The sequence below is a fragment of the Brevibacterium linens genome, assembly GCF_003999335.1.
Classification (GTDB): domain Bacteria; phylum Actinomycetota; class Actinomycetes; order Actinomycetales; family Brevibacteriaceae; genus Brevibacterium; species Brevibacterium linens.
Genome location: NZ_CP026734.1, coordinates 978026 through 1208711, shown reverse-complemented (window position 1 = coordinate 1208711; position 230686 = coordinate 978026). Strand labels below are relative to the sequence as shown.

At 63.7% G+C, this 230686-nt stretch carries 214 protein-coding genes, 5 tRNA genes, 7 pseudogenes, 1 riboswitch and 2 other annotated features (2 of these 229 cut by a window edge); of the genes and pseudogenes, 64 read left to right on the top strand and 162 right to left on the bottom strand.

Annotated features, from left to right (window positions below):
* The 7 genes from rplD to rpsL form a co-directional block, all read right to left on the bottom strand.
* Positions 1-231, bottom strand: the 5' portion of a protein-coding gene (gene rplD, locus CXR29_RS05280; RefSeq protein WP_025777930.1) for a 50S ribosomal protein L4. 423 nt of this gene lie to the left of the window's left edge; only the first 231 of its 654 coding nucleotides appear in the window; it begins with the start codon at positions 229-231; its stop codon lies beyond the left edge, outside the window.
* Between the two features lie 5 nt (positions 232-236).
* Positions 237-911: a 50S ribosomal protein L3 gene (gene rplC, locus CXR29_RS05275; RefSeq protein WP_025777931.1), complete on the bottom strand. Its 675-nt coding sequence runs from the start codon at positions 909-911 to the stop codon at positions 237-239.
* Positions 912-922: 11 nt separating this feature from the next.
* Positions 923-1231 carry a 30S ribosomal protein S10 gene (rpsJ, locus tag CXR29_RS05270; RefSeq protein ID WP_009379191.1) on the bottom strand — a complete coding sequence of 103 codons (309 nt, stop codon included), beginning with the start codon at positions 1229-1231 and terminating at the stop codon, positions 923-925.
* Positions 1232-1760: 529 nt separating this feature from the next.
* Positions 1761-2954, bottom strand: a complete 1194-nt coding sequence (gene tuf, locus CXR29_RS05265; RefSeq protein ID WP_127364073.1) for an elongation factor Tu — start codon at positions 2952-2954, stop codon at positions 1761-1763.
* A gap of 116 nt (positions 2955-3070) precedes the next feature.
* On the bottom strand, positions 3071-5176 hold the full coding sequence (fusA, locus tag CXR29_RS05260; protein WP_127364072.1) for an elongation factor G: 2106 nt from the start codon (positions 5174-5176) through the stop codon (positions 3071-3073).
* A 99-nt stretch (positions 5177-5275) separates the two neighbouring features.
* Positions 5276-5746, bottom strand: a complete 471-nt coding sequence (gene rpsG / locus CXR29_RS05255; protein ID WP_025777934.1) for a 30S ribosomal protein S7 — start codon at positions 5744-5746, stop codon at positions 5276-5278.
* On the bottom strand, positions 5746-6120 hold the full coding sequence (gene rpsL, locus CXR29_RS05250; RefSeq protein WP_025777935.1) for a 30S ribosomal protein S12: 375 nt from the start codon (positions 6118-6120) through the stop codon (positions 5746-5748). The genes rpsG and rpsL overlap by 1 nt, the downstream gene beginning before the upstream one ends.
* 557 nt (positions 6121-6677) lie before the next feature.
* Between rpsL and CXR29_RS05245 the strand changes: the two genes are divergently transcribed.
* Both CXR29_RS05245 and katG read left to right on the top strand, forming a co-directional pair.
* Positions 6678-7151, top strand: a complete 474-nt coding sequence (locus tag CXR29_RS05245) for a Fur family transcriptional regulator (RefSeq protein WP_101555465.1) — start codon at positions 6678-6680, stop codon at positions 7149-7151.
* Positions 7152-7271: 120 nt separating this feature from the next.
* A complete protein-coding gene (katG, locus tag CXR29_RS05240; RefSeq protein WP_127364071.1) occupies positions 7272-9476 on the top strand; it encodes a catalase/peroxidase HPI in 2205 nt (734 codons plus the stop codon).
* Between the two features lie 97 nt (positions 9477-9573).
* Here katG and CXR29_RS05235 read toward each other — a convergent pair whose 3' ends face one another.
* The 5 genes from CXR29_RS05235 to CXR29_RS05215 all read right to left on the bottom strand — a co-directional run bounded on the left by CXR29_RS05235 (position 9574) and on the right by CXR29_RS05215 (position 16090).
* Positions 9574-10359 carry a hypothetical protein gene (locus tag CXR29_RS05235; protein ID WP_127364070.1) on the bottom strand — a complete coding sequence of 262 codons (786 nt, stop codon included), beginning with the start codon at positions 10357-10359 and terminating at the stop codon, positions 9574-9576.
* A 91-nt stretch (positions 10360-10450) separates the two neighbouring features.
* Entirely contained in the window at positions 10451-11986 is a 1536-nt protein-coding gene (locus tag CXR29_RS05230) for a sensor histidine kinase (protein WP_127364069.1), read from the bottom strand.
* On the bottom strand, positions 11983-12699 hold the full coding sequence (locus CXR29_RS05225; protein WP_127364068.1) for a response regulator transcription factor: 717 nt from the start codon (positions 12697-12699) through the stop codon (positions 11983-11985). The genes CXR29_RS05230 and CXR29_RS05225 overlap by 4 nt, the downstream gene beginning before the upstream one ends.
* Positions 12700-12714: 15 nt before the next feature.
* Positions 12715-14832 (bottom strand): ArnT family glycosyltransferase, encoded by a 2118-nt coding sequence (locus CXR29_RS05220; RefSeq protein ID WP_127364067.1) that lies wholly within the window; start codon positions 14830-14832, stop codon positions 12715-12717.
* Complete coding sequence (locus CXR29_RS05215; protein ID WP_127364066.1) at positions 14825-16090, bottom strand: glycosyltransferase; 1266 nt, start codon at positions 16088-16090, stop codon at positions 14825-14827. Before CXR29_RS05215 ends, CXR29_RS05220 begins: the two co-directional genes overlap by 8 nt.
* A 121-nt stretch (positions 16091-16211) precedes the next feature.
* On the opposite strand from CXR29_RS05215, the gene CXR29_RS05210 reads away from it, so the two are divergent.
* Positions 16212-16901, top strand: coding sequence for a DUF1707 SHOCT-like domain-containing protein (locus tag CXR29_RS05210; protein ID WP_127364065.1), 690 nt, complete (start codon positions 16212-16214; stop codon positions 16899-16901).
* Complete coding sequence (locus tag CXR29_RS05205) at positions 16898-17923, top strand: ATP-dependent 6-phosphofructokinase (RefSeq protein WP_101555458.1); 1026 nt, start codon at positions 16898-16900, stop codon at positions 17921-17923. Before CXR29_RS05210 ends, CXR29_RS05205 begins: the two co-directional genes overlap by 4 nt.
* Before the next feature lie 182 nt (positions 17924-18105).
* Here the strand turns inward: CXR29_RS05205 and CXR29_RS05200 are convergent, their stop codons facing one another.
* Both CXR29_RS05200 and rpoB read right to left on the bottom strand, forming a co-directional pair.
* Positions 18106-21978, bottom strand: coding sequence for a DNA-directed RNA polymerase subunit beta' (locus CXR29_RS05200; protein ID WP_127364064.1), 3873 nt, complete (start codon positions 21976-21978; stop codon positions 18106-18108).
* A 68-nt stretch (positions 21979-22046) separates the two neighbouring features.
* The gene (gene rpoB, locus CXR29_RS05195; RefSeq protein ID WP_127364063.1) at positions 22047-25526 is read right to left on the bottom strand and encodes a DNA-directed RNA polymerase subunit beta; all 3480 of its coding nucleotides are present in this window, start codon (positions 25524-25526) and stop codon (positions 22047-22049) included.
* A gap of 432 nt (positions 25527-25958) precedes the next feature.
* Here rpoB and CXR29_RS05190 point away from each other — a divergent pair, with 432 nt between their 5' ends.
* Positions 25959-26759 carry an MBL fold metallo-hydrolase gene (locus CXR29_RS05190; RefSeq protein WP_101555455.1) on the top strand — a complete coding sequence of 267 codons (801 nt, stop codon included), beginning with the start codon at positions 25959-25961 and terminating at the stop codon, positions 26757-26759.
* A gap of 13 nt (positions 26760-26772) precedes the next feature.
* On the opposite strand, the gene CXR29_RS05185 is transcribed toward CXR29_RS05190, so the two are convergent.
* The 17 genes from CXR29_RS05185 to CXR29_RS05105 form a co-directional block, all read right to left on the bottom strand.
* Entirely contained in the window at positions 26773-27933 is a 1161-nt protein-coding gene (locus CXR29_RS05185; protein ID WP_127364062.1) for a hypothetical protein, read from the bottom strand.
* Complete coding sequence (locus CXR29_RS05180) at positions 27930-28805, bottom strand: hypothetical protein (RefSeq protein ID WP_127364061.1); 876 nt, start codon at positions 28803-28805, stop codon at positions 27930-27932. The genes CXR29_RS05185 and CXR29_RS05180 overlap by 4 nt, the downstream gene beginning before the upstream one ends.
* Positions 28802-30043 carry a hypothetical protein gene (locus CXR29_RS05175; protein WP_101595980.1) on the bottom strand — a complete coding sequence of 414 codons (1242 nt, stop codon included), beginning with the start codon at positions 30041-30043 and terminating at the stop codon, positions 28802-28804. Before CXR29_RS05175 ends, CXR29_RS05180 begins: the two co-directional genes overlap by 4 nt.
* Before the next feature lie 148 nt (positions 30044-30191).
* Positions 30192-30578, bottom strand: a complete 387-nt coding sequence (rplL, locus tag CXR29_RS05170; protein WP_025777952.1) for a 50S ribosomal protein L7/L12 — start codon at positions 30576-30578, stop codon at positions 30192-30194.
* A 59-nt stretch (positions 30579-30637) separates the two neighbouring features.
* Positions 30638-31171: a 50S ribosomal protein L10 gene (rplJ, locus tag CXR29_RS05165; protein ID WP_101555451.1), complete on the bottom strand. Its 534-nt coding sequence runs from the start codon at positions 31169-31171 to the stop codon at positions 30638-30640.
* 359 nt (positions 31172-31530) lie between these two features.
* Positions 31531-32550, bottom strand: coding sequence for an alcohol dehydrogenase AdhP (gene adhP / locus CXR29_RS05160; protein WP_127365271.1), 1020 nt, complete (start codon positions 32548-32550; stop codon positions 31531-31533).
* Positions 32551-32621: 71 nt separating this feature from the next.
* Positions 32622-34145, bottom strand: coding sequence for an acetaldehyde dehydrogenase ExaC (gene exaC, locus CXR29_RS05155; RefSeq protein ID WP_127364060.1), 1524 nt, complete (start codon positions 34143-34145; stop codon positions 32622-32624).
* A 145-nt stretch (positions 34146-34290) separates the two neighbouring features.
* Complete coding sequence (locus CXR29_RS05150; protein ID WP_101555449.1) at positions 34291-35568, bottom strand: helix-turn-helix domain-containing protein; 1278 nt, start codon at positions 35566-35568, stop codon at positions 34291-34293.
* 223 nt (positions 35569-35791) lie between these two features.
* A complete protein-coding gene (rplA, locus tag CXR29_RS05145; RefSeq protein ID WP_101555448.1) occupies positions 35792-36487 on the bottom strand; it encodes a 50S ribosomal protein L1 in 696 nt (231 codons plus the stop codon).
* Between the two features lie 64 nt (positions 36488-36551).
* A complete protein-coding gene (gene rplK / locus CXR29_RS05140) occupies positions 36552-36989 on the bottom strand; it encodes a 50S ribosomal protein L11 (protein WP_101555447.1) in 438 nt (145 codons plus the stop codon).
* 272 nt (positions 36990-37261) lie between these two features.
* Positions 37262-38110, bottom strand: coding sequence for a transcription termination/antitermination protein NusG (gene nusG, locus CXR29_RS05135; protein ID WP_101555446.1), 849 nt, complete (start codon positions 38108-38110; stop codon positions 37262-37264).
* A gap of 82 nt (positions 38111-38192) precedes the next feature.
* Positions 38193-38471, bottom strand: a complete 279-nt coding sequence (gene secE / locus CXR29_RS05130; RefSeq protein WP_025776638.1) for a preprotein translocase subunit SecE — start codon at positions 38469-38471, stop codon at positions 38193-38195.
* 95 nt (positions 38472-38566) lie between these two features.
* Positions 38567-38639: transfer RNA gene (locus CXR29_RS05125), tRNA-Trp, on the bottom strand.
* A gap of 126 nt (positions 38640-38765) precedes the next feature.
* Positions 38766-40412: a metallophosphoesterase family protein gene (locus CXR29_RS05120; protein WP_240812146.1), complete on the bottom strand. Its 1647-nt coding sequence runs from the start codon at positions 40410-40412 to the stop codon at positions 38766-38768.
* A 9-nt stretch (positions 40413-40421) separates the two neighbouring features.
* Complete coding sequence (locus CXR29_RS05115; RefSeq protein ID WP_240812147.1) at positions 40422-41531, bottom strand: UDP-N-acetylmuramate dehydrogenase; 1110 nt, start codon at positions 41529-41531, stop codon at positions 40422-40424.
* Complete coding sequence (locus CXR29_RS17605) at positions 41528-41971, bottom strand: MaoC/PaaZ C-terminal domain-containing protein (protein WP_101555444.1); 444 nt, start codon at positions 41969-41971, stop codon at positions 41528-41530. The genes CXR29_RS05115 and CXR29_RS17605 overlap by 4 nt, the downstream gene beginning before the upstream one ends.
* On the bottom strand, positions 41968-42417 hold the full coding sequence (locus tag CXR29_RS05105; RefSeq protein ID WP_101555443.1) for an FAS1-like dehydratase domain-containing protein: 450 nt from the start codon (positions 42415-42417) through the stop codon (positions 41968-41970). Before CXR29_RS05105 ends, CXR29_RS17605 begins: the two co-directional genes overlap by 4 nt.
* A 184-nt stretch (positions 42418-42601) precedes the next feature.
* Here CXR29_RS05105 and CXR29_RS05100 point away from each other — a divergent pair, with 184 nt between their 5' ends.
* The 3 genes from CXR29_RS05100 (at position 42602) to CXR29_RS05090 (ending at position 46667) form a co-directional block, all read left to right on the top strand.
* Positions 42602-44341 carry a biotin carboxylase gene (locus CXR29_RS05100; protein ID WP_205751058.1) on the top strand — a complete coding sequence of 580 codons (1740 nt, stop codon included), beginning with the start codon at positions 42602-42604 and terminating at the stop codon, positions 44339-44341.
* Between the two features lie 124 nt (positions 44342-44465).
* Complete coding sequence (locus CXR29_RS05095; protein ID WP_240812148.1) at positions 44466-45722, top strand: serine hydrolase domain-containing protein; 1257 nt, start codon at positions 44466-44468, stop codon at positions 45720-45722.
* Positions 45723-46055: 333 nt separating this feature from the next.
* A complete protein-coding gene (locus CXR29_RS05090; RefSeq protein ID WP_101555442.1) occupies positions 46056-46667 on the top strand; it encodes a hypothetical protein in 612 nt (203 codons plus the stop codon).
* Here the strand turns inward: CXR29_RS05090 and CXR29_RS05085 are convergent.
* The 6 genes from CXR29_RS05085 to CXR29_RS05060 form a co-directional block, all read right to left on the bottom strand.
* Complete coding sequence (locus tag CXR29_RS05085) at positions 46657-47145, bottom strand: twin-arginine translocase TatA/TatE family subunit (protein WP_101555441.1); 489 nt, start codon at positions 47143-47145, stop codon at positions 46657-46659. The two genes, CXR29_RS05090 and CXR29_RS05085, sit on opposite strands and share 11 nt — an antisense overlap.
* On the bottom strand, positions 47133-47960 hold the full coding sequence (gene tatC / locus CXR29_RS05080; protein WP_241241598.1) for a twin-arginine translocase subunit TatC: 828 nt from the start codon (positions 47958-47960) through the stop codon (positions 47133-47135). The genes CXR29_RS05085 and tatC overlap by 13 nt, the downstream gene beginning before the upstream one ends.
* Positions 47957-48133 (bottom strand): hypothetical protein, encoded by a 177-nt coding sequence (locus tag CXR29_RS18020; protein WP_240812150.1) that lies wholly within the window; start codon positions 48131-48133, stop codon positions 47957-47959. Before CXR29_RS18020 ends, tatC begins: the two co-directional genes overlap by 4 nt.
* A 132-nt stretch (positions 48134-48265) precedes the next feature.
* Positions 48266-49213: an intradiol ring-cleavage dioxygenase gene (locus tag CXR29_RS05070; protein ID WP_101555440.1), complete on the bottom strand. Its 948-nt coding sequence runs from the start codon at positions 49211-49213 to the stop codon at positions 48266-48268.
* Between the two features lie 68 nt (positions 49214-49281).
* Entirely contained in the window at positions 49282-49488 is a 207-nt protein-coding gene (locus tag CXR29_RS05065) for a hypothetical protein (protein ID WP_127364059.1), read from the bottom strand.
* A 323-nt stretch (positions 49489-49811) separates the two neighbouring features.
* Positions 49812-50724 (bottom strand): IS5 family transposase gene (locus CXR29_RS05060; RefSeq protein WP_241241597.1). Its coding sequence is split into 2 segments (ribosomal slippage): positions 49812-50351 and positions 50353-50724, totalling 912 coding nucleotides; the frame shifts between segments, so codons are not numbered across the junction.
* 933 nt (positions 50725-51657) lie between these two features.
* On the opposite strand from CXR29_RS05060, the gene CXR29_RS05055 reads away from it, so the two are divergent.
* Together CXR29_RS05055 and CXR29_RS05050 are read left to right on the top strand one after the other, a co-directional pair.
* On the top strand, positions 51658-52776 hold the full coding sequence (locus CXR29_RS05055) for a peptidoglycan recognition protein family protein (protein ID WP_164742782.1): 1119 nt from the start codon (positions 51658-51660) through the stop codon (positions 52774-52776).
* 74 nt (positions 52777-52850) lie between these two features.
* Positions 52851-53537 (top strand): metal-dependent transcriptional regulator, encoded by a 687-nt coding sequence (locus tag CXR29_RS05050; RefSeq protein WP_029416765.1) that lies wholly within the window; start codon positions 52851-52853, stop codon positions 53535-53537.
* 18 nt (positions 53538-53555) lie between these two features.
* Here CXR29_RS05050 and CXR29_RS05045 read toward each other — a convergent pair whose 3' ends face one another.
* The 4 genes from CXR29_RS05045 to CXR29_RS05030 are packed head-to-tail and all read right to left on the bottom strand — an operon-like array spanning position 53556 to position 56753.
* Positions 53556-54206: a metal-dependent transcriptional regulator gene (locus CXR29_RS05045; protein ID WP_164742781.1), complete on the bottom strand. Its 651-nt coding sequence runs from the start codon at positions 54204-54206 to the stop codon at positions 53556-53558.
* Positions 54203-55096 carry a metal ABC transporter permease gene (locus CXR29_RS05040; protein ID WP_009882354.1) on the bottom strand — a complete coding sequence of 298 codons (894 nt, stop codon included), beginning with the start codon at positions 55094-55096 and terminating at the stop codon, positions 54203-54205. The genes CXR29_RS05045 and CXR29_RS05040 overlap by 4 nt, the downstream gene beginning before the upstream one ends.
* Positions 55093-55833 carry a metal ABC transporter ATP-binding protein gene (locus tag CXR29_RS05035; RefSeq protein ID WP_127364057.1) on the bottom strand — a complete coding sequence of 247 codons (741 nt, stop codon included), beginning with the start codon at positions 55831-55833 and terminating at the stop codon, positions 55093-55095. Before CXR29_RS05035 ends, CXR29_RS05040 begins: the two co-directional genes overlap by 4 nt.
* Positions 55830-56753 (bottom strand): metal ABC transporter substrate-binding protein, encoded by a 924-nt coding sequence (locus tag CXR29_RS05030; protein ID WP_009882358.1) that lies wholly within the window; start codon positions 56751-56753, stop codon positions 55830-55832. The genes CXR29_RS05035 and CXR29_RS05030 overlap by 4 nt, the downstream gene beginning before the upstream one ends.
* A 580-nt stretch (positions 56754-57333) precedes the next feature.
* Between CXR29_RS05030 and nrdI the strand changes: the two genes are divergently transcribed.
* The 5 genes from nrdI (at position 57334) to CXR29_RS05005 (ending at position 63225) form a co-directional block, all read left to right on the top strand.
* Entirely contained in the window at positions 57334-57783 is a 450-nt protein-coding gene (gene nrdI / locus CXR29_RS05025) for a class Ib ribonucleoside-diphosphate reductase assembly flavoprotein NrdI (RefSeq protein WP_151505493.1), read from the top strand.
* Entirely contained in the window at positions 57780-59936 is a 2157-nt protein-coding gene (gene nrdE, locus CXR29_RS05020; RefSeq protein ID WP_101556091.1) for a class 1b ribonucleoside-diphosphate reductase subunit alpha, read from the top strand. Before nrdI ends, nrdE begins: the two co-directional genes overlap by 4 nt.
* Positions 59937-59966: 30 nt before the next feature.
* Positions 59967-60992: a class 1b ribonucleoside-diphosphate reductase subunit beta gene (nrdF, locus tag CXR29_RS05015; protein ID WP_083248685.1), complete on the top strand. Its 1026-nt coding sequence runs from the start codon at positions 59967-59969 to the stop codon at positions 60990-60992.
* 43 nt (positions 60993-61035) lie between these two features.
* Positions 61036-61608 (top strand): NADPH-dependent FMN reductase, encoded by a 573-nt coding sequence (locus CXR29_RS05010; RefSeq protein WP_069599731.1) that lies wholly within the window; start codon positions 61036-61038, stop codon positions 61606-61608.
* A 198-nt stretch (positions 61609-61806) separates the two neighbouring features.
* Positions 61807-63225 (top strand): alanine--tRNA ligase-related protein, encoded by a 1419-nt coding sequence (locus CXR29_RS05005; RefSeq protein WP_205751087.1) that lies wholly within the window; start codon positions 61807-61809, stop codon positions 63223-63225.
* 175 nt (positions 63226-63400) lie between these two features.
* On the opposite strand, the pseudogene CXR29_RS05000 reads toward CXR29_RS05005, so the two are convergent.
* The 3 genes and pseudogenes from CXR29_RS05000 to CXR29_RS17270 form a co-directional block, all read right to left on the bottom strand.
* Positions 63401-63559: pseudogene (locus tag CXR29_RS05000) on the bottom strand (IS3 family transposase); the annotation flags it as partial.
* 20 nt (positions 63560-63579) lie between these two features.
* Positions 63580-64671, bottom strand: a complete 1092-nt coding sequence (locus CXR29_RS04995; protein ID WP_009881631.1) for an IS630 family transposase — start codon at positions 64669-64671, stop codon at positions 63580-63582.
* Positions 64672-64689: 18 nt separating this feature from the next.
* Positions 64690-64989: a hypothetical protein gene (locus CXR29_RS17270; protein WP_164742728.1), complete on the bottom strand. Its 300-nt coding sequence runs from the start codon at positions 64987-64989 to the stop codon at positions 64690-64692.
* An 84-nt stretch (positions 64990-65073) separates the two neighbouring features.
* Here CXR29_RS17270 and CXR29_RS04990 point away from each other — a divergent pair, with 84 nt between their 5' ends.
* The gene (locus tag CXR29_RS04990) at positions 65074-65751 is read left to right on the top strand and encodes an ATP-binding cassette domain-containing protein (RefSeq protein ID WP_308298045.1); all 678 of its coding nucleotides are present in this window, start codon (positions 65074-65076) and stop codon (positions 65749-65751) included.
* Positions 65752-65765: 14 nt separating this feature from the next.
* Entirely contained in the window at positions 65766-65930 is a 165-nt protein-coding gene (locus CXR29_RS04985) for a helix-turn-helix domain-containing protein (RefSeq protein ID WP_113717727.1), read from the top strand.
* A gap of 505 nt (positions 65931-66435) precedes the next feature.
* Here the strand turns inward: CXR29_RS04985 and CXR29_RS04980 are convergent.
* From CXR29_RS04980 to CXR29_RS04955, 6 genes and pseudogenes are all read right to left on the bottom strand, one after another.
* Positions 66436-67869 (bottom strand): PepSY-associated TM helix domain-containing protein, encoded by a 1434-nt coding sequence (locus tag CXR29_RS04980; RefSeq protein WP_069599729.1) that lies wholly within the window; start codon positions 67867-67869, stop codon positions 66436-66438.
* Between the two features lie 22 nt (positions 67870-67891).
* A complete protein-coding gene (locus tag CXR29_RS04975; RefSeq protein ID WP_069599728.1) occupies positions 67892-69112 on the bottom strand; it encodes a Dyp-type peroxidase in 1221 nt (406 codons plus the stop codon).
* Positions 69109-69720, bottom strand: a complete 612-nt coding sequence (locus CXR29_RS04970) for a copper chaperone PCu(A)C (protein WP_241241596.1) — start codon at positions 69718-69720, stop codon at positions 69109-69111. The genes CXR29_RS04975 and CXR29_RS04970 overlap by 4 nt, the downstream gene beginning before the upstream one ends.
* A gap of 31 nt (positions 69721-69751) precedes the next feature.
* Positions 69752-70354 (bottom strand): copper resistance CopC family protein, encoded by a 603-nt coding sequence (locus CXR29_RS04965; RefSeq protein WP_127364055.1) that lies wholly within the window; start codon positions 70352-70354, stop codon positions 69752-69754.
* A gap of 202 nt (positions 70355-70556) precedes the next feature.
* Entirely contained in the window at positions 70557-71204 is a 648-nt protein-coding gene (locus CXR29_RS04960) for a hypothetical protein (RefSeq protein WP_069599726.1), read from the bottom strand.
* Positions 71205-71345: 141 nt separating this feature from the next.
* A pseudogene (locus tag CXR29_RS04955) lies at positions 71346-71726 on the bottom strand (transposase); the annotation flags it as partial.
* Positions 71727-71877: 151 nt separating this feature from the next.
* Between CXR29_RS04955 and CXR29_RS04950 the strand changes: the two are divergent.
* Positions 71878-73269 (top strand): IS1380-like element ISBli4 family transposase, encoded by a 1392-nt coding sequence (locus CXR29_RS04950; protein WP_127364054.1) that lies wholly within the window; start codon positions 71878-71880, stop codon positions 73267-73269.
* Positions 73270-73880: 611 nt separating this feature from the next.
* Here CXR29_RS04950 and CXR29_RS04940 read toward each other — a convergent pair.
* Positions 73881-74087, bottom strand: coding sequence for a hypothetical protein (locus tag CXR29_RS04940; protein WP_069599747.1), 207 nt, complete (start codon positions 74085-74087; stop codon positions 73881-73883).
* Positions 74088-75001: 914 nt separating this feature from the next.
* Between CXR29_RS04940 and CXR29_RS04935 the strand changes: the two genes are divergently transcribed.
* A complete protein-coding gene (locus CXR29_RS04935) occupies positions 75002-75631 on the top strand; it encodes a hypothetical protein (protein WP_125178024.1) in 630 nt (209 codons plus the stop codon).
* Positions 75632-75659: 28 nt separating this feature from the next.
* Entirely contained in the window at positions 75660-76088 is a 429-nt protein-coding gene (locus tag CXR29_RS04930; protein WP_009882346.1) for a hypothetical protein, read from the top strand.
* Between the two features lie 55 nt (positions 76089-76143).
* Here the strand turns inward: CXR29_RS04930 and CXR29_RS04925 are convergent, their stop codons facing one another.
* On the bottom strand, positions 76144-76383 hold the full coding sequence (locus tag CXR29_RS04925; protein ID WP_127362987.1) for an integrase core domain-containing protein: 240 nt from the start codon (positions 76381-76383) through the stop codon (positions 76144-76146).
* Positions 76384-76574: 191 nt separating this feature from the next.
* A complete protein-coding gene (locus CXR29_RS04920; RefSeq protein ID WP_127364053.1) occupies positions 76575-77168 on the bottom strand; it encodes a tyrosine-type recombinase/integrase in 594 nt (197 codons plus the stop codon).
* A gap of 56 nt (positions 77169-77224) precedes the next feature.
* Between CXR29_RS04920 and istA (CXR29_RS04915) the strand changes: the two genes are divergently transcribed.
* The gene (gene istA, locus CXR29_RS04915) at positions 77225-78775 is read left to right on the top strand and encodes an IS21 family transposase (RefSeq protein ID WP_009884100.1); all 1551 of its coding nucleotides are present in this window, start codon (positions 77225-77227) and stop codon (positions 78773-78775) included.
* Positions 78772-79518, top strand: coding sequence for an ATP-binding protein (locus CXR29_RS04910; RefSeq protein ID WP_009883781.1), 747 nt, complete (start codon positions 78772-78774; stop codon positions 79516-79518). Before istA (CXR29_RS04915) ends, CXR29_RS04910 begins: the two co-directional genes overlap by 4 nt.
* Before the next feature lie 103 nt (positions 79519-79621).
* On the opposite strand, the gene CXR29_RS04905 is transcribed toward CXR29_RS04910, so the two are convergent.
* From CXR29_RS04905 to CXR29_RS18015, 11 genes and pseudogenes are all read right to left on the bottom strand, one after another.
* Positions 79622-80173, bottom strand: a complete 552-nt coding sequence (locus tag CXR29_RS04905) for a tyrosine-type recombinase/integrase (protein ID WP_127364052.1) — start codon at positions 80171-80173, stop codon at positions 79622-79624.
* Positions 80170-81126 carry a tyrosine-type recombinase/integrase gene (locus CXR29_RS04900; RefSeq protein WP_101644830.1) on the bottom strand — a complete coding sequence of 319 codons (957 nt, stop codon included), beginning with the start codon at positions 81124-81126 and terminating at the stop codon, positions 80170-80172. Before CXR29_RS04900 ends, CXR29_RS04905 begins: the two co-directional genes overlap by 4 nt.
* On the bottom strand, positions 81123-82001 hold the full coding sequence (locus CXR29_RS04895) for a tyrosine-type recombinase/integrase (protein WP_338142542.1): 879 nt from the start codon (positions 81999-82001) through the stop codon (positions 81123-81125). The genes CXR29_RS04900 and CXR29_RS04895 overlap by 4 nt, the downstream gene beginning before the upstream one ends.
* Positions 82002-82026: 25 nt before the next feature.
* Positions 82027-83219 (bottom strand): IS3 family transposase gene (locus CXR29_RS04890; RefSeq protein WP_127364050.1). Its coding sequence is split into 2 segments (ribosomal slippage): positions 82027-82932 and positions 82935-83219, totalling 1191 coding nucleotides; the frame shifts between segments, so codons are not numbered across the junction.
* Between the two features lie 39 nt (positions 83220-83258).
* A complete protein-coding gene (locus CXR29_RS04885) occupies positions 83259-83624 on the bottom strand; it encodes a hypothetical protein (RefSeq protein WP_127364049.1) in 366 nt (121 codons plus the stop codon).
* A 99-nt stretch (positions 83625-83723) separates the two neighbouring features.
* Complete coding sequence (locus CXR29_RS04880; RefSeq protein ID WP_241241662.1) at positions 83724-84371, bottom strand: IS3 family transposase; 648 nt, start codon at positions 84369-84371, stop codon at positions 83724-83726.
* Positions 84294-84422: a sequence feature (AL1L pseudoknot), on the bottom strand. It overlaps the preceding gene by 78 nt.
* Positions 84383-84694, bottom strand: coding sequence for a transposase (locus CXR29_RS04875; RefSeq protein ID WP_009883477.1), 312 nt, complete (start codon positions 84692-84694; stop codon positions 84383-84385). (Overlaps the previous feature by 40 nt.)
* Positions 84695-84725: 31 nt before the next feature.
* A pseudogene (gene istA / locus CXR29_RS04870) lies at positions 84726-85400 on the bottom strand (IS21 family transposase); the annotation flags it as partial.
* Between the two features lie 338 nt (positions 85401-85738).
* Entirely contained in the window at positions 85739-85915 is a 177-nt protein-coding gene (locus CXR29_RS17265) for a hypothetical protein (protein ID WP_162619321.1), read from the bottom strand.
* A gap of 428 nt (positions 85916-86343) precedes the next feature.
* Positions 86344-86886 (bottom strand): hypothetical protein, encoded by a 543-nt coding sequence (locus CXR29_RS04865; RefSeq protein WP_009885516.1) that lies wholly within the window; start codon positions 86884-86886, stop codon positions 86344-86346.
* Complete coding sequence (locus CXR29_RS18015) at positions 86864-87046, bottom strand: polymorphic toxin type 35 domain-containing protein (RefSeq protein ID WP_267892197.1); 183 nt, start codon at positions 87044-87046, stop codon at positions 86864-86866. The genes CXR29_RS04865 and CXR29_RS18015 overlap by 23 nt, the downstream gene beginning before the upstream one ends.
* 234 nt (positions 87047-87280) lie before the next feature.
* Here CXR29_RS18015 and CXR29_RS04855 point away from each other — a divergent pair.
* From CXR29_RS04855 to CXR29_RS04845, 3 genes and pseudogenes are all read left to right on the top strand, one after another.
* Positions 87281-88581 (top strand): annotated as a pseudogene (locus CXR29_RS04855) (ISL3 family transposase).
* 125 nt (positions 88582-88706) lie between these two features.
* A pseudogene (locus tag CXR29_RS04850) lies at positions 88707-90007 on the top strand (ISL3 family transposase).
* A 154-nt stretch (positions 90008-90161) separates the two neighbouring features.
* Positions 90162-90326 (top strand): helix-turn-helix domain-containing protein, encoded by a 165-nt coding sequence (locus CXR29_RS04845; RefSeq protein ID WP_113717727.1) that lies wholly within the window; start codon positions 90162-90164, stop codon positions 90324-90326.
* A 402-nt stretch (positions 90327-90728) separates the two neighbouring features.
* On the opposite strand, the gene CXR29_RS04840 is transcribed toward CXR29_RS04845, so the two are convergent.
* The 3 genes from CXR29_RS04840 to CXR29_RS04825 all read right to left on the bottom strand — a co-directional run bounded on the left by CXR29_RS04840 (position 90729) and on the right by CXR29_RS04825 (position 93476).
* A protein-coding gene (locus CXR29_RS04840) for an IS3 family transposase (protein ID WP_373270471.1) occupies positions 90729-91963 on the bottom strand; the annotation gives its coding sequence in 2 pieces (ribosomal slippage) (positions 90729-91678 and positions 91678-91963; 1236 coding nt in all).
* Positions 91557-91685, bottom strand: a sequence feature (AL1L pseudoknot). Its footprint overlaps the gene before it by 129 nt.
* A 401-nt stretch (positions 91964-92364) precedes the next feature.
* Positions 92365-93219 carry a hypothetical protein gene (locus tag CXR29_RS04830; RefSeq protein ID WP_127364047.1) on the bottom strand — a complete coding sequence of 285 codons (855 nt, stop codon included), beginning with the start codon at positions 93217-93219 and terminating at the stop codon, positions 92365-92367.
* On the bottom strand, positions 93216-93476 hold the full coding sequence (locus CXR29_RS04825) for a helix-turn-helix domain-containing protein (RefSeq protein ID WP_096158417.1): 261 nt from the start codon (positions 93474-93476) through the stop codon (positions 93216-93218). The genes CXR29_RS04830 and CXR29_RS04825 overlap by 4 nt, the downstream gene beginning before the upstream one ends.
* A gap of 89 nt (positions 93477-93565) precedes the next feature.
* Here CXR29_RS04825 and CXR29_RS18010 point away from each other — a divergent pair.
* Positions 93566-93826, top strand: a pseudogene (locus CXR29_RS18010) (helix-turn-helix domain-containing protein); the annotation flags it as partial.
* A 47-nt stretch (positions 93827-93873) separates the two neighbouring features.
* Here CXR29_RS18010 and CXR29_RS04815 read toward each other — a convergent pair.
* The 3 genes from CXR29_RS04815 to CXR29_RS04805 all read right to left on the bottom strand — a co-directional run bounded on the left by CXR29_RS04815 (position 93874) and on the right by CXR29_RS04805 (position 94985).
* Positions 93874-93950 (bottom strand) — tRNA-Met (locus CXR29_RS04815).
* A 27-nt stretch (positions 93951-93977) separates the two neighbouring features.
* Positions 93978-94050, bottom strand: a tRNA-Thr gene (locus CXR29_RS04810).
* A 134-nt stretch (positions 94051-94184) separates the two neighbouring features.
* Positions 94185-94985, bottom strand: a complete 801-nt coding sequence (locus CXR29_RS04805; protein WP_127364046.1) for a glycerophosphodiester phosphodiesterase — start codon at positions 94983-94985, stop codon at positions 94185-94187.
* Positions 94986-95223: 238 nt separating this feature from the next.
* Between CXR29_RS04805 and CXR29_RS04800 the strand changes: the two genes are divergently transcribed.
* A complete protein-coding gene (locus CXR29_RS04800; protein ID WP_127364045.1) occupies positions 95224-95754 on the top strand; it encodes a hypothetical protein in 531 nt (176 codons plus the stop codon).
* On the opposite strand, the gene CXR29_RS04795 is transcribed toward CXR29_RS04800, so the two are convergent.
* Both CXR29_RS04795 and CXR29_RS04790 read right to left on the bottom strand, forming a co-directional pair.
* Complete coding sequence (locus CXR29_RS04795) at positions 95669-96199, bottom strand: DnaJ family domain-containing protein (protein WP_127364044.1); 531 nt, start codon at positions 96197-96199, stop codon at positions 95669-95671. The genes CXR29_RS04800 and CXR29_RS04795 overlap by 86 nt on opposite strands.
* 137 nt (positions 96200-96336) lie before the next feature.
* Positions 96337-96418 (bottom strand) — tRNA-Tyr (locus CXR29_RS04790).
* A 160-nt stretch (positions 96419-96578) separates the two neighbouring features.
* On the opposite strand from CXR29_RS04790, the gene CXR29_RS17260 reads away from it, so the two are divergent.
* A complete protein-coding gene (locus CXR29_RS17260) occupies positions 96579-97070 on the top strand; it encodes a YajQ family cyclic di-GMP-binding protein (RefSeq protein ID WP_101555985.1) in 492 nt (163 codons plus the stop codon).
* A 95-nt stretch (positions 97071-97165) separates the two neighbouring features.
* Here the strand turns inward: CXR29_RS17260 and CXR29_RS04780 are convergent, their stop codons facing one another.
* Entirely contained in the window at positions 97166-98092 is a 927-nt protein-coding gene (locus CXR29_RS04780) for a GTP pyrophosphokinase (RefSeq protein WP_101555975.1), read from the bottom strand.
* Between the two features lie 335 nt (positions 98093-98427).
* Entirely contained in the window at positions 98428-99846 is a 1419-nt protein-coding gene (locus CXR29_RS04775; RefSeq protein WP_101555974.1) for an FAD-dependent oxidoreductase, read from the bottom strand.
* A 179-nt stretch (positions 99847-100025) separates the two neighbouring features.
* Between CXR29_RS04775 and rarD the strand changes: the two genes are divergently transcribed.
* Positions 100026-100937, top strand: a complete 912-nt coding sequence (gene rarD / locus CXR29_RS04770) for an EamA family transporter RarD (RefSeq protein WP_127364042.1) — start codon at positions 100026-100028, stop codon at positions 100935-100937.
* Between the two features lie 156 nt (positions 100938-101093).
* Here rarD and CXR29_RS04765 read toward each other — a convergent pair whose 3' ends face one another.
* The 4 genes from CXR29_RS04765 to CXR29_RS04750 all read right to left on the bottom strand — a co-directional run bounded on the left by CXR29_RS04765 (position 101094) and on the right by CXR29_RS04750 (position 105368).
* A complete protein-coding gene (locus CXR29_RS04765; RefSeq protein ID WP_127364041.1) occupies positions 101094-102161 on the bottom strand; it encodes a permease in 1068 nt (355 codons plus the stop codon).
* A gap of 69 nt (positions 102162-102230) precedes the next feature.
* Complete coding sequence (locus tag CXR29_RS04760) at positions 102231-103241, bottom strand: polyprenyl synthetase family protein (protein WP_127365268.1); 1011 nt, start codon at positions 103239-103241, stop codon at positions 102231-102233.
* Between the two features lie 94 nt (positions 103242-103335).
* The gene (locus CXR29_RS04755) at positions 103336-104637 is read right to left on the bottom strand and encodes a geranylgeranyl reductase family protein (RefSeq protein WP_127364040.1); all 1302 of its coding nucleotides are present in this window, start codon (positions 104635-104637) and stop codon (positions 103336-103338) included.
* A 2-nt stretch (positions 104638-104639) separates the two neighbouring features.
* Complete coding sequence (locus CXR29_RS04750) at positions 104640-105368, bottom strand: demethylmenaquinone methyltransferase (protein ID WP_101555987.1); 729 nt, start codon at positions 105366-105368, stop codon at positions 104640-104642.
* An 82-nt stretch (positions 105369-105450) separates the two neighbouring features.
* On the opposite strand from CXR29_RS04750, the gene CXR29_RS04745 reads away from it, so the two are divergent.
* On the top strand, positions 105451-106815 hold the full coding sequence (locus CXR29_RS04745; protein ID WP_127364039.1) for an isochorismate synthase: 1365 nt from the start codon (positions 105451-105453) through the stop codon (positions 106813-106815).
* A gap of 111 nt (positions 106816-106926) precedes the next feature.
* On the opposite strand, the gene CXR29_RS04740 is transcribed toward CXR29_RS04745, so the two are convergent.
* From CXR29_RS04740 to menD, 3 genes are all read right to left on the bottom strand, one after another.
* A complete protein-coding gene (locus CXR29_RS04740; RefSeq protein ID WP_101555967.1) occupies positions 106927-107181 on the bottom strand; it encodes a Txe/YoeB family addiction module toxin in 255 nt (84 codons plus the stop codon).
* Entirely contained in the window at positions 107182-107442 is a 261-nt protein-coding gene (locus tag CXR29_RS04735; protein WP_101555966.1) for a type II toxin-antitoxin system Phd/YefM family antitoxin, read from the bottom strand.
* Positions 107443-107551: 109 nt separating this feature from the next.
* A complete protein-coding gene (gene menD / locus CXR29_RS04730; RefSeq protein ID WP_241241595.1) occupies positions 107552-109318 on the bottom strand; it encodes a 2-succinyl-5-enolpyruvyl-6-hydroxy-3-cyclohexene-1-carboxylic-acid synthase in 1767 nt (588 codons plus the stop codon).
* Between the two features lie 59 nt (positions 109319-109377).
* On the opposite strand from menD, the gene CXR29_RS04725 reads away from it, so the two are divergent.
* Both CXR29_RS04725 and CXR29_RS17255 read left to right on the top strand, forming a co-directional pair.
* Positions 109378-110994: an alpha/beta hydrolase gene (locus CXR29_RS04725; protein ID WP_241241594.1), complete on the top strand. Its 1617-nt coding sequence runs from the start codon at positions 109378-109380 to the stop codon at positions 110992-110994.
* Positions 110995-111009: 15 nt separating this feature from the next.
* Positions 111010-111720: a hypothetical protein gene (locus CXR29_RS17255; RefSeq protein WP_164742777.1), complete on the top strand. Its 711-nt coding sequence runs from the start codon at positions 111010-111012 to the stop codon at positions 111718-111720.
* 52 nt (positions 111721-111772) lie between these two features.
* Here the strand turns inward: CXR29_RS17255 and CXR29_RS04715 are convergent, their stop codons facing one another.
* Complete coding sequence (locus tag CXR29_RS04715; protein ID WP_127364038.1) at positions 111773-112933, bottom strand: o-succinylbenzoate synthase; 1161 nt, start codon at positions 112931-112933, stop codon at positions 111773-111775.
* Positions 112934-113044: 111 nt separating this feature from the next.
* Between CXR29_RS04715 and CXR29_RS04710 the strand changes: the two genes are divergently transcribed.
* Genes CXR29_RS04710 through CXR29_RS04700 form a run of 3 tightly spaced genes read left to right on the top strand, consistent with a single transcriptional unit; the run spans position 113045 to position 116188 of the window.
* Complete coding sequence (locus CXR29_RS04710; RefSeq protein ID WP_127364037.1) at positions 113045-113965, top strand: 1,4-dihydroxy-2-naphthoyl-CoA synthase; 921 nt, start codon at positions 113045-113047, stop codon at positions 113963-113965.
* A 13-nt stretch (positions 113966-113978) separates the two neighbouring features.
* The gene (locus tag CXR29_RS04705) at positions 113979-115217 is read left to right on the top strand and encodes an AMP-binding protein (protein WP_127364036.1); all 1239 of its coding nucleotides are present in this window, start codon (positions 113979-113981) and stop codon (positions 115215-115217) included.
* Between the two features lie 38 nt (positions 115218-115255).
* On the top strand, positions 115256-116188 hold the full coding sequence (locus CXR29_RS04700) for a 1,4-dihydroxy-2-naphthoate polyprenyltransferase (protein ID WP_101556067.1): 933 nt from the start codon (positions 115256-115258) through the stop codon (positions 116186-116188).
* A 137-nt stretch (positions 116189-116325) separates the two neighbouring features.
* Here the strand turns inward: CXR29_RS04700 and CXR29_RS04695 are convergent, their stop codons facing one another.
* Entirely contained in the window at positions 116326-116616 is a 291-nt protein-coding gene (locus CXR29_RS04695; protein WP_101546796.1) for a DUF4229 domain-containing protein, read from the bottom strand.
* 84 nt (positions 116617-116700) lie between these two features.
* Here CXR29_RS04695 and CXR29_RS04690 point away from each other — a divergent pair, with 84 nt between their 5' ends.
* Complete coding sequence (locus CXR29_RS04690; protein ID WP_101556066.1) at positions 116701-117144, top strand: PLD nuclease N-terminal domain-containing protein; 444 nt, start codon at positions 116701-116703, stop codon at positions 117142-117144.
* 325 nt (positions 117145-117469) lie between these two features.
* Here the strand turns inward: CXR29_RS04690 and ccsB are convergent, their stop codons facing one another.
* The 14 genes from ccsB to CXR29_RS04620 all read right to left on the bottom strand — a co-directional run bounded on the left by ccsB (position 117470) and on the right by CXR29_RS04620 (position 131819).
* Entirely contained in the window at positions 117470-118474 is a 1005-nt protein-coding gene (gene ccsB / locus CXR29_RS04685; protein WP_127364035.1) for a c-type cytochrome biogenesis protein CcsB, read from the bottom strand.
* 148 nt (positions 118475-118622) lie between these two features.
* A complete protein-coding gene (gene resB, locus CXR29_RS04680; protein WP_241241592.1) occupies positions 118623-120233 on the bottom strand; it encodes a cytochrome c biogenesis protein ResB in 1611 nt (536 codons plus the stop codon).
* Positions 120233-120943: a cytochrome c biogenesis CcdA family protein gene (locus CXR29_RS04675; RefSeq protein ID WP_127365265.1), complete on the bottom strand. Its 711-nt coding sequence runs from the start codon at positions 120941-120943 to the stop codon at positions 120233-120235. The genes resB and CXR29_RS04675 overlap by 1 nt, the downstream gene beginning before the upstream one ends.
* Positions 120944-120993: 50 nt before the next feature.
* A complete protein-coding gene (locus tag CXR29_RS04670) occupies positions 120994-121593 on the bottom strand; it encodes a TlpA family protein disulfide reductase (protein ID WP_101556064.1) in 600 nt (199 codons plus the stop codon).
* A complete protein-coding gene (locus CXR29_RS04665) occupies positions 121590-122231 on the bottom strand; it encodes a histidine phosphatase family protein (protein WP_127364034.1) in 642 nt (213 codons plus the stop codon). Before CXR29_RS04665 ends, CXR29_RS04670 begins: the two co-directional genes overlap by 4 nt.
* A complete protein-coding gene (gene hemL / locus CXR29_RS04660) occupies positions 122228-123589 on the bottom strand; it encodes a glutamate-1-semialdehyde 2,1-aminomutase (RefSeq protein WP_127364033.1) in 1362 nt (453 codons plus the stop codon). Before hemL ends, CXR29_RS04665 begins: the two co-directional genes overlap by 4 nt.
* A 69-nt stretch (positions 123590-123658) precedes the next feature.
* A complete protein-coding gene (locus CXR29_RS04655) occupies positions 123659-124126 on the bottom strand; it encodes a MarR family winged helix-turn-helix transcriptional regulator (RefSeq protein ID WP_101556061.1) in 468 nt (155 codons plus the stop codon).
* The gene (gene hemB / locus CXR29_RS04650) at positions 124126-125154 is read right to left on the bottom strand and encodes a porphobilinogen synthase (RefSeq protein ID WP_101556060.1); all 1029 of its coding nucleotides are present in this window, start codon (positions 125152-125154) and stop codon (positions 124126-124128) included. The genes CXR29_RS04655 and hemB overlap by 1 nt, the downstream gene beginning before the upstream one ends.
* 1 nt (position 125155) lies before the next feature.
* Positions 125156-126760 carry a bifunctional uroporphyrinogen-III C-methyltransferase/uroporphyrinogen-III synthase gene (locus CXR29_RS04645; RefSeq protein ID WP_101556059.1) on the bottom strand — a complete coding sequence of 535 codons (1605 nt, stop codon included), beginning with the start codon at positions 126758-126760 and terminating at the stop codon, positions 125156-125158.
* Positions 126757-129234: a glutamyl-tRNA reductase gene (gene hemA / locus CXR29_RS04640; RefSeq protein WP_101556058.1), complete on the bottom strand. Its 2478-nt coding sequence runs from the start codon at positions 129232-129234 to the stop codon at positions 126757-126759. Before hemA ends, CXR29_RS04645 begins: the two co-directional genes overlap by 4 nt.
* Complete coding sequence (locus CXR29_RS04635) at positions 129231-129926, bottom strand: redox-sensing transcriptional repressor Rex (RefSeq protein WP_101594637.1); 696 nt, start codon at positions 129924-129926, stop codon at positions 129231-129233. Before CXR29_RS04635 ends, hemA begins: the two co-directional genes overlap by 4 nt.
* A 27-nt stretch (positions 129927-129953) precedes the next feature.
* A complete protein-coding gene (locus tag CXR29_RS04630; RefSeq protein WP_101556056.1) occupies positions 129954-130199 on the bottom strand; it encodes a glutaredoxin family protein in 246 nt (81 codons plus the stop codon).
* 72 nt (positions 130200-130271) lie between these two features.
* Positions 130272-130370 carry a 30S ribosomal protein bS22 gene (locus tag CXR29_RS04625; protein ID WP_009882927.1) on the bottom strand — a complete coding sequence of 33 codons (99 nt, stop codon included), beginning with the start codon at positions 130368-130370 and terminating at the stop codon, positions 130272-130274.
* Positions 130371-130622: 252 nt separating this feature from the next.
* Positions 130623-131819 carry an acetoin utilization protein AcuC gene (locus tag CXR29_RS04620; protein WP_025777776.1) on the bottom strand — a complete coding sequence of 399 codons (1197 nt, stop codon included), beginning with the start codon at positions 131817-131819 and terminating at the stop codon, positions 130623-130625.
* Between the two features lie 59 nt (positions 131820-131878).
* Here CXR29_RS04620 and CXR29_RS04615 point away from each other — a divergent pair, with 59 nt between their 5' ends.
* Together CXR29_RS04615 and CXR29_RS04610 are read left to right on the top strand one after the other, a co-directional pair.
* Positions 131879-133297, top strand: a complete 1419-nt coding sequence (locus tag CXR29_RS04615; protein ID WP_241241590.1) for a TrkH family potassium uptake protein — start codon at positions 131879-131881, stop codon at positions 133295-133297.
* Complete coding sequence (locus CXR29_RS04610; protein ID WP_025777778.1) at positions 133290-133952, top strand: potassium channel family protein; 663 nt, start codon at positions 133290-133292, stop codon at positions 133950-133952. Before CXR29_RS04615 ends, CXR29_RS04610 begins: the two co-directional genes overlap by 8 nt.
* Positions 133953-134149: 197 nt before the next feature.
* On the opposite strand, the gene CXR29_RS04605 is transcribed toward CXR29_RS04610, so the two are convergent.
* The 4 genes from CXR29_RS04605 to CXR29_RS04590 form a co-directional block, all read right to left on the bottom strand.
* A tRNA-Gly gene (locus tag CXR29_RS04605) sits at positions 134150-134220 on the bottom strand.
* 117 nt (positions 134221-134337) lie between these two features.
* On the bottom strand, positions 134338-135399 hold the full coding sequence (locus tag CXR29_RS04600; protein WP_127364032.1) for a hypothetical protein: 1062 nt from the start codon (positions 135397-135399) through the stop codon (positions 134338-134340).
* A 396-nt stretch (positions 135400-135795) separates the two neighbouring features.
* Entirely contained in the window at positions 135796-137448 is a 1653-nt protein-coding gene (locus CXR29_RS04595) for a solute symporter family protein (RefSeq protein ID WP_206516257.1), read from the bottom strand.
* Complete coding sequence (locus CXR29_RS04590; protein ID WP_025780992.1) at positions 137445-137786, bottom strand: DUF485 domain-containing protein; 342 nt, start codon at positions 137784-137786, stop codon at positions 137445-137447. The genes CXR29_RS04595 and CXR29_RS04590 overlap by 4 nt, the downstream gene beginning before the upstream one ends.
* Before the next feature lie 107 nt (positions 137787-137893).
* Here CXR29_RS04590 and CXR29_RS04585 point away from each other — a divergent pair, with 107 nt between their 5' ends.
* A complete protein-coding gene (locus tag CXR29_RS04585; RefSeq protein ID WP_127364031.1) occupies positions 137894-138775 on the top strand; it encodes a helix-turn-helix transcriptional regulator in 882 nt (293 codons plus the stop codon).
* 15 nt (positions 138776-138790) lie between these two features.
* Here the strand turns inward: CXR29_RS04585 and proC are convergent, their stop codons facing one another.
* Both proC and CXR29_RS04575 read right to left on the bottom strand, forming a co-directional pair.
* A complete protein-coding gene (proC, locus tag CXR29_RS04580) occupies positions 138791-139627 on the bottom strand; it encodes a pyrroline-5-carboxylate reductase (RefSeq protein WP_101555833.1) in 837 nt (278 codons plus the stop codon).
* Positions 139628-139741: 114 nt separating this feature from the next.
* Positions 139742-140743, bottom strand: a complete 1002-nt coding sequence (locus tag CXR29_RS04575; RefSeq protein WP_127364030.1) for a sugar phosphate isomerase/epimerase family protein — start codon at positions 140741-140743, stop codon at positions 139742-139744.
* Positions 140744-140916: 173 nt separating this feature from the next.
* On the opposite strand from CXR29_RS04575, the gene CXR29_RS04570 reads away from it, so the two are divergent.
* Positions 140917-142338 (top strand): integrase core domain-containing protein, encoded by a 1422-nt coding sequence (locus CXR29_RS04570; protein WP_127363809.1) that lies wholly within the window; start codon positions 140917-140919, stop codon positions 142336-142338.
* Positions 142339-142490: 152 nt separating this feature from the next.
* On the opposite strand, the gene glpK is transcribed toward CXR29_RS04570, so the two are convergent.
* The 8 genes from glpK to CXR29_RS04530 form a co-directional block, all read right to left on the bottom strand.
* Positions 142491-144023: a glycerol kinase GlpK gene (gene glpK / locus CXR29_RS04565; protein ID WP_127364029.1), complete on the bottom strand. Its 1533-nt coding sequence runs from the start codon at positions 144021-144023 to the stop codon at positions 142491-142493.
* A gap of 38 nt (positions 144024-144061) precedes the next feature.
* Positions 144062-144784, bottom strand: coding sequence for an MIP/aquaporin family protein (locus tag CXR29_RS04560; protein ID WP_127364028.1), 723 nt, complete (start codon positions 144782-144784; stop codon positions 144062-144064).
* A gap of 149 nt (positions 144785-144933) precedes the next feature.
* Positions 144934-146652, bottom strand: coding sequence for a glycerol-3-phosphate dehydrogenase/oxidase (locus tag CXR29_RS04555; RefSeq protein ID WP_127364027.1), 1719 nt, complete (start codon positions 146650-146652; stop codon positions 144934-144936).
* 185 nt (positions 146653-146837) lie between these two features.
* Complete coding sequence (locus tag CXR29_RS04550; protein WP_127364026.1) at positions 146838-147815, bottom strand: Ppx/GppA phosphatase family protein; 978 nt, start codon at positions 147813-147815, stop codon at positions 146838-146840.
* Positions 147816-147824: 9 nt separating this feature from the next.
* Positions 147825-148652, bottom strand: a complete 828-nt coding sequence (locus tag CXR29_RS04545; RefSeq protein WP_127364025.1) for an enoyl-CoA hydratase/isomerase family protein — start codon at positions 148650-148652, stop codon at positions 147825-147827.
* A gap of 22 nt (positions 148653-148674) precedes the next feature.
* The gene (locus tag CXR29_RS04540; protein ID WP_101555840.1) at positions 148675-149796 is read right to left on the bottom strand and encodes a bifunctional 2-methylcitrate synthase/citrate synthase; all 1122 of its coding nucleotides are present in this window, start codon (positions 149794-149796) and stop codon (positions 148675-148677) included.
* Positions 149793-150698 carry a methylisocitrate lyase gene (gene prpB, locus CXR29_RS04535; protein WP_101594627.1) on the bottom strand — a complete coding sequence of 302 codons (906 nt, stop codon included), beginning with the start codon at positions 150696-150698 and terminating at the stop codon, positions 149793-149795. The genes CXR29_RS04540 and prpB overlap by 4 nt, the downstream gene beginning before the upstream one ends.
* Entirely contained in the window at positions 150698-152194 is a 1497-nt protein-coding gene (locus CXR29_RS04530) for an MmgE/PrpD family protein (protein ID WP_127364024.1), read from the bottom strand. Before CXR29_RS04530 ends, prpB begins: the two co-directional genes overlap by 1 nt.
* A gap of 195 nt (positions 152195-152389) precedes the next feature.
* On the opposite strand from CXR29_RS04530, the gene CXR29_RS04525 reads away from it, so the two are divergent.
* Together CXR29_RS04525 and CXR29_RS04520 are read left to right on the top strand one after the other, a co-directional pair.
* The gene (locus tag CXR29_RS04525) at positions 152390-152929 is read left to right on the top strand and encodes a DUF4916 domain-containing protein (protein ID WP_127364023.1); all 540 of its coding nucleotides are present in this window, start codon (positions 152390-152392) and stop codon (positions 152927-152929) included.
* Positions 152930-153086: 157 nt separating this feature from the next.
* Complete coding sequence (locus tag CXR29_RS04520; RefSeq protein ID WP_127364022.1) at positions 153087-154004, top strand: universal stress protein; 918 nt, start codon at positions 153087-153089, stop codon at positions 154002-154004.
* 36 nt (positions 154005-154040) lie between these two features.
* Here CXR29_RS04520 and CXR29_RS04515 read toward each other — a convergent pair whose 3' ends face one another.
* On the bottom strand, positions 154041-155843 hold the full coding sequence (locus tag CXR29_RS04515; protein WP_164742776.1) for an FN3 domain-containing metallophosphoesterase family protein: 1803 nt from the start codon (positions 155841-155843) through the stop codon (positions 154041-154043).
* Positions 155844-155989: 146 nt separating this feature from the next.
* Positions 155990-156098, top strand: a riboswitch (TPP riboswitch).
* 22 nt (positions 156099-156120) lie between these two features.
* Here CXR29_RS04515 and CXR29_RS04510 point away from each other — a divergent pair.
* From CXR29_RS04510 to CXR29_RS04500, 3 genes are read left to right on the top strand one after another with little or no spacing between them, the layout of a single operon-like run.
* Positions 156121-156747, top strand: coding sequence for an ECF transporter S component (locus tag CXR29_RS04510; RefSeq protein WP_101555844.1), 627 nt, complete (start codon positions 156121-156123; stop codon positions 156745-156747).
* Positions 156747-158279 (top strand): ABC transporter ATP-binding protein, encoded by a 1533-nt coding sequence (locus tag CXR29_RS04505; RefSeq protein WP_101594623.1) that lies wholly within the window; start codon positions 156747-156749, stop codon positions 158277-158279. The genes CXR29_RS04510 and CXR29_RS04505 overlap by 1 nt, the downstream gene beginning before the upstream one ends.
* Positions 158272-159117 carry an energy-coupling factor transporter transmembrane component T family protein gene (locus tag CXR29_RS04500; RefSeq protein WP_240812197.1) on the top strand — a complete coding sequence of 282 codons (846 nt, stop codon included), beginning with the start codon at positions 158272-158274 and terminating at the stop codon, positions 159115-159117. Before CXR29_RS04505 ends, CXR29_RS04500 begins: the two co-directional genes overlap by 8 nt.
* Before the next feature lie 22 nt (positions 159118-159139).
* Here the strand turns inward: CXR29_RS04500 and CXR29_RS04495 are convergent, their stop codons facing one another.
* The 5 genes from CXR29_RS04495 to CXR29_RS04475 all read right to left on the bottom strand — a co-directional run bounded on the left by CXR29_RS04495 (position 159140) and on the right by CXR29_RS04475 (position 162384).
* Positions 159140-159682 carry a hypothetical protein gene (locus tag CXR29_RS04495; protein WP_101555847.1) on the bottom strand — a complete coding sequence of 181 codons (543 nt, stop codon included), beginning with the start codon at positions 159680-159682 and terminating at the stop codon, positions 159140-159142.
* A 50-nt stretch (positions 159683-159732) separates the two neighbouring features.
* Positions 159733-160053: a putative quinol monooxygenase gene (locus CXR29_RS04490; RefSeq protein ID WP_101555848.1), complete on the bottom strand. Its 321-nt coding sequence runs from the start codon at positions 160051-160053 to the stop codon at positions 159733-159735.
* 77 nt (positions 160054-160130) lie between these two features.
* A complete protein-coding gene (locus CXR29_RS04485) occupies positions 160131-160874 on the bottom strand; it encodes a class I SAM-dependent methyltransferase (protein ID WP_101555849.1) in 744 nt (247 codons plus the stop codon).
* 9 nt (positions 160875-160883) lie between these two features.
* The gene (locus CXR29_RS04480; RefSeq protein WP_101555850.1) at positions 160884-161486 is read right to left on the bottom strand and encodes a class I SAM-dependent methyltransferase; all 603 of its coding nucleotides are present in this window, start codon (positions 161484-161486) and stop codon (positions 160884-160886) included.
* Between the two features lie 22 nt (positions 161487-161508).
* Entirely contained in the window at positions 161509-162384 is an 876-nt protein-coding gene (locus tag CXR29_RS04475) for a LysR family transcriptional regulator (RefSeq protein ID WP_101594621.1), read from the bottom strand.
* A gap of 178 nt (positions 162385-162562) precedes the next feature.
* Between CXR29_RS04475 and CXR29_RS04470 the strand changes: the two genes are divergently transcribed.
* Both CXR29_RS04470 and amaB read left to right on the top strand, forming a co-directional pair.
* Positions 162563-163783 (top strand): NAD(P)/FAD-dependent oxidoreductase, encoded by a 1221-nt coding sequence (locus CXR29_RS04470; protein ID WP_241241589.1) that lies wholly within the window; start codon positions 162563-162565, stop codon positions 163781-163783.
* Between the two features lie 102 nt (positions 163784-163885).
* Positions 163886-165421, top strand: a complete 1536-nt coding sequence (gene amaB / locus CXR29_RS04465; RefSeq protein ID WP_127364020.1) for an L-piperidine-6-carboxylate dehydrogenase — start codon at positions 163886-163888, stop codon at positions 165419-165421.
* A gap of 46 nt (positions 165422-165467) precedes the next feature.
* Here the strand turns inward: amaB and CXR29_RS04460 are convergent, their stop codons facing one another.
* A complete protein-coding gene (locus CXR29_RS04460; RefSeq protein WP_101594618.1) occupies positions 165468-165740 on the bottom strand; it encodes a hypothetical protein in 273 nt (90 codons plus the stop codon).
* A 206-nt stretch (positions 165741-165946) separates the two neighbouring features.
* Between CXR29_RS04460 and map the strand changes: the two genes are divergently transcribed.
* The 3 genes from map to CXR29_RS04445 all read left to right on the top strand — a co-directional run bounded on the left by map (position 165947) and on the right by CXR29_RS04445 (position 168635).
* A complete protein-coding gene (gene map, locus CXR29_RS04455; protein ID WP_101555854.1) occupies positions 165947-166714 on the top strand; it encodes a type I methionyl aminopeptidase in 768 nt (255 codons plus the stop codon).
* A gap of 117 nt (positions 166715-166831) precedes the next feature.
* Positions 166832-168199: a DNA repair protein RadA gene (gene radA / locus CXR29_RS04450; protein ID WP_101555855.1), complete on the top strand. Its 1368-nt coding sequence runs from the start codon at positions 166832-166834 to the stop codon at positions 168197-168199.
* 43 nt (positions 168200-168242) lie between these two features.
* Positions 168243-168635 carry a VOC family protein gene (locus tag CXR29_RS04445; protein ID WP_025778011.1) on the top strand — a complete coding sequence of 131 codons (393 nt, stop codon included), beginning with the start codon at positions 168243-168245 and terminating at the stop codon, positions 168633-168635.
* A 4-nt stretch (positions 168636-168639) separates the two neighbouring features.
* Here the strand turns inward: CXR29_RS04445 and CXR29_RS04440 are convergent, their stop codons facing one another.
* Positions 168640-169458, bottom strand: a complete 819-nt coding sequence (locus tag CXR29_RS04440; protein ID WP_127364019.1) for a hypothetical protein — start codon at positions 169456-169458, stop codon at positions 168640-168642.
* A 36-nt stretch (positions 169459-169494) separates the two neighbouring features.
* Here CXR29_RS04440 and CXR29_RS04435 point away from each other — a divergent pair, with 36 nt between their 5' ends.
* Entirely contained in the window at positions 169495-170526 is a 1032-nt protein-coding gene (locus tag CXR29_RS04435) for an HhH-GPD family protein (protein ID WP_127364018.1), read from the top strand.
* Between the two features lie 92 nt (positions 170527-170618).
* On the opposite strand, the gene CXR29_RS04430 is transcribed toward CXR29_RS04435, so the two are convergent.
* The 15 genes from CXR29_RS04430 to CXR29_RS04360 form a co-directional block, all read right to left on the bottom strand.
* Positions 170619-171203, bottom strand: a complete 585-nt coding sequence (locus tag CXR29_RS04430) for an amino-acid N-acetyltransferase (RefSeq protein WP_127364017.1) — start codon at positions 171201-171203, stop codon at positions 170619-170621.
* Positions 171204-171310: 107 nt separating this feature from the next.
* Positions 171311-173851 carry an ATP-dependent Clp protease ATP-binding subunit gene (locus CXR29_RS04425; RefSeq protein ID WP_127364016.1) on the bottom strand — a complete coding sequence of 847 codons (2541 nt, stop codon included), beginning with the start codon at positions 173849-173851 and terminating at the stop codon, positions 171311-171313.
* Between the two features lie 521 nt (positions 173852-174372).
* Entirely contained in the window at positions 174373-174711 is a 339-nt protein-coding gene (locus tag CXR29_RS04420; RefSeq protein ID WP_101555681.1) for a histone-like nucleoid-structuring protein Lsr2, read from the bottom strand.
* Entirely contained in the window at positions 174677-174928 is a 252-nt protein-coding gene (locus CXR29_RS04415) for a hypothetical protein (RefSeq protein WP_101555682.1), read from the bottom strand. Before CXR29_RS04415 ends, CXR29_RS04420 begins: the two co-directional genes overlap by 35 nt.
* A gap of 1 nt (position 174929) precedes the next feature.
* Positions 174930-176489 (bottom strand): lysine--tRNA ligase, encoded by a 1560-nt coding sequence (gene lysS / locus CXR29_RS04410; RefSeq protein ID WP_127364015.1) that lies wholly within the window; start codon positions 176487-176489, stop codon positions 174930-174932.
* A gap of 44 nt (positions 176490-176533) precedes the next feature.
* A complete protein-coding gene (locus CXR29_RS04405; RefSeq protein ID WP_101555684.1) occupies positions 176534-177424 on the bottom strand; it encodes a Rossmann-like and DUF2520 domain-containing protein in 891 nt (296 codons plus the stop codon).
* Entirely contained in the window at positions 177421-179280 is a 1860-nt protein-coding gene (locus tag CXR29_RS04400; protein WP_127364014.1) for a PH domain-containing protein, read from the bottom strand. Before CXR29_RS04400 ends, CXR29_RS04405 begins: the two co-directional genes overlap by 4 nt.
* Positions 179281-179282: 2 nt before the next feature.
* Positions 179283-179783: a PH domain-containing protein gene (locus tag CXR29_RS04395; RefSeq protein ID WP_127364013.1), complete on the bottom strand. Its 501-nt coding sequence runs from the start codon at positions 179781-179783 to the stop codon at positions 179283-179285.
* Positions 179780-180241 (bottom strand): DUF3180 domain-containing protein, encoded by a 462-nt coding sequence (locus CXR29_RS04390; RefSeq protein ID WP_101555687.1) that lies wholly within the window; start codon positions 180239-180241, stop codon positions 179780-179782. Before CXR29_RS04390 ends, CXR29_RS04395 begins: the two co-directional genes overlap by 4 nt.
* Positions 180242-180269: 28 nt before the next feature.
* Positions 180270-181166 (bottom strand): 2-amino-4-hydroxy-6-hydroxymethyldihydropteridine diphosphokinase, encoded by an 897-nt coding sequence (folK, locus tag CXR29_RS04385; protein ID WP_127364012.1) that lies wholly within the window; start codon positions 181164-181166, stop codon positions 180270-180272.
* Entirely contained in the window at positions 181163-182041 is an 879-nt protein-coding gene (gene folP, locus CXR29_RS04380) for a dihydropteroate synthase (protein WP_101555689.1), read from the bottom strand. Before folP ends, folK begins: the two co-directional genes overlap by 4 nt.
* 24 nt (positions 182042-182065) lie before the next feature.
* The gene (gene folE, locus CXR29_RS04375; protein ID WP_127364011.1) at positions 182066-182689 is read right to left on the bottom strand and encodes a GTP cyclohydrolase I FolE; all 624 of its coding nucleotides are present in this window, start codon (positions 182687-182689) and stop codon (positions 182066-182068) included.
* Positions 182689-184851: an ATP-dependent zinc metalloprotease FtsH gene (gene ftsH, locus CXR29_RS04370; protein WP_101555691.1), complete on the bottom strand. Its 2163-nt coding sequence runs from the start codon at positions 184849-184851 to the stop codon at positions 182689-182691. Before ftsH ends, folE begins: the two co-directional genes overlap by 1 nt.
* Positions 184852-185029: 178 nt before the next feature.
* Positions 185030-185581: a hypoxanthine phosphoribosyltransferase gene (gene hpt / locus CXR29_RS04365; protein WP_101555692.1), complete on the bottom strand. Its 552-nt coding sequence runs from the start codon at positions 185579-185581 to the stop codon at positions 185030-185032.
* 47 nt (positions 185582-185628) lie between these two features.
* Positions 185629-186900 (bottom strand): MFS transporter, encoded by a 1272-nt coding sequence (locus tag CXR29_RS04360; RefSeq protein WP_101594600.1) that lies wholly within the window; start codon positions 186898-186900, stop codon positions 185629-185631.
* A gap of 116 nt (positions 186901-187016) precedes the next feature.
* Here CXR29_RS04360 and CXR29_RS04355 point away from each other — a divergent pair, with 116 nt between their 5' ends.
* Positions 187017-188291 carry an amidohydrolase family protein gene (locus CXR29_RS04355; protein WP_101594599.1) on the top strand — a complete coding sequence of 425 codons (1275 nt, stop codon included), beginning with the start codon at positions 187017-187019 and terminating at the stop codon, positions 188289-188291.
* Between the two features lie 3 nt (positions 188292-188294).
* Here the strand turns inward: CXR29_RS04355 and tilS are convergent, their stop codons facing one another.
* The 3 genes from tilS to dacB are packed head-to-tail and all read right to left on the bottom strand — an operon-like array spanning position 188295 to position 191798.
* A complete protein-coding gene (gene tilS / locus CXR29_RS04350) occupies positions 188295-189317 on the bottom strand; it encodes a tRNA lysidine(34) synthetase TilS (RefSeq protein WP_241241588.1) in 1023 nt (340 codons plus the stop codon).
* Entirely contained in the window at positions 189304-190320 is a 1017-nt protein-coding gene (locus CXR29_RS04345; RefSeq protein WP_101555696.1) for a zinc-dependent metalloprotease, read from the bottom strand. Before CXR29_RS04345 ends, tilS begins: the two co-directional genes overlap by 14 nt.
* Positions 190317-191798 carry a D-alanyl-D-alanine carboxypeptidase/D-alanyl-D-alanine endopeptidase gene (dacB, locus tag CXR29_RS04340; RefSeq protein WP_241241587.1) on the bottom strand — a complete coding sequence of 494 codons (1482 nt, stop codon included), beginning with the start codon at positions 191796-191798 and terminating at the stop codon, positions 190317-190319. Before dacB ends, CXR29_RS04345 begins: the two co-directional genes overlap by 4 nt.
* A 108-nt stretch (positions 191799-191906) precedes the next feature.
* On the opposite strand from dacB, the gene CXR29_RS04335 reads away from it, so the two are divergent.
* Both CXR29_RS04335 and CXR29_RS04330 read left to right on the top strand, forming a co-directional pair.
* The gene (locus CXR29_RS04335) at positions 191907-192395 is read left to right on the top strand and encodes an inorganic diphosphatase (protein WP_127364009.1); all 489 of its coding nucleotides are present in this window, start codon (positions 191907-191909) and stop codon (positions 192393-192395) included.
* 183 nt (positions 192396-192578) lie between these two features.
* Complete coding sequence (locus tag CXR29_RS04330) at positions 192579-193220, top strand: VOC family protein (RefSeq protein WP_127364008.1); 642 nt, start codon at positions 192579-192581, stop codon at positions 193218-193220.
* Between the two features lie 225 nt (positions 193221-193445).
* Here CXR29_RS04330 and CXR29_RS04325 read toward each other — a convergent pair whose 3' ends face one another.
* The 12 genes from CXR29_RS04325 to CXR29_RS04270 all read right to left on the bottom strand — a co-directional run bounded on the left by CXR29_RS04325 (position 193446) and on the right by CXR29_RS04270 (position 207514).
* Positions 193446-195527, bottom strand: a complete 2082-nt coding sequence (locus tag CXR29_RS04325) for a PhoX family protein (protein WP_127364007.1) — start codon at positions 195525-195527, stop codon at positions 193446-193448.
* Positions 195528-195673: 146 nt separating this feature from the next.
* On the bottom strand, positions 195674-196435 hold the full coding sequence (locus CXR29_RS04320; RefSeq protein ID WP_127364006.1) for a CPBP family intramembrane glutamic endopeptidase: 762 nt from the start codon (positions 196433-196435) through the stop codon (positions 195674-195676).
* Positions 196436-196459: 24 nt separating this feature from the next.
* Entirely contained in the window at positions 196460-200209 is a 3750-nt protein-coding gene (locus CXR29_RS04315) for an efflux RND transporter permease subunit (protein ID WP_164742775.1), read from the bottom strand.
* 141 nt (positions 200210-200350) lie between these two features.
* Positions 200351-201604 (bottom strand): MFS transporter, encoded by a 1254-nt coding sequence (locus tag CXR29_RS04310; protein ID WP_127364005.1) that lies wholly within the window; start codon positions 201602-201604, stop codon positions 200351-200353.
* Positions 201601-202476: a nitroreductase family protein gene (locus CXR29_RS04305; RefSeq protein WP_241241586.1), complete on the bottom strand. Its 876-nt coding sequence runs from the start codon at positions 202474-202476 to the stop codon at positions 201601-201603. The genes CXR29_RS04310 and CXR29_RS04305 overlap by 4 nt, the downstream gene beginning before the upstream one ends.
* A complete protein-coding gene (gene msrA / locus CXR29_RS04300; RefSeq protein WP_127364004.1) occupies positions 202464-202994 on the bottom strand; it encodes a peptide-methionine (S)-S-oxide reductase MsrA in 531 nt (176 codons plus the stop codon). Before msrA ends, CXR29_RS04305 begins: the two co-directional genes overlap by 13 nt.
* 27 nt (positions 202995-203021) lie before the next feature.
* Entirely contained in the window at positions 203022-204260 is a 1239-nt protein-coding gene (locus CXR29_RS04295; protein ID WP_127364003.1) for a hypothetical protein, read from the bottom strand.
* Positions 204261-204365: 105 nt separating this feature from the next.
* Entirely contained in the window at positions 204366-205031 is a 666-nt protein-coding gene (locus CXR29_RS04290) for a peptide deformylase (RefSeq protein ID WP_127364002.1), read from the bottom strand.
* Positions 205032-205045: 14 nt separating this feature from the next.
* A complete protein-coding gene (locus tag CXR29_RS04285) occupies positions 205046-205849 on the bottom strand; it encodes an HpcH/HpaI aldolase/citrate lyase family protein (protein ID WP_127364001.1) in 804 nt (267 codons plus the stop codon).
* Positions 205850-205857: 8 nt separating this feature from the next.
* Positions 205858-206388, bottom strand: a complete 531-nt coding sequence (locus tag CXR29_RS04280) for a MaoC family dehydratase (RefSeq protein ID WP_127364000.1) — start codon at positions 206386-206388, stop codon at positions 205858-205860.
* A 140-nt stretch (positions 206389-206528) separates the two neighbouring features.
* Positions 206529-207068, bottom strand: a complete 540-nt coding sequence (locus CXR29_RS04275; protein ID WP_127363999.1) for an SRPBCC family protein — start codon at positions 207066-207068, stop codon at positions 206529-206531.
* Positions 207069-207151: 83 nt separating this feature from the next.
* Positions 207152-207514, bottom strand: a complete 363-nt coding sequence (locus tag CXR29_RS04270; protein ID WP_127363998.1) for an ArsR/SmtB family transcription factor — start codon at positions 207512-207514, stop codon at positions 207152-207154.
* A 182-nt stretch (positions 207515-207696) separates the two neighbouring features.
* On the opposite strand from CXR29_RS04270, the gene CXR29_RS04265 reads away from it, so the two are divergent.
* Positions 207697-208518, top strand: coding sequence for an HAD-IIA family hydrolase (locus CXR29_RS04265; RefSeq protein WP_127363997.1), 822 nt, complete (start codon positions 207697-207699; stop codon positions 208516-208518).
* Between the two features lie 186 nt (positions 208519-208704).
* Positions 208705-209676 (top strand): hypothetical protein, encoded by a 972-nt coding sequence (locus tag CXR29_RS04260; RefSeq protein WP_127363996.1) that lies wholly within the window; start codon positions 208705-208707, stop codon positions 209674-209676.
* Positions 209677-209785: 109 nt separating this feature from the next.
* Here the strand turns inward: CXR29_RS04260 and cls are convergent, their stop codons facing one another.
* The 4 genes from cls to CXR29_RS04240 form a co-directional block, all read right to left on the bottom strand.
* Complete coding sequence (cls, locus tag CXR29_RS04255) at positions 209786-211258, bottom strand: cardiolipin synthase (RefSeq protein ID WP_127363995.1); 1473 nt, start codon at positions 211256-211258, stop codon at positions 209786-209788.
* 192 nt (positions 211259-211450) lie between these two features.
* Positions 211451-212623, bottom strand: coding sequence for an acyl-CoA dehydrogenase family protein (locus CXR29_RS04250; protein ID WP_127363994.1), 1173 nt, complete (start codon positions 212621-212623; stop codon positions 211451-211453).
* 47 nt (positions 212624-212670) lie between these two features.
* Positions 212671-214668, bottom strand: coding sequence for an acetyl-CoA carboxylase biotin carboxylase subunit (locus CXR29_RS04245; protein ID WP_206516256.1), 1998 nt, complete (start codon positions 214666-214668; stop codon positions 212671-212673).
* Between the two features lie 17 nt (positions 214669-214685).
* Positions 214686-216299, bottom strand: coding sequence for a carboxyl transferase domain-containing protein (locus tag CXR29_RS04240; RefSeq protein WP_101555714.1), 1614 nt, complete (start codon positions 216297-216299; stop codon positions 214686-214688).
* A 134-nt stretch (positions 216300-216433) separates the two neighbouring features.
* Here CXR29_RS04240 and CXR29_RS04235 point away from each other — a divergent pair, with 134 nt between their 5' ends.
* Positions 216434-217066: a TetR/AcrR family transcriptional regulator gene (locus tag CXR29_RS04235; RefSeq protein ID WP_127363992.1), complete on the top strand. Its 633-nt coding sequence runs from the start codon at positions 216434-216436 to the stop codon at positions 217064-217066.
* Here the strand turns inward: CXR29_RS04235 and CXR29_RS04230 are convergent.
* The 3 genes from CXR29_RS04230 to CXR29_RS04220 all read right to left on the bottom strand — a co-directional run bounded on the left by CXR29_RS04230 (position 217053) and on the right by CXR29_RS04220 (position 221454).
* The gene (locus CXR29_RS04230; RefSeq protein ID WP_025778052.1) at positions 217053-217973 is read right to left on the bottom strand and encodes an NADP-dependent oxidoreductase; all 921 of its coding nucleotides are present in this window, start codon (positions 217971-217973) and stop codon (positions 217053-217055) included. The two genes, CXR29_RS04235 and CXR29_RS04230, sit on opposite strands and share 14 nt — an antisense overlap.
* 93 nt (positions 217974-218066) lie before the next feature.
* The gene (locus CXR29_RS04225; RefSeq protein ID WP_127363991.1) at positions 218067-220244 is read right to left on the bottom strand and encodes a 3-hydroxyacyl-CoA dehydrogenase NAD-binding domain-containing protein; all 2178 of its coding nucleotides are present in this window, start codon (positions 220242-220244) and stop codon (positions 218067-218069) included.
* 1 nt (position 220245) lies between these two features.
* A complete protein-coding gene (locus tag CXR29_RS04220) occupies positions 220246-221454 on the bottom strand; it encodes an acetyl-CoA C-acetyltransferase (RefSeq protein ID WP_127363990.1) in 1209 nt (402 codons plus the stop codon).
* 383 nt (positions 221455-221837) lie between these two features.
* On the opposite strand from CXR29_RS04220, the gene CXR29_RS04215 reads away from it, so the two are divergent.
* Positions 221838-222242 (top strand): hypothetical protein, encoded by a 405-nt coding sequence (locus CXR29_RS04215; RefSeq protein WP_127363989.1) that lies wholly within the window; start codon positions 221838-221840, stop codon positions 222240-222242.
* A gap of 537 nt (positions 222243-222779) precedes the next feature.
* On the opposite strand, the gene CXR29_RS04210 is transcribed toward CXR29_RS04215, so the two are convergent.
* Positions 222780-223037, bottom strand: a complete 258-nt coding sequence (locus tag CXR29_RS04210) for a hypothetical protein (protein ID WP_127363988.1) — start codon at positions 223035-223037, stop codon at positions 222780-222782.
* 52 nt (positions 223038-223089) lie between these two features.
* Complete coding sequence (locus CXR29_RS04205) at positions 223090-223770, bottom strand: hypothetical protein (protein WP_127363987.1); 681 nt, start codon at positions 223768-223770, stop codon at positions 223090-223092.
* A gap of 104 nt (positions 223771-223874) precedes the next feature.
* On the opposite strand from CXR29_RS04205, the gene CXR29_RS17850 reads away from it, so the two are divergent.
* Entirely contained in the window at positions 223875-224003 is a 129-nt protein-coding gene (locus tag CXR29_RS17850; RefSeq protein ID WP_257904184.1) for a hypothetical protein, read from the top strand.
* Positions 224004-224034: 31 nt separating this feature from the next.
* Here the strand turns inward: CXR29_RS17850 and CXR29_RS04200 are convergent.
* The 4 genes and pseudogenes from CXR29_RS04200 to CXR29_RS18005 form a co-directional block, all read right to left on the bottom strand.
* Positions 224035-224520 (bottom strand): annotated as a pseudogene (locus tag CXR29_RS04200) (transposase); the annotation flags it as partial.
* A gap of 107 nt (positions 224521-224627) precedes the next feature.
* Positions 224628-226061, bottom strand: coding sequence for a group II intron reverse transcriptase/maturase (gene ltrA, locus CXR29_RS04195; protein WP_101596958.1), 1434 nt, complete (start codon positions 226059-226061; stop codon positions 224628-224630).
* 545 nt (positions 226062-226606) lie between these two features.
* Positions 226607-227080, bottom strand: a complete 474-nt coding sequence (locus CXR29_RS04190) for an IS3 family transposase (RefSeq protein WP_127363986.1) — start codon at positions 227078-227080, stop codon at positions 226607-226609.
* Positions 227077-227379 carry a transposase gene (locus tag CXR29_RS18005; RefSeq protein ID WP_062861102.1) on the bottom strand — a complete coding sequence of 101 codons (303 nt, stop codon included), beginning with the start codon at positions 227377-227379 and terminating at the stop codon, positions 227077-227079. The genes CXR29_RS04190 and CXR29_RS18005 overlap by 4 nt, the downstream gene beginning before the upstream one ends.
* A gap of 363 nt (positions 227380-227742) precedes the next feature.
* Here CXR29_RS18005 and CXR29_RS04180 point away from each other — a divergent pair, with 363 nt between their 5' ends.
* From CXR29_RS04180 to CXR29_RS04160, 5 genes are all read left to right on the top strand, one after another.
* Positions 227743-229113 (top strand): protein rep, encoded by a 1371-nt coding sequence (locus CXR29_RS04180; protein WP_127363985.1) that lies wholly within the window; start codon positions 227743-227745, stop codon positions 229111-229113.
* 62 nt (positions 229114-229175) lie between these two features.
* Complete coding sequence (locus tag CXR29_RS04175) at positions 229176-229535, top strand: hypothetical protein (RefSeq protein WP_127363984.1); 360 nt, start codon at positions 229176-229178, stop codon at positions 229533-229535.
* On the top strand, positions 229528-229830 hold the full coding sequence (locus CXR29_RS04170) for a hypothetical protein (protein ID WP_127363983.1): 303 nt from the start codon (positions 229528-229530) through the stop codon (positions 229828-229830). Before CXR29_RS04175 ends, CXR29_RS04170 begins: the two co-directional genes overlap by 8 nt.
* A 383-nt stretch (positions 229831-230213) precedes the next feature.
* Entirely contained in the window at positions 230214-230507 is a 294-nt protein-coding gene (locus tag CXR29_RS04165; protein ID WP_127363982.1) for a hypothetical protein, read from the top strand.
* Positions 230508-230590: 83 nt separating this feature from the next.
* Positions 230591-230686, top strand: partial view of a hypothetical protein gene (locus CXR29_RS04160; protein ID WP_127363981.1) — the 5' end (the start) only. 1308 nt of this gene lie beyond the right edge of the window; only the first 96 of its 1404 coding nucleotides appear in the window; the start codon lies at positions 230591-230593; its stop codon lies off the right edge, out of view.

Below are 230686 nucleotides of genomic sequence, written 5' to 3'. Positions count from 1 at the left end.
ACGGGCGTTGCCGGTTCCCTTCTGGCGGTAGGGCTTGCGACCGCCACCGCGAACTTCGGAGCGGGTCTTCGTCTTGTGCGTGCCCTGACGGGCCGCAGCCAGCTGTGCAACGACGACCTGGTGGATCAGGGGCACGTTGGTCGGCACGCCGAAGACCTCGGCGGGCAGATCAACCGAACCGGCCTTGGCACCAGCGGCATCGATGACGTCGACTGTCTTGACATCAGTCATTACGTTCAGGCCTCCTTCACGGCCGAGCGAACGAGGACGACTCCACCCTTGGGGCCGGGAACGGCGCCCTTGATGAGCAGGAAGTTGTTCTCGTTGTCCACGGCGTGGATCGTGAGGTTCTGGGTGGTGTGCTTGACAGCGCCCATACGGCCGGCCATGCGCATACCCTTGAACACGCGACCAGGTGTTGCGGCTCCGCCGATCGAACCTGGCTTGCGGTGGTTGCGGTGCTGACCGTGGGAGGCACCGACACCGGCGAAGCCGTGACGCTTCATGACACCGGCGGTTCCCTTGCCCTTGGTCTTCGCGGTCACATCGACCTTGATTCCGGCTTCGAACGTGTCGACGCCGAGTTCCTGGCCGAGCTCGTAGTCAGCAGCATCTGCAGTGCGCAGTTCGACCAGGTGACGGCGTGGGGTCACACCGGCCTTTTCGAAGTGGCCTGCAGTCGGCTTGTTGACCTTGCGAGGATCGATTTCGCCGAATGCGATCTGCACAGCGGGGTAACCATCGGTTTCCTCGTTGCGGACCTGAGTTACGACGTTGTTTCCGGTGGCCACAACGGTCACCGGTACGAGGTTGTTCTGCTCATCCCAGACCTGGGTCATGCCCAGCTTGGTTCCCAGCAGGCCCTTGACCTTGCTGGTGGTCGGGAGAGCGGATGAACGAGTGTTCGCCATTGCTGCCTCCCTTAGAGCTTGATCTCGATGTTGACGTCGTCAGCGAGGTCGAGGCGCATCAGCGAATCGACTGCCTTCGGCGTCGGGTCGACGATGTCGATCAGACGCTTGTGCGTGCGCATCTCGAAATGCTCACGGCTGTCCTTGTACTTGTGCGGCGAACGGATGACGCAGTACACGTTCTTCTCCGTTGGCAACGGCACGGGGCCCACTACAGTCGCGCCAGCGCGAGTGACGGTGTCCACGATCTTGCGTGCGGCACTGTCAATCACAGCGTGGTCGTACGACTTGAGCCGAATGCGGATCTTCTGTCCCGCCATGGCGTCGTCTCTTTCTTTAGTTGCTTCCGGCCATCAACTCGCAGAGGCTCGAAGGCTCACTGCCGTCTGTGCCGGCTGACCATGACCGACCCCCGAGGTCGGGCGTGTCGGCTATTCCTACCGGAGAAGATCTCACTTCACCGCAGGCGCCGACGGCGCTTATACTCATTGGCTGCTCGGTCCGAACCCGCATGGTGCAGATTCATCGATCCGATAGTGTTTCGGGCTGTTCGCGGTATCACTACCGCAGTGCAGGGGTCAACGCCCGAAACGCAACTTCACTATCTTGTCATAGAGCACTTCACCCGCGCAATTCCGGGGACCGTGCCTGTGAGGGAACTCTCAAGGATTCAGTGAGGCACTTCTGTTCTCGCCTCGCGCTCCGCGCCCCTCGGCTGCTCATCCACCTGCACCGTCCGATCGAGCACTGACGACACCGGCTGGAAATGACGACCATTGCCCGGGCATACAGAAGGGGCCGCAGTCCCGAAGGACTGCGACCCCAACCTGTGGTGCTCAGTCAGTCAGATCAGGCGGTGATCTTGGTGACTCGACCGGCGCCGACGGTGCGGCCACCTTCGCGGATTGCGAAGCGGAGGCCGTCCTCCATGGCGATCGGCTGGATGAGCTCGACCGACATATCGGTGTTGTCGCCGGGCATGACCATCTCGGTGCCCTCGGGCAGCGTGATGACACCGGTGACGTCCGTGGTCCGGAAGTAGAACTGCGGACGGTAGTTCGAGTAGAACGGGTTGTGACGTCCGCCCTCGTCCTTGCTCAGGATGTAGACCTGAGCCTCGAACTTGGTGTGCGGGGTGATCGAACCCGGCTTCACGATGACCTGACCGCGCTCAACATCCTCGCGCTTGGTGCCGCGGAGGAGCAGACCGACGTTCTCACCTGCACGGGCATCCGGCAGGGTCTTGCGGAACATCTCGATAGCGGTGACAGTCGTCTTGGACGACTTCTCCTTGATGCCGACGATTTCGATTTCGTCGTTCGGCAGGAGCACGCCGCGCTCGACACGACCGGTGACGACGGTTCCACGACCGGTGATCGTGAAGACGTCCTCGACGGGCATGAGGAACGGCTTGTCGACATCGCGCTCCGGCTCCGGAACGTTGTCATCGACGGCAGCCATGAGATCCTGAACGCTCTTGACCCACTTCTCGTCGCCTTCCAGCGCCTTGAGAGCGGACACCGGAATGACCGGAGCGTTGTCTCCGTCGAAGTCCTGGCTCGAGAGCAGGTCGCGGACCTCGAATTCGACGAGCTCGAGGAGCTCCTCGTCATCGACCATGTCGGACTTGTTCAGAGCCACGACGATGTAGGGAACGCCGACCTGACGCGCGAGCAGCACGTGCTCACGGGTCTGGGGCATCGGTCCGTCGGTAGCGGCGACGACGAGGATCGCACCGTCCATCTGAGCGGCACCGGTGATCATGTTCTTCACGTAGTCGGCGTGACCCGGGGCATCGACGTGAGCGTAGTGACGCTTCTCCGTCTGGTACTCAACGTGCGAGACGTTGATGGTGATGCCGCGCTCCTTCTCCTCAGGTGCGTTGTCGACCTGGTCGAAGGCGCGAGCCTCATTGAGATCCGGGTACTGTTCCGCCAGGACCTTGGTGATCGCAGCGGTCAGGGTGGTCTTTCCGTGGTCAACGTGGCCGATGGTGCCGATGTTGACGTGCGGCTTAGTCCGTTCGAAACTAGCCTTTGCCACTGGGTTCCTCCTCGTGGTTGGAATAAGATATGCGGTTCATATCTTAGACCTTGTGTTGGTTATCTTTCATTCCGGAGACCATGTTCTTGATCACCGGGGCGACCGGAATTCGGAGATTACTCTCCGCCGCGCACCTTCTGGATGATCTCCTCGGCAACAGCCTTCGGGACCTCCGCATAGCTGGAGAAAGTCATCGAATACACCGCACGGCCCTGGGTCTTCGACCGCAGATCACCGATGTAGCCGAACATCTCCGACAGCGGGACCACAGCCTTGACGACCTTCACACCGGAAGCATCGTCCATCGACTGAATCTGTCCACGCCGGGAATTCAGGTCGCCGATGACGTCACCCATGTATTCCTCAGGGGTACGCACCTCGACGTCCATGACCGGCTCGAGAAGAACCGGGTTCGCCCGCTGGACGGCCTCCTTGAAGACCATCGAACCGGCGATCTTGAATGCCATCTCCGAAGAGTCGACATCGTGGTAGGCGCCGTCGACCAGAGTGGCCTTGACACCCACCATGGGGTAACCGGCCAGGGCACCGAGCTGCATGGCGTCCTGGATGCCGGCGTCGACGCTCGGAATGTACTCGCGCGGAACGCGTCCGCCCGTGATGGCATTCTCGAACTCGTAAATCGTATCGCCTTCGACCTCGAGAGGTTCGAAGGTGACCTGGACCTTCGCGAACTGTCCCGATCCACCCGTCTGCTTCTTGTGGGTGTAATCGTACTTCTCGACAGTGCGACGGATGGTCTCACGGTAGGCGACCTGCGGCTTGCCGACGTTCGCCTCGACCTTGAACTCGCGACGCATGCGGTCGACGAGGATGTCGAGGTGCAGCTCGCCCATTCCGCGGATGACGGTCTGGCCGGTCTCGTCGTCAAGCTCGACCTGGTAGGTCGGGTCTTCCTTGACGAACTTCTGGATGGCCGACGACAGCTTCTCCTGGTCGCTCTTGGTCTTCGGCTCGATGGCCACGGAGATCACAGGCTCCGGGAAGGTCATCGACTCGAGAGCGATCGGGTTGGCCGGGTCGCTGAGCGTGTCGCCCGTCGTGGTCTCCTTGAGACCGATGAAGGCGTAGATGTGGCCGGCGAACGCCTCTTCGACAGGGTTCTCCTTGTTGGAGTGCATCTGAAAGAGCTTGCCGACGCGTTCCTTCTTGCCCGACGTGGTGTTGAGCACCTGTTCGCCGGACTTCACATGACCGGAGTACACGCGCACGTAGGTCAGCGATCCGAAGAACGGGTGGGAGGCGACCTTGAAGGCCAGAGCCGAGAACGGCTCGTCCGTCGAAGGCTTGCGGGTCAGTTCCTCTTCGTCGTTGCTCGGGTTGTGTCCGATCATCGGAGGCACGTCGAGCGGTGAGGGGAGGTAGTCGATGACCGCGTCGAGCATGGGCTGCACGCCCTTGTTCTTGTAGGCGGAACCGCACATGACCGGGAAGGCCTCGGACTTGATGACGAGTTCGCGGATGCCGGCCTTGATCTCAGCCGTCGTGAGCTCTTCGCCCTCGAGGTACTTCTCCATGAGCTCTTCCGAGTTCTCGGCGACGTCCTCGACGAGCTGCGCACGATACTGAACAGCCTTGTCCTTGAGATCCTCGGGGATCTCGACCTCCGTCATGTCCTGACCCATCTTGGTCTCGTCGGGCCAGATGTAGGCCTTCATCTCGAGCAGATCGACGACACCGGCGAATTCGCTTTCGGCACCGATCGGCAGCTGGATGACCAGCGGCTTCGCGCCGAGGCGCTCCTTGATGGTGTCGACGGTGAAGTAGAAGTCAGCACCGAGCTTGTCCATCTTGTTGACGAAGCACACGCGCGGAACGTCGTACTTGTCGGCCTGACGCCACACGGTCTCCGACTGGGGCTCGACGCCCTCTTTGCCGTCGAACACGGCGACGGCACCATCGAGGACGCGCAGCGAACGCTCGACCTCGACCGTGAAGTCGACGTGACCGGGGGTGTCGATGATGTTGATCTGGTTGTTGTCCCAGTAGCAGGTCGTCGCGGCCGACGTGATCGTGATGCCGCGCTCCTTCTCCTGGTCCATCCAGTCCATGGTGCCGGCGCCGTCGTGGGTCTCGCCCATCTTGTAGTTCACGCCGGTGTAGAAGAGGATGCGTTCGGTCGTCGTTGTCTTACCGGCATCAATGTGGGCCATGATGCCGATATTACGGACCTTGTTCAGGTCGCTGAGCACGTCAAGTGCCACGGTGTCTCTCTCTCGATCGATGATTTGCTCGACTCCCCTGTGCAGCCGGCCGGCGGCACTCGCGGACGAGGTCCGCCGACCGGCGCGCAGGGCAGACGATTACCAGCGGTAGTGGGCGAAGGCCTTGTTGGACTCGGCCATCTTGTGAGTGTCCTCGCGGCGCTTGACTGCTGCGCCGAGGCCGTTGCCGGCGTCGAGGATCTCATTCATGAGCCGTTCGGTCATGGTCTTCTCACGGCGCTGGCGGGAGTATCCCACGAGCCACCGCAGAGCCAGAGTGGTCGAACGAGCCGGACGAACATCAATCGGCACCTGGTAGGTCGCACCGCCGACGCGGCGGGAGCGGACCTCGAGAGACGGACGGATGTTGTCGAGAGCCTTCTTCAGGTTGACAACGGGGTCGTTGCCGTTCTTCTCGCGGGTGCCTTCGAGGGCGCTGTAGACGATCCGCTCTGCGGTCGAGCGCTTGCCGTCGAGCAGGATCTTGTTGATCAGCTGCGTGACGAGCGGTGAGCTGAAGACCGGGTCAACGACGATCGGTCGCTTGGGTGCAGGACCTTTGCGTGGCATTACTTCTTCTCCCTCTTCGCACCGTACTTGCTGCGGGCCTGCTGGCGACCCTTGACGCCCTGGGTGTCGAGCGAACCGCGGACGATCCGGTAGCGGACACCGGGCAGATCCTTGACGCGGCCACCGCGCACGAGCACGATCGAGTGCTCCTGCAGGTTGTGTCCCTCGCCCGGGATGTAGGCGGTCACCTCGATCTGGCTCGAAAGCTTGACACGAGCGACCTTGCGAAGAGCCGAGTTCGGCTTCTTGGGGGTGGTGGTGTACACACGGGTGCACACTCCACGACGCTGCGGGCTGCCCTTGAGGGCAGGAGCGTCCGATCCTGCTGTATTGACATGCCGTCCCTTGCGGACGAGCTGTTGGATTGTCGGCACTAAGCGTTCTCCATTTGCTTCTCGATAGACCTAATTCCCAATGCCGGCCACGACCGCAGTCGCCTCTGTGAACCGTGGGACATATCCGACCGGACACCGGGTGAAGCTTGGCTCCCGATGCCAGTAACCACGCGAGTCATCGACCCCTGCGCCCGGGTGTGTCGCAAGGACACGGAAGCACAGAGACGACATCTCGGCGGCCTGCATCGACGACTTCTCTCAGGGATTCCGAGCCTCACAGAACACTCGGCAGGATCGATCGACGACGCAGATAACACAATCAGTCGCCTACCAGAATATCTCTCTCGAGCACGTCTGGTCAAAATGGCGATCATCCATCTTACCTCTCCGCACCGGCGAAATCACGCAGCACTCCCCTCACCCGATCAACCACACGGCTCACCAGCGTATTCACAGACCGGCGGCGCACTTCTCAGCACTCGGCGAACCACGGTCGCCGCCTGGGGCGGATTCACAGCGATTCCGGTCGGCCGCCTCGGCGAGGACCCATCCCCACTTTCCTTGACTCGTTCAAGAGAAGCAGGCATTCTGGTGCTGTGAAAGGGACGAAGCATGAACACGACGACGCCGCTGCGGCTCTGCGGCAGACGTCGCTGCGCGTGACGAAACAGCGGGTCGCAGTCCTCGGTGCCGTGCGGGATCACCCGCATGCCGACACCGAGACCGTGATCCGCTCGGTGCGGGAATCGCTGCCGGCGGTCTCCCACCAGGCTGTCTATGATTCGCTTCACACTCTGACCGAGGTGGGGCTCGTCCGCTGCATCAGGCCTGCGGGCTCGGTGGCGCGGTACGAGCGTCGCATCGGGGACAACCACCATCATCTGGTGTGCCGATCGTGCAATCTCATCGTCGATGTCGACTGCACGATCGGGCAGGCTCCGTGCCTGACCCCGTCCCATGATGCCGGCTTCGTCATCGAGCAGGCCGAAGTGACGTTCTGGGGTCTGTGCCCCGACTGCGCGGCCGCCGGTGCTCAGCCGACCGGCGACGATCAGTTCTCGGTCGTGTGACTCCGGCTTCCGTTCACCACCACCCGTCTTCTCCCGAGGACACGACTATGCCCTTTCTGCGAGGGTTGCCCATCCCGTCATCCGAGTCGTCGAATGCGACTCGACTGTGAAAGGAACACGATGACCCAGACGACCACCGGCGGCTGCCCGGTCGCACACACTTCCACGGAACCGGCGGCGCCGGATTCCGACCAGTTGGTCAATCCCGTCCAGGGCGATGCCAACGCTCAGTGGTGGCCCAATCGGCTCAACCTCAAGATCCTCGCCAAGGGTCAGCCGGCACGCGACCCCATGGACCCCGACTTCGATTACGACGCGGAGTTCAACAGTCTCGACTACTACCAGCTCAAGGCCGACATCGAAGCACTGCAGAAGGACAACCAGGACTGGTGGTCCGCTGACTTCGGGCACTATGGTCCGTTCATGATCCGCATGGCCTGGCACTCGGCCGGCACCTACCGCGTGCAGGACGGCCGCGGCGGCGGCGGCGAAGGCCAGCAGCGGTTCGCACCGCTGAACTCCTGGCCCGACAACGTCTCACTCGACAAAGCTCGTCGCCTGCTGTGGCCGGTGAAGAAGAAGTACGGCAAGAAGATCTCCTGGGCCGACCTCTTCATCCTCGCCGGCAACGTCGCGCTCGAATCGATGGGCTTCAAGACCTTCGGCTTCGCCGGCGGCCGCAAGGACGTCTGGGAACCCGACAACGATGTGTACTGGGGCTCCGAGACCGAGTGGCTGGGCACCGACAAGCGCTATGTGGGCAACCGTGAGCTGCAGAAGCCCCTGGCCGCGACCACCATGGGACTCATCTACGTCAACCCCGAGGGCCCCGAAGGCGAACCCGATCCGGTCAAGGCCGCGATCGACATCCGCGAGACCTTCGGACGGATGGCCATGAATGACGAGGAGACCGTCGCTCTCATCGCCGGTGGACACACCTTCGGCAAGACGCACGGTGCCGGCCCCGAATCTCACAAGGGCGCCGACCCGGAGGCCGCCCCGCTCGAAGAGCAGGGTCTGGGCTGGAAATCCGACTTCGGGTCGGGCCAGGGCAATGACTCCATCGGCTCGGGCATCGAGGTCACGTGGACCTACCACCCGACCCGCTGGGACAACGAGTTCTTCCACATCCTCTTCGCCTACGAATGGGAGGTCTTCGAGAACGAAGGCGGACACCTGCAGTGGCGGCCCAAGGACGGCGGCGGAGACGATATGGTCCCGATGGCCCAGGGCGACGGGCGCCGCGAGCCCCGTATGCTCACCACCGACCTGTCGCTGCGCTTCGACCCGGCCTACGAGAAGATCTCGCGCCGCTTCAAGGATGACCAGAAGGCGTTCGAGGATGCTTTCGCTCGCGCCTGGTTCAAGCTCACCCACCGCGATATGGGTCCCGCGACCCGTTACCTCGGTCCCGAAGCTCCGGCCGAGGAGCTCATCTGGCAGGACCCGGTCCCGGCCGGAACTCCGCTCGATGACGCCGGCCTCGAGGCCGTGAAGGCTGCTGTCCGTGAGTCGGGTCTGACCGTCTCGCAGCTCGTGTCGACGACATGGGCCGCGGCATCGTCGCACCGCGTCTCAGACATGCGCGGCGGCGTCAACGGCGGTCGTCTCCGCCTCGAACCGCAGCGCAGCTGGGAGGCCAATGAGCCTGCCAAGCTCGCCGAGGTGCTCCCGGTTCTCGAGGGCATCGCGGAGTCCACCGGAGCATCGTTTGCCGATGTGCTGGCGATCGCCGGTGCCGTCGGAGTCGAGACCGCTGCCGCGGCAGCCGGTCACCCGATCACGGTTCCGGTCTCCACCGGTCGCGGCGACGCCACCCAGGAGCAGACCGATGTCGACTCCTTCGGCTACCTCGAGCCGACTCACGACGGCTTCCGCAACTACCTCACCGACGGTCTTCCGCTCAAGGCCGAGTACCTTCTGCTCGACAAGGCCAGCCTGCTGGGTCTGACCCCGCCCGAGCTCACGGTTCTCATCGGCGGCCTCCGCGTGCTCGGTGCGAACTACGAGGACTCCGCTCTCGGTGTCTTCACCGACCGCCCCGGTGAGCTGACGAACGACTTCTTCGTCAATCTCCTCGACCTGGGCAATGTGTGGAAACCCGTCGGACCGTCCGAGACGGCCAATGTCTACGAGTGCTTCTCCCCCGAGGGCGAGAAACTCTGGACCGGCAGCCGGATCGACCTCCTGTTCGGAGCGAACTCCGAGCTGCGCGCGATCGCCGAGGTCTACGGCTCGGATGACGCGAACGAGAAATTCGTCGCCGACTTCGTCAAGGCCTGGACGAAGCTCGTCGAAGCCGATCGCTTCGACCTCAAGCGCTGATCGCGCGACGGTCGCCGAGGTGACCGACGCGTCAGCATGACGATGCCCCCACCGATCGGTGGGGGCATCGTCTGTGCCGCACTGATATCAGCAGCGTTCACTCGTCCCGGTTGAGCACGGCGAATCCGGTGAAGATCCGGTCGAAGTGCGTGACGGCTGCGTTCTCGATCGTGGTCTCGTCGGTGCCTGCCGAGGTGGTGTCAGCACCCGCGTCCGATCCGTCGGAGTCGGAGGCGCTGCCGTCCGAGCTGGATCCATCGGAGCTGGACCCGTCGGAGGAGTCCCCGGAGTCGGTGCTGCCGTTCTGGTTTCCCGGCATTCCGTTGGACTGTCCACCGGGCATGCCTCCGCTGTCGGACTGTCCGCCGCCGTCCTGAGCACCGCCCTGTTGGCCGCCCATTCCGCCGGGTCCGTTCTGGCCTCCCGGGCCCTGGCTCGTCCCCGAATCATTCGACGCTGTTGCCGCCGATACCCCGATCGCTCCCCCGGCGAGACCGCCGACGACGAACAGGGCCGAACCGGCGAGCACCGCCGGGACGAGCGGGACGCGTCGCTTCTGCTTCCGCGGTCCTGCGGTGCTGCCGAACTGTGTACTCTGCGCAGACTGTTGGTAGGGGTTCACCCACGGCCGCTGACCCTCCGGGACCCCGGCCTGCGGATCGGGTGCCGAGCGCGTGGTCTGCTCGGCCCATCCGTTCGCACGTCCTTGGTCGGTCGGTGGCGACTGCATTGCCCAGTTGGGTCCGGCATGAGGTCCTGCCGTGCCCTGCGCTTCGATCCTGCGAGTGGTGTCCGCGCCGTTCGAGTCCGGCGCTGCATTCTCCGCGTGGTCCCGGTTCTCCTCGTGGTTGCGGTTCTGGTCGGGGTTGTGGTTCTCGGTCATGGAATCTCCTCTGGTTGTCAGTGATTCCACTTTCGGTCCCTGCGCTGTAGCCCTTCCCAGTCGTGCCTGTGACCAGCCTGTGCGATTGGCCTCAAGCCGCAGGCAGGCGCAGCTCGAAGGTCGTACCCGCGTCCGTGCTCGACATCGAGATGTCGCCGCGCATGAGTTCGACGAGTCCGGCGGCGATCGACAGTCCCAGCCCCGAGGAACCTCCCTTGGCTCCGTCCTGCCGTGTCCGCGAGGGGTCTCCACGCACGAAGCGGTCGAAGACTCGGTCCCGGATCTCGGGCGGAATGCCCTGACCATCGTCGCTGATGCGGATCGCCACGACATCGCTGGGCAGCTGGCCGGAGACCGGTTTCCGGGTCGCCAGTGCCTCGACGTGCACGTTGGTGCCGGGCGGCGTGTGCACGCAGGCGTTCGTGAGCACGATCGACACGACCCGGCGGACCTGATCGGCTGCTCCGCGCACCTCGAGGGCCTCCGGGGGGACATCGAGGGAGATCGCATGGTCGGGATTGACCACATGGACATCCTCGACGAGTTCGACGAGCAGTGAGGAGACGTCGACGGTGTCCTCTCTCGTCGGCTGGCGGCCGGCTTCGAGCCGAGCGAGGAGAAGGAGATCATCGACGAGGGACGACATCCGCATCGCTCCGGAATCGATCTTGCCCAAGGAGGTGGTCACCTCGGCGGGCAGAGCATCACGGTACGGGCGGGTGAGGTCGGCCCAACCGCGGATCGTCGCGATCGGAGTGCGCAGCTCATGGGAGGCGTCGGCGACGAAGCGGCGCATCTGCTCCGTGCCGCGGTAGCGCTCCTCGAGGGCGGATCCGACATGGTCGAGCATCCGGTTGACCGAGGCTCCCACATCGCCGACCTCCGTGCCCGGCACCGCGAGCTCGGCGGGAACCCGCAGGGCAAGCTCGGGTTTGCCGTCGCTCAGCTCGAGGTCGGTGACCTCCCTGGCAGTGCGCGCGACGTCGCGCAGGTCCCGCAGCTGGCGATGGATGATCACGGCCATGAGCGCGGCCGTGGCGATGACGCCGAAGAGGACGACGAACGCGGTCGTCCACGCCGTGCGCTCGAGCGCGGAATCGACGTTGCCCTGCGGGACGCCGTAGACAGTGGTGGTTCCGCCGTCGTCGAAGGCCACGACCCGGTAGGCGCCGAACCCGGGCACCCGCACGGACTCATGGGCGGACGAGGCGCCGCCGGGTTCGACCTCGAGCAGGGCGTCGATCGCTTCTGCGGACAGGGCGCGCGGACGGGTCAGCCCCGCCTCGGCGATGAGTCCCTCTCCCCCGCCGCCGGAATCGACGACGACGAGAGCTCCGTCGCCGACCCCCGGCTGGAAGAGATAGCGCAGAGCCGAATCGACCGCCGCCGCCGAGTCGTCGCCCCCACCGGAGGTGCCCGGACTGCCGCTCGTTCCGGGGCCCGCGCCGGGGCCGTCTCCCGAACGTGCATGCGAGGTCATCGATGTCAGTTGGGCGTCGAGGTCGGTCATCAGCGAACCGCGCACGCTCAGCCAGGAGGCGGTGCCGATTCCGGCGCCGACGAGGAGGAGGACGAGTCCGGCGAGGACGATGAGCCTCGTCTGCAGCCGCCACCGGCGCAGCGTCACTGTTCCGCCCGCATGATGTAGCCGGCCCCGCGCTTGGTGTGGAAGAGGTTCGGCAGGTCGGGGAACGGGGTGTCGATCTTCTTCCGCAGGTAGGAGACGTAGAGTTCGACGATGTTGCCGTTGCCGCCGAAGTCGTAGTCCCACACGCGATCGAGGATCTGGGCCTTCGACAGCACCACCCGCGGGTTGCGCATGAACAGCAGCAGCACCTCGTATTCGCGTGCCGTCAGCTCGATCGGATGACCGGCGCGGGTGACCTCGTGGGAGCGTTCGTCGAGTTCGAGGTCACCCGCGCGCAGCACATCATCCTCATCGACCGGACCGTTCGAGATCCCCCGGCGCAGGCGCACCTCGATCCTGGCGATGACCTCGTCGAGGTTGAACGGCTTCGTCACATAGTCGTCCCCGCCCAGCCGCAGACCCGTCAGCCGGTCGTCGACCTCGTCTCTGGCCGAGAGGAAGACCACCGGAGTGTCGATGCCCTCGGCTCGGATCTTCTCGATGACGGCGAAACCGTCGAGGTCGGGCAGCATCACGTCGAGGACGATCGCGTCGAAGTGCTCGCTGCGGGCCAGCGCCACTGCCTCGCGGCCCGTGCCGACTCCCTCGGCTTCCCACCCGCGAACCTGGCAGGCCATGACGAGGAGCTCGGCGAGGTTCGCTTCGTCGTCGACGATGAGGATGCGCGCCGGTGGATTCGCTGTCGGGTTCATAACTCGATTATCCCCTCAACCCGCACTGAGATCGTAGAGCGAAACGGAGTCGACGGTAGTCGCCTCGTAATTCGCCTCGACCCAGTCCGCGATCTGGGATGAGGCAGAGTCCGAGCCCCCGCCGGGACCTTGGCCGCCGGAACCCGATGCGATGTAGTAGTGGATTGTGCCGTCGGCCACGAGCTGTTTGAACTCGGCGAGGGTCGGCGACGGATCGGTGCCGTTGAACCCGCCGATCGCCATCACCGGCTCTTCGAGCGCGAGCTGGTATCCCGCCGCCTGGTTCGCCCCCGTCGTCGCCGCCACCCACGTGTAGTCCGCGGCATCCTGTTCGAGCAGCTGTGTGAGTTCGTCCGAGGGGTCGGAGGCGCCCAGCAGACCGCCCATTTCGCCTCCGCCGCCGGCGCCGCCGGGCATCCCACCGGTGCCGCCCCTGCCGGCTTCGGAATTGCCTGCCCCGCCGGGCGTGCCATCCGTGCCGCCGCCCGGCCCGGCTCCTCCGCCGGGCATTCCGCCACCGCCGGGTCCACCGCCCAGACCTGCGCTCGTGCCGGCGATCGTGACGATCGATCCCTGCGTCGTCCCGGCGATCGTGCGCACGGCCAGCTGAGCCGGAATCGCGGCGCTGCCGAGGACGGCCAGCGCGACGAGCACCGAGGCGAGCGCCGTGCCGAACCGCCGGTGCGCGGTGACGATGAGAACCAGAGCGCCGAGGATCGAGACGATGAGCACGCACCAGCGCAGGATGCTCGGAATCCCGGTCATCTCCGAGCTGATGATGAACTGCCACGCCCCGGTCAGGGCCCAAGCCACTGCCAGCAGCAGACGCGGGAGGAATCCGTCACGAGCGAGCAGCACCGCGACGGCGAGGCCGATGACGGCGGCGATCGCGGGAATGAGCGCGACCGTGTAGTACTCGTGGACGATCCCGTTCATATTCGACAGCACGAGCCACGTGACGATCAGCCACGCACCCCACATGAGCAGTCCCGCACCGAGGCTGCCCGTGCCGATTGCGCCGGACGCGCTCACCGCACGGCCGGTTCCCTGGTCACCGTCCGTGACGGTGGGAACACGGCGACGGCGGGCCACCTCGGCGAGGGTGAGGAGAACGATCGTCACGACCAGGAAGAACAAGGCGGTGGGCAGGAACCACGACGCCTGCTGGCCGAAGCTGCCGGTGAAGAGGCGGGTGATTCCCGTTTCGCCCCATCCGCCGCCCTGACCGCCGCCTCCTCCGCCGACGGACCCGGTCTCGTTGCCGGTCAGCCGTCCGAAGCCGTTGTAGCCGAAGGTGAGTTCGAGGAAGGAGTTCGAATGGGAACCGCCGACGTAGGGGCGGGAGCCGGCGGGGGTGAGTTCGACGAGGGCGATCCACCAGCCGGCGCTGACGATCATCGACCCGAGCGGGACGAGCAGCCACAGCAGGCGACGGGGCCAGGAAGTGCGGGCGAAGAGCACCCAGGCCACAGCGAGGCCGGGGACGATGAGGAGGACCTGGAACTGTTTGGTCAGAAAGCCCAGCCCGAGGCAGACCCCGGCGAGGACGAGCCAGCCGACGATGCGGCGGGCCGAGCGTCGCCGGCGGGCCTCGGTGAGCGTGCGCAGGGCGTGCTGGGTCGCGACGACCGCACCGATCATCAGCGTCACCAGCAGCGCGTCCGGGTTGTTGAACCGGAACATCATCGCCACGACCGGGGAGACGGCGAAGATCGCACCGGCACCCAGCGCGGCGGCCTTCTCAAGCCCCGGACCGACATGGGACCGCAGGCTCAGCCGCAGCGAATGGACGATGAGGAGCACGCTCACCCCGGCCAGGAGGACCTGGGGCAGCAGCATCGAGAACGATGAGAAGCCGAAGACCCGGGCGCTCAGGGCCATCAGCCACAGGGAGGCCGGGGGTTTGTCGACGGTGATCGCGTTCGCCGAGTCGAGCGAGCCGAAGAGGAACGCCTCCCAGTTCGCCGATCCGGCCTGCACGGCTGCCGCATAGAAGGAGTTCGCCCAGCCGTTGGCCGTGAGGTTGAAGAGGAAGGCAGCGATCGTGCCGAATGTGAGCACGGTGAGCGTGATCGGGTACCAGTGCCGTCGCAGTCCGCGGGTGCGGGCATATCGGGTGGGGGCCTCAGACATGGTCGATGTCCTTCTCGTTCGGATTTGCCGTTCCGGCTGCAGCAGGCGTGGTCGCGCGGTGGGCGCTGTGGTGGGCACCACGGGCGAAGACCCATGTGCGCATCAGCACGAACCGGACGACAGTGGCGGCGAGGTTCGCCGCGGTCAGCACTGCGAGGGTGCCGACGGTCGCCCACGGCCCGGTGAATCCGTCGGCGACGGCCAGACCCGCCGAGGTGAAGGCCAGGCACAGGCCGAAGGCCGCCAAGCCCTTCACCTGGGAGGTCAGGCGGCGGTGCGGAGATCTCACCCCGAAGGTGTGGCCCCGGTTGAGAGCCGTGTTCGCAATTGTCGAAAGGAGCAGCGCAAGGATGTTCGCCGCGGGTTCCGAGACGAATTGGATGCCGAGGAGGAACAGCACGGCGTAGAGCACGGTGCTGATGATCCCGACGTCGATGAAGTGGAGGATCTGTGCTCCGGTGTTCGGTGCGGGGACTGCGTGACTGACCCGGGTGCGTCCGCCGGTGCGCAGCCGGACGATGCCCTTGATGTCCTTCCACGCCGTGCTGACCACGTCGACGGAGGAGTCCGGGTCGTCCGTCCAGTCCGTGCCGAACTCGTGGATGCGGTACCCGGCCCACTCGGCGCGAGCGAGCAACTCAGTGTCGAAGAACCACTCGGAATCCTCGACCTGCGGCAGCAGTTCCTTCGCTGCCCGTGCCGACAGCGCTTTGAAACCGCATTGGGCGTCGCTGAACCCGACTCCGAGGCTGAGCTTGAGCAGTCGGTTGTAGCAGCGGGAGATGATCTCGCGTCTGATCCCGCGTTCGACCGCAACTCCGGGCTGCAGGCGCGAGGCGATGGCGACATCGGCCAGCCCCGACCGGATGATCTCGACCATCGGGTCGAGGACGCGGATGTCTGTGGCCAGATCCACGTCCGTGTAGGCGACGACGTCCGCCGACGAGGCCTGCCACACCTGGTTCAATGCGCGACCGCGGCCCTTCTGTTCGAGGCGGACGTACTCGACCTGCGGATGCGTCGCCGCCAGGGTCGCGGCGATGATCGGAGTCTCATCGGTGCTCGCATTGTCGGCGATGATGATCGTGACCTCGGTGCCGCGGGCGGGTTCGACGGCCAGGAGGGTCTCGATCGAGGCGGCCAGCGAGGCCTCCTCGTTGTACACCGGGACGACGAGGTCGACAGTCGTGGTCGGTCGGATGGTCGTGTCTGCCGTCTGCGTCTCCGGCTGCCGCCAGGCGCTGCTCTCATGTCTCATGCCCTCCACATTCGCTGCGGTCGATAGGCCCAGCATTGGTCGAACCTGTGGCCCTGCTGTGGAGTCCTCGTCACGACAGTCCTCCCTGCTCGCAGATGTGAAGACCGCTACACTGGGCACCATGGCCGACGACGACTCCCCTCCTCCTCAGCGGCGCATCCGCGCCTCGGACCAGGACCGCGACGATGTCCTCTCAGTGATCACCGATGCCGTGACGAACGGCCGCCTCGATCCCGAGGAGACGGCGCAGCGACAGGATGACGCCATCGGAGCGAAATTCCTCGACGAGCTCATCCCCCTCATCGACGACCTGCCCGAAGGAGACTCGCTCCACCGGCGGCTCGCCCGCCAGACCGGCCGGACACCTGGTCCCACAGATCCGGGCTCCCAGCTGCAGCGGCGCGGACCTGGCGAACTCTCCCCAGCTGCGGAACCGGGATCGGCCTCGCCGATGAACTCCGTGGCCATCATGTCCGGACGTCAGCTCGACGGGCCTCCCGGCACCGCCGAGGTCACCACCTACGCCCTCATGGGCGGAGACAACATCGACCTGTGCGAAGTCATGGGTCCCGGGGTGACCGTCGAACTGAACTCGTATGCGATGTGGGCCGGCAACGACATCTACGTGCCGCCGGGAGTGCGCGTCCGCGACGAGACCATCAACATCATGGCGGGCAATGAGGTCCGCCGATCCGCGCAGGGTGACGGATCCAACGGGACCGTGATCCTCAAGGGATTCTCCCTCATGGCCGGACACGACGTCCGGCTCGCAAAAGGCTATCGAGAAAAGGATCAGGGTCAACTGGAATGAAGATCGGTGTACTCACCTCGGGGGGCGACTGCCCGGGCCTCAACGCTGTCATCCGCGGCATCGTCCGCAAAGGCATCCGCGCCTATGATGCGGAGTTCGTCGGCATCCGCGACGGCTGGCGGGGTCTGCTCGACGACGACCTGTTCGATATGACAATGCTCGACGTGCGCGGCCTGTCCGGACGCGGCGGAACCATCCTCGGCACCTCCCGCACCCACCCCTATGAGGACGGCGGACCCGAGCGGATGCGGGAGGTCATGGCCGCCCACGGCATCGATTCGCTCATCGCCATCGGCGGCGAAGGCACCTTGGCCGGCGCCTCACGGCTGGTCCATGAAGAGGGCCTGCACATCGTCGGCGTGCCCAAGACCATCGACAACGACCTCGGCAACACGGACTACACCTTCGGCTTCGACACCGCCCAGTCCATCGCCACCGAGGCCATCGACCGGCTGCGCACCACCGCAGAGTCCCACCACCGCTGCATGGTCATCGAGGTCATGGGACGCAATGTCGGATGGATCGCGCTGCACGCCGGCATGGCGGCAGGCGCACACGCGATCCTCATGCCCGAGTTCCCCGTCTCCTTCGATCAGATCTCGGACTGGGTGCGCTCGGCCAGGGACCGCGGACGCGCACCCATCGTCGTCGTCGCCGAAGGGTTCATTCCCGAAGGATTCGACTCACAGGTCGCCGACCACGGCGTCGACAACAAGGGACGGGTCCGCCTCGGCGGGATCGCGAACTACCTGGCCCCGAAGATCGAGGAGATCACCGGTATCGAATCTCGGGCGACGATCCTCGGGCACCTGCAGCGAGGCGGCTCCCCCACCGCGTACGACCGGGTCCTGTCGACCCGGTTGGGCATGGCGGCAGCCGACCTCGCCCAGCACGGGCACTGGGGCAAGATGGCCAGCCTCAAGGGCACGGACATCGTCTCGGTGGAGATGTCATCGGCCGTCGACAGTCTCAAGTCAGTGCCGCTGCATCGCTGGGAAGAGGCACAGGTGCTCTTCGGCTGAGTGATTGCGAGAGCTTCACCGAGAAACGGGTGGAGTGTCGAGACACGGGCGCACACACCCGTGTTTCGACACTCCACCCGTTTCTCGATGTCGCAGCGTGAATGACGAGAGGGGCATCCACCGTGTGGTGGACGCCCCTCTTCGCCTGCCTCTCTCAGACGCTGCGACTCAGCCGTTCAGTCTCAGCTGAACGCACCGTAGTCGTAGTCCTCCAGCGGGATGGCGGAGCCGGAATCGGCGCCGATGCCCGCGTAGAAGTCGCCGTAGCTGTTGGTGAACATCTCGGCCTTGGCCTCTTCGGTCGGCTCCACCACGAGGTTGCGGTGGGTCTGCAGGCCGGTGCCGGCAGGGATGAGCTTACCGAGGATGACGTTCTCCTTCAGCCCCATGAGCGCATCGGACTTGCCTTCCATGGCCGCCTCGGTGAGGACGCGGGTGGTCTCCTGGAAGGATGCGGCCGACAGCCACGACTCGGTGGCCAGCGAAGCCTTCGTGATGCCCATCAGCTCGTCACGAGCCGAGGCAGGCTGGCCGCCTTCGGCGACCACACGACGGTTCTCCGCCTGGTAACGGCCGCGGTCGACGAGCTCACCGGGCAGCAGGTTCGTGTCGCCCGACTCGATCACGGTCACGCGACGCAGCATCTGCCGCACGATGACCTCGATGTGCTTGTCGTGGATGCCCACACCCTGCGAACGGTAGACCTTCTGAACCTCCTCGACGAGGAAGCGCTCGGCCTCACGGCGACCGCGGATGCGCAGCACCTGCTTCGGATCGACGGCACCGACGATGAGCTGCTCTCCGGCCTTGACGTGCTGGCCGTCCTCGACCATGAGACGGGCACGCTTGGACACTGCGTGCTCGATCTCCTCGCTGCCGTCATCGGGGGTGATGATGACGAAGCGGGTCTTGCGGCTGTCGTCGATCTTCGCCCGTCCGGTCGCCTCGGCGATGGGGGCGAAGCCCTTCGGTGTGCGAGCTTCGAAGAGCTCGGTCACACGCGGCAGACCCTGCGTGATATCACCGGTCGAAGCGGCGGCACCACCGGTGTGGAAGGTACGCATCGTCAGCTGGGTACCGGGCTCACCGATCGACTGGGCAGCGACGGTGCCGATGGCCTCGCCGATGTCGACGAGCTGACCGGTCGCCATCGAGCGACCGTAGTGCTCGGCGGAGATCTGCGCATCGGAATCCGCAGTCAGCACGGAGTGGACCTTGAGCTCTTCGATGCCGTTGGCCACGAGCATGTCCACCACAGCACCGGTGACATCGGACTTCGCCGGCAGGAGCACATTGCCCTCGGCGTCGGTGACATCGGAGACGGTGAGACGACCGTAGACGCTGGTCTCGGCGTACTCGTGCGGAACCAGGTTGCCCTCGTGATCGCGTTCAGCGATCGGGAGGGTGATGCCCTTGTTCGACTCGGCCTCTGCCGCGCGGATGATGACATCCTGCGAGACGTCGACGAGACGACGGGTGAGGTAACCGGAGTCGGCGGTACGCAGAGCGGTATCTGCCAGACCCTTACGAGCACCGTGCGAGGCGATGAAGTACTCGAGCACGGCGAGTCCCTCACGGTAGTTCGACACGATCGGACGCGGGATGATCTCACCCTGCGGGTTCGTCACCAGGCCGCGCATACCGGCCAGCTGACGCACCTGCATCCAGTTGCCGGATGCACCGGACTCGACCAGACGCAGCACCGAGTTCTCCGCGGGGAAGTTCGTGCGCATGATCTGGTCGACCTTCTCGGTCGTCTCCGTCCACAGCTTGACGAGCTCGTTGCGACGCTCGTCGTCGGTCAGGGCACCGAGTTCGTACTGCTGCTGAACCTTCGTGTCGATGACTTCGGCATCGTCGATGATCTCGGTCTTCGCCTCGGGTGAGACGACATCCGACATCGCGATGGTGATGCCCGAGCGGGTGGCCCAGTGGAAGCCGCCGGCCTTGAAGTTGTCCAGCGTGTGTGCGACCTCGACCTTCGGGTACTCCTCGGCGAGGTGGTTGACGATGCGGCTCAGAGCCTTCTTGTCGATCGTCGAGTTCACGAACGCGTAGTCGGCAGGCAGGTACTCGTTGAACGTTGCGCGACCCAGAGTGGTCTGCACGTCCAGCGGGTCGCCGGCCTCCCAGCCCTCGGGAAGCTCCATGTCCGCGTTGGGAACGACGTCCTCCAGGCGGATGGTGATCGGCGAACCGAGGTCGAGCTCCCCATGGTCGAAGGCCATGATGGCTTCGCCCATTCCGGAGAACGCGCGCCCCTCGCCGGCCAGTCCCTTGCGCTCGGAGGTGAGGTGGAACAGACCGATGATCATATCCTGCGAAGGCATGGTCACGGGCTTGCCGTCCGAGGGCTTGAGGATGTTGTTGGCCGAGAGCATGAGGATACGGGCCTCGGCCTGTGCCTCCGGACTCAGCGGCAGGTGCACAGCCATCTGGTCACCGTCGAAGTCAGCGTTGAACGCGGAGCAGACGAGCGGGTGCAGCTGGATGGCCTTGCCCTCGATGAGCTGCGGTTCGAACGCCTGGATGCCCAGACGGTGCAGGGTCGGTGCACGGTTGAGCAGCACAGGGTGCTCGGTGATGACCTCTTCGAGGACATCCCACACCTGCGGGTGCTGACGCTCGACCATGCGCTTGGCCGACTTGATGTTCTGAGCGTGGTTGAGATCGACCAGGCGCTTCATCACGAAGGGCTTGAACAGCTCCAGCGCCATGGTCTTCGGCAGACCGCACTGGTGCAGGTGCAGCTGCGGACCGACGACGATGACCGAACGGCCCGAGTAGTCCACACGCTTGCCGAGCAGGTTCTGACGGAAACGTCCCTGCTTGCCCTTGAGCATGTCCGACAGCGACTTGAGCGGGCGGTTGCCCGGTCCGGTCACCGGGCGTCCGCGACGTCCGTTGTCGAACAGCGAGTCCACGGCCTCCTGCAGCATCCGCTTCTCGTTGTTGACGATGATCTCGGGAGCACCGAGGTCGAGCAGACGCTTGAGGCGGTTGTTGCGGTTGATGACGCGACGGTAGAGATCGTTGAGGTCCGAGGTCGCGAACCGTCCACCATCGAGCTGCACCATCGGGCGCAGCTCCGGTGGGATCACCGGAACGACGTCGAGGACCATGCCCTCGGGGTTGTTGTCGGTGGTCAGGAACGCGTTGACGACCTTGAGGCGCTTGAGCGCACGAGTCTTGCGCTGTCCCTTGCCGGTGGCGATGAGCTCACGTAGCTTCTCGGCTTCGCCTTCGAGGTCGAAGTCGATGAGGCGCTTCTGGATCGCCTCGGCGCCCATGGCACCGGTGAAGTACAGGCCGAAGCGGTGGAACATCTCGCGGTACAGGCTCTCGTCGCCTTCGAGGTCGTTGACCTTGAGGTTCTTGAACCGGTCCCACACCTGCTCGATACGGTCGACCTCGCGGTCGGCGTTTTTGCGCAGCTTGTCCATTTCCTTCTCGGCGGTGTCGCGCAGCTTCTTCTTGGCCTGGGCGGTTCCGCCTTCGGCCTCGAGCGCGGCGAGATCCTCTTCGAGCTTCTTGGCACGACGATCGATGTCGGCGTCACGGCGGGTGCCGATCTGCTGCTTCTCGACGTCGATCTTGTTCTGCAGGCTGGGCAGATCACGGTGACGGGAATCCTCGTCGACCGAGGTGATCATGTAGGCCGCGAAGTAGATGACCTTCTCGAGGTCCTTCGGAGCCAGATCCAGCAGGTAGCCCAGGCGTGAGGGCACGCCCTTGAAGTACCAGATGTGGGTCACGGGAGCGGCGAGCTCGAGGTGGCCCATCCGCTCACGACGCACCTTGGCACGGGTCACCTCGACGCCGCAGCGTTCGCAGATGATGCCCTTGAAGCGGACTCGCTTGTACTTTCCGCAGGCGCACTCCCAGTCGCGGGTGGGTCCGAAGATCTTCTCGCAGAAGAGTCCGTCCTTCTCCGGCTTCAGGGTGCGGTAGTTGATGGTCTCAGGCTTTTTCACCTCACCGTGTGACCAGCCGCGGATGTTCTCCGTGGTGGCAAGACCGATGCGCAGTTCATCAAAGAAATTGACGTCAGGCACGTAAATCCTCTTTCCTGGCGATGAACGAATCGTTCATCAAAAAGTTGTGTCGGTTGAAGTGGAAGTCCTCAGACTTCTTCTACGGTCTGTGCTTCGCGGCGGGAGAGGTCGATGCCGAGCTCTTCGGCGGCGCGGTAGACCTCGTCCTCCGACTCGCCCATCTCGACATGGCCTCCGTCGGAAGACAGGACTTCGACGTTGAGGCACAGGGACTGCATCTCCTTGATGAGGACCTTGAACGACTCCGGGATTCCCGGATCGGGCAGGTTCTCACCCTTGACGATGGCTTCGTAGACCTTCACACGGCCCGGGATGTCATCGGACTTGATCGTCAGAAGCTCCTGCAGGGTGTAGGCGGCGCCGTAGGCCTCGAGGGCCCAGACTTCCATCTCACCGAAGCGCTGACCACCGAACTGCGCCTTACCACCGAGCGGCTGCTGGGTGATCATCGAGTACGGTCCGGTCGAACGCGCGTGGATCTTGTCGTCGACGAGGTGGTGGAGCTTGAGCATGTACATGTAGCCGACCGAGATCGGGTACGGGAACGGCTCACCGGAGCGGCCGTCGAACAGCTGAGCCTTGCCCGAGGAGTCGATGAGGCGGTCCCCATCGCGGTTCGGGGTCGTCGAATCCAGCAGTCCGCGCAGCTCCTGCTCGTGCGCACCGTCGAACACCGGGGTGGCCAGGTTGGTGCCGGCCTCGGCTTCGCGAGCGGCCTCGGGCAGCTCGGCGGCCCATTCGGGGTTGCCCTCGATCTTCCAGCCCTGCTTCGAGATCCATCCGAGGTGGACTTCGAAGACCTGCCCGATGTTCATACGACGGGGAACACCGTGCGGGTTCAGGATGACGTCGACAGGGGTGCCGTCGGCGAGGAACGGCATGTCCTCGACCGGCAGGATCGTCGAGATGACACCCTTGTTTCCGTGACGACCGGCCATCTTGTCACCGATGGTGATCTTGCGGCGCTGAGCCACGTAGACGCGGACCATCTGGTTGACGCCGGGCGAGAGCTCGTCGTCGTCCTCACGGTCGAAGACGCGCACACCGATGACGGTGCCGATCTCGCCGTGGGGAACGCGCAGCGAGGTGTCGCGGACCTCACGGGACTTCTCACCGAAGATCGCGCGCAGCAGGCGCTCTTCGGGGGTCAGCTCGGTCTCACCCTTCGGGGTGACCTTGCCGACGAGGATGTCACCGTCGGTGACTTCGGCGCCGATGCGGATGATTCCGCGATCGTCGAGGTCGGCCAGGGCGTCGGGCGAGATGTTCGGGATGTCCCGAGTGATCTCCTCGGCACCGAGCTTGGTGTCGCGAGCATCGACCTCATGCTCCTCGATGTGGATCGAGGAGAGCACGTCGTCCTGGACGAGGCGCTGGGAGAGGATGATCGCGTCCTCGTAGTTGTAGCCTTCCCATGACATGAACGCCACGAGGAGGTTCTTGCCCAGAGCCATCTCACCGTTCTCGGTGGACGGGCCGTCGGCGAGGACGGTGCCGGCTTCGACACGGTCGCCTTCGTCGACGAGGATGCGCTGGTTGTACGAGGTGCCGTGGTTCGAACGCTTGAACTTCGCAGCCTTGTAGGTCAGCTGGGTTCCGTCGTCGGCGAGCACCGTGACGAAGTCAGCCGAGACCTCGGTGATGACACCGGACTTCTCAGCGGTGATGACATCGCCGGCGTCGACGGCGGCACGGTATTCCATGCCGGTGCCCACGACAGGTGATTCGGCCATCACCAGCGGCACGGCCTGACGCTGCATGTTCGCACCCATGAGGGCGCGGTTCGCGTCATCGTGCTCGAGGAACGGAATCAGAGCCGACGCCACAGAGACCATCTGACGTGCGGAGACGTCCATGAAGTCGATCTGGTCGTGCTGGACCAGCTCGGCCTCACCGCCGCCGCCCTTCGGACGGGCCAGGACCTCGACCTCGGCGAAGCGCTGGTCGTCGGTCAGGGGCGCGTTGGCCTGGGCGATGTTGAACTCGAGTTCGTCATCGGCGGTCAGGTACTGCGTCTCATCGGTCACGACACCGTCGACGACCTTGCGGTAGGGCGTCTCGATGAATCCGAAGGGGTTGATGCGGGCGTAGGACGCCAGCGAACCGATCAGACCGATGTTCGGACCCTCGGGGGTCTCGATCGGGCACATGCGGCCGTAGTGCGAGGGGTGCACGTCACGGACTTCCATGGCGGCACGGTCACGCGAGAGACCGCCGGGTCCCAGCGCGGAGAGACGGCGCTTGTGGGTCAGACCCGCGAGCGGGTTGTTCTGATCCATGAACTGGGAGAGCTGCGAGGTGCCGAAGAACTCCTTGATCGCAGCCACCACGGGGCGGATGTTGATCAGGGTCTGCGGGGTGATCGCCTCGACGTCCTGGGTGGTCATGCGTTCGCGGACGACGCGCTCCATCCGGGACAGGCCGGTGCGGATCTGGTTCTCGATGAGCTCACCGACGGCGCGGATGCGGCGGTTTCCGAAGTGATCGATGTCGTCGAGCTTGACGCTGATCTCGACCTCTTCACCGTCGCGGGTGCCCTTGGCGGTGTCCACTCCGGCGTGCAGCGACACGAGGTAGCGGATGGTGGCGACGACGTCCTCGGTGGAGAGCACGGAGTCCGACAGCGGTGCTTCGACGCCGAGCTTGCGGTTGACCTTGTAGCGGCCGACCTTGGCCAGGTCGTAGCGCTTCGGGTTGAAGTACAGGTTGTTGAGCAGGTTGCGAGCGGCCTCGGCGGTCGCGGGCTCTGCCGGGCGCAGTTTCTTGTAGATGTCGAGCAGCGCTTCGTCCTGCGTGTTGACCGTGTCCTTGGCCATCGTCTCGCGGATCGATTCGAACTCGCCGAACTCCTCGAGGATCTTCGCTTCGGACCAGCCGAGGGCCTTGAGCAGCACCGTCACGGACTGCTTGCGCTTGCGGTCGAGGCGCACACCGACCTGGTCGCGCTTGTCGACCTCGAACTCCAGCCAGGCACCGCGGGACGGGATGATCTTCGCGGAGAAGATGTCCTTGTCCGTGGTCTTGTCGACGCTGGATTCGAAGTAGGCGCCGGGCGAACGCACGAGCTGGGAGACGACGACGCGCTCGGTGCCGTTGACGATGAACGTGCCCTTGTTGGTCATGAGGGGGAAGTCACCCATGAACACGGTCTGGCTCTTGATCTCGCCCGTGTTGTTGTTCATGAACTCGGCGGTGACGTACAGCGGCGCCGAGTAGGTCATATCGCGTTCCTTGCACTCATCGATCGAGTACTTGGGAGCCTCGAACCGGTGCTCGCGGAACGACAGCGACATGGATCCGCCGAAGTCTTCGATCGGCGAGATCTCTTCGAAGATGTCTTCGAGACCCGAGGTGGTTGCGACGGAGTCGTCCCCGATCTCGATGGCCTCGGCGACGCGGTCCTGCCACGCCTCCGATCCGATCAGCCAGTCGAAGCTGTCCGTCTGCAGACCGAGCAGATCGGGAACCTCGAGGGGCTCGCGAATCTTCGCGAAGGAAATTCTCTTGGGGGGATTAGCGGTCCTGGTGTTGTCGTTGGCGGCGGCCAATTGGTTCCTTCCGAGTGCTTCACCATCTGATACTTCGTCTGCCCACTCGCTCCGGCGACGTCCACGGGGTGTGTCAGATTTCGACTCCCGGCGTCGGCATGGTTCACTTGAGTGGAAATGCTGCGCCCACCGCTATATGAAGGCACACCACAGGCAGAACGATGCAAATATCAATCTTATAGCATCAGGTCAAGCCTGGCAACATCGAATTCTGTCAGTCGTGGATCTTCTTCCACGGACCGCCCCACATCGGCGGCCGCCTCGGCGAAGCCACTCCCTGACCGTCGAGGACGCCGACCTTGTCCCGTGTGAGCTCCATGCGGATTCTCGACACATCCCACCGCCCGACGGCAACGTCGGCCACCGTGTGATCGTCTGCCGTCGTGTGCCCGGCTGCGCGACAGCCGGTGACAGACATTCTAGACTGCGGGCATGACACACGTGCATGTCCTCACCTTCTCTCCCGCGAAAGTCAATTGCGGGATCATCGTCGGCTCCGATCGCACCCTGCTCGTCGATGCCGGACCCGGCCCCGCGGCTGCGGCACACCTGCTGGAACGGGCGGGCCGCCTCGGCGAGGAGATCGCGGGAGAGGGCGGGCAGGATATCGATCTCGTGCTCACCCACGATCACTGGGATCATTTCTTCGGCGCCGCCGAGGCGGTCTCGTCGGGAGTGTCGACCGTCCACGCGTCCTCTGCGTTCGCCGCCGATCAGGAGGCGAGCGCGTGGATCGCGCTCGATGCGATCAGCCGGGGCGATGAGCCGAGCGAGTACCGCCGGCAGCTGCCGACCGATCCCACCGAACTCGTCGTCGACGTCTCCACCGTCGATGCGTCCCCCGGTGAGGCGGGCACCTTGGATCTCGGCGGCTGCCCGGTCGAATTCCACGTCCTCGGCGGGCATTCGACCGCCGATCTCGTCGTCCGGCTTCCCGAGCTCGGGATCGTGTTCACCGGTGACCTCGTCGAGGAGGCCGATCCCCCGCAGGCCGGCGCCGACTCCTCGCTGAGCGAATGGGCGGCGAGCCTGCGGACCCTGCTGTCCTTTGCCGAGGCGAACGTCTTCGTCCCCGGTCACGGAGTCCCGGTCGACCGTGATTTCGTCACCCGTCAGCTCGCCGACCTCGAAGGGATGCGCAGCGATCAGGGCGACTCCGAGGTGGCTCTGCCGGGCCGTGTCATGCCCGGCGATCACGATCGTGCGGTGCCTCGCGAAGTCCGTCTGGTCTGATTCTCAGCCGTCCTCAACGGGGTGGCAGCGATTTCAGTGCGGTCACGAGGTTTCCCCCGATGGCTCCGAACAGAGTCTCGGCCCACACACTCTCGGCCTCGATGTACGGCCTGCCCTTGTCGAAGATCCACTGCAGGTCTCTGCCGCCTCGCAGATCGCCTTCGCAGGCGGAACACACAGGCACGCGCACCGCCCGGGCTCCGACCGACACCGGTGAGGTCGTCCTCGCTTCACCGTGCAGCGGATTGACCGTACACAGGCTCTCGGGCCTGCTCGACCGGGCTCCCCTGCTCTGGCCGGCCAGACCGATCTCGCGTCGAGCCTGCCGCAGCAGCACCATGGCGCCGGCGAGGTCAATGCGTTCGGCCGCTTCGTCGTCGACGATCGACCTCGCTTCATAATAGGCATCGAACGCCCTCTCCACCTGGGTGAGTTCGGCCGAACTGAGATCATCGGTGCGCAGCTGGTCCAGAGACGACGCCAGTTCCGTGGCTTCGGAGTTGATGTCCTCACGGAGAGCGCTGCGCTGCAGATGATCGACTCTGTGCAGCAGCGAGCTGGGCAGTCTGAACCGATCCCGTCTGCGCGCCTCGGCCGCTTTGGCTCGCATCGAGCGAAAGATGAAGATGCCGCCGATGACGAGGGCGAGGAGAAGGATCGAACCGCCCAGGAAGAGTGGAGCGAATCCGCCGCTGCCGGTGTCCTGAATCACGTCGCTGCCCGGCTGCTGCTCTGCACCAGTGTCGCCGGACTCGACGTGCTCCTGAGGATCCTCATAGAGGTCGAGGAGGATGTTGAGTTTGGACACCGACGGGGTGGAGGTGTTCCATTCGTCGTGGGCATTGAGCTGCTGGTCCACGACTTCCATCTCCTTGTCGTGGTGCGCATCGGTGAAATAGGTGTCGACGGCAATGGCTGTGCCGTCGTCGATCATGACGAATGAGCCTTCGGACCCGTTGAGGACCTTGATCTGCTCAAGCATCTCTCGATCGATGCTGCCGTGTTCGGCATCCACTGCGACCACGTAGACATCGAAGTCGAGCTCCTTGACCGTGGCCTCGGCCTTGTCGAGGAGACGTCCGTCAAGGGTGTCTGCGACCGCCGGGTCGATATAGATCGGGTCGGTCTTCAGAGATTGCGCGATCTGCTCTGCGTCCACGTCGTTCTGGCTCATTTCCTCTGATCCTGTGTCTGCTCCTGGGTCTGCGGTTCGGACTGGAGAGTCAGCTGGCGTCTGCGCCAGAACCGGTAGCCGGAGATCCCGCCCACTGCCAGACCGCCGCCGATGAGCAGTCCGATCACGGCTCCGCCCACCGCGCCGCCGACGGAATAGCGCAATGCCCGAGGATCCGCCTCGTCGTCCTTCTCGTTGACCACGATCGCGTTGCCGCTGCGGTCGAACGAAGCACCGTAGCCGAAGTTCTCCTCTTCGATCGGTGCCGAGAGCAGGGCCCGGACGTAGGTCAGCCCGACCTGGGACAGATGATCGTCGTCGAGTGTGTCGGGGCGATCGACGATCTCCCGTGAGATTCCCTTGTTCGCCACCGCCTCTCGATTGTCGCCGATGACCAGCACGGTGGCCTCGTCGTCGGGCACCTCGGCGATGATGCGATTGGCCAGCAGTTCGGCTTGGCCGTCGGTGTCATCGAGTTCTGTGGCGGCCAGGAAGGCCACATAGATCGGTGTGCGAGTCTTCTCGATCGCCTCGTGGATGTCGTCGAGGTCCTCATCACGCATCTCGAACGCGAGGTAATCATCGACCCAGACCGGATCTTTCTCGAAGGCGTGCGCGATCTCCTGATACCGGGAGCGGTCATAGTCGGAATCGTACTGACTCTCTATGCGATCCGAATAGACGCTGTCGACTCGGGGCTGACCGCTGTCGGCCTCGGCGATCCGAGTGTCTCTGGCATCGTCGAACAGGGAATGGCTCAATGCCGTCGCTCCGACGACGACGGCGAGGAAAAGCAGTGCCGCGATCCCGAGTCGGAGCGGACCGGGGCCGCCATCGGCGATCTTCTTCCTGGCTGCGCTGGGCTGACTCATCTCGCCTCGGTCTCTGTCGCGTCGGCTGTCGGAGTCCCCGACACGACCGCGGCCTCGAGTGGCTGGAAGCTGCCGAATCCGCTGTTGGAGTACGCGTCGTCGCGCAGAAAATAGGGTACCGGCTTGACTCTCGTGGCGCCGGGACGTCTGGGCACCATCAGCGTCTCCGGCTCGTGACCGGTCGTCAGGTCACTTCGGCACCGGTCACAGGCATGGACCGTCAGCGCCGTCCCCTTCTGCCTCCATGCGACGGGTTCGATGCTGCCGGTATGACTGGGCATGAAGAAGCAGAACAGCGGCTCCTCGGCATCGCCCCGATCGCGCAGACGTCGACGGATCCATCTGTCAGTTCGACTCAGACAGTGAATCGCCATCCGATGCGAGAAATCCTCTGCCGTCGCCCAATCAGGCTGGTTATGAGTGATCGCCGCCACCGCCTCCTGGACGCGGCGACCCCGCGCGTAGAGTCGCCACACCGCATCGTCGGCGGTCTCGGGTTCGGGCAGCTTCTCGCCGATGCGCACAACCCTGGAGCGCAGGTCGAAGCGCTTCGTCAGTTCCGGCTCCGTGGTCAGTTCGGTTCTCCACGCATAGCGACGGCGCCGCGCGATCATCCAGGTGGTGAGTGCTCCTGCGGCCACCGCGGCGGCTCCCATGACCAGCATATCGGGGGCGCCTTCGTCGAGCCCCCACCTGGCGATGTAGTCCCCGCTGGACTGCCCGACGTCCTTGGGATCGAACTGCGGAGGTTCCGGAATCGGATCGCCGGCAGCGGCTGCACGCAGGATCTGCATCTGGTAGTGCACATTGAGCTCGATCGGGAGGAAGTCGTCGGTGGCCGATCTCGTCAGGCCACCTCCTCCGCGGGGAATGACCGGGCCGAGCTCGGAGACGAGATACGGCCATGACCTGGATCCGCCACCAGCGGTGGCGAAGAGCACAAGGACCTGGTCGGCTTCGGAGTCCTCGTACATCGTCTGAGCCAAGCTCGAGGTGAATCTGCCCCAGGCCTCGAAGTTGCCCGGGCCGTCCGGCTGGTCGGGAAGAACTGCAATGAAGAAGGGGAGATCGGACTCCGCTGCCTCAGTCGCCGCGAGTTCGATGCCATCGAGCTGATTGCGGCTCAGGCCGCCGGCGATGATGGGATCGATGAAAAGCGGATCGGTCGCCCACGCCGACTGCAGGCGAGAACGCAGGCCGGCGAGGAGCTCGTCTTCGATGGTTGTCGTCGAGGGCACCAGTCAAGAGTAATAGTTCTGTGCGGGGATTCCCAGAATTGTCTGCCTCGCTCTGGTCAGACGCTGACGTCAGCGGCATGAGAAAGACCCCCACAGCAGAGTGTGGGGGTCTCAATCTCAGGCAGCAGGCAGGCTGCTGCTCAGGAAATCACTTGAGGGTGACGGTGGCGCCGGCAGCCTCGAGGGTTTCCTTGGCCTTCTCGGCGTCTTCCTTCGAAGCGCCTTCGAGGACGGCCTTGGGAGCTCCGTCGACGAGGTCCTTGGCTTCCTTGAGTCCGAGGGAGGTGAGTCCACGGACTTCCTTGATGACGGGAACCTTCTTCTCGCCGGCCGATTCGAGGATGACGTCGAATTCGGTCTGCTCTTCAGCGGGAGCGGCGTCTGCGCCACCGGCTGCAGGGGCAGCGGCAACGGCGGCCGGAGCGGCAGCCTCGACGTCGAACTCTTCTTCGAACTTCTTGACGAACTCGGACAGTTCGATGAGGGTGAGCTCCTTGAAAGCCTCGAGGAGCTCGTCGGTGGTGAGCTTAGCCATGGTGGCTAGTCCTTCCTGTTTTGGCCACGATCAGTGACCGGTTCGGTTTGGGGTGATGCTCAGGCGTCGGAAGCAGGAGCGTCGTCCTGCTTCTCGCGGAGGGCATCGACAGTGCGCACGGCCTTGACCAGCGGAGCGGTGAAGAGGTAAGCCGCCTGGTGGAGGCTTGCCTTCATGGCACCGGCTGCCTTTGCAAGCAGCACTTCGCGGGATTCGAGGTCGGCGAGCTGGTTGACCTGTTCGGGGCTGAGTGCGGCTCCATCGAAGTAGCCGCCCTTCACCACGAGCTTGTCGTTCGCCTTGGCAAAGTTACGCAGAGCCTTGGCAGCCTCAGGTGGTTCGCCGTTGATGAACGCGATCGCGGTGGGCCCATTGAGGTGCTCATCGAGACCGGTGACTCCGGCTTCCTTGGCTGCAATCTTGGTCAGCGTGTTCTTTACCACGGCGTAGCTGACGTTCTCACCGAGAGAGACGCGCAGTTCTTTCATCTGCGCGACGGTGAGACCGCGGTACTCGGTCAGCAACACAGCGTCGGAGTTCTCAAACTGCTGTTTGATCTCCTCGACTGCGGCTGCCTTGTCTGGCCTCGCCATGGTGTTCCTTTCATAAGTCGTCCGGCCTGTCCCGACAACAGAAAAAGCGCTCCACGCAGGCAGGCGTGAAACGCTTGGCCGCCGATTCCTTGCGGAATCCGACGGAAGAATCTCGAGCTCACCTGCGCGGGTCACTCCTCACGGAGTCTTCGTCTGCGGACACCGAGATTCGATGGCGAATCTTGGTGATTCCACAGAGACCGACGGTCTTGGGTGTCTCAAGTCTAGCGAAGTCATTCCCGGCAAGTCCAATCCGCTCACCGAGACCCCTCCCACACTACCTGACGGCGGCGCAGCAACCTGGCGCGAGGTTGCTGCGCCGCCGTCAGGTAGTTCTTGAGGCGCGGGTGTGTGGGTTGTCAGTATTCGATGACGACGCGACCGTCGATCTTGCCGTGGATCATCTCGTCGAAGATGGCATTGATGTCCTCGAGCGGCCGCTTGCTGAACGTGGGATGGATCTTACCCGCTGCGTAGAACTCCAAGGCTTCCACCATGTCCTGGCGGGTGCCGACGATCGATCCGCGGATCGTCAGCCCCTTGAGCACGATGTCGAAGATCGGGGCCGGGAAGTCACCCGGGGGCAGGCCGTTGAAGACGATGGTTCCGCCTCGGCGAGTCATTGAGATCGCCTGCCCGAATGCCTTCGGATGCACCGCCGTGACAAGCACACCGTGTGAGCCTCCGACCTTCTCCTGGATGATCTCGGCCGGATCCTCGGCGAAGGCGTTGACGGTAATCTCGGCACCGTGCTTCTTCGCCAACGCCAGCTTGTCGTCGGCGACATCGACGGCGACGACCCGCATGCCCATGGCGACGGCATATTGGACGGCGATGTGTCCGAGTCCGCCGATCCCGGAGATGACGACCCACTGGCCCGGCTTCACCTCGGTGCGTTTGAGTCCCTTGTAGACGGTGACGCCGGCACACAGGACAGGGGCGATCTCGTAGGGGTCGGCACCATCGGGGATGATGGCAGCGAACTTCGTGTCGACGAGCATGTACTCGCCGAAGGAACCGTCGACGCCGTAGCCGCCGTTGACCTGCGATTCGCAGAGGGTCTCCCACCCCTGCCGGCAGTGCTCACAGGTCCCGCACGCCCTCCACAGCCAGGCGTTGCCGACCATCTGTCCGACCTCGACATCGGTGACGCCTTCGCCGACCTTCTCGACGATGCCGACTCCTTCGTGTCCCGGGATGAGCGGCACCTTCGGTTTGACCGGCCAGTCTCCGTGGGCCGCGTGCAGGTCCGTGTGGCAGACACCGGAGGCGATGAGCTTGACCAGTGCCTGTCCCGGTCCCGGTTCGGGGATCTCATTGTCCCCGACGGTCAGATCTTTGCCGAACTCTTCGACGACTGCTGCTTTCATTCCTGACATCATTGACTCCTTTGTGATGATGGTGAATTGCTATTCAGGTGCGGGTGGATCGGTGCTGTACTCCAGTCAGCTCAGAAGAAGCCCTGGGCGTTCTCCGAGTAGCTGACGAGCAGGTTCTTCGTCTGCTGGTAGTGATCGAGCATCATCTTGTGGTTCTCGCGACCGATGCCCGAAGCCTTGTACCCGCCGAAGGCCGCATGAGCCGGGTAGGCGTGGTAGTTGTTCACCCACACGCGACCGGCCTGGATCTCGCGACCGGCCCGGTAGGCGGTGTTGCCGTCGCGCGACCAGACACCGGCGCCGAGGCCGTAGAGCGTGTCATTGGCCGTGGCCATGGCGTCGGCGTAGTCGGAGAATGTCGCGACCGAGACGACGGGCCCGAAGATCTCCTCCTGGAAGATGCGCATCTTGTTCGTGCCCTTGAAGATCGTCGGCTGCACGTAGAAGCCGCCGGCCAGATCCCCGTCGAGTTCGGCCTTGCCGCCGCCGGTGAGCACCTCGGCGCCTTCCTGACGGCCGATGTCGAGGTAGGACATGATCTTCTCGAACTGGTCGTTCGAGGCCTGGGCGCCCATCATCGTGTCCGTGTCGAGCGGATTGCCCTGGACGATCCTCTTCGTCCGTTCTGCAACCGCCTCGAGGAAGGGATCGGCGATCGATTCCTGGACGAGCGCACGCGACGGGCAGGTGCAGACCTCGCCCTGGTTGAGAGCGAACATCGTGAAGCCCTCCTGGGCCTTGTCCGCATACGAATCGTCCTTGGCCAGCACATCCTCGAAGAAGATGTTCGGCGACTTTCCGCCGAGCTCCAGAGTCACCGGAATGATGTTCTGCGAGGCGTACTGCATGATCAGACGACCGGTTGTGGTCTCACCGGTGAACGCGATCTTCGAGATCCGCTTGTTCGACGCCAGCGGCTTGCCGGCCTCCAGACCGAAGCCGTTGACGACGTTGAGCACGCCCTCGGGCAGCAGGTCGGCGATGAGCTCGACGAGGACGAGGATCGAGGCCGGAGTCTGCTCGGCGGGCTTGAGCACGATCGCGTTGCCCGCGGCCAGCGCCGGTGCGATCTTCCACACGCCCATGAGGATCGGGAAGTTCCAGGGAATGATCTGGCCGACCACACCGAGCGGCTCGTGGAAGTGATACGCCACGGTGTCATCGTCGATCTGCGAGAGTCCGCCCTCCTGTGCCCTGATCGCTCCGGCGAAGTAGCGGAAATGATCGACCGCCAGCGGCAGGTCGGCGTTGAGGGGCTCGCGGATCGCCTTGCCGTTGTCCCAAGTCTCGGCCACCGCAATCATCTCGAGGTTCTCCTCGATGCGGTCGGCGATCCGATTGAGGATGTTGGCCCGTTCGGCGACCGAGGTCTTGCCCCAGGCCGGAGCCGCCTTGTGCGCGGCGTCGAGAGCGAGTTCGATGTCCTCAGCGGTGCTGGCCGGGACCTCGGTGAAGGTCTTGCCGGTGACGGGGCTGGGGTTCTCGAAATAGTTGCCCTTGACCGGCGGCACCCACTGACCGCCGATGAAGTTCTCATACCGGGACTTGAAGGTGACGAGCGACCCGTCCTGACCAGGCTGTGCGTAGACAGTCATTGCAACTCCTTTGATGCGTCTGATTCCACCGGATTGTCTCCGTGTGACCACGACGCTACCGAGCGCAACGTTGCATGTGGGTTGCATCACATCGCCGAGGCGGCCGCCCCGTCCCGCACACCGAACCGCAATCGGTTCGCCGAGTTCAGAGGCCCAGCGCCTCCAGGCGCACGACCGCGGCGTTGCGTTCGGCGGCCTCGGGCGGTGCCAGACGCAGCACTGTCATGAGGACTTCGACGTCGTCGCGGAAGTCCGGCAGGTTCGCGAACCGCCACAGCTGCTGCCAGGTTCCGTCCTGGAGCAGGGTCTCGCGCATAAGCGCATCGACCTCCGCCGCGATCTCGCGGACTCCCGGCGCTTCGGAATCCGGCAGGACGGTCCCCCTGAACTGCTCGAGGGCCGAATCCGTGTCACCGCTAGCCAGAGCCTGCACGGTGAGCTCCAGATCCGAATCGACGTCCCCGCGCAACCGATAGGGGCGGGCGTCGATGCGCAGATCGCCGAGGCTGCCGATCGTTCTGCGCAGACGATTGATCTCCGCCCGGACCGTGACTTCGCTGCCGCCGACCGACCACAGCCGCTCCACCAGTCCGGCACCGCTGATGCCGTCGGGACGCCTGTGCAGCAGCAACAGGATCTCGGCGTGCCGACGGCTCAGGGGAATCCGCGTTCCATCGGGGTTCTCCAAAGCGGGGCTGGGACCGAGCACTGTCAGTCTGGTCCCGGCCACCTCGGTGCCGGTGTGCATCTGCTGCGGCGTGAAGAGCTGGGACAGCTGAGCCCCGGCGGCCTTCGCCGTCGACGACAGCAGCGGCAGCACGATGGAGGACACGGCGTCGTCTCCCCCGGTGACATCGATGATGCCGATGACCTGCCCGGTCAGCGGGTGGGTGACGGGGACGGCGCTGCAGCTCCAGGAATGGACGTCGGGGGCGAAATGCTCGGCGCGGCTGACCTGCACGGGCCGGCCCGATCGCAGGGCCAGGGCCGGGGCGGAGGTGCCCATCACCTCTTCTGACCAGTCCGACCCGGAGACGAAACCCATGGCTTCGGCACGGTCGCGCACGCCCCGCTCCCCCTCAACCCACAGCAGTCGCCCCTGTTCGTCGCCGAGGGCGGCCAGCAGTCCGGCGTCTTTGGCGGGTTCGATGAGATGGGACCGCAGCAACGGCATGATCGCGTGGAAGGGATGTCGCCGGCGCACCTCGGCGAGACGATCGGTTTCGAATGCGACCTGGACCTGCACGCTGTCGGGGTCGCGCAGCCGGGCCAGAGACCGGTCCCATGATTCCAGGACCGAGGTCCGCACCCCGGGCCCTGACGACGGCAGGTGGAGGCTCGTCTCCGACGGTCCTGCCAGACGCTCATGTGCGCGTCGAACGGCGCTCTGATAGGTGTCTTCGAGCAGCAGCGTCGAATCCATGGCGGACGGTCCACCTCCATCGGCGGGTGTCGGAAGAGTGTTTCAACTGCTCATAATCTAATCGCGAACCTGCCTGTGAACAAGGCCCCGTCCGCTCCCAGAACTACCTGACGGCGGCTCAGCAACCTCGCGCGAGGTTGCTGGGCCGCCGTCAGGTAGCAATTGGGAAGAGAAGAGGGCGGGACGCGAACGAATCGCTTCCCGCCCTCTCGCAGTGCATCGATCAGATGCGCAGACCCGAGTGGTCGACCGGAACGGCCGGGCCGTTCGAGGTCGTGATCGTGGCCTTGCTGATGTAGCGGCCCTTCGACGAGGACGGCTTCAGACGCAGGATCTCTTCGATCGCAGCATCGAAGTTCTCCTGCAGAGCTTCCTCGGAGAAGGAGACCTTTCCGATGATGAAGTGCAGGTTCGAGTGCTTGTCGACGCGGAATTCGATCTTTCCGCCCTTGATGTCGTTGACGGCCTTGGCGACATCCATGGTCACGGTGCCGGTCTTCGGGTTCGGCATCAGACCGCGGGGACCCAGCACCTTACCGAGACGACCGACCTTGCCCATCATGTCGGGGGTCGCAACAGCGGCATCGAAGTCGGTGAACCCTCCGGCCACCTTCTCCAGCAGGTCATCGGAGCCGACGTAGTCAGCACCTGCTTCACGGGCAGCTTCTGCACGGTCGCCGGCAGCGAACACCAGGACCCGAGCGGTCTTACCGGTACCATGCGGAAGGTTGACGGTGCCGCGCACCATCTGGTCCGCCTTGCGGGGGTCGACACCCAGGCGGAGAGCGACCTCGACCGTGGCGTCGTACTTCGCCACGTTGGTCTCTTTGGCCAGGGCGATCGCCTGAGCCGGTTCGTAGTTCACATCTGCGGCGATCTTCTCAGCCGCGGCCTGGTAGGCCTTCGAACGCTTTGCCATCTGCTTTACTCCTTGCAGTCGTGGTGTGGGCTGCGTGGGCCCTGCCACTGTGTGGGGTGAGGTCTCAGACCTCGATGTCGGTGGTGATGCCCATGGAACGCGCGGTTCCGGCGACGATGCGGTCGGCCTGATCCAGGGTGTTGGCGTTCAGGTCGGGCAACTTCGTGGTGGCGATCTCGCGCACCTGGTCGGCGCTCAGGTGAGCGACCTTGACGGTGTGCGGGGTGGCCGAACCCGACTTCACTCCGGCGGCCTTCTTGATCAGTTCGGCTGCCGGCGGGGTCTTGAGCACGAAGTCGAACGAACGATCTTCGTACACGGTGATCTCGACGGGAACGATGTTTCCGCGCTGGGATTCTGTGGCGGCGTTGTAGGCCTTGCAGAATTCCATGATGTTGACGCCGTGCTGGGCAAGCGCCGGACCGATCGGAGGAGCCGGGTTAGCGGCACCTGCCTGAATCTGGAGCTTGACGAGGCCGGCTACCTTTTTCTTGGGAGGCATGTACGGTCCTTAATCTTGAGGTTTCGATGTGCCAGACATATACAGCACACCGTTCGATGGCGGCCTTCCGATAAGGGCCGCAATCAAACCACACCAGTATTCCATGCGCGCACGCCTGTGGGCAAATGCTCGTGAGGGGCATCACCGAATCGAATTCTCGCCATCGAATTCTCGCCGAGGCGGCCCCACCGGGGAACGCCGAAGGGGCCCGGATACATCCGGACCCCTTCGGTCGAGATCGCGCCGAGGCGATCAGCACACGTGTGCGGTCGTCAGAGCTTCGAGACCTGGTCGAAGCCGAGTTCGACGGGAACATCGCGCTCGAAGATCGACAGCAGCACGGTGAGCTTCTGCGACTCCGGACGGATCTCCTGGATCGTGGCAGGGTGGCCCTCGAAGGAGCCTTCCTTGACGAGCACCGACTCGCCGACCTCGAACTCCACCTCGGTGATTGGTGCGGACTTGGCGGCGGCCTCGGCGGCCGGGCCCTCGGCAGCGGCGGCTTCGGCCTGGCGCTCTTCAAAGATCGGGGCGAGCATCGAGAAGACCTCGTCGATCGACAGCGGGGTGGGGTCGTAGGCGTTGCCGACGAATCCGGTGACGCCCGGAGTGTGGCGCACGGCGCCCCACGACTCGTCGGTCAGTTCCATGCGGACGAGCACGTAGCCGGGGATCCGCACGCGGCGAACCTGCTTGCGCTGTCCGTTCTTGATCTCGACGACGTCTTCCATCGGCACCTGCGACTCGAAGATGAACTCTTCGAGGTTGAGGCTGACTGCGCGGTTCTCGAGGTTCTGCTTCACGCGGTTCTCGTAGCCTGCGTAGGAGTGGATGACGTACCAGTCACCCTCCTGCATGCGCAGTTCGGCCTTGAATTCCTCGGCCGGATCGACATCGTCGGCGGCGGCAGCATCCTGCTCGCCGTCGGCGGCGTCGTCCGAGTCGGCTGCCTCAGCGGACTCAGCGTCGGCCGGTTCGGGAGCGTCTGCGGTCTCGGCGGCGGGCGCCTCGGCGGCATGGGCCGTCTCTTCGGCTTCGGGCACCACAGCGGCACCCGGCTCCTCGGGAGTGACGTCCTGGGTCTCAGGGGTCTCCTGCTCAGGTGAGTTGGTATCCGACACCGATCAATTCCTCGCTTCGCGTTTTGTGATTCCCGGTTGGGGTGAAGATTGAGCTTAGGGGTGGGTCACGGCTGAGGCCGTGTCACCACAGGGGCCACAGCGGAGTTCCGCCGAACACCCAGCCGACGAGTTTGCCGAAGACCAGGTCGAGGCCCGTGACGAGAAGCATCATGAACAGGATGAAGCCCAGCACGACGAGCGTGTAGTTGAGCAGCTGCTTCCGGGTCGGAGTGACGACCTTCTTGAGCTCTGCCACAACTTCGCGGAAGAACTGCAGGATTCGTCCGAAGAATCCGAGCTTCTTGGGACCGGAGGCACTGCTGGGTGCGCTGCCAGTCTTCTTTGCCGGTGTGTCGCTCACACATCCCCACTCGGTCGGTTTCGTTTGGCTTCACAATTGTTCGTGCCGGTCGAGGACGGCGCCTGGCCGATGAGACTTCGGCAGAGTCAACTGCGCAGGGGTGACAGGACTCGAACCTGCAACCTACGGTTTTGGAGACCGTTGCGCTACCAATTGCGCCACACCCCTCTGATCGGACTGCAGTGATCGATTCGATCCCTGTGGTGTCCGACCACGAGAAACGAGCATACCGTGCCCGACCGCCGTTCGTCGAACCGAGGAGCGACGCAAGGTCTCGAACGTGTCGACGCTCACTCACCGACCGGGTTCGTCGACCGGCGGCTGACCCACGAGGGGTCTGGGTTCGGGGAAGCGCACCCACTGTCCGATCTGCACCTGCTTGTCCGGTGTGACGGTGATGACCTGCACGTCGATGGGGCGCTTCGTCTCGTTGTCGACGCGGATGATGCTCAGTTCCGCGTTCATCTTCAGCGGTCCCGGTGTCAGTGCATTCGCCAGGGCACCCCCGGTCGTCGAGCTGACGTAGCGGGTACCCGAACCGAAGTTCTCCGGTCCGACCCGTCGGTGCCAGTGTCCGCTCAGAGCGTAGTCGGCACAGCCCGAGCGCAGACTCGGTGCGCCGACTGCGGGGTCGTGGATGAGCATAATGTCGAAATCGGCCGCGCAGGCTTCGTCACGCAGCCGCTGCGCATACTGGTCGGCGGTGAGGTCCGTCTCCAGCTGCGGACCGGACCCGAACACGGTGCGACGCGGGTCGGCGGCGCCGAAGAAGGTCACCCCGGACAGCTCCGCCGCGGAGTCCTCGAGGACCGTCCAACCGCGGGTCTTCGCGTGCTGGGTCGTTTCCCTCGAATCATGGTTGCCCTTGACGATCATGCGCGGCAGCTTCTCCGGCAGTTCGTCGTCGAGGACATCGAGACAGTAGTTCTCTGCCGATGTGCCCGTCATGGAGATGTCCCCGCCGTCGATATAGGCATCGGCCCGACTCATCCCCGCGACCGCCCCGACGACGCGCGCCATCCCGATGTTGCAGTGGATATCGGACCCGTAGACGAACGTCGACACGCCCCTCCCGCCTCCGCCATCGCCGCTGTCGGCAGCAGGTGCGCCGACTCCGGCGGGCGGAACGAGCCCCCGATCGGACCAATTGCCGGTGATCGGACGGGAGTCCCATTGCGCCCGCAGCGCCCCGAGGACGTCGTCGTAGAAGGCGTCATTGTCCGCGGCGAAGTCCTGCACCGCGCCGAACGCCGTGTCGATGATCCCGCCGAGGCGGCCGGTGACCTGGGATCCGGCCAACGGCGTGTCCGCGAATGCCGGATCGGCGACGATCGGCTTCGGACGGTTGAGCACGACGGTCCCCAGTCCGGTGAGGACGAGCACGAGCACCAGCCCGATGCCGAGGAGTTCCTTGCCGGCGAAGGCCCGGATGACGATCTCGGCTCGGGTGGGTCCGAGGAAGAAGGCGAGGCCGACGAGTCCGCCGGTGATGAGGCAGACGGCCAGCGCCCAGCGGGTGAGGATCTCCTGGCTGAGACCGGCGATGACCTGGTCGATCTGTGCCTGCGGGGCCGTGAACAGCGAAGCGTAGGACGCGATGTCACCGCCGAGGGCGTCGACGGCTCCCCCACCGGGGTCGGCTACCGCCTCCAGGTCGGCCGCGGGCCGCTCTTCGTCGTCCGAGTCGCCGGACACGGGGATCTCCCCGATGTCGACGTGCAGTCCCAGACCGAGGGGGATGACATCCTCGGCGGGCACGAGCAGCCTGCCCAGGGGGCCGAAGTCGACGGTGAGCCGGGAGTCCGCGGTGACCCGGTACTGCGCCTCATGCGGACCGAAGGTGAGATCGGCTCGCGAGGTGAACAGTGCCCAGGGCAGGGTCACGAGTGCGACTGCCGCGAGGGTGATGACGAGTGCGGTGATTCTCCGACGTGATGACACGACCACAGTCTAAGGACGCCGCCCGTCGTCGATGGAGCAGCCGATGAAGGTCGGTTCGGGTTCGAGGGTGATGCCGAATGCGTCCTCGACCCCGGCGACGACCGTTGCCGCGAGATCGATCACATCGGCTGTGCTCGCGTGTCCCCGGTTCGTCAGAGCCAAGGTGTGCTTGGTCGACAGCGTCGCCCGCCCCTCGCCGAGGCTGTGGCCCTTGGAGAACCCGGCGTGTTCGATCAGCCAGGCCGCCGAGGTCTTCGTCTTCCCTTCGATCTTCGCCCCACTGAGCGGATCGGTCACCGGGTAGCGCGGGGCTTCTGCCGGCAGGATCTCGGGGTCGTCGACGATCGGGTTGGTGAAGAAGGAGCCGGCCGACCAGGAATCGTGATCGTCCCCGTCGAGGACCATGCCCTTCGACCGACGCAGCGCGATGACGCTGTCGCGCACGAGGGCCGCCGAAACGCGGGTGCCGATCTCGACGCCCAGTGCGGACGCAAGTTGGGCGTAGCGCACGGGCAGGGAGAGTTCGCTGCGCTGGAGGTCGAAGGTCACCGACAGCACGACGAACTGCGGGGTCCCGGCCGCGACCTGCGCGCGCTTGAGCGCCGAGGTGCGGTAGCCGAATTCGAGTTCGACGGCGGTGAGGTGGCGGATCTGACCGGCGACTCGGTCGAAGACCTCGACGGAGGAGATGAGCTCGCCGACCTCCGTGCCGTAGGCACCGACGTTCTGGATCGGAGTCGCGCCGACCGACCCGGGGATCCCGGACAGCGCTTCGAGCCCGGACAGCCCCAGGCCGAGAGTGTGGGCGACGAAGGAATCCCAGTCCTCCCCCGCCTCAGCGGTGACCCGGGTGTCGGCCGTCGTGGTCTCGGTCGTCTCCACCCCGGTGGTCCGGACCACGCAGACCGGGCCGTCGAAGCCGGCATCGGCGATGAGCAGATTCGATCCGCCGCCGATGAACAGGACTTGCGCCGTGTCCTCACCGTTGAGTTCGAGCGGGTGGGCGGCGCAGAAGTCGAGCAGTTCGTCGCGGGTGTTCGCGACGATGACCTGCGGGGCCGGCCCGCCGAGGCGGAAGGTGGTGAACGCGGACAGGTCCTGCGAGTGGGCTTGACTCACGCCGAGATCCGAACCTGGGTGCGGCTGAGGACATCGGCCGCACCGGACTTCACGGTGATGTCGATGCGGGCCGTACCGACGGCAGGGTCGACGCCACCGACCGTGGCGGTGAGCTTCAGCGAAGTCGTCGGAGTCGCCGGTGATCCGGTTTCGGCATCGGGGACGACGACGGGCGCGGAGAAGCGGGTCCGGTAGTCGACGATCGCACCGGGGTCGCCGAGCCATTCGGCCACCGGGGCGATGACCGCCGCCATCGACAGCATTCCGTGGGCGATGACATCGTCGAGACCGACCTCGCGGGCAAAGCGTTCGTTCCAGTGGATCGGGTTGTGATCGCCCGAGGCCGCGGCATAGTCGACCAGGGAGGCGCGCGAGAGCGGGATTTCGGATTCCACGACGGTGTCTCCGATGGTCAGTGTGGAGAAGTCGATGGCGCTCATTCTCCGTCTCCTCTCACGACGATGGTCGAGGTCACGGTGACGACGGGCTGCTGCGCGACATCGGTGATCTCGGTGCGGGTGGTGATCATGGCGTTGCTGCCTGCGGCCCGGACTCCGTCGACATGGGTCACGGCGGCCAGGACGTCGCCGGCGACGATGGGACGGGTGAACGAGAACTGCTCGGAGCCGTGGACGACCTTCGAGAAGTCGATGCCCGAATCGGGGTCGGAGATGTAGGCGGCTTCCGATTTCTGCGCGATGATCACGGCGAAGGTGGCAGGGGCGACGACGTCGCGGTAGCCCAGCGCGGTCGCCGCCTCGGTGTCGAAATGGTAATCGGCCTTCGCTCCGGTGGCGAGCGCGAATTCCGCGATCGCCTCCCTGGAGACCTCATAGGGCTGCGGCAGGAAGAACGTGGCCCCCTGCTTCTCCGTATTCACCGGCATATGCGCTCTCTCTTCTGCTGGGGTCGGTATCGACACCAGCCTAAGGCACGGCCTCTGGATGAGGCTCACCGGCGAAGAATTGATCGCGCGTTCGTATCCGGTTCATACAATTCCTGCACCATCGGCCTCATAGCTTCGAAACTAATATATGTTGTCCACATCACATTTGGTAAGGAGTAGTGCGATGACGAACGAATCCCCCAGCGCAGACCCGACGAGCCCCGAGGCACAGACGGCGAAACCCGGCGCGCGAGTCAAAGACGCAGTCGCGGTCCCCTCACCGCAGGCTCCCGGTCCCGGCGCTCCCGCCGCCGGTGCGCCGGCGGCCGCTGCGCCGGCAACCGCGACAGCCGCTTCCGGACCGGCCGCAGCCGATGACGCCCCACCGCAGGTCGAGGTGGCCGTGGCCACCGACGCCGCCTATGCCGGCAAGGAAGCCGACAGGGTCCAGCTGCATCGACCGCTGCGCAACGTGTCCGAGGTCCGGCACTACTTCCGCACGAATCAGACCCCGATCTTCTTCGTCGGCGCCACCCCATTCAACCTGCTCGGTCTCGACCGGTGGGTGCGCAATTTCTCGTACATCACCTACTACGACGGCTGGGACGGCGGGCATCCGCGCGTGTTCTCCCCGCGTTACAAGCCCTATGTCGAGTTCGAATCGGGTGAGGCGATCAACAACTGGCTGCTGCTCAACGCCGAGGTGCGTGCTCATATGACGCGCAATGTCCCCCATGGTGAGCGGGTGAAGGTCGCGATGGTCTTCTTCGACGAGGAGACGGAGCGGATCTGCCGGGAACTCGGCTACGATCTCATCCTGCCGTCGGCGGCTCTGCGCAATCAGCTCGATTCGAAGATCGAGACGACGAAGCTCGGCAATGAGGCCGGTGCGTTCTCCGTCCCGAACGTGCTGACCACCGCTGACACCTATGACGAGCTCAATGAGCGGGCCGCCGAGGCGGGGCTGGGCACGGATCTCGTCGTGCAGACCCCCTACGGGGATTCCGGGAAGACGACGTTCTTCATCTCCGATGCCTCCGGTTGGGAGACGCACAAGGACGACATCATCGGCGAGCAGCTGAAGGTGATGAAGCGGATCAACAACACTCCGGTCGCCGTCGAGGCGGTCATCACCTCCAGCGGAGTCGTCGTCGGTCCGTATCTCACGGAGCTGGCGGGCTTCGCCGAACTCACCCCGTACAAGGGCGGCTGGTGCGGCAATGAGATGAAACCCGATGTCCTCAATGCAGAACAGCGAGCGCAGACCCGTGAGCTCGTGCGCAAGATGGGCGAAGGTCTGCGCAAACGCGGCTACCGCGGGTTCTTCGAAGTCGATGTCCTCGTCGATCTCGACAACGACGACTGCTACCTCGGTGAGCTCAACCCGCGCATCTCCGGGGCCTCGGCGATCACGAACGTCACCGCAGGCGCCTATGCCGATGTGCCGCTGTTCCTGTTCCATCTGCTCGAGTACCTCGATGTCGAGTTCGACCTCGACATCAACGAGATCAACGAGCGCTGGGAAGAGCTCTCCGGAGCCGATGAGTGGAGCCAGATGATCATCAAGGAGACGGCTCCGATCACCGAGTACATCACGCATTCCCCGCTGACGGGTCAGTACTATCTCGACCAGTACGGGACGCTGACGTACAAACGTGCCGCGCTCGACTGGCACCCGCTGCAGAACGGCAGCGAGGTGTTCTTCCTGCGCATCTTCGGTGCCGGGGACTATCGCTGGAAAGGGGCGGACCTCGGAGTGCTGGTGACGAAGAATCCGCTGCAGACGAATGTCGGCGGACCCGATGCGCTGAGCATCCGGGCCAAGCACTTCATCGACTCGATCCGCGCGATGTATGCCGGAGTCCCGGTCGTCGCCGACGATCCGTCGCCGGCTCTCGGCGGGCCGGGAGCCAAGGGCGACTGAGCCCACACATCCACGGTGGGCGGAGCCGCCTCGGTGATAACCTCAACACGAACCGAGGCGGCTGCCAGCTGCCGCCCGCGGACACGTTCCGCGCCCGATCCGATGCGAGAATCAGAGGTGAAGAGTGATCGAACCGTCACCGGAGCACACCGCGGCCACTCCCCCAGCCGACCAGATCCCGACCCCATCGGCACCCGTCGATCCGGCTGCCGGGATCGACCGGGACAACTGGCAGGACCCGGACAATGTGCGCTGGTCATTCCAGAACGTCGCACGAGTTCTGCCGACGACGCCGATCTCGCGTGGCACCGGACCCGTGGCCGAGCTGTCCGTCGACCTTCAGGACCTCGGCGAGGTCGAGGTGCCGGCCACGGAGTATTCGGAAGCCCGCAGCGTCCGCAGCGTCATCGGATCCACGGACACGGATGCGTGGATGTTCATGCACAACGGGACCGTGCTCACCGAGGAGTACTTCGGGGAGATGACCCCGGCGACCGAACATCTGCTCATGTCCGTGTCGAAATCTCTTGTCGGCACCGTCGCAGGTGTCCTCGCCGGTTCCGGCGACCTCGATCCGAACCGTCTCATCACCGACTATGTTCCCGAGCTCGCCGATTCCGGCTACGCCGGGGCGACCGTGCGACACACCCTCGATATGCGTTCGGGCATCCGCTTCTCCGAGAACTACCTCGACCCGAAGTCCGAGGTCAGACAGATCGAGGAGCAGATCGGCTGGGCCGAGGCCAAGCGGGAGAACCCGGGCATCGGCATGTACGAGTTCCTTGCCACGCTCGAAGCGAAGTCCGACCACGGCGGAGTCTTCGAATACCGGTCGTGCGAGACCGATGTGCTCGGCTGGGTGTGCGAGAAGATCGCCGGCGAACGCATGCAGTCGCTCATGTCACGGGTGCTGTGGTCGCGGATCGGTGCCGAACAGGACGCGATCATCGCCACCGACCAGTACGGGGTCGGGATGTTCGACGGCGGCATCAACACGAGTCTGCGCGATCTCGCCCGATTCGGCTACGTCTACATCAACCGCGGCCAGTCGCTGACCGGACAGCAGGTGGCTCCGACGACGTGGATCGGCGATACGCTGACCACCACCGAGGATGTGCGGCAGGCGTTCGCCGATGGGCCCGGAGACAATCGGATGCCGGGCGGGGCGTATCACAACCAGTTCTGGTTCCCGTTCCCCGACTCCCACGCCTTCCTGGCTCTGGGCATCCACGGGCAGATGATCTACATGAACCCAGGCGCCAATGTCCTCGGCGTCAAGCTCTCGAGCTGGGGGCTGCCGCAGGATGCGACGAAGATGTTCCCGACGATCCGCGCCTTCGAGGCTCTCGCGAAGGCCGTGAACTCCCCCACCGCGGAGTAGCCGGGCACCAGCAGGCCGTCATCACGCACCGTCACCCGCAACCTGCGCCGTTGCCTTCACCTCGCACCGGCGGCGTCATCTCCTACAGGTGCTCGATCATCACGGGCCGTTCCTCGCATTACTTCCTGTTGCAACGGGTGGTTGTGCCAGGAGCGGTGAGTGATACTCACGTCCCGACCTGAAACGTGGTCAGCCCCCGGCACGGATGTGCCCGAATCGCCACAGCTGTCGCCGGATGCTCACATGATTCGACGTCTGACAGCAATCGGCCATGGCAGAATCGTTGACGTACCGACAACTTCTGTGATCGCGAGAGTGCGAAGGAGCCAGACCATGACCCCGATACGCCGGACCACTTGGGCGCCCCGCCTGCTGACCGCCGCTGCAGGAACGGCTCTTGCCTTGACCTTGGCCGCATGCGGAGGCTCCGGCGACAACCCCGCCGGAGGTGAGCAGTCCGAAGCGGCACAGTCGACCGAGAGCGAGGACTCATCGGACGGCGGCTTCGGCGGAGGTGCCGTCGAGTCGAAGGCGGCGGAGACACCGGCGTCGGAACCCGCCGAGGCGGAACCGACCGACACGAAGTCGACCGACCCGTTCGCTGATGCCGCGACGACGACGAACTGGGCCAGCGACGATGCGATGAAAGTCGACGAAGAGGGAAACGGCACCGTGCCTGCCAGATCCATCGAGGCCGACCTCATCGACCTGTTCGAGAACAAACTCGACATGAAGGTGAAGAAGGCCGATTGCGGTGACGATATGGACCTGCGCGAATGGTACGGATTCGAGACCTGCGATGTCACAGTCAAGGACAAGTCGGCCTACGAGGGCGAGAAGACCTATTACGGCACCGTGAAGATCGTCGACCACAAGGGCGAGATGATCAAGTACGAACTCAAGTTCCCCGGAATCGACAAGGACGACTTCGACTTCAAGGACTGATCACCGAGGCGGCCTTCTCCCGGCCGACGCGATCCCCGATCTCCGGGGCCTCCTGCAGATCGCCGAGGCGGCCCTCCCCTCTCCGCCCGGTCGCCGGGTTCTCGTCAGCGCTGACTTCGTCGCCCGCACGGCTGTCGCCCGCGTGGCTGTCGTCCGCGTGGGCGACGAAGCGTCTCCGCGGGTGTCCCGACGATCCGGTGATGACATAGCTGCCGGCCGCCTCGGCGGGCTCCGGATTCGGTGCCTCCAGTGCGTCGCGGATGATCCGCCGCGGATCATACTGGCGGGGATCGAGCGTCTGCCAGTCCTCAGCGCCCACGGTTTCGGCGGCGCGTGTCCGCGCGGCCTCGACCTGGGCACGAAGCACGCGAACCATTTCGCCGAGTTTCTCAGCGTAGTGGGGCAGCCGCCTCGGGCCGAGGATGATCGCGGCGATGATGCCGACGAGGACGATCTTCTCGAAGCTCAGGCCGAACATGTCCGGCTCCTTTCCGTGGGCGTGGTCTGCGCTCGTCCGGTCTTCAGTTCATCGGCAGTCGGCGCCCCGAGGTTCGAGCGGTACCTGCGGGCCCGGGCGTGGAGCCACGCGATGGCGAGCGCGGCGAGGAAGAGCAGGACCATCGGGGCGGCGACGAAGAACATCGACAGCACATCGGCGGCGGGGGTGACCAGGGCGGCGAAGACGACGATTCCGACGATGCTGACCCGCCAGGCCTTCGCGATCGATCGGGCAGAGAGCAGTCCGATGAAGTTGAGGACGACGAGGAAGACCGGGAGGACGAAGGCGATGCCGGTGGCGATGACGATCTTGAAGACGAAGTCGAAGTAGTAGGACGCCTGGAGGATGGTGCTGTCCTCGCTCGAGGCGAATGAGGTGAGCACCTCGACCATCCGCGGGAAGACGTACAGGCCGGTGAGGCAGCCGACGACGAAGAGAGGAAGTGCGGCACCGAGGAAGCCGAACGTGTACTTCTTCTCCTTCGCGGTCAGACCCGGGGTGAGGAATCCGAAGATCTCCCCCAGCCACACCGGGCTGGAGAGGATGATTCCGGAGTACACGGCGATGCGCAGCTGCAGGTCGAAGGCCCCGGTGACGCTGTCGTAGTTGAGCGAAGCGCTGCGGGATGCGGCGAGGTCGGTGATCGGAGCGCGGAGGACGTCCATGACGAGGTCTGACGTGAAATAGCCGACGACCGTGCCGATGAGCAGTGCCACCGCCGCGCGCACCGCCCGTGTCCGCGCCTCCCGCAGGTGCGTGGACAGCGGCATCTTCTCCGCGGCGGCGGTGCTCATGAACGCGGCCGTGTCTGATCGGCTGGGCCGGCCTCGGCGGTGGAATCGTCCCTCGCCGAGGCGGGCGCAGGGGTGGGATCGGTGACGATCGGGTCGGTCACCGCTTCGTATCGCGGCGCAGGTGCCGCCTCACCCGACCGGGTGTCGGCCGATTCGTCCTTGAGGATGCGCACGGACTGTCCGAGGCTCTTGGCGAGTGCGGGCAGCTTGGCCGCGCCGAAGACGAGGATGATGATGGCGAGGATGACGAGGGCGTGTCAGCCCGTGAGGTTGTGCAGCATGATGGCGAGCCTTTCCCGGAGTTGTCAGGGCTTTTCGGGGGCGCCTTCGGGAGGGGTTCCTCCCTGGCCTCCGCCTGCCGGGGCATCGCCGCCGGTCGGTTCGGTGTCGGTGTCGACGGGGACGTCGAGTGTGGCGGTGTATCCGGAGTCGGTGTCGCCGCTGATCGTGGCGATCTGGTGCTCGCCTCCGTCGTCGCCGAAAACGTTATCGTCGTCGAGGCTGACGTTCGCAAGGTTCTTCACCGATCCGTCATAGGCGTCGAGTTCGTAGACGGCGTTGCAGGCGTCTTCGGGCATGGCCATCTGCGAGGTGGCGATGGCATTCTCGGCGTCGGTGATGGAGTCGACGTCCGGGTAGACCTCGAAGTGGATGTGCGGCCATCGGCCGGAATAGCAGACAGGGAAGATCGAGGTGAAGGTGACCTCGCCGTTCTCATCGGCGACCTGGACGCCGCGCAGCCAGGTGGCGTCCTCGACTCCCTCGGAATACATCGAGTAGCGGCCCTGAGCATCACAGTGCCACGCGTAGACGGCGGCGCCCTCGAACGGAGCATTGTCACCGGCCATATCGGTGACCGTGAGGGAGAAGGTCAGAGGCACCCCGTCAACGGTGTCGGTCCCGTCGATGTTCGAGCGGATGTCCGAGCGCACGATTCCGGAATCTTCGAGGATGTCCGGACCGTTCGTTCCGTCCGCCGGGTACGGGCCTGCCGTCTCGTCGGGGATCTCGGTGACCGATCCGCTGCTGCTCGAGGCCAAGCTCGTCGAGCCGGAGGCCTCGGAGGTGCAGGCGGCCAGGGCCATGGTGCCGACGCCGGCGCCGACGAGCCCGAGGACTCCACGTCGGCTGAAGAGGGTGCGGATGTCGAACGAGGCGCCCTGGTCGACGACCTCCTCCTCGGGTCGATCGAGGAGCCGTCCTTCGTAGGCGGGTCCGTTGGGGGTCTGGTCCGGTTCGGGTACGCGAGCCATGAGCTGTCCTTCCTTCGATGGTGTGATGACACCATCGTGGATATCGGCTCTGGCGCGGGACTGTGGCGTTACTGAGCGGCGACTGTGGAAGTCCAGACCGGCTGTGTTCCAGCCCACCAGTCGAGGACCCGTTGGGCCTGCAGAGTCACCCACCTCGAGGGCTCGCCGACCGGGGCGTCGACGTGGAACCAGAGGTCGCCGTCAAGACGATGGTCGTGAGTCCAGGTGCCGTCGTCCGAGCGTCCGTCCCTGATCATCCCGATTGCTTCTTCCATTAGCGGGGGCACCCCGCAAGATGAGTCGGCGGTCGCTACCGGGTGTGTTGGGAAGAGAGGCTCGCGCCGATGTTGTCACTGCGCTTCTGCAGTCTGTGGCGTACCTCACAGAGCAAGACCGGCATGGCAGGAAGGAATCGCGCAACACGGTCTCAAGGAGTCCCCGGACACAGAAACTCCCCCATCGGATTCATCATCCTGATGAGGGAGTTGATCGGTAGCGGGAGGGGGACTCGATCCCCCGACCTCACGATTAACAGATTCCAAGCAGACATGCTTCGACTACGACGTGAACTCGCTTCGCAATCTAGGGCATGTCTCCTTTATTGGCGGAGCCATGTCAGGATCGCGCTGATCACGACGGCCGCTCGATAGGTGATGGCGAGCTTGTCGTATCTCGTCGCTAACCCCCGCCATTGCTTGACGTAGGCAAACGAACGCTCCACCACGTTGCGGTTCCGGTAGACACCGGCGTCGAACGCCGGCGGCCGCCCACCTTTGCTACCGCGCTTCTTACGAGTCGCGATCTGGTCTTTCTTCTCCGGGATCACCGCCCGAATGCCACGCGAACGCAGATAGTCGCGGTTGGCTCTGGACCCATACGCTCGATCCGCCAGAACAGCGTCCGGACACGTGCGAGGACGACCACCGCCGACCCGCGGTACTCGAATGTCAGCCAGCACCTGCGGCAGGATCACCCCGTCGTGGCGCTGTCCGCCGGTGACCACGACAGCCAAAGGCCGGCCTTTGCCCTCGACGGCATGATGGATCTTCGTCGTCAGCCCACCACGTGAGCGACCGATGCCGTGCCCGGCGGGTTCACATTCCGAATCAGGCAGATTTTTGTAATTCGACGTAGCCCCCTGTGTCCTGATCGGGGCGTGTCGTGTTCGTCGCGTGCTGGTGAGCACGATTGATGGTGCCATCGACGGAGATGTTCCAATCGATGTCACCGGCAGCATCAGCATCGGAAAGCACCCGAGCTAAGCCTTGATCCCAGGTGCCGTCGGCGGCGTAGCGGCGGTGACGTTTCCATACTGTCTGCCACGGCCCGAAATGCTCGCGCGGCAGGTCACGCCAGGCGATGCCAGCGCGGTAGCGGTAGACGATTCCTTCGACGATTCGCCGGTTGTTCTCAAACGGTCGGGCTCTTTTGCCGACGTTTGAGGGCAGAAGTGGTTCGATCTTCTCCCACTGCTCATCAGTGAAGACTCGGTGTCGTTGCTGTGTAGTCACGTCTCCACCGTGCCAGTCCTGGAATGGTCAATAAAGGAGACACGCCCTAGTTCGTCTCGGAGTCCGAAGCACTAATCGGCTCGCATCGTAACGATCGTTGGCCCGAGAGCCAGCCAAGCTCGAGGCGAAACCCGTGATCGATCGAACATGTTGCGACAATACCCATGAAGACCATGAACGCGGCCCCGGCATCTGAAATCATTGAACAACTTCAACTCGGCGGGCCTCTTCAGTCGAGGTCACGCTCCGAGGCCGACGACCGATTTCCAGAATCAAACTCGATAGTGCCCTCAACGAGTCTCGTCGACACCATCCCACCCAGCGCTCGTGAACGAACCCCTCGGCTACTCCGAAATACGTCTGTCGATGTCGTGCGACACTGTCGTGTCGCTTGACTGCGCACCGTAGTGCACTGTTCCTGAAACGTGTGATCTACTGAACATAGACTTTTGTTCGTTAAGCCGATACCCTGAACATGCCTTTCACGAACTTCCCCCGAGAAGGACCTTCATGCATACGAAGCTACTCACACTTTCGGCAGCCGGATCCCTGGCGTTGGCGGTGAACATCGGCCTTCCACCCGCCTCCGCGTCGCTGCACTCCGGCGATCCTGAAGTCTCTGAGTCTCCGCTGTCTGGAATCAGCGCAACCGGGGCACTTTCGGCAGGGGCCAGGGACGCATCGTCGACGACGAGGTCAGTCACGCGGACGAAGACCACATCCCTGCCGCCGTTGCTGCGCGCTCCGCAGAGCCTTCGTGATACTTCGGCTCATTTCACCAGCGCCGTTGTCGCTCATGCACAGGACCAAACCGTGACGAGCCCATCGTCGACCGAGAGCCCTCATGTGTCCAATGATCGTAAGGATGGGGACCTTCCAGCGCCAACGGGATCAGGTGCCGCTGAAACTACGGACGGAATCACGATTTCGGCATTGTCCGATGTCATCGATCTGCCGTCAGCGTCACCGAATGTCGTAGGAATCGCATTCGACGACGACGTTCGGGTCGAGTTCGAGATCAGAACTCACACGAATGGCCGCTGGTCCGGGTGGCAGCACCTGCATGCTTCGGATGCCGGGGAGGGCTCGCGCGGCACGGACCCCTACTACACCACTGATACAGACAGTATTCAGGTGCGTGTTCTCGGTGACGGCGGCAGTCCAGCCGATGCCAAGGTCGTCAGTGTCGCTTCGAAGAGGCACCCCGGCGATTCAGAACTGGTGGCAGAGAATGCGCCCAAGAGTTCGGAATCGGTTGATCGGGAGGTGTCGCAGCATGCCCACTCAATTGACCACGCCTCGGTACCACCTTGCACACGGACGGGCGGATGCACCTGTCCACTATGCGCAGCATCGGCGGCCAACGTGGCGAAGAACTCTGTTGTCCAGCCCGAAGTCGCTACCCGTAAAGCCTGGGGTGCGAGCGAAAAACTGGTACGAAATTCTCCCACGATCGCGGACTCAGTCTCCGCCGCAGTGATCCATCACACCGATGGCAACAATGACTATGCCGCAGAGGATGTGCCTGCGATTCTACGAGGGATCCAGTCGTTTCACATCACGGGTCGAGGGTGGTCGGACATCGGCTACAACATGCTCGTCGACAAATACGGAAGACTCTGGGAGGGGCGCGCAGGCGGGGTAAAGAAGGCCGTAGTCGGCGCTCACGCCGCCGGGTACAACACAGGATCGTTCGGCATTTCCGTGCTCGGCGACTATGACAAGAAGGCACCGCCCCAACGCACTCTTGATGCGGTCGCGGAGGTGGTCGGGTGGAAGCTGTCCTTGAGCGGGGTGAAAGCGGGTGGCTCGACATCACTAGCCGGGGAGGAGATGAAAGCGATTGTCGGACATCGCGACGTTGGCCAAACAAGCTGTCCCGGCGACGGGTTCTACGCCAAATTCGACTCGATCCGTCAGGCCGCCGATGACTACCAAACTGGGAAGAAGGCGGGCGCGGGCGAAGAGGATGAGAACAAGGACGAATCTGACAGACAGCCTGACCTTGTCCCCGGCGTCATCGATAGCAACGCTCGTGATGCACGAACCTGAACGCAAAAACTGTGAAGAACCCAAGCAAACGGGCTGACGATCGGACGGATAGAACAGTTTGGTAATCTTCGACCATGTCCGTCACTGAACTCTCTGACAGCGCCCAAAACTATCTGAAAGCACTTTGGAGTTTGGGCGAGTGGTCTGATGCTCCCGTCACGACCACCGCGCTTGCCCAGAAGGTTGGGGTCAGGCAGTCAACGACATCCGACGCGATTCGCAAACTCTCGGACGAGGGGCTCGTCGCGCACACGCCGTACGGGTCAATTGCTCTGACGGCACAAGGTCGAGTCTATGCCCTTGCGATGGTCCGTCGTCACCGCCTCATCGAGACCTTCCTCGTCGAGGTCCTCGGATACACCTGGGACCAGGTGCATAACGAAGCCGAGACCCTCGAACATGCGGTGTCAGACTTCATGGTCGACCGTATCGCCGAACATCTCGACCACCCCGATCGCGACCCTCACGGAGACCCCATTCCAGCTGCAGACGGAACCATTGATCGCCCGGCTGCGATCCCATTGACACACGTCGGAACGGGAAGCCGAGTCCGTGTCGAGCGGATTTCGGATTCCGATCCCAACCTTTTGCAGTTTCTGGCTGAGTACGGCATTCATGTCGGATCGTATTTCAGCACCGAAGCCGGTCCTCCATTCTCTGATTCTATTGTGATTCACCTTGAGGGAGGCAATGGAGCTGGCGTGACGCTCGGGCGCACGGCCAGCGACGCCATGTGGGTATCCCCGTGCTCTGCTGCGTGAGTTGTCGTAAGAACGGCGCTACTGAATTGTTGAAGTTGCGTAGACATACTCGGAGGCATCGTCGCTGAGGACTACAACGTTATCGTCTGGCTCCAATGTGAGACTGCTCTGGCCATCAGGGTGTTTCTCGAGGGTGATGTGGGTGCCCGGAAGGATGTTCTTCCGCTCCAGTTCGAAGAGTAGATGCTCAGGGGCGCGTCCAATTCTCGAAACTTGAAGTAGGTGAGCAGTCGGGAGAGCGGCGAGAGGTTCGCCGTCTCCCGGTCGCAGATCGTCTACCTTTGTTGGTATTCGGTTGCCATAGGGATCGAGCTCGGGGCTGCAGGCAAGAGCAGCCATCGTCTCCACGACATCGGAGCTCAGTGCCATTGCCATCACCGATGCCTCTTTCAATACGCGGTGCCATGGAACACTGAGAATCGTAAAGAGGTGGCAGCGGCAAATTCTTTCTGCGCGCACAGCCGACAGCGCCCTGCACGCGCCGGCCTCGGTCAATGAAAGTGGCCCATAATGCTCCTGCCTGACCAAATTGTGACTGGCGAGGACTCGAAGGTACTGAGTCACTGCAGGCCGACTGCGTTGCAGAGTCTCGGCAAGCTGGGCCCGGGTCATGGACTTGTTTTTCGACTCCTCCAGCTCCCAGAGACCGCGGAGGTACTCGTCGATCACGGAACTTGAGCCTCTGCCGAGTGCCGCTTCCACTGGTCGTTGGTCCGGCGATGTTGCCGCGACTTGGCGATCAGCCCGTGGCTGGGGCTGAACAGGTAAACACCGGTGAAGACGACACCTTGGACAAGCACAACTAGACCGCCAGATGAGGCATCCAACCAGTAACTCAGGTAGATCCCTAGCACCGAGGACAACGCCGACATGATGGGCGCGATGAGGAGCATTCGATTGAATCTATCGGTGAGAAGGTGGGCGGTCGCTCCTGGAATGATGAGCATCGCCACGACCAGGATGACACCGACAACCTGAAGTGCTACCACTGTCGTCAGAGCAAGGAGTGCAAGCAGCAGCGCTCCGAGAACCCGCGGCGACAGGCCGATTGCGTAAGCGTGAGTCGGATCAAATGCGTACAGAGTCAGGTCGCGGCGCTTGGCAATCAGGACGGCGAACGCGATGACAGCAAGCAGCGCAATCTGTCGAAGGTCCGAAGTCGAAACGCCGAGGATGTTGCCGAAGATGATGTGATTGAGGTCGGTGTGACTCGGCGTCGTCGAGATCAGCACTAGCCCCAGGGCAAACAGGGTCGTAAAGACGATGCCGATGGCAGCGTCTTCCTTGATCCGACTAGTTCCTCGAAGAATGCCGATCGCTGCGACTGCGATGAATCCGAAAACCAGCGCACCGGCGGCGAAGGGGATCCCTGCGATGTAGGCAATGACGACCCCGGGAAGAACTGCGTGCGAAACAGCGTCACCCATCAGAGACCAGCCGACCAGGATCAGCCAGCACGATAAGAGTGCGCAGACGATTGCAGCGAGCACTGTGGTGGTCAGTGCTCTGATCATGAATTCGTAGTGGAGTGGTTCGATGACGAGACTGTAGAGGTTCATTCGGATTCTTCTGCCCTTCGAATGTCGAGACCAAATGCCAGTGAGAGGTTCTCGGGGCGCAGAGCATCGGCGACAGGACCTTGAAAGAGGATTGACTGCAGCAAAAGGATTGCCTCATCAGCCAGTTGTGGCAGAGCATGCAGATCGTGAGTGGAGATGAGCACGCAGTGCCCCTCATCGGCGAGTTCACGCAGCAGTTGAACGATGGTCGATTCGCTGCTCTTATCTACCCCAGCGAAGGGTTCATCAAGCAATAGCACGTTGGCTCCTTGCACAAGTCCACGAGCGACAAATGTGCGTTTCTTCTGCCCACCAGACAACTGTCCGATCTGTCGAGAACCGAAGGTCTGGAGCCCGACGCGTTCTAGTGCCTGTTCGACCACTTGACGATCCGCCGACGTGGGCTTTCGAGTGAATCCTTGATACGCGTAGCGGCCCATCATGACGACATCGCGGACGCTGACGGGGAACGTCCAGTCAACATCCTCACTTTGTGGCACGTATCCCAGCAAGCCTTCTTTCCGTGCTTGCGTCGGTGTCCTGCCGTTGATCGATACGGTGCCTTGAACCGGGCGGGTCAGTCCCATGATCGTTTTGAACAGAGTGGACTTCCCCGACCCGTTCATTCCGATCAGACCTGTCACGGAACCGAACTCCACTCCGAGACTGACATCCTCCAGTGCCCTGACGTCGCCGTATTGCACTGTGACACCGTCAGCACGGATTGCTGAAGTCACTTGTTCCCACCCGTCAGAGCTTCAGTGATGGTGTCAGCGTCGTGCTTAATGAGCTCAAGGTATGTTGGCACAGGTCCGTCCGCTTCTGAAAGCGAGTCGACATACAGTGTCCCGCCAAACTCCGCGCCGGTGGCGTCAACGACTTGTCGCATTGGTTTGTCCGAGACGGTGGACTCACAGAATACTGCGGGAACGTCATTGTGCTTGACGAACTCGATAGTGGAGGAAATCTGCTGCGGGGTTGCCTCCTGCTCCGCATTCACAGGCCAGATGTAGCGCTCGTCGAGATCCGCGTCCCGGGCGAGGTAGGAGAAAGCGCCCTCACACGTGACGAGGGCTCGTTCTTTGTCTGGCAGTGTCGACAGCTCACCGACAAGGTCATCCTGAACGGTTTGAAGTTCGTCTTTGTACGACTCTCCATTGGACTGAAAGTCGGCGGCGTGATCTGGATCCAGCTCGCTGAAAGCATCGACCATGTTGTCGACATAGATTTGGACGTTGACAGGGCTCATCCATGCGTGGGGATTCGGCTTGCCCGCATAGGCGTCCTCGGAAATGTCGATTGGTTCGACACCCTCGGAAACGACTTCATGCGGGGCGTCGGTCTGTTCGACGAATTGCTCGAACCATGCCTCCAGATTCAGCCCATTGTCAAGAATCAAGTCGGCTTCTGACGCCTTGGCCACATCCTTGGGAGTGGGTTCATATCCATGGATCTCGGCACCGACTTTGGTGATCGATTCCACCTCCAGGTGTTCGCCGGCTACGTTGTCGGCAATATCGGCAAGGACGGTGAACGTCGTCAACACCTGAGGCTTACCTTCGGTCGACGACGACTCCGCGTTCCCAGCACCGCAACTTGTCAGGGCTAGCGCCGACGCAGAGATCAGAGCGAGTTTCGACTTCAAATTGATTTGCATTCCCATCACTCATTTCTCGATTCATGTTCTCAAAAGCTCAGACTGCGACAGAGTGGGCTTTCAGCGTTTATATGACGGACTTCAAATCGCGCAGTATCGCAACCGGCGCCGGCGGCCCCGTTCATCGATACCTGAGAGTAGGTGGAGGTTCCGCCCGGTGTGCGGCTTCTATGAAGTGGTCGATGTCCTCCGAGCGTGCGCTCCTGAGAAACAGGGACGTCAGACGAAAGAGGTATCCGAGCATCCGCTCGACGTCTGAGCACGTTCTCACTACTTCAAGAGCGCCATCGGTGTTGCCAGCGCGAAGTTCCTCGAACACGGTGATCGCTTCGATCCAGGTGCCCTGCGGTTGTGCACTCTCGTTCATCATCAATCCTTTCGGTTGGGGCGCCGGACACCGAGTCGCGCTTGAAGTTCGATACGCCGAATCTATAGTATCGGTGTACCGAATTACAAAAAGCACGGCGGGGAAACCTCAGAAGCCTCAACTGAGGTACGCGCAGAAGGCTTGGCAAAAAGAGTTTCTAGTTCTAGGAGGGCTGTAGTGGTGCATGGACCGCGGCCACAGACGACCTATCCGATCCGAGAGCTGCACGAGGGTGAATCGCCGGACCTGGTGTATTTCTCCAGCGTCTCGGAGAACACCCGTCGATTCGTCGATAAGCTCGACCGTCCTGCCGTACGCATACCGTTGCGCCCACGCTTGGAGGGCATGATTCGAGTGGCATGCCCCTTCGTCTTGGTCGTGCCGACTTACGGCGGCGGGGAACAGGCGGGTGCGGTTCCGAAGCAGGTGATCGCCTTCCTGAACGACCCGGACAACCGCGCTCTGCTGCGCGGGGTGATCACCGCGGGGAACACGAACTTCGGCGAGCATTACTGCCTGGCCGGGCCCATCATCTCGCGCAAGTGCCGCGTGCCCGAGCTCTACCGCTTCGAGCTGCTGGGCACACAGCGCGACATCGAAACCGTCAACAACGGCCTGGACCGCTTCTGGGACCAGGCCAACAACGAGAGGACAACCGCATGACCACCATCGCCTCAGAGGTTCCCGTGCGCACCGGCATCGGAGAGCGGAAAGACTACCACGCGCTCAATGCCGAACTGAACCTGTTCGCCCCCGACGGCTCGATCCAGTTCGACAAGGACCGTCAGGCCGCCGCCGAGTACCTCCGCCAGCATGTGGTCCCGAACACCAAGGTCTTCTCCTCGGCGGCCGAGCGCCTGGAGTGGCTAGTGGACCACGATCACTACGAGTCCGAATTCCTGGAAGCCTACACCCCGGAATTTCTATGCGCACTGCACGAGCGCGCCCATTCCGTGGGGCACCAGTTCGCCACTTTCTTGGGAGCCTTCAAATTCTTCACCTCGTATGCTCTGAAAACCTTCGACGGCACCACCTATCTCGAAGGGTTCGAAGAACGGGTGGTCGCTACCGCGCTCTACCTCGGTCAGGGCGACGAGCAACTGGCCACCGGGCTGGTCGACGAGATGCTCTCCGGTCGCTTCCAGCCCGCGACGCCGACGTTCCTCAACGCGGGGAAAGCCCAGCGCGGCGAACTGGTCTCCTGCTTCCTACTGCGCGTGGAAGACAACTTAGAGTCCATCGGTCGCAGCGTAAACTCCGCCTTGCAACTGTCCAAGCGCGGCGGGGGCGTGGCGCTGTTGCTGTCGAACCTGCGTGAGGTCGGTGCTCCGATCAAACGAATCGAGAACCAAGCCTCCGGCGTGGTGCCGGTGATGAAGATCCTCGAGGACTCGTTCTCCTACGCCAACCAGCTTGGCGCTAGGCAGGGCGCAGGCGCGGTCTACCTGCACGCCCACCACCCCGACATTCTTCGCTTCCTCGACACTAAGCGCGAGAACGCCGACGAGAAGATCCGCATCAAGACCCTCTCCCTGGGAGTCGTCATCCCTGATGTGACCTTCCAACTGGCCAAGGATAACCGGGACATGCACCTCTTCAGCCCCTACGACGTGCAGCGCGAATACGGTACGCCGTTGTCAGACCTGTCGGTGAGCGACCACTATGACGAGCTCGTGGCGAACCCGCGGATTCGAAAGAACGCGGTCAGCGCCCGAGAGTTCTTCAAGACCCTCGCCGAGCTCCAATTCGAGTCCGGATACCCCTATGTGCTCTTCGAAGACACCGTCAACCGTGCCAATCCGCTGGCAGGTCACATCAACATGTCCAACCTCTGCTCCGAGATCCTGCAGACCAACACGCCTTCGACCTACGACTCCGCTATCGGGTACCAGGAAATCGGCCAAGACATCTCCTGCAACCTCGGCTCACTCAACATCGCTCAGGCCATGAACTCCTCGAACCTGGGGTCGACCGTGGAAACCGCGGTGCGGGCACTGACCAGTGTCTCCGACCAGACTAACGTCGATGCCGTCCCGTCCGTGGCGAACGGGAACGAGACCAGCCACGCAATCGGACTGGGCCAGATGAACCTGCACGGCTACCTCGCCTCCCAGCGCATCCACTACGGCAGCGAAGAAGGCATTGACTTCACTGACATCTACTTCCTTACCATCACCTATCACGCGATCCGCGCATCGAATCAAATCGCGATTGAGCGCGGTAAGACCTTCGCCGGCTTCGAGGACTCGACCTACGCCGACGGCTCCTACTTCGACAAATACACCCAACATGACTGGCTGCCCGCCACTCAGCGGGTGCGCGAACTATTCGCAGACGCAGGCGTGACCATCCCTTCCCGCGAGGACTGGGTACGGCTGCGCGAGTCGGTGAAACAGCACGGAATCTACAACGCCTACCTGCAGGCCGTCCCGCCCACCGGTTCGATCTCGTATGTGAACAACGCGACCGCTTCGATCCACCCGGTCACGGCGAAGATCGAGATCCGCAAGGAGGGCAAGCTCGGCCGCGTCTACTACCCGGCCCCGCACATGAGTGATGACAACGTCGGCTTCTATCAAGACGCCTACGAGATCGGCTACGAGAAGATCATCGACACCTACGCCGCAGCAACCCGACACGTCGACCAGGGGCTCTCGCTCACCCTGTTCTTCCGCGACACTGCCACGACTCGCGACATCAACCGCGCTCAGATCTACGCGTGGCGCAAAGGCATCAAAACCCTCTACTACATCCGACTGCGCCAACCAGCACTCGAAGGTACCGAGATCGAGAACTGCGTCTCCTGCACACTCTGACCCAATCCAGCCCATACCGAAGGAACCCGCATGACGACCACTAACCCCACCTGCCCGCTCTCCGAGACCTCGGTTACCCCGCCCAAATACCGCCACGACCCATTGGCCAGGCTGCGACCGATCAATTGGAACCGCGTCGGCGACGAGAAAGACCTCGAGGTATGGAACCGGCTCACCGCGAACTTCTGGCTACCCGAGAAGGTGCCACTGTCCAACGACATCCCCGCCTGGCAGAGGCTCACCGAGAAGGAACGAACTCTCACTATGCGTGTCTTCACCGGGCTGACGATGCTTGACACGGTGCAAGCCACAGTCGGGGAGATCTGTCAGATCCAGGATGCTCGCACCGAACACGAAGAGGCCGTCTACACCAACATCGCGTTCATGCAGTCGGTGCACGCCCGGTCCTACTCTTCGGTGTTCTCCACCCTGACGAGCACTCCGGAGATCGACGACGCCTACCGGTGGGCCGTAAACAACGACCTGCTTCAGCAGCGGTGCAAAAAGGTACTGAAACACTACTACGGCAACGACCCGCTCAAACGGAAGGTCTCCTCTACCCTGCTGTCCTCGCTGCTGCTCTACGCAGGGTTCTACCTGCCATTGCATTTCTCCGTGCACGCCACACTGACCAACACCGCAGACATGATCCGCCTCATCCTGCGGGATAAGGCCGTGCACGGCTACTACTCCGGCTACAAATATCAGCGAGGCATCGAGAATCAGGCATCTGAACGGCAGAACGAGATGCACGAGTTCACCTACGAGCTGCTTGAAGACCTCTACGAGCTAGAGCTCGCCTACTCAGGTGAACTGTACGAGCCGCTGGGGCTGATGGACGACGTGGCAGTGTTCGTACGCTACAACGCGAACAAGGCACTGATGAACCTCGGCTACCCTGCACGTTTCAGCCCGGGAGAGACCGAAGTCAATCCGGAAATCCTCGCCGCACTGGCACCAGGTGCTGATGAGAACCACGACTTCTTCTCCGGGTCCGGTTCCTCCTACGTCATCGGCAAGGGCGAAGACACCAGCGACGCCGACTGGGACTTCTGACTTTTGTCGCCCGACCATCCTCATCAACTATGAAAGGCCCCTTATGACCAAGAACATCTCCGTGATCATCGGCAGTCTGCGCCGCGGTTCCTACGCTCGCAAGATCGCCCACCAGGTCATCAGGTACTTCCCTGACGGCTACAACGTGCAGATCGTCGAAATCCGCGACCTGCCGCTCTACGACTTCGACTATGACGACCCCGACGTCTCCGACAAACCAACCCCAGAGGCGTACACGCACTTCAGGGAGACTATTAAAGCCTCCGACGGCGTGTTATTCGTAACCGCTGAGAACAACCGCACTATCCCAGCCTGCCTGAAGAACGCAATCGACATCGGCTCTAAGCCCAACAGTGACGTCGCGTGGAAGAACCTCCCGGCCGGGATCATCAGCCATTCCGTGGGCCGCATGGGCGGCTACAGTTCGCAGAAGAACCTCCGCCTGGCCCTGTCCTACTTCGACATGCCTACCCCTGGCCAACCGGAAGTGTTTCTCGGCCAGTCGCCGAGCTTGTTTGATGAGGACGGGGCTATCGCTGCTGAGACGACTGTGGAGTTCCTCCAGAACTACGTGCAACGGTTCACCGAGCTCGTTTACGCCCACCCGCGCGGGTGAAGGTAGATTCTGGCTCTGACGAGCTGGTACTCTCCACCGCCGTTGAAGACCTTTGTAGCCAGGAGGCCGTCGATAGTCCTCGCCACTCGTCGGGCCGGATCTGTCCCGGTAGTGGCGGTCCCGAACTTGATCGCACGGCGGGCAGAACCTTTCGGTCCGAGCAATTGCCTATTCACCTACTTCAGGAAGCGATCACCTATGCCTTTGCGCGCACAGCATATCCGCACTGCTTTCCTTGACTACTACCAGGGACGCGGTCATACCGTCATTCCACGCAGTGGCCTCGTGGCGGAAGAAGATGGCACCACCTTGTTTACCGGCAGCGGCATGCAACCGTTAATGCCATACCTACTGGGTGAGCCGCACCCTTCGGGTCTGCGGCTGGCGAACTGCCAACCAGCAGTACGGGCACAGGACATGGTTGAAGTCGGCGACAATCGACACACTTCGTTCTTCGAAATGCTAGGGAATTGGAGCCTCGGTGACTACTTCAAAGAGCAGCAGATCCGCTGGTTCTTCGATTTCTTGACCCGCATTGTCGGGTTGGATCCCCACCGTTTGTATGTCACCGTGTTCGGCGGCGATGTTTCGGCACGTGTCCCACGTGACGAGGAAGCGGCGCAGATCTGGAAGCAAGTGTTCGCCGACGCCGGAATTGAAGCCCAGGTCGCGGTGATCGGGACCCAATCCGACGGGGACGCCCGTGGCATCAGTCCCGGGGAACGCATCTTCTTCTATGGCGACGAGGAAAACTGGTGGAGCCGAGGTAAGGGGCTGGCTGGCACTCCGGTTGGGGACCCTTGTGGGCCCGACAGTGAAGTATTCTTCGACTTCGGCCCTGAGCACCACGACCCGACCCATGGTCTGCCACATCCGGCTAGCGAAAGTGGTCGATTCATGGAGATCGGGAACCAGGTGTTTATGCAATATCAACGCCAACCCGACGGCACCTTCACCCAGCTGACTCACCGCAATGTCGACTTTGGTGGCGGCTTGGAAAGGATCACTGCGGCTGCGAACGACGACCCGGACATATTCCAAATCAGTGCCCTTCGCCCTATCATCGAACACTTGGAGAAGCTCAGCGGCCGCTCATACCGGGACGCGACAGTTGGCATGCGTGTGATTGCCGACCACCTGCGTGCAGCAGTGTTCATGATCGTGGCCGGGGTGCGGCCGGCGAACAAAGAACGCGGGTATGTGCTGCGCCGACTGGTACGTCGGGCGATCCGGTATGGGCAGGCAATCGGAATTCAAAAGCTCTTTCTGCCCACCACAGTTTCGGTAATCACCGTCCTCTACAATGACAACTATCCGGAACTAGACACGCAGCACAAGACGATCATGACGGTTTTGGAGAAGGAAGAACGCGTGTTCCTGCGCACGCTTCGCAAGGGCTTGGAAGAACTCCACCGACGAGGCCCAACGGGGATGACTGGGAAGGATATCTTCACCTTGTATGACACGTTCGGGTTCCCCACCGAACTCGCGGTGGAGGAAGTACTCCATTCTGGTTACAGCCTCTGTCCGCAATGGAGGGACACCTTTGACCGATATATGCAGCAACAGCGCGCTCGGTCCCGAACAACCGTTTTGCGCAAAGGCCCCGTCCAATGACTGACCTCAGGTTGGCGGTTGAACGATTGACGAAACTTTAGGCTCTCAAGCACCGGGTTTGATGGAGAGTTCTCTAATCATCGGCTCGTGCACGAGCTACGCAGCCCGCGGCAGCGCACTGAAAAAGTCTGATCGGAACGCAGAGGGAGTCGCTACACCAAGTGCTCCGGTGAGGCCGGTACGTGTTGAACCAGTGCACCCGCTCCGCCGCGGCGAGCTCGACATCATCAATGCCTTTCCAGGCACCCCTGTTCCGGATGAGTTCGGCCTTATAGAGTGTGTTCAGCGTTTCGGTGAGGGCATTATCGTATGAATCGACTTTAGACCCGACAGACGCGACGGCGTCTTGCCCAGCTAGTGTCCTGCGCCGGTAGTTCGTTGCATTAGTCGTGAGAGAGATTCCAGTATCTCTTCCGCGGTTTTCGTCCACACGAATGGTTGCGGGTCCTCGTTCCACGCCTTAACCCACTCGCGAAGGTCTTTCTCCAGGGCTTGCACGCTTCGGTGGTCACTGCGCTGGAGGAGTTCGCGGGTGACTTCAGCGAAGAGCCTCTCGACCTGGTTGATCCACGACGAATACGTGGGCGTGAAATGAATATGGAACCGCTCATGCTTGCCCAGCCAGTTCCGCACCAACGGGTGTTTGTGCGTGCCGTAGTTGTCACACACGACGTGGATGTCGAGGTGGTCTGGAACGTGTTTGTCGATCTTGGTTAAGAACTTTTTGAACTCGATCGCGCGGTGCTTGCGGTGTGTCGAGGCGATCACGGTTCCATCGGCGACATTCAGCGCTGCGAAGAGACTCGTCGTGCCGTGGCGGGCGTAATCGTGGGTACGTTTCTCCGGCATGCCCGGCATCATCGGAAACGCCGGCTGGGACCGAGACAGCGCTTGGACCTGGGACTTCTCATCGACGCTGAGCACGACAGCGGACTCGGGTGGATTGAGGTAAAGGCCGACGATGTCGTAGACCTTTTCCACGAAGAGAGGGTCGTTGGAGAGTTTGAACCCATCGGCGCGGTGGGGTTTGAGTTCGAAGGCCTTCCAGATCCGTCCGATCGTCGATTTCGATAGTCCGCTGCGTTCGGCCATCTGCGCCCGTGACCAGTGGGTGGCGTTTTTCGGTGTCTGTTCCAGGGTTGAGGTGATGACGTCCTCGACCTGCTCGGCCGTGATCGTGGCGGGTCTACCTGGGCGTGGTTCGTCGACGAGACCATCGAGTCGGTCGGCAATGAATCGGTTCCGCCATTTGGCCACAGTCGCGGGCGTGCAGCCGAGGCTGGTGGCGACTTCCTTGTTTGATCGTTCCTGCCCGCAGCCGAGGATGATTCGTGAGCGCAGAGCAAGGGCTTGTGAGGACTTGCGCCGACGGGACCAGCGAGTCAACGTCTGGTGTTCTTCATCGGTGAGGATCAGTTCAGCTTTCGGACGACCGGTGCGAGGCATACTCCATTCTACAACTTCTTACACGAATTTACGGCGCAGGACACTAGGGCCTCGCCATATCGGATTGCGCGATACTGGGCGGTCCCAATGGTGCACCAGCCCGAACAGGTCGCCACCTGCACGTTTGCGCTGATAGATTCCCATCTGCAAAGCGTCGAGGGCCAACTCGGTTTGTAGCGACCGCGATACCTGCCAGCCGACGATCTCGCGGTTGAACACGTCGGCGACGAACGCGACATGGAATTGCTGACGGTTTAGTTGACTCCGGGGTTTACGCCGCCAGAGCGACAGCCTTGTGGTGAACAAGCGCGTATTCAACCGGAGTCAGTTTACCCAAACGCCGATGACGACCTCGCTCGAGAGGGACTGCACGGGTCGGTCAGCACCGTCAGTCTCCCACGGGTGTCCGCACAGGGGCCAAGCGTCAAGCCAAGAGGCGTAGCATCCCGCGTCGACGAGCCCGACTACGTCGATTGGTCTCTCGTTCTTCAAAGTATTCGCTGCCGTCTCGGTGGTCGAACGGTGCTCGATATCGACCGTGTTACCTTCCCTGCTGGGAGGGTGAGTGCGATCCGAGGCGTCAAAGGTGCCGGAAAATCGACACTGGCCCGAATTATCGCAGGCCTGCAGGCCTGCGGAGGCACTGTGTCAATGGGCGATCGATCACTGAGTCGGAAAAGAAGACTACGGCAGAGCGCGATCGTCATGCAGGACGTTCAACGACAGTTATTCACTGAAAGTGTGATGGCTGAGATCGAACTCGCGGACACTGGCGCAACCAACGCCCCTGATCTTCGCGAAGTACTCAGTGCTCTCGGCCTCACCGACCTCTCCCAACGCCACCCGCTCGCGCTCTCCGGGGGTCAACAACAGCGCCTGGTCGTCGCCGCCTGTGTTGCTGGCCGCCGCATTGTCGTCTTCGGCGAACCCAGCTCCGGCGTCGACCGTCGCCACCTTACTTCCATCGCCGAGGAGATCCGCGCAGTCGCCGCCGGTGCGGTGGTCCTGCTCATCAGCGACGATGAGTACCGGCTCGCCCTGGCCGCTGATGCCGAACTCACGTTATGTGCGCTCGATTGACTGACGATGGTGACATGGATCTGGTGCCGGCCACGAGGATCGATCTTGAGGCCTATCTTGCCGTGGTGAAAAACGGAAGCATCGGGGCCGCTGCGCAGGAGCTTTGCTTTTCCGGAGCTTCGGTGCCGGCGCGGATCGGCGTGCGTGAAGTGGTCAGTCACTATGCCACTTGCCGATAAATTTCGTGAACACGTTGGCCATACCCCGATCGATCGATGCTTTAACCAGTCCCATGGCAGAAACGCGCGGATATCTTGGTCAGATCCTCGTCGGCGCTCTTGCAGCTGTGTTGGGAACAGGGATCGTCGCTGGGGTTGTGGCGCTCAGTAGGGCACTGCTGTGGATCGAATTCCACCATGTTCCGCATTTCTTTGTTTCTGGAACCAGAAACACTGGCGCTCCAGCCTTTAAATCACCCTCAACCTTGTGTGTGGGTCAAAATCGATCGATCTTGACCGACAACGAATCGTACTCTTATTGCCTGCAAGATGCTTCGATGAGCGGCGGTCTATTGGCAGCGCTCATTCGCGACCATGAACCACCGCGCGCAGAGATTAACTCTCCCGTTTCACCCTCTGTTCGATTTCGCTGTTGTGCATTCGAGTGTGAAACAGTAAACAGTTGTTTGACTCTGATCTTCGCCAGGGCGACAGCAACGCTATCGCCCTGGCGAATACCAGCTTCCTATTTTTTGCTTCGCGCGCGCCACCCTAGGATCAGGTCTACAAGGATGAAGCCGATCAAGCTGACGCCGAGCACGGGCAGGAACCACGCCACGAACCCAGCAACCGCTACCACCGAGACGATTCCCCACCAGGGTGACCGTCGCAGCACGCCACGAGCCGGGGTCACCCCGAACTTGCGGTTGGTGTCGTGTTTGGGCCGGCGCTGCCACCACATCACATAACCCCACACCACCATGCACGCGATCCCTGAAGCCAGGGCAAAGAGAACAAGCTGGTTGGGCAGCCCGAACATGTTGCCCATGTGCGTGTCGATTCCCCACCGGGTGAGTTTCGCCCCGATGTTGAAGTCCTTGAAGTCGGTGCGATCGACAACCTCCATGGTGGTACCGTTGACCGCGACCGAGTCAACCTCGGTGGGGAAGCTGCGCTGAATCTCACTAACGACCCACGCCGAGTTCTCATCCTCGGGTGGCTTGATCTCCACGAGCCCGGTGTTGACATTGACATCCTGCGCGACCGAGAGCACAGAATCGAACGTTGCCGGATTCGGCCCATCCCCAACTGGTTCCGCTGGTGCTCCCCCACCATGATGGTGGGCATGTTCACCACCAGCAGGTGCGGAACCGTCGAGTGATGTGCTCACGGCCGGGGTCGTCCAGTCGATGGCTGTCTGGATCTTATTGACGCTCTCACCGCCGTATTGGGACCAGGTGATACCGGTCGCAGACAGGAACAGCATCCCGATCGCAGCCCACACACCGACAGAGGCATGCCAGGAGAACGTGCGGCGTAGGCCCTTGCGTTTGAAGCTCGGGTGGAGCATCTCCTTCGCCTTTCGCGTTTTCACTGCCCGCATCACCCATAGTCCGAGACCGGCCACGGCGATGATGCCCAACCAGGAAGCGGCGAGCTCACTGTAGAGACGACCCACATCGCCGAGGTGGAGACTGCGATGGAGCTGATCAAGCCACGTTCGCAGTGGCAAGGCTCCACTGGTGCCGTAGACAGTGAGATCTCCTCGGACTTCCGCGGTTGCCGGGTCGATGAAGATCGCTCGGCTCTCGCTTTCTCCAAGGGAGTCATCGGCATACATCACCCGCGTCGTGTCGCCTTCTTTCGGGGCCGGTCTCACTGCGGACAGTGTCGCGCCACCGCCGATGAATGCATTGGCTGCGTCAATCTGCTCGGCCAACGGAAGATACGTGTCGGCCTTCGGGGCGTAGAGTTCGTGTGCGTAAACGGCCTTCTCGATCTGGGGGCTGACCGCGTACAGGGCGCCACTGATCGCAGCGATGAGAATGAACGGTCCAACGAAGATACCGGCGTAGAAGTGCAGTCGTCTGAGGAACTGCCCGAACCACCCCCGGTGAGGTGGCGGTGAGGTCGGTGGAGACGATGGAGATTCAGCTGGTTCTGTGGTCAAGATAGTCATGTAATAGTCCTTTGAAAATCAGTCAGTCGAAGAGGGTGTCGCCGATGAATCCGTTCTCGTCACACCCGGGTGGAATGGCGAAGACGGCGGATCCGATCGGGGTCGTCCATTCGTTGAGAAGGTCGAGTTCGTCGAGGCGTTGCTGGATCGGAACGAACTGTGCAGTGGCATCGGCCTGGTAGGAGACGAACAGAAGCCCCGAGTTCGAGATCTTCCCGGGCTCCGGAGCGTCGTCGTAGTTGTAGGCGCGACGATGGATCCGTTGGGACCGATCCGGGGTTCTCGCCCTGGCCATATGGGAGAACTCGGGAATCACCGGGAAACCAACCGGGGTCAGAGCTGTGAAGTCAGGTTCGTCATGCTCGTTGACTCCCGTCAGCGGGGCACCATTCGCGAGATTGCGCCCTACTGACTGCTCCCGTCCAGGCCGGTCCAAGCGATCCCATTTGTCCAGATTCATCGCGATCCGTCGAATAACCATGCTGGTCCCACCAGTCATCCACCCATCCCGATTCCACACAAGTTCCTTGAAATCAGTGTCATCAGGTTGCGGGTTGACCGTTCCATCGACCTGCCCGAAGAGGTTACGCATCGTCGTCCCCGACTTCTCCGAACCCTGGGCGCGGCGAAACCCTCGTTGCACCCAACGCACGTCCGCACTGGAGCGGGTGTCCTTGAGAAGCATCCGCACAGCATGGGCAATGGTGAAAGGGTCATCAGCGTTGAACTGGAGTAACAAATCACCGTCACACCACCGGTCCTCAAGCTGGTCGATCCCGAATTCCGGTAACGAGCCCAACCATTCCGGCAGGGCCGCATCCCCAGCGACTCGGGCGACGAGATTCGGGCCGAATCCGAAGGTGACCGTCATCCGGGCCGGCACGGTTCCCAGTTCCGGTTCCGAATCGGCTAACGCTGGAACCCCTTGAGTCAGGCGCGCAGCGTCGTCGGTGATGGTCTTGAGCATCCGCGCCAGATCCTTCTTGGCCACGCCCTTCTTCAAGTTCAGTGCCACATACGTAGCATGGGCTTGAGGTTCTACGGTGATGCCGGACTGGTGGGCTCCGTAGAAGGGGATGCGGACCTCACCGTTAAGTGATGGTGATTCGTCTGTTCCGCTTGCTCGTGCCCGCCTGCTGGCGTAGTCGGCGCCGAGGGCGGCCAGACCGCCGGCCCCGGCAACGCCTCCCCCGATGAGGAGGCGTCGCCTAGACCAACCCGCACCCGGTTCAGCAGGAGTCATTTGCTCCCACCACTGTGGTCCATGTCTTCCATATCGTGTCCCTCGTGCTCACCGGCCTCGTCATCACCCGATTCGTAGTTCTCGTTCGCGCCCTCATAGTCCTTCACGGGCGCACTGAACTCGAGTGTAGAATCATCGGAGAACGTCAGGGTGAACTCCACCTCGTCACCTGCTTTAATCGGGTCGGTGAGGTCCATGAGCATGATGTGGTTCCCACCAGGTTCCAGTGCCAATGATTGGCCGGCAGTGATGGTGAATCCGTTCTCCTTTTCCCGCATCACCATCTCGCCGGATTCGTTCTCCACGGTTTCGTGGAGTTCAAGCGCGGTCGAGGCCTGGGATTCGGCCGAGACAACCGTCGCATCCGTCGATCCGGTGTTCTCGATGCTGCCGAAAGCCGCGGACATGCCATCGTCGGCGGCTTTGACCCACGCATCGGTAACCTCGACAGAGTCAGCGACAGGAGCAGACGTCTCCGTCGATTCAGCCTCGGCACCGCCACCGCAAGCGGAGAGGAGAAGGAGAGACGTTGAGACGATAGCGGTAGAAATCAGGGTGTGTTTACGCACGGTAGTGCCTTTCAAAGAGTAAAAGAAGTGGTCACGCAACGGTCAGTCGAGCGTTGCTGAAAACGGCTGATCAGTCGTTATGTCGCTGTTTCCTGGTGCGAGTGACGAAAGCGAAGATCCCGAAGGCCAACCCCATGCCGATGACCGCCACGAGAACGGGCCGCACCCAGGAGGGGAAGCTCGGCGCGTTGTCTGCACCCTCGGAGGCAGGTTGAGCGCTTTGACTCGGGGCCGAAGACTCAGCCGAGGTGTCTTCCGCGGAGGCCTTTGGGGCGTCGCCGACGGTGAATGGCACGACACCACTGATGGGGTGACCATCCGACGACACCACCCGCCAGGCCAGCGAATAGGCTGCGTCGGGCAGGTCCTCACTGATACCAGCGACAACACGAGTTCCCTCGAACTTCGCTTCATCGACCGAGTACTGCTTCCCGGCCGAATCGGTCAGGCGCAACTCAGCACCCATGGTCATCACTTCAGCGGAGTACTCGAGCGTCACCTCATCGGGTGAGGCATCGAGTTCTTCACTAGCGGTTGGGGTGCTGCTGATGAGCTGGTCGTGAGCGGCAGCTGGCCCTGATGGGACCCAGTGGATCGCCATGGCAGCGAAAACGGCAATGAGCAAGCAACCAATCACGGTCGTCGTGAAAATGGTACGAGTAGGACGAATCACGGGAGGACCTTCCAAGACAGAAACGATCTGATCGTGAGAAAGCTCCGAACCCACGTCTATACAACTCACATATACCAGGACGCGCCCCGTCAACCGAGACTCTTGGACACCAACAATCGAGTTTGGTGGCTGCAAGAGCACCGGGATAACGGTGAGGAAGAATCGCCCGCAAAATCAGCGGGAAGAAGTGAAAGTAGTGGGTTCAGAGCGCGAACACGGGCGGACCACGCCTGAGGACAGGTGAACGGTCGACGTTTTGAGAACCAACCACACGGGGCTGTGCGCACGCCCGGTCTACCCGAGCGATACCGGTGAAAACGACAGGGATCGATACTATGGCGACGATCAGTGACCAGATGAGACTGATGAGTTGGTTGATGTTTGCCAGGATTGTTTCGAATCGGTAGATCACGGCGATCGTGAGCATGGCTGCCAGTAGGTGTGAGGCCAGCATCGTCGGTGATGTCAGCGAGTGGTCCATGCCCGCGTGGCCGGATGGCATCATCGCGGAATCAGGCATGGAGTGCATCATATGGTGGCCTGAAGCCAGCGAATCGGCTGCGATCGACGACGGTTCTTGGCGCATATTTGGTCCGTGGCCGAGGACTGAGAACATCCAGTGAAACATTGCCTGGCTGGCTATGACCGACGCTGAAAGTCTCCACAATGAGAGGGACGATCGAGCTAGGAGCACGCACACGAATACGGACAAGGCAATGACGACCGTCATGCCGAAAACGTTTGGTGCCGACCCGCCGGCGATGATGTGGGATGCCAGAGCGGTAAACGATGCGAAGACGGCGGCACCAACACCCCTGAGGGTGCGTGTGCGTCTCGCATTCATCGACATGCCAGTATCTTCCCAGATTCACGGGTCCGCGGCCAGTTGGCGTGATCCGATAATTGTTCAGAAGCAGACCACCCTCCGATCGAGGCGCCGGAAACGAAGGTGCTGCGGCAGCTCGGTCTCGCCCACCCGTTACATTCATTGTCAAGCAGCAACTGGGGTCTTCGCTTCATAGAAGGACCCGGCCTTGACCATAGCGAACATTACATTCAGCCGGCGACGAGCCAGGCACATCACCGCAGCATCATGCCGCTTCCCCTCAGCCCGTTTCCGCTCGTAATACGCCTTCGATAACGGATCATGACACGACGCCACCCACGCTGAGTGGAACAGTGCGTTTGTCAACCGTTTGTTACCCGCCCTTGATGGGAACTCGCCCCGAATCGAAGTCCCCGACCGCCGCGTCACCGGCGCGACCCCGGCATACGCCGCCAAATGCCCGGCAGTCTTGAACGCAGAGAAATCACCGGCTGCCAGGAGGATCTGGGACGCGGTCTTAACGCCGACTCCCGGCATAGACGTTAAGCCTTGATCCACCGATGCGAGTAGCCGGATCAAGCCGCGCGTGAAATGGAAATGCCCCTTCTGAACTGGGAAAATGATGATGTTCGAAGTCAACATTCCCGTTCAAGAAAGGGGCACCTCTCAGGTGCTATTCAACCACACACCCGCGTCTGTGTCTCACTCCTTCGACGATGCGAACCTGACGGCCACTACCGGGCTCGTCCCGATCATGAGCCTCGCCCAGATGGCGGGCCTGCCAGACCTCGCCGAAGACCGTCTGACCGTGACCACCACCGGAGCCGACAAGGGCGCGAACCCGGCACCGAAACTGGCTACCCTGGTCGCGGGAATGGCTGCCGGGGCCGACTCGATCGATGACATGAACATCCTCCGCCACGGCGGCATGCAACACCTCTTCGATCGTGTCTACGCGCCCTCGACCCTGGGGTCGTTCCTGCGCTCGTTCGCCTTCGGCCACGTCCGGCAACTCGACGCGATCTCTTCCCGTTTCCTGACCAACCTCAACGAGCACACACCGCTGCTACCAGCCAGCGAAGACACTGGACAAGCGATGGTGTTCGTCGATGTCGACGACACCGTCATCGATGTCCACTCCGCGTCGAAGCAGGGAGCTGGATTCGGCTACCAAGGCAGTCGTGGCCTCAACGCACTGTTGGCGACCGCATCGACGGGCGACTCCGGCCAGATCATCGTCGGCCAGCGCCTGCGCAAGGGCTCAACCTCGTCAGCCCGGGGTGCTGACAAGTTCGTCGCCGACGCTCTGGCCACCACGACCCGAATCAACTCCGGCCTCCCAGCCCTGGTCAGGGCTGATTCGGCGTACTACTCCTCGACTGTGACCAAAGCCGCCCGGGATGCCGGGGCTGAAGTATCGATCACGGTCCGCATGGACAAGAAGGTCAAAGCAGCGATCGGAACAATCAGCGACGGCGCATGGACTGGCATCGAATACCCCGAAGCGATCTACGACGAAGAGACCAGGGCCTGGATTTCGAAGGCCGAAGTCGCCGAGGTCCCGTTCACCGCATTCACCTCGAAGAAGAAGTCCCTGCACGCCGCCGGCCGCTTGGTGGTCCGCCGCATCCCTGAACTCAACGAGACCAAACGCACTGCCGGGCAGGGCCCATTGTTCGACTTGTTCCGCTATCACGCGTTCTTCACCACGGTGGACAAAGACCGTTTCGACACCGTCGCTGCTGATCACATCCACCGCAAGCACGCGATCATCGAGCAGATCAATGCGGAGCTGAAGAACGGTGCCCTGGCACATATGCCCTCTGGGGTGTTCAACGCCAACGCCGCCTGGGTAGCAGTCGCAGCGATCACGCACAACCTGATGCGGGCTGCGGCCGGACTCATCGGTGGCAGGATGAGCAAAGTGCGCGCCCAGACGCTGCGGACACGCATCATCGGCATCCCGGCCCGGATCGCTCACCGGGCCAGGAAGCTGATTGTGCACCTGCCGAGACGGTGGCCGTGGGCGACGGAATTCGCACGACTCTGGCACGCGGCTCTGAGCCCACCTACACGATCATTGTCCTGACCGATTCGCTCCTGCTCGAGCACGACGCCGCAGGGTCTGGAGGAGACCTTGGGAAACATTTGTGGAAGAGACCGGTGAGAGACCGGGACACTACTTCCTGCCCTCACGTCATGTTCGCACTCGAACCCGAACGAACCGCCAAGAATCAACCGAATCGGTGGATCAAGGCTAAGACCTACTACTCGGTGTGCGGATAAAGCGAATGCCGAACTTCACCACCGCGGCGCAGACAAACCCAACTACTCCCAGGACCGCCGCAATGACACCAACCCACACCAATGCATCCTGCGCAGGACTGCTTTGCAGAGTTGTACCATCAACGAGAACGATGAACCCCGAGATAGCGATCCCGACCACAGCGGCACATGTGAGTCCCGCGAGTAGCAGGGCCGTCCCTATGGTGTTCAGCCGGCGCAGCTGGTCACGCCCTCTAGCCTCCCAAGGCCGCTGGTTCAAGACCGAGATAATGAAACTCGTGGCGATGAGTGTGAGAGCGACACCGAAGCCCAGGAGGATCCACATTGTTGAGAAGACTGCAAGGCCAGTGACAAAACCAGCTAGGAGTGCGAACAGGCCCGCAATGATCAGCACGACGGATAAGCGATCGCTACTCACGAATCTTGCTTTCTGGAAACCTGCCTGCGCATGAGATCGAGCATCTCTTTGCGGTCAGCTTCCTGCCGCTTGAGGTACTTGGTGATCCAGACAGTCGCAATTACGATGCCCGCTACGATGACGAGAAAGACAAACACTGGCAGAAGTGTCAGCAGCATGCCAAGGACGCCAAAGCTCGATTCGACGAATCCAAAGCCTTCCATATGCTCGATCCTTTCGGTGCATCTGCGGGCTCTGCCTCATTAGTTGAAAGCGATAAGGCTCATTCTATAGTGTGCGCAAACATCGCATGAGCACGATAGAAGAGGTGCATTGCCGAGATTCAGTGGCGCAACGCCGGGCAGTCAATCCGCTTTCGAAACCGTTGAAAACGGACGCGGGCCCCTTCGGGCACACGTATTTCTTGCCTTCACCTGCACAAAGTGTCCTGCGGGCGGTCACTTTCCGCCGCGAGCGTTCAATCGTGATCGCGACAATTCCCGTCACGGCCCTGACTCTACGACGAGTGTGCCAAGATCGGCATATGAATGGTTCCAAACCAGATTCGCTCTGGTCTTCGCCCACCAGTTAAGCAGCCTCTCAGTTGCTCAGGCCGTGTACTACGACTCGACCGGAATTGGAGGGACGCTTGTGTGGGTGTTCGCCGCGTTCATGTTCCCCCCTGACCGCCGTACTTTTTCTACTGATGGCCCTGATCATCAAGATCCGGTCCCGCCATGGGTGGACCCGCACGAGTTCGGGACATCTCTAAGACGGTATACGAGGACGGGTAAAGGATTGATTCGGGCTCTCTCCCCAGTATCAGGGCTGCAATCTCTGCGATTTTCGAGTGCGGTCTCTCCACCGGTCTGAAACGTTGAGACTCACCCACACAACCACAGCGATGATCGCGACACGCACCCATTCCCGGAAATGCCTGGCTATGTCAACTAGAACTGGCCCCACCCTGACGGCCTGAACTGGCCCCACCCTGTGCCCCCACTCCCTCCAGCGGGTCTGACTGAAACTGCCCAAATTTCATATTTACGGGGGATGCGCTCAAGGCCACAGCCGACATAGTGTCAGTCCGTTCGCTGCTAACAGTGAACGGACTCTACCCACAGCGAAAGGCACCACTATGAGGAGATTCAAACCAGCATTGGCTTGTACGACCCTGACATTCCTCCTTCTCAGCTTCGTAGCCACCCCAGCCACGGCTTCCGAACCAGACGAAGTCAGCGAAGAAGAAATCACATCTTCGCAGGGACCATCTCCCTACGTCGAGGCCGACACCGAAGAAGAAGCGATGCGGAAACTCGACGCCATCGAGAAAGAACACCCGCAGGGCATCTCGGCCCAGGCTGCGTACAAGCGGTACGGACCCTGCACCTTGCACCCTGCCGGATTCCACACCCGAAAATCAGCCGGATACAAATACGGTGGAGTGAAACCGGTCACGGTGTGCACGAAGAAGGTGACCGGAATCAAGATGGCCTCCCAACTGAGAGTGAAGAACGGTCTCATGTGGGTCAAGGCTGGGATCGAAATCCCACAAACCGCTAACGACAAGGACCTGCGTACCGGCGGCAAATACAAGAAGAAGTACTATACGGTGAAATTCACGCAGACGAACATGAAATATAAGTGCAAGGGAACGAAGAAGCACAAATGGTCGGCCAGCTCGATCGGCCGACTGCGGTATCAGGGCCGGACACTTTGGGCGCGGGTGACTTCGCCGATACTCTCAGTACCATGCGGTCCGCACTAGAAGCCGCTGACTTGCAGATGAGGTGATTATGGGTAACCAGAAGGTATTTTTGCTCTTCGCTAAACAGCCTTCGCCGTTCGACTCGGAAGAGATGATCGATCCGTTCATAGGGATTGTGACTGACGAGCGAGATTGTGAGCGGTTCGAGGCCGAACACTCAGAGTACGAAGTCAGCTGGGAAGAACGGTTCATCAATGATTCGGAGGGGCATTGGGTTGAGCCTGGCGACACCGTGTATGGCTACTTTTACATGTCGACGATCAGAGAGTCCCCAGAGGGAGAAGTCCTCGACCTGTTGACTGATGCAGCTATCGAGTCCGTGATCTATCAACAGGCTAACGCCCGCAAAATGCTTGCGATTGGCCATATTCAGGTCATTACCGTCGGTGACATTCGACTGGATGGCAACTTCCCAGTCGTCGATGATCCGGCGGACTGGGAGAAAATCAACAACTAAACGAGGAACACACTGTCAAGCACCGGGTTTCGTAGAGGCTCCTTTTCTTGGTTTCCTAAGCAGCCGCGGGTTCAATCGCGGACTGGTTGATCCATTCCGAATGGACCTCGAACGGCGGGCGGTAGTCAATCGCTGAATGCAACCGTGTCTGGTTGTACCAGGCCACCCACTTCGACGTCTCCGCCATCACCTCGATCAACCCCGACCACACCTTCCGGTCAATCAACTCTGCCTTGTAGACCGAGTTCAGAGCCTCGGCCATGGCATTGTCGTACGAGTCTCCACGTGACCCCACCGACGCCACGACCTCGGATTCCGCCAGGGTCTCGCCGTAGCGAATCGATCGGAATTGAACGCCGCGGTCGCTGTTAACCCGAATTCGGGTTAATAGCGATTATGCCGAGGTTTTCGTTAACCCGAGGAATCCGTGTTTATCCTGATCAGACTGGTCAGATTCCCTCATTCCTCGGGTTAACGGTTGCAAAGTTACTTGAGACTGTACAAGGCTTCCAGTTGTGAGTCGGTCAGTTGCGGGGCAGTCGGTGTCGGGGTAGCGACGGTGATGGCCTGGCGCATCATGTCGATCGTTGCGAACGCGTAGAAGGCTTGAGTCGTCGAGGCGTTGGTATGTCCGAGAAGTCTCATGATGATTGGCAGTGGGATTCCTTCCTGATAGAGATCCATTGCTTTCGTCTTCCTCAGCATGTGCGGGTGGATCCTGCCTGGAAATGTCGGACACTCCTGCTGAGCGATCGTCACGGCCTGGTTGAGAATCAGCGATACGGAATCCGTTGATAATTTCGAAATCTTCCCGTGGTGGTGGGTATAGAACAGTGGACGATCTGAATCTTCTTCGTCGGGGTGGAACTCTGCCAGATAGGGCCCCAGGTGGTCGGTGGTGGCAGTGTTGATCGGTACAACTCGAGTCTTATTTCCTTTGCCTTTCAGGCGCACCTGGGCAGGCTGACGAAGGTGTGAATATCCGTCTTGTTGGGGGCCGTCAATCGTGAGCTCGGGGGCCAGTTGCTTGGTCGCGTGATCGTGGGCGTCGGGACCATCTATGGCGTGTGCGGGGGCCACGAACTATAAGCTCCTTTCACCGCGTGTATTGGGCACGCGGCGAAAGGAGATTATCAATGGTACGCAAGATCAGGGCCAAGCTGGTGTTACAGCTTCGAGCCGAGGGGCTCTCGGGCAGAGCGATCGCTGGCTCCCAGGCAATGTCACGCAAATCGGTCACGCAGGTCCTCGAGGCCGCCGACGCTGCGGGACTCGGGTGGGATGATGTCAAGGACCGTGCTGACAGTGAAGTGTATGGCCTCCTGTTTCCGGGCCGCGGGGACCATCACAGCGTGTTCGCCCAACCTGACTGGAAGGCAATCCATAAGGAAATGGCCCGGGTCGGGGTGACGCTGAAGCTCCTCCATGGCGAGTACGCCGATGAGTGCGCTGCGGCTGGTGATCCGGCGATGAGTTATGACCGGTTCTGCCGCACCTATCAGCGCCACGTCCTCGTCACCGGTGCAGCTTCTCGTGTGGGACACAAAGCCGCCCAGACCATCGAGGTCGACTGGTCCGGTCCGACAATGCAACTGCACACGGGGGCAGACAAGCCGAAGACGGTCTATCTGTTCGTCGCGTGTCTGCCCTTCAGCAGGTACGCATTCGTGCACCCGAGCCTGGACATGAGTCAGGACTCGTGGCTCCGGGCGCATGTGGCGATGTTCACCGCTTTCGGCGGTTCAACACCGCGGATCGTGCCCGACAATCTCAAGACCGGAGTCATCACTCATCCTCGCGACGGTGAAATCGTGCTCAACGACGCCTATCGGGAAATGGCTGCCCACTATTCGGCTGCTGTTCTACCGGGCAGAATCAGGGCACCAAAAGACAAGGCGAGTGTTGAGAATACTGTTGGACATGTCGCCACATGGGTGATCGCAGGGCTACGTGACCGGCGGTTCACATCGCTGCCGACGTTGACGGCCGCGATCGAGGAGAGAGTCTGCGCTTATAATGCTGAACCTTTCCAGAAGCGGCCCGGATCCAGGCTCAGTGTCTTCACCACGGAGGAGGAACCGCTGTTGACACCGCTGCCGCAGGTGGCCTACGAGATCAGTCAGTGGATCTATGGGCGGCGTGTGGCCAGGAACGGGCATGTGAGCTGGGCGCGCAACTATTACTCGGTGCCGTTTGAGCACATCGGATCCAAAGTCGATCTGCGCATCACCGACCGCAGCCTCGAAGTCTACCGCGGGGACCAGCGAGTCACGACTCACCTGCTGCTGCCAGAGACTGCGGTCAATGAGTATCGCACGAATGATGCTGACCTTCCTGCTGGGGACAGATACCAGCAGTGGGACGCGGCCCGGATACGCCAATGGGCCGAGAGGATCGGGGCGTCGACGCTGGTCGTCATCAATCGCATCTTCGAGTCCGTAGCCATCGACGAGCAAGGGGTCAACCCGGCGTTGGCGGTGTTGAGACTCTCTCGCCGCTACTCTGCCGACCGGGTCGAAGCCGCTTGCCGGATTACGCTGGCGGGGCCGGTGCGGTCGCCACGGTATGCGCATGTGCAACCGCTCCTTGCCACCGGTCAGGACCAGACCAGACCCGCCCGGACCGAACCTGTCGAGCACGGCGGCTACGTCCGCGGTGCCTCCTACTATGCAGGAGGGACTCGGTGACTTCGATCGATACAGAGACCAAGCGCAAACTGCGCGAAATGGGCGCGATGGCCCTGCTGGAGGCACTCGAGGCCCAAGACGAGGATCTGACCATGGGAATGAGCTTCGACGAACGGTTGCGACTGGTCGTCGATGAAGCCCATTCGGTATTCAATCACGCCAAAATCGAGGGACTCATCCGCAGGGCCGGGTTGCGCTACCCGGCAGCCGACCTGCGTCAACTCGATAGGGTCGATGAACGCGGCCTGGATCGGAACGTGATCGCCCAGCTGGGGACCTGCAGTTTCATCGAGCGGGGCCAGAACGTCGTGTTCCAAGGGTTCACCGGTTCCGGGAAATCGTACCTGGGGTGCGCCTTGGCCAAACGGGCCTGCCAGCACCGGATCCGTGCGCACTATATTCGCATGCCTGATCTTGAAGAAGCTTGGGCGCAGGCGTTGGACAAACCGATGGGCACGACGAAGTTCTTGAAGAAGTACGCCGCGTTCAGCGTTCTCGTGATAGACGAATGGTTGCTCGATCATCCGGATGAGTCGATGCGCAGCATGCTGTTGGAACTGCTCGAACGCCGCTACGACTGTGCGTCGACGGTGTTCTGCACCCAGTATGCGAAGAAGGACTGGCATCAACGACTCGGATCCGGAGTCCACGCGGATGCGATCATGGACCGGATCGTGCACAACACGGTCTGGGTCGAGACCGGCAGTCACAACATGAGAGAACATGCTGCTTTGAACCCGTGACGATGAGCTGATGGGCGGCCAGTGGCCCCGAGGTCCACGGCTGCTGGCCCCCACAGGCAATATCGGTGGTCCCCAACCGCACGATCGGGTGGTCCCCAAAGCTTCAAATACTCAGGTGGACGTCGCTGCAGGTCAGTGTTGTGAGTTCGCTGACTCGTGCTGCTGTGTCGTAGAGGATGATCAGCATCATTTGGTTCCGCCATGACTTCACCGTCGTGGTGTCGAATGCCGACAGCAGGGCACTGGTGTGGTCGGTCGTGAGGTAGTCGACGGGGTTGACTGTGATGCGGGGTGGTTTCACATCGGCAATCGCTTTCGACGCCGCGACGAGGGTGAGATCTTCGGCCGCGCTGAAGGCGAGGAAGGCACGTAGCGCGGTCAATCGCAGCGTGACCGTGCGTGGAGCATATTTTTTCGTGGTGTTCATCCATTCGATCCAGGCTTTGACTCTTTCCCGTGTGCAGTCATCGAAGGTGATCGTTGTCCGTGGCCTGCCACCAACGGTGGTGAGGAAGATCAGGAAACATTCGAGACTGAGCCTGTAGGCGGTGATCGTCGCGGGCGAGCATTTACGAACGTTGGCCAGGTAGGAGTGGAGGAAGTTACGGGCGAAGACGAAGAAGTCAGGGGCACCAGTGATGGGGTTGTGTTTCATCGCGCGTCGGGTTCCGGGATGACCGTGTTCGCTGTTTTTCCTGCCAGCTCAGCATACGAGTCCATGAAGTCCGGGGAGGTGTGCACGTAATACAGAGTCGAATCGATTCCTGCATGCCCCATGTAGGCGCTGAGGTACGGCAACATGGTGTTGACGTCGGTGCCTTCGCGCATCCAGCGTTCAATATTGGCGTAGGCGAAATGGTGCCGGAAGTCGTAGGACCGTGGTCGGGGTCCTCCTGCTGGCCGGGCCAGGCCGGCGTGATCCCAGATACGGTTGAACATTACTCCGATCGATGAGGCGCTGAGACCGGCACCTGTGGACGAGACGAAGAACCGTTGGCGGTTGGGGAACTGAGAACGAGAGCGGCGGTGGCAAGAATCGAGAATGCCCATGACTGCGTCGGTGAGGGGGAGTTTGCGTTCCCGACCTGATTTCGATGTGGCGATCATGATGTGGCGATCGTTGAAGTCGACGTTTGCCGGGGTCAGCGCCCGGACTTCGCGGGTGCGTAGGCCGGCCGAGTGCATGAGGAGGAAGAATGCTGTGGCCTGCCATGCCCAGGGTGAGTGGGCTGGGACCGTTCGAGTCGCTGTGAAGAAGGCCTCGATGTCGGTACTGCTCATCAGGTACGGGGTGGAATGGACGATTCCGGCTTTCCACTCATCCCCGAGGACGTGGGCGCTTGGGTCACGGTGGATGCGCATCCATCGGCCGAAGTCACGGATGTAGGACATCCATGAGCGGTGAGTTGAGCAGTGAGTCAGTTCGTCGGCTACCCATCCTTCGACGGCGCCGCGGTCGAGTTTCGTGATCGAATGGCGTGTTGCCCATGTGTCGAAGTGACGTAGGTAGTAGATGCGCGAGTGTCCGGTCTTTCCGGTTCGTGCTTTGAAGTCGATGTAGGCGATCAGGTCGTCGGCGAATGAGCTGATGAAAATCGGGGGCTTCATGACTGTGCTCCTTTCGGGACGGGCAGGACGCAGTCGCGTAGACGATCGGCGTCGACGGTGTAGTACACGGTTGTTGAGGTCGGATCTGCGTGTCCGAGGACAGCAGAGATCGTGGGCAGTGGGGTGTTGGCCTTCAACAGCCTGGTCGCGGCGGTGTGGCGGAGGAACTGGGCACCGGCCGGATGGTCAATTCCTGCAGTGTTCAAGGTCTTCGTGATGATCACGTGGATGGCTGAGTGGTCGGTCAGTCGGGTGTGTGGAGCTTTCGTCCGCAGGAACACTTCGGGACTGGTGCTGGTTGGCCGTCCGCCCAGGACGTAGTCGGCTACACGTTGGCAGAGCAGGCTGGGCAGCGGCACGGTCAGTGGGTTGCCGGTTTTGTGTTGAATGATCCGCAGAGTGCGGTGGTGCCAGTCGAGATCGGTTAGTTTCATTCTGGTGATGTCGATCGCGCGCAGCCCTGTGGTCAGCGCGAGCAGAGTGATCGCGGCGTTCCTGGCCGGGGTTGAGGGTTTCTGGCATTCGGCGATGACCTGCTGGCATTGCTGATCGGTCAATGCAGGAATCACGGCATGATTCCGAGTGGCGTTGATCAGGCAGAGGGCGTCGATGAGGTCGGGGCGGTGGCTGTACTTGAAGAAGGGACGCAGATTCGACACTACCCAGGGAAACGAGGTGGATTTCCACCTGGCCAGGAGTGAGTCGAAGTGCGCGGTGACCGTGTCCGCGGTCGCGGCGTCGAGGGTAGTGATTGACTGGCCTTCGAGAAAGACGAGATAACTGCGGGTCGTGCGTGCGTAGTCATCGATCGTGGCGTCGGCGAGCCCACGTTGACGTATATGAGTCTCATACTCGGTGTAGCGATCGGGACTGATGCAAAGAAGGGTGACAGCGTGAGTGTCATGCTGCGAGAGCAGCTGGCTCTATGATTGCTTCGTATTCTACTGGTGTCAATCGACCCAACCGGGCTTGTCGGCGACGTCGGTGATATGTCCGCTCGATCCACGTCACGATCGCGATTCTCAGCTGCTCGCGAGTGGCCCACCTGCGACGGTCGAGAACGTTCTTCTGCAATAGAGCGAAGAACGATTCCATGGCCGCGTTATCGCCGGCCGCGCCGATCCTGCCCATCGATCCGACCAGGCCGTGGCGGGCCAGAGCACGGGTGAACTTCTTCGACCGGAATTGGCTTCCGCGATCGCTGTGCGTCACGCATCCGGCCACGTCGCCACCGCGACGGGCCACGGCCATCTCGAGGGCATCAACAGCCAACCGAGCCTTCATTCGGGCCCCGATGGAGTAGCCGACGATCCGCGAGGAGTAGACATCCTTGACCGCACACAAGTACAGCTTGCCCTCATCGGTGCGATGCTCAGTTATATCGGTCAACCACAGCTGATTCGGTCCATCGGCTCGGAACTCGTGCCTGGTGCGCCCATCGGCATCGACAACCACGCACAGGTCGTCGTGGACGGCCGGTCCCGGCCGCTTGCCGTTCTTGGCTCGGGCCTTTCCGAAGACCGAGAACCACGAGTTGGCCGAGCACAGCCGCCACGCGGTGCGAACCGCCATCGGTTCGCCGGCAGCCTCGGCCTCATCGGCCAGGTACCGGTACCCGAACTCCGGGTCATCGGCATGGGCGTCGAAGAGGGCATTGGCCCGATAGGCTTCGACGACGTCAGCTTCAGGGACCGGAGTGGCCAGCCACCGGTAATAGGGCTGGCGTGAGAGCTTCAAGACCCGGCACGACACCGCCACGGGGATACCGTCGGCGGCGAGCTCTCTCACGAGCGGGTAGAGCCTTTTGACGGCAGGTTCGCCTGTGACAGATAGGCGGCCGCGCGGCGCAGGACCTCGTTCTCCTGCTCAAGCAGACGGTTGCGCCGACGCATCTCTCGTAGTTCTGCGGACTCGTCGCTGGTGTTGCCGGGTTTGTTGCCGGCATCGATGTCTGCTTGGCGGATCCATTTGTTGATGGTGCCTTCGTGGACTCCGAAGTCCTTGGCGATCTGTCCGATCGTTGTCTTAGAATCCCTGGTCTGGACGACGCGGATGACGTCATCGCGGAATTCTTTCGGGTAGGGCTGTGGCATGGTGTCCATCCTTCCAGACTTGCTATCGAACAAGCCAGACTAGATGTCACCTAACCCTGCATCAGTCCCATCCGCGAGATCGTGGCTGGTTGGCCAGCGGCCGCCGCCACCTCTTGTTCGGTGGGAGAGCACGATGGTGCTGGTTTCGAGGTAGGTGTTGACGAGGTGGATGAGTCGGGAGAAGTCGAAGTGGCGTTGAGCACTGAATTTCCCTGTTTGGGGACTGGTCGTCAGTCCGGCGAATCTGTTCCCGAGTTCGGGAGTGTAGACACCACCGTGCGTGTCGATGTAAGTGGTGAGCTTGGTGATCGTTTTCTGGTAGTTGGTGATGGTGGATTCTTGGTAGTTGGCATCGCGGAGCGCTGCAATCACGATGTCGCCGAGTTCGGGGACCGAGTGTTCCATGACCGTGTCCTTCCTCGTCGTTGAGGCCGATGGATACGGTAGAGCTTATGGAACGGAGCCTAGATTAACCCGAGGAATGAGCGCGAATACCTGGACTGGTCAGGCCAAATATTGATTTTTCGGGTTAACGAAAACCTCGGCATAATCGCTGTGGTGGACAAGCCCGGAGACATCTTCACCACCCCTATATTTCGCCGCCAGAGCCATCGTCAGAGCGTCCCTGGCCAGAGACTCCCGCATATGGTTCGTCACCTGCCAGCCGACGATCTCCCGGTGGAACACATCAAGGATGAACGTCGTGTACACCCACCCAGCAGACGTCGGAACATAGGTGATGTCAGCGACCCATAGACAATTGGGTGCCGGTGCTGCGAACTCACGCTCGACAAGATCATCCGGACACTCCTCAGCCCTAGCCGAAGCCGTCTTCGGACGCTTCCGCTTCCGCCGGATCCCGTCGATGCCCAACTGGCGCATCAACCGCTCCACCGTGCACCGAGCAACATGCCCGAACCGATCGGTGTACTCGCGGTTGATCGCCTTCCACATCTTCCGCACCCCGTAGCAGGAGTAGTTCGCCTCATAGACGTCCTGGATCACCACCATCAGCGCCTGATCCCGACGGGCCCTAGCCGATGGCTGACGCTTCTTGAACGCGTAATACGAGCTCACAGCAATCCGTGCCGCCGTCCTCTTCAGGGCGCGCACGATTGGCTCGACTCCGAACTCGTCGCGATGATCGTCGATGAAGGTGACGATTACTTTGATGGGCGGTCGAGCTCCGCCGCGAAGAAAGCCGAGGCACGGCGAAGAATCTCGTTTGCCCGTTTCGATTCAGCCAACTCAGCCCGCAACCTACGGTTCTCAGCCTCAAGATCAACGGAGTCCGCCGGCGTCGCTGTGCCCGAGTCTTTGTGCTTACGCACCCACACCCGCAGCGCTTCCTTGCTCACCCCGAGCTCTTTGGCTACACGGGCAATCGCTCCGTTTGCGGTGTTCGGATCCGCTTGAGCATGGATGACGAGCTCGACGGCACGAGCCTTGAGCTCGTCGGTGTACTTCACTGGCATGAGAGAATCTCCTTCTTCCAATCTCCCTGCCTCTATTATCCCCGGGGCGATTCAGATCCTTCCCGTGCAAGACCGTGGTGACGGCGGCGGTGAGGTTGTCGTAGCGGATATGCCTGGTCGGGATACCGCCGAGAGTTTCGAAGGCGTCGATGTGGCCTTCGAGGAAGGCTTCTTGCCCGCAGGTCGGGTAAACACGGTGGATGGCTTTGCCGGAGTGGGAGAGTCGGTAGACGAACATGTGACACTTCGTTCTCACTCCGTCGAGGATGATCCAGACTTCCCCGAAATCGACCTCAGCTTCAGCACCAGGGGCATGGTGTTGGGGGATGAAGACTTCTTTACGCCTGCCGGCCGCGGTATCGATTTCTGCCCGGCGGACGCGCACGTAGTCGCGGACGGTTGAGTATGAGAGTCCCGCGGCTGCGTGTTCGTCGATGAGCCGGTTCAGGATCCGGGTTGCTGTGTGGCGTTGTTTCCTGGGCGCGTCGAGGTCCGAGCGCAGCATGGTATCGATCGCGGGCTTGTAAGGATCAAGCTTCGGCGACGACCTAGCCGGGGGCTTTCTGGCTGGTGGTTCAGCACTGTCGAGGGCTTGGCGGATGGTGCGGCGGTGGACGTTGTGGCGTTTGGCGAGAGCTCGGATCGAGAGTCCTTCGATGCGGGCGTCGCGGCGGATGGTGGCGAAGAGTTCCACTCGTGACTCCAAGGTGGTGGCCCCGTTCTGTTGAACCAGTAGGTTCTTCTAGGTTCGGGTGGGGCCAGTTGTGGCCGTCGCAACACCATCGGCGAGTCGCGGGTGGGGCCAGATGAAACCGTCATGCCGGGGCCACTTCACACTGTCATAACCAAATCCCAGACCGAGTCTGGTGTCAGGATGATCCGGCCGTAAATGAACTTCTCACAGCTCACTGCTACCAAAGCTGCCAGCAGGCATAGGGTGATGCGAAACAGGTGGTGTACCACTACGCTCCCTCGTCTGGTCTTCGGAGTCACGTCGACTTCGATGACAATCAGGCCATCGCCGCGTTCAGGGGCAGCGAGGACTTATTCTGCGGATTGCGGGTTCTCGTTCTTCTGCTCGACCCGTTTGGCCAGTTCGAGGTCGAGCAGGTTGTTGACCTTGAGCAGAACAATCAAACCGAGCACCAGCAATGAGAGCACCAGGCCACCGCTGAGCACATAAACCCCGACGATCACAAAACTAAACACATCCATGGTCATGGGACTATACCGGCTACCTAGCCACAACGGAGGTGAAAATTCATCAGCTCGAGTTCTCGGACAGCCATATCGTGAACGGAGGTTCGACGGAACGTGTCCTTCCTCGGCAAGCAACGACAACGGGCTTGAAGCGTCAGTGATTGTCGCGGTAGTTGGTCACGAATATGTGACCTCCAAGACGAATTCGGTGGAGCCGGTCACGACGGGCGGAAATGTCTACCGGGTATCCCCGCTCACCGAATCCGTCCAAGAACTGGACTAGATTGCGAACGAAACTGTCAAGGACGGCACCACCTAGACGCTGGAAAGTCGCCCTCTCGATCTGCGAAGCCGATTTCGTCAGCTGTCTGCACAAACTCCAACAGCCGCACCCACAAGGGCGGGACCGTAGATTTGCGGCCCCGCCCTTGTGGGTTTAAAGCTAGCTCCTATTCGTCCGACTCGATTTCATCAGCGTTCTGCTGTAGCTTCGCTAGCTGCTGAGCCTGTGAGGTCAAATCGTCAGACATCTGAGCCAACGGACCGTCAGCAAGTTCTGTCACCCGCGCGGCGAAGGCCTCATTGAAACTAGTATCGGGGCCTCCAGCAAGATCCTTCACGTAGGAAAGATGCTTGCTAATTACACGAACGGCATCCGCAGAAGCTTCTAAGAGCCTGGTCGTGAACCGGTCTTCCGCATGTGGCAGAACCACTAAATCGTTGCTGTAAACACCGTCGATGGCGACAAGCGCGGCAAGTACTTCTACTGGGTCGAGCGAAGAAACCCACCGCCAAATGAACCGATCACGGATCTCTTCGAAATTGTGCACGGGGCTCCCAGTATCTTCGAACCCTTCGACAAGGGCATAGGCGACGTCCTTTATCGACATAGCGCCCGCAAGCTGCAACGCACTGTCAAGTGAGCCCTTTTCCGCAGCGACGATCGCCTCAGTCAGTGCCTGTGCGCTATCACGGTTTACCCCACCAGCCATTACTGATCTTCCCACCCTTCTTCGCATATGTGACAACTATGTACTTACCCTTGTAGGGAAGGACAGCCTGCATTCCGTTCGCACCACGTTTCGAGTGCTTGCCGTTAGCCATAGCACGAGACATTAAGTTCGCAATTTTCGATCGCGAGGTGCCGCCAATCTTCCCCCAGTTGTGCTTCTTCGCCCGGATATGCTTCCAGGTGTTCGCGTTGGCCTTCTGAAGAAGGTACTTGGAGGTGGCCTTCTTGATCTTCGACTTCCCTATTTGCTTGATCGCTGCTTTAATGGCTCTTCGCAGTTGAGGGTGTAGAACCGGTGCGCGTCGCTACACAGAAATAGGTCGAGGCCTTTCGAAGATGGAATTTCCTAGACAAACCATCCGAAAGACCTCGACGTGCACCACCTTACGTTCTCCACCCCTGACCTCACCACGTTCTGCCACCTCGACACACTCGGCCTGCACTGCACGGGCCAACACGTCACCGATTCAGAAACAGTTCTCCTGTGCACCCCAACCACTGACGATGAGTGGTGCCACCGATGCGGCGGACATGGCCGGCCCCGCGATACTGTGACCCGGAAATTGGCTCACGAACCCTTCGGGCACCGTCCCACCACCCTGCTCATCCGACTCCGTCGCTACAAGTGCGAACTCTGTGGGCGCGTGTGGCGCCATGACACCGACCAAGCAGCCCCAGCCAGGGCCAAGATCTCGCGCACCGGACTCGCATGGGCTTTGAAAGCACTCGTTGTCGATCACGCCACGATCTCCGTCATCGCGGCCAAGCTCGCTGTATCCTGGCACACCGCTAATGACGCGATCCTGGCCGAAGGACATCGGGCTCTCATCGACGATCCTTCCCGGTTCGATAACGTGAGCGTCATCGGCGTCGACGAACATGTCTGGCGGCACACCAGACGGGGTGACAAGTACGTGACCGTGATCATCGATCTCACCCCGATCCGCGATCAGACAGGACCAGCGAGATTGCTGGACATGGTTGAGGGACGATCGAAGGCCGTGTTCAATCGTGGCTGGCCCGGCAGTCGAAGGCCTTCCGCGATGGAATCGAGGTCGTGGCGATGGATGGGTTCACCGGGTTCAAGACCGCTGCTGTCGAAGAGCTGCCGGCCGCGGTGGAAGTGATGGATCCCTTCCATGTCGTCAAGCTCGCCGGGGACAGTCTGGACGAGGTCCGCAGGCGTGTTCAGCAGGAAACGACCGGGCACCGCGGGAAGAAGGGCGACCCGTTGTATCAGGCCCGGCGGACTCTGCACACCGGGTGTCAGTTACTCACCGAGCGGCAGCAGCAACGGATCGTCGCTCTCTTTGCTGATGAGAATCATGCTGATGTGGAGGTGACCTGGAGCGTGTTCCAAGACATCAGCACCGCCTACCGCAACCCGGACCGAACCGCGGGGAAGAAGTCGCTGCAGTCGATCATCGACTCCATCTCGTCCGGGGTGCCTGCTGGTCTTGTTGAGCTGCGCCGGCTGGGGCGGACGTTGAAGAAGCGGGCTATGGATGTGTTGGCGTATTTCGATCGGCCGGGGACGTCGAACGGTCCGACGGAAGCATTGAACGGCAGGCTGGAACACCTACGTGGATCGGCGCTGGGGTTCCGGAACCTCACCCACTACATCGCCCGAAGCTTGCTCGAGACGGGAGGATTCAGACCCCGATTACACCCCTAACTGCGAAGAGCCGCTTTGGCTCTTCGCAGTTGAGGGTGTAGAACCGGTGCGCGTCGCTACACAGAAATAGGTCGAGGCCTTTCGAAGATGGAATTTCCTAGACAAACCATCCGAAAGACCTCGACGTGCACCACCTTACGTTCTCCACCCCTGACCTCACCACGTTCTGCCACCTCGACACACTCGGCCTGCACTGCACGGGCCAACACGTCACCGATTCAGAAACAGTTCTCCTGTGCACCCCAACCACTGACGATGAGTGGTGCCACCGATGCGGCGGACATGGCCGGCCCCGCGATACTGTGACCCGGAAATTGGCTCACGAACCCTTCGGGCACCGTCCCACCACCCTGCTCATCCGACTCCGTCGCTACAAGTGCGAACTCTGTGGGCGCGTGTGGCGCCATGACACCGACCAAGCAGCCCCAGCCAGGGCCAAGATCTCGCGCACCGGACTCGCATGGGCTTTGAAAGCACTCGTTGTCGATCACGCCACGATCTCCGTCATCGCGGCCAAGCTCGCTGTATCCTGGCACACCGCTAATGACGCGATCCTGGCCGAAGGACATCGGGCTCTCATCGACGATCCTTCCCGGTTCGATAACGTGAGCGTCATCGGCGTCGACGAACATGTCTGGCGGCACACCAGACGGGGTGACAAGTACGTGACCGTGATCATCGATCTCACCCCGATCCGCGATCAGACAGGACCAGCGAGATTGCTGGACATGGTTGAGGGACGATCGAAGGCCGTGTTCAATCGTGGCTGGCCCGGCAGTCGAAGGCCTTCCGCGATGGAATCGAGGTCGTGGCGATGGATGGGTTCACCGGGTTCAAGACCGCTGCTGTCGAAGAGCTGCCGGCCGCGGTGGAAGTGATGGATCCCTTCCATGTCGTCAAGCTCGCCGGGGACAGTCTGGACGAGGTCCGCAGGCGTGTTCAGCAGGAAACGACCGGGCACCGCGGGAAGAAGGGCGACCCGTTGTATCAGGCCCGGCGGACTCTGCACACCGGGTGTCAGTTACTCACCGAGCGGCAGCAGCAACGGATCGTCGCTCTCTTTGCTGATGAGAATCATGCTGATGTGGAGGTGACCTGGAGCGTGTTCCAAGACATCAGCACCGCCTACCGCAACCCGGACCGAACCGCGGGGAAGAAGTCGCTGCAGTCGATCATCGACTCCATCTCGTCCGGGGTGCCTGCTGGTCTTGTTGAGCTGCGCCGGCTGGGGCGGACGTTGAAGAAGCGGGCTATGGATGTGTTGGCGTATTTCGATCGGCCGGGGACGTCGAACGGTCCGACGGAAGCATTGAACGGCAGGCTGGAACACCTACGTGGATCGGCGCTGGGGTTCCGGAACCTCACCCACTACATCGCCCGAAGCTTGCTCGAGACGGGAGGATTCAGACCCCGATTACACCCCTAACTGCGAAGAGCCACCTTACTTCCATCGCCGAGGAGATCCGCGCAGTCGCCGCCGGTGCGGTGGTCCTGCTCATCAGCGACGATGAGTACCGGCTCGCCCTGGCCGCTGATGCCGAACTCACGTTATGTGCGCTCGATTGACTGACGATGGTGACATGGATCTGGTGCCGGCCACGAGGATCGATCTTGAGGCCTATCTTGCCGTGGTGAAAAACGGAAGCATCGGGGCCGCTGCGCAGGAGCTTTGCTTTTCCGGAGCTTCGGTGCCGGCGCGGATCGGCGTGCGTGAAGTGGTCAGTCACTATGCCACTTGCCGATAAATTTCGTGAACACGTTGGCCATACCCCGATCGATCGATGCTTTAACCAGTCCCATGGCAGAAACGCGCGGATATCTTGGTCAGATCCTCGTCGGCGCTCTTGCAGCTGTGTTGGGAACAGGGATCGTCGCTGGGGTTGTGGCGCTCAGTAGGGCACTGCTGTGGATCGAATTCCACCATGTTCCGCATTTCTTTGTTTCTGGAACCAGAAACACTGGCGCTCCAGCCTTTAAATCACCCTCAACCTTGTGTGTGGGTCAAAATCGATCGATCTTGACCGACAACGAATCGTACTCTTATTGCCTGCAAGATGCTTCGATGAGCGGCGGTCTATTGGCAGCGCTGTCAAGCCCCGTGTTTGATGGAGAGTTTTCTACTTGGAATTCATCGGCTCACCCACGAGCTACGCAGCCCGTGGCATCGTGCTGAGATGATCGGCTCGGAACGCGGCGGGAGTCGCCCCACCAAGTGCTCCGTGGGGCCGGTACGTGTTGAACCAGTGCACCCACTGCGCCGTGGCGATCTCGACATCATCAATACCTTTCCAGGGACCCTTGTTCCGGATGAGTTCGGCCTTATAGAGTGAATTCAGCGCTTCAGCGAGGGCGTTATCGTATGAATCTCCTTTCGACCCGACAGACGCGACTGCGTCTTGCTCAGCCAGGGCCTCGCCATAGCGAATCGCTCGATACTGGACCCCGCGGTCCGAGTGATGCACCAGCCCAGACAGGTCGTGACCAGCACGTTTACGCTGATAGATCCCCATCTGCAAAGCGTCAAGAGCCAACTCGGTATGCAACGACCTCGAGACCTGCCAGCCGACGATCTCGCGATTGAACACGTCGGTGACGAACGCGACGTAGACCCACCCTGTGAACGTGTGCACATAGGTGATATCGGCCACCCACAGCCGGTCAGGAGCGAAGGCTTCGAAGTGCCGATCGACGAGATCGGCCGGGCAGTTCTCCCGCGGTGCTGACCTCGTAGTGTTCGGTGCCTTGGCCCTCTTGATCCCGTGTAGATCGAGGTCTCTCATCAGGCGCTCGATCGTGCAACGGGCCACATGCCCGCGACCATGCGAGTCAGGTTCGCGGTTGAGCACGATATGCATCTTCCTGGCTCCGAACGCATCGTAATTCTTCCCGTGCACAGTGCTGATCTCTTCTTTCAATACCTCGTCACGTTTCTGTCGAGCCGAGGCTGGTCGATGTTTGCGGGCATAGTAGGTACTCGGAGCGATCTTCACGCCGGCAGCACGCAGCGTGGCACAGATCGGCTCGACTCCGAGTTCGTCCTTGTGCTCGTCGATATACGAGCAGACTACTTCGAGGGGCGGTCGAGCTCCGCCGCGAAAAAAGCCGAGGCCGACTTCAGGATTTGGTTGGCCCGGCGCAGTTCCCGATTCTCCTTCTCGAGGTCCTTGATGCGCTGGGCTTCAGCGGTGGTAGTGCCGGGGCGGTCGCCGGCATCGACCTGGTCCTGATTGACCCAGGACCGCAGTGTTTCTGGGTTCACACCGAGTTGGTCGCCGATCCGGCGGAAGACGCCGCGGCGGGCACCAGGGTCAGCTTCGAGGGCGTCGAGGACCATGCGGACTGCTCGTTCGCGTAGCTCGAGGGGGTACTTCTTTTGGGGCATGACAGGGAAGTCCTTTCCGTGGCTTCACTGTCTCCATTATTCCCGGGGCGAATCAAAACTCCGCCTTGCCCGTTGTCACCGTCGTAGACGACGCAGGTGATCGTCCGCCCGTCTTCGAGGACGATGGGTTCTTCGTGCAGTCCTTGCCCGTCGCCTCGTTCATCAACAACCGAGGGGTCGTTAGTCTCGTTAGATTCGTCTTCGGGAGCGTCCTCGACCTTGGTGGGCTGGCATCCCGCCAATGCGGCGGTCAGGATCACTGTTGCCAGAAGAACGATCGGCCTTTTCACGGATGTGGTCTTCATGGGTCTTCCAATCACTTGGTCTTCGTGGTCGTGATCTGCTTCATCACGAACGGTTCGATTTCAGGGATCTTCACCACTTGGTCTCCGACGACGGGGTCATCCCCGGCCCCGGTCGATGACTTGGAGGTTCGTCATGGTCTTCTTGATAGACCCGACTGTGTCCGAGTGGGTCAGCGCGGCCTGGAACGTGGGTGCCGGCTGGGTTGCCATAGCGGAGAGCAGATCGGAGAGGACGCCGAGGGCATCGGCGACATCCCGGCCAAGATCTTCAACCTTGTCGGCTTCGAGAGTCGCGAGGTCGGACACTCCCCCGCTGAACGCAACTTCGAGGAGCTTTGACTGTTTCTTCACCATCGGCAGGGGTGCCGCTGCTCCGTAGTGGAGTTCCCGGATCGCACGCACGACATGCTCGCGGCCAGGAGTGTTGCTCGACTCAGTGAGATCCACGGAGGCGGGTTCGAGACCAGACGTAGAAGCGAGACCGAAGTCTTCCGTCTCGTCTTCGTCGATAACTTCAGCATCAACGATGTGCTCGTCCGATGGAGATTCAGGTGCTGGTTTCGGCATTGCCGCGGGACGAGCTTTCCCGTCCAAGCCGATCACCCGAGAGTCATCGTCAACTGTGCCATTTGGCACAGTTGAGTTCTCCACCCGCCGTGCCACGGTACGAGGGGCCATATCAACCGCTGACGCGATGCCTCTGGTTGACATTCCTGCTGCTCTAAGCTCACCGATCACTTGCTCTTCCAGCTCGCGCGGTGGCCGCAAACTCACATCTCGAAATTCCTCATCGAGGTAGTCCTGCCACGACTCGTACCCGAGTGCCAGCCAAATTCTTCCCTTCCAAGCGGTAACGATCTTGGTCTGTAGCGATCCGTAGTCGGCCTTGATCTCCTCTGTAAACTCTCGAGCTTCCGCCTCAGAAAAAGTGCTGACGAGTTCCGTGCTCATGAGGCTTTCACCGCCTTAGCATCACCGTTTGGTGCAAACGGGTCCTCTTCGGCCCCATCTAGAAGCGTCGCCAACGGGATATCCCAGGCTTTGGCCAATTTCAGCAACTCACCGAGTTTCCAATCCACGGCACCGTGTAGGCGTTTGGAAATGTTGTTCTGGGAGATTTCCAGAATCTCGGCTACATCCAGCTGGCGCAGTTCGCGCCTCCCCATCTCGGCCATCACGTTGGCCCTAACTTGCTTCGAATACCTCATACTCTCACCGTATACTGTGACCGTATACGCCTGCAAGGACCCGAACTACGTTTTCGACGTTTCGCATACGCGCAGTGGTTTACCGCCAGATGCTGAGCGTATACAGTAGGACCATGACGATACAGAGCGAGGAACAAACTGCAGTTTCTGAAAACGAGCGCATTGGGCTCGAGGTGCGGGCCTGGATGGTTCGGAAACAGTTGAAGCAGGCAGACGTTGCGCAGCTCCTAGGCTTCGCGCAAAAGAATGTCTCTAATCGGCTGAGGGGTCAGATCCCATTCCGAATTGATGAACTGTTGGCGATCGCCAACTACATGGACATCACGCTGGCTCAACTGCTGGGGAACGAGATTGTGAATGAGAAGAACCCCCATCCAGTGGATGGAGGTTCTTCGAATGGTAGCGGGAGGGGGACTCGATCCCCCGACCTCACGATTATGAGTCGTGCGCTCTAACCAGCTGAGCTACCCCGCCCCAGCGCCGCATTCTAGGCGGCACGAGAGCCCCGAAAGGGAATCGAACCCTTGACCTTCTCCTTACCATGGAGATGCTCTGCCGACTGAGCTATCGGGGCAACAGGTAAGAATTTACACGGGTTCGCTCGCTCTGGGCAAATCGGGTGTCAGTGACGTCACTCACACGGCCCGCGATCTCCAGCCAAACCTCACACAGAGCTCCAGCCTGAACCGCCCTCACCAGTAAAAACACTCATTCCAGGGGGTCGAATCGCCCCGCAAGGTATCCCTGCAGGCGACCGGGATGGTTCGTGATGATCCCGTCGACCTCGGCCCCGAGGAGCTCCCTCCATTCGTTCATCTCGTCGGCAGTCCAGACGAAGACACCGAAGTCGTTGTCCATAATCTCGGTGACGACGGATTTGCGCATGGAGAACCCTTTGTACGAAGGGTTGATCGCCACCGCCCCGAGATCGCGAGCGATCTCGATGTCCTCGGGTTTCGGAACCATGCGCAGGAGGAAGCGAGCCACCATCGGCAGCATGTCCCGACAGGTCTCAAGTGTTTCGAGATTGAACGACTGGACGACCATCCGGTCGGCAATCCCGGTCTCCACCACCAGCTCCGAGATCCTCGCCACCGCACCCGATGACCACTCTCCTTTGAGCTCGAGCAGCAACTCACCGCCTTGGTGCTGGATATCTCGCATCACGGCCGACAAAGTCGGGATGCGGACTCCATAGAAGCCCGGCCCCATCCACGAGCCGGCGTCGACGAACGACAGCTCTTCGGCGGTGAGATTGACCACGGGCCCCTTTCGGTTCGTGGTTCGGTCCAGGTCCGGGTCGTGGAGGATGACGGGGACGCCATCGGCGCTGGTCGAGGTGTCGACCTCGATGAGATCGACACCGAGGGCGCGTGCGGCATCGACCGCGGCCAGGCTGTTCTCGGGAACCACGGCGGAATAGCCGCGGTGGGCGATCACCAGTGGGCGGCTGCCGGATCCCGGGCGTTCGACGATGCCCCGCTCGTGGAGGAACTGCTGAAAACTCATGGCTTCAGCCTATGCCCTGAGAGCACAAAGTCGCATGACAGGCGGTCGCACTTCCACGGGCCAGCCGCGGAGGCGATGCCGCCGTCGAGCGGAACGCACCGCGGACGCGTCGCGGATGATGGGAACTCACCTCACTTTCGACACAGGCACGACTGCAGCGGATATCTTGTGAGGTACCTCAGTTCCTAAATGCGAAGGTTCACCATGGAAGCTAAAGATCGGCGTAGTCCCTGAAACGGTGGTCGACGACTCACTGCGGCTTCAGGCATACACCTTCCTCGTTGCACCTCTGCTCTTCCACATGGGCTCGCTGATCCCGCTGCGAGTGATGCTCAAGCCGAGCCCATCCATCGTCCTGCTCACCGGAATCCAGCTGCTGTGGCAGCCGATGCCCGATCCCGGCAGCGGAGCCTGGTGGCTGACCTGTCCGGTCTTCGTCATCGCCGTCCTGCTCGTCGTGTGGGCGATCTCGACGATCACTAAACGTTGGCAGAGCCCGCGCCCGGTCCTCTCCCCGAGGTGGCCCACCGATACCGTCACCGTCACCGCCGTCGCCCTCTTCGTCGTCCAGTCCCTGGCGATCTCGAGCTACGGACTCAACCTGCCGATGGCCATCCTCGGCCTGGTGTGCACCACGATCGCCGTCAACCTCGCCGAAGACAGCGCCACCGCTCGTTCCCGCATCAGCGTCGGAAACGATGCCACCATCGCCGAGGGGAAGCCGCCGACGCCTGATTGGCGGGCTGGTCCCCCGGCTCCGCCTCGGTGACGGAGTCGTTCTTCATCGCATTCCGACGCCGCCGCCATGCGGCGACCTCCTTCTCCACGCCGCGGGGCGGAGTGAACACGGGCGGGCCCTCGCGCAGATCCATCACGGCCTCGCGGACTCGGGCGTTGAAGCCGGCGAGGTAGTCGCGGACGTCAGATTCTTCGGTGAAGGCGTCGACGGTGTCCTCGAGGACGGCGTTCTCCTTGCGCAGCTGGAAGGCGGCCGGGGCGACACCGTTGATGCCCTCGGAATCCAACTTCTGCTTGATCCACCAGTCAGGATCGGATGAGCCGTGCAGACCGGTCAGCGGTTTGCCGCGGCCCGGCAGATCGTCGAAGTCCCCGCGCTTGATGGCTCGGTCGAGAGCGGATTCAACGACAGCGTTGCGGTCCTCGAGCGAATTCAAACGCCGAGGCGGCTGCGCATCGTCCGTGTCATCGCTCATCGGTTCGGCCCTCCCCGGCGGAGCATTTCCGCTTTGTCCTCACACGGTAGGCGTCGGTCGGGCGCCTGGGCAAGGGAACGGGTGGAAAATGAGAGAAGCTCCGTGACCTCTCGGTCACGGAGCTTCTCCGTTCTGCGTGGCAGATATAGGATTCGAACCTATGAAGGCAATGCCGGCTGATTTACAGTCAGCTCCCTTTGGCCGCTCGGGCAATCTGCCGCAGGTGGCGCTCGATGAGCACCTGAAAAGAATACAAGGCTCGGACCCGAATCTCCAACTCGATAGACGCAGATCACAGTTCGCAGCCTCGGCTAGACTCGGACCCAACAGCCGAGCCCGTTTCCATCGGGCACCACCGATCGCAGACAAAGGAGCATTCATGGCCAGCGAATCCTCATTCGACATCGTCAGCAAGGTCGACCGCCAGGAAGCCGACAACGCCCTCAACCAGGCGGCGAAGGAGATCAACTCTCGCTATGACTTCCGCGGCACCGATGCGTCGATCGCCTGGAGCGGCGAAGCCGTGCAGATGAAAGCCAACAGCGAGGACCGCGTCAAGGCCATCCTCGACGTCTTCCAATCGAAGCTGGTCAAGCGCGGAATCTCGCTGAAGTCCCTCGAGGACGGCGACCCCTACCCCTCGGGCAAGGAATACCGCATTGATGCCTCGATCAAGGAGGGCATCGACAAGGACAACGCAAAGAAGATCTCAAAGATCATCCGTGACGAAGGCCCAAAGGGCGTCAAGGCGCAGATCCAGGGCGACGAGCTGCGCGTGAGCTCGAAGAAGCGCGACGACCTGCAGGAAGTCATCGCCTTGCTCAAAGGCCAGGACCTCGAGGTCGACCTGCAGTTCACGAACTACCGCTGATTGCCAGCGCACCACACCGGCCCGATCCGCGCTGCTGAGTGCGGACCGGGCCGGTGTCGTATTCGCCCGTAACGCTGTGACCCGCAAGAGGCCGGTCAGTGTTCGGGGAGTTCGAGCGGGATGTAGTACAGACCCTTCGAGTCCTCTTCGACGCTGGCCCGGAGGCGATCGCCGAGGTGGATGAAATCATTGACCTTGATGGTGCCCTTCTGGCCGCTGAGGCGACGGATGGCGAAGGCGGGGATGAGGCCCTGGCGTCCCGAGCCGTCGACGGCGAGCGCGTATTTCGGGCCGGTCGCGCGGACCCGGACATCGATTCCCGTGTCCTGTTCCCGCAGTTCGTCGAGTTCGACGACGGGTTCCGGATTCGTCAGCGCGGTGAGCTCGACGGCGAGGGTATCGGCCATGTCATCGACGGTCGCGAGCATGTTCGCCATGGCACGGGCGAATTCGCCGTGGAGCTTGCTCGGCTTCATCGCAGCGCCGGGTTTGTACATGTCCTCATGGGTCAGTTCGCTCCAGGCGTCCTGGAGCCGGGTCTTGACCTGAATCTCGGCGAAGACGGGCGGCCCTTGGTCAGACGGGATGCGCAGGATGACGTGGCACGCACGGTAGCCGCTGGCCTTCGGCGGGTCCGTGTAGTCTTTCCACTCGATGAGTTCGAACGCGCCAAGCTGATCGGGATCGCGCAGCGCGGCGAACATCATCGACTGATCACGCGGTGATTTGCACAGCACCTTGACGCCGACGATGTCGCGGATCTGGTCTTCGACATCCTCGGCGGAGGTGATCGTCAGATCTGGATCGTCGTCGGTCTTCTCCGTCAGCTTCGCCAGGGTCCGTGCCGCGTCCTTGATCCGATGACCATCGACGTCGAGGCGGGAGATGTCCTTGTCCTTGAGCAGGCCCTTCTGCTGTTCGGTCAGCCAGTGTTTGATCCGCACCGCCGCCGTCTGCCAGGCGTTGAGCCGTTCGACATAGGCACGTTCGACGATCGTTTTGAGCTGCGATTCGTTTCTCACGCGGTCTCCCCTGCCGGCCTTCAGCGCAATGGTCCACGCTCGCTGGTGCGACTTGGTGTGCGCTGGCGTGGTCTGGACGTCTCCGACTCTACGCGGTGGAAGCATCAGGCACCGGCAGCGACTCGTCTCCCCGTTGCAACGGGAAGAGAAGGCACTGCCGGTGCCAGATGGCCCCAGGAGTGGAGGAAGTAAGGCTAAGCGGAGGGTAAGGCACGAACGGTGCAGGATGCCTAAGCCCTGGGAGGTGCCACGGTCGTGCGTGGTGCTCGAACGGCGCGGGAGGCCTCAGCTATGTGTGACACTCCGACGGCGCGAAGAGCGCCCGGTGGCATACCTCAGCTGCCTGCAGACGGCTGGCCGACGGATTCGGCGGTGACGTGTCCGCGCGCCTCGGCGAGCATCGCCTCACGGGTGGCGAGCTTGATCCGCTCACGTCCCTCGACCTCGCCGGCAGCCTTCTCAGCGGACTCGACGCGGTGGTAGCCCTCCCAATCGGCGTAGTCGACGCCCTTGGATTCGAGGAGTTCGATGATGGCCGATTCGTCCGGGTACACCGGATCGGTGAGCGCACCGGCGGCACGGTCGTCGAGGATGTGGCCGATGGTCTCGAGCGCATCGCCCTTCGTGTGGCCGATGAGGCCGACGGGTCCGCGCTTGATCCACCCGGTGGTGTAGACGCCCTGAACGACGTCGGCGTCGGCGGCCGTGGTCTGATCGTCGGAGTCGACGACGCGACCCTCGTGGTTCGGGATCACACGCTTGCGATCGTCGAAAGGCAGCTGCGGCAGTCGCGTGCCCGCGTAACCGACGGCCCGGTAAACGGCGTCGAGCTCCCAATCATGGAAGCTTCCGGTGCCGTTGACTCCGCCGTTCCCGTCGAGTTCCATCCGCTCCGTGCGCAGCGCCGTCACCTGGTCCTCGCCGAGGATGGCGACCGGTGCGTGCAGGAAGTGCAGGTGGAGGCGGCGCTTGGCTCCGGTGGGTTCGCGCATGGTGAAGTCCGTGAGGGTCTTCGCGACCTGTTTGGTCTGGTTGCTCGACTCGATCGCCTGCATCGACCCTTCGTCGAACTCGAAGTCCTCCGGGTAGACGATGAGGTCGACGTCCTTGACTGCGCCGAGTTCACGCAGCTCCAGCGGGGTGAATTTCGCCTGGGCCGGGCCGCGACGGCCGAAGATGTGGACATCGGTGACCTTCGAGGACTTCAGCCCCTCGTACACGTGATCGGGGATCTCCGTGGTGTGCATATCGTCGGCCTGCTTCGCGAGCACGCGGGCGACGTCGAGGGCGACATTGCCGTTGCCGATGACGGCGACGCGCTCGGCATCCAGCGGCCAGGACTGCGAGACGTCGGGGTGCGAGTCGTACCAGTTGACGAAGTCCGCGGCCCCGTAGGATCCGGGCAGATCGATGCCGGGCAGATCAAGGGCGGCATCGACGAAGCAGCCGGTGGAGAAGATCACCGCATCATAGCGGTCGGTGAGCTCTTCGAGGTGGAGGTCGACTCCGTACTCGACATTGGAGAACAGACGGATGTCGCCTCGGTCGAGGACCTTGATCAGGGCGTTGATGATGCCCTTGATCCGCGGGTGGTCGGGAGCAACTCCGTAGCGGACGAGCCCGAAGGGAGTCGGCAGACGATCGAAGAGATCGATGCTCAGATCGAAGTCACGCTCCGCCTTTGTCATGAGATCGGCCGCGTAGATCCCAGCAGGACCGGCGCCGACGATGGCCACCCGGAAGGGACGAGTCATTCTCACACCTCTCTGTTCAGTCCCACCGAGTCTATCGTCAATGTAGGTCATCCTTACAATGACGTGACCAAACTCGCATCACCGCCGCCTGGTCAGCAGACTGCATCCCTCGCCGCCCTGCCATCTCACGGGCGGTCCCGCCGGCTCCCCCGAGCCCAGCCCTCAATAGACTGAAACATGTGAGCCAGAACCCTGCCCCCGAAGAGAGCGCAATCCGCCGTGCCGGCCTGATCAACGGATTCTCCGCCTACCTGCTGTGGGGCGTGATGCCGCTGCTCTTCGCCGCCGCAGCCCCCACCGGCGCCCTCGAACTCGTCTCCCATCGAGTCATCTGGTCGCTGGTCTTCTGCGCCATCCTCCTCGTCTTCACCGGCGGCTTCCTGCGCACCTGGCAGATTCTGCGCTCACCGCGCCTCTTCGGCCTGCTGCTTCTGGCCTCGGTGCTCATCGCCATCAACTGGACGACATTCATCTACGGGGTCGAAACCAACCAACTCGTCGAGATCTCACTCGGCTACTACCTCAACCCGCTCATCTCCATCGGCCTGGGCGTGATCTTCCTGGGCGAGAAGCTGCGGCCCCTGCAGTGGACTGCGGTGGGCTTCGGTCTGCTCGCGGTCATCATCGTCGGCATCGGCCTCGGCCGAGTCCCCCACCTCGCCTTCACCGTCGCCCTGTCCTTCGGCCTCTACGGACTGGTGAAGAACAAGGTCGGCAGCCGAGTCGGCGCCCTCGAAGGCATGACCGTCGAAAGCCTCGTCCTCGCCGTACCCTCGGCGATCTACCTCATCGTCCTCGGATCACTGGGGCTGCAGACGTTCACCGGCTTCGGCGGCTGGCACGTCTTCGTCATCATCATCACCGGCCCGGCCACCGCGATCCCGCTCATCCTCTTCAGCGCCGCCGCCCGCCGCATCCCCCTGTCCTGGGTCGGCATGCTCCAGTACCTCACCCCGACCATCCAATTCACCCTCGGCGTCACGGTGCTCGGGGAGATGATGTCGACGACTCGTTGGATCGGCTTCTTCGTCATCTGGATCGCCGTGATCCTGCTGTGCACGGACATGATCCGCCACAGCCGACGCCGCTGACCGGGAACGAAACCCCCGGCACCTCCCTATTACTACCTGACGGCGGCTGAGCAACCTCGCGCGAGGTTGCTCAGCCGCCGTCAGGTAGTAGTTGGGGTAAGGGCTAGGATTACCCGCACCCTCGCCGAGGCGGATCCGCGGTCCGCGGTCAGCAGGTCAGCTGAGCAGGGCCAGCGCTCCCCCGGCCAGTACCGCGGCGACCGCGACGGTCGCACCCATTGCTGCCGTCGTCTTCCACCCCATCGCCTTGCCGACCATGACCATCGACGGAATGCTCAGCGCCGGCAGCGCGATGAGCAGTGCACCCGTGACACCGGCTCCGACTCCGAGTGGCACGAGGGTGAGGATGATCGGAATCTCTCCACCGGTGGGAATGACCAATAGGGTTGCCACAACCGCCACAATGAGGACGGCACCGGCACCCAACTGGGCTTCGAGCCCGAAGACCCCGGTCAGCCACGGTGCGATGAGTCCGATGACGAACACGAGCGCAAGGTGTTCGGGCACGAGGATGAGCGTGAACCTGGCCACGGACCGCAGATAGCGCATGGGCAGAGACGACAGACGCGCCGAGGCGGCGTCGGGCTCGGGTGCCACCTCGGCGGGACCGCTCACCCACCGTCCGATGAGAGCAGCCGCACCGACCGCGACGAGGAGCGCGAAGACGATGCGCACGGCCATGTACTGCCACGGCAGGACGAGGGCCAAGAAGATGAGGACTGCGGGGTTGAGCAGCGGATTGCCCACCCAATAGGCAAGAGCGGCCGACCGCCGCACGCCCGAATCCCGCAGACCTGCGGCCACCGGCGCCGCACAGCAGGTGCACATCATCGACGGCATCGACAAGACGGCACCGACGAGGGACTGACCGGTGTGGCTGCGACGGTTGAGCAGCCTCAGCAGCCAGTCACGCGGCACCAGTGCGTCGATGGCCGCCGCGACGAGCAGTGCCACCAGCAGCGCTTTCCACACGGCGGTGAAGTACACGAGCGTGAAGTCCCACGCGCCCGACAGCGACACCGTGTCCCCGGCGGCATCGAACAGCGGGGTACCGTCCCACAGGGACGTCCGGCTCATCGTCCACGCTTTGTCCCAGTACGGCAGCCATTTCGACCAGCTCAGGCCCACCACGAGCAGCAGTGCGAGCACACCCAGTCCGATCCAGTCGGCGGCGCCGAGCCTCTGCGGAGTCCGAATCGGTGCCGAAGCCTGGGTGTGCGTCATCGCGGTAGGTCCTTTGCGCTCATTCCGAAACGGCGGTGAATCAGGAGAGAGATGGCAGAGGGAACGAGATCAGGAGCTGCGGGAGACGACGGAATCGGCGAAGGCGAACAGCGCCTCCTTCACCCGGCCGTCGGGCAGCGGTGCCAACGCGGCCTTGGACTCCTCGGCCCAGCGGGCCGCCTCGGTGCGGGCCCGCTCGGTCACGGGATGGGCGGCCAGTGCTGCACGCGCAGCTTCCAGGGCCTCATCGGAATCGAGGTCGGCGTCGAGCAGTCGGACCACCTCGGCGGCGGACTCATCACCCTCAGCCGCGGCGGCACGCACATAGAGCACGGGCAGGGTGGGAACGCGTTCGCGCAGATCCGTGCCCGGGGTCTTGCCCGACTCGGAGGATGTCGTGGTCAGGTCGATGATGTCATCGGCGAGCTGGAAGGCCACGCCGACGCGTTCGCCGAAGACCCGGACGGGTTCGGCCAGCGCCTCATCGGCTCCGGAGAACATGACGCCGAAGCGCGCCGAGGTCGCGATGAGCGATCCGGTCTTGTCGGCGAGCACCTGGATGTAGTGCTCGATCTCGTCGGCGTCCTCCGGCGGGCCGGCGAATTCGTTGAGCTGACCGAGGACGAGACGCTCGAATGTCTCCGCTTGGATGCGCACGGCTTCGGGGCCGAGGTTCGCGGTGACGCCGGAGGCCTTGGAGAAGAGCAGATCGCCGGTGAGGATCGCCACCGAATTGCCCCACACCTCGTGGGCGGCCGGTGCTCCGCGGCGCACGTGCGCGTCGTCCATGACGTCGTCGTGGTACAGCGATGCGAGATGGATGAGTTCGACCGCGACGGCCGCGTCGATGATGTCGTCGTTGTTCGCATCGCCGAGACGGGCGGTGAGCAGCACCAGGTTCGGACGGGCGCGTTTTCCGCCGGCGGCCAGCAGATGCTTCGATGTCTCGTCGGGCAGTCTCCGTGTCTGTTCGGTGACCTCGTAGAGACGGGCCTCCACGGTTTCCAACTGGGTCGAGATCTCTGCCGCGAGCTGGGCGTCGTCACCGGTGAAGGTGGCCGGAGAGGCTAGGTGGCTCATGTCCTCGTCATTCGTCGTAGTCGTTCTCGGCATGCCGTTGTCACAGCCCTTGCGCTCAGAGTTCTTCACTGTGGTCTCACCGTGGTCCGTGCGCTCAGACATTGCTGGTGGCCGGGACGATTCGGGTCAGGGCGGAGATCACCCTGTCGATGAGATCGGCCTCGGAGACCTTCGGGTCGCGGTAGAGGTTCGCCAACAATTTGACGACGAACTCCATCACAACGTCAACACCCATACCGTACTTGATTCCGAACTGCATGAGCGCAGGATGGCCGATGATCGAGGCGAAAACCCGGCCCAGGGTGAAGTATCCGCCCAGGGAGTCCCCCAGCAGCGACGGGTACTCCTCGAGACGACGCCGCATCAGGGCCTGCGGGTAACGGGAGTAGGTGGAGATCACCTCGGCGGCGATGCGTGCTGACTCCAGGGCGTAATCGATGCCTTCACCATTGAACGGATTGACCATTCCGCCCGAGTCACCGACGAGCAGCAGACCGCGGTGGAAGTGCGGTGTGCGGTTGAAGGCCATCGGCAGGGCCGCGGACTTGATCGGCGCCAGGGACGTGGTTTCGTCGATGCCCCACTCGTGCCCCATGTCAGCGATCCACCGGTTCATCATTCCGCGCAGATCCACGGACTTGAACTGCGGTGAGGAGTCGAGCAGTCCGGCACCGATGTTCACGGTGCCGTCGCCGAGGGGGAAGATCCACCCGTATCCGGGCAGGGTCTCGGATTCCCCGGCCGCATTCGTCGACCGCATCTCCACCCAGGATTCGATGTAGTCATCGGCGTGCCGCGGCGTCGTGTGATAGGCGCGGGCGGCGATTCCCATCGGGCGATCGTCGCGCTTCTCCAGTCCCATCGAGACGGCCAGCCGGGAGGAGACTCCGTCTGCGGCTATGACGATCGGTGCCCGGAAGTGGGCTTCGGGCCCGACACGGCGGCCTCGGTGATCGGTGCCGGAGGCGTGGATGCCGCGGATCCACCCGTCCTCGCCGACGTCCGGCGACATGGCGCGAACCTGTTCGAAGAGCCGTGCCCCGCTGCGCTGAGCGTGGCGGGCGAAGGCTTCGTCCATGCTCATGCGCGGGCGGGTCACCCCATAGTTCGGAGTGCCGTCGATGTCGGGCCAGTCGAGTTCGAGACGGTGGCCGCCGCCGATGAGTCGCAGGCCCTTGTTCCTGTGCCACCCATCGGCTTCCGGCAGCTCCATTCCGAGGTAGCCGGCCTCTTTGACCGCACGCGGGGTCAGCGCGTCGCCGCAGATCTTGTCGCGCGGGAAACCGGACTTCTCCAGGATGATGACCTCGTGCCCGGCCTGGGCGAGGTAGGCGCCGATCGCGGAGCCGGCCGGGCCGGCACCGACGACGACGACTTCGGCATCGAACTCATTCATCGTCAAGGCTGGGCCGGCTCCGCGGTGTCGGCCGCCTCGGCGGGTTTGAGAGCGTGGTGGACGGCGACGATTCCGCCGGTGAGATTGCGGTACTTCACCTGGTCGAAGCCGGCGTCGAGGATCTGGTGGGCGAAGGCGTCCTGGTTCGGCCATTCACGGATCGACTCGGCGAGGTAGACATAGGCTTCCGGGTTCGAGGACACGGCACGGGCCAAGGGCGGCAGGGCTCTCATCAAGTACTCCTTGTACACGAGGCTGAAAGCGTCGAGTGTCGGAGTGGAGAATTCGCAGATGACGAGGCGTCCGCCGGGTTTGAGCACGCGCAGCATCTCGGTCAGAGCCTGATCGACGTCGTTGACGTTGCGGATGCCGAAGGAGATCGTGACGACGTCGAAGCTCGAATCGGCGAAGGGCAGGTCCATCGCATCGGCGTAGATGAAGTCGATCTGCGGGTGCCGGCGGCGGCCCTCGGCGAGCATACCGGTGGAGATGTCCCCGGCCACCACTTCGGCGCCGTGGTGGGTGAACGTCATCGAAGAGGTGCCGGTGCCGGCCGCCAGATCGAGCACGCGCTCACCGGGTCCGGCGGCCACGGAATGGGCGACGGTGCGCCTCCAGACGCGGGCGAGTCCGAAGGACAGGACGTCGTTCGTCAGGTCGTATCGGGAGGCGACATCATCGAACATCGACGCGACGTCGGCGGGCTGTTTGTCCAGCTTGGCACGGTTCATGAGCATATTCTCTCAACACCTCAACCAGGAGGGCGAATCCGGATGCCTGACAGGGTTGATACTGAACTAGAATCGGGGTGACATGACTTTGACTTTCGGCACTTCCGACATCCTCTCCGCCCCTCCGCGTCTGCGCGTGCGGTCCCGTTTCGTCGACGACGTCGATCCCGGGCCCGGCTTCCCCTTCGAGTCGGGTCTGCCCACGACCGTGGAGCAGACGCTCGAGCTGCTGCCGACCGACGGCTTCTCCTGTTGGGTCCGAGACACCTCCGGTCTCATCGGCTTCGGCCGCACCCTGCGCATCCGTGCTCGCGGTCGGCAGCGGTTCACCGAGCTCTCGGATGCGTGGAAGGCCATCACCGAGGCGGCCCAGATCGAGGATGAGGTCGATCTGCTCGGATCCGGGCTCATGTGCTTTGCCACGGTCGCGTATTCGGGCGAATCTGAGGTCGATTCGATCATCCACGTCCCCGAGTTCGTTCTCGGCCGCCGCGGCGGTCGCGTGTGGCTGACCTCGATCTCGACGGCCGAGGTGCCGCCGCTGCCTCCGGTGCTGCAGGCCGAACCGCTGCAGCGGGTGCAGTCGGCCCGCGCCGAAGCCGGGCACCTCGGTCCCGAGAAGTGGGCTCGGCTCGTCGAGCAGGTCGCCGGCATGCTCACCCCGATCGACACCTCCGCAGAAGTGGATGCATTTGCGGAGGATCCGACTCTGCGTAAGATCGTCCTCGCCCGCGACGAGGTCGTCACCACCGATGAGGACATCGACGTGCGTGCGGTGCTCGGCGCGCTCAACCGCAGCTACCCGAGCTGCTGGACCTTCGACATCGCCGGTCTCATCGGGTCGACCCCGGAACTGCTCATCGGGGTCGAGAACGGCAGAGTCACCTCACGTGTGCTCGCCGGGACCTACCGAGTGGAGAAAGACCCGATGGAGGAGATGCCTGCGGCCCGGAGGCTGCTGAGCGCGCACAAGGACAGCACCGAGCATGCCTTCGCCATCGCCTCGCTGCAGCGCAGCCTCGGTTCGGTCGCCGAGGATGTCACCGTCGATGAGCGCCCCCACCTGCTGCCCTTGGCCAATGTCATCCATTCGGCGTCGGACGCGCAGGCGAACCTGTCCCCCGAGTCCGGACTCACCGCCCTCGACGTCGCCGCAGCGGTCCACCCGACCGCGGCCGTCGGCGGGTACCCGCAGGCGAGCGCGGTGGCGCATGTCGATGAGCTCGAACCCCTCGACCGCGGCCGTTACTCCGGTCCCGTCGGGTGGATGGACGCGCGCGGCAACGGCCAGTTCGGCATCGCACTGCGCTGCGGTCAGCTCGAGGACCGCAATCGGATCCGGCTGTATGCCGGGGCCGGAATCATGCCGGATTCGGATCCCGCCACCGAGGTGGCCGAGACGGATGCGAAGCTCAAGCCGATGCGCCGTGCGCTCGGTTTGGATTGACGGTACCGATCGTCATCGGAACTCCCCGACGTTGTCCCGCGCCCACTCGGCGAAGGTGAGCGTCGGGCAGCCCACGAGGCGGGCCGTGTGCCCACACGGAAGGCCATTGACTCAGCAGTGGTAGCGGGCCTGAAGAATCACGAGGTCGTCGTCGACGACGAGATAGACCAGTCGGTGCTCATCGGTGATGCGCCGCGACCACGAGCCCTGGGCTCCGTACTTCAGCTGTTCGGGCTTGCCGATCCCCGAGAACGGTTCACGCAGGCAGGCGTCGATGAGCGTATTGATGCGCTTCAGTATCTTCCGATCGGCAGTCTGCCAGTGTTTGCAGTCCTCCCAGGCCGCCTCGTCCCAGACCAGACGCACTCAGGCTTCCTCATCCGCGCGATCAAGGTCGTGGAACTCGACCTTCCCGCCGCGGGCACGGTCATAGGCATCGAGCAGACGGCGCGCGTTGGCCGGCGACCGGAACAGGTAGGCAGTCTCCTGCCATGCAGCGTAATCGTCAGCCGACATCAGGACAGCATTGCCCCTGCGAGAGACGATCTCGACGGCATCACGGTCTTCATTCACTCGCTCAATGAGCGGGAACAAGGTCTTGCGAGCCTCGCTTGCGCTGATGGACATGATGAGAACCTCCACATACGAACGAGTGGTACATGTTTATGGTACCACCAACCGCAATGATCGGTCACAGGAACTACCCAGCGATAATCCCTCATAAAGCTGCGCGGGCTCAGTCGAGTCGGACTTCGATGATGCGACGAGCGCCGGCGGTGGTCGCGCTGCGATCGTCGGCGGCGCCGAGGCCCTCGTCCATGGCATGGTCGAAGCTCACCAGGTCGCTGACTCGCATGTACTCCCAGCCGTAGGCCGCGGCGAGCTCGGCGAATCCGCGACCGTGGGGAACCGTGAAATAGCGCTCCAGGAAACCGTCGAGGTGGGGCTGCGAGTGCTCGAGGCCTGCGAAGATCGCTCCCCCATCGTCGTTGAGCACGACGATCGTCACGTCACCGGCATCCTCGGCGCTCGGGCTGAGCAGGCCTCCGACATCGTGGAGCATGGCGATATCACCGATGAGGAGGACGACCGGTTCGCCCAACCCCAGCGACAGCCCCGTCGCCGTGGAGACGAGCCCGTCGATTCCGGCGAGTCCGCGTGAGGCGTGGATGCGGGCGCGGATGTCGGTGGCGTCGCTGAGGTAGCGCACCGAATTCGAGCTGGCCACGAAGAGCGTGAGGTCCTGCGCGGCCAGCCGCTCGGTGATCGTCCGTGCCGTGGCTTGGAATTCCTTCGCCGAGGCGGCGCCGGAGGTCTCGGCCGCGGTCGGTTCCGGGCGGCATTCCGCGGCCCGCTCTGCTCGTGCGGCTGCCACGAGGGACGTCCCGGCGTCGATCCAGGTGCGCACCCAGGTCGGCCCCGAGGCGGCGATCCCCTGCGCCTCTCCCGCGGCCGTCAGCACTTCGGCCCTCTCGTCGTGGACGGTCAGATCGAACGCATCGATGGCGTCGGGAACGCGCTGCACAGTCACGGATTCGTCGGCCAGCAGTGCCGCCACGGGCCTGGTCAGGGTCGGCTTTCCGTGGACGATGACGGTGCGGATACTCTCGCGCAGCTCGGGGTGATCGCTGAGCACGCGGGCATGGGCAGGCACGATGGTCGACGGTTCGGCCGCTCCGGCGGCCGACGGGTCAGCAGCGGTGCGAACCAGCGGGCTCGACGGTTCGGCAAGCACCGGAAGATGCTGGTCGGCGGCGAGCGCATGCAGAGATTCGGCCGGATACCCGCCGGCGTCCCCGGCGACGAGGACGGTCCCGTCGGTGATGGTGACTCCGAGGTGCGCACGGGACTCAGACACGGTCGCCCTCGCACGTCGCCCTGCGTCGTTCGCAGCCAGCGCGCCGATCTCGTCCGTCCACGCGTTCAGCTCCCCCGGGGTGGGAACCACGGGGGTGTCGAACTGCACATTGAACTGGACGGGGCCGGCCGCCTCGGTGACGGTGTCCTTGTGAGATCCCAGTGCCGCAGCCACGGCCTCCGACACGGATCGGGCGACCGCCTCGGCGCTGTCCCCGGCCGGGATATCGAAACGGGCACGGACGTCGCTGAGCACCTGTGACTGGTCGTCGATGGTCTGGTTGGCTCCGGTACGGCGCAGCCGCGCGGGGCGATCCGCGGTGAGCGCGAGCAGCGGCAGATGCCCGTACGAGGCTTCGAGGACGGCAGGGTGGAGGTTGGCCACGGCCGATCCGGACGTCGTCACGACCGCCACGGCGGACTCGCTGCCGCGCGCACGCAGACCCCGGGCCAGACCGAGGACGAGGAAGGCGGCATCGCGCTCATCGACGCGCACATGAGTCCGGATGAGCCCCGCCTCGTTCAGCGGCGCCAGGGCATAGACCAAGGGCGCGGACCGTGAACCGGGGGCGAGGACGACATCACTGACACCGGCGTGGACCAGGCTTCGGGCAATCTGCTGCGCCACCGCGCTCGAATTCGACATCACCTGATATTCAACCACCTGACCCCCTGTGGTTCACCTCTGCCCTCTAACCTCGAGAAATGCGCCGCTCGTTGATCATCGCGATGGGAGCACGTGCCATCCGCACGCTGACCGCGGCTCGCGCACAGCGCGGACGGTATCCCGCCCTCGACCAGAACAGTGCCTTCCTCGGCCCGGAACCCCGCGGCAAGGACGCCCGGAAATGGCACATCCGCGACAAACGCAAACTCTCGCCGAGGCTGCGCGAATTCTTCGTCTACTCCCCCGCTCTCGGCCGCACTGTCGGAGTCCGTGTGCTGCTGCCGGGCATCCCCGCCGAGGTCAGCCCTGTCATCCACCTGTTCCACGGCGGCGGAGACGACTTCCGGTCATGGACGGACTTCGGGTCCGCCGAGGAGCTCACACTCGATTCCCCCTACCTCGTCGTCATGCCCGACGGCGGGGCCGGAACGTATTCTCGGCTGGCCGTGGGCAGCGAGATCCACGATTGGCCGCGCTTCCACACCGAGGAGATCCCCGAGTTCCTCGACGCCACCTATTCCGTGGACTTCACCCCGGAGAACCAGCTGCTCGCCGGACTGTCGATGGGCGGGTACGGCGCAATGAAGTACGCCGCCTGGCATCCCGACCGCTACGGTGCCGCGGCCGCCTTCTCCTCACCCCTGGACCCGCTGTCAACGGTGCCGGCCTTCGACATCATCGCCATGCGCGAGGGTGCGCGGTCGATGACGCTCTTCGGCGACCCCGTGGCCGATCGCAGCGAATGGCTGGCGAACTCCCCGTACGCCCTGGCCGAGAATCTGACCGGCATGGACCTGTGGTTCAGCGCCGGCTCCGGCAGCCTCGATGAGTCGAAGGACCGTGACCTGCTCGAGTCGATGATCAGCTCGCAGGGCGAGCGCTTCTCTGCCCGTCTCAACTCCCTCGGCATCCGCCATTCCTGGTTTCCGCGCACCAGCGGCCTGCACAACTGGACCAGCTGGGAACGGGAACTCGGGGCGTGGCTGAAGACCCTCGCCAAGCGGCGCAACTATGCGAGTTCGGATCGCCGTCGGACAGATCGCGTGGCCGATGGCGGACAGTTCACCTTCCTCACCGGTCATGCCCTCTTCGACATCCACGGGTGGCGGGTGGAGATCTCCCGTCGTCGCGCGCAAGTGGTGCGCTTCGATGCCGTCAGCGCCGCCGGCTTCTCTCTGACCGGGACCGGCAGCTTCCGTGTGCGCACTCCCGGTCTCTTCGATCCCGGCCGCCGCTACGACATCAGCGTGTCCGGTCCCAGCGGGGACAATGCCTATCAGCAGAAGGCCGACAAGAAAGGGCGGCTGACATTCACCGGTCGCCTGGCCGCGGCCATGCACGATCCGATCATCCCCGGAAAGCGCACCGCTCACTTCGCCACGCTGGGACAGGACGAGGTGACCACGGTGAGGATCGCCTCGGCGCCGGTCGACGCGGCAGCCGACTGCAGGCACAGCTCGGCTGAGGTCGACAGGGCGACGGCCGATGACCGACACGCAGCTGCGTCCGGGGTCGACAGCGCGGCGGCCGTCGATGGCGAACGATCCACAGCCGATGTTCCAGATCCGTCACAGACTGAAACCGCGGACGATCCCACTGGCGTTTATATTGAGAGCGGTCGCGAATCGACGGCCGCTGGTTCTTCAGAACGCTGACTCGAGAGGTCAACCATGAAACGCATACTCCCAGCCATCGCTCTTTTCGCCGGACTTTCCCTCGTCGGGTGCACGGGTGGAGGAGACAAGCCGGACCAGGCTGACGGCGGCGGTGACTCCTCGCAGGCGGCAGCCGAAGAGACCCCGCAGGCAAGCAAACTCGATGAGGCGAAGCTCAAGGAGATCCTTGAGTCGACCAAGGCCGAGGGTCAGTCGTTCAAGGCCGTCGACGGTGCCGGCGATTCCTCCAGCGAGGCAGTCAAGGCCCTGGAGAGTTCTGAGTTCGAACCGGCCAAGTGCAAAGACATCACCATGAACCTCCTCAACGCCAACCTCGCTTCCAAAGGCACCACGGTCGCTGGAACCTCCACCGACAACATCCTCTCCGCGGCACTGTCGAGCTATGACGATCTGGACGGCGCACAGACCCAGATCGAGGGCGCCTCGAAGATCGCAGAAGAATGCAGCGATGTGAAGATCAAGACCGCCGGCGTCGAGATGTCGATGAAGTACAAGACCTTCGACGCCAAGGTCGACGGGGCAGACGAGACCAATGGAATCGTCGCCTCCGTCGAGGCCGGCGGACAGACAGCCATGAACCTGCGCATGGTCTACGCCCTCGTTGGCAACAACGTCGTGGCCGTTTCCAATATCGCCGATGTCGAAGAGGCCACCGTGACGAAGGCCGCGGACACGTTCGTCAAGGCGGTGAAGAAAGCCGGCTGACCCGGTTCACCCGCGAGCCGATTCAGGCGGAATCAGTTCAATCAGAATCGACTCAACCGCGCAGAGCGCTCCAGCAGCTCTGGAGCCGGTCGGCCCACCATGCGAATCGTCCCGGATCCACCGCCAGCTGCTGCAGGCGGTGAAGGTCCGGGACGATTCGCGTGACCGGGATGGCGCCGTCGACCGGAGTCAGGGCCTCGTCCTCGGCGACGACGTCGGCGGTGAAGAGGCGCCCGGTGCCCAGACCGCAGGCCACCCGATCACCGAGGATGTCCAGGCTGCGGTCGGTGCGAGGCAGTCTGGCGGCGAGTTCGGCTCCGGCGGCCAGGCCGACGGATGACTCGAGAGCCGAGGACACGACGGCGGGCAGGCCCGAGGCGCCGATGACGTCGAGGGCGGCGCCGATCCCGCCCAGCGGTTGGACCTTGACGATGATGACTTCGGCGGCTCCGAGTTCGGCCACGCGCAGCGGGTCCTCGGCTTTGCGGATGGATTCGTCGGCGGCGATGACGATCGGCTGTCCTCTTCGGGCGAGCTCATCGCGCAGTTCGGCCAGCTGCTCGACCTCGGGCACCGGCTGTTCGAAGTATTGGAGGTCGAACTCGGCAAATGCCTCACAAGCTTGAAGGGCCTCGCTGAGCGTGTATCCGGCATTCGCGTCCAGGCGCAGCGTCGTCTCGGGGCAGAGCCTGCGGAATTCCCGCAGGCGTGTCAGATCCTCGTCGAGGGAGGCGAATCCGTGCTCGGCGACCTTCGCCTTGACGGTGCCGACCCGGTCATAGCGCGACAGGATCGGTGCGACCTGATCGGGTGGACAGGCGGGCAGGGTGCCGTTGACGTCGACGGTCTCACCGCTCGTCCCCGCCTCCGCCACGGCCGGACTGGAACCGCGCACGGGAACGGTGGAGGGGGCCGCCTCGGCGAGGGCGGTTGTCTGCGAGATCAGCCCGGAGAATTCGAGGGAGGCGCGCAGCCACCGGCTGGCCTCCTCGGTGCCGTATTCGACGAAAGGGGAGAACTCCGCCCACCCGGTAGGGCCGGTGAACAGCGCCACTTCCCGCTCCGTGATCCCCCGGAACCGGGTGACCATCGGCAACCGCACCACATGCAGGTCCTCGATGACCTCATCGAAGCGTTGCGGCAGATCAAGAGGTGCGGCAGCCGGAGCCTCTGAGTCCAGTGCGCCAGTGTGCGAACGTGCGAAATCGGCCATGAGCCCAGACTAACCCCGCCGCCCCGGCCAACGCTGCCTGCCGTTCGGAACCTCACCGTCCGCCGCCCGGCCCCGGACCGCACCACAACGACCAAGCGCTAGGCTGGGGCCATGACGGTTTCTGAAATCTTCGACCCTTCTGCCTGGCGCGAAGTCTCCGGGTTCGACTTCACCGATATCACCTACCACCGGGCCATCGACCCTGCCACCGGCAACGACATCGGCTGCGTGCGCGTCGCCTTCGACCGTCCAGAGGTCCGCAATGCCTTCCGCCCGCACACCGTCGACGAGCTCTACCGCGCTCTCGACCATGCCCGCCAGACCTCCGACGTCGGCGCCGTGCTGCTCACCGGCAACGGCCCGAGCGAGAAGGACGGCGGTTGGGCCTTCTGCTCCGGCGGCGATCAGCGCATCCGCGGCCGCTCCGGCTACCAGTACGCCTCCGGTGAGACCCGTGAGAGCGTCGATCCGGCTCGTGCCGGCCGCCTGCACATCCTCGAGGTCCAGCGCCTCATCCGCACCATGCCCAAGGTCGTCATCGCCGTCGTCCCCGGCTGGGCAGCCGGCGGAGGCCACAGCCTCCACGTCGTCTGCGATATGACGATCGCCTCACGCGAACACGCGAAGTTCAAGCAGACCGATGCCGATGTCGGCTCCTACGACGCCGGCTACGGTTCCGCCTACCTGGCGAAGATGGTCGGGCAGAAGAAGGCCCGTGAGATCTTCTTTTTGGGCCGCACCTACTCCGCGCAGGAGATGGCCGATATGGGAGCCGTCAATGAAGTCGTCGACCATGGCGATCTCGAGACCGCGGCCCTCCAGATGGCGCGGGAGATCCTGGGCAAGTCACCGAACGCGCAGCGCATGCTCAAGTTCGCCTTCAATCTCGTCGACGACGGGCTCGTCGGCCAGCAGGTCTTCGCCGGAGAAGCCACCCGACTAGGCTATTTGACCGACGAGGCGGTCGAAGGCCGCGATGCCTTCCTCGAGAAACGCGACCCCGACTGGTCGCCGTTCCCCTGGTACTACTGAACCGAGTCCGCGCATGACCGCACGCGAACTGCACCCCGCCGAGCTGCCCGAGGCCATCGATCGGGCCCTGACCGGGACCTCGATCCTCATCCTTCCGTCGGATCGCGACGGCACCGTCACCGAGGCGGCTTTCCGCGATTGGGCCGGACCGGGCCCCGCTCCGGCGCTGATCCTCTTCACCTCCGGGTCGACGGGGAAGGCGAAAGCGGTGGCGTTGTCAGCAGACGCGCTCACAGCCTCGGCCCGGGCGACCGAACGGTTCCTCTCCGGACCCGGCGACTGGCACCTGTGCCTGCCGGTCAACCACATCGCCGGGTTCCAGGTCGAGCTGCGCGCCCGCCTGGCGGGCCGCGCCCCGGTCAGGGCCGCCTCGGCGAGGTTCACCGCCCAGTCCTTCGCCACCGAGGTCACCGCCTTGGTGGAGCGGGCGGACGACCGACCGACGTACACCTCGATCGTGCCCACCCAACTCCACCGGATCCTCGAGGACGGCTCCGCCACCGAGGCGGCCGGACGGATCTCGCACATCCTCCTCGGCGGAGCGGCGATCTCACCGTCGCTGCTCGACCGGGCCGAAGCCGCAGGACTGGCGATCGTGCGGACCTACGGGATGAGCGAGACGGCGGGCGGCTGCGTCTATGACGGGGTGCCCTTCGACGGGGTCGAGGTGACCATCACCGACGCGGGGACGATCGACCTGACCGGGCCCGTCGTGGCCGCCGGCTACGTCGAGATCGGCGCCGACGGAGCGATCACACCGGTCGACTCCCCCGCTCTCACCGTCGACGAGGCGGGACGGCGGATCATGCACACCAGCGATCTGGGTCGGATCGATTCCGGTGTGCTCAGCGTGCTCGGTCGAGCCGATGACATCATCGTCTCCGGGGGCACGAACGTCTCCCCGCACGCCCTGGAGACCGGCCTGCTGCCGAGCTGGCAGAAGGCGGGAATCGAGGAGATGCTCGTGACCTGGGTGCCCGACGAGGAATGGGGCAGACGGATCGTCGCGCTCGTCCGCCTCGCCGACGGCGGAGGTGGTGTCGGAGCCGAGGATCCGCGAGCATCGGCACAGAGGCTCAACGCCCTCGATCACGGGATGACGGGGCAGCTGCTGCCGCAGCTCGTCTTCCCGGTGGCCGAGATTCCGAACCGGTCGATCGGCAAACCCGATCGCCAGGCGGCGGCCCGCATCGCCGCCGATCTCATCGCGCGTGATGCGAATACCCATACCGGCGAACTACCGGTAACATGAGACGGCTCCACAATTCGACAGGAAGGTGAGCGAGGACTATGGCTGATGCCGCCCAGTGGATTTCTGGAGCTCGACTGCGAACTCTGCCCCTGGCTCTCGCACCCGTCCTCATCGGAACCGGCGCCGCGATCGGATCGCTCGGCGGATTCACCGCATTCATCCTCGACGACATCTCGGGCAAGGACGACCACGTCAGCTTCGGACAGATCCTGCTGCGCGGATTCCTCGCTCTCCTCGTCTCCCTGTGCCTGCAGATCGGCTCGAACTACGCCAACGACTACTCCGACGGCACCCGCGGGACAGATGACGAACGTGTCGGACCGGTCCGGCTGACCGCAACCGGGCTGGCCGAACCTCACGAGGTCAAACGGGCCGCCTTCATCTTCTTCGGCCTGGCCGGGGTCGCGGGCATCGTGCTCATCCTCATCTCACAGGCCTGGTGGTTCCTCATCGTCGGAGCCGCAGCCGTCGCCGCCGCCTGGTTCTACACCGGTGGCAGACGGCCCTATGGCTATATGGGCCTCGGCGAGGTCTTCGTGTTCGTGTTCTTCGGACTCGTGGCGACCTTGGGCACGATGTGGATGCAGGTCGGTCATCTCAGCCTCAGCGGCTGGGCCGGTGCCGTGGCAATCGGCTCTCTGGCCTCGGCTGTGCTCATGGTCAACAACCTCCGCGATATCCCGACAGACATCGAGGCAGGCAAGATCACTCTGGCCGTGAGGATGGGCGACAATGCCGCACGCATCGCCTATGCGGTGCTCGTGCTGCTGCCGTTCGCGCTGCTGGCGCTGGCGATCCTCGACGGACATCCGGCCGTGGCCTTGGCGATCCTCGCCCTCGTCCCAGCACTCAACCCACTCAAGACGGTACTCAGCGGCACAACGGGCCCTGGCCTGATTCCGCCGATCAAATCCACCGGATTGACCGGTTTGGCCTTCTCCGCACTGATGGGTCTCGGTCTGGCGCTCTGAGGCATTTCAGTGCTGACGCCTGGTGTTCCAAGGCTCAGTCGCCTGGCGTTCCAAGGCTCAGCGCGCTGAAAGGCCCCGGCTCATTCGGATCTGGGCCGCCTCAGCCGAGCCGCAGCTCATTAGGCTGAGCCACAAGTTCATTTGGACTGGTCGCCGTCTTCTCCGAGGCGCTCCTCGACGATCTCATCTTCTGCAGCTTCATCGGCGCCGACGCGCTTGGGCTTGGAGGCTCGCTTGGCGACCTTTGCTTCGATCTCGGTCGCTGCTTGGGCGCGCATCTTACCGAGCAAGAGGTAGCTCAGCAGCGCGCCGATGATGATGGCGGCGATCGCCATGACGAGATTGAAGCCGAGGAACGGGAACAGAACGAGGCCAGCGGCGATGATGAGGCCGAAGCGAGCGAGTGTGTAGAGCCAGAAGGTGCGCATTGAACTCATTTTAGCCTCCGATCGTGACAGTCTTGTCACCGCTCGCTGGAGGCCGCGCTCAGGTTGGTGGACTATCCTTGTTGCATGGCTCGACTACTCATTGCCGCGATCGTCCTGGCGGCAGCGGTGACACTGTACGGACTCTTCGATTGCCTGTTGCGCGATCGGGGTCTGATTCGGGTCCTGCCCAAACCTGTATGGGCACTCATCATCCTCTTCATTCCCGTCCTCGGGTTCATCCTCTGGTATCTGTTCGGACGCGGTTCGGAAGACAAGCCCACCCGCGGCACCCGCCTTCGCGGTCAGGCCGCCCCTGATGATGATCCAGACTATCTGCGACAGGTCGATCGCGAACTCAAGCTCGGCAAGCATGCGCCTCCGGCTCAGGACAACGACGAGAAGAAGCCTCCGCGCGATGATTCTGCCAAGCCGGATGATGACAGCGATCCCGCGGATTCCTCCGCTGATACGTCAGCCGACTCCGACGACCGGGGCACCAAGGGCGACGGCCGCGGCCGTCCGAACTGATTTCCCCTTTCGCACCGCCGCTGTTCGACGACGGCATCGACACCGCAGGTGCGTTGCCACTCTGCGATCCAGCGAGAAGGCACACTTTTCTCTGAACGGCTCACCGAGGAACGTGGTGATTTCAGAGCAGCCCGAGCCGAAACTGTCGTCCGCCGCCTGATCACGGCATCGAACCAGCACGCAGACGGCCCAGTCTGAGGCGGAGAGCCCAGTTTCAAACATGGGCTGTTCGCCTCAGACTGGGCCGACAGCAGTTATGGCGCCCGGTGCAGGCGGTGGCTCCCGGTGCTGGACGTCAGAGCGGCCTTGAGAGCGGCCCAGCGCTTCAGTCGAGCCCGGAGTACGAGTGCAGGCCGTTGAAGTACATGTTCACGACGGTGAAGTTGAAGATCACCGAGGCGATGCCGATGAGGTTGAGCACGGCCACCTTCGTCGGGCCCCAACCGCGAGTCGCACGTGCGTGCAGGTACGCGGCGTAGATGACCCAGACGACGAACGTCCAGATCTCCTTCGAATCCCAGCCCCAGTAACGGCTCCAGGCCACTTCCGCCCAGATGGCACCGGCGATGAGTGTGAACGTCCAGGTGATGAAGCCGACTGCCGCGATCCGGTAGGAGATCCGCTCGAGGTCGGTGCTCGAGGGCAGACGGTGCAGGAACCGCAGCCACTTCGGGTCCTTGGTCTCGTGTACGCTCTTCAGAATCTGGAAGACTGCGAGGATCGCAGAGATGTAGAGGAGTGAGGTCGAGAGGATCGCGATCGGCACGTGGATGGCGATCCAGTACGAATCCAGCGCCGGGATGAGCTTCGCGGCAGGCGTGTAGAAGACGGTGATCGCCAGTCCCAGGCACAGCAGCACTCCCCCGGAGACGAACGTTCCCAGGTAGCGCACGTCCTTCTTCGTCAGCACGACGAGGAAGACGATGACGGTGATCGCGGTGGCGGTGAGGACGTACTCCATCATGTTGCCCCACGGCACACGGGAGACAGACAGGGCCCGGGTGAGAACCCCGCCGACGTGCAGCAGCATGGCGAGCACGAGCAGCGAAGTGCCGATGCGGGCTCCGCGGTGCATGTTCTTCCGGGACGACTTCACCGTCGCGGAGTCGTCGTCGCCCGGCCGATCGAGGACGGCAGTCGTCGCCGTCTTCCGATTCGTCCGCCGCACCGTGCTGGCCTTGGCCGAGGTGGTGATCTCGGATTCCGAGGTCTTGAGTTCACGCTTGCCGAAGAGATCGAAGGCGTAGAAGATCATGGCGACGGCGTAGACGATCATCGCCGAGATGATCAGCTGGTTCGACCACATTGCGAGGTCAGTGTTGACGTCCATTCATCCTCCGCACCCCAGGAGTGCTCTTCTATCGCATGCTGCTGCCAGACTGTCTGTACTTATGTCGTTGTGCGCCCGTCCGATTCCGTGAGGAGACCGGAGGCGACACACACTCCGCAACTATTCTACTCCCCGTAGTACTTCGGGTTCATCTTTCGTCGTCCTCGCCGTCGGCGCCCTCATCGGGCTCCGGATCGCGCAGGGCCTTGACCAGGTCATCGACGGCGCGTTCGACCATCGGATCCTCACCACGGGCCAGGGCGGCCACCTCGGCGTCGCCGTTCCTGATCCGCACCCAGACGCGGCGTCGGGGAATGAACAGGGACAGGCCGAGCCCGGCCAGAACGAGGATCGCACTGATGAGCATGAGCGCCTGCGTCGGGTCCTGGGAGATGTCGACGGCGATGTACTTCTTGACTCCGTCGAAGGTCACCGAACCGCCGTTCGGCAGGTTCTGCGTCTCCCCCTCGGCGAGCTGGATGACGAGCGGATCGCCCGACTCATCGGTCATCTCCGTCATGTTCTCGGCATCGAGGGTGTACACGGACTGCGGGACTCCCGAATCGAGGCCGAGGTCACCGGTGTACCCGCTCATCACGAGGTAGGGGTTGCGCAGCTCTGCGAAGCTCGAGATCAGCTCCCCGTCCTCATTCTGCGCAGCCGTCGGCAGGAACACGCCGACGAATCCCATCTGCGTACCGGCCGAATCCGGGACCTTGATGACGCCTTCGGAGGTGTAGCCGGGGTCTCCGCCGTCCGGGATGAACACCTGCGGACCGGACTGGACGATATCGCCCTTCGCATCGCGAACGGTCACCTCGGGGGCGTAGCCGTTGCCGGTGAGGTAGACGCCGACGCCGCCCACACGCACCGGTTCGTTGACCTTGAGCACGTGCGATTCGGTCTCCCCGTCCGCCGTCGTCGTCACCTTCGCATCGAAGGTGCGCGGCTGACCGAACTGATTGCCCGCCGCCTGATCGTCGAAGGTGGAGGTGAAGGAGTCGAGCTTGAGCCGGAAGTCCGGCAGATTGTCGGCATCGTAGTAGGAACCGGGTTCGAAGGAATCGTAGGAGACCAGCGAATTCGAGAACGTCTCCCCCTCGACGAGGATGCGCTGACCTTCGTAGCCGAACAGCGATCCGATCGCCATCGTCAGGGTCGCCATGAGCAGCGCGATGTGGAAGACGAGGTTGCCGGTCTCGCGGAGATAGCCGCGTTCGGCGGCGATGTGATCGGACTGCCGGTTGATCCGGTATCCGGACTTCTTCAACCGGGCTTCCGCGGCATCGAGGAAGGCCTCGTCCGCGTGCTCACGGGTGTCCGTGTCTGCCTGCGCCGAGGTGAAGGAGGCGTATCCGGGCATCCGGGACAGCCGCCTCGGTGCTTTGGGCGGGGACGAGCGCATCGCCTTCCAGTGCTGTTTGGTGCGCGGGACGACGCAGCCGACGAGCGAGATCATCAGCAGCAGGTAGATCGCGGAGAACCAGATGGACGAGTACACGTCGAACATCTGGATGGTGTCGAGGAACTGCCCCCAGGCACCGTTGTTCTCCAGGAAGGTGTTCACCCGGCCAGGGTCCTGGATCCTCTGCGGCAGCAGCGAACCGGGGATCGCAGCGAGCGCGAGGACGAGCAGGAGGATCAGTGCCACCCGCATCGTCGTCAGCTGCGTCCACGCCCACCGGCACATACCGAGGAACCCGAGCTGCGGCTGCGTTACCGTCGACTTCGCGCTCGCCGGCTTCGTCTTCGGCGCCACTAGATCACCACTTCGAATCCATTGATGAGACCTTGCAGAGAGGTCATCCACATGTTCCATACGCCGCTGGCCATGAGCACACCGAGGATGATGAGCATGATGCCCCCGGCGCGCACGATCGCGGTCTGATGCTGCCGCACCCACACGAGTCGTCCGGCGCCCTTGTGGATCGCCAGCGCCAGGAGGATGAACGGGATGCCCAGGCCCAGGCAGTAGACGAAGGCCAGCAGTGCTCCGCGCCAGATCATCCCGTCACCGCCGAAGCTCACCGACATGCTCAGCACAGCTGACAGGGTCGGACCCACACAGGGCGCCCAGCCGAGGGCGAAGGTCGCTCCGAGCACCGGTGCACCCCAGAGCCCGGCCTTCGGTCTGGCACGGATCCGATGCTCGTTCTGGAGCAAGCCGAAACCGCCCATGAACACGAAACCGGCGAGGATGACGATGACGCCGAGGACGCGGAGGATGATCGACTGCCACTGGGAGAACAGCGCTCCGAGCGCGGAGAAGCTGGTTCCCAACAGCACGAAGACGACGGTGAAGCCGAGGACGAACAGGCTGATGCCCACGACCACTCGCCACGTCTGCTTGTCCCTCAGCGAAGAACCGGACAGACCGGTGACGTACCCGACATAGCCGGGAACCAGGGGCAGCACGCACGGAGAGACGAATGAGACGAGACCGGCCAGGGCCGCTGCGCCGGCAGCCATCAGCAGCGGGCCGGAGAGGACGGTCTGGGCGAAGTCCGCCCCGAGTCCACTCACTCGGCCAGCACGTCCTCGATGAGTCCCTTGAGAGTCGAGGCATCGATCTCACCGACGACTCTGGCCGCGGCCCGGCCCTTCGCGTCGAGGACCACCGTCGACGGGGTGGCCTGCGGGGGCAGGACTCCGGAGAGCAGAGACACCATCTCACCGTTCGAATCGAGCATGTTCGGGTACGGCACCTGGTAGTTCTGGATGAACGCGTTGGCCGCAGCCTCTTGGTCGCGGACGTTGACGCCGATGAACTGGGCCTTGTCCCCGAATTCCTCGGACACGGACTTCAGGTCCGGGGCTTCTTTCCGGCACGGCGGGCATGCCGCGTACCAGAGGTTGACGACCACCGGGGTGGGACGCAGATCGGCCAGAGACATGGACTTCCCGTCGAGGGTCTCGAAGCTCAGATCGAGGGGTTCGCCGCGGTCCTCGGCCGCCACCTGCGAGACGACTCCCGAGCCGGAGACGTACCCCTGGTCGGATCCGGCCTGATCGGCCAGCTCATCGTTCTCGCTGCAGGCGCTGAGCGCCAGGGCCGTTCCGGCGGCGAGCGCCGAGGTGAAGAGGGCCCGACGGTTGAGGGAATGGCGTCCGAAACTCATGCTCCCGCCACCGCGGTGCCCGGCTGCAGATCGGCACAGATGCTCTCATAACTCACGGACACCAGTGTGGAGGAATCGAATGTGAAACTGGTGATAGAAGCCAGGTCACATTCGCGTCTGCGCGGGTCGTGGACGAGTGAGCGTCCCTCCCCCGACAGGCGGCTCATCCAGATCGGCAGCTGGTGGGAGACGATGACTCCTTCGGCGTCCGGACCGTGGCGGTCGAGCTTGGCTCTCAGACTGGCCATCGCGGCCCGCATGCGCAGCACGATCTGCTTGTACGGCTCTCCCCAGGACGGGGTGAGCGGGTTGTAGAGGCGCACCAGGTTCTTCGGCTCCGCCAACCGACGCACGCCCAGCTTCTGCCCCTCGAACGAGTTCGCGGCTTCGATGACCCGATCGTCGTCGAACACCGGCAGGTCGAGGGACTTCGACAGCGGACGAATCGTCTGCTGGGCCCGCAGCAGCGGAGAGGCGACGAGTTCGACCGGACGCGTGGATGCGGCGTGGAAGTGCTCGGCCACGCGCCCGGCCATCTCGTGTCCGCGCTCGGTGAGACCGAAATGCGGCAGACGACCGTAGAGGATGCCCTCGGGGTTGTCGACTTCGCCGTGCCGGACGAGGTGGATGGTGGTCATGACTGCGCCTTCCCGGCCTCCGGAACTGCGGCCGCGGCCTTGGCCGCCGCAGGCAGTGCGCTGAGGATCCGGTCGAGGATCTCATCGGTGTGGGCGTACGAGAGGAACCAGGCTTCGAACGCGCTCGGGGGCATGTGGATGCCCTGGTCGAGCATGGCGTTGAAGAATGCGGTGTAGCGGTCGACGTTCTGCGCCCGGGCCTGGTCATAGTTCGTCACAGCGGTGTGGGTGAAGAACACGGAGAACATCGAGTTCGCGGACTGGATGACGTGGGCGACGCCTTCGGCCTCCAGGCTCGCAGCGACTGCCGGGCGCAGAATGTCCGCGGCACGACCGATATGCGAGTACACATCGAGTTCGGTCGTCAGCGTGAGCGTGGCCAGCCCGGCAGCGGTGGCCACCGGATTGCCCGACAGCGTTCCGGCCTGGTAGACGGGCCCGGAGGGGGCGAGGTGGGCCATGACGTCGGCGCGACCGCCGAAGGCCGCTGCCGGGAAGCCGCCGCCCATGACCTTGCCGAAGGTGAACAGATCGGCCGGCCCGTCGGGATAGCCGAGGGTGTCGACTTCGTATCCGTACCAACCGGCGGCGGAGACGCGGAAACCGGTCATCACTTCGTCGCTGATCATCAGCGCACCGTGTTCCTTGGTCAGCCGACGGATGGTGTTCGTGAAACCGTCGCGGGGAGGCACTACGCCCATATTGCCGGGGCTGGCCTCGGTGATGACGCAGGCGATGTCCGCCCCGTGTTCGGCGAATACGGCTTCGAGACCGGCGGCGTCGTTGTAGTCGACGACGATCGTGTCCTGTGCCTGGGCGCCGGTGACTCCGGGGGTGTCGGGCAGAGAGAACGTGGCCAGTCCGGAGCCGGCCTGGGCCAGCAGCGAGTCGACGTGACCGTGGTAGCAGCCGGCGAACTTCACGACCTTGGACCGTCCCGTGTAACCGCGGGCCAGACGGATCGCCGACATGGTGGCCTCGGTGCCCGAGGACACGAGACGGACCTGGTCGACGGGATCGACGCGGCGAACGATCTCCTCGGCGAGTTCGACCTCACCGGTCGAAGGCGTGCCGAAGGAGAATCCCTTGACGGCGGCTTCTTGGACGGCGGCGACGACCTCGGGGCGAGAGTGGCCCATGATCATCGGGCCCCAGGACCCGATGAGGTCGATGTAGTCGTTGCCGTCGGCGTCGCGCAGCCACGCACCGGTCGCCTCGGTGATGAAACGGGGGGTGCCGCCGACGGCCTTGAACGCGCGGACCGGGGAGTTCACTCCGCCGGGGATGACCGCCTCGGCGCGGGTGAAGAGGGCGGCGGACCGATCGGTGGTGTGACCGTTCGTCTCTGCTGTCGTCATGGTTCTCCTCTGATTCTTGGCGGTTGGGGTTTCGTCCCGGGAACGTTCTCAGTTATGCGTGGGGACGGTTCAGGAGCCGTCGATGTCTGTCATATGGTCGAAGACTTTGGTGAAGATCCGCCCCAGGGTCTCCATCTCCTCGGGGTCGAGAAGATCGACGAGGTGGCTGCGGACTCCGGCGACGTGATCGGGTGCCGCGGCCCGCAGCAGCTGCCATCCGGCCTCGGTCATCACGCAGTTGACCCCACGGCCATCCTCGGGGATGGCGGAACGCTCGAGCAGTCCGCGCTTCTCCATTCGGGCGACGCAGTGGGTCAGCCGGGATCGGGACATGGTCGTGTCGGTGGCGAGCAGCGCCATTCGCATCGTCCGGTCGTCGTGTTCGGACAGACGTACGAGGATTTCGTATTCGGGCAGGCCGATGCCGTGCTTCTCACGCAGCTCCTTGTCCAGCTGTGTGCTGAGCAGCTGAGAGCCGTTGAGGTAGCTGCGCCAGGCTCTCTGGTCGACCGCCGAGAGCCAGCGAGGCTCGGTCATCACCGGCCTCCGCGGGCGTCGCGGTCGGACATGTGGCCGGCGGCCTCCACCTGGAGGCGCTGGGCGACCTCGGTGGCCCAGTAGGTGAGGATCGCATCGGATCCGGCACGTTTGAAGGCGATGAGAGATTCCTCGATCGCCTTCTCCCGGTCGATGGCTCCGGCGGCGGCCGCGAATTCGATCATCGCGTACTCTCCGGACACCTGGTAGGTCCACACTGGCACTATGGACTCCTGAGCCACCTCGGCGAGTACGTCGAGATACGGCAGCCCCGGCTTGACCATGACGATGTCGGCGCCTTCGGCGAGGTCGAGGCCGAGTTCGCGCATCGCCTCACGGCCGTTGGCGGGATCCTGCTGGTAGGTCTTCCGATCGCCCTGGAGTTCGGAATCGACGGCTTCGCGGAAGGGACCGTAGAAGGCGGAGGCGTACTTCGCGGTGTAGCCCATGACGACGACGTCGGTGAATCCGGCGGCGTCGAGAGCTTCGCGGCAGTAGGCGACCTGACCGTCCATCATGCCGGACAGGCCGAGCACGTGAGCTCCCGCGCGGGCCTGGGCCAGCGCCATCGAGGCGTAGCGGTCGAGGGTGGCGTCGTTATCGACCGCACCGTCCTCGTCGAGGACTCCGCAGTGGCCGTGGGAGGTGAATTCGTCGAGGCACAGGTCCGCCATGATCACGGTGTCATCGCCGAATTCGTCGGCCAGCAGCGACAGCGCCCGGTTGAGGATGCCGTCGGGGTCATCGGCCTGTGAGCCGATCTCATCCTTGTATTCGGGGATGCCGAAGAGCATGAGTCCGCCGACTCCGGCCGCCACCGCTTCCCGGGCGGCCTCGAGCAGGGAGTCCAGCGTGTGCTGGACGACTCCGGGCATACCGCTCAGCGGCAGCGGTTCGCTCAGCCCCTCCTTGACGAACATCGGCAGGATGAGGTCGGAGGGATGGACGCGCACCTCGGAGACGAGCCGGCGCAGTGCCGGGCTCGACCGCAGTCGGCGGGGACGGACGGTTCCGGGAACCAATGACATGTCAGGCCTTCCTTCTGCGGCGCTTCTGACTCGGACGCTGCGGGGAGATCCCGGCTTCCACGTCGTCGGCGCGCTGGGTGAGTGCGAAATCGACGAGTCCGTCGATGAGCGAGGTGAGGTTGGCTTCCTCGGCGAGGACGTCGACGCGCAGCCCGTGTTCGGCCGCGGTGTTCGCTGTCGCCGGGCCGATGCAGCAGATCACCGAGGTGGGTGCGGGTTTGCCGGCGATGCCGACGAGGTTGCGCACCGTCGATGAGGAGGTGAACAGGAAGGCGTCGAAGTCGCCGGCCTTGATCGATTCGCGGATCGGCGCCGGCGGCGGGGACGCGCGGACCGTGCGGTAGGCGGTGACGTCGTCGGGGTCCCAGCCCTTCTCCAGCAGCCCGGCCACGAGCACCTCGGTGGCGATGTCGGCGCGGGGCAGCAGAACCGTGTTCATCGGGTCGATGTCATCGACGAAGTCCGGCCAGGCTGCGGCCAGGCCACGTGCGGAGTGCTCCCCATCGGGGACGAGGTCGGGGGTGATTCCCCAGTCGACCAGCGCTGCGGCGGTACGGCCTCCGACGGCTGCGACCTTGACTCCGGCCATCGACCGGGAGTCGAGCCCGAAGTCTTCGAACCACATGCGCACCGCGCGCACGGCGTTGACGGAGGTGAATCCGACCCATTCGTAGGATCCGTCGACGAGGCCGCGGATCGCCTTCTCCATCTGGGTCGGTGTGCGCGGCGGCTGGACGGCGATGGTGGGCACGACGGTGCCGACTGCACCGAGTTCGGCCAGGGCTTCTGCCGTGGAGGTCCCCTGTTCCTTCGTTCGTGGGATGAGCACCTGCCAGCCGAAGAGCGGTTTGGATTCGAACCAGCTGAGTTCTCCTCTGGATTCCACTCCCTGTCCCATGATCACCACCATACGATCCGAACCTGTCTGCGCCATGGACAGCGCCTGTCTCAAGGTCGTCTCCACGCTTGTCTGCTCGACCGTGGAGATGCCCCACCCGAGGAGGACTTTCGTATCCTCGTCCCAGCCATCGGCGAGCAGTGCCTCGATGGCCTGTTCGTGAGCGGCGGCGCTGCCGGTGAGGACATGGGTGGTGTTGCGGTGGCGAGAGACGTCGACGTGGGTCTGCGGTCCGGCTTCGATGAAACGCACGGATCGGACGCGGTTGGTCGTCAGCGCGGTTCCGGTGTAGGCCGCGGTCGAGGCGGAGAGTCCGACTCCGGGCACGATCTCGACCTCGACCTGTTCCCTGCGGCAGACTCCGGCTTCCGCGGTCGTGGTGGTGAAGATGATTCCGTCGTCCGAGCTCAGCCGCACCACGGTCTTGTCCGGGCGGGCGAGTTCGGCCATGCGCCGGCCGCGGGTCGAGGCGGCGACTCCGAGGTCGGCGGCATCGATGAGCGTGGCGGCCTGCGGCACGTAAGCGGTGACGATCTCGGAGTGGACATCGGCGTCGTAGACGACGGTTTCGGCGGTGGCGAGGATTTCGGCGCCGCGCATCGTCATCAGACCCGATTCGCCGGGTCCGCTGCCGATGAAGACGACGCGCGGGGCTGCCGGCAGGAGTCGGCGCGGCTGCACCTGGCCCGTTGTCGGTTGGCTGTTCATCCCTGCTCCTGAACCTTGACTGGGGTGAGGTGATCGGCGCTGGCTGCCGGATCGATGCCGAGCCTGCCCAGGAGGTCCTCGGCGGCGGCGGTGCCGAGTTCGTCCGCGACTCGGGCCAGTTCCTTCTCGGTCACCGACAGCTGCTGCTCGCCGGCGGTGCTCCAGTCGACGTCGAGGAGAGCAGGCAGTTCGGCGCTCTGACGGGTACGGGCGAGCTTGCCGTCATCATCGGCCATGACGGCGTCGACGATGAATTCGGTGCCTTGGATCTTCGCCAGCGCGCCGATGGGAGCCGAGCAGCCGGCTTCGGCGCGGGAGAGGATCGCCCGTTCGCAGGTCACGGCGAGGTCGGTCGTCTGGTCGTGGATCCGACGCAGAGCGGCCCGGACCTCGGCGTCGCCGTCGAGGATGTCCGCGGTGGTGGCGAAGGGACTGTCGGCGCTGCGTGTCTCCACCGCCAGTGCTCCCTGGCCGGGCGCCGGAAGCATGACGTCGAAGCCCAGCGAGTCGGTGGCCTCGGCGAGCCGACCGATGCGACGCACCCCGGCGGCGGCGAGGACGACTGCGTCGAGGCGACCGTCGCGGACGTGGGCGATGCGGGTGTCGACGTTTCCGCGCACACCCCGGACCTCGATATCGGGACGTGCCGCACGCAGCTGCACGGCACGACGCGGCGAGCCGGTGCCGATGACGGACCCGGCGGGAAGGTCAGCCAGACCGAGCCCGTCACGGCCGATGAGGACATCGGCCGGGTCGACGCGCGGCGGGATGGCTGCCATCTGGATTCCCGCCTCGGGGGTGGTGGGCAGGTCCTTGAGCGAGTGCACGGCCAGATCGATCTTGCCCTGGTGAAGGGCCTGCCGGACGGCGGAGACGAAGACTCCGGTGCCGCCGAAACCGGCCAGCGGCGACATGTTGACATCGCCCTCGGTGACGACCTCGACGATCTCGACGCGCCAACCGGTCAGCGCCGCGATCTGGTGAGCGATCGCCGTGGACTGAGAACGGGCCAGCTGGGACCGGCGGGTGCCCAGACGCACGGTGCGACCGGTGAAGTGTTCGGGTTCGACGATGTCGAGGGTGTGATCGGCGACCGGACGGACGCCGTCGGCCTCGACATGGTGTGCACTGGCGGCCGTCGCGACCTTCGTCTCCGGAGCGGTCTTGGCATGGGCGACCTTGTTGACCGGCAGGTCGAAGAGCTGCATGAGCGCCTGAGCGTAGTCGACCTCGGATTCGGTCACAGCGAGTTCCTTGACCTTCACGGTCGGGGTGTGGATGAGCTTCTCCGCCACCCGATGCAGGGACTTTCGGATCTCTGCGAATGACTTCTCGTCGACCGAGTCACCGAGCTTCTTCTCCAGGCGCTGAGTCTCGGAGGCGAGCACATCTTTGGCGTGGGAGCGCAGCGCGGTCACGGTCGGAGCGACCGAACGCTCCCTGTAGCCGGTGGCGATGTTCTCGAGCTCGGCGGCGATGATGGAGCGCACCTCTTCGACAGTGCTCACGACCTTCGCGTCGCGTTCCTTGTCGGACCCGCGCAGGAGTTCGCGGATCTCGCCGAGGCCGAAGAGGGCGACATGTTCGAACTCGCGGACGCTGGGGTCGATGTCGTGCGGAAGGGCGAGATCGATGAAGGCCTTGTTCGCGGCACCCTTGGGGTTCTGTGAGAGCCCGGCGACGATGTCGTCACGGCTGACCACGACTCCGCGAGCACCGGTGCAGGAGACGATGAGGTCGGCGTCGGCGATCTCTTCGGCCATGATCCGCGGGGTGAGTTCACGGGCGCGTCCGCCCACCTCGGCGACGAGGCGTTCGGCCTTGTCCAGCGTGCGGTTGAGCACGGTGATGTGGGCGACGCCTTCCTTGTGCAGTCCGGACACCACGAGGCCCGACATGGCTCCGGCACCGATGACCAGGGCATTGGCGGCGCGCAGGGATCCGATATGCGCGGCCGAGGCTTCGATGCCGGCGCCGAACAGGGACCGCGCGACGTCGCCGAGGTCGGTCTCCGAATGGGCGCGCTTGCCGACCCGCAGCGCCTGCTGCAGAGCCTGGGAGAGTTCGGACGTCAGCGCCTTGTCCGACTGCGATTCCGTGAACGACGAGCGCAGCTGACCGAGGATCTGAGCTTCGCCGATGGCCATGGAGTCCAGCCCGCAGGCGACCCTGAGCAGGTGCTCCATGGCCTGATGGTCGTAGTGCGCGTAGAAGTGCCCGGCGATATCGGACCACTCTTTGTCGATCGAGGACACGAGTGCATTGCCGAGGTCGGCCAGTCCCCCGTGGAAGGCGGAGACATCGGCGATGAGTTCGAGACGATTGCACGTCGAGAGCACCGCGAGTCCTTCGACATTCTCTCCGGCCAGGGCGTCGCGGCGCAGAGTGCCGACCTCACCGGCGCCGAAGGCCATGCGATCGAGCATGTCGATCGGAGCCGACTGATGTGAAATGCCGAGAACCAAGAGAGTCAATTCCTGTGCTCCTCAAAACCAGGGTTGAGCGGTGCCGTGTCCAGCGCCGAATAGTATGCGAGTACTTGCAGCTCACTGGCCAAGTCGACCTGATGGACACGGACGGTATCCGGTGCGTCGAGCACGGTGGGTGAGAAATTGAGAATGCCGCGCACACCTGCTTCGACGGCCTTCTGGGCCGCCGCGGATGCCGCGGCTGCGGGGACAGCCATGACCACCAGGTCGATATTTTCGGACCAGGCGGGCAGGTCGTCCAGGGAGGAGACGGTCAGAGCACCGATGGAGGTGCCGATCTTCTCCTCGTCGATGTCGAACACGGCGGTGAGTTCCAGACCGCGGCGCCGGAATCCGGCGTAGTCGGCCAACGCCGAACCGAGGCGACCGGCGCCGATGATGGCGACGCGTCGATCTCGGTCGAGGCCGAGGAATGTCCGCAGGGTCGCGGCCAGTTCCGGACAGGAGTAGCCGACCCCGCGGGTTCCCGATCGCCCCAGCTGGGACAGGTCCTTGCGCAGAATCGACGGGGACACACCGCTGCGTGCGGCAAGGTCCTCCGACGACACCGTGTCCTGACCGGTGGCGGCAATGGTCTCGACGGTCTGCAGATAGATCGGGAGTCGGGATATCACGCGCTCGGGTACGTCTTTGCGAACGACACCCTCAATCCTGTTGGCGGACAGAATCTCGCCCACGAATCCGCCTCACTCCTTCAATCGATCTCATGCGCCCAAGGCGTCGAGCGCCTTGGACAGCCGATCCTCATCGACTCGATGAAAACTGTGTTGTCGCCCGTTGAGGAGAACGACCGGAACGTCCCAGCCGTACTGCGCGGCCAGATCGTCATCGGTGTCGATGTCGATCTCGGTCACGGTCACGTCTCTGCCCGCGGCCACCTCGGTGACGGTCTGCAGCGCTTCAGCGCACAGATGGCAGTCGACACGCGTGAGAAAGGTCAGGTCGACCATGGCTCACTCCTCATCGGGTGCAACAAACCCCGCCGAGAAATCACTCGAGCGGGGGCGTAGGACCGTTGGGTCTTACTTCTTGTTGCGACGCTGGTGACGTGTCTTGCGAAGCTGCTTGCGGTGCTTCTTCTTCGACATACGCTTGCGGCGCTTCTTGATGACTGAGCCCACTCGGGTACCCCTTGTGCTTGTCGGTGGAGGGTGAACATCAGGTGCCCGCCCATTGAACTAACCGTGCAATTCTATCGCTTGGCCGCCTGCTTTCCCAAAACTGTGTCCAGATCCACAACGGCAGCTCCAGACGATCCGCGCGTGCGCGGGGATCGGGTTCGACTCAGATGATGTGAGCAGCAAAGCACAAGACGAGTGCGGGCGACGCGGGACTCGGTTCCGACCGGGGCGGCACCTCTCGACCGGCGCCGCTCAGTCGAAGTAGGGGTCGAGGGCGAAGAAGGGGAAGGTGTTCTTCCGGGTGCCCATCACGGCACGGTCGAGTTCCGCTTCGGGATCGAATCCCTTCGACCAGGGTTCGAAGGCTCCGTCGAATCCGTCGGTCATCGACAGCGGTGCCTCCCTTCCGGTCTTCGTCTGGGCGTAGGAGGCCCAGCGTCCGGGGATCCGTGCTCCGGGATCGATATCGAGTCCGGCGGCGACCGCCAGGAGATTCGTCCAGGCGCGGGGCACGACGTCGATGATCGCGTATCCCCCTCCCCCGACCGACAGCCACCGCCCGTCGGCGTGGTCGACGGCGAGATCGCGGATGCGTTCGGCAGCGGTGCGCATGGCGTCGACGCTCAGGCGCATATGGGTCAGCGGGTCCTCCCGGTGACCGTCGCAGCCGTGCTGGGAGACGATGACCTGGGGTTCGAAGGCGGCGACGATCTGCGGGACGGTGGCGTCGAAGGCGCGCAGCCAGTCCGCATCGCCCGTGCGCGGGGGCAGTGCGATATTCACCGCCGAGGCGGCCGCCTTGAGTCCGCCGATATCGGCGGGGTACCCGGTGCCGGGGAAGAGGAACTTCCCCGATTCGTGGATCGAGATCGTGAGCACTCGAGGGTCGTCCCAGAAGAACGCCTCGACACCGTCACCATGGTGGGCGTCGATATCGAGATAGACGATGCGCTCGTATCCGGCTTCGAGGAATTGGGTGATCGCTCCGGCTGCGTCGTTGTAGACGCAGAACCCGCTGGCCTTGCCCGGCATCGCGTGGTGCATTCCACCGCAGAAATTCACCGCCCGGCGATAGTCACCGGAGATGATAGCGTTCGCGGCGTTGACGCTGCCTTGGAACAGCAGCGCCGAGGCGGTGTGCATATTCTCGAACCCGGGAACATCCTCGGTGCCGATTCCGAACCTGTTCGCATCCTGCTCATCGAGGCCCTCAGCGGTGCCGGCCTGTTTGACGGCGGCGATGTAGTCGGGGTCGTGGAGGCGGGCGAGCTTGGCCTCATCGATCTCGCCGATGGGATTGACGTGGACGTTGTCCGCGTCGAAGAGCCCGAAGTCCTCGGCGAGCTTCGCTGTCAGGTCGAGCCTGAGAGGGTGCATGGGGTGGCTGGGACCGAAGTTGTAACCGGTCACCTCGTCGTCCCAAACGACATACACATCATTTTCGGCCATGCCCACCATGCTATATGGCGCAGCTCACTTGCGCCGATTCCGGGGCCACCGGCTCTACCATGGTGATTGTGTCCAAGAATTCCTCGCCGCGCCTCGATTGGCTGCTGAAGCCGGGCCGGTGGGTCCGTGACTTCGTCGACGACCTCGCCGTGGCCTCACCGGCACAACTGGCGATCGGGTCCTTCGTCGCCGTCGTCGCGGCGTTCGCGATCCTGCTGATGCTGCCGGCGAGCATGCGCGACCCCGGTTCAGTCGACCAGGCCACACACATCGCGAACTCGGTGTTCGTGGCGGTCTCCGCCGTGTGCGTGACCGGGCTGACCCCGGTCGTCACGGAGGAGTACTGGTCAGACTTCGGGATCTCGATCATCACCGCCGGCATCCAGGTCGGCGGTCTCGGAATCCTCACCCTCGCCTCGGTGCTGGGCATGGCTGTCTCCAGGAGGCTGGGAGTCCGGCAGCGCCTCATCGCTCAGCAGGCCACCTCGGCGCTCAATCTGGGTCAGGTCGGCTCGCTGCTCAAGACCGTGGTCATCACCATCTTCACCGCCGAATCGATCCTCGCGGTGCTGCTGTTCCCACGGTTTCTCATCCGCGGGGAATCGCTCGGCGACTCGATCTGGTACTCGGTGTTCTATTCGATCTCGGCCTTCAACAACGCCGGTTTCACCATCCACGAAGGCGGGGCGGCGTACTTCGCCTCCGATCCATGGATCCTGTCGCTGATCATGGTCGGCGTGTTCGTCGGGTCGCTGGGCTTTCCCGTCGTGCTCATGGTCACGATGTTCTGGAATCGGCCGAGCCGCTGGGATCTGCATACGAAGCTGACGCTGACGACCACGACGGCGGTCCTGGCCATCGGGCTGCTGCTGTTGGCGCTGTTCGAGTCGGCGAACCCGGCGACGCTCGGCGATAAGAACGCCGGTCATACATTCATCGAAGTCCTGTTCATGGCCGTGATGCCGCGATCGGGAGGGTTCTCGACGATGGAGATCGCGGACATGAGTCAGGCGTCGCACCTGCTCATGGACCTCATGATGTTCATCGGCGGCGGATCGTCCTCGACGGCCGGCGGAATCAAGGTGACAACGGTGGCAGTTCTCATTTTGGCAGCATTCGCCGAGGCCAGGGGCCTGCAAGACGTCCACGTGTTCGGTCGGCGGCTGACCTCCTCGACGATCAAACTCTCGATCTCGGTCCTGCTCACGGGGGCGATGATCGTCTTCGTCGGCACGCTCGCAATGCTTCAGATCAGCTCCGAACCTCTCGACCGGGTCCTGTTCGAGGTGATCTCCGCGTTCGGCACCGTCGGGCTGAGCTCCGGAGTATCGGCTTCCTCACCGAATCTCGGCCTCTATGTGCTGGCGGTGATCATGCTCATCGGCCGACTCGGTACGATTACACTTGCGGCAGCGCTGTCCATGCAGGACTCCGCCCGTCTCTACCGCTACCCCGAGGAAAGGCCGGTCGTTGGCTAACGAACACACCTCAATCCTGGTCATCGGACTGGGACGCTTCGGGTCCTCGACCGCGGCGACTCTGGCCAAACTCGGTCGCGAGGTGATGGCCATCGAGCACAATCCCGAACTCGTCAAGGACTGGAGCGGCAAACTCACGCACGTCGTCGAGGCCGACTCGACGAACATCGACGCTCTGCGCCAGGTGGGTGCCGGTGACTTCTCTACCGCCGTCGTCGGCATCGGAACCTCGATCGAGGACAGCGTGCTGACCACGGCCAACCTCGTCGACCTGGGCGTGACGCAGGTGTGGGCGAAGGCGATTTCGCCGTCGCACGGCAAGATCCTCCACCGCATCGGCGCCCACCATGTGCTCTATCCGGAGTCGGATGCCGGCCGCCGCGTCGCTCACCTGGTCAGTTCGCGGATGATGGAGTACATCGAGTTCGACGAGGGCCATTTCGCCGTGGTGAAGATGCGTCCGCCGCGGGAGATCCAGGGCTTCACCCTCAGCGAGTCCGGTGTCCGCGACAAATACGGTGTGACGATCGTCGGCATCAAGAGTCCCGGCCGCGACTTCACCTACGCCGACCCGACGACGCGGGTGGGCAAACAGGACCTGCTCATCGTCGCCGGGCACGTCGAGCTGCTGGGTCGGTTCGCCGGGCGCCCGTAGACTGCGGGGCGGTGCCAGAGGTAACCGCGGGTTCAAAGTGTGAAAGCAGTGACTTCGAGCGGTGCATCTGCATTTCGAAGCAGTTGGTGCATCGGTCAGGTCCGACAACACCACAGTGGCACACCCCACGTGAAGCGATCGCCCCGCATCATGGGTCTCGGAACGCTGGCATAGCCAGTGTGGGTGCGCGGTATGAGAGCGGGCGACGGGAATCGAACCCGCGTCGTCGGCTTGGGAAGCCGAAGCTTTACCATTAAGCTACGCCCGCACGTCGCCACCGAATTCGAACTGTTCGCCCAGGCAGGGCCCGGTGCGATCATGCCGTGGTCAGCGCCTCGGACCAGTCTACAGCGTCTGGCCCGAGGCGCATCCGACATTCGCGGGTTCAAAGTGTGAAAGCAGTGACTTCGATCGGGGCATCTGCATTTTCAAGCAGTTGGTGCCGTGGTTGGGTGCGAGCTCGGGAACGCACTCGTGGAGCAATGAACTTCCTCAGGTGCGGTGCCTGCCCGAAGAGTTTGGTTGCGCATTCTTCAAGGTGAGTCACCTCGGTGAAGTTGAGACGGACGATTCGGTACCCCAGCTCCAGCAGCCGATTGTACTGACGAACCTCTTTGCGCATCAGCTGAACTCCGTTGTCGGCATATTTGGAGAAGCCGTCGACGAGAACGATCGTCCGCGATTCTCTGTGCAGAAAGTCCACACGAGCGATGACTGTGTGACCATCCCAGATCCTGGCCTGCTGACTGAATCCGGTCAGCCTCAGCTGCGTGAGGATGTACGCGAAGCGACTCTCTCCGTAGCTCTCCGACAGCGGACCGATCGCCGACAGCAAGCGCTGCGCTCTCACCTGGCCTTTTGAGAGTCGGCCCAGCACGGGCAGGAATTCCTCGGCGATTCGGCGCTCGGCCAATGCCAGCGTGTCCGGTGGGTAACCGAACCTGGCCGCTGCGTCCGCTCCTGCGTCGGAACCGAATGTCGATCTGCGCAGACACGACTCCAGCGCGGCGAAGCCCTCCGGTTCACCGAGTTGGCCGATGAGGTCGAATGCAGTGCGAATGGGCGAGGTGAGCGCCATCTTGCCGATGCGGACGACGCCCTCATCAGGAATGGTCTTGGAGGTCCTCGACACATCGGCACTGCTGTGCCGCCTCGTCGGATGAGCGATGAAGACCTTCCCCCGAGGCGGTCGATGCAGCGGAAGGTCATGGACGAATGCGGCGGAGACTCCCCAGATCACGTCGTCGAATCGGTAGTGCGGGTACGAAGCCACTCGCAGCTTCTCGAACATGTCGAGGAGTTCGAAACGAGGCCTCCCCGACTCCGGGTCGGTCTGCTCGGCGACTCTGTGAATCCACGCTTCATCCGTGATGAACTCCGCTATCGCACCATGTCTGGGATTCGCACAGCGGGCGATGACCGAATACATCCCTTGAGTGAGTGCCAAAAGGCAGCAGTCTTTGGCGTCACGGATGCATCTGCTCTGCACCCCACGCGCCCTGAGTTCACTGGTGCGGACCACGTTGTACATGCGGCAAGACTGTCGCTGCGCATGGGACTCTGACAAGGCCTCCTCAACCGCCTGTGGACTCGGCCTCGGCATCCACACCCATGGGACGTCCGAGTCCGCCGGCTGTCAACAGTCCACGGCGCTCGAGTCACCGGTGCTTCCGGACCCGCGTGGTGCTCGATTACAGCCGAGTTCTCAGCGCAAGGATGCGTGCGCCGAGGCGGTCACGACGCGGCCACAACGCTGCGGTATCCACAACCGCGTGTTCGAAGTGCATGCGTCCTGATCGGAATCGGGTCGCCTGCACTTCGAACACGCGGTCGGCGAGCGGGGTCAGTGTTCGACGGCCTCCTCGGCGCCGAACCCGGTGTGGGCACGGACGTCCATCTCTGCTGCGAGCTCGGGGCTCTCGACAGTCCGGTCGGTGATCGACGCGATCCAGCCGAGGATGAATCCGAGCGGAATCGAGATGATGCCCGGGTTGGACAGCGGGAAGATCGCGAAGTCGGCACCAGGGATCATTGCGGTCTCGGAACCGGAGACGACCGGCGAGAAGGCAATGAGCACCATCGCCGAGATCAGGCCGCCGTAGATCGACCACACCGCACCGCGAGTGGTGAAGCGCTTCCAGAACAGCGAGTACACGATCGTGGGCAGGTTCGCGCTGGCGGCGACGGCGAAGGCCAGCGCCACAAGGAATGCGATGTTCTGCCCCTGCACTCCGATGCCGCCGATGATCGCGACCGCACCGATGACGATGACCGTGCGACGGGCGATCTTGACCTCCGCATCGGAGTCCTCGACCTTGCCCTTCTTGATGACGTTCGCGTAGATGTCGTGGGCGAACGAGGCCGCCGCCGTGATGGCCAGACCCGCCACCACCGCGAGGATCGTGGCGAACGCGACCGCGGAGATGAAGCCCATGAGGATGGGCCCGCCGAGGTGGAGCGCGAGCAGCGGTGCCGCCGAATTCACTCCGCCGGGAGCATTGTTGATCGCGTCGGCACCGACGAGCGCGGCGGCACCGTAGCCGAGGACGAGAGTGAAGAGGTAGAACGCGCCGATGAGCCAGATCGCCCACACCACGGAACGCCGCGCCTCCTTCGCAGTGGGAACCGTGTAGAAGCGCATGAGGACGTGCGGCAGACCGGCGGTTCCGAGCACGAGGGCCAATGCCAGGGAGATGAAGTCGAGAGGATTCTCGCCGTACTTCAGTCCCGGCTCGAGCACCGCCTCACCGACGCCGCCGGCCGCATTCTCCACTGCCGAGGCCAGCAGCGTGGAGAGATTGAAGCCGTTGAGGGCGAGCACCCAGACGGTCATGGCGAAGGCACCGGCGATGAGCAGGACCGCTTTGACGATCTGCACCCAGGTGGTGCCCTTCATTCCGCCGACGAGGACGTAGATGATCATCAGCGCACCGACGACGGCGATGACGAGCGACTGACCGACCTTGCCGTCGATGCCCATGAGCAGGGAGACGAGACCGCCTGCTCCGGCCATCTGGGCGAGGAGGTAGAAGAAGCAGACCGCCAGAGTCGACAGTGCTGCGGCCATGCGCACCGGACGCTGCTTGAGCCGGAACGACAGCACATCGGCCATGGTGAACTTGCCGGTGTTGCGCATGAGCTCGGCAACGATGAGCAGAGCAACGAGCCAGGCCACGAGGAAGCCGATCGAGTAGAGGAATCCGTCATAGCCATTGACGGCGATCGCACCGCAGATGCCGAGGAAGGACGCAGCTGAGAGGTAGTCGCCGGAGATGGCGAAGCCGTTCTGCGGTCCGGTGAACGACCGGCCGCCGGCGTAGTAGTCCGAAGCGGATTTGTTGTTGCGGCTGGCCCGCAGGACGATGAACATCGTGACCGCGACGAATGCGGCGAAGATCGTGATGTTGAGGACCGGGTTGTTCTCGACCTCGGTGGTCGCTGCGCTGAGGAGGTCGACCCCCGAGGCGACGAAGTCTCCGATTGCCAGAGTGCTCATGAGCGGGTTCCTTCCGATTCGGCCAGCAGTCGTTCACGGATCGCCTCCGCGGGAGGATCCAGCTTCTTATTGGCGAACGAGACGTAGAACATCGTGATCGCGAAGGTCGTCACGAACTGCAGCAGCCCGAAGACGAGCCCGACATTGATCTCCCCCACGACCTTCGTCGACATGAAGTCATGAGCGTAGGTGCTGAGGATCACGTAGAGGAAGTACCAGACGAGGAACGCGATCGACAGCGGGATCACAACCGAGAATCGTTTGCGCTTGAGGGCCTTGAACTCCGGGCTCTCCTCCTCTGCGAGGAAGTCAACTCCGGTGTTGACAGGGTCAGTCATTCTTTCTCCTTTGAATGGACAGAACATCAGTGTCCTGAATCACATGACCCCAAGGTAACGTTCAGCATGCACTGGGGAATACCACCGAAAGTTGGTAGCTTATTCACATGAATGCGCATGCCAAGGAAACGCGGGCACTCAAGGTCGAGACCCGTCGCCTGTTCGTCGAAGCCGTCGACTCCCTGCATGAGAGCGGCACCGGTGACGTCGTCTTCGGAGGCATGGTCGAAGAGGGTTCGGTCGCGGTCGAAGCCGTCGCCGGCGCCGATAAGAACCTGCTCTCGTCGCTCATCGTCAGCACCGGCCGCGGCCTCGGCGGACGGGCCATGACCGAAGGCACTCCGCAGCTGACCCGCGACTATGAGATCGACCCGCTCATCACCCATCACTACGACGAGGAGGTGCTCGGTGAGGGCATCCGCGTCCTCGTGGCCGTACCCACCCTCCACGGTGGTGAGGTCACCGGCATGGTCTACTGCGGCCATCGCGCGGACTACGACGCCGCCGCCCCGCAGACAGGAGACCTCGTGAGGCGAGTGCGAGAGCTCTCGGTCGATCTCGCTCGACTCGGCTACCGGCAGCAGCCGCTTGGCCCGGTCAAGGAGGAACCGCTCTATCCGGATCTGGACAACGCGGGACGCGAGGCTCTCCGGCACACCTATGCGGAGCTGCGAGCCATCCGCTCCGGCATCGTCGACGAGGAGACCCGGGAGAAGCTCACCGGCGTCGAGGCGCGCCTGGCCGATATCCTCTCCGGGCACAATCCGGAGAACTTCCAAACCCCGGTGCCCGCAGTGCGGCTGTCGCCGAGGGAGACCGACATCCTTTCGCACGTCGCCCTGGGATGGCCGAATGCCCGCATCGCCGAGGCGCTGTCGCTGCGCGAGTCGACGGTGAAGTCCTATCTCAATACGGCGATGGTCAAGCTCTCGGCACGGACCCGGCATGAGGCCGTGTCGATCGCCCGCTCGTCCCACGTCCTCCCCTGAGCGGGGAGAATCGGCTCAGCCGTTGATGACCTCGGAGTTCTCCCGTTCCATCTCCACGGAACGGTCCGCCGCCGCCTGCGCGGCCGCCTCAGCGATATCGAAGATCCCGGAGTCGAGGAACTGCTGGAGACCGGCCAGGGTCGTGCCGCCCTTACTGCTCACGGCCCGACGCTGAGCGGCGGGATCGGGCTTCTCGGTCAGGAGTCGGCCGGCGCCGTCGGCGGTGGCCACGACCATCTGGCGGGCGACGTCCTCACTGAGGCCCTGCTTGACGCCGGCGGCGATCATGGCTTCGGCGAGGAGGAAGAAGTACGCCACTCCGGACCCGGAGATTCCGGTCATGGCCGGGATCTGTGATTCGTCGAGATCGACGACGAGGCCGGCGCCCGACAGCAGGGACTTCAGTGTGTCCACGCTGGCGGCGGTCACCTCGGCGGAGGGGGCCAGTGCGATGACGCCGTGACCGATGGCACTCGGCGTGTTCGGCATGATCCGCACGATCGGGTTCTCAGGGGCGAGCTTCGCGAGGTCCGCGGCGGCGACGCCGGCGGCCATGGACACGAGCACGGAGTCCGGGTCGAGGTCATCGGCGAGCTCGCGCAGAGTCTCGGCCATCATCCACGGCTTCACGCCGAGGAAGACGAAATCGGCTCCGGACGCGGCTTTTCTGTTCGCGTGGGAATCGTCCTCCACCGAGGTGACCGTGGCGGTGGGCAGAGCCTCGCGGAGTCGCTGCGCCGAGGCGGTCGAATTCGTCGTCGCGCGGACGGTGATGCCCGCGTCGGCAGCGAGGATTCCCTGGATCAGGGCCGTGCCCATGTTGCCGGTTCCGATGGAGGCGATTGTGGTCAAAGCGCGTCAGCCTTTCGATCTGTTGGGTGCGGTGGTCGGTGGGTGTCCGTGCGTTCGGGCGTGCCGGTGCGAGGTCGGACGGATGGAATCGCGACTTCGCTGTCGACTGCGGGGTCAGCTCTCGTCGTCGGCACTGCCGGATCGCGCGGACTTGCTCTCAGAGGTGCGGGTGTGGCTGTGGGCGTTGCGTCGGGGAACATCCTCGTCGAGGCCTAGGTGCTCACGAGCGAAGGCGATGGAGTCGGCGAGCATCTTCTCGCGAGACGACTGTTTGCGGACGAATCGGGTGTTGACCTCGACGACGACGTCGCCCTGCCAGTTGTGTTTGGCAAGGTACTGCAGGGTCTCGGCGACGGGCATGGTGCCTTCGCCGGGAACGAGGTGTTCGTCCTTGAGCGAGCCGGCACCGTCGGTGAGGTGGACGTGACGGAGCTGGTCGAAGATCTCGCCCACCGTCTCCAGTGCGTTCATTCCGGCGGTGGAGGCGTGGGAGAAGTCGAAGGTGAGGTCGTCGTAGTCCTCGTCGAGGGGGTTCCAGTCGGGGTAGTAGACCTGGATCTCGCGCAGGCCGGCCCGCCAGGGGTACATGTTCTCCACGGCCAGTTTCACACCGGTCTCTTGAGCGACCTGTCGGACGCCGTCGACGAAGCCGAGGGCGTATTCGCCCTGCCACCGGAACGGCGGGTGGAGAACGACGGTGTCGGCGTTGACTTCTTTGGCGAGATTCGCGGTGATCCGCAGCTTCTCCCAATGGTCTTTGTGCAGGACCCGCGGCAGGAACAGCAGGGTCGGAGCGTGCAGGGAGATGACGTCGAGTCCGGTGTCGCGGGCGAGTCCGTTGATGAGGTCGACGTCGCGGGTCTCGGTGTTGTGGGTGACCATGATCTCGACACCGTCGTAGCCATGCTTGGCCGCCTGGGTGAAGGTCTCCTCGACGGTCATGGGTGAGACGGAGGAGCTGGAGAGTCCGAGTCTGATCCGATTCTCGGAGACGTGATGGGCGTCCTTCTCATAGACGTCGTGTTCGTCGAAGTACTCCTTGTGGCGCCTCGAATTCGAGCGCGCAGAATTCTTGGTGGTCAACACCTTCCGCTGGGACTTCGACTTCGTGCTCATCTCTTCCAGTCTAACGCGGCTCCCCCACCCCAGAACTACCTGACGGCGGCCCAGCAACCTCGCGCGAGGTTGCTGGGCTGTGCTGTCTCACTACCTTGCTTACAACCTGTCTCAACACATTGCTGACACCATGTCTCATGACGTTGCTGACACCATGAAGCACACTTCGGGTCATGCCCGAACCTCTTTCACTGGCCACCCGCCGCGCGATCATCGACTTCGACCCCAACGCATCAGACTCTCCACCGATCACCGAGTTCTGCCGCCACCACGGCATCACTCGAACCACGTTCTACGCGATCCGCAAACGCTACAAAACCGAAGGACTCCTGGCACTCCACCCCCACTCATCGGCACCGAAGAACACCGTACGAATCTATGACCAGACCACCACCGACCTCGTCCTGAAGATCCGCACCGAACTCGAGTCCACCGGGTGGGATGCCGGCCCGAAATCGATCTGGTTCCACGGAGTCGATACCGGTCAGTTCACCGAACCCGTCCCTTCTGTGGCCACGATCGGTCGGATCCTCTCCGACGCTGGGCGAGTGAAAACGAACCCGAAGAAGCGCCCGCGATCATCATTGATCCGATTCGTCCGTGCCAACGCCATGGAGATGTGGCAACTCGATGCCTTCGAATACACACTCACCGGCGGTAAGACGAAGATCACGGTGTATCAGCTCCTTGATGACTCCACCCGCTTCGACGTCGGCACACAAGCCTTCCACGGCGTGGAAAACAGTGCCGACGCGATCCAGACCATCTCCGCTGCCTTCACTGACTATGGAGTGCCCCAGGAGCTGTTGACTGACAACGGCAACGCGTTCAACGGCAACCGTCAGGGCTGGGTCGTGACCACTCAACTCTTCCTCGCCGACCACGGCTGCCGAGGAATCTCCGGCATGCCCGGACACCCGCAAACCCAGGGCAAGAACGAACGTGGCCACCAGACACTGCTGAGAGTCCTCGACGCCAACCGTCCCCGCAGTCTTGAGCAAGCGCAGAAGGTGATCGTGGCTTTCCGCGACCGCTACAACAATCGCCGACGGCATCAGGCATTGCCAGGAAATATGACTCCGCGACAGGCGTGGGAAGCCGCCGTGCATACTCCCTCAAACGGCACACCGATCCCGCGCACTGAGGTCGAAGCGATCGCACGTGAGTATGCTCAACGCCGCCGAGTTCAGGCCGCGTTGAACCAACCACTTCCCGATCAGAACAGGTTTGCCGGCGAACCCTTTCCAGAAGCCGCCGATGCAGTGCCAGACCGTGTTGTGATTGCCGCGGGCAATCCACAGCTCTATGTCCACGCTGTCGGACTCGGAGTACCGAAATCCCTGGTCGGGACCTATCAGTCAGTGGTCACCGAGGACGCTTACACCTTGTTCGACCCGACCACTGGTGAGGAAGCGGTGTATTTTCCGCTGCCAATTCGCACCGCTGAAACAGTCAGGCGGTATCCGTTGTGGAGAGTCGTTGGAGCCAGAATGCGTGGAGCTACGAAGACGTGGCTGACGAAACAGCATGACTATCTGCTCAAGCATTTCCCATCCGAGGCACCAGCTGACCGGACCGTCACGATATGTCACTGAAGAAAAGACAACCCCGCCCAGAGTGTCTGCAACCTAGTGAGTCAGGTTGTCAGCAAGGTAATGAGCGAGGTTGTCAGCAAGGTAATGAGTGAGGTTGTCAGCAAGGTCGCGAGTTTCCACACGAGGTTGCTGGGCCGCCGTCGGGTAGTAATTCAGCCGTAGAGGGCTTCGGTGTCGTCGTCGACCCACCCCTTGGAGCGTTCGACGGCCTTGTTCCAGAGGCGGTAGAGACGGTCGACCGTCTCGTCGTCCATCGACGGGTTCCAGCGCTTGTCCTCCCGCCAGTTGCCCTTCACGTCCTCCTCACCCTTCCAGAACTTCACGGCGATGCCCGCCGCATACGCCGCACCCAGCGCCGTAGTCTCGATGACCTCGGGTCGGATGACGGGCACGCCGAGGAGGTCGGCCTGGAACTGCATGACCGTTTCGTTCGCGACCATGCCTCCGTCGACCTTGAGCTCGGTGAGTTCGACACCGGAGTCGAGGTTCATCGAGTCGAGGACCTCGCGTGACTGGAAGGCCACGGATTCCAGGGCTGCACGGGCGATGTGGTTCTTGTTCACATACCGGGTCAGACCCACCATCACGCCGCGGGCATCGGACTCCCAGTGCGGGGCGAAGAGTCCGGAGAACGCGGGCACGATATAGCAGCCGCCGTTGTCGTCGACCTGCTTGGCCAGGGTCTCGACCTCGGGAGCGTCGTTGATGATGCCGAAGTTGTCGCGCAGCCACTGCACGAGCGAACCGGTCACGGCCACCGATCCTTCGAGCGCGTAGACGGCGTCGTCCTCGCCGATCTTGTACGCGACCGTGGTGAGCAGCCCGTTCTTGCTGGCCACCGGCTCATTGCCGGTGTTGATGAGCATGAAGTTGCCGGTGCCGTAGGTGTTCTTCGCCTGCCCCTTCTCGAAGCACGCCTGACCGAACGTCGCCGCCTGCTGATCGCCGAGGATGCCGCAGATCGGGGTGTCGATGATGAGCCCGTTCTTCGCCCCGTATCCGTAGATCTCCGAGCAGGACCTGATCTCGGGCAGCATCTCGACGGGGATGCCCATATCGGCCGCGATATCGGGGTTCCAGTCGAGCGTGTCGATGTTCATCAGCATCGTCCGCGAAGCGTTCGTGACGTCGGTGACGTGGATTCCGCCGTTGACTCCGCCGGTGAGGTTCCAGATCACCCAGGTGTCCATGGTGCCGAAGAGGAGGTCCCCGGCCGCGGCGGCTTCCTTGACCCCGTCGACGTTGTCGAAGATCCACTTGGCCTTCGGTCCGGCGAAGTAGGTGGCCAGCGGCAGACCCACCCGGTCTTTGTATTTGTCCGGTCCATCGTCCCCGGCGAGTTCGTCGCAGACCTTCTGGGTTCGGGCATCCTGCCACACGATGGCGTTGTAGACGGGTTCGCCGGTGTTCTTGTTCCAGATGACGGTGGTCTCACGCTGGTTGGTGATGCCCACACCTTCGAGCTGGTGGCGGTTGATGTTCGCCCGGGTGAGAGCCTGGCCGATCGCCTCGTTCGTGTTCTTGATGATCTCAACCGGGTCGTGTTCGACCCAGCCGGCGCGGGGGAAGATCTGCTCGTGTTCGAGCTGGCCGGACGAGACGATCTGCCCGTCATGGTCGAAGACGATCGCCCGCGACGAGGTGGTGCCCTGGTCGATGGCGAGGATGAACTTTTCCTGACTCATTCTGACTCCTGTGTCGACGTTGTTCTTGGTGATCGTACTCAGATGAATGCTTGGGAGACGACGCCGGCGAGCACGGCGCCGACGAGCGGGCCGAAGACCGGCACCCACGAATAGGCCCAGTCGGAGCTGCCCTTGTTCGGGATCGGCAGCAGCGCATGCATGATACGAGGTCCGAGGTCACGAGCTGGGTTGATGGCATAGCCGGTCGGTCCGCCCAAGGAGGCGCCGATGGCGACGACGATCAGTGCCACTGCCAGCGGCCCGAGCCTGTCCGGTGTTCCTCCGAACAGGAGGATGACGATGACGAGCACGAAGGTGGCGATGACCTCGGTGACGAAGTTCCACCCATAGGAGCGGATCTCCGGGCCGGTGGAGAAGGTGCCGAGGATGTTGCCCGCGTCCTTCTCCTCGTCGTAGTGCTTCTTGTACACGGCCCAAGCGAGGACGGCACCGAGCATCGCACCGATCATCTCCGCCGCCAGATAGGCGACAGTGTGACCGAAGGTCACGGCGATGCCGGGAGCGTATTCGTCGGCTCCGCTGGCGAGGATGCCGAAGGTCACAGCCGGGTTGAGGTGCGCTCCGGTCTTGTAGGCGACGAACACACCGGCGAAGACTGCGAGGCCCCAGCCGAAGGAGATCAGCAGCCAACCGCCGCCGTTGCCTTTGGTCTTGGTCAGGACGACGTTGGCGACGACACCGACGCCGAGCAGCATGAGCATCGCCGTTCCGGCGATCTCGAAGAGGAAGATGGTGCCCATATCTCACAAACTCCTATTGTTTGTCTTTCCGGTGGGTGCCCCGGTCGATGGTCGACCCGGAGGGTGCTCCGAGGTCGGTCGATATTCGATTGTCGGTATTCGGTCGTGGTCGCGCACTTCGCTGTGAACGGTTCGGGGCCGTGAACGGTTCAGTGGAGGGTCGCACCGACCAGGGCCGCCGCCGAGGCGTCATCGTCGGTGGACTCGGCCGCGACCTGGGCGTCGACGTGGGTATGGAAGTCCTCGACCTCGGCTGTCCGACGGTCGTCGTCCCAGCCGAGGACGGGTGCGACGATGACCGCGACCGCCTCGGCGGCGGTCTTTCCCCGGTCCCGGGCTTCGTAGTTCAGCCGCATCCGCCTCTCGAGGATGTCGCCGAGGTGGACGGCCCCCTCCGCGGCGGCCGCGTAGTGGGCTTCGACGCGCAGGTAGCGCTGCGCGCCGTCCAACGGCCGACCGAGTTCCGGATCCTCATCGACGAGGTCGAGCAGCTCCTCGATGAGTGTGCCGTAGCGGCGGATGAGACGTTTGACGCGGTCTTCGTCCCATCCGTACTTCTCCGCGATCCCGGACTGGCCGCGCCGCAGCGCGCCCACCCCTTGGGCACCGAGCAGCGGCACGGATTCCGTCAGCGACCTGCGATCCTTCGCATCGTCGCCGAGGACGAAGTCGACGGCGTCTTCGGCCATCACTCGGTAAGTGGTGAATTTGCCGCCGGCGATCGCGGCCAGGGCCGGTTCGACTTCCATCACGGTGTGTTCGCGGGAGACCTTCGTCGAGGCCTGTCCTTCTTTGACCACCGGTTGGAGCAGCGGGCGCAGTCCGGAGTAGACGCCGATGACATCCTCGCGGGTGAGTTTGTCGGCGAGGATGGCGTTGGCGTGTTCGAGCAGGTAGTCGATGTCCTGCGAGGTCGCGACCGGTGCGTCGACGTCTTCGTTCCACGGGGTGTCGGTGGTGCCGATGACCCAATAGCCTTCCCATGGGATGACGAAGAGGACGGATTTCTCGGTCTTCGAGATGATTCCGGTATTCGGGTCGGCCTTGATCTTGTCTTCGGCCACGGTGATGTGCACGCCCTTGGAGGCGAGCACCTTGAGTCCCGCGTCGGCCTTCGCCAGATCCTGCTGCTCTTCGGTCCAGACGCCTCCGGCGAGGATGGTGCGGCGGGCGTGGATGTCGAATTCTTCACCGGTGATCTCGTCCCGGGCGTGGACGCCGGTGACCTGGTCGCCGTCGTGGAGGTAGCCGATGACGGAGACGTGGTTGGCGGCAGCGGCCCCGTAGCTCACGGCCGAGCGGACCAGGGTCATGACGAAGCGGGCGTCGTCGACCTTCGCGTCATAGTATTCGAGGGCGCCGACGGCGGCATCGTCTGCCAGTCCCGGGAAGTGGGCGCTCAGCGCCTTCTTTCCCAGGTGACGGTGCATCGGCACGGCGCGTTTGCGGCCCGGTCGGGTGGCCATCGTGTCGTAGAGGAGCACACCGGAGCCGATGAAGGCCCGATCGATGAGGCGGTGCTCGAAGGGGAAGACGAATGCGACGGGTTCGACGAGGTGAGGCGCGGTGTGCTGGAGCAGCAGGTCGCGTTCCTTCAGCGCTTCGGCGACGAGTTTGAAGTCGAGCATCTCGAGGTAGCGCAGTCCGCCGTGCATGAGCTTCGAGGACCGCGATGAGGTTCCCGAGGCCCAGTCCTTCGCGTCGACGACACCGACCTTGAGTCCGCGGGTGGCTGCGTCGAAGGCCGATCCTGCTCCGGTGACGCCTCCACCGACGACGAAGACGTCGAGCGGGTCGGCCGCACTTGTCGTCTTCAGGGTCTCCAGCGCCTGGTCGCGGAAGTTCGGGGACAACTCACCATTTCGCATCAGCAGGTTCGTGCTTTCTGTCAGACGTTTCGGACTTCGACCGAGGCCGGCACGGGCAGATCAGTGCAGGTGCCGCCTCGGCGACTCAACAAAACTAGCAGGTGAACCTGAATTCCGATACCGATCGGCCGCCGCGCGGGCGGCTGCCGAGTCCGGGGAACGCGGGAGTACGGCCCGACAGAGGCTCAGTCGAGGGCGGAGACGGTCTCCACGCGCATCGCCGAGGACTGCTCGGCAGAGTCGAGGAGGTCGAGTTTGCGCATGATGATGCCTTCGCGCAGCGCCCATGGGGAGATGTTCATCACGCCGATGTCGAAGATCGTGAAGGCCGCCTCGGCGACGATCGCTCCGGCCAGCACCTGACCGGCACGCGCCTCGGAGACGCCGGGCAGGGTCGCCCGCTCTTCGGGGGTGCGGGATGCGAGGGTGTCGATGATGCCCTCGAGGTCGCGGCGGAAGAGCTTCCTGGGAGCATAGATTCCGTCGCCGCTCGGAGCGGCACCGGCGATGCGCGCCAGGGAACGGAAGGTCTTCGACGAACCGACGACCTGGTCGGGCACTCCGACCCGATTGATGTCACCGGCGATGCGTCCGATCTGCGCCCGAGCGTGCTTGCGCAGGCGGTGGATGTCCTCTGCAGTGGGCACCGAGTCAGGGAGGAAGTCCGAAAAGGTGCGTCCGGCACCGAGCGGAACCGACACGGCCGCCTGCGGGTACTCGTCCTGACCTGCCGCGATCTCCAATGAACCGCCGCCGATGTCGAGCAGCAGGATCTTCCCCGCCGACCACCCGAACCAGCGACGGGCGGCGAGGAAGGTCACGCGGGCTTCGTCGCGGCCCGACATGACGTTGAGGGTGACGCCGAGCTGAGCGTTGATCGATTCGATGAGACCGATCCCGTTCGGAGCTTCCCTGACCGCCGAGGTGGCGAATGCGAGGATCTGCTCCGCTCCCTGATCCTCGGCGATCTCGACGGCATCGGTGATGAAGGAACGCAGCCGTTCCTGCCCTTCGGCATCGATCGATCCGTCATCGCCTAAGTACTCCGCGAGTCGGAGCACCTCCTTGTGCGAGGTGGCCGGCAGGGGCGGTGCTCCGACGTGAGCGTCGACGACCAGGAGGTGGACGCTGTTGGAGCCGATATCGAGGACTGCTAGGCGCATTCGCTCAGTTTATCCTCTCCTCGGGACTCCGTGCCCACCGACTTCGGAACCGGTCTGCCAGGCAGTTTTGGTGAAGCCGAAGTCCGGCGGTTCCTTGGCGAAGAACGCTTCCTGACCGCGGGTGATCTCTGCCCGGTAGGCCTCATCGAGCCACCGAGGCGGCTGTGTGTCCTCGGCCAACTCACCGTCGAGGATCGCTTTGGCTCCGACCTGGCTCAGTCGGGACAGTCCCACGATCCGCTCCCCCAGTGCCTGCGCGGCCTCCAACGGGTTGTCGGAGACTTCGTGGAAGAAGCCGAGTTCGGCCATCTTCTCGAACTTCACGATCGAGGCCGTGATCAGCAGATACCTCGCCCAGGCATCGCCGAGGATCTGAGCCAGGCGCTTCGTGGGGCCGGCCGGGTAGACGAGCCCGAGCTTGGCCGCGGTGACGCCGAAGATCGATCCCGGGGCGGCGATGCGGATATCGCAGGCCGCGGCGATCTCCGTTCCCCCGCCCACACAGTTGCCGGTGATCGCTGCGATCGTCGGGGTCCGCGAGTTCGCCAGGGCCGCCTCGGCGGTGGAGTTGAGTTCCCAGAAGTCGTCGAGCGGCACATTGAGGTCGGCGATGTCCGAACCGGCGGAGAAGTGCCCGCCGGCCCCGGTGATCACGAGCGCACCGATCGAATCGTCGGCGTCGACGTTCGCGATGATCTGCGGCAGCGCCCTCCACATGGGCCGGGAGATGGCATTGCGCTTTTCGGTCCGATCAATGACGAGGGTTCCGACTCCACCGGTGACGGTGAAGTCGAAACCCTCGAGATCGACCGGACGGTATGAACCGTCTCGTCTCATGGGTGTTCTGCCTTTCGAGAGGTCAGCCCCGGTTGTCGGGAACCTCGCGCTGTTCCTCACCGTCGTAGGCGCTCAGGGGACGGATGAGGGCGTTGTTCGCCTGCTGCTCGAAGATATGAGCGGTCCAGCCGGTGATGCGGGCCATCACGAAGATCGGGGTGAACTGCTCGGTGTCGAAGCCCATGAGGTGGTAGGCCGGGCCCGACGGGTAGTCGAGATTCGGGTAGATGCCCTTGCGCCCGACGAAGTCCTCTTCGAAGGTGTTGTACAGATCGAGCAGATCGTTCGCACCCTTGACTGCGACCATGTCCTCGAACGCCTTGCGCATGGTGGGAACGCGCGAATCGCCGTTCTTGTACACGCGGTGGCCGAAGCCCATGATCTTCGCCTTCTTGGCCAGTGCCTCGTCGATCCAGGCCGAAGCCTTGTCGGCGGTGCCGACCTCTTCGAGCATCGCCATGACGGCTTCGTTCGCTCCGCCGTGCAGCGGGCCCTTGAGCGCACCGACGGCACCGGCGACTGCCGAATACAGGTCCGATGTGGTCGAGGTGATGACGCGACCGGTGAAGGTCGAGGCGTTGAACGAGTGCTCGGCGTAGAGGATCATCGACACGTCGAAGCAGCGCACGACCTCCTCGGCGGGAACTTCGTCGAAGACCATCTTGAAGAAGTTCGCGGCGTAGCCGAGGTCCTTCGTCGGGGCGATCGGGTCGAGGCCGTGACGACGACGGTGGTCGATGGCCACGATCGTCGGCAGCTGGGCGTAGAGACGCTCGGCCTTGGCCAGGTTCGCCTCGGCGCCCTCGGTGTCGGCCTCGGGGTCGACGGCGCCCAGGTAGGCCACGGCCGTCTGCACGACGTGCATCGGGTGGCAGTCCTTGGGCAGGCCGAGGATGAGGTCGACGAGCTTGTCATCGACGGCACGCTGGGAGCGTTCGCGTTCCTGGAATTCTGCCAGCTGCGCCTCGGTGGGCAGTTCGCCGTTCCAGATGAGGTAGGCGACGTCTTCGAAGCTGCGCTTGGCGGCGAGCTCCTGCACGGGGTAGCCGCGGTAGGTCAGCGAGTTGGTCTCCTGGACCACTTTGGACACTGCGGTGGTGTCCACCACGACACCGGCGAGGCCCTTCTTGATTTCTTCGGTCACTGGTGACCCTCCTGTGAGAAGTTGAATACTGCGGCGTCGAACTCGTTGTACGCCGAGTAGTCGATCGTGTCATACAGGTCCGCACGGGTCTGCATGCCCTCGAGCAGGTCCACCTGAGTGCCCTTGTCCCGAATGGTCTGCAGGCCCGATCTGATCGCACCCATGGCGATGCGCAGAGTCGTGACCGGGTAGATCACAAGTTTGACTCCGACATTCGCCAACTGTTCGGTGGTGAACAGTTCGCTCTTTCCGAATTCCGTCATGTTCGCCAGGATCGGCACATCGACGCTGGAGGCGAATTTCTCGAACTCTCCGAGATCGCGCATCGCCTCGGGGAAGATCATGTCAGCACCCGCATCGGCATAGGCCTTCGCCCGGTCGATGGCGGCGTCGAGACCTTCCCCGGCGCGCGAGTCCGTGCGGGCGCAGATGACGAAGTTGTCGTCCCGGCGCCCCTTGACGGCGGCCTTGATGCGCTTGGACATCTCGGCCGCGGTCACGACCTCCTTGCCGTCGAGGTGGCCGCAGCGCTTCGGATTGACCTGGTCCTCCAGGTGCATTCCGGAGATTCCGGCGTCCTCGAACTCCTGGACCGTGCGGGCCACATTCATGGCTTCGCCCCATCCGGTGTCGGCGTCGATGAAAGTCGGCAGGTTCGTGACTCGGGCGATGTTGCGTCCGTGGTCGGCCACCTCGGTGAGGGTGGTCAGCCCGATATCGGGCAGACCCATGGCCGCGGAGAACGCGCCTCCGGAGATGTAGACGCCTTCGAAGCCGGTCTGCTCGATGATCTGAGCGTTGATCGGGTTGATGGCGCCGGGGAACTGGACGATCTGATCACCGGCGAGCAGCTCGCGGAACGTGGCGCGGCGCTCGGCGGGGGTTGCCTGTGCGCCGAGCATCAGAAGATTCCCTTCGATCCGCTGTGCTCGAGTCCGTCGACGGCGAAGCTCAGTTCCGCAACGCCCTTGGCGTCGAGGCTCTCGAGGTTCTCGGCCAGATCGAGGAAGCGAGCCTGCTCGGAGTCGGAGACGATGCCCTCGGCCAGGGTCTTGAACTTCTCGATGTAGTTCGCACGGGCGAAGGGACGGGCACCGAACGGGTGGGCGTCGGCGACGGCGATCTCGTCGGTCAGCGTCGAGCCGTCCTCGAATTCGATCTCCACGCGACCGCCGAAGGCCTTCTCGTTGGGGTCGATCGAGTGGTAGCGGCGGGTCCACTCGGGATCCTCGGTGGTCTCGATCTTGTGCCAAAGTTCGACGGTGTCGGGACGGCCGGCGCGCTCGGGAGCATATGAGTGCTCGTGGTGCCAGCCCTCGTCCTGCATGGCCACAGCGAAGATGTACATGATCGAGTGGTCGAGGGTCTCGCGGCTGGCACGAGGATCCATCTTCTGCGGATCGTTCGCACCGGTGCCGATGACGTAGTGGGTGTGGTGCGAGGTGTGGATGACGACCCGCTTGATCTTCGACAGGTCCTCGATCTGTCCGCCGAGCTTGCGGGCGAGGTCGATGAGCGCCTGAGCCTGGTACTCGGCCGAGTGCTCCTTGGTGTAGGTGTCGAGGATCGCGCGCTTCGCTTCGCCCTTGCCCGGCAGCGGGATGGTGTAGCGGGCCTCGGGACCGGAGAGGATCCAAGCGATGAAGCCGTCCTCACCTTCGTAGATCGGGTTCGGAGCACCCTCGCCGCGCATCGCACGGTCGACGGACTCGACGGCCATCTTGCCGGCGAAGGCCGGAGCGTGGGCCTTCCAGGACGAGATCTCGCCCTTGCGCGACTGACGGGTCGCGGTGGTCACGTGCAGCGCCTGCTGCACGGCCTGGAAGGTGACCTCGGTGGGCAGGTGGAGCAGTGCGCCGATACCGGCGGCTGCCGAGGGGCCGAGGTGGGCGACGTGGTCGATCTTGTGCTCGTGCAGGCACATTCCCTTGACGAGGTCGACCTGGATCTCGTAGCCGGTGGCGATGCCGTTGATGAGGTCCTTGCCGCCGATGCCCTTGTGCTGGGCGACTGCGAGCACAGCCGGGATGTTGTCACCGGGATGCGAGTACTCTGCGGCGAGGAAGGTGTCGTGGAAATCGAGTTCGCGCACGGCCACACCGTTGGCCCAAGCGGCCCATTCCGGGGAGAAGCGGTCGCTCACCGGCAGGCCGAAGATGTTGGCGCCGGGGTTGAACGGGTGGGTCTGGGCCTGCTCGCGAGCGTGGGTCGGAGCGGAGCGGCGCACCGAGGCTGCTGCCACGGCGGCGTTGTCGATGACGCGGTTGATGACCATCTCGGTGACGTCGGAGTCGACCGGAGTCGGATCGGATGCGACCTCGGCGATCTTCCAGGCGAGCTGATCTTCGCGAGCCAGGTTCTCTGAGCTCTTGTAGGTACGGACTTCATGATTGATCATGGATACCCCTTCATAGTCCTTGACCGGATATGGTCACGTAGTGCTGACACAACTGTAGGCCACGTCACTTGGCAGGTCCCTGCCGGTCGGAAATTTATCTCGACATCAAGATACTTTACCCGATACGTGTCCCAGTTCATCAACAGGGCCTCCAGACTCTTCTGCAGAGAGGGATGGTTGTGGGAATATTGGGTCATGACTCGGACTGCCCTGGACTTCGACGAGAACTGGTTCGACGACGCGGAATACGCGCGCCTGCGCAGACGCATGCCGATCCCCTATGTCAACGCCATCCCGGTACGGGTGGGCGAGACGGGCAACGTCGAACGCATCGGCCTGCTGCTGCGCAGCCTCGAGGACGGCACCCTCGGACGAGAGCTCGTCGGCGGGCGGATCCGCTTCCACGAGACCATCCGAACCGCACTGGTCCGTCACGCCGAAAACGACCTCGGCCCGATGGCGCTGCCGGTCATTCCGCCTGCGATCAGCCCGTTCCACATCGCCGAATACTTCCCCACCGAGGGCTCGGCCCTGCTCCATGATCCGCGCCAGCACGCGATCGCCATGTGCTTCATCATGGAGGTCCGCGGCGAATGCACTCCGCGAGCCGATGCGCTCAGCCTCGATTGGCTGACCCCCGAGGAGACCCTGCGTCCCGATATCGTGGGCGAGCTCTGCTACGGCCAGGACCACATTCTGCGCATTGCGCTGGCTCACCTGGGCTTCCGCGTCTGAGCCGCGGGCGCGCCCAGGTGAGACGCAGCTTCTCGCCGCACGCTTTTTCTACATCTCGTAGAACAGTCTTGCTAGACTGAAGAGGACGCGGACGATACCGCCAGTCGGGGCCGTCGTCGGCGTCTGGGTTGGACAGGCCCCGATCGAAAGGTGCGAGATGTCTGCTCAAACCAGTTCGTCCGAATCCGGCCTGAATCTCGAACTCGGCGTCCTCGTCGGCTTCGACGGCTCCGAACTCGCCGCTCAAGCCGTCCGCTACGGCTCAGTCGAGGCCGAACGTCGCAGGACCGTTCTCACCGTCGTCACCGCCTATGAGCTGCCGACGATGATCTACCCGAATATGGCCTCCATCCCCAGCGAACCCGAGGATGACAAGGCGAAGAAGGCAGCAGAGAAGACCCTCACCGAGGCGGTCGAACTCCTGCGCGACTACTCCGGTGAGAAGTCCTTCCGCACCGCGCCGGGAAACTCCGCCGGTGTGCTCGTCACGCTCAGCGCCGACGCCGAAGTCGTCATCGTCGGTGCTCGCGGACGCGGCGGATTCATGGGCCGCGTCCTCGGATCCGTGTCCACGGCTCTGCCGGCCCATGCGCACTGCCCGACGATCGTCGTTCCCGAACGATCGACCTCGGCGTCCGCGGACTCGGGCCCGGTGGTTGTTGCCGTCGACGGCTCTGACACCGGTCGGGTCGCGATGTTCACGGCGGCTGCCGAAGCCGCCACTCGCGGGGCTGAGCTCGAACTCGTCGTGGTGCTGCCGGCCGGTGAGGAATGGCTCTACTGGTACCCCGACCTCGAGCTCAGCTCCGAGGTCACCTCGCGTCGGCAGAAGCAGCTGACCGAAGGCCTGGAGAAGGAAGCTGCGACACTGTCCGAGCAGTTCCCGGATCTGACGGTGACCACCTCGGTACCGGTCGGCGATCCCACCGAAACCCTCGTCGAGATCAGCTCCCGCGCACAGCTGACCGTGATGGGCACCCGCGGGCGCGGACGGATCCGCAGCGCTCTGCTGGGATCCGTCTCGCGCGGGGTCCTCAACCACGCCGAGGGTCCGGTCATGGTGGTTCCGAGCTGATGCGCAGCGTCGGGCCGATCAGCAAGGCTGTGCTGATCAGCTGAGGCCGGCACCTCGGCGGCGACGGCTCACGACCATCAGCGTCGCGCCGAGTGCCAGCGCCCCCGCCCCGACGGTCAAGGGCAGCGCAAGTCCACCGCCGGTGCGGGGAAGGTCTCCATCCCCACCCGCCGAGGCGGTCCCGGAGGAACCCGCATCATCGCCCGTTCCCGCGGTGTCCGCTTCGGCACCGTTCGCATCGGCGCCAGAGTCTGCCGTGCCGGCATCGACGTCCGAGCCATCCGCTGCGGCGTCAGCTTCTGTTCCGGCGCCGTCTGCGTCTGCGTCGTCATTCGCACCTGCACCATCTGCACCTGCCGCGGAGTCGGCACCGGCTCCGGAATCCGCGTCTGCACCGGCGTCGTCGCCCGGGGCGGGTTCGTCCGCCTCGGCGCGCCTGAGTTCGACATCGTCGATCTGCTCGGCTGCGGCCCGCGCTTCCGCCCGTTCGCCATCGGCCGACGCTCCCTCAGCAGGCACCTCATAGGTCGTCGCCCGCAGCGCTTCGTCGCTGACGCGGACCCGGGTGAAGGCGGGCATGTCGTTGTGGACGCTCTTGCCTTCCCAGTCGAGGCCGGGAACGTAGTCGTAGAACTTCGACCCCGATGACGAGGTCAGCGTGAGGTAGAGCGTCTGCCCGTCTTCCTTCGCCTCATCGGCTCCCGCTTCGGAGCCCTCGACGGGCTTGCCCTCCCCGTCCATGAGGAAGGTGCGGTTAAAGATGTGGTCGTGGCCGGAGACGACGAGGTCGATGTCATTGCGGGCCGCGACCGGTGGGATCGCCTTCCGCAGCCGCTTCACATCGAGATCGTTCCAATGTGTTGCCGTCGAATAGATCGAATGGTGGAATCCCAGCACAGTCCATCGTGCCTGGCCACCGTGTTCGGCGACGACCTCGTCGATGAACTCGGCGTGGGCGTCCATGTCCGAACTGTTCGAGTTGATGTTGAGGAACAGGACTCCGTCTTCGATGAACCAATAGTCGCCGCCGGAGGTGATGATGCCTCCGCCGCCGTGGTCCTGGCTGACATTGGGTCGGTTGAAGTGCTGTTCGTAGGCCTTCGACGACACATCGTGGTTGCCGATCGTCGTCGCCTGCGGGATCGTCCGGGTCGCTTCCGGCGCCAGGTACTGCGCGTACTGCTCTTGGTTGCCGGCGGCGTTGACCTGGTCTCCCAGGGAGTAGAGAAAACTCGGGTCGTCGGCAGTGGCCACGGCCGTCGACAGGGTCCGTTCCCAGCCGGTGGCGTCGTCGGGGTCTCCGCCTCCGGCGCCGACCTGGGGGTCGCCGAAGACGAGGAATTCGTCATCTCCTCCGGACGATCCTGTGGTGAACTGCTGCACCTCGGTGAACCCGTCCTCGTCGCTGCCGACCTGGTAGGCGTAGTCGGTGTCGGGTTCCAGGTCGGTCATGCTCGCATGGTTGAAGTGACGTTTGAGGTCGGTGGCGAGACCGGAGTCCGTGGTCTCAGCCGCTGCCGCGTCGGCGGGAAGTTCGCCTCCCTCGAGTTCATTGACCGGCGCCCACCGGACCTCTCCCCCGCCGGAGTTCTCACTCATCCACGAGAGGTTGCGCGTCGTCGAGTCGGCTCCGACCTGCAGTACGGGATCGGTGATCGCCTCATTCCCTGCATCCGCCTCGGCGGGCGTGTCCGTCGGGTCCTGGCTCACGGTCGAACTCGGGCCGCCCGAGCCGAGATTCGGTTCGGCGCGCACGGGCACCGGGGCCGCCACCAGAGCGGCGAGCAGGGTGGCGGCGGACAGGGCACTGAGTGGTCGCTTGAGTCGATGCGTATTCACCCACCCATTCCTACCGATCAGTAGTGTCCGGTCGTTCGAGGCCCGTCGACGAGACAGGGAACGAGAGGTGAATCGTCGATGACGGATCCCGGCCTCCGCGTCGCCTCCGCTCCCGGTCGCTGCTTCTCTCACCTGTTGTACAGTGGTGGCTACGACAGGGGAGCGCCGTCAGGGGCGCTGAGAGTGCAGAAGAAGCTGCAGACCCTCGAACCTGATGCGGTCAGTACCGCCGAAGGAAGTCGAGACTCTTCACCCCTCCTTGATATGAGGAGGCACAATGCCGAATACCACCGCGCCGACCACCACCCCCGCCCGCGCGCAGGCCTTCACCGCGGCGCCGAAGACGAAGCAGTGGCGGGTCGTCGACTATGTCACCACCGCCGTGCTCGGCATCGCCGTGGGACTCGTCTTCTGGGTGCTCGCGCTGAGCTGGAAGGTCCTCGAACTCGCCTTCCAGGCATTCCCGCCGTCGATCGGCCTCATCGCCGGACTCTGGGTGCTGGCCGGTCCGCTGGCCGGTGCCATCATCCGCAAACCCGGTGCCGCACTCCTGTGCGAACTCATCGCCGCGATCGTCGAAGCCGTGCTCGGCTCCCACTTCGGGGCGACCGTTCTGCTCTCGGGTCTGCTGCAGGGTCTCGGTGCCGAACTCGTCTTCGCCGCCTTCGGCTACAAACGCTTCACCCTGTGGGTCACCGCCGCTTCGGGTGTGCTGGCCGCGGCGTTCATGGCCGTGAGCGAGAACATCATGTACAACGCCGAATGGCAGTTCGGGTTCCAGGCGATCTATGCGGTCTGCGCGATCATCTCCGGCCTCGTCATTTCCGGCATCGGCGCGTGGTACGCCTACCGGGCGATCGCGGCCACCGGAGCTCTGAGCTCCTTCGCCTCCGGCCGTCGCTGATGGCGCTGCCGATCACGGCCGCCGGCTTCTCATGGACGCACACCGACCGTGATCAGCCGGCGGTCGGTCCGCTCGACCTGCAGATCGTGGCCGGAGAGAAGGTGCTGCTGCTCGGCGCCTCCGGAGCCGGGAAATCGACGTTCCTCCACGCCGTCGCCGGTGTCCTGCCCGAGGAATCGGGTGAGGCCACCGGTGAACTCCTCGTCGGCGGAGAGAAACCGGATCCTCGCCGAGGCAGCACCGGGCTGGTCCTCCAAGATCCCGATTCGCAGGTGATCTTCTCCCGCGTCGGTGATGATGTGGCATTCGGGATGGAGAACCTCGGACTCCCGGCCGAGGTCATCGAGGCTCAGGTCCCCGAGTCCCTGCATGCGTTGGGACTCGATCTGGCCCCGGAGCATCCGAGTGCGGCCCTGTCCGGTGGGCAGAAGCAGCGGCTGGCCCTGGCCGGGATCCATGCGATGGCCCCGGAGGTCATCGTCCTCGACGAACCGACGGCCAATATCGATCCCGCCTCGGCGACCGAGGTCCGCGATGCCGTGCTCACCGTGCAGGCCGAGACACAGGCGACCATGCTCGTCGTCGAACACCGGGTGGAGCTGTGGACCGAGCACGTCGACCGTGTCATCGTGCTGGGCGGTGACGGGATCGTCGCCCAAGGTCCGCCCGAGCAGATCTTCACCGATCCGGACCTGACCGAAACGCTCATCGGCTGCGGCATCTGGATTCCGCAGGACTCCCCCACCCCGCGCCGAGGCGGGGCCGCAGGAATCGGTGGGACGTCGGGCCGCCTCGGCGAGGTTCTGCTGCGCACAGATCGGCTCAGCGTTGCTCGACCGCGCATGGCCACCCCCGCCGCGACCGGACTGGACCTGAGCCTGAGCGCCGGTCAGGCCCTCGGAATCATCGGTGCGAATGGGGCAGGCAAATCGACCACGGCCCTGACCTTGGCGGGCCTGCTGCCCGAATTCTCCGGGCAGGTCCTCGCCGAGGCGGCCCTGCGGGAAGGAGCCAAACGGCCCCGACCGTTCGCGTGGCCGTCGAAGCAGCTGGCGGCGCGCATCGGGATGGTCTTCCAGGAACCGGCCCACCAGTTCCTCACCTCGAGCGTGGCGGCCGAACTCGAGCTGGGTCCCAGGCTGGCCGGGTGGTCTGCCGCCGAGTCGCAGGCACGGGTGGATGAGCTTCTTGCGGGTCTCGGTCTCACCGGTTTGGCGCAGGCTCATCCGCAGAGTCTCTCCGGTGGGGAGAAGCGTCGCCTGTCGGTGGCGGCGATGCTGGCTCCCCGGCCCCGGGTGCTCATCGTCGATGAGCCGACCTTCGGTCAGGATGCGCTGACGTGGGCGGGGTTGGTGGAGATGTTCCTCGATGCCTTGGATCACGGTTCCGCAGTGGTGGCGGTCAGCCATGATCTGGCGTTCCTCGAGGCCATCGGCGCCGATCTCCTCGAGCTCGGCTACCGCGGCCACGAAGAGCGATCCGACGGCAATAAGTCGGATTCGCATGTCAGGGCGGGTGAGCGCGGTGAGTAAGGGCCTCGATGAGCACGTTCGCCACTCCCCCGAGGTCGCGGTACAGGATCCGGGGCAGCTCATCCCCGTGGTGCGTTCGACCGCTTTGGCTCGGTGCAATCCGCTGACGAAGATCGCAGTCGCTCTCATCCTCATGGTCGGGGCGCTGCTGAGCATCGATCTGGTCTCTGCCGGGGTGGTGCTGCTGGCAGCAGTGCTGGCGCTGCCGGCGACCGGACTCGATCTGGTGGCCGCGGCCAAGCGGCTGTGGTTCCTGCCCGCCGGCGCTCTGCTCGCCGCTTGGGGCACGGCTCTGTTGGCGGAGAAAACCGGAGATGTGGTCGTCGACTTCGGTCCGATTCTGTTCACCACGGGGTCCCTGGCCGCGGCTGCGGCGATCTTCGTCCGTGCCCTCGCCTTGGCGATCCCGCTCATCGTGCTCGCGTCGACGATCGATCCGCGTGACCTCGCCGATGCGCTCATTCAGCACCTGCGCCTGCCAGAGGTCGTCGTGGTCTCGGTTCTCGCGGCCTCACGCCTGCTCGGACTGTTGGTCAGTGAGTGGCAGGTGCTGGCGATGGCTCGCCGTGCGCGCGGTGTCTCCGGAGGTTCGCTTCTGCGGCGCACGGGCAGCCTCTTCAGCGGGGTGTTCGTCCTGCTCGTGGTCTCGATCCGCCGGGCGACGACCTTGGCGATGGCGATGGAGGGTCGGGCATTCGGTCGTCCTGGACGGACGTGGCGCAGGCGGTCGAGTTTCACGGTCCGAGATGTCGTGGCGGTGCTTCTCAGTCTGGCCGTCTGCGCGGTCGCGATCGGTGCGGCTCACATGCTCGGAGTCTGGAACCCGATCATCGGCTGAGGCGACGAGGATATGGCACAACTCAGAGCTGTTTGAGGAGGTCCTTGCCGAAGGCCCGCCATTCCTCCAAGGCTTCGGGGCTGGGCAGTTTGGATATGGTGAGGACGACGAGGGTCTTGTTGTCGCTCTTCGTCTCGGCTGCGGCTTCGACCTTGATGCCGCCGTCGAGGTTGGCTCGCCAGAAGGAGCGCTTCGCCGTCTCCGAGGTGCGGGGATCGCCGTCGAGGGCCACCTCGTTGAGGGTGTCGCCGACGAGGGAGGCGAACTTGGCGATGAGTGCGGAACGATCGCCCGGGATGGTGCGGGAGACGGCAACGTCGAAGGTGCCGTCGGCGCGCTGGCCGGGGACGCGGCGTCCGATCTCCTGCTCATAGGCGACGACGGCGCCTTGGACCCACCAGCCGTGGTTGTCGACCCTGCCGTCGAACTGGGGATAGAGAGCGTCGGCGAGTTCTTTGTGGCTCGCCGACGCTCCCCCGGCTGCCTCGAGGCGAGCTCGGGTGTCTGCCCATGGCTCGCCGAGAGCCTTTTCGATCGATGCGATGTTCTGCGCTTTGGTCGCCATGGCAGAAGTCTATGTGCTCGGTCGACCCGGGATGAAGGTCTGGAAGGGGTTCAGTCGATCTTGAGTTCGCCCATCTCGTCCCAGCCCTCACCGTCGATCTTGCGGGAGATGATCTTCGGAGTCGAGACCAGGTGCGGGCGCATGGCTTCGAGACCGGCGGCGAAGTGATCGCTGGTGACGTGCGGTTCTGCGCCTTCGTCAGTGAATGCCTCGACGAGGACGAACTCGTTCGGGTTCTCCAGGCTCTTCGACCATTCGAAGAAGAGGTTGCCGGGTTCGGCGCGGGTCGCCTCGGTGAAGGCCCGAACGGCCTCGGGGAACGTCTCGACGCTTTCGGGTTTCACGTCATACTTCACGACGATGAAGATCATGGTCATTCTCCTTCAGCTGATCAGCAGTACGGGTCGATCCCAGCTTAGTTCTGACGCAATTGCGAATCGACCGCTGATCAGTCGAATCCTTTGCTCGCTTCCACAATGATCAAGCGTTCTTCTGCCGATCCGGTGAAAGGACTCCGGTGCCAATCGCTCCACAGATTGTCGACCCGCAATCCGACTGAGTGAAGATCACCTTGCAGTGTTTCGGCAGACCGGAAGCTCAGTCGCAGAGTAGTTTCAATGGTTCGTTCTGCGTCGATGAACTCATGAATAGTTGTCATCGTCACTGTTCCATCTGTGTCGGGACCCGAGACTGATTCGGACTCTCGCAATGTACCCGCCGAGGTTTCGCGAACTTCAGCTGGGCCGCCCCACGCCTGCCACGATTCGTTTCGTGGATTTCGAGTCTCGAAGACGAGCCGCCCGCCTGACTTCAGCCCTTGAGCGATGTCGAGCAGAGTTGTCTCCCATGCCTCGTCGATGATGTGCATGGCGACGTTTCCGCTCATGAGAATCAGATCATTGGCGTCGCGGTCAATGAGTTCGGAGGTGCCCCGTCGCCATTCGACCCGGTCGCCGCCGGGCCGATTTGCCGCGTGAGAAAGCATCGCAACGGCAGGATCGATGCCGACAATTCTGCGTCCCTCTTCAGCCAAGGTGACTGTCAGAATTCCGGTTCCACAGCCGAGGTCGGTAATAGATGAAGCCGAGAGGTCGTCAGCCATCGCACGAAAGTAGTCGTGGTCAGGTCCGTCGCCGTTGTCCTCGTCATAGATCTGGGCGAGAAGGTCGTCGTCGTAGCCGACATCATCCATGCTCGCGGCTCACAGCCTTTCGGCGATGAGGACGAGGAAGTCGCTGTCGGGCTCAAAGGGACGCAGCTCCCAGGTGGAGAACTTCTGGTCGACGAACATCCCCGTGGCCTTGACGTCCTCGATGAAGTCGTCGAAATCGTACCCCCGTCCGGCACCGAATCCGGACACGAATCGACCGCCATGCTTGAGGGTCGATTTGATGTTGCCGAGAGTCTGCCGGCGCGAGGCGGGATCGAGGAAGGACAGGACGTTTCCGGCGCAGAATGCCACGTCGATCTCGGTGATTCCGGCACCGGCGAAATCGAAGTCGGCGAGGTCGCCGGTGTGCCATTCACCGCTGGGGAAGTCCTCCTCGGCGACGGAGATGAGGAATTCGTCGAGGTCGACACCGAAGACGGTGTGCCCTTCGTCGATGAGCAGTCCGCCGGCCCGTCCGGTTCCGCAGCCGGCATCGAGGATGCGCGATCCCCGCGGGGCCATGGCGTTGACGAACCTGGCCTCCCCGCCGATGTCATGCCCGGCGGCCGCGAGATCACGCCACCGCTGCGCGTAGTTCGCCGAATGGTCGGGGTTGGCCCTGCGTACCTTGTTCCACTGATGGTCGAAGCTCATGCCCTCATCCTAGGCCGGATCCTCAGGCGAAGACTTCGGTGACCACCTCGGCGACCGCCCGGACCGGATCGCTGGGGTCCGGGGAGGTCAGCACGATGATCTCGCGTCCGCCCGCCTCGGCGACCGGGTGGAGGTCGACGTCTGGCCCGCCCAACGACATCATGATCGGCGTCGCCAGGGTCAAGCCGAGCCCGGTCCCGGCGAGTGCCAACGCGACCGCGGTGTCCGTGACGATGTGGGTCTCCTTCGCATTGATTCCCAGCGCCGAGGTGGCCAACCGCATCGCGCGGCCGAAGAGCTCCTCGGCCGGTGGGAGGATCCAGTCGGCCTCGGCCAGATCGTCATCGCTCGGTCGGGCCGTCCCCGCGGGGACGACGATGCCGAAGTCCTCGTCCGCCACCGCCTCCCAGCGCAGCCCGCGCATCGGCGGCAGCGGCGCGGCCGGGTAGTTGATCCCGATGCCTAAGTCGATGACTCCGTCGATGACGGCGGCCGACATGGTCTCGACATTGATCTCCCGCGCCCGGACTTCGATATGCGGATGACGCTCGGCCAGCGCCCGCACCACCTTCGGCAGCGCCGTCGTCGATGCCGACCCGAAGACGCCGAGGGTGACGATGGCCTCGCTGCGGAAGTCCCGGCCGAGCATCGCCATCTCCGCCTGCTGTTGAGCGGCGAGGATGCTCCGGGCCCTGGGCAGCAGAGTGCGCCCGGCTTCGGCGAGGACGAGCCCGCGGCCGCGCCTGCGGAACAGGTCGGAATCGACGACTCGGCGCAGCGCTGAGATGTGCTGGGACACGGCCCCGACGCTGTAGCCGAGGTGGTCGGCCGCCCGCGTCATCGACCCGAGTTCGGCCACAGCGACGAATGTGCGCAGCTGTCCGAGCGTCCATGTCATGGCAGCAATCCCCTGTCTTTAGGTTTCTTGAACGCAGTTTTCACAAACTCTCCCTTGTTCTTAAGTGTGATGGCAACCACAATGAAGTCAAGACACAAACGCCGACATCGCCGTCGGCACTCTCCGTTTCCGGGGCGACCAATGACGGTCGCCCCGGCAGCAGACAGCGAGGTGAACCGTGGAATCCCCCACCGCATCGACCACCGCCCCTAACACCGACGGGGTCCCCGACACGTCCAGAGCCCTGCCCGCCGCAGCCTCCGTGGTCATCATCGGCGCCGGCGTCATGGGAGCGGCCATCGCCTACCACCTGGCCGTACACGGAGCCCGCGACATCGTCATCGTCGAACGCGACACCCCCGGAGCCGGATCGACATCGAAGGCCGCCGGAGGCGTGCGCTGCCAATTCTCCGACGAGGTCAACATCGCCTTGGCCGCCCGCGGGCTCGAAGTGCTGCGGAACTTCGAGACCGATTTCGGCGTCGACATCGATCTGGTCAGCAACGGCTATCTGTTCCTCCTCGACAACGATGACGACGTGCGCGCGTTCACCGACAATGTGGCCCTCCAGCAGCAGATGGGCCTGGATTCGCGGATGCTCACCCTCGCCGAGGTGGCCGAGCTGGCCCCGTTCGTCAACACCGAAGGGCTGATCGCCGGGGCGTTCAACCCCGGCGACGGTCACTGCACCCCCGAGGCCGTCGTCGCAGGCTTCGTCACCGCCGCCCGCGAGCGCGGGGTCACGGTGGTCAAGAACTGCGAGGTCACCGGATTCGACACCGACGGCGGAACGGATCGCAGGGCCACCTCGGTGATCACGAATCAGGGCACGATCAGCTGCGAACAGGTCGTCGTCGCGGCGGGAGCCTGGTCCGGCCCCATCGGGGACATGGCCGGGGTCGACCTGCCCGTGGAGCCGCTGCGGCGGGAGATCATGGTCTCCGAACCCGTCGATTTCGACACCTCGCGGATGCCCTTCACGATCGACTTCTCCACCAGCTATTACGTCCATCCGGAAGGCGCCGGGCTGCTGTTCGGCTGCCCCGATGAGGTCGATGACTGGTCCTTCAACGACAAACGCGACCCGAACTGGCTGGCCACCCTGGCCGAGCACATCGAAGCCCGCACCCCTGACCTCGGCGATGTCGAAGCGAAACACGGGTGGGCGGGACTATATGAGATGACGCCTGACCACAATGCCCTCATCGGCGAGGCCGAGGAGAGGCCGGGATTCTTCTATGCCTGCGGGTTCTCCGGTCACGGCTTCCTCATGGGCCCGGCCGTCGGGGAGGTCGTCGCCGACCTCATGACCGGCCGCACTCCCTTCGTCGACGTGGCTCCCATGGACAAACGACGTTTCTCCACCACTGGGCTGCGTAAGGAGCTCAACGTGATCTGAGTCCTCGCACACCCGCCCCTCACATCCCGCCTCCCCACAACGACAGATCAGCAACGACCGGCCAAGCAGCCGATCGACACAGCAGAAGACGAAAGGACAGCAATGACTGCACTGCCCACCGATCAGACCATCACCGACCTCCTCACCTCAGGACTGACCGCCTGCGGAGTGGACGCATCCGTCCTCAAGGGATCGGCCGCTACGGCGAGCCTTCCGGCCCGCTCCCCCATCACGGGACAGGACCTCGGCACGATCGCGGCGGACACCGCGCAGACGGCGGCGAACAAGATCGCTGCAGCCCAGACTGCGTTCGAGACCTGGCGGGACGTGCCCGCTCCCGTCCGCGGTCAGCTGGTGCAGCGGTGGGGACAGCTGCTCGGCGAGCACAAGGAGGATCTGGCGAAGATCATCACCGTCGAAGCCGGCAAGACCCCCTCCGAGGCGGCCGGTGAGGTGCAGGAGATGATCGACATCTGCGAGTTCGCGCTCGGTCAGTCCCGGCAGCTGTGGGGCAAGACCATGCCCAGCGAACGGCCGGGTCACCGGCTCATGGAGACGTGGCATCCCCTCGGCGTCGTCGGTGTCATCTCCGCGTTCAACTTCCCCGTGGCCGTGTATTCCTGGAACACCGCCCTGGCTCTGGTAGCCGGTGACGCGGTCGTGTGGAAGCCCTCGGAGAACGCCGTGCTCGCAGCCCTCGGGGCACAGTCCCTGCTGGCCAGGGCCGCCGCCGAGGTGGGGGCGCCGGAGAACCTCGCGCCCGTCCTCATCGGCGGTCGGGACATCGGCGATGTGATGGTCCGGGATGAACGCGTGGCCCTGGTCTCGGCGACGGGATCGGTGCGGATGGGTCGCGAGGTCGGTCCCGTCGTGGCCGAGCGCTTCGGCAAGATCCTGCTCGAGCTCGGCGGCAACAACGCCGCCATCGTCGCTCCGAGCGCCGATGTCGACCTGGCACTGCGCGGAGTGGTCTTCGCGGCCGCCGGAACGGCCGGTCAGAGGTGCACGACGCTGCGACGGCTCATCGTGCACGAGTCCATCGCCGACGAGTTCGTCGACAAGGTCGTCGCCGCGTACAAGACGCTGAGCATCGGATCGCCGACCGATGACGGAGTGCTCGTGGGACCGCTCATCAATTCGGGTTCGTACGAGGCGATGCAGGCGGCACTCAAGCAGGCAGAGGCAGAGGGCGGCGAGATCCTCTGTGGAGGCGGCCGGGTGCTCGCCGATGAGCGCCCGAACGCCCACTACGTCGAACCGGCAGTGGTGCGGATGCCCAGTCAGAGTGCCGTGGTCAAGGAGGAGACGTTCGCCCCGATCCTCTACGTCGTCACGTATTCGGATCTCGATGAGGCGCTCGAGATCCACAACGGGGTGCCGCAGGGTCTGTCCTCGGCGATCTTCACTGCCGAACTCGCCGAGTCCGAGCAGTTCCTCTCCCGTTCCGACTGCGGCATCGCCAACGTCAACATCGGCACCTCCGGTGCGGAGATCGGCGGTGCCTTCGGTGGTGAGAAGGAGACCGGCGGCGGACGCGAGTCGGGTTCGGATTCGTGGAAGGCCTATATGCGTCCGGCCACCAACACGATCAACTACTCCGGCGAGCTGCCGCTGGCGCAGGGCGTCGAGTTCCTCTGACGAGCGGGCACTCTGAACGGCTGGCCCTCGAGGGCGGCTCGAGAGGTCAGCCTCCGTCTGCCGGGCAGTCGCCATCGTGCTCAGTTGCACGAGCTGTTGAGTCCGAACTCTCCTTTCCCGCAAAGACCGAACGCCGCTCCTCCGCTGAAGTCCGTCGCCGGTAGTCCCGAAGAATGAAAACGAGGCAGAGCAGCGCGCAGACGGGAAAGACGACGAGCGTGAGAATCCAGGGGCCACCCGAGCGGAGGTCCTCTTCACCCGCCAGCACCGAGACGGCAAGCCCCATGCCTACCCCGAACGCTGTGATGATGTTCCTCATGCTCCGCACCCTACGCACCGGAAACCACCAGCACAAGCTTTCTTGAGGGCAATTCGAGCAACTGCGAGGACTCTCTGCCAATCACTGAGCTGTCTGCTTGCCCACAGATCCGGGTGCGGCCGCGACTTCGGCATTGCCGGGGACTAAAATCGAGTCTGGAGCAGTGAACGCCGTTGAAACCCCGCACCTCATTGAAGGAGACCCCTGTGATTGAGCTGAAGACGCCCGCCGAGATCGACAAGATGGCGGTGACTGGCCGTTTCGTCGCGAAGACCTTGGCCGAGCTGACCTCGATCGCAGAACCGGGCATGGACATCATGCACTTGGAGAAGACCGCGCGGAAGCTCATTGAGGACGCCGGAGCGAAGTCCTGCTACTGGGACTACGCCCCGTCCTTCGGGTCCGGCCCCTTCCGCAATGTCATCTGCCTGTCCGTCAATGACGGCGTCCTCCACGGCAAACCGCACAACTATGTCCTCAAGGACGGCGATCTGCTCACCCTCGACTTCGCAGTGTCCATCGACGGCTGGGTCGCCGACGCCGCCCGTTCCGTCGTCGTCGGCGACGGCAGCGATGAGGACCAGCGCCTCATCGACACCACCTGGGCCGGCCTCGAAGCCGGCGTCGGCGCCGCCCAAGCCGGCAATCGCCTCGGCGATATCTCGAAGGCCATCGGTGACGTCGCCGATGCCCACCGCATCCCCGTCAACCTCGACTTCGGCGGGCACGGCCTCGGCCACACGATGCATGAAGATCCGCACGTGCCCAACCGCGGCAAGGGCGGTCGCGGGCTGGTCCTCAAACCAGGACTGACCCTGGCCATCGAACCGTGGTGGTCGTTCACGTCGAAGAAGCTGTCCGTCGACAAGGACGGCTGGACCCTGCGTCTGGCCGACGGTTCGAATGGTGCCCATTCGGAGAACACGATCGCCATCACCGAGGATGGTCCCCGAGTCCTCACCACGCTCGACTGACCGAGCTGCCGCACTCTGCCGGCAGGGGCGTCCGACGAACTCATCGTCGGACGCCCTTTCGCATCTCTCGCCGCTCCTCAGAACTGCCATGTCAGCGGTCCGTGCCAGAATTGCGGTATGTCTTTCACGTGCTCGGAATGCGGCTATTCGACGGTCAAGTGGTTGGGACGCTGTCCCGAATGCCAGGCCTGGGGCACTCTTGAGGAGAAGGGTGCCAACTCGTCGAAGGTGAAGACGAAGGTCAAGAAATCCAGCGCGGCAAAGCCGATCAGCGAGATCGACTCGACGCTCGCGCAGGCACGGTCGACATTCGTCCCGGAGTTCGATCGGGTGCTCGGCGGGGGCATCGTGCCCGGCGCGGTCGTCCTGCTCTCCGGAGAACCCGGTGTCGGCAAGTCGACGCTGCTGCTCGACGTCGCCGCGAAGATCGCGATGTTCGGGGTCAAGGTCCTCTATGTCACCGGTGAGGAATCCGCCGGTCAGGTGCGGCTGCGCGCCGAACGGATCAACGCCCTGGCCGACTCACTTCTCCTCGCCGCCGAGACCGATCTGGGTTCGGTGCTGGGAATGATCGAGGCCGAACAGCCGGAGCTGCTCGTCGTCGACTCGATCCAAACTTTGGCCTCTTCCGAGGTCGAAGGCATCCCCGGCGGAGTCACCCAGGTCCGCGAAGTCGCCTCCGCCCTCATCCGGGAAGCCAAGGCCCGGTCTCTGCCGACTGTGCTCGTCGGCCACATCACGAAGGACGGCACGATCGCCGGTCCTCGCCTTCTCGAGCACCTCGTCGATGTCGTGTGCACTTTCGAAGGTGAGAGGCATTCGCGGCTGCGCATGCTGCGAGCGGTGAAGAATCGCTTCGGCCCCACCGACGATGTGGGCTGCTTCGATATGGAGGAGAACGGGATCAAGAGTCTCGAGGACCCCTCGGGTCTGTTCCTCTCGCGCAGCGGGGCGAACCCGCCCGGTACCTGCCTGACCGTGACGCAGGAGGGCAAGCGCCCGCTGCTCGTCGAAGTCCAATCGCTCATCACCGAATCCGCCGGCGGTCAGTCCCGCCGGTCCGTCTCCGGAGTCGACTCCTCCCGTGTGGCGATGATGCTGGCCGTGCTCAGCCAGAACGTCTCACAGGCGAACCTCGCCAAGAGCGATGTCTTCACCGCCACGGTCGGCGGAGCGAAGCTGTCGGAACCGGCCAGCGATCTGGCGATCTGCATGTCCCTGGCTTCGGCGCTGCTCGGCAAGCCGCTGGCTCGCCACCTCGTCGCGATCGGCGAGGTCAGCCTGTCCGGCGAGATCCGCAACGTCCCCAATCTCGGCCAACGCCTCAACGAAGCCAAACGTCTGGGCATCACCCATGCCGTCGTGGCCAAGGGCGCGATGACCAATGTGGCGACGCCGGAGAAGATGAAAGTCGAGGAGTGCGAACACATCGCCGGCGCGGTCGAACTGATGCTGACGAATGGCGCTCTGCGGGAGCAGAAGTGAGAAAGTTCGGGACTTTCGCACGGTTTTGGCGCATCCTGGTGTCATGACCACGACAGTTTTTCCAGCGTTCCGGACCACCGATGCGGCAGCGACGATCGAGCTGCTGGTCACGCTCGGATTCACCGAAAGACTGCTCGTACGCAACGAGCAGGACCCGGCGCTCGTCGAGCATGCCGAATTCGCGCTCGGCAACAACGGCGGGATCATGTTCGGTTCGGTCCGCCACGACGGATCGGCACTCGACGCGGTGGGCGGCGGCTCGATCTACGTCGTCGTCGACACCGAACGCGAAGTCGACCGGCTCTACCAGGAGATCGTCGACCTGGGGCATGCGATCGTTCGACCGGTGGCGACTCAAGACCACGGCGGCCGCGAATTCGACTTCCGCGACCACGATGGCAACTCGTGGGGAGTCGGCTCCTACCGCGGGGCCTGATTGCTCAGTCCTGCGGTTCCTCTGACTGCGTCTCGCCGGAGTCCTTCGCTCCGGAGTCCTGCTCCGACTTCTTCTCTTCGTCGGCTTTCTTCTTCTCCTCCGCGGCCCTCTTCTTCTCCGCGGCCTTCTTCTCCTTGGCCTTTTCGGCGGCGCTCTTCTCGAGCGTGAACTCAGTCGGTTCGCTCTTCTTGTCGTCGAGTTTCACGATGAGCTCATAGTCACCGGGAGCGAAGTCATCGTCTTCGCGGTTGCAGTTCTTGTCGACCTTGATCCGGTTCCACTTGAGCTTCGCGGTCTTCTCCGACTGCGGTGCGAACTCAGTGGACGCCTCTGCATTCTCGTCTTTCGCGGCCGCACAGTACGTCGACGACCACACGACGTCACCGTCTTTTTCGACGATGAACTCCTGCTTGTCGGTGCCGACCTCGATGAGGCAGGTGGCCGAGTGTCCGTTCTCGATGACCATGCCGAATTCGGGTTCTTTTCCGTCCTTCACGGAATTCGGATCGACCTTCGCCTTCAGCGAGACCTGGTCCTCCGGGCATTTTCCGCTCGCCGCCTGCTTATCGGGCACCGGGGCCGCTGTCGTCGATTCGGCCGGAGTCGTCTCCTCGGCAGAAACTTTATCCGAGCCATCACTGCGGCCGCCGATGGCCGTGACGATGCCGACGATTCCGAGCACCAGGAGCCCCAGGACGAGGAAGCTGGCCACAGCGAGCGTGATGCGGCGTCTGCGGTACACGTGAGCAGGCAGCTTCCCGCTAGACTGGCGAGGCTGCCCGGCAGCTCTGTTCGGCTGCGAACCACGATTGGAAGGAGTCATCGCTTTGAGCCTAGGCAATTGCGAATGAGCATCCAAATGACACACCGAGCCGGTCCCGAATCGAATCTCTCGGGGTCTTCGTCCACCTTCCCCGAGGTGGCCGAACCCGTGCTCAGACGCGTTCAGGACACCATCATCGCCTGGTTCGACGAAGCCGCCCGCGACCTGCCCTGGAGGCATCCGAACACGAGCGCCTGGGCCATTCTCGTCAGCGAGATCATGTCTCAGCAGACCCCCGTATCCCGGGTCGAACCACGGTGGCGTGCCTGGATGGATCAGTGGCCGACACCTGCCGATCTCGCCGTCGCCCCGACCGCCGAAGTCCTCCACGCCTGGGACCGGCTCGGGTACCCGCGCCGGGCTCTCCGGCTGCAGGAAGCCGCCGAGGTCATCGCGACGGACCTGGACAACCGGGTTCCCGAAACGACCGAAGAACTCGAACGGCTGCCGGGCATCGGTTCCTATACCGCCGCTGCGGTCTCGTCCTTTGCCTTCGGCCGCAAGACGACCGTCTTGGACACGAACGTGCGTCGGGTCCTCATCCGTCTCTTCGCAGGCAGAGAACGCCCCACCACCTCACCCGGTCGGAAGGAGACTGCCTGGGCGGCCGGCCTCGTGCCCGAGGATGAACATGTTGAGTGGAACGCCGGTGTCATGGAGTTCGGGGCCCTCGTCTGCACGGCTCGCAATCCCGATTGCCCCGCCTGCCCGCTTCAGGACATCTGCACATGGAACCGGTTGGGCCGACCCGCCTCGGCGACGAAACCGAAGACTCAGAAGTGGGCGGGCACGGATCGCCAGCTGCGCGGAGCGATCATGGACGTTCTCAAAGCCGCCCATGCTGCTGAGGACGACCGGCACGACGTCAGCCTCGACGTCTTCACCACTGCGATGACCGACTTCGATCCGGCGCTTCTCGACTCATTGGCCGAATCCACGGCCGCAGCAGTGGCGCGAGTGCGCGAACTCAGCGCCGACCGGGACAGGATCTCTCGACTCATCTCTGATCTCGTCACCGACGGACTGGCACAGCAGATCGACGGCCGATTGGCACTGCCGAACCGCTGACGCCCGGGCCGCGGTGCGACAACTGGAAATGCAGAAGTGGTGCGGCCGCCATCGCCCCCACCGGCCTGTGAGAGGTGTGAACCGCGTCCGTCTCAGAGGTATTTGATCATCCGTGAGTTGCCCAGGGTGTTCGGTTTCACCCGTGCCAGATCGAGGAACTCTGCCACACCCTCATCGGTGGAGTGAAGCAGTTCGACGTAGACCTCGGGTGAGACGGGGATGCCTTTGATCGGCTCGAAGCCGAGCGATCCGAAGAATCCGGTCTCGAAGGTCAGGCAGAACACTCGGTCGACACCGATCTCACGGGCATCGGTGAGGAGCTGTCTGATGATCGCCTTGCCCACCCCCCTGCCCCGATAGTCCGGGGACGTGGCGACTGTGCGGGCCTCGGCGAGGTCAGCCCAGATGATGTGCAGGGCACCGCAACCGGCGAGGATCTCCGAACCGTCGGGCTGCGGGTCGACGACCAACCAGAACTCCTGCAGCGACTCGAAGTACGTCACCGTGTCCTTGGCGAGCAGAATTCGCTCCCCGGCCAGCGGAGCAACCAGTGCCTCGATGCCTTTGACGTCGCCGGTCCGCGCCCGTCGCAGGTACAGGCCTCCGGGCAGTTCGTGCTTGGAATGGTGGTCCTCGGAGATCCGCCCGTGATCGAAGTCGCCTGCATGTGAGCTCATACCCACATTCAACACCATCTCCGGGCCCAGATACGAAAGAGTCCGGGGAGCCGACTGGCTGCCGACTCCCCGGACTCTTACGCGTTATCCGAGAAGGTGAGGAACGATCAGGCCGAGGTCTCCGAGGATCCGCTCGAACCGGACGAACTCAATCCTGCGAGTTCGCTGTCGACATCCTCAGCGGGCTTCAGGCTCTCGGTCTCGATGCCTTCGAAGGTGAACTCAGCGTCCTTTCCTTCACCCTTGACGTCGACCTTCACGGTCTGACCGCGTCCGAGCTCCTTGAACAGGATCTTCTCCGACAGGGTGTCCTCGATCTCGAGCTGGATGGTCCGACGCAGCGGTCGGGCACCCAGGACGGGATCGTACCCGCGTTCGGCGAGCAGATCCTTCGCCTTGGCGGTGACTTCGACCTTCATGCCCTGATCGGCCAGGCGGACGTCGAGACGCTCGAGGAAGAGATCGACGATCTTGATGATCTCGTCCATGCTCAGCTGCGGGAACACGATCGTGTCATCGACACGGTTGAGGAACTCGGGGCGGAAGTGCTGCTTGAGCTCTTCGTTGACCCGCTGCTTCATCCGATCGTAGTTGGTCTTCGTGTCACCCTCGACCTGGAATCCGAGCTGGAGTCCGCTCGAGATATCACGCGTACCGAGGTTGGTCGTCATGATGATGATGGTGTTCTTGAAGTCCACCTCACGGCCCTGCGAGTCGGTCAGGCGACCGTCCTCGAGGATCTGCAGCAGCGAGTTGAAGATGTCCGAGTGGGCCTTCTCCACCTCATCGAAGAGGACGACCGAGAACGGCTTGCGGCGAACCTTCTCCGTGAGCTGACCGCCCTCTTCGTAGCCGACGTATCCCGGAGGCGAACCGAACAGTCGCGAGACCGTGTGCTTCTCGGAGTACTCGGACATGTCGAGGCTGATGAGCGAGTCCTCATCGCCGAAGAGGAACTCGGACAGCGCCTTGGCCAGCTCGGTCTTGCCGACGCCGGTGGGGCCGGCGAAGATGAACGAACCGGAGGGACGCTTCGGATCCTTCAGTCCGGCACGGGTACGCCGGATCGCCCGCGAGATCGCCTTGACCGCGTCTTCCTGACCGATGACGCGCTTGTGCAGTTCGTCTTCCATCCGGAGCAGACGCGAGGATTCCTCCTCGGTGAGCTTGAAGATCGGGATGCCCGTGGCAGAGGCGAGCACTTCGGCGATGAGATCGGCGTCGACGACCTTCGAGGTGTCGGTGCCGGACTTGCGCCATGCCTCGGTCTGCTCTTCCTTCTCCTTCTGCAGCTTCATCTCGGAGTCGCGCTCCGAGGCTGCCAGTTCGAAGTCCTGAGCATCGATGGCGGCTTCCTTGCGGTGGCGGGCCTCGAGGATCTTCTCCTCGAGGTCACGGACCTCCTGGGGAACCGACAGACGCGAGATGCGCAGCTTGGCGCCGGCTTCGTCGATGAGATCGATCGCCTTGTCCGGCAGGTACCGGTCGTTGATGTAGCGATCGGACATGTTCACGGCGGCAGCCAGGGCACCGTCGGTGACGGTGACCTTGTGGTGCGCCTCGTACTTGTCCCGCAGTCCCTTGAGGATCTCGATCGAATGCGCCAGCGACGGCTCGGGAACCTGGATCGGCTGGAACCGGCGCTCGAGAGCGGCATCCTTCTCGATGTGCTTGCGGTACTCATCCAGAGTGGTCGCGCCGATGGTCTGCAGCTCTCCGCGAGCCAGCATGGGCTTGAGGATCGAAGCGGCATCGATCGCGCCTTCGGCGGCACCGGCACCGACGAGGGTGTGGATCTCGTCGATGAAGAGGATGATGTCGCCGCGGGTGCGGATCTCCTTGAGCACCTTCTTCAGGCGCTCTTCGAAGTCACCGCGGTAGCGGGAACCTGCGACCAGCGAACCGAGGTCGAGGGTGTAGAGCTGCTTGTCGGCGAGGATCTCGGGAACATCGCCGTTGACGATGGCCTGTGCGAGTCCTTCGACGACAGCAGTCTTGCCGACACCGGGTTCGCCGATGAGGACGGGGTTGTTCTTCGTGCGGCGCGAGAGGATCTGCATCACGCGCTGCATCTGCTCGTGCCGGCCGATGACCGGGTCGAGCTTGGCCTCGCGGGCCGCGGCGGTGAGGTTGGTGCCGAACTGGTCGAGCACGAGCGACCCCGAGGGGGTTCCCTCTTCGCGACCGCCGGCGGACACGGGTTCCTTGCCCTGGTAGCCCGACAGCAGCTTGATGACTTCCTGACGGACGCGTCCGAGATCCGCGCCGAGCTTGACGAGCACCTGCGCGGCAACGCCTTCGCCCTCACGGATGAGGCCGAGCAGAATGTGCTCGGTGCCGATGTAGCTGTGACCGAGCTGCAGGGCTTCACGGAGGCTGAGCTCGAGGACCTTCTTCGCCCGCGGGGTGAAGGGAATGTGGCCGCTGGGCGCCTGCTGACCCTGACCGATGATCTCCTGGACCTGGTCACGCACCTGTTCGAGGGAGATGTCCATGCCCTCGAGAGCCTTCGCTGCCAGACCTTCACCCTCGTGGATGAGGCCGAGCAGAATGTGCTCGGTGCCGATGTAGTTGTGTTTGAGAAGTTTTGCTTCTTCCTGCGCGAGCACCACGACGCGTCGTGCTCGGTCGGTGAACCGCTCGAACATATTCATCCTCCTCGGTCTTCTGATTCTTCTGAGCCTAACCACCACGACCGCGGATCTATTGCAGGTTTCGCCATGAGCCGAATGGGTTTGGCTGTCGGCGAAATTCCATGGTCGCCGAGGCTTCGCCACCGTCGAACTGGGGCCGTACGCATTGCAGACCGCTGCGGGGGGAGAGAGAGCCGGAGCAGATCAATGCGGCACGAACACAACTGATCCCGACGACCTCAACCAACAGCATTATCGTCTCGATGCGCTGAAGACATTCGCGAACCCCGGATCAGGGCACCTTGATTCACCGCTCAGTTCAACGAATCATTTGCCGGGACCATTCATCGACATGACCGTCAACTGCTCTGTACCTGGCAATTGTCTGTGACGTTTCATCGCTGCCGTTCTGCCGCATCGCCGGACCACTGAATTCGATAATGCCGAGGCCGAGCACAAAAAGCCCGAGGGGCCAGCGATTCAATTCGCTGGCCCCTCGGGACAAATCGGAGGTTATCGGCTATCGAATGAGCCTCTTACTTCTCCGCTGCTTCGTATGCTTCGTATGCTTCGACGATCTCCAGCGGGATCCGCCCGCGATCACCGAGCTGGTATCCGTTGCTCTGAGCCCATTCGCGGATCTTCGCCGTGTCCCGCTTGGGCCCCGACGAACCCGCACGGCGGCCACGGCCACCGGTGTTGGCTACACGACGTGCTTTGGCGATGAATGGGGCGAACGTCTCACGGAGCTTCTCGGCATTCTCGGTTGAGAGCTCGAGTTCGTACGTTGCCTGGTCGAGGCTGAAGCGAACGGTTTCCGCCGCTTCGCTTCCGTCGAAATCATCCGTGAGAACGAGGCGCATTTCCCTTGCCATGTTCACTCTTTTCGTAATCAGAGGATTTTGTCGCTGTCATCTTAACATCCGTTTCGGGATTATCCTCGATTCCGCTAACTTCAATCTCTGAATAGTACTTATCAACCTGTGCGCGTTCATTGCGATCTGCGCGGACGATATTCCGGAATACATACCAGAACAGCAATCCCACACAGATCGACGGGAGCAGCGCTTTGAGGATATCCAACATATTCACATCAGCCCTCCTGAGCCGAGTCCTCCTGCGAAGAAGCCAATGGCTTGGTGAATGGGAACAGAATTGTTTCGCGGATTCCCAAACCTGTCAGTGCCATGAGCAGACGGTCGAGCCCCATTCCCATTCCGCCGGTCGGCGGCATTCCGTGCTCCATGGCCATGAGGAAGTCTTCGTCGAGACCCATCGCCTCGTCATCGCCGCGAGCGGCGTCCGCAGCCTGAGCTTCGAAGCGCTGCCGCTGGATGATCGGGTCGACGAGCTCGGAATAGCCGGTCGCCAGCTCGAAGCCGCGCACGTACAGGTCCCACTTCTCCACGACGCCCTTCTTCGTCCGGTGCTCACGCACCAGCGGTGAGGTGTCGACCGGGAAGTCGGTGACGAAGGTCGGAGCCCACAGCTTGTCCTGATAGAAGTGCTCCCACAGCTCTTCGACGTACTTGCCGTGTGAGCGGAAGACGCCGTCTAAGTCGACGTTGTTGTCGGCGGCGATCTTGTCGAGAACGTCCAAACCGGTCTCGGGAGTCACCTCGACGCCGGATTCCTCGGACAGGGAGTCGTACATGCTCACGACCGGCCAGTCTCCGCCGAAGTCGTATTCGGTGCCGTCATCGAGAGTCACGATGAGAGATCCGGTGGCTTCCTGGGCCGCGTTCTGGATCAGGGTCTTCGTCAGATCGGCGATCGAGTGGTAGTCGCCGAAGGACTGGTAGGCCTCGAGCATCGCGAATTCCGGGGAATGCGTGGAGTCAGCGCCCTCATTGCGGAAGTTCCGGTTGATCTCGAAGACGTTCTCGATTCCGCCGACGACCGCCCGCTTGAGGAACAGCTCAGGGGCGATGCGCAGATACATGTCGATGTCGTAGGCGTTCATATGCGTCTTGAATGGGCGCGCCGAGGCACCGCCGTGCATGGTCTGCAGCATCGGGGTCTCGATCTCGACGAAGTCCTGGTCCGCGAAGGTCTTCCGCAGCGATGACATCACCTTGGCGCGGGTGAGCATCGTCTCCCGGGCCTGCTCGCGGGTGATGAGGTCGAGGTAGCGCTGGCGGACACGGGTGTCCTCGGCGAGTTCGGTGTGCAGGCCGGGCAGCGGGCGGATGGCCTTCGACGCCAGGGTCCAGGAGTCCGCGAGGACGGAGAGCTCACCGCGCTTGGACTTGATGACCTTCCCGTGCAGGAACAGGAAATCGCCGAGGTCGACGTCGGTCTTGAAGTCATCCAGACGCTCCTGACCGACTTCGCGCAGCGAGAGCATGCCCTGCAGTCGGGTGCCGTCGCCGGCCTGCAGGGTGACGAAGCAGAGTTTTCCGGTGGTGCGGACGAAGACGACGCGGCCGATGACGCCGACGACGTCGTCGGTCTCCTCACCGGCTTCGAGTCCGTCGTGGGCGGCGTGGACCTCGGTGAGGCTGTGCGTGCGGGGCACCGTGACCGGGTAGGCGTCGGTTCCGTCGTCGAGGAGACGCTGGCGCTTGTCCTTTCGGATCCGGATCTGTTCCGGGTCGAGGTGTTCGGGTGAAAGGTCTGCGTTCTCAGGTGTCTTCGAGTCGGTGTTCGCCATGCTTCAAGGCTACCGTGGACGGGCCATACGGGGGAATTCGGCGGTCAGTCCAGAGCAGTCAGGATCTGCTGTGCCTGGGCTTCTGTGATCCGCCCCATCGCCAGGGCTTTCGCGGCCGTCGATCGCGCAAGTGCGATGTAGCTGTTGCGCACGGACGGGTTCGACCGGCTGAGGCTGAATTCGCTCAGTGCGGCCAGGTGCGCTTCGATGGTTCCGACGTCGCCGCGGCTGATCGGTCCGGTCAGTGCCTTGGGCCCATTCTGCATGGTGTTGGCGACGCTGGCGTCGACGAGGGCGTGGAGGACGGCCGAGGGATCGGCGACTCCGGCCTCTGAGAGCAGTTCCATGGCTTCGGCGAGGACCGTGATCGAATGATTCGAGGCGTGGGTGATGGCCGCGTGGTAGAGGGGACGGTCCGCCTCGGCGATGTCGATCGGCTCGGCACCGAGTTCGACGACGAGGGCCTCCCCCACCGGACGGATCGGAGCCGGCGCGGTGACCGCGATCGTCGCCTGCCGCAGGCGACTCAGGTCGACCTCGGTTCCGGTGAACGTCAGGGACGGATGCAGGGCGATGGGCAGGGCGCCGAGGCGGGTCCCGGCGTCGAGGACGTCCGTTCCGTACCGGCCGGAGCAGTGCACGAGGATCTGCCCGGCGTGGATGCGTCCGAGGTCGGCCAGACCCGTGACCAACGGCGCGATCTCGTCATCGGGAACGGCGACGAGGACGAGTTCGGCGCGTTCGGTGATCTCGTCCGGGTCGAGGACGGGCACTGCCGGCAGCATCTCCTCGGCGCGTTCGAGGCTCGCCGCCGAGGTGGCGCTGACGCCGATGATGGCGTGCCCCGCCTGCCTCCAGGCGGCTCCGATGCTGGCCCCGACGCGGCCGCAGCCGATGATTCCGATGCCCAGCCGCGGTGCGTCGTCCTGGCTCATCCTTCGTCCTCCTCGAGGATCTGTGTCCGGTCGGTGTGGGGGCTCTTAGCCGCCGCGTCGTAGGTCTGGCGGGCGATCCGAGTGCGTTCGGCATGCTCGGTGAAGAAGCGTTTGGCGGCGTCGGCATCCTGATGCTTCACGAGTGGGGTGATGGGACCGGCGGTCGAATGCACGGCCACAGTGCCCAGGTTCAGCGCTCGCATCAGCGGGCCCTGATAGTAGCGCAGGGACTGGACCCTGACATGGGGCACGAAGTCGACACGTCGGTCGAGGATGCCCAGGCGCAGCACGAGCAGGGAATCGGTGAGCGCATAGGCGCGTCGCTTCCAGACGAGGGGGTCGATGACCCGTGAGGAGCGCGGCTGCGCGTGGAACAGCCCCTCGGCCGCCGCTGCGTCGGGATGTGTGGACTTCCGGTCGTACATGGCCGACCGGACGAGGCCGTCGGCGGAGATGCCTGCGGGCAGCTGCGGGTCGGGCAGGGCGAGACCCACCATGAGCAGTGCCTGGTCGATATCGCCGACGGGCAGGAGCAGATTCTCGTCGTTCTTGCCTCCGTCGCTGGCGATGTTGTATTCGGCCCTCCACCAGCCGGCCCAGCGCCACAGCAGCGGCTGATGCAGGCAGACGGCCTGCAGTCGGTCGAGGGGGATGACCTTGCGGGAGGTGGAGAAGAGTCCATGCCTGACGGCCAGCCCGTCTTCGCTGATGCGGACGACGAAATTGGCATTGTCGAGGTTCTTCTTGAATGCGGTGAATGCGGCGAAGATGCCGGGCAGTCCGCCGAGGAGGATCGGGAGGAAGGCCTCTTCGATCCCGACGACGAGGAAGACGACGGCAATGGCGATGAGGACGACGATCACGCCGACGGAGATCAGCGTTCCGGTGTTGAGCAGGGAGGACACGATGACACGGTGGGCGGGCACACGGATGATCTCGCCCTCCTCACCGACATCGGCCGAGAGGTGGTACGGAGCCAGCAGATCATTGAGGCTGCCTTCCGCTTCCTGGGAGACGTCGTCGGCCAGGGCGCCCAGACGTTTGCTCAGTCGCACTCCGATGCTGTCGGCGCTGCGTTCGGGCACGGAGAGATCGATACCCAGCTGTTCTCCGCTAGAGTCGTGGGCTGGGCCGCCGTGGTCACCGGCCCTGACACGTGGCTGACCTGCCGCATCCGCACCGGCTTCAGCCTCTCCGGCTGCTCCTGTTTCGGGCTCGGGCCCACCGTGCTCGGCTGCGGTTCCGGTCGGTGCCGTGGCGGCCGCAGTGGACGCAGCGGATGCGTTCTTCTTCGCTTTCACCGCGGCGAGAAGCTCATCGCGAAGCTCTTCGGCACGCTTCTTCGACAGGTATTTCAGGGAGATGTTCGAGTCGGTGCCGCCGGCGACGTCGAAGACGAGTTCGCCCATTCCGAGCATCCGCGGCAGCAGCTTCTGCTGCAGGTCGATCGACTGGACGCGGTCCAGGCGGGCCTTGCGCAGCTTCTTCGACAGCAGTCCGCGCCGATAGTAGATCGCTTCGGCGTCGACCCGATATCCCATGACTCGCCATGCCAACCAGCTGAAGAAGGCTGTGAGAACGAGGATCAGGATGATCCCGCCGACGACGGCGAGGATCACCAGCGGGTGGGCGCCCAGCCATTCGGCGAAGGTGAGGTTGACGGAGCGGCCGGAGGCCAGGTCTTCGACGGCGCTCTGGAAGAAGTTCTGCAGACCGTAGACCGCGGCGATGAAGATGCCGACGAGGACGCCGAGGCTCTCGAGAATCGGCGTCAGCGGATGGACGCGGTGCCAGACCTCCGGTGCGGCCGCCTCGGCGGGAGAGTTCGGGGTGTCGGGCGAGGATTCGTCGCGCATGGTCACAGTCCGGCGAGATTGGCCTGGCCGAGTCCGGCGAGGCTGTCGCGCAGGCGATCGGCTTCGGCGCGGGGCAGTCCGGGGATCGTCGCGTCGGTGGCGGCCGACGCGGTGTGGAGTTTGACGGTGGCCAAGCCGAACATGCGGTCGATGGGGCCGGCGTCGACGTCGACGAACTGAAGTCGGCCGTAGGGCACGACGGTGGCGCGGTGGAACATGATGCCGCGGCGGACGAGCAGGTCGTCTTCGCGTTCGGCATAGCCGATGGCACGCGCCTGCCGAAGGATGATGATCGTCGAGATGATGCCGTAGACGGTGACGGCGATCCAGGCCAGGTGCAGCCAGGGCATCTCGGAGGTGAAGATGATCGCGACGACCAGACCGGCGATGAGCAGCGGCACGAGCAGAGTCATTGAGGCGAGGACCTCTTTCAGCCCGTACTTCGGGCTCACCCGGTTGAAGGGCACATCGGCTCCGATGGAGAAGAAGGGGTCGCGGTTCATGCTGTTTCGGCTCCCGGCGGGTCTTGGGGTGGGATCTCGCAGAATCCCTCGACGATCATGCCGACGATCATGAGCACGGCGGCAGAGATCATTGCGACAAGCATACCTGCGGCCAGATCGTTGCGGATCCCCGGAGCCGACAGGAAATAGTACCCGGCGTTGCCGAGATACCAGCCGGAGAGTCCGGCCCCGGTCAGAGCGCTGGCCTTGGCCATGATCGCCACTCTCGCCGCTTGGATCGGGTCGATCTCCTTCGTCCGGTCCCCGTCGTTCCACTTCTTGATGGGCCAGCCGAGCATGAACAGGATGACGGAGAGGACGAGCATGCCGATGACGGCGAACCAGGGCAGGCCCGGCAGTGAGAACCCTTGGCTTTCGAGCACCACGTCGACCACGATCGCGAGCACCGTGCCGATGACGGCCCACACGGCGAGGGTGGACGAGGAGGTTCTCTGCATGCTTCCCAGTCTCTCAGATCGCGGGCGGTTATCCAAAGGTGATCCGGGAGATGTCCTGGTCGTCGAGTTCGGCCAGAACCGCGCTGAGGGGGCGCCGCCCCCGAGGGGTGTCGATGAGTGTGTCTCCGACGAGCTCGGCCCAGGGGGCGAGCACGAAGGCGCGTTCATGGGCGCGTGGGTGCGGCAGGGTCAGCCGCGGGGTCCGGCGGTGCTGCTCGGCGTCCTCGCCGCCGACGCGGATGAGGTCGATGTCGAGGGTGCGCGGTCCCCACCTGAGTTCGCGCGTGCGCCCGCAGGCGACTTCGATTCCCTGTGCCACCGACAGCAGCTCGAGTGCCGGCAGCGTCGTGGTCACGAGCACTCCGAGGTTGAGGAAGTCGTCCTGGTCGACTCCGCCCCAGGGCGCGGTGCGGAAGAGTGAGGACCGGCGGGTGACGGTGATGTCGGGATGCCGGTCGAGGGCGGCCACCGCCTGGTCGAGGGTGTCCGTGGCATCGCCGAGGTTCGCCCCGAGGCTGAGATACGCTTCGGTCTCCCCCGCGTCTGCGCCGGCAGCACGGTGGCGCTCGACGCGGATGCGCACATCGTCGAAGGTCCGCTGGATCGGGGCGGAGGGTTTGTGGACGACGACTTCGACGTGCTCGCACAGGCTCAGGCAGTGGTCGGCGATGCGGTCGGCCAGCGTCTCGATGAGGTCGAAGGTGTTGTTCTCGACGATTCCGGCGACGTCTTCGGCGAGTTCGCCGTAGTGGATCGTCTCGGCGAGGTCGTCGGTGGCCGCGGCACGTGCGACGGAGGTGTGCAGGGTGACGTCGATGACGAAATCCTGGCCTTCGCGTTTCTCGAAGTCGAACACGCCGTGGTTGCCGCGCACCGTCAGCCCGCGCAGTTCGATGCGGTCGGGGGTCGCCTCGGCGCCGGTCATCGCCCGTTGTCCTCCGTGTCGAGGTTCGCGGCAGGGTTCGCTGCTGCGGAGTGTTCCCGGACCGCGGCGATGACCTTGCACGCGACCGCCGAGGTGGCCGGATCGTGGACGCGGACCGCCCAGGCGCCGGCCTGTGCGGAGATCGCGGAGATCGTGGCCGTGGCCTGATCCTTCGCCGCCTGTTCGGCCTGCTTCGGGTCATCGGGGCTGAGCAGGGAGGCGATGAAGCGCTTCCGGCTGGCGGCGACGAGGAGCCGATGGTCGAGGGCGGCGAATTCGTCGAGCGCGGCCAACAGCTGCCAATTGTGTTCGGCGTTCTTCGAGAATCCGAGGCCGGGGTCGACGATGATGTTCGCAGGTTTCACGCCGACGGCGATGGCTTCGTCGATGCGGGTGCGCAGTTCGGCCATCACCTCGGCGACGACATCGTCGTAGTGGAAGGTCGCCGAGGCCTGATCGAGGTAGCCGCGCCAGTGCATGAGCACGATGGGGGCTCCGGACTCGGCGGCAACGCTGAGCATGGTCGGATCCGACTGTCCGGCAGAGACGTCGTTGATGATATGAGCCCCGGCTGCCAGGGATTCTGCGGCGACGCGGGCGCGCATCGTGTCGACGCTGATGACTGCTCCGGCGGCGGCGAGCTCACGCACGACCGGCACGACTCGGCGCAGCTCTTCGGCTTCGTCGACGCGGGCCGATCCCGGACGCGTCGATTCGCCTCCGACGTCGATGATGTCGGCACCGGTGGCCATGAGTTCGAGGCCGTGGGCGACGGCCATGTCGTGGTCGAACCACAGTCCGCCGTCGGAGAAGGAGTCGGGGGTGACATTGAGGACGCCCATGATCTGCGTCGTCTTCGCTGCTGAGAGATCCATCGCTGGGTGATCCGTGTTCTGGCCTCAGCGGCCGAGGATGAGACTCATCGCTTCTGCCCGGGAGGCGCTTTCGCGCAGCTGCCCGCGCACGGCCGAGGTGATCGTCGAAGCTCCGGGCTTGCGGACTCCGCGCATGGTCATGCACAGGTGTTCGGCCTCGATGACGACGATGACGCCCTGCGGTTCCAGATGGTCGACTAGCGCATCGGCGATCTGCGAGGTCAGGCGTTCCTGCACCTGGGGGCGACGAGCATAGATCTCGACGAGGCGGGCCAGCTTCGACAGCCCCGTGACTTTGCCGTTCCTGCTCGGGATGTAGCCGATGTGGGCGACTCCGTGGAAGGGCACGAGGTGGTGTTCGCAGGTGGAGTACAGGTCGATGTCGCGGACGAGGACGAGCTCCTCGTGGCTGATGTCGAAGGTGACGCCGAGGACTTCGGCCGGGTCGCGGTGGAGCCCGGCGAAGATCTCCTCATAGGCGCGAGCCACTCGGCCGGGAGTCTCGAGCAGACCTTCCCGGTCGGGGTCCTCGCCGACGGCGATGAGGATCTCACGCACGGCAGCGGCGATGCGCTCCCGGTCGACCTTGTTCTCCTGCCCCGAGGGGGCAGGGCCGAGGCCGGCGGAGACCTCTTCGATATCGGCCATCAGTCGTTGTTCCCTCTGTCCTCGTCCGTCTCATTCTTCGCCGGTCCCCCGGTTCCGGGACCGCCTGCGCCGGATCCTCCGGTCGGGCCGGTGGGGCCGTTCGGGTTCTCGGGTCCCGGCGGGTTGTGCGGGACATGGGGTCCGCTGACACCGGTGGGTCCGGCTCCGGGGATGTCGGTGGTGTCGACCTCGGCGCCGGTCGAGCCGTCACCGTCGCTGCGTTCGCTCAGCGGTGCGGGCGGTGCGATGGGACCGCGTTCGGACACGGGGCGATCGTCGTGGGCCAGCCACACGTCGCGGGTGGCGCGCTTGACGACGGGGGCGAAGATCTCTTCCAGGGCGGCCTGGTCCAGCGTTTCGCGTTCGAGCAGCTGGTAGGCGAGGTTGTCGAGCACATCGCGGTTGTGCGTCAGCGCCCAGTAGGCGTCGGCGTGTGCGGAGTCGATAAGACCGCGGACCTCGCGATCGATCGAGGACAGGGTCGAATCCCCGTATTCGTCGCCGCCGCCGTAGCCGCGTCCGGCGAAGGGTTCGGATTGGTCGTCGCCGATCTTGACCATGCCCAGCTTGTCGCTCATGCCGTACTGGGTGACCATCTTGCGGGCGATATTCGTCGCCTTCTCAATGTCGTTGCTGGCGCCGGTGGTCGGATCGTGGAAGACGATCTCCTCGGCCACGCGCCCGCCCATGGCATAGGCGAGCTGGTCGAGCAGCTCGTTGCGAGTCGTCGAGTACTTGTCTTCGCTCGGCAGCACCATCGTGTAGCCCAGTGCGCGTCCGCGCGGGAGGATCGTGACCTTGGTGACGGGGTCGGTCTGATTCATGGCCGCGGCGACGAGGGCGTGTCCGCCCTCGTGGTAGGCGGTGACGAGGCGTTCCTTGTCGTTCATCAGTCGGGTCCGCTTCTGCGGGCCGGCGATGACGCGGTCGATGGCCTCATCGAGGATCCGGTTGTCGATGACCTTCGCGTTCTCTCGTGCGGTGAGCAGGGCCGCCTCATTGAGGACATTGGCCAGGTCCGCGCCGGAGAATCCGGGGGTCCGCTTCGCGACCTGGCCGAGGTCGACCTCGTCGGCCAGCGGCTTGTCGGCGGCATGGACCTCGAGGATGTGCTTGCGGCCCTTCATATCCGGGGCCTCGACGGGGATCTGCCGGTCGAAGCGGCCGGGACGCAGCAGCGCCGGGTCGAGGACGTCGGGGCGGTTGGTCGCGGCGATGAGGATGACGTTGGTCTTGACGTCGAATCCGTCCATCTCGACGAGCAGCTGGTTGAGAGTCTGTTCGCGCTCATCATGCCCGCCGCCCATTCCGGCGCCGCGCTGGCGGCCGACGGCGTCGATCTCGTCGATGAAGATGATGCACGGGGCGTTCGACTTCGCCTGTTCGAAGAGGTCACGGACTCGGGAGGCACCGACGCCGACGTACATCTCGACGAAGTCGGAACCGGAGATCGAGTAGAACGGGACTCCGGCCTCACCGGCGACGGCCTTGGCCAGCAGGGTCTTGCCCGTTCCGGGCTGACCGTAGAGGAGCACGCCCTTGGGGATCTTCGCTCCCACGGCCTTGAACTTCTCCGGTTCGGCGAGGAACTCCTTGATCTCCTCGAGCTCCTCGAGGGCTTCGTCGACTCCGGCGACGTCGGTGAAGGTGACGTCCGGGTTCTCCTTGTTGACCAGCTTCGCCTTCGACTTGCCGAAGTTCATCATCTTCCCGCCCGACATCTGCGAGATGAGGAACCAGAAGACGACGAAGATGATGACGAACGGGATGAGCGTGCCCAGCAGCGACATCAGCCAGCTCTGCTTGGGAACCTCGTCGGTGAAGCCCTTGTCCGGGGCGGCGGAGTCGACGGCTTTGACGACCTGCTCGCCGCGCTGTTCGACGTAGAAGAACTGGACTTTCTTGCCGAAGTCCTTGTCGTCGACTGTGTAGTCGTCCTTGAGAGTGAGGTCGACGCGCTGGTCCTTGTCGACGATCTTGGCCTGTTCGACCTTGTCGTCTTTGAGCAGCTGCAGACCCTGTTCGGTGTCGATCTGGCTGAACCCGGACTGGCTGAACAGCAGAGCACCGATCGATACGACGAGCAGTGCCAGGACGATCCAGACCAATGGGCCCTTCGTCGCCTTGTTCAGCAGGGGGCGACGTTTGTTCGACTCGGCCATAAGTCCTCTCAGGAAAAAGATGTGGGCAACCGTTTCAGGCTACCGAGGCTGCCTGGGAACATCCCCCACAGCCTAGTACTTCGCACCCCGATAGCCCGAATGCGGACCGGATCTGTTCCGTCACAGTCCCCGGAGGCGGCCCGGGTTCGCCGCGGGCGTAAAAAGCGGTGCAGTCGGTTCAGCTGTAGACGTGCTGAGCCAGCGTCGCGACGAACGGCACGTTGCGGTACTTCTCCGCATAGTCCAGGCCATAGCCGATGACGAACTCGTTGGGCACGTCGAAGCCGACGTACCTGACGTCGATGTCGACCTTAGCGGCTTCGGGCTTGCGCAGCATGGTGCAGATCTCGACAGTGGCAGCTCCGCGGGTGCGCAGGTTCTGGATCAGCCAGGACAGGGTGAGGCCGGAATCGATGATGTCTTCGACGATGAGGACGTGACGATCGGTGAGGTCGGTGTCGAGGTCCTTGAGGATCCGCACGACGCCGGAGGACTTGGTACCCGATCCGTAGGAGGACACAGCCATCCAGTCCATGGTCACCGGTGAGTGCAGGGCTCGGGCGAGGTCGGCCATGACCATGACCGCGCCCTTGAGGACGCCGACGAGGAGGATGTCCTTGTCTTTGTAGTCTTCATCGATGGCTGCGGCCAATTCAACGAGTCGTGCGGCTATCTGCTCTTCCGAAACGAGTATTTTTTCGATGTCATTGCCGAGATCGTTGATGTCCACGAGTGTCGATTCTCCTCAGATGCGGGTCCTGGAGGTTCCATTATGGGTCACTTTGCCTCACCGGTGCCAATGGGATCGGATGACGGCGCCAGTTCGTCGTCGACGGCCCCAGGACCGGCCGACAGCCAACCGGTGATCGCCATGAGCACGGAGATGATGACCATGAACCACAGCGGCACCTGCCAGCCGCCGCTGATGCCGAGCAGTCCGCCCACGGCCAGCGGGCACAGTGCGGCGAGCACATAGCCCGACGACTGGACGAAAGCCGAAGTCGAGGCCGTGACCGAGACCTCGCGGGTGCGTGAGGTGATGAGCGCCAGTGCGGCGGGGAAGGCGAATCCGCCGTAGCCGAGCAGAGCCGCCCACAGCCACGGGACGCTGACCGGGCTGAGCAGCAGTCCGGTATAGCCGGCGACGGCACTGACGCCGAAGGAGACGAGGAAGGCCCGTGGGGCGATGGACCGGACGATGATCTGCGGGGCGAGGAATCCGCCGGGCAGACCGCCGAAGGTGACGATCGTGAGCATGATCCCGGCGAGGAAGGGGTCGAGTCCGGCATCGCGGTAGATCTGCGGCAGCCACCCGAACTGGAGGTAGGCGTTGGCCGATTGGAGACCGAAGAACATCGCCATGTACCACGCCTTGGGTGAGGTGACGACCGGTCGCCGAGGCGGTGCTTCGGTCCGTTCTCCTCCGGGCTCGGCCGCCTGGCCGGAGAGGACGGGCACGGATTTCAGGCTCCGCAGCACCGACCACATGATGAGCGCGGAGAAGGGCAGGATCATCCAGAAGCCGAGGCCGAAGCGCCAACTGCCGAACTGTTCGGCCAGGGGTGCGGTGAGCAGCGAGGGCAGCATCGACCCGAGTCCCAGCGAGACGGTGAATGTCGTCGCGCCCAGGGTGGGCCGGTGTGGGAAGCGGGACTTGACGTAGACGGGCAGGATGACGTTGCCGATCGACATTCCGGCCAGGGCGAGGACCGTGAGCAGAGCGAAGGCGACCCATTCGGTGACGATGGCGCGCAGACCGATGCCTGCGACGATGAGGGCCGCACTCATGGCCAGAGTCGCGAACAGACCGAGTCGCTTGAGCAGGGGCACGGCGATGATGCCGCAGACGGCGAACACGAGTCCCGGCAGAGCGGTGAGCAGACCGGTCTGCCATTCGGCCAGGGAGAATCCGTCGCTGACCTCGGAGAGCACGGGGCCCAGCGAGGAGGCTGCCGGCCGCAGTGAGGCGGCGATGAGGACGAGGCAGGCCAGGGCCAGACCGTCGAGGCCGCGGGAGCGTCGGAAGCCCTGCTCGGGCGCAGTCGTCATGGCGTCATCCTTTCAGACAGCTGTTGTCGCCGAGCACGCGGGTCGCGGCCCCACGGAGGCGCGCTGCCCGGCACGATCTCCGATGGTATACCGCCTGGCGGTCGTAGGCTGGGCACATGATCCTTGTGAAGAATGTGCGCCTCTTCCCACGCACCCCCGATGCTCCCGCCGTCGATGTCGAGATCACCGAGGGACGAATCTCTCGCCTCTCCCCCGCTGAGGATGCCGCCACCGAGTCCGCGTCACCGACGACCGGGCCGACGCCGACCGGGGCCGAGGTCATCGACGGTGCCGGGCGGATCCTGCTGCCGAGCCTCGGCGATGTCCATGCCCATCTGGATTCGAATCGGATGGGCCAGACGTTCCGTCCGCACACCGCCGACGGCACTCTGCACGGGTACATCATGAACGATCGGGAGAACTGGCGAGCCGGCGAGCGCAGCGTCGCCGATCAGGCCGCTTTTGCAATCGCGAGAATCGTCGCCTCCGGCGGCACGCGCATCCGTTCGCACGCACAGGTCGACGCCGACTGCGGTCTCGAGCGCTTCCACGGGGTCAAGGCCGCACTCGAGGCGCATGCCGATGTCCTCGACTTCCAGATCGTCGCGTTCCCGCAGGCGGGTATCGTGCGGGAACAGGGCGTCGAAGAGCTCCTCGATGCGGCGCTGGCCGACGGCGCGGACCTCGTCGGCGGACTCGATCCGCTGCTCTACGACCGGGATCCGGTCTCCCATCTCGATGTCGTCTTCGGCCTGGCGGACAAGCACGGCAAGGGCATCGACATCCACCTCCACGAGGCGGGCACCGCGGGACTCTTCACGCTCGAGGAGATCGCCGCGCGGACCCGAGCCGCGGGCATGGCCGGGCAGGTCACGGTCTCGCATGCGTTCGCACTGAATACGAACCCGGAACCCGAGGTCGCCCGGATCCTCGATGTCCTCGCCGAGGCGGGAGTGGCCCTGACCACGGTTGCCCCGGCCAAGGGTGCGCTGCCGCAGGCGCTCATCCGCGCCCGCCGCGTGGCCCTGGGACTCGGTGAGGACGGTCAGCGGGACTATTGGAGCCCCTATGGTGACGGCGACCTGCTGCGCCGGACCTGGCAGCTGGCGTTCACGAACGGGTTCCGTGCAGACGCAGATATCGAAGGCTGTCTCGATATCGCCTCCCGCGGAGGAGCTCAGGTCATGGCCGGTGATCGCCCCGACGGTTCGGCGCTGGTCGACGATTCCCGGTTCGGTCTGGCCGTGGGTGCTCCCGCCGACTTCATGCTCGTCGACACCGACACGGTCACCTCGGCGATCATGGACTGCCCACGGGACAGGGATGTGTTCAAGGCAGGTCGGCTCATCGCCTCCGGCGGCGAATTGGCAGGCGGGCCGCGGCTGAGCTGAGCCTCAGCGGGCCCTCGCGGCCGGCTGGAACACGGCCTGCCCGCCTCCGACGACGACTTCCATGTCCCCGGGCAGGGACAGTCGACCGCGCCTGCGGTCGCGGATGAGGGCGCAGAGTTCGGCGACTCGGACCGCTCCGAGGTTCTGTCCGGGCACGCCGAGTGAGATCACCCAGTCGCGTACGACCCGGCTGAGCACGGCGTCGTCGAGTGCGGTGAAGACCTCCACCGGCACCGAGGCGGCTGCGCGGACCTGCTGCCCTGCCGCCTCGGCGTGGGCATCGATGAAATCGGCATCGGCGCGGCACAGGTCGGCGGTGCGGGCGAGGTTCGCGGTGATCGGCTGGCCGAGTTCGGCTTCGAGTCCGGCCAGCAGCTGCCGGGCCCGGACTCGGGTGAACGCGGTGTCGGCGTTCATCGGATCGTTCCAGATCTCAATGCCCTGGGCCCGGCAGGACGCTTCGGTCTGGTCTCGGTCGAGGCCGAGCAGGGGCCGCATGAGGCGACCGGCCAGCGGGCTCATCCCGGCCAGGGACCGGGTGCCCGATCCGCGCATGAGGCCGAGCAGAACGGTCTCGGCCTGGTCGCTGCGGGTGTGGGCGGTGAGGATCCAGTCGGCTTCGGCCGCCGCCCGAGCGGTTTCGAGGGCGGAATAGCGGGCGGTGCGCGCCGCGGCCTCGAGGCCTTCCTCGCCGGCATCGATGCTCACCCGCATCACCTCGGCGGGCATGCCCCAGGATTCGGCGGTGGCGGCGACCCGGTCGGCCACCTCGGCGGTGACGGTCTGCAGGCCGTGGTCGACGGTGACGGCACGGGCACGGACCTCACCGCGACGATGGAGAAATGCGGTCGCGTGGAGCAGCGCCATCGAATCCGCTCCCCCGGACACCGCGACGATGAGGCCCGGTGCGGACGCTCCTGCGTCCGCGAGTGCGGCACGCACGGCAGTGCGGATGGCGGCACTCGCCGGGTCGAGGGTCGGCCGCCTCGGCGAGGCTGCGTCGCGCGGCCCCTCAGCCGTGGACACGGTCGAGCCAGAGCTGCGGATCGTGGATCTCCGCCGTGCGGGGAAGGTTCGCGGGTTCGGCATAGATGCGGGAGAAGCCCTTCTGTCCGACCTCGCGGCGGACGGCCCGGACGAACTTCGCCCCGTCCCGATATTGGGCGAGTTTGAGGTCCATTCCGAGCAGATTGGTGAGGAAGCCGCCCTGACTCGCGTCACGCCGGGCCTCGAACTTCCGGCGCAGCCGGCGCACGCTCGGGATGACTCCCGCGCCCACTTCGTCCATGACGACATCGGCGTGGCCTTCGAGCAGGGACAGGATCGCGGTGGCCTCGTCGAGTGCGCCGCGCATGTTCTCGTCGCGGATGAGGTCGATGATGCTGGCCTCGCCTTTGACGATGCGCCCGAGGGTGGCGAAGAGGTCGACGATCCCGCCGACTCCGGGCATCGTCAGTCGGGTGGACACGGCCCCGGAGAGCAGGGTGCGCATATGGTCGCGCAGCCAGGGCGCCGTCGCGAACTGCACTTGGTGGGTGGCTTCGTGGAGGGCCACCCACATGCGGAAGTCACGCGGATCGACGTCCATGGCCTTCTCGGCGATGAGCACGGCGGGGGCGACGAACATCAGCCGTCCCGTCTCCACCGCGAAGGGGTCGAACTGGCCGAGCACGCGGGTCGACAGGAGCGAGAGCACCCCGGCGACCTCGACGGCACCGGCCATTGCGGTGGCGGGGCTGACCGGGGCGGGCAGGGCCGCCTCGTCGAGCATTCCGTTGACGGACTGCGCATTGGCTTTGACCCAGCTGACCTGGTCGAGGACGAGCACGGAACCGGCGGCGAGCCGCCCGCGCACAGCATCGGCGTGCTCCGGCGGCAGCAGGAACGAATCGAGGACGAGGTCCTGAGCCGTCAGCGCATTGTCCTTCATGCCCTCGACGAGTGTCTCGAGCACACCCGGTTCGGGGACCTTCGCCGCGGAGACGAGCTCACGGGCGGTGCGGGCGGCGAATCCCTCGTCGATGATCATCGGCAGCCGCAGTTCGCGAGGGCTGTGACGATATCGTCCACAGTCTTTTTGGCTTCCAAGATCTTATCCTTATCCACATCGTCGATCTGGATGGAGAATACGAGGTAACGTCCCTCCCCGTCGAGCACTCCCCCGGCCAGAGAAGTCACGGTCGACAGCGTTCCGGTCTTCGCATGCACCACCCCGGAGGCATTCTTCTCGTCGAGGAAGCGGTCATGCAGGGTGCCGGTGAGTCCGCCGACGGGAAAGTAGCTGACGAGCCCGGCCAGAGAGTCATTGGCGACGACCGAGGCCTGCAGGACGGTCGTGAGATCGTGTGGGGCGATCCGGTTGTCATAGGACAGCCCCGATGTGTCGACGAGGTGGGTGCGCCCGAGATCGACGGAGTCGCCGAGAGCCTCCAGGACCGCCTTCGGACCGTTCTCCAGGCTGCCGTCCCTGCCTTGGGCGATGGCAACCTCATTGCCGAGCACCTCAGCGACGACGTTGTCGCTGTGCACGAGCGCGTATTCGACGATCTCGGAGATCGTCGCCGACTCCACCCGGGCGAGTTCCATCGGGTTCTCGGACGGCGTCTCGGTTTCGGACTCGTCGGCCTCCGCGGTGACGGTGATCCCGGTCTTCTTCAGCTCTTCTTCGAAGATCGAGAACGCGTCCTTGGCGGGGTGCTCGCTGCGGCCGCGCCATTCGGCGTTCGTCGATCCGATGTAGGCGGTGTCGACCATGATCGGCCGGATCGGGGTGATCACGCCCTTGGCGATATCGGACCGGGACCACCCGGAGTCGAAGTCCTCGCCGACGTAGCGGCTCGTGTCCAGGTTGAGGGCCACCTCGGTGATGTTCTGATCTTTGAGTGCGTCCGCGGTGTCCTCGGCCAGGGTCCGCAGGCCGGCGTGCCCATTGACCGAACCGGGATCGGAATCTCCGGCCGACAGGAGCACATCGCCTCCGGCGGTCAGCGTCAGGGTGTGCGTGTCCGCATCGAAGTCCGTCGTCGTCGCCAGGCGCGTCTGCCCGCCGATCGCGGACAGGGCGGCGGCCGCGGTGAGCACCTTCGTCACGGAGGCGGGAGTGCGCGGCTTCGTCTCGTCCTTCGCGTAGAGGACGTCGTCGCTGATCCCGTCGCGGACCTCGAGGCCGAAGCCGGTGACCTTCGACTCCTTGAGGACGGCATCGATCATCTTCGGGATCCGTGTGGGCACAGGAGCCGAATCGTCGACCGCCGAGGCGGGAGCGGGCACCTGCCCGGCGTGAGCCTGCGGGGTGGGCACGGTCTGGACCTCGACCTGGGGGTCGGTGGTGAGCACACCGGGCAGACCGGGCACGAGGTCATAGGCATCGACGGCGACATAGGCGCCGAGGGCGAGGACGACGGCACCGGCGGTGATCGCACCGCCCCTCTTCCGCCGCGATCTTCTGCGTTCGCGGCGGGGGGAGCCGGAGTCCGACGGATTCGGCGGCGCATCGGTGTCGTTCAAACGCAGGCTCTCATTCCTCGACGACCGTGGGGTGGTCGCCGTCGGTGGGCGGTGACGGGGGCTTGTACCATCTATTCTAGTGATGCACCCCTAACGTGAAGGAGCACTATGGAACTGCTGGCCACAATCGAGATCCCTCAGGGGTCCCGCAACAAGTACGAAGTCGATCATGAGACCGGTCGGGTCAAGCTCGATCGCTACCTCTACACCTCGATGCAGTACCCTGCCGACTACGGCTATATCGAGGACACTCTCGGCAACGACGGCGACCCTCTCGATGTGCTCGTACTGCTGCCGGAGCCGCTGTTCCCCGGTGTGCTCGTCGACATCCGCCCGATCGGCATGTTCCAGATGGAAGACGAGGCCGGCGGCGACGACAAGGTTCTCGCTGTCCCCGCCGGAGATCCCCGTTGGGACTCCTACACCGACATCTCGGATGTGGACCAGTTCATGCTCGACTCGATCGAGCACTTCTTCAGCCGGTACAAGGATCTCGAACCCGGCAAGTACGTCAAGGGGTCGAGCTGGGCCGGTCGCGAAGCCGCCGAGGCCGAGATCAACGCCTCCATCGAACGTCTCAAGGCCGAGGGCCACTGAGCCGACTTCGCCTTCTGTGAAGTGCTGAAGTCTCAGCGCGAAGCGATTCTCTCTCGACCGCCCGGATGATCTCATCCGGGCGGTTTCGCATGTTCCTCTACCGTTGCCCGAGCGTGACGACCATCACGATTTCTTAGGTGACCCTAAGGGGCAGTGTGAGCCAGGTTATGCGATTGTCGAGTCATGAAACTCGATCATGTGTCATACGCCAGTGAACCTGACGGCTATCGTGCGACCGCCGAGCGGATCTCGGAGAAGCTCGGTGTGGTTCCCTACGACGGCGGTGTGCATCCTCGATTCGGCACCAGAAACCTCATCTTCCCCTTAGCGAACGGCCATTACCTCGAAGTCGTGGAAGCCTTGGAGCATCCGGCCGCTCTCTCGACGCCCTTCGGTCAGGCGGTCCGGGCTCGTTCCGAGCTCGGCGGCGGCTGGATGGGCTGGTGCGTCTCGGTCGACGATCTCACCGCAGTCGAATCCCGTCTCGAACGCAAGGCCGTCGACGGCAATCGCACGCCGGAGTCCGGTTTGGAACTCAAGTGGCTGCAGATCGGCGTCAAGGGGCTCATCGCCGATCCCCAGCTGCCGTTCTTCATCAAGTGGTCCGCCGACTCCTCGCAGCACCCGTCGACGTACAAGACGAATGCGGGAGTCGACATCGACACCCTGCAGATCGCCGGGGACCGCGACCGTCTGCGCGACTGGCTGGGCACTCAGGATGCCAAGCCGATCTCGGAGATCAACATCGACTGGTCCGCACCCCATGGGACGCCGGGCATCATGTCGGTGAGCTTCAACACGGAGAACGGCGCCGTCACCATCTGAGACCCTGCCGGGCGGCTATTCAGGGCCGTCTTGTTCAGGGCACTCTGCCGGTTCGCTGGTGAACCGGTGGGGCCCTGTGCCGCAGCACGACTCTGCGCCGCAGCACGACTCTGCGCCGCAGCACAACGGAGTTCAGGACGATCTGTGCGGAGTTTCCCTTGAGAAACCCGCACAGATCGTCCTGAACTCTTTTCGAGCGCAGCCGCTGACTATCGGCTGCGGGACTCACTTGTCGCGGCCGTGCCCCTTGCCGTTTCCGTGCCCCTTGCCTTTGCCTCCGCCGTTGCCCTGGCCCTTGATGACCTGGACGACTGTCGGGCGCGGCATCGCGGCCACTCCCTTCTTCACGTCGGTGGAGTCGACGTAGTCGGGGAACTGCGAATGCTGGTCGGAATAGGATCCGTCTTCGCCGGGGTGCTGGACGGCGACGAAGGCGGAGCGGTATTCGTCGTGGATGAGCGGTCCGCAGACCTCGGCCTCACGCGGCACCGACAGGAACTGTTCGACTCGGCCGCGCTGCTTGCCCTCAATTGTCACCTTGAAGAGGCCGTCACAGTAGCCGATGCCGTCGGGAGCCCCGTCGGTGGAGATCCACAGATTGCCCGCCGAGTCGAAGGCGACGTTGTCCGGGCAGGAGATCGGTGAGACCTGATCGGCGGGGAATCCCGAGAAGTATGTGGCATCGCCCTGTTTCGGGTCTCCGCAGACGAGCAGCAGGGTCCAGTCGAAGTCCGTCCCGGTGTGGTCGCCGGAGCGTTCGGTGATCTCGACGATATGGCCGTCGCGGTTCTCCGTGCGCGGATTGGCCTCGTCGACTCCGGCCTTGCCGGAGGTTCCGCGGTCGGAGTTGTTCGTGCAGGCGACGTAGATCCGCCCGTTGACCGGGTTGGGTTCGACGTCCTCGCAGCGGTCCATCTTCGTCGGTCCGACCTTGTCCGCGGCCAGACGGGTGTTGACGAGGACTTCGTCGACGGAGAAGCCGGACACCTGCGACTTGCCGTCCTTGACCAGCGGAAGCCACTGTCCGCTGCCATCGAACTCGCCGTCGGAGGGCACGTCACCGCTGCCGTCGATCTCGGACTTCGGGGAGTTGCCGGTGAACTTCGCGACATAGAGGTCGCCGTCGGTCAGCAGCGTCTTGTTGTGTTCGCGATCGCCTTCGATGAAGGTGTCCTTCGAGACGAACTTGTAGAGGTAGTCGAACCTCTCGTCGTCACCCATATAGGCGACGGCATGACCGGAGTCGGAGATCGTGACGTTGGCGCCCTCGTGCTTGAACCGCCCCATGTTCGTGTGCTTGACGGGAGTCGATTCCGGATCCCACGGGTCGACCTCGACGATCCAGCCGAAGCGGTTCGCCTCATTGGCATACCCGGGGTTGTTCGTGTCGAAGCGGTCGACATCGTTCTCCCAGCCGTTGGCCGAGTCTTCGCTGTCGAGCCCGTAGCGCTTGTCGGCGGCCGAGGTGCCCTGGGCCTTGAAGTAGGAGTTGAAGTTCTCTTCGCCGGAGACGACTGTTCCCCATGGGGTGAGTCCGCCCGAGCAGTTGCCCAGAGTGCCCTGAGCCTTGTCGCCCTGCGGGTAGTCCTTCGTCCGCAGCAGGTCGGAGCCCGCGGCGGGACCGGTGAACTCGTATTCGGTGTCGATGAGGAAGCGACGGTTCTTCGTCCCGTTGACGTCGACCGACCACGGGGAGTTCTTGTGGCGGCGTTCGAGCTCGACGACGGTCAGACCGTGCGCCTGCCGGCTGATGGCGCGCTTGTCGGCTGCGGCCATCGACTCCGGGTACATGATCTCGTCGTTCGTGTACTCCTGGTTGGCGAAGAGCAGTGCCCGGTTCTCGTCGGACTCGTCGACCTGGATGGACAGGAAGTCGTTGTTGTAGCCGAACTGGCGACGCTGCGCTTCGGGGCTCTGGTTCTCCGGATCGAATTTGGGAGAGTCGGGGAACAGCGGGTCGCCCCACCGGACGATCGGATGCCAGGAGTAGCCCTGCGGAACGATGAACTCATCGACTTCGTGGTGAACGGGGTCGATGGCGGAGAACTTCAGCGTGCCGTGTCCGGCCGCAGCGGCGCTGCCGGCGGTCGGGCTGGGGGCGGTGGTCACGGCGAGCGCCAGGGCTCCCGCGGCAGAGGCGCCGAGGACGGCGCGACGGCTGAGCTTGGCGTCGACGATGTCACGGAAGTAGCCGTTCGACGAGGTGTTGCAGGTGGCCTTGAGACACGCGTTGTCGCATTTGAGGGCGCAGGTGACGGCGCTGCGCTTACCGCGTACGTGATCGGCCATCGGTAGGAATGTTCTCATTGCTTCTCTCCTCGCATCATGATTCCGGCTCCCTCCGACAGCCCGACGACACGGTCCGATACCGGAGGGCTCACCCGGTCGAGACTGTCACCGACACCTGACCCGAGTTCAACCCATGTGTGAACACAGGGTGAACCCTGGCACACTCAGCCGATGTCGACGAGGGCGAGCACTCCCGGGGCGAGGAATCCGACGGCGTCGATGATGACATGCGCCCACACCAGCGGCATGAGTCTGCCCTTGCGCAGGAAATACCAGCCGAAGATGATGCCCATGGCGACGTTGCCGATGAACGGGCCGATGCCCTGATAGAGGTGGTAGCTGGCGCGGAAGAGAGCCAGGGAGATGATGATAGGCCAGGGCCCGAACCCCAGCTGCCGCAGTCGCAGCCACCCGAAACCGAAGATGATGACCTCTTCGACGATCCCGTTCTTCGCGGCCGAGAGCAGCAGGACGGGAATCGTCCACCAATGATCGCCGAGGTTGGACGGCTGGATCTCGGCCGTGATCCCCAGTGCCCTGCCGCCCCCGTACACCCCGAGGGTGCCGATGCCGATGATGAGGAAGATGAGGACACCGTGGCCGAGGTCGCGCCCTCGGTGCCCGTCGACTCCGAGTCGGGTCGACAGCGGCTGCGCCGGCCGGTCTCGGCTGAGCAGGTAGATCGCGAGGGCGACGGGAACGAGGGTGAAGCCGATGTCGAGAAGCTGGTAGATGAGGTCGAAACCCGGCCGGGGCGAGATCGAGGTATTGAGCTTCGCCTGGGCGTCGCTGATCGGCCCACGGGTGGCGATATCGGCCAGGCGCACGATTGCATAGACGGCCGACTGGCCCAGCGACAGGGCCGCAATGAGGCCGAGCTCGAACCACAGGCGCTTTCTCTCCTGTGGTTCGAGCTCGGTCATCATGGACTCAACTCTAGCCGGGACGGATCAGTGTTTGGGTTCACCGTCCCCGTCGTCGACGTGGTCGGACCCCGTCGTCTCATCCGGCGCCGAGGCGGCCCCGGCCGAATCCGCGGACGTCGGGTCCACAGTCGGTGCGGGCGCCTCGGTGGGAGCCTCCCCTTCTGTCCGTGTCCGGGTGTCACCGGAACCGGCGGCAGTACCTGCACCGGCAGGCGCCGTGGCGGTCTCGCGCTGCCGCGCCCGGGCTTCGGCGGCGTCGAGGACCTCTCCGCGGGCCATGTTCTTCACGTACTTCTTCTCGGCCCGGCGTTCCTTCACTCCTTCGAGCAGCAGGTAGAGCACCGGCACGAGGATGAGCGTGAGCAGCGTCGAGCTGACCAGGCCGCCGATGACGACGATCGCCAACGGCTTCGAGATGAACACTCCCCCGCCGGTGAGCCCGAGGGCCATCGGCAGCAGCGCGAAGATCGTGGCGGCCGCGGTCATGAGAATCGGACGATAACGCAGCCGGGCGCCGTGGACGACGGATGTGCGCAGGTCGACCCCGCGAACGCGGAAGTGGTTGATGAGGTCGATGAGCACGATCGCGTTCGTGACCACGATGCCGATGAGCATGAGCAGACCGATCATCGACGTCAGCCCCAGCGGGGTGTCGGTGATGAGCGAGAGCGCAATCGAGCCGGTGGCCGCGAACGGGATCGAGACCAGCAGGATCAGCGGCTGCAGCAGTGACTTGAACGTGGCGACCATGATGATGAAGACGATGAGGATCGCCGCGAGCATCGCCAGTCCCAGCTGCGAGAACGCTTCGTTCTGCTCCTGGGTGGCACCGCCGGTGTCGACGGCGACCGTATCGGGCAGGTCCACCTCGTCGAGGGCGGACTGCACTTCGGTCGAGACAGCACCGAGGTCATCGCCCTCCGGGGTCACGGACACGGTGGTCGAGCGCTGCGAATCCGTGTGCCGGATGGTCGGTGCGGTCTTGACTTCCTTGACCTCGGCGACGTCATCGAGTTCGATGAAGCGCGGTTCCGAGGTCACGGGAGCGCCCGCGTTCGGGTCGCCGCCTGCCGTACCGGTGCCGCCGGCCGCTCCGGCACCGCCAGTCGCACCACCAGCGCCACCCGTGCCACCGGCGCCTCCGGCCGCGCCGGCATCACCTGAACCGCCGGCTCCTCCGGCTGCTCCTCCGGCACCTCCTGCCGCGCCTGCTCCGCCGGCAGGCGTCGCTTCTTCCGGCTTGCCCGGGATCTTGAGTTTGCGCAGCTTCTCCACAGTGTCGGCATTGCGGTCGAAGAGCAGCACCGAATGCGAGACATCGTCGATGACGACCTCACCGATCTGCTGACCATGCATGGCACGCTGCACATACTGGCCGATGGACGCCTCGGTGAGGTTCTCCTCGGCTGCCTTCTCATGATCGACCTTGACCTCGATCACGGGCTGGACCGCAGCGATATCACTGGTCACCGACTGTGCCGAAGACACCCCTTCGAGCTTGTCGCTGACCGTCTTCGTCGCGTCCTCGAGTTCCTGTGGATCGGTGGCCGTGAGCGTGACGTCGATCGTCTGCGAACCCGGAGTCGAGCTCTGACTTGCCACCTCGACGTCGCCGGCGCCCTTGAGATCGTCGAACTGCTTCTGCAGGTCCGCGGAGATCGACTGCGCCGAGACTCCGGACTTCGTGTTGACGATATAGGTACCTGTCAGGGACGAATCGTCGGTGAAGCCGAATGACGTGCCGCCCAGCGACAGCTGGTAGTTGTCGACGTCGGATTCGTCGGCGAGGATGTCCTCGACCTTCTTCGCCTGCTCCGATGCCTCGTCGAGGTCGGTGCCCGGGTCGAAGGTCTGCGAGATCTGCAGGGAATCCTGCCCTGTGTCGCCGAAGAGTTCGGTCTTCAGCTGCGGGATCATCGCTCCGGTGCCGGCGAGCACGAGCACGGCGATGAGGATCATGACGATCGGGTGCTTCGTCGAGAACGAGATCGCCGGCATATAGGTCTTCTGCAGACGGGTCACCGGCGAGTGCATTCCGGCGAGTTCGTCGACTGCTTCCGTGCCGTCTGCGGATTCGCCGTAGCGCGGACCGCCCGCGGCCACTCCGGTCGGTTCGGAATGGGTGGCGGCGTCGACGCTGTCTCGGGCCCCGGTGTCCTCGGCTGCGGCACCGGCGGCGACAAGGTCGCGCTTCCTGTCGGCCTTCTTCGCCTTCTTCTTCTCCGCCCGCCACTGCGACAGCATCGACTTCCGGCTGCGGCGGATCTCCTTCTTCTCCGCCCGGGTGAGCTTGACCTTCGCTTCCCGCTGACGCAGGAACCAGTAGGCGAGGACGGGGACGATCGTCAGGGCCACGAACAGGGAGGAGAGCAGAGCGATGGTCGCGGTCAGGGCGAAAGGCCGGAACATCTCGCCGGTCTGCCCGGTCACGAACGCCAGCGGCAGGAACACAGCCACCGTGGTCAGCGTCGATGCGGTGATGGCCCCGGCCACCTCGGAGACGGCGGCGAGGATATTCGAGAATTTGTCGCCGCCGGAGGCGTGGCGCCTGCGGATCGCTTCGATGACGACAATGGAGTCGTCAACGACGCGGCCCACGGAGATCGTCAGCGCACCGAGGGTGAGCATGTTGAGGGTCTCCCCGCCCATCCACAGACCGATCATGGCGATGAGGAGGGAGAGCGGAATGGAGATGGCGGTGATGATCGTCGCCCGCACCGACAGCAGGAAGACGAGGATGACGAGGACCGCGAAGATCAGGCCCAGCCCACCCTCGTTGAGAAGGTCGTGGATGGACTGCTCGATGAAGGGTGCCTGGTCGAACGCGGAGACGAATTCCGTGTTCTCCCCCATCATCTTCTCGAGTTCAGGCAGCTTGTCGGCCACCGCGTGTGAGACGTCGACGGTGTTCGCGTCGGATTCCTTCATCACCGACACGGACAGCGACGGCTGTCCGTTGGTGCGCGAGATCGATTCGACGGGCTCGTCGACGAGCTTGACGTCGGCGACGTCGGAGACCTGGATCGGTCCGTCCTTGCCGGAGATGACGAGGTCCTTGATCGCATCGATCGAGCGGATGCGCGTGCCGACCTCGACCGGGGCCGTGCCGTCGGCGCCCTTGAGCTCACCCGCCGAGGTGGGGACGCCGTTGGATTGGAGGATTCCGGCCACCTCGTCGAGGTTGGCTCCTTCGTCCTCGAGATCGTCACGACGGATGCTGATCTCGACCTGTTTGGTCGTCGCACCGGCAATCTGCACCTGGGAGACTCCGTCGACCTTCTTCAGCTCCGGTTCGACCATGTCCTCGAGATTCGCGGCCAGCTGGTCTTCATCGGCGTCGGAGGTCACGGAGAGGGCGAGCACCGGAATATCGTCGGTGCCCATCATCATGACGTTCGGTTCGACCCCGTCGGGCAGGGTCGGCTGCACTTGGGAGACCGCGCGCTGCAGGGCACGGACGACGTCATCGGAGTCGTCGCCGTACTTCGTGCCCACGGTGATCTGCGCACTGCCCGCCGAGGATGTCGAGGTCATGTCCTCGACTTCGGGCAGTGCGGTCAGCGCCCCTTCGAGGGGGTCGGTGACTTCGGATTCGACGGCCTCGGGGGTCGCCCCCTCGTAGGAGGCGGTGACCGTGGCCTGTGGGTTGTCGAGGGACGGGAAGAGCTCTTGCTTGAGGGCACCGGCTCCGATGACGCCGAAGATGACGGCAACGACGGAGATGAGCGCGATGAGCGCCCGGTTCTTCAAGCTCAGCCGGGTCAGGAATCTCACGGAGGGGGACTTTCTTTGTCGTAGACAGGGCGACGACGCAGAACGCCGACAGAGCCATCCTAGTGAGTGTCCGCTGAGCCGCCCATGAGGAAAACCTGACTTCTCGGAATCAGAACCGGGGCGCGCCCAGCCGCACCTGCGTCACTGAGTCGAAGCCGGCTGCCTCGGTCGGGTCTCGCGGCCGAAGAACCACAGACCGGCGGCGATGATGCCGAGGACACCGGTGAGCAGGAACGCCCACGAGTAGTCGAAGTGGTCGACGACGGCTCCGGCGATGATCGGGCCGAGGATCGCTCCGCCGTCGAGGGCCATCTGGTAGCGGGCGAGCACTCGGCCGCCCTTGCGTTCGCGGCCGATGACATCGGCGACGGTGGCCTGTTGCGCGGGATTGGCCAGGCCGGATCCGACTCCGGCGATGACCGAGAAGGCGAAGAACAGCCAGATCGAGTCGATGAAAGCCAACGCCGCGGTCGTCACGCCGAGGACGAACAGACCCCATTGGATGAAGGGCTTGCGCCCGACGGTGTCCGCGAAGCGCCCCACGACCGTGACCGCCGAGGCATTGCCGATGGCGAACATCGTCAGGGCCAGTCCGGCCACGGCGGTATCGGCTTTGAGGGCCTGGATGGCGAAGAGCGGGTAGATGGCCACACGGATGCCCATCGCCGACCAGCCTTGGACGAAGGCGGAGACGAGCGCCGACCGGTAGGCCGAATCCTTCCACGCTTCCCTGAAGGACATGACTTCCTGCTGCTCCTTGTCCTTCTCCGCCTCCAGTCGGGCGCGGCCGGATTTCGTGGAGGAGCCGAAGGAGGCGGTGGAGGCGAGGAAGACGCGGACGACGATGGCGGCGATGAGCAGACCGACGGCGTAGATGACGAACGGGATCCGCATCCCCCATCCGGCCATCGCACCGCCGAGGACGGGTCCGGCGATATTGCCGACAAGGAATGCGGTCGCATAGGTCGACGATGCCTTCGCGCGGGCATCGATCGGGGCGAGGCGGACGATGAGCGCCATCGCGGAGACGCTGAACATGGTCGAGCCGATGCCGCCGAGTCCGCGGAAGATCAGCAGCTGCCAGTAGTTCTGGGCGAATGCGACGGCCGCGGTGGAGGCGGCGACGATGAGGAGGCCGGTGATGTAGATGCGGCGTTCGCCGAAGGCATCGACGAGGCGGCCCGACGAGGGCGAGAACACGAACCGGAAGAACGCGAAGGAGGAGACGACGATGGTTGCGGCGGTGACCCCGAAGTCGAAGCTCGCCGCGAACTGCGGCAGGACGGGGGCGATGATTCCGTAGCCCAGGGCCACGATAAAGGCCGCGGCCACGAGGACATAGATCTCCTTGGGCAGGCGGCGCGTGTCCGGAGTCTCGGTGTCGGGTGTGCTCACAGGGTATCGAGGAACTGTTCGGGTTTCGGCAGGGGGCGGGTGCTCGTGGTCAGGCGCTGTCGGTAGCGTTCGGGGACGGCTCCGATGTAGAACCAGCCCATGAGCAGTTCGTGATCGTTCAGGCGGTGGAGGCGGCGGACCGGTTCGGTGTTCGTCAGTGTGCCTGAGCGCCACATGACTCCCCAGCCGGCTTGCCACAGGGCGAGTTCGAGCAGGTGGCCGGCACCGGCGGCGGTGGCGTGCTGCTCCCATTCGGGAACCTTGTCATGTGTGACCGGTGAGGAGACGAGGGCGACGAGGAGCTCTGCCCGCAGCGGCTTCGTGTTGGTCTCGCCGGGTTTGCGGACCACTCCGGCGGCTTCGTCGAGGGCGTCGCCGAGGCGGTGCCGGTCGTGGCCGCGGATGATGAGGAAGCGCCAGGGGCGCAGTGACTTGTGGTCGGCGACCGAGGAGATCGATCGGATGATCTCGAGCAGGTCGGAATCGTTCGGGGTCTCCGGGTCGACCTTCGAGATCGACCGTCGGGTGCTCAGAGCGTGGAGGACGGGATCGGCGACGATGTCGATCGATGACGGCACCGAGTAGTCGGGTCCGCGGCGGCTGGGCGTCACGGCTGCCGTTCGGTCACTCGCCGAGGCGGCGGCATCCTCGGCGAGGTCAGCGTAGTTCTCGCTCTGCGCTGAGCGGGCGGTCTGCGCGTCCTGCGCGGCGAGGTTCTTCGCCCACGGGCCGGTGTTGCCGTCGAGGAAGTGGGCACGGACCCGATCTTTGGTCACTTCGCAGGCGTCGCCCGCGTCTGTGGATCGTTTGTGCTTCTTGTGTGCGGACTTCTTGCCCTTGTCCTTCTTGTGGCCGCCCATCAGCTCACCCACTCGGCGAAGGCGGTGCGGGCCTTGCGCAGTTTCGGGTCGATGATGACACGGCAGTAGCCGTTGTCCGGGTTCGCGGTGTAGAAGTCCTGGTGGACCGCCTCGGCGGGATAGAAGGTGCCCAGCGGTTCGAGGGTGGTCACGATCGGATCGTCGAAGAGGGTCTGCGCGGATTCGATGGCTTCGGCGAAGTGCTGCTTCTCGGTCTCGTCGCGGTAGAACATGGCCGACCGGTATTGGGTGCCGACGTCGTAGCCCTGGCGGTTGAGGCTCGTGGGGTCATGGCCGGTGAAGAACAGTCCGAGGATGACGTCGTCGGGGACGATGTCGGCGTCGAAGGTCACCTGCAGGGCTTCGGCGTGGCCGGTCATCCCGGAGCAGACCTCACGGTAGCCGGGATTGTCGGTGTGTCCGCCGGTGTAGCCGGAGATCACTTCTCTCACGCCGGTGGTCCGCTGGTAGACGGCGTCGAGGCACCAGAAGCAGCCGGCGCCGAGGGTGAGGGTACGAAGATCGCTCATGCAACGTATAACGATGACGCGCGCAGGTTATTCCCGAGCAGAGGCGGCCCCGTCGGTCCGGAAAGTCAGTTCGTCGGGACGCGGCCACCGTTCGAGAGTGAGGATGTCGTCGTCGACAGCACCGTCGTCGACGTCGGTGACCTCGAAGCTCGAGGAACAGCCGAACTCTTCGTCGTCGAACCTCTGCGGGTGGAGGGTGCCCGGCACCGAGCCGGCCAGGGCGGAGGCAGGAGGCTCGTCGGCAAAGGGTTCGGCGTCCACTTCGCTGAGATCCACGCTGGAGAGACGGCCGTCGACGATTTCGAGGGAGAGTTCCAGCTGTCCGGTCGACACCGTGCTGTGGTCGCCGGCATCATCGGCGTCCGCGAGGGCACTGCTGCTGCCCGTGACTCCCGTGACCGGGTAGGTGTGCCGGGCCGGAACCACACCCGACCCCGATGCACGGGGTCGGACATCGATCGAACGGATGTCCTCATCCGCCAGCAGCTGCTCGACCTGGTCGGGGTCGAGGACGACGGGCTCGTCGCCCGAGTGCAGGGAGTCGGGGTAGGCGACCCAGACGAAGAACTGTGCAGAAGAGAACTGCTCGCGGATCGCTTCCGCGGTCGCCGGGGCGTTCGGGTGCCGCTGGGCCAGGAGCGCCTCGACCGTTTCGCGAATGTGGGCGGGCAGTTCGATCTCGAGCGGGGCGTAGTCCTCTTCGTCGACGTCGCCCGCCCAGTCCTCGATCCGGTCGATGAGGACCGCTGTGAGTGCGACGAGTCCGCCATTCACGGCGGCATTGAGTCCGCGCCCGACGCCCGTCGGCAGTTTCGCGTCGATAGCCTCCGCCAGCCGCTCCGTCGCCGGCCAGAGCGCCCAACTGACCGCTCCTGCTGCTGCCGCGGTGACCGCGTTGAGGAACGCCGGTGACGTCACGCTCGCCTGTTCGTCCCACCAAGTATCCGCGTCGGCATCGCCGTCGAGTGCTCCGATGTCGGAGATGTGCGCAGGAGAGGAAGCATATTGGACGGGACCGCTCCCTCTGGTGGAGAAGGCTCCGAGGAATTCGTCGATGCCGCTCGATCCGCCCACCTTGCCGAGGAAGGCCCGGGACCCGGTGAGCCAGGTCAGGCCTGCGTTGGCGAGCGCCGTGGCGCCCCGCAGGCTGCCCTGGTATTCGGCGGAGACGTCGCGTCGGCGGACGAGCGCGAGGGCACCGGTCCCGAGCGCAGCGGTGGTCCGCACGAAACGGTGATGGCGGTGGGGAATGTCGGGAAGTCGCATGGCATCATCGAATCATGCTCGCCTGTATTGCCGGTGAGAACGATCACGGCACCCGAGGCCACGATGACTGGCACCCTGGTTCCCGCCGACGACAGCAGCGAGAGCTCACATCACCAGGCCGGACGGCAGGGAGAAGCCGAGTTCGGCGGCGGCCTTCTGCGTCGAGGGCTGATGCCAGAATGTCGCGACCGATTCGTTCGTCGACAAGGACCGCATCTCGGCCTTGTCGACGAAGAGGATCCCGGACAGGTGGTCGGTCTCGTGGGCGACGATGCGCGCCGACCAGCCGGAGACCTCCTCGGCGATAGGGTTGCCCTGCAGGTCGACGCCCGTCAACGCGATCACGCGAGGGCGGGCGACAACGGCCTGATAGCCGGGGATCGACAGGCACCCCTCGAAGAAGGCGACGTCGTCGGCACTGGAACGTTCGTAGCCCGCGTTGAGAACCACCCGCAGCGGCATCGGCTCCCGTTGCCGGACCCTCGCGACCTCGGGATCGCGGGCACCGGGGTCTTCTGCCACGAACATCGACAGGCCGATGCCCACCTGCGGCCCGGCGAGGCCGACTCCCGGGGCGGCGAGCATGGTCGCTCGCATCACCTCGCCGAGCCGTTCGAGCTCGGCGTCGTCGACCTGCCCGTCGAAGGGGCGGGTGTCGGTGCGCAGGACGGGGTCCCCGGCCTCGACGATGGGCGCGGTCCCGTCTCCCGCCTCGGCGGCGGTGAGGACGGCGCGGATCTGGTCGGCGATCAGTGCATCGGCGGCGTTCACGAGGTGATGTCTCTTCAGTTCGCGCGGGCGACGATGAGTTCGGCGTGCTTGAGCAGCGGGGCGTCGATCATCTTGCCCTCGAAGGAGAACGCGCCCTTCTCCGTCTTCGCCAGGTCGAGCACCGATCGCGCCCAGGTCAGCTGTTCGTCGCTGGGGCGGAAGGCATTGCGGACGACGGGGACATGGTTCGGGTGGATGGAGACCTTGCCGGAGAACCCCGACTGCACGGCATCCTCGGCCTCGGCAGCCAGGCCCTCGAGGTTCGGGATGTCCGCCCAGATCGAATCGAGGGCGAACTTGCGGTGGGCCCGAGCGGCGAGCAGGGTCTGACTGCGCACATGCGTGGCCACGCCCCGGTAGCCGCCGTCGTGCTTGCGTGAGGACCCTCCGCCGAGGTCGGCGATGAGATCTTCCGACCCCCACATCAGTGCGTAGACGTTGGGGGCGGCGGCGATCTCGGCGACGTTGACGGCCCCGAGCGCGGTTTCGATGAGCGCGATGACCTGGAACCCGGACAGGATCGACACATCGGTGGCACGCTCGGCCTTCGGCAGCATCACGGCCGTGTACTCGGTTCGCGCAAGCATCTTCAGATCCTCGCCGAGGTGGCCCGAATCGTGGGAGTTCACCCGCACGACCGTGCGGGTGGGGTCGAGGGGGAAGTCGACGATGGACTCCCGTGCCGCGGCTTTGTCGGCCTCGTTGACGGCGTCCTCGAGGTCGAGGATGACGATATCGGAGCGTTCGGCCGCTTTCGTGTACCGGTCGGGGCGATCGCCGGGGACGAAGAGCCAGGCGGGTTTGAACTCGAGAGACATATGGGCGCTCACTTTCCGGTGTCGGTCTGGTCGGCGGACTCGGCCGCGGACGTCGTGGGTGCCGAGTCGTGGCTGGAGTCGAACATCATCGCCTGCCGCACAGCCTTCGCGACGAGCTTGCCGTCCTGGTTGTAGCCGCGATGTTCGAAGGTGACGACGCCTTGGCCCGGACGGGACTTCGAATTGCGTTTGTCGAGGATCGTCGTCTCTGCGTAGAGGGTGTCGCCGTGGAACATCGGGGAGGGGAAGCTGACCTCGGAGAAGCCGAGGTTTCCGACGGTCGTGCCCTGTGTCAGCTGGGACACGGACAGGCCGATGAGGGTGGCCAGGGTGAACATCGAGTTGACGAGGCGCTCACCGAAGGGTTCGGTGGCCGACCAGGCGGCGTCGAGGTGCAGGGCCTGGGTATTCATGGTCACGGCTGTGAACCACGTGTTGTCCGCCTCGGTGATGGTGCGGCCCGGTGCGTGCTTGTAGGTGGCGCCGACTTCCATCTCGTCCAGCCACAGACCACGTTGGGCAATGACCTTGTCACTCATGTAACGCTCCTCACTCGTCGTGATTTGAGTTTATCGCCATTCACCGGACCCCTGCGACCCGGGGTCGGTACGAAGAAGCGGACTCCCGAGGCGGCTCATCCGGCATGGAGTCCGGATGGGCCGCGTCGGTGCGCTCAGGATCAGCTGCTGACCTCGTTATCGAGTTCGTTGAAGGCCGATGACCATCCGTCGTACGCGCTCTCATCCGTTCCCGAATCGCCCGGCAGGCCGGTCAGGGTGAACGTCATGCGGGTGCGGTCGGCGTCGATCTCCTCGAGTTCGACGCTCACGCGCGGGGCATCGTCGACCTCGCCGGGACTCCCCCAGGTGAAGTCGAGGCGGACGGGCTCGTCGATGTGGAGGTACTTCCCGGCCGTCGGGAACTCCTGTCCCGTGTTGGGAATGCGCATCGTATAGGTGTATTCGCCGCCGATGCGCAGGTCGACGGAGACGGATTCGCGTGGGGTGACCAACGTTTCGGGGTGGAACCAGCGGGCCATGACGTCCGGATTCGTCCAGGCCTCCCAGACGCGGGCGCGCGGTGCGGCGAATTCGCGGACGATGGTGAAGCCGGGTTCTCCCGCCTGTGCGCTGTTCGGATCGGTCGCTGTGTTGGCTGTGTTGGCTGTGTTGGCTGTGTTGGCTGCGTTAGCTCTGTTGGCTGCGTTCTCGGCGTTCATCGCTGCTCTCCTCCTTGAGTCGTGCATGAAGTCTGCGTCGTGCGTGATGCCTGCGTCGCGCGGTACGTCGTTGCGGTCGATGGTCAGCCCGCAGTTCGATCTGCAATTGACGGGTCGGTCCTTGAAAGGTCGGTGGGCACCTCCTCGGCGAGGACGCGGTCGAGGTTGTCGAAGCGCTGCTGCCAGTCGTCGTGGGCCGCCTGCAGCCAGCCGGCCGCCTCGGTGAGGGCATCAGGGTTGAGGGCGACGATGCGCTGCTGCGCGGATTTCGATCTCGTGATGAGTCCTGCCGCCTCGAGCACTTTGAGGTGCTGGGAGACAGCCGAACGGCTGATCGGCAGCGGCTCTGCGAGCTCACCTGCTGTCTTGTCTCCTGAGCGCAGACGATCGATGATCGCCCGACGCGTCGGATCGGCAAGCGCCGCGAAGACGTGATCCACACTCATTTCAGCATCCCCTTAATTAAGTTCTTACTACAATACACTCCTCGCCCGCCCCGTCAAGGGAGCTCGTGGATGTTCCGCAACAGGGGTACACCACCACCGGATCGGACTTCTCAGCACACTTGCGCCCAACCCGACTAGGCTGGAAGCAGCCGCTTCGGCCCACCCCGAGTTCGAGGAGAGACATGGATCGCGATTCGATCGACTGCTGGCTGACCGATATGGACGGTGTCCTGGTCAAGGAGAACAATCCCCTGCCGGGAGCCGCCGAGCTGCTCGCCCAGTGGCGTCAGGCGGACATCCCCTATCTGGTGCTGACGAACAACTCCATCTACACTGCCCGCGATCTCTCCGCCCGGCTGCGCTCGAACGGACTCGACGTCCCCGAGTCGAACATCTGGACCTCGGCGATGGCCACCGCGGATTTCCTGTCCAATCAGGTCGAGCACGGCACGGCCTATGTCGTCGGCGAGGCGGGGCTGACCACGGCGATCCACGAGGCCGGGTTCGTCATGACCGAGCACGACCCGGATTTCGTCGTCGTCGGCGAGACCCACTCCTACTCGTTCGAAGCGATCACGAAGGCGATCCGCCTCATCGATGCCGGCTCCCGCTTCATCGTCACGAACCCGGACGCCACCGGCCCCTCCCCCGAGGGTGTCCTGCCTGCCACAGGCGCCATCGCCGCACTCATCACGAAAGCGACCAACCGCGAGCCCTACGTCGTGGGCAAGCCGAACCCGATGATGTTCCGCTCGGCACTGAACAGGATCGGCGCCCATTCGATGAGCACCGCGATGATCGGCGACCGTATGGACACCGACATCATCGCGGGCATGGAAGCGGGCATGCACACGGTCCTTGTGCTCTCGGGAATCTCCACCGCCGAGGATGTCCGCCGCTTCCCGTTCCGACCCAACGAGATCGTCGACGGCGTCCACGAGCTGCTCGACGTGCAGCTGGAGAGCCGCGGCGAGCTCGGCCCCGATCCCACCGGCTCCGCCTGAGGCACATACTCCTTCGCCTTCGCCGACACACCCCAGGCGCCGAGAAACGGGCTGAGTGTCGAAACACGGGTGTGCGCACCCGTTTCTCGACACTCAGCCCGTTTTTCGATGGAACCAGTCCCCACACAACCTAACGTTTAATAGCATTTGCTTGCATTTGCGAATCTTTGGAGTCATCCTTGATAGATGCTCCAAGTGCTGACGACGAAGCAGCTCCGTGGACTCGGCATGTCCCGCAGACAGTTGGCCGAAGCAAAGCGGTGCTGCCTGCGCCTCGTCAGGAAGGGTCACTACGTGATCCGCAAGTCGTGTGATGATGACCATCACGGACCCATCCGCGGTCTATCTGCGGATCGCGACACGTCGTTCCCGAAAACCTTCGGAGATCTGCGGGACGAAGCCGAGGAGCTGCGGGTCCAGATCGCATGCCGCCTCGATGAGCTTCTGCCTGGGGATGTGTTCTCCCATGTTTCGGCTGCGCTCATCCACCGTCTTGACCCAGCCGTTCTCGAATCGTCGAAAGTCGAGATCTCCAGGGACTCCCCTACCCGCAATTACGATGGTGTGTTCATCTACTCGCGCAGACTTCCACCGGAACAAGTCTCATCCGCGTTCGCCTATCCCGTCACTGCTCTGCCCAGGACTCTGGCTGACGTTGCTCTGGACCGTTCGCTCGAGGTTTCCGTCCCGCTCATCTCTCAAGCACTCCGCTCGGGAGAGGTGGGCCGGGCAGACATCACCGATCTGCTGGCGAAAGGGCAACGCGGACGCCGAAGAGCCCTCTTGGCCGTTGATCTTTCGAGCGCCGAATATGAATCTCCGGCCGAGGCGGTCTGTGCGGTCAAGTTCCATCGCTTCGGAATCACCGGAATGGTCCCGCAGGTCGACACCTTCACTGAGTCGGGAAGGTTCATCGGACGCAATGACTTTCGGCACAGGTTCGCTGCTGTCGCCGTGGAAGTCCACGGTCTCGGCAAGTTCTATCTCAACCCTCACGGCCCCGATGAGGCGGCCAAATTGAGTCATCAGCGCAATATGGATCTTCTCAATGCCGGCTTCAAGGTCTTCAACCTGAGCTTCGGCGACCTCTTCAGGCCTCGCATCTTCGCTGCGATCAAGCGGGCCATCGAGACAACTGATCAGCGAGAAACGGGCTGAGTGTCGAGAAACGCACGTGCGCGCCCGTTTCTCGACACTCAACCCGTTTCTCGGCGAAGCAGCCGTGCCGCAGCCCGTTTCTCGGCGAAGCAGCCTGTCCCCCGCCCGGCTACTGCAGCGATGAGGTCAGGCGCATGACGGACTCCATATAGCGGCGGGGCCACGGCCGCTTCTCCCATTCCTCGAGGGTGAGTTCGCGGCTGACGTCCTGGTAGCCGGCGACGACGTCGACGATGTCATCGACCAGGTCCCCGCCGGTGGTCAGCAGGCTGATCTCGTAGTTGAGACCGAACGAGCGCATGTCCATGTTCGATGAGCCCATCACGGCGTAGATGTCGTCGACGATGAAGCACTTCGTGTGGAGCACAGCGGGTTTCGGGTACAGGAAGATCCGCACCCCCGCTTCGAGCAGCGACCGGTAGTACGACGATTGGGCCCGGTCGACCATGTATTGGTCGGCCTGCTCGCTGACGTAGAGCTCGACGTCGACTCCGCGCCTGGCCGCGGTCTCGACTGCGGCCAGCAGCGATTCGTCGGGCACGAAGTAGGGGCTGACGATGGCCAGGCGCTTCTGCGCCAGGTACATCATCGAGGTGAAGACCTTGAGGTTCGGCGAGGTCGTGAACCCGGGCCCCGAAGGAACCAGCTGCATCGCACTCGTCGCCCCGCCGACTTCAGGCTCGTTGCCGTCGCGCTCGTACGGGCGGATGCCCAGCGCCTGTCCCGATTCGGAGTACCAGTCGGTGGAGAACGCCGCTTCGATCGCTGCGACGATGGGCCCGGAGAGTTCGACCATGATGTCGTGCCAGTTCCGGCCGATCTGCGAGTTCTTCCTGTTGAGGTAGCTCGAGTCGATCATGTTCTGTGAACCCATCATCGCCTGTTTGCCGTCGATGACGAGCAGCTTGCGGTGGTTGCGCAGGTCGATGCGCCGGGCCTTGCCCCGCCACGGAATGAACGGCAGCATCAGGTGCCATTCGATTCCCGCGGCGTTGAGGCGCTTGCCCAGCCGATGGAATCCCGGATACTTCCTCGACCCGATGTGGTCGAGGAGGACGCGGACTTCCACACCGCGTGCCGAGGCCCGTTCGAGTGCCCGGAAGAACACGTCGGTCGTCTTGTCCCAGGCCATGATGTAGATCTCGACGTGGACGTAGTCGGCGGCGTCGTCGACGAGTTCGGCCATCCGCTTGATCGACGCCTCGTAGTCCGAGATCACCCCGTGGCTGTCGCCGGTGACCATCGGCAGCGCGGTCAGTGCCCGTCCCAGCTGGGCAACGGAGACGAATTCGGGCTTTGCGACCAGCGATGGCGGCACATCGGGCAGGTCGTCGGCACCTTCGTGCATGAGTTCGTTCGCTTCGGCCTGGATCCGGGCGCGGCGCTGATCGATATACGGGCTGCCGAGCAGCAGGAATGCGGGAATGCCGACGATCGGCACGAACAGGATGAGCAGCAGCCACGCCGATGACGATGACGGGCGACGGTTCTCCGGCACCACACCGACCGCGATGATCTTCACGATGTATTCGATGACGATCCACGTCGTCGTCGCCACCGATGCCACCATGCTGAGATCCATGTGCTCCCACTTCCCTTTCGGTCGCCGTCTCACCTCACGGTGATGTCGGATAAGAATATCGCCCGCCGAGGCGGACCTGCACGTCCGTACGGATGTGCGGCGCCGCCTCGGCGGGCGATGATGGTGCTCAAGCTCGGTCGGGTGACCGACGGGAGGTCGGCACCCACACCTGAGACAGGCGATGAACTGAGCTCAGAGTCCGAGTTCGCGGGCGATGAGCATGAGCTGGACCTCGGTGGTGCCTTCGCCGACTTCGAGGATCTTCGAGTCGCGGTAGTGGCGGGCGACGAGGTATTCGTTCATGAAGCCGTAGCCGCCGTGGATCTGGGTGGCGTCGCGAGCATTGTCCATGGCTGCTTCGCCGGCGATCATCTTCGCAATGGCGGCTTCCTTCTTGAACGGCAGTCCGGCGAGCATCCGCGAAGCCGCGAGGTAGTACGCCGACCGGGCGGCGACGACGCGGGCTTCCATGCGGGCGATCTTGAAGGAGATGCCCTGGAAGTCGGCGATCGGCTTGCCGAAGGCTTGGCGCTCCTTCGCGTACTTCACGGATTCGTCGACGCAGCCCTGGGCGGCGCCCACGGACAGGGCGCCCACGGCGATGCGGCCCTCGTCGAGGATGCGCAGGAAGTTCGCGTAGCCGCGTCCGCGTTCGCCGAGCAGGTTCTCTTCGGGCACCTGCACATTGTCGAAGGTGAGCGGGTGCGTGTCCGAGGAGTTCCAGCCGACCTTGTCATAGGCCGGTTCGGCGGTGAAGCCGGGGGTGCCGGTCGGGATCATGATCGTCGAGATCTCCGGGACTTCGCGGCCCGAACCAGAGGTTCGGGTTCCGGTCACGGCGGTGGCGGTGACCAGGCGGGTGATGTCGGTGCCGGAGTTCGTGATGAAGCACTTGCTGCCGTTGATCGTCCAAGTCCCGCTCTGCAACGTGGCCTTGGTCCGGGTGCCGCCGGCATCCGATCCGGCCTCGGGTTCGGTCAGGCCGAAGGCGGCCAGGCCCGAGGCGTCGGTGAGCTTCGGCAGCCATTCCTTCTTCTGCTCTTCGGTGCCGAAGCGGTAGATCGGCATCGCTCCGAGCGAGACCCCGGCCTCGAGGGTGATGGCCAGGGACTGGTTGACCCGGCCGAGTTCTTCGATGGCCAGGCACAGGGCGAAGTAGTCGCCGCCCATGCCGCCGTACTCTTCGTCGAAGGGCAGGCCGAAGAGTCCCATCTCGCCCATCTTCGCAACGAGGTCGTAGGGGAACTCGTGCTTGGCGTCGAGTTCGGCTGAGACGGGTGCGACCTCTTCGTCGGCGAATTTCGCGACACCTTGGCGCAGGTCTTCGTATTCTTCGGGCAGCATTCCCGGAACAAAGGTTTCCATTGTTTCCTCCCCGCTTGTGGCGTGGTTGTGGTGTGAGTGGCTGGTGACTATTCGGCGGCTTCTGCGGCGGCTTCGTCGACGACTGTGGCGAGCACTTCGTCGAGGGCGACTTGGGCGCCTTCGACGGCGGTGACGGTGACGATTCCGGCTGCGGGTGCGGTGAGCACGTGCTCCATCTTCATCGCCTCGACGACGACGATCGGGTCTCCCTGTTCCACTGCGTCCCCGGTCTCGACCTTGATGTCGACGACGGAGCCGGGCATCGGTGCGAGCACCTCGGCGCCTTCGAGTCCCGGTGTCAGGGACGAATCGGCCAAGGGTCTGGTGAAGACGTGGATCCCGGTGTCGGTGCTCACCCAGATGCTGCGGTCGCGGGCATCGGAGAAGATCCGGGCGGTGTGCTGGATCCCGTCGAGGGTGACGTGCCACAGTCCGTCGTCATCGACGTCGACGGCTCCCGCGCGAGCCTCGACTTCGGCTGTCCGTCCTCCGGCGGCCAGGGTGACCGTGGGGCGGAAGTCCGGGCGTGAGGTGCGCCAGGCGCTGGGTCCTGCCCACGCCGAGGCGGTCGACCGATTCGCCGACAGGTCGGCGGCTGTGACCGGTCCCGTCAGGGTCGTGCCTGCCGCTCCCCCGGTGACCGTGACGGCGGCGGCTGCCAGCTGCGCGTGGGTCTCACCGGAGGTGTGCGCCAGCTGATCCTCGCCGAGGTTGTCGATGAGTGAGGTGTCGAGCTCGCCGGCGACCACCTCGGGCAGGCTCATGAGGGTGCGTAGGAAGTCGATGTTCGTCACGATTCCCGGAACCGCCGAGGCGGCGAGCGCGGAATCGAGGCGGGCGATGGCTTGGGCGCGGTCATCGGCGCGGACGATGAGCTTGGCGATCATCGGGTCGTAGTCCGAGGCGATGGTCTGCCCGGCTTCGAGCCCGGCGTCGACGCGGATGCCCTCCCCGTCCGGGAAGACGACGTCGAGGGCGCGACCGCCGGTGGGCAGGAATCCGCGCGAGGGGTCCTCGGCGTAGATTCTCGCTTCGATCGAGTGCCCGGTCAGCGTGATGGCGTCCTGGGTCAGCGGCAGCTCTTCGCCCGCGCCGACGCGCAGCTGGAGTTCGACGAGGTCGACTCCGGTGACCTCCTCGGTGACGGGGTGTTCGACCTGCAGGCGGGTGTTCATCTCCATGAAGAAGAACTCGTCGGGGCGGTCGGCCCCGACGATGAATTCGACGGTGCCGGCTCCGACGTAGCCGACGGATTTCGCGGTCTCGCAGGCGGCCTGGCCGATTCGGGCGCGGGTCTCTTCGTCCAGCAGCGCCGAGGGAGCTTCTTCGATGACCTTCTGATGGCGGCGCTGCAGGGAGCATTCGCGTTCGCCGAGGTGGATGACGTTGCCGTGCGCGTCCGCCATGATCTGGACTTCGATATGGCGCGGGGTGGCGACGAGGCGTTCGAGGAACAGCGTGTCGTCGCCGAAGGAGCTCGCGGCTTCACGGCGGGCGGTGACCAGCGCCTCGGCGAGCTTGCCGGCCTCGAAGACCGCGTGCATGCCCTTGCCGCCGCCACCGGCGGAGGGCTTGATGAGCACGGGGAAGCCGATGTCCGACGAGGCGGCGATGAGGGACTCGTCGCTCATCGCGGCGTCCTTCGTGCCGGGAACGAGCGGCACGCCGCGGGAGGACACGGCCTGCTTCGCGGTGATCTTGTCGCCCATCGTCCGAATCGCCTCGGCTCCGGGGCCGAGGAAGACGATTCCCGCCTCGGCGCAGGCGGCGGAGAACTCGGCGTTCTCCGACAGGAATCCGTAGCCGGGGTGGATGGCTTCGGCTCCCGTGGCCTGTGCGGCGGCGATGACCTTGTCGATGCGCAGGTAGGACTCGGACGCGGCCGCCGGGCCCAGGTGGACCGCGGTGTCGGCGGCCCTGACATGGGCCGCTTGGGCGTCGGCGTCGGAGTAGACGGCGACAGTGCGGATGCCGAGGCGGCGGCAGGTGCGGATGACGCGCAGGGCGATCTCGCCGCGGTTGGCGATGAGGACTGTTGTGAACATTTTCGTCATGGTGGGGCTCACATTCTGAAGACGCCGTAGCCGCTGGCATTCAGCGGGCGTTCCATCGGTCCGAAGCGGGCAAGGTCGAGGGCCAGGGAGAGCACCTGGCGGGTGTCACCGGGTTCGATGATTCCGTCATCCCACAGACGTGCCGTCGAGTAGTACGGGTTGCCCTGGGCTTCGTACTGGTCACGGATGGGCTGCTTGAAGGTGTCTTCGGCCTCTGCGCTCCACTCTTCGCCGCGAGCTTCGAGCTGGTCGCGTCTGACGGTGGAGAGCACGCTGGCGGCCTGTTCGCCGCCCATCACGGAGATGCGGGCATTGGGCCACATCCACAGGAAGCGCGGGGAGTACGCACGGCCGCACATCGAGTAGTTGCCGGCGCCGAAGGAGCCGCCGATGACGACGGTGAACTTCGGGACGCGGGCGGTGGCGACGGCGTTGACCATCTTCGCGCCGTGTTTGGCGATGCCGCCGGCTTCGTAGTCGCGGCCGACCATGAATCCGGAGATGTTCTGCAGGAACACCAAGGGCATGCTGCGCTGGTCGCAGAGTTCGATGAAGTGGGCACCCTTCTGCGCGGATTCGCCGAAGAGGATGCCGTTGTTGGCGACGATCCCGACCGGATGTCCGTCGAGGTGAGCGAATCCGGTGACGAGGCTCGTGCCGTATTCGGCTTTGAACTCGTGGAACTCGGATCCGTCGACGAGGCGCGCGATGACTTCGCGGACGTCGTACGGGGTGCGTGAGTCCACGGGTACGACGGAGGTCAGCTCCTCAGGCGAGTGTGCCGGCATGCGAGGCTCGATGACGTCCCAGTTCGGGGTGCTCTTCGGTCCGAGAGTGGAGACGATGTCGCGCATGATCTCCAGCGCATGGGGGTCATTGGCTGCGAGGTGGTCGGTGACGCCGGAGACGCGGGAGTGCAGTGCGCCGCCGCCGAGTTCTTCGGCGGTGACCTCTTCACCTGTGGCGGCCTTGACCAGGGGTGGGCCGCCGAGGAAGATCGTGCCCTGTTCGGAGACGATGATCGATTCGTCGGCCATGGCCGGGACGTAGGCGCCGCCGGCGGTGCAGGAGCCCATGACGGCGGCCAGCTGCGGGATGCCGGCAGCTGAGAGCGTCGCCTGGTTGAAGAAGATGCGGCCGAAGTGCTCACGGTCGGGGAAGACGTCGTCCTGGTTCGGCAGGTTCGCGCCACCGGAGTCGACGAGGTAGATGCACGGAAGGCTGTTCTCCTTGGCGACCTCCTGAGCCCGAAGGTGCTTCTTCACGGTCACCGGGTAGTAGGTGCCGCCCTTGACGGTGGCGTCATTGGCCACGATCACGCATTCGCGTCCGGCGACCCGGCCGATGCCGGTGATGATTCCGGCTCCCGGGCTGGCGTCGTCGTACATGCCGCCCGCGGCCAGCGGGGAGAGTTCGAGAAAGGGAGTACCGGGGTCGAGGAGATGCTCGACGCGCTCACGCGGCAGCAGCTTGCCACGATCGATATGACGCTGCCTGGACTTCTCGGAACCGCCGCGGGCCGTTGCCGCAATGCGCTCCCGGAGTTCAGCGATGAGTTCGGCGTGGGCCTCGGAGTTGACCTGCCCCGTCGCCGGACTGACCGCAGTTCCCACTGCTCTCATTCCATCCTCATTTCAGTTAATGATTCTTAACTGACTGCTATGATACTGCTCACAGGCAGAACTGACAACGCATGAGTTCGACCGCACCGACGTCTTCAGCGACGGCGGGCATCAGGCTCAGGGAAGGAGGCCGGATGTCGATCTCGGACGAGGCCAAACCGACGGCGCGAGCAGCGGCGAAGGCAGCCAGGCGCGAGCAGCTGCTCGAGGTCGCGAAGACGCTCTATGCCCGGCACGGCTTCCACGGTGTTCGCCTCGACGATCTGGGCAAAGGTGCGGGGATCTCGGCGCCGGCGGTCTACCGGCATTTCTCGTCGAAGGAGGCCGTGCTCGAGGAGCTGCTCGTCGGAATTTCGGCGTATCTGCAGTCCGGGGGTGAGGAGATCGTCTCCGCGGCCTGGGATACCGCCTCGGGGATCTCCCCCACCGAGGCGGCCCGGACTCTGCGACGTCTCATCGACTTCCATGTCGACTTCGCCATGGGCGAGCCCGAGCTCATCCGCATTCAGGACCGCGACCTCGAAGCGCTGCCGGACGAATCGCGACGGACCGTGCGCCGCCTGCAGCGTGCCTATGTCAGCCGGTGGGCAGAAGTCGTTGAGGCCGCCCACCCGACGTGGACTCTGGAGACGTCAACGGTGCGCGTGCACGCGGCGTTCGGAATGATGAATTCGACCCCGCACCAGGCCCGGCGGTCGAGCGCCGAGGTGGTCGGGGTCGAATTGCGCGCCGCCGCTGCCGCGGCACTGGGGCTCAGGGAACGATGACGAGTTTGCCGCGCACGTGGCCGGTGGCACTGTCCTTGAAGGCCTGCGGAACCTGGTCGAGGCCGTAGGTGCCGGCGACGTCGACGGTGAGTTTGCCCTCGTCGACGAGGAGGCCCAGGCGTGCGGTCTCGGAGCCGTCGGGGCGCACCCAGATGTGCCGTCCGCCGTGCTCGGCGACGCTGGGATCGGTCACGGAGGCATGGCTGCCGTCCTCGGCGAGCACGGCCAGCGTGTCATCGAGGACTCCCCCGACGAAGTCTGCGACCCCGTCGACCTTGCCGCCGGCGGCCTCGAGGACACGCTCGACCAGACCGTCGCCGTAGGTCACGGGTTCAGCGCCGAGCCCACGCAGGTACTCGTGGTTGGCTTCAGAGGCGGTGCCGATGACTCGAGCGCCGGCGGCGCCGGCGATCTGCACGGCGAAGCTGCCGACTCCCCCGGATGCTCCGTGGATGAGCACGGTCCTGCCCTCCAGCTCCCCGAGCGACTCGAGGGTGCGCAGAGCGGTGCCGCCGGCCAGCGGCAGACCGCCGGCCTGTTCCCAGCTCAGGCTCTTCGGCTTCGGAGCCACCGCATGGACCGGGACCGCGACCTTCTCCGCGAAGGTTCCTCCGCCCAGCACGTCCTTGCGGGCGTAGGCGAGGACTTCGTCCCCGATGGAGAATTCCGGGGTGTCGAATCCGAGACCGACGACGACTCCGGCGACATCCCATCCCGGGGTGACGGGGAACTGAGTGGGCATGACCGGGTCGAGGTGACCGCCGACGAGCTTCCAATCCACCGGGTTGACCCCTGCAGCTCGGACCTCGATGAGCACTGAGGCCGGCGGCACCTTCGGGTCGGGCAGCTCCCGGACCGTGATGTCGTCGAAGTTCTCGGTGTAGGCGTCATAAACGGCAGCGCGCATAGCAATGGCCTTCCGGTAGATGTCAGTGACACTGAAGTCTCAGTGCGACTGGACAACACCGGAAGGCCAACAGGCTATTCCAGAGGTCTCCTCTTACTCGTAGGTTTCCCCGGTCTTCGCGCGCTCGACCAGTGAGGCCGGCGGTGTGAAGTGCTCGCCGTACTTCGCAGCCAGATCATCCGCCCGGTCGACGAAGCCGGCCAGTCCGCCTTCGTACTGGTTGACGTACTGGAGCACGCCGCCGGTCCACGCGGGGAATCCGATGCCGAAGATCGAACCGATGTTCGCGTCCGGCACCGAGGTGAGCACACCCTCGTCGAGGCATTTGATCGTCTCGATCGCCTCGGCGAAGAGCATCCGCTCCTGGAGATCGGCGAAGGGCTGGTCGTTCGACCCGGACTCGTACTTCTCGCGCACACCGGCCCACAGCGAGGTGCGCTTGCCGTTCTCGTCGTAGTCGTAGAAGCCGGCGCCGTCCTTACGTCCGGTCCGTCCCTGCTCGACCATCCAGTCGAAGACGGCTTCGGAGGGGTGGGAGACCCAGGTGCCGCCCGCGGCCTCGACCGCGTCGCGAGTCTCCTGGTTGATCTTCTGCGACAGAGTCAGCGTCAGTTCGTCGAGCAGCTGCAGGGCACCGGTGGGATACCCGGCCTGCAGGGCCGCCTGTTCCACGCTGGCCGGTTCCACTCCCTCGCCCACGGCGGCGACCGCCTCGGCGATGAAGGTGCCGATGACACGGGAGGTGAAGAATCCGCGGGAGTCGTTGACGACGATCGGAGTCTTCCGGATCTGCTGCACGAGGTCGAAGGTGCGGGCGAGGACCTCGTCGGAGGTGTTCTCACCGCAGATGATCTCGACCAGCGGCATCTTGTCAGCCGGCGAGAAGAAGTGGACGCCGATGAAGTCCTTGTCCCGGGTGACGCCCTTGGCCAGGTCGGTGATCGGCAGGGTCGAGGTGTTCGAACCGAGGACCGCATCAGGCTCGACGATGTCCTGGATCTCCTGGAACACCTTCTGCTTGAGATCGACGGATTCGAAGACCGCCTCGATGACGAAGTCAACACCGGCGAAATCCTCGGCCGAGGCGCTCGGGGTGATCCGATCAAGGACAGCCTGCGACTTCGCCTCGGTGGTCTTGCCCTTGGCCAGGGCCGATTCCTCACGCTTGGCAGCGTAGGCCTTGCCCTTCTCCGCGTTGGCGAGCTCGACGTCCTTGAGCACGACCTCGATGCCCGACTTCGCAGCGCTGTAGGCGATCGCCGCCCCCATCATTCCGGCACCGATCACGCCGAGCTTCTTCACCTGACGAGGTGTGACACCGTCAGGGCGCGAGCCGCCGGAGTTGATGTGGCCGAGGTCGAAGAAGAACGCCTTGATCATGTTCTTCGCCACCGGAGTATGGGTGACGTTGACGAAGTAGCGAGACTCGACCGTCAGCGCGGTGTCGATGTCGACCAGTGCGCCCTCGACCGCAGCGGCGACCACGGCGCGCGGAGCCGGCATCGGCGCACCCTTGCCCTGCTTGCGCAGAAGGGAGGGCAGCGCGGGAAGCATGGCTCCGATCTTCGGCGAGGACGGGGAGCCGCCGGGGATCTTGAAGCCCTTGACGTCCCACGGCTGTACGGCCTCGGGGTTGGCCTTGATCCAGGCTTTGGCCTTGGATTCGAGTTCGGCCGCGGGAGCGAGTTCGTCGATGAGGCCGAGTGCCTGGGCGTCGGCAGCCTTGAACTTCGTCGACGGCAGGATGGCCTTCTGCAGCGCGGTCTGGATGCCGAGCATGCGCACCGACCGGGCGACTCCGCCACCTCCGGGCAGCAGGCCCAGAGAGACCTCGGGGAAGCCGAAGCGGGCACTCGGGTTGTCATCGGCGGCGATCCGATGGTGGGCGGCCAGGGCGAGTTCGAGTCCGCCGCCCAGAGCCGCACCGCCGAGGGCCGCGACGACCGGCTTGCCGAAGGTCTCGAGGCGACGCAGCACCTTCTTGAGGTGTTCGACGGCCTCGAATTCCTCTGCCGCGTTCTCGGGGTTGGCTTCACGCAGCTTGTTGAGGTTGCCGCCGGCGAAGAAGGTCTTCTTCGGCGAGGTGAGGACGACACCGCTGATGTCGTCGACATTGGCTTCGAGCCACTCCACGGTCGCCTCGAGGGCGGCCGCGAAGTAGTCGTTCATGGTGTTGACCTTGGCACCGGGCTCGTCGATGACGACGGTGACGATGCCATCGGCATCGGTGGTGCGCGGGTAGTCTGCAGCGGTCGTTTCAGTGTTCGTCATGTCAGACCCTTTCGATGATCGTCGCGATGCCCATTCCTGCGCCGATGCACAGGGTGACGAGTCCACGCTTGAGGTCGCGGCGCTCGAGTTCGTCGAGGACAGTGCCCAGAATCATGGCGCCGGTGGCTCCCAGCGGGTGGCCCATGGCGATGGCTCCGCCGTTGACGTTGACCTTCTCGTGGGGGATGTCGAGGTCCTTCATCCACTTGAGCACGACGGCGGCGAATGCCTCGTTGAGTTCGAACAGATCGATGTCGTCGACGGTCAGACCCGCTTTGTCGAGGGCCTTCTTCGTCGCCGGGGACGGACCGGTGAGCATGATGGTGGGCTCGGACCCGGTGACTGCGGTGGAGACGATGCGGGCGCGGGGCTTCATCCCCATCTTCTGACCGACTTCCTCGTCGCCGAGGATGGCAAGCGCTGCACCGTCGACGATTCCGGAGGAGTTCGCGGCGGTGTGGACGTGGTCGATGGCTTCGATCCAGTGGTACTTCTGCAGAGCCACCTCGTCGAACCCGGTCTGTGCGGCGAGCTTGGCGAAGGCCGGGGGCAGCTGCGACAGCGATTCGACGGTCGAGCCAGGGCGCATGTGCTCGTCACGGTCGAGCACGGTGATGCCGTTGATGTCCTTGACCGGGATGATCGAGTTCTCGAAGAGGCTGTTCTCCCAGGCCGCGGCGGCTCGCTTCTGCGATTCGGCGGCGAAGGCGTCCACGTCTGCACGGCTGAAGCCCTCGGTGGTGGCGATGAGGTCGGCACCGATTCCCTGGGGCACGAAGTACGTGTCATAGTTCGTCGTCGGATCCTGCGCCCAGGCTCCGCCGTCGGATCCCAGCGGCACACGGGACATCGACTCGACGCCACCGGCGAGTACGAGGTTCTCGAATCCGGAGCCGACCTTCTGGGCGGCGATGTTGACGGCTTCGAGCCCGGAGGCGCAGAAGCGGTTGACCTGAACGCCGGCGACGGACTCGTCGAGGCCGGCGGCGATCGCGGCGACACGGGCGATGTCGCTGCCCTGTTCGCCGACTGGAGAGACGACGCCGAGGACGATGTCGTCGATCTGGGAGTCGTCGAGGTCCGGATTGCGCTCGCGTACGGCGTCGATGAGGCCGGTGACGAGATCGATGGGCTTGACGCTGTGCAGCGCCCCGCCGCGGTTCTTACCGCGTGGGGTGCGCACTGCGTCATAGATGAACGCTTCGCTCATATGTTCCTCACAGTCTGAGGGCCGTGCACGAGGTCTCGGCAGAGACCCCGGCGAACGGCCCGATGTTGGGTTCCTGTGTCAGCTTCACGATTGCCGCCGGTCCGATTCCGTGCTCGAACGCGCGTGGAGCGCGGGCGAGGTCGGACGGGAATCGAGCTGACTGATCAATCGTTCAGTAGTGTGCCCTTCTATTGTCTACCAGTTTCCAGTGATGATCAACACATGGCATTCGAGCTGCTCGACGGGCCATCCCATCCGCACTCAGCCCCTCTTCCAGGCCCTCACCGGACCGCTGTCGAGGAGCGCCCGGAATGCCGATTAGCTTTGACAACAGAAGTGGTTATGATGAATCGACTTATCAGTTCTGATCCCCTTGGAGAATCATGTCCTTGACCACCCCTGCCCGCACGAAGACGGGCTCGAAGCTCATGGCACTGACCCTTGCAGTCGGTCTGCTCGCCGGACCCATCGCCGTCGACGCGGCACCCGCCGAAGCTGCGACGAAGAAATGCGCAGTGAAGATGTCGAATTCGAAGCCCCGCCAGTACTCGAACACCTGGGCCAACGTCTCGAAGGTCGGTTCGAAGGCCAAGGTCGAGACCCGCGCGCACTACAAAACGACGAAAACGAAGAAGAAGGCCACCGCATCGAAGAAGGGCAAGGCCTCTCTGAAGTACTACATCTCCGGCGCTACCCCCGGTAAGGCCGTCAAGGTGACCGTGACGGCAAAGAAGGGCAAGACGATGTGGAAGTGCTCGACGTCGTTCAAACCGGTGAAGAAGCGCTGAGCGTCTGTATAATTTCGTGCCCTTCACGATGTCGTCACCGAAGTATCCGTCACTCTTGAACCTGTACCCCTGCGAGATGAGGAAGTCCTGCCAATCGCAGACTGGATCGCCCTTATCCCACTTGCCGAGCGTGGTGCCATACTTGACGCCGCTCACTCCGGTGGTGACGTACACGGTCGCGTCGTTGGGTACCAAGTGGAGGTGGTTGCCAATGCGGAGGTTGCTGGTGTCGATGGTGGTTTCGAGGGTAATGGAGTGGAGTGTGCCACTACGGCATCGGTACGGCATCGGCCTAGAGCTGCGAGGGTCGGTAGAGTCACGGTCCTACCGAGATCACTTGCGTTCAGGTGCCTGACGATCATGCACGAAGCTAAACGCCAGGCACGCGAGAGTTACCAGGGGTGACACGCGGGATATGGGCAACGGGTGGATCCGTGCAAACAACCCCTGGCGATGAGGCTCAGGGGTTGTTTGCATTAGGGGTTCGCTGTATTCAGGTCCGCACTGTATGTGCACCAAGGGTGACAAATAACATCGTTATTCAACGACGAAATTGCTCAGTCCAGCGAGCCTGAGGAGGAACGGTGCGATCGACATCAAAACCAGGAGCGACGCAACGACCCAGAGCCATACCATTTTCGTTCTGTGTGTCCGGACGCTCGTGCTCATGGCGAACAATGGGCTAAGTAGCGGAAGGCCATAAAAGATCGGAGTCAGCATGAAGGCAAGGGCGAGGAAGCCAATGAACTTCCATTCTGTCGCCGACATGAGTCGCTCACGCTGTTCGGTCGCCATGTCTTTCACCTGCATCTGTCTAGTCCTGACTGCCTCCAGAAGTGATTCAATCTTAGCCGCCAACCTGCCAGGTTTTTACGGCCCCTGATTTGGACGTTCGGTAGTGCAGGCCCACTCCGAGAGTGATTGGGCTGCCCTTCACGAAGAGCGAAGCGTCAAATCGGTAGTAGGAATCAGCATAGGTGCCAGCTTTGGGTTTGGTGCATCTGGTTGGCTTCACCGACCATCCAACCTGCCATGACCCTTCGGAGTGGCAGGTGTGGTAGCCGGTCTTACCCTTGTACTTCTTAACCCAAGCTTTCGAGCCGTTCCAGTAGGTTCTACCAGCATGCTTCTCATAGTTGGAGCCGCCCCAATAGGCGTGCTTCCACTTCTTGCTCTTTATCTTCCCTGCTTTTGCGGCCTGGACGACCTGAGCAGTTTCCTGCTTGCTCATGTCTTGGGTAGCAGCGAGTGCTTTGGCCTCTCCGACATCGACCGTCTCAGTCGGTGCTTCTTCGACGGTCACATTCCCTTTACAGATCTCGAGGTCGCCAGTGCTAACCTCTTGGCCGACCTTCTCGTAGGCCCGCTTGACTTCTTTCATGCAGGATTTGTCAGCGAAGCTCGTGGTGGAAACCTTTTGCAACGTGGTGGGCACATCTGCTTGCGCTGGAGCTACGGTTCCCAGCAGCATGGCCGTCGAACTAACTACTGAAGCGATCACGATAGTGCTTCTTCTAATTGCGGTCATTTTTCACATCCTTCCTTGATGTATCCGCAACTTTATGTGCGCTTGAAGCTTCTTCGCATCCTCTAAAAGTATGAAATTTCGCCCGTTGTGCCACACTGGCGTCTATGGTTCTTGGCACCGTGGATGAGATCTCCGAGCATGATCGGTTGATCCTCGATCTGGAGAAGACCGCGCACACGGTTGTAGCGCGTGACGCGTTGTGCCGGCGCATCAACCTACCGGTCGAGAAGTAGGGACTGCTGAAGGTTTAGTTGACTCCAGGGTTTATGCCGCCAGAGCGACGGCCTTGTGGTGAACAAGCTCGTATTCAACCGGGGTCAGTTTATCCAGTCTCCTCTGTCGACGCTTCCGGTGATAGGTTCGTTCGACCCAGTGCACGATCGCTGTGCGCAACCTCGCTCGCGTGTCCCAACGGCCCCGGTCGAGGACGTTCTTCTGCAACACGGCGAAGAACGATTTCATCGCCGCATTATCACCAGCAGCACCAACCCTTCCCATCGACCCCACGAGCCCGTAATGCCGTAGAACCTGCTGGAACTTCCGAGAACGAAATTGCGAGCCGCGATCCGAGTGAACGACACACCCGGCAATCATTCCAGACCCGCCACGACGGGCCACAGCATCATCAATCGCCGCCACCGCCAGGCGAGATTTCATCCTCGAATCGATGGCATAGCCGATGATTCTGTTGCTGAACACGTCCTTGACCGCGCACAAGTACAGCTTGCCCTCATCGGTGTGGTGCTCCGAGTAGGGTCGGACCGGGGCGCTCTGCCAGCCTCACGACTGGTAAGTTTCCCCGGCCCGCCCTCCGAACCGGACGTGCCCATTCCTGAGCATCCAGCTCTCCATGCCAATCAAGCCGCAGCACTGTCCCATGGCGTGGGAATACGAGTTCCCCGGAACCGATAGCGAGTCACTGGAACCCGACAGGCCCGGAAGAACTCGACTCCTTCCGTCCGTATCTCCCATCCAGGGAGGAAACGACGCACCACAGTATGCTTATTCAGCTTGGGGTGACGCTTATTCAACCAATTGACGATCCGCCAGAACGCGTAATGGTCAACGTAACTGAATGTCGCTTTCGACACCCCATGCTGGAAATACGCACACCACCCTCTCAACACCGGGTTCACCCGGCGGAGAAGATCGGCCAGCGTCCGATGTTGCGCTCTGCGAGTCAGACCGCGAATACGCTCCTTGATCGAAGCCAGAGACTTCTTCGACGGATACGTATACACCTGAGCCTGACCGCTGGTTCCCCTCTTCATCCTACGCTGGATGCGCCAGCCCAAGAAGTCGAACCCCTCATCAATGTGAGTCACTTTCGTTTTCTCCACCGATAGGCGCAAACCCATCGGCGCGAGCACTTCAGCCACCTCGTGCCACAGTGCCTCCACGTGCTCGACCGAACCGTGGACAAGGACAACGAAGTCATCCGCGTACCGGATCAGCTTCATCACCGGGATGCCCCTACGGCGCAGTTTCGCTCGCGTCCAGCTCGGACCCAGCGACTCCCACTTCTTTTGGAAGTGATCATCAAGCCCAGACAAGGCGATATTGGCCAGAAGTGGTGAAAGTATCCCTCCTTGCGGGGTGCCGGTGTGAGTGTTCCTATTGACACCATCCTCGCTGAGGATGCCTGCCTTGAGGAACCTTCTGACCAGAGCCAGGACCCTTTTGTCCGTGATTCGTTCACGCAAACGCTGAATCAGACCAGTGTGATCGATCTCGTCGAAACACGCAGTGATATCAGCCTCGAAGACCCACTCATAATTCAAAGGCCTCGACGTGAACTTATGAATCTCAGCAATCGCGTCCTGCGCACGCCGACGCGGCCGAAACCCATACGAGGACGGATAGAAGTCCGCCTCGAAGATCGGTTCCAGCACCAACTTCAGCGACGCCTGCACCACTCTGTCGGCCAGCGTTGGAATCCCCAACGAACGAGTCTTCCCATTCGACTTCGGGATCCTGCGCTCACGCACCGGCAAGGGTCGGAACTCACCAGTCTTCACCTGGCGGCGAATCATAGTGAGCACCTCAACGGCCTGACCATGAAGCAGGGACCGGGGTGCGACCCCATCGACTCCAGCAGTCCGACCGCCCTTGTTACCCCGCACTCGATCCCACCCTGCTACGAGGAAGGCCGGATCGTGGACAAGGTTGAACACATCATCGAAGACACGCCCCGGATCGGTGCGCGCCCATTGGTGCAATTTCGTCTGGATCGTAAGTACTCGATGCCATGCCGAAGTAATATCGACTGGCCCCGACACACCCGTATTCACCGGTGTCCCTCCTTTTCATCCCTACTTTCATTGCGGAATCGGCACTGAGTCCCTTCGCCATGTGGTCGGCTTTCCCGACCTCGGACTACTACGGACTCTCCGCCCCCACACCACTGGTATCAGTCGGCGACGGACCTTCCCTGCCGACCACGCATGGAATCCGTGGTCAGCAGGGACCAGCGGCGGGGTTCCCACGTTCACTATTCAACCGATTGACGGGATCGGTACCCAGCTTTACTCCTGCATCCTCGCCATAGCTACGCCGCAGGCTTTCACTATGGCCTCCCGGACCGGCGACATTCTCCGATCCGGAAGTTCCCTCGACTGGCACACCAGCCTCGGTCTGCGATGCAACCCGACCCCGATCCACCAGATTTCGAGTCGGTGGTCTGACTTGAGGAGCGTTCGGACACTGGTTCCTATGCGTGTACCTCTCCGTCGTGTTAGCCGAGCCCGACCCATCTGGCAGTACTGGAATCGTCTCGGCGTTGTCAGGGCTGCTTCCCGCCCTCGCTCCCATCCCGGAGTTCAGGCTGCCCTCAACTTCACCTGGCTGCTGCGACAGCCAGGCGGTGGTGGTCTCTCACCTCCACTCGGTTCAACAGCGCCTCGTGGCGCACAATGTCGGTCAACCATAGTTCGTTGATGCCTGACGCTGAGAAGTCGCGTTCGACGAGGTCATCACACACTGGCGGGCCGGGCTTCTTACCGTGCTTCCGGGCCCGTTTGATCGTGAGGGAGAACAGTTCCTGCTGCGAGCACAGCCGCCACACACGACGCTCTGACGCCTCATATCCGCACGCGTGGAGTTCATCAGCGATGAACCGGTGCCCGAACTCGGGATCGTCCGTATGCACGTCGTAGGCGGCATTGATCAAGTGCGCCTCCTCGAGATCCCGGTCAGAGATAGGTTTCGCGCACCACTTGTAGAAGCCCTGCTTGGTAAAACCGAGGACCCGGCAGGCCACTGCCACCGGCACCCCGGTGGCAGCAAGGTCGAGGACCAGCGGATACATCATTTTGGGTGATGACCACCGAGCCTCAAGTTCGCTTGCGAGAGATACGCTGCAGCCTCGCGGAGGATCTTGTTCTCCCTCTCGAGCTCGCGAATGCGTTTCAGCGCTGCCGCCTGGGCGCGAGACTCCTCGACATCACGGGAGGGCTCGAGTCCGTGCTCGCGTAGCCGCGAGTCACGTACCCAGGCCTGGAGAGCTGACTTCGAGATGCCGAGGTCGGCGCAGACCTGCTTCTGGGTCATCCCCTCGCCCAGGAGCTCGAGCGCTGATTGCTTGAACTCATCGGTGTAGATCTTTGGCATGACTTCCATCCTTCCTGGAATTTATCCAGTCGTGAAGTCAACCAAACCTTCAGCAGTCCCTGCCAGTAACGGAAACACCCCAGGCCATTGACCTGGGGTGATGTTGCCGAGCCGCCTGCGGGAATCGAACCCGCGACCTATTCATTACGAGGGCGGCGACTGCCAGATAAGTAGCGGTTTCGGCAGTTCCAATCGTTGCAAGGCAAAGCCCCGAGACCGCTGGTTTCGATCTCGGGGCACGCCGGGGGCACAAGCCCCAGCACCTACAGATGAATGCAGTCATCTGCACAGAATCACTATAGCCAGGAGCACGGACACCGCCGGTCTGCCTGGTCGGAAAACAGCCGTACCGGTCGGGTTTCTGTGGCCGAAGGCCACGGCGGCGATGCGGCAAGCCTCGGAGCGCGAGCACGGACGAAGTCCGCGCGCAGCAGCGACGAAGGCGCAGCGGCAGAGCCGCCCTTGGTACATAGCGAACATCGTTTCGACACCGGCAAACGGCCAACACCTGACGGGCTGCGTCGATCGCGGTTCATGCGTCGGTCTCAATCCTCAAAGTGGCTGATTGCTGATGCAGTGGACTCTTCGACCATCGAGGAGCTGGGTGACGGCTTGTTCGTGGATACGGAGAGCGGGGAGGTGCTGGAGTCGGATTGGGTGCGTCCGCCTCGTCCGGCTCGGTGCGGTTGGCGGATAGGTGAGAACGTATCCGTGCATTCGGATGGTCAGTTCGCGCATTTTTCGGGGACGGAGCGCTGCGGATCGATTCACGCCTGCCCGATCTGCTCGGCGGTGATCCGGGCGGAGCGTGCTCGTGAGATTTCGCAGGCGGTGGAGGCGCATCAGGCGGCTGGCGGGTCGATTCTGTTCGTGACTCTGACGATCCGTCATGATCGGACCGATCCGCTGAAGCAGAGCATGGATGCCGTTCTCGGTTCGTGGCGGAAGCTGCTGCAGGGAAGCGCGTGGGTTGGTTCAAAGTCCACGCAGGGCGCACAGGATCGGTACCGAGTCTCAGGCTACATCCGCAGCACCGAAGTGACCTATGGGTCGAATGGCTGGCATCCGCACATTCACGCTCTGTTCTTCACCGATGACAAGCTGTCTGACACTGAGGTGGCGGCGTTCGGGGATGAGCTGCATACCCGTTGGGCGCGGTTCGCGCACAAGGCGACCGGGAAGCTACCGACTCGTGAGCATGGGACCGATGTGCAGCGGGTCGATGAGGATGGTCAGGTGCTGGGCCGCTATCTCGCGAAGCTGCAGGAGGCCGAGGGGAAGAGCAAGACGGAGAAGTGGGATGCCTCGGCTGAGCTTGCTCGGGCTGATGTGAAGCGGGGCCGTGGTGACAACTTCGTGCCGTTCGAGCTGCTGGACTCGGATCACCCAATGCCCCTCCCCCAGCGTCGCCGGCTGTGGGTGGACTACTACGAGGGGACGAAGGGCCGGCGGGCGATCACCTGGTCTCGCGGGTTGAAGGCTCGTTATGAAGTGGGCGAGAAGACGGACCAGGAGGTGATAGAGGAGACCGAGGCTGCGCCGGTCCAGTGGGTGGCTGACGGGAGTTCGTATGACGCGCTGCGACGGTCTGACCCGGAGTTACTGGCGCTGGCCCTCGATGCGGCTGCGGGTGAGAACTGGGAGGTCGTAAAGGCTCTTCTGCCTGGTCATGAGCCACCACCAGGTGCGGTTGATGGGACAGGCGACAGGCTCGCCTGGGAACTCTATAAGTAGGTCTTGTTTCTGCTGCCCATATTGGGTAGACTGGATTTACCAACGAGGAAAGGAGCGGGGCGATGACTACGAACAGCGTGGCAAGCAACGCAGAGATGGGAGCGCTGGCGAGTGTGCTACTGAAGCGGGCCATGAATGAGGACGGGATTGTTGATCCTTCGGTCGTGGTGGCGCTGCTTCTGGTGGTGGAGCACGCTACAGGTTTGACGGAAGATTTTACTGCGGTCAATGTTGCGCGGCTGGTACGCGAAACAACGATGTCAGCGAATACGTTCCGTCGTGCTCTTGCAAGGTCGGAATCTTTGGGCCTTATCGACCGTGAACGGGGCGTGGAGGCTGGGCGTCCAAGAGGGTATGTGCGAATCAGCTCATCTGTGATGACTGAGGTCCGACGGAAGTTGAGCGGAGAAGATCATGACTGACATCGACGCGTTCATTGAGGTGTCTGAACGGAACCGAACGAGGGACGAAGCTGTTTTCGACCGGCTGGTGGCTCGATGCGGTGTTGGCAGTAGCGAACCTGTATCAGTGAGTGTTAGCGCCATTGCTAAGGAGGCCGGATTGAAGTACGGCAAGACTCGCGCTTCGGTACGTCGGCTCGCCGCTGGTGGGTATGTCGAACTTGTGGCTCGTGGCGATGAGGATGCTCATGGCAATGCAATAAGGGTTGTTCGCGAGTTGAACGATCTTCCTAATCTCGATGATTTCGAACTGTGAAAGAGGAGCGATCACGATGCAGAGAATGATTCTTAGCGAGACCAATAACGGAAGCTTTCAGGTGATCAGTGTGACCCCGCGCGTCGATAGAGATGGGGTGCAGCGCTCGGATCGGGAGCAGGTTCCTCAGTGGGAGCTTGAGACGCTCCACCGTCCCGCTGACGGGGGTTCGGCTGAGGTCGTCAAGGTGCGCGTGGCGTCTGCGACTGAGCCGTCGATCCCGCCGATGACTGAGGTCAGGTTCGGCGGCTTCGAGGCCTTCTTCTGGCAGATGGGCGATAGGGCAGGCGTCTCGCTTAGTTGTGCGAGTGTCGAGCCGGTTAGTGCTGCTACTGGAAAGCCTCAGACTGCGCCGGAAAGCTCGAAGGGACGGAGTGAGTGAAATGGGTTGGATTGAGTGGCCCCCTGTGTCGGGGTTCGATCTGCTCGGTTCACTATTCAACTCGTGGTGGGCTTGGCAGCTCGTGGGCCTCGGCGCCCTCGCCGCGATTCTGGCAATGCTTTTGCTTTACGGCCTGTTTGCTCTTGGCCGTGATCGCGGTCAGGCGTTCGAACGCCGTGTTATGCAGGAAGTTCAGGAGCGAGAGGCAGGTCATCAGCCTGGTAAGCACGCCTGCCCCTCGCCGGAGGCCCATCACACCGAGCAGCTTCAAGATGCACGTGGTGATGTGCCGTGACGATTCTACGTGGTCTTGCTGGTTGGGCAGCTTGGGCGGCTCGCGGCCTGGTTGCCGGTGTCCTCGTTGGGATCATCGTTGGATTGACCGACTCGACGCTGCTGCACGGCGTTCTCTGGGTTGGCTGGCTCATTGGCGGCGCTGTGGCCTTGCCGATGCGGCAGCTGCTGCGCGTGCTG

Coding starts and splice junctions, on each gene's coding strand:
- CXR29_RS04490 (WP_101555848.1), bottom strand. CDS start 160,053: ATGATCTTCATCGTCGTGAAGTATGACGTGAAACCCGAAAGCGTCGAG.
- CXR29_RS17260 (WP_101555985.1), top strand. CDS start 96,579: ATGGCCAGCGAATCCTCATTCGACATCGTCAGCAAGGTCGACCGCCAG.
- CXR29_RS05010 (WP_069599731.1), top strand. CDS start 61,036: ATGACCAAGAACATCTCCGTGATCATCGGCAGTCTGCGCCGCGGTTCC.
- exaC (WP_127364060.1), bottom strand. CDS start 34,145: ATGACTGTCTACGCACAGCCTGGTCAGGACGGGTCGCTCGTCACCTTC.
- CXR29_RS04930 (WP_009882346.1), top strand. CDS start 75,660: ATGGGTAACCAGAAGGTATTTTTGCTCTTCGCTAAACAGCCTTCGCCG.
- CXR29_RS04885 (WP_127364049.1), bottom strand. CDS start 83,624: ATGGAACACTCGGTCCCCGAACTCGGCGACATCGTGATTGCAGCGCTC.
- CXR29_RS04570 (WP_127363809.1), top strand. CDS start 140,917: ATGCCCGAACCTCTTTCACTGGCCACCCGCCGCGCGATCATCGACTTC.
- CXR29_RS04555 (WP_127364027.1), bottom strand. CDS start 146,652: ATGCGAAATGGTGAGTTGTCCCCGAACTTCCGCGACCAGGCGCTGGAG.
- radA (WP_101555855.1), top strand. CDS start 166,832: ATGTCTTTCACGTGCTCGGAATGCGGCTATTCGACGGTCAAGTGGTTG.
- CXR29_RS04295 (WP_127364003.1), bottom strand. CDS start 204,260: ATGCGACTTCCCGACATTCCCCACCGCCATCACCGTTTCGTGCGGACC.
- CXR29_RS04995 (WP_009881631.1), bottom strand. CDS start 64,671: ATGCCTCGCACCGGTCGTCCGAAAGCTGAACTGATCCTCACCGATGAA.
- CXR29_RS04190 (WP_127363986.1), bottom strand. CDS start 227,080: ATGATGTATCCGCTGGTCCTCGACCTTGCTGCCACCGGGGTGCCGGTG.
- CXR29_RS05085 (WP_101555441.1), bottom strand. CDS start 47,145: ATGTTCGGCCTGAGCTTCGAGAAGATCGTCCTCGTCGGCATCATCGCC.
- CXR29_RS05235 (WP_127364070.1), bottom strand. CDS start 10,359: ATGACCGAGAACCACAACCCCGACCAGAACCGCAACCACGAGGAGAAC.
- CXR29_RS04655 (WP_101556061.1), bottom strand. CDS start 124,126: ATGACCGAGCCTCGCTGGCTCTCGGCGGTCGACCAGAGAGCCTGGCGC.
- glpK (WP_127364029.1), bottom strand. CDS start 144,023: ATGAGTCAGGAAAAGTTCATCCTCGCCATCGACCAGGGCACCACCTCG.
- CXR29_RS04725 (WP_241241594.1), top strand. CDS start 109,378: ATGCGCCGCTCGTTGATCATCGCGATGGGAGCACGTGCCATCCGCACG.
- CXR29_RS04265 (WP_127363997.1), top strand. CDS start 207,697: ATGGATCGCGATTCGATCGACTGCTGGCTGACCGATATGGACGGTGTC.
- CXR29_RS04445 (WP_025778011.1), top strand. CDS start 168,243: ATGACCACGACAGTTTTTCCAGCGTTCCGGACCACCGATGCGGCAGCG.
- CXR29_RS04865 (WP_009885516.1), bottom strand. CDS start 86,886: ATGGCTGGTGGGGTAAACCGTGATAGCGCACAGGCACTGACTGAGGCG.
- CXR29_RS05070 (WP_101555440.1), bottom strand. CDS start 49,213: ATGGCTCGCGTACCCGAACCGGACCAGACCCCCAACGGACCCGCCTAC.
- CXR29_RS04435 (WP_127364018.1), top strand. CDS start 169,495: ATGACACACCGAGCCGGTCCCGAATCGAATCTCTCGGGGTCTTCGTCC.
- CXR29_RS04875 (WP_009883477.1), bottom strand. CDS start 84,694: ATGCCAGTGAAGTACACCGACGAGCTCAAGGCTCGTGCCGTCGAGCTC.
- CXR29_RS04830 (WP_127364047.1), bottom strand. CDS start 93,219: ATGAGCACGGAACTCGTCAGCACTTTTTCTGAGGCGGAAGCTCGAGAG.
- CXR29_RS04210 (WP_127363988.1), bottom strand. CDS start 223,037: ATGGCGACCGAACAGCGTGAGCGACTCATGTCGGCGACAGAATGGAAG.
- CXR29_RS04250 (WP_127363994.1), bottom strand. CDS start 212,623: ATGGAAACCTTTGTTCCGGGAATGCTGCCCGAAGAATACGAAGACCTG.
- rplL (WP_025777952.1), bottom strand. CDS start 30,578: ATGGCTAAGCTCACCACCGACGAGCTCCTCGAGGCTTTCAAGGAGCTC.
- CXR29_RS05210 (WP_127364065.1), top strand. CDS start 16,212: ATGGCCGACGACGACTCCCCTCCTCCTCAGCGGCGCATCCGCGCCTCG.
- CXR29_RS04330 (WP_127364008.1), top strand. CDS start 192,579: ATGAAACTCGATCATGTGTCATACGCCAGTGAACCTGACGGCTATCGT.
- amaB (WP_127364020.1), top strand. CDS start 163,886: ATGACTGCACTGCCCACCGATCAGACCATCACCGACCTCCTCACCTCA.
- CXR29_RS05105 (WP_101555443.1), bottom strand. CDS start 42,417: ATGCCGGTGAATACGGAGAAGCAGGGGGCCACGTTCTTCCTGCCGCAG.
- CXR29_RS04505 (WP_101594623.1), top strand. CDS start 156,747: ATGGCGCTGCCGATCACGGCCGCCGGCTTCTCATGGACGCACACCGAC.
- CXR29_RS04495 (WP_101555847.1), bottom strand. CDS start 159,682: ATGGCGACCAAAGCGCAGAACATCGCATCGATCGAAAAGGCTCTCGGC.
- CXR29_RS04575 (WP_127364030.1), bottom strand. CDS start 140,743: ATGAGCACGAAGTCGAAGTCCCAGCGGAAGGTGTTGACCACCAAGAAT.
- CXR29_RS05215 (WP_127364066.1), bottom strand. CDS start 16,090: ATGAGACATGAGAGCAGCGCCTGGCGGCAGCCGGAGACGCAGACGGCA.
- CXR29_RS04935 (WP_125178024.1), top strand. CDS start 75,002: ATGAGGAGATTCAAACCAGCATTGGCTTGTACGACCCTGACATTCCTC.
- CXR29_RS04220 (WP_127363990.1), bottom strand. CDS start 221,454: ATGAGCGAAGCGTTCATCTATGACGCAGTGCGCACCCCACGCGGTAAG.
- rpsJ (WP_009379191.1), bottom strand. CDS start 1,231: ATGGCGGGACAGAAGATCCGCATTCGGCTCAAGTCGTACGACCACGCT.
- CXR29_RS05040 (WP_009882354.1), bottom strand. CDS start 55,096: ATGAACCTCTACAGTCTCGTCATCGAACCACTCCACTACGAATTCATG.
- CXR29_RS04280 (WP_127364000.1), bottom strand. CDS start 206,388: ATGAGTGACAAGGTCATTGCCCAACGTGGTCTGTGGCTGGACGAGATG.
- CXR29_RS04320 (WP_127364006.1), bottom strand. CDS start 196,435: ATGATGACCGAGCTCGAACCACAGGAGAGAAAGCGCCTGTGGTTCGAG.
- CXR29_RS04405 (WP_101555684.1), bottom strand. CDS start 177,424: ATGAGCCAGGACGACGCACCGCGGCTGGGCATCGGAATCATCGGCTGC.
- CXR29_RS05005 (WP_205751087.1), top strand. CDS start 61,807: ATGCCTTTGCGCGCACAGCATATCCGCACTGCTTTCCTTGACTACTAC.
- CXR29_RS05050 (WP_029416765.1), top strand. CDS start 52,851: ATGTCCGTCACTGAACTCTCTGACAGCGCCCAAAACTATCTGAAAGCA.
- CXR29_RS04285 (WP_127364001.1), bottom strand. CDS start 205,849: ATGTCTCTCGAGTTCAAACCCGCCTGGCTCTTCGTCCCCGGCGATCGC.
- CXR29_RS04485 (WP_101555849.1), bottom strand. CDS start 160,874: ATGGATGATGTCGGCTACGACGACGACCTTCTCGCCCAGATCTATGAC.
- CXR29_RS17850 (WP_257904184.1), top strand. CDS start 223,875: ATGGTTCTTGGCACCGTGGATGAGATCTCCGAGCATGATCGGTTGATC.
- CXR29_RS04460 (WP_101594618.1), bottom strand. CDS start 165,740: ATGAGGAACATCATCACAGCGTTCGGGGTAGGCATGGGGCTTGCCGTC.
- CXR29_RS05190 (WP_101555455.1), top strand. CDS start 25,959: ATGACACACGTGCATGTCCTCACCTTCTCTCCCGCGAAAGTCAATTGC.
- rplA (WP_101555448.1), bottom strand. CDS start 36,487: ATGGCAAAGCGTTCGAAGGCCTACCAGGCCGCGGCTGAGAAGATCGCC.
- cls (WP_127363995.1), bottom strand. CDS start 211,258: ATGGATCTCAGCATGGTGGCATCGGTGGCGACGACGACGTGGATCGTC.
- folE (WP_127364011.1), bottom strand. CDS start 182,689: ATGGCCGATATCGAAGAGGTCTCCGCCGGCCTCGGCCCTGCCCCCTCG.
- CXR29_RS04755 (WP_127364040.1), bottom strand. CDS start 104,637: ATGAATGAGTTCGATGCCGAAGTCGTCGTCGTCGGTGCCGGCCCGGCC.
- CXR29_RS04705 (WP_127364036.1), top strand. CDS start 113,979: ATGACCGCACGCGAACTGCACCCCGCCGAGCTGCCCGAGGCCATCGAT.
- CXR29_RS04270 (WP_127363998.1), bottom strand. CDS start 207,514: ATGAGTGTGGATCACGTCTTCGCGGCGCTTGCCGATCCGACGCGTCGG.
- CXR29_RS04395 (WP_127364013.1), bottom strand. CDS start 179,783: ATGAACCGCGACCCCTTCTTCTCCATCGGAGCCGATGTGCCCTTCAAC.
- CXR29_RS05090 (WP_101555442.1), top strand. CDS start 46,056: ATGACCCCGATACGCCGGACCACTTGGGCGCCCCGCCTGCTGACCGCC.
- CXR29_RS04675 (WP_127365265.1), bottom strand. CDS start 120,943: ATGGCTGCCGGCGCAGCGGCCCTGGCCGGTCTCGTCTCATTCGTCTCT.
- CXR29_RS04335 (WP_127364009.1), top strand. CDS start 191,907: ATGGAACTGCTGGCCACAATCGAGATCCCTCAGGGGTCCCGCAACAAG.
- CXR29_RS04710 (WP_127364037.1), top strand. CDS start 113,045: ATGACGGTTTCTGAAATCTTCGACCCTTCTGCCTGGCGCGAAGTCTCC.
- CXR29_RS04360 (WP_101594600.1), bottom strand. CDS start 186,900: ATGACGACTGCGCCCGAGCAGGGCTTCCGACGCTCCCGCGGCCTCGAC.
- menD (WP_241241595.1), bottom strand. CDS start 109,318: ATGTCGAATTCGAGCGCGGTGGCGCAGCAGATTGCCCGAAGCCTGGTC.
- CXR29_RS04775 (WP_101555974.1), bottom strand. CDS start 99,846: ATGACTCGTCCCTTCCGGGTGGCCATCGTCGGCGCCGGTCCTGCTGGG.
- CXR29_RS04760 (WP_127365268.1), bottom strand. CDS start 103,241: ATGAGCCACCTAGCCTCTCCGGCCACCTTCACCGGTGACGACGCCCAG.
- CXR29_RS04695 (WP_101546796.1), bottom strand. CDS start 116,616: ATGCGCACCTTCTGGCTCTACACACTCGCTCGCTTCGGCCTCATCATC.
- CXR29_RS17605 (WP_101555444.1), bottom strand. CDS start 41,971: ATGAGCGCCATCGACTTCTCCACACTGACCATCGGAGACACCGTCGTG.
- CXR29_RS05225 (WP_127364068.1), bottom strand. CDS start 12,699: ATGAACCCGACAGCGAATCCACCGGCGCGCATCCTCATCGTCGACGAC.
- CXR29_RS04670 (WP_101556064.1), bottom strand. CDS start 121,593: ATGAGTTTCGGACGCCATTCCCTCAACCGTCGGGCCCTCTTCACCTCG.
- CXR29_RS04980 (WP_069599729.1), bottom strand. CDS start 67,869: ATGACTATCTTGACCACAGAACCAGCTGAATCTCCATCGTCTCCACCG.
- CXR29_RS04345 (WP_101555696.1), bottom strand. CDS start 190,320: ATGATCATCGACGAGGGATTCGCCGCCCGCACCGCCCGTGAGCTCGTC.
- hemB (WP_101556060.1), bottom strand. CDS start 125,154: ATGTCATTGGTTCCCGGAACCGTCCGTCCCCGCCGACTGCGGTCGAGC.
- hemL (WP_127364033.1), bottom strand. CDS start 123,589: ATGACGACAGCAGAGACGAACGGTCACACCACCGATCGGTCCGCCGCC.
- CXR29_RS04545 (WP_127364025.1), bottom strand. CDS start 148,652: ATGAGACGAGACGGTTCATACCGTCCGGTCGATCTCGAGGGTTTCGAC.
- CXR29_RS17265 (WP_162619321.1), bottom strand. CDS start 85,915: ATGACCATGGATGTGTTTAGTTTTGTGATCGTCGGGGTTTATGTGCTC.
- istA (WP_009884100.1), top strand. CDS start 77,225: ATGGTACGCAAGATCAGGGCCAAGCTGGTGTTACAGCTTCGAGCCGAG.
- CXR29_RS04985 (WP_113717727.1), top strand. CDS start 65,766: ATGGATCTGGTGCCGGCCACGAGGATCGATCTTGAGGCCTATCTTGCC.
- CXR29_RS04765 (WP_127364041.1), bottom strand. CDS start 102,161: ATGACGCACACCCAGGCTTCGGCACCGATTCGGACTCCGCAGAGGCTC.
- CXR29_RS04745 (WP_127364039.1), top strand. CDS start 105,451: ATGACTTTGACTTTCGGCACTTCCGACATCCTCTCCGCCCCTCCGCGT.
- CXR29_RS04560 (WP_127364028.1), bottom strand. CDS start 144,784: ATGGGCACCATCTTCCTCTTCGAGATCGCCGGAACGGCGATGCTCATG.
- CXR29_RS04615 (WP_241241590.1), top strand. CDS start 131,879: ATGGTGATTGTGTCCAAGAATTCCTCGCCGCGCCTCGATTGGCTGCTG.
- CXR29_RS04430 (WP_127364017.1), bottom strand. CDS start 171,203: ATGAGCTCACATGCAGGCGACTTCGATCACGGGCGGATCTCCGAGGAC.
- CXR29_RS04620 (WP_025777776.1), bottom strand. CDS start 131,819: ATGGCCGAAAATGATGTGTATGTCGTTTGGGACGACGAGGTGACCGGT.
- tatC (WP_241241598.1), bottom strand. CDS start 47,960: ATGAGCACCGCCGCCGCGGAGAAGATGCCGCTGTCCACGCACCTGCGG.
- CXR29_RS04525 (WP_127364023.1), top strand. CDS start 152,390: ATGACTCGGACTGCCCTGGACTTCGACGAGAACTGGTTCGACGACGCG.
- CXR29_RS04520 (WP_127364022.1), top strand. CDS start 153,087: ATGTCTGCTCAAACCAGTTCGTCCGAATCCGGCCTGAATCTCGAACTC.
- nrdE (WP_101556091.1), top strand. CDS start 57,780: ATGACCACCATCGCCTCAGAGGTTCCCGTGCGCACCGGCATCGGAGAG.
- CXR29_RS05065 (WP_127364059.1), bottom strand. CDS start 49,488: ATGGAAGAAGCAATCGGGATGATCAGGGACGGACGCTCGGACGACGGC.
- nrdF (WP_083248685.1), top strand. CDS start 59,967: ATGACGACCACTAACCCCACCTGCCCGCTCTCCGAGACCTCGGTTACC.
- rplC (WP_025777931.1), bottom strand. CDS start 911: ATGGCGAACACTCGTTCATCCGCTCTCCCGACCACCAGCAAGGTCAAG.
- CXR29_RS04665 (WP_127364034.1), bottom strand. CDS start 122,231: ATGACCACCATCCACCTCGTCCGGCACGGCGAAGTCGACAACCCCGAG.
- CXR29_RS05030 (WP_009882358.1), bottom strand. CDS start 56,753: ATGCAAATCAATTTGAAGTCGAAACTCGCTCTGATCTCTGCGTCGGCG.
- rplJ (WP_101555451.1), bottom strand. CDS start 31,171: ATGGCGAGGCCAGACAAGGCAGCCGCAGTCGAGGAGATCAAACAGCAG.
- CXR29_RS05180 (WP_127364061.1), bottom strand. CDS start 28,805: ATGAGTCAGCCCAGCGCAGCCAGGAAGAAGATCGCCGATGGCGGCCCC.
- CXR29_RS04245 (WP_206516256.1), bottom strand. CDS start 214,668: ATGTTCACAACAGTCCTCATCGCCAACCGCGGCGAGATCGCCCTGCGC.
- adhP (WP_127365271.1), bottom strand. CDS start 32,550: ATGTCAGGAATGAAAGCAGCAGTCGTCGAAGAGTTCGGCAAAGATCTG.
- CXR29_RS04845 (WP_113717727.1), top strand. CDS start 90,162: ATGGATCTGGTGCCGGCCACGAGGATCGATCTTGAGGCCTATCTTGCC.
- CXR29_RS04630 (WP_101556056.1), bottom strand. CDS start 130,199: ATGGTCGACCTGACCTTTCTCACGCGTGTCGACTGCCATCTGTGCGCT.
- CXR29_RS04510 (WP_101555844.1), top strand. CDS start 156,121: ATGCCGAATACCACCGCGCCGACCACCACCCCCGCCCGCGCGCAGGCC.
- CXR29_RS04440 (WP_127364019.1), bottom strand. CDS start 169,458: ATGACTCCTTCCAATCGTGGTTCGCAGCCGAACAGAGCTGCCGGGCAG.
- CXR29_RS05185 (WP_127364062.1), bottom strand. CDS start 27,933: ATGAGCCAGAACGACGTGGACGCAGAGCAGATCGCGCAATCTCTGAAG.
- CXR29_RS04355 (WP_101594599.1), top strand. CDS start 187,017: ATGATCCTTGTGAAGAATGTGCGCCTCTTCCCACGCACCCCCGATGCT.
- CXR29_RS04480 (WP_101555850.1), bottom strand. CDS start 161,486: ATGAGCTTCGACCATCAGTGGAACAAGGTACGCAGGGCCAACCCCGAC.
- CXR29_RS04175 (WP_127363984.1), top strand. CDS start 229,176: ATGACTACGAACAGCGTGGCAAGCAACGCAGAGATGGGAGCGCTGGCG.
- msrA (WP_127364004.1), bottom strand. CDS start 202,994: ATGAGCGATCTTCGTACCCTCACCCTCGGCGCCGGCTGCTTCTGGTGC.
- CXR29_RS04960 (WP_069599726.1), bottom strand. CDS start 71,204: ATGTCGATGAATGCGAGACGCACACGCACCCTCAGGGGTGTTGGTGCC.
- CXR29_RS04420 (WP_101555681.1), bottom strand. CDS start 174,711: ATGGCAAGGGAAATGCGCCTCGTTCTCACGGATGATTTCGACGGAAGC.
- CXR29_RS04215 (WP_127363989.1), top strand. CDS start 221,838: ATGTCCTTGACCACCCCTGCCCGCACGAAGACGGGCTCGAAGCTCATG.
- CXR29_RS04590 (WP_025780992.1), bottom strand. CDS start 137,786: ATGACTGACCCTGTCAACACCGGAGTTGACTTCCTCGCAGAGGAGGAG.
- CXR29_RS04975 (WP_069599728.1), bottom strand. CDS start 69,112: ATGACTCCTGCTGAACCGGGTGCGGGTTGGTCTAGGCGACGCCTCCTC.
- CXR29_RS04425 (WP_127364016.1), bottom strand. CDS start 173,851: ATGTTCGAGCGGTTCACCGACCGAGCACGACGCGTCGTGGTGCTCGCG.
- CXR29_RS17255 (WP_164742777.1), top strand. CDS start 111,010: ATGAAACGCATACTCCCAGCCATCGCTCTTTTCGCCGGACTTTCCCTC.
- CXR29_RS04550 (WP_127364026.1), bottom strand. CDS start 147,815: ATGCGCCTAGCAGTCCTCGATATCGGCTCCAACAGCGTCCACCTCCTG.
- CXR29_RS05220 (WP_127364067.1), bottom strand. CDS start 14,832: ATGTCTGAGGCCCCCACCCGATATGCCCGCACCCGCGGACTGCGACGG.
- CXR29_RS04165 (WP_127363982.1), top strand. CDS start 230,214: ATGGGTTGGATTGAGTGGCCCCCTGTGTCGGGGTTCGATCTGCTCGGT.
- CXR29_RS05205 (WP_101555458.1), top strand. CDS start 16,898: ATGAAGATCGGTGTACTCACCTCGGGGGGCGACTGCCCGGGCCTCAAC.
- folP (WP_101555689.1), bottom strand. CDS start 182,041: ATGGATCTCTCAGCAGCGAAGACGACGCAGATCATGGGCGTCCTCAAT.
- CXR29_RS04475 (WP_101594621.1), bottom strand. CDS start 162,384: ATGACATGGACGCTCGGACAGCTGCGCACATTCGTCGCTGTGGCCGAA.
- CXR29_RS04700 (WP_101556067.1), top strand. CDS start 115,256: ATGGCTGATGCCGCCCAGTGGATTTCTGGAGCTCGACTGCGAACTCTG.
- CXR29_RS04205 (WP_127363987.1), bottom strand. CDS start 223,770: ATGACCGCAATTAGAAGAAGCACTATCGTGATCGCTTCAGTAGTTAGT.
- prpB (WP_101594627.1), bottom strand. CDS start 150,698: ATGCTCGGCGCACAGGCAACCCCCGCCGAGCGCCGCGCCACGTTCCGC.
- ftsH (WP_101555691.1), bottom strand. CDS start 184,851: ATGGCCGAGTCGAACAAACGTCGCCCCCTGCTGAACAAGGCGACGAAG.
- CXR29_RS04240 (WP_101555714.1), bottom strand. CDS start 216,299: ATGAGAGCAGTGGGAACTGCGGTCAGTCCGGCGACGGGGCAGGTCAAC.
- lysS (WP_127364015.1), bottom strand. CDS start 176,489: ATGGCGAACACCGACTCGAAGACACCTGAGAACGCAGACCTTTCACCC.
- CXR29_RS04690 (WP_101556066.1), top strand. CDS start 116,701: ATGGCTCGACTACTCATTGCCGCGATCGTCCTGGCGGCAGCGGTGACA.
- CXR29_RS04260 (WP_127363996.1), top strand. CDS start 208,705: ATGCTCCAAGTGCTGACGACGAAGCAGCTCCGTGGACTCGGCATGTCC.
- CXR29_RS04715 (WP_127364038.1), bottom strand. CDS start 112,933: ATGGCCGATTTCGCACGTTCGCACACTGGCGCACTGGACTCAGAGGCT.
- CXR29_RS04585 (WP_127364031.1), top strand. CDS start 137,894: ATGAATGCGCATGCCAAGGAAACGCGGGCACTCAAGGTCGAGACCCGT.
- CXR29_RS04825 (WP_096158417.1), bottom strand. CDS start 93,476: ATGAGGTATTCGAAGCAAGTTAGGGCCAACGTGATGGCCGAGATGGGG.
- CXR29_RS04645 (WP_101556059.1), bottom strand. CDS start 126,760: ATGAACAGCCAACCGACAACGGGCCAGGTGCAGCCGCGCCGACTCCTG.
- CXR29_RS04805 (WP_127364046.1), bottom strand. CDS start 94,985: ATGAGTTTTCAGCAGTTCCTCCACGAGCGGGGCATCGTCGAACGCCCG.
- CXR29_RS04390 (WP_101555687.1), bottom strand. CDS start 180,241: ATGCAGAGAACCTCCTCGTCCACCCTCGCCGTGTGGGCCGTCATCGGC.
- katG (WP_127364071.1), top strand. CDS start 7,272: ATGACCCAGACGACCACCGGCGGCTGCCCGGTCGCACACACTTCCACG.
- CXR29_RS04795 (WP_127364044.1), bottom strand. CDS start 96,199: ATGAGCGATGACACGGACGATGCGCAGCCGCCTCGGCGTTTGAATTCG.
- CXR29_RS04170 (WP_127363983.1), top strand. CDS start 229,528: ATGACTGACATCGACGCGTTCATTGAGGTGTCTGAACGGAACCGAACG.
- CXR29_RS04940 (WP_069599747.1), bottom strand. CDS start 74,087: ATGGAAGGCTTTGGATTCGTCGAATCGAGCTTTGGCGTCCTTGGCATG.
- CXR29_RS18005 (WP_062861102.1), bottom strand. CDS start 227,379: ATGCCAAAGATCTACACCGATGAGTTCAAGCAATCAGCGCTCGAGCTC.
- CXR29_RS04900 (WP_101644830.1), bottom strand. CDS start 81,126: ATGAAGCCCCCGATTTTCATCAGCTCATTCGCCGACGACCTGATCGCC.
- CXR29_RS04230 (WP_025778052.1), bottom strand. CDS start 217,973: ATGCGCGCTGCCGTTTATGACGCCTACACCGAGAACTTCGACGACATC.
- ccsB (WP_127364035.1), bottom strand. CDS start 118,474: ATGGACGTCAACACTGACCTCGCAATGTGGTCGAACCAGCTGATCATC.
- CXR29_RS04275 (WP_127363999.1), bottom strand. CDS start 207,068: ATGAACGCCGAGAACGCAGCCAACAGAGCTAACGCAGCCAACACAGCC.
- CXR29_RS04595 (WP_206516257.1), bottom strand. CDS start 137,448: ATGAGCACTCTGGCAATCGGAGACTTCGTCGCCTCGGGGGTCGACCTC.
- CXR29_RS04530 (WP_127364024.1), bottom strand. CDS start 152,194: ATGATCAATCATGAAGTCCGTACCTACAAGAGCTCAGAGAACCTGGCT.
- rplK (WP_101555447.1), bottom strand. CDS start 36,989: ATGCCTCCCAAGAAAAAGGTAGCCGGCCTCGTCAAGCTCCAGATTCAG.
- CXR29_RS05150 (WP_101555449.1), bottom strand. CDS start 35,568: ATGGATTCGACGCTGCTGCTCGAAGACACCTATCAGAGCGCCGTTCGA.
- CXR29_RS04225 (WP_127363991.1), bottom strand. CDS start 220,244: ATGACGAACACTGAAACGACCGCTGCAGACTACCCGCGCACCACCGAT.
- CXR29_RS04400 (WP_127364014.1), bottom strand. CDS start 179,280: ATGCGCGACGAATCCTCGCCCGACACCCCGAACTCTCCCGCCGAGGCG.
- CXR29_RS04325 (WP_127364007.1), bottom strand. CDS start 195,527: ATGAGAACATTCCTACCGATGGCCGATCACGTACGCGGTAAGCGCAGC.
- rpsG (WP_025777934.1), bottom strand. CDS start 5,746: ATGCCACGCAAAGGTCCTGCACCCAAGCGACCGATCGTCGTTGACCCG.
- CXR29_RS04750 (WP_101555987.1), bottom strand. CDS start 105,368: ATGAACCGTGCCAAGCTGGACAAACAGCCCGCCGACGTCGCGTCGATG.
- CXR29_RS04235 (WP_127363992.1), top strand. CDS start 216,434: ATGTCGATCTCGGACGAGGCCAAACCGACGGCGCGAGCAGCGGCGAAG.
- CXR29_RS04735 (WP_101555966.1), bottom strand. CDS start 107,442: ATGTCCATCAGCGCAAGCGAGGCTCGCAAGACCTTGTTCCCGCTCATT.
- CXR29_RS04905 (WP_127364052.1), bottom strand. CDS start 80,173: ATGAAACACAACCCCATCACTGGTGCCCCTGACTTCTTCGTCTTCGCC.
- folK (WP_127364012.1), bottom strand. CDS start 181,166: ATGACCGGCGCCGAGGCGACCCCCGACCGCATCGAACTGCGCGGGCTG.
- CXR29_RS05100 (WP_205751058.1), top strand. CDS start 42,602: ATGACGAACGAATCCCCCAGCGCAGACCCGACGAGCCCCGAGGCACAG.